Here is a 230,686-nt window from a genome sequence, read left to right on the forward strand (position 1 = left end):
CATCCGGTTGATCAAGCTGGCGGAACACGACACCTTCGGCAGGTGGGGATAACATTTCCGCACAGATATTCAACACGGAGAATACGAGAAGGTCAGGCTGACTGCGATATTTTGCCAAACATTGCGCATCCAGATGCGAAAGGCTGGTGACTGCCACACTGCAACTGTCGATCTGCTTGGGCAGATTTAATTCATCCCGCAGCCGCTGGAATTGGGTATTGTTACTTCCGCGTCCAACGACAAGCTCTGTGAGCAGTCTGTCATGATAATGCGGACGCATCTGATTCACCACCATGGATTGTCTCGTGGACTGCACACGAACAGCATCGTCTTCTTTCCAGGCGTCGACTGCTCTAAATAAGGATGAATTCAGTTCGTCTGCTTCAACTGGTTTGAGCAGGTAGTCCGTACCTCCATAGCGAATCGCATGTCTGACCAGTTCAAAATCATCATATCCGCTGATTACCAGTACCTTGCTATGCGGGGCATGAACAGATACCCATTCAAGCAGAGCCATACCATCCTTGCCAGGCATTCGCATATCGCTGAGTACAATTTGCGGTTGATGAGCCGTAATGGCAGCGACCGCTTCGTGACCATCTGCCGCTTCATACAAAGTATCGATTCCTGCGGCTTCCCATTGACCAAGCAGCTTAATCGCATCGCGGACGTGTTTTTCATCATCGACAATCAAGGCTTTCATGTTGTTCACTCTCCCGCGTATATTTTGACTATGATCTGCACGCCATTCGGTTCCAGATTGCCGATCGTAAGCGTCGCATTGTATCCCGGAGGTGAGTTCAGTTGGAGCCTGCGCATCACATTACGCAATCCAATCGACTCGGTCTCGTCCGGTTCCTGAGAGGAATCGGAAGATATGGATGCCGGACTTAACCAACGCTGAATTTCGGACAACTTGTCTTCTGGAATGCACGGTCCGTTATTTTCCAGCCGAATCTGAATCCAATCGTCAGGCGTTCGATGACTGGAAATGCGTATCCTGCCTTTGCCAGGCTGAACATCGGCCCCATGCTTGAAGTAATTCTCAATTAAAGGCTGCAAGGTCATTCTCGGCATTTCGGCGCGCAAGGTATCTTCCGCAAAATCCAGATCAACCTCTAAGCGGTCACCGAACCGCTCTTTTTGCAGTTCCAGATACAGCCGTGCATGCTCGGCTTCTTCGTGCAAAGTGACCCGGGTCTGGTCACGCATACTGTAGCGCAGCATTTTGGATAGGGAAGAGAGCAGCACATACACCCGTTGTCCTTGCTGTTGAAGCGCCAGTGTACCAATAGATTGCAATGTATTATACAGAAAATGTGGATGAATCTGGGCTTGCAGCGCTTTAAGCTGATTCGTTTTATTCGCAATTTCAAGGCGATATTCCCGCAAAATCAAATTGTTCACCGTATCCATCATATCCCGGAAATGACGGGCCAGCACACCGATCTCATCCCGACTCGTTAATCGGATATCCACATGCAGGCGTCCCGCCTGAATCTGGTTCATATAACGCATTAATTGCTTGAGCGGTCCGGTGATCCGGATCGAGATGAACAGGGTTGCCACAATGACTAATAACAGCGCAGCAATAGCGATCATGGCATTATTCCATGTTAAAGTGGTGGCACTCGCGTACAGCGTTTCATTCGGAATCTGTTTAACAATGGTCCAGTCTGCAAATTGGCTGCCTAAATGCTGGTACACATACATCGAATGATCTTGTTCGAAATGCCCTGAAGCGGTCTGTACTGTCCCTGCACCGGAACGTGCTGAATTCAGCTCAGTCGCTGCTTCCTGTCTTAATGCATCCGTTCCGCTGACTTCCGACTTTCCTTCGAAAATGATCTGGTTGTGATTGTCGATGACATAGATCTGTTCCTTTGCCGGATCATACAGTCTGCTGCATATTTCGGCAATGGTATCCATATTCAAATCAATGGCGAGCACGCCCAATCGTTCTGTCGAAGGTACATCCTTGATCACACGGTGAAGGGTAATCACTGTTCTTGGAGGATCATCCGCTGACGCTGCCTTGAAGCCGTAGGAATGGCTAAGGTGCGCCGATTCGACCCAGATATCCGGGCTTTTAGCGTTCGATTTTCCATGAAGCGAGTCGGAGTAGGCCTGTTTGCGCTCTTCCCGCTTCGGGAAAGGGTTCGCAATTAATGTCGATTGATTGGCAGCAAAGGAGTGCAGATACAGCTGGAATACATCGGGCACAGCCGAGCGTATCGTCTGCAGGGTGGTGTATACCTCAGCAACTGCGCGATAGTCGCCGGGGATTTTCGCCAGATTCCGCAGGAAATTCGGATCATTGTACACAGCAAGCGAAGCTCTTGCCACGTTATCCACGTAATTGTTGAGATTGGTAGACGCCTGAAAGATCAGGCGTTTATTCTCTGCGACGGCCTGTTCGCGCAGGGCGGTCTTCGTCTGGATAAACGTCATGCTGATGGATGCCAGTAGCGGAATCGTTGTGGCAATAAGCATAAAAGCGATTAGCTTGGTGCGAATACTGTAGTATTTTGACATCGTGACACCCCTTCTGGTTGCAGGTTAAGAAAGGACAATATTTTACACCCAACTGTTCACCAGGGTCGGTGTTTCCCAGTGCGAGATTGGGGTTTAATAGAACAAGAGACCAATTTCATCCATCTATAGAAGGGGAGAACGATATGAAGCATCGCAAATCTTCACAGCTGTTACAGCAGCTTGTGTTCGTGGGTCCCTCCATCGTCTTTTTTATTCTCATTATCGTGGTCCCTTTCCTGCTTGGCATGGTATATTCCTTTACCGACTGGAACGGGGTGTCGGCGAACATTCATTGGGTAGGGTTCGACAATTTCAAGCAAATTTTTGCGAATGATCCCAAGTTTCTATCTGCGTTTTGGTTTACGGTGCGCTTCACCGTGGTTGGTGTAATTTTGACCAATGTGATCGGTTTTTTCCTGGCGTATTTCCTGACCAAACCGCTCAAGACGAGAAACTTTCTGCGCACGATCTTTTTTATGCCTAACGTGATCGGTGGATTGTTGCTCGGCTTTATCTGGCAGTTCATATTTGTGAAAGGGTTTTCAGCAGTAGGCGACGTAACCGGATGGTCCTTCTTCAACCTCCCATGGTTGGGAGACGAGCCGACCGCCTTCTGGGGTATCGTTATTGTATTTGTCTGGCAGACCGCAGGGTATCTGATGGTCATCTACATCTCGTCCTTGACCAACGTATCACCTGATCTGCTGGAAGCTGCCGAAATTGATGGTGCCAGCCGCTGGCAGGTACTGCGCAGCATTATTTTCCCGCTCATTATGCCGGGAGTCACAATCTGTCTGTTCCTTGCAATCTCCTGGTCATTCAAAATGTTCGATCTCAATCTGTCACTGACCAAAGGCGGACCGTTTGGATCAACAGAATCGGTAGCTCTGAATATTTACAATGAAGCTTTTGTGAATAATCGGTACGGCATCGGTACAGCCAAAGCACTTGTGTTCTTCGTAATCGTTGCCATTATCACCATGATTCAGGTGCGTGTGACGAAGAGCAAGGAGGTGGAGGCATAGATGGAAACGTCAAAAAATTACCGCTTCAGTACCATTGTAACCGAGATTGTTATGGTGCTCATTGGATTATTGTTCCTGGTTCCGTTTTACTTCCTGTTTGTCAATTCAGTCAAAACATTCGGTGACCTGCTTACCAATTCGGCCGCATGGCCGGAGGTGTTCCAATGGGGTAACTATGCGAACGCCTGGGAGAAAATCAACTTCCCATCAGCGCTGATGAACTCGCTCATCGTCACCGTAGTCAGCAATCTGCTGCTGGTGTTGATCAGCTCCATGGCCGCCTACCGAATGGTACGCAGCGATACCCGCTTCAACCGGATTTTGTTCGGCATGTTTATTGCCGCCATGGTGATTCCGTTTCAGTCTATCATGATTCCACTCGTTACCGTAACCAGTAATCTTGGACTGATCGACAGTCTCTTTGGACTCATCATCTGTTATCTCGGTTTTGGCGCACCGATGTCCATCTTCCTGTTCCATGGATTTGTCAAATCGGTTCCGCTCGAAATTGAAGAGGCAGCTCGGGTGGATGGAAGCTCCGCTTACGGCGTGTTCTTCCGGATTGTATTCCCACTTATGAAGCCGATGTATGTTACCGTCATCATCCTGAATACACTCTGGATCTGGAATGACTATCTGTTGCCATCCCTGATTCTGCAAAGCTCCAATTTGCGTACAATTCCGATTGCGACCTTTGCGCTCTTCGGACAATATACGAAGCAATGGGATCTTGCCCTGCCTGCACTGGTGCTTGGCATCATGCCCATTATCATCTTCTTCCTGCTGATGCAGAAATACATCATTCAGGGGATTACCGCTGGATCAGTTAAAGGGTAAGTTCGAGGGGTGGTGCGGTTCCGGGATCATGTGCGCTTTCGGTCGCTGTTGCTCCTCGGTGGCCTGAATGATGAATGCAAGGAAGCTGTTATACTGAAACTACTAAAGGGAGAGTGTATGTATGAAAAGAATGACCAAGTTGACGTTGCTTATGCTAATTGCTTTTTCCGTAATGCTTGCGGGTTGTGGCAACGGAGATAAGAGTGGAAGTCCTGTCAAAACAGACGCCCAAGAGGGCGGGGGCGCTGCTGCCGGAGACAAAACCATTAAAATATTTCAATTCAAAGTCGAAATTGCGGAAGCGCTTAACCGTCTCAAAGCGGAATATGAGTCCTCTCATCCAGGCATCAAGCTGGACATTCAGACCGTTGGTGGCGGAAGTGACTACGGCGCTGCATTGAAAGCCAAGTTCGCTGCTGGCGAACAACCGGATATTTTCAACGTTGGTGGTTATCGTGAACTGGATACATGGCTCGAATACCTGGAAGATCTGTCAGGTGAAGCATGGGTAAAAGATGTGCTTGATGTTGCCAAAGAGCCGATGACCAAAGACGGCAAACTGTATGGACAGCCGCTGGCACTGGAAGGCTATGGCTTCATTTATAACAAAGATCTCTTCCAAAAAGCAGGCATCACTGAAATTCCAACCACACTGGAACAATTGGATCAGGCTGCACAGAAGCTTCAAGCCGCAGGAATTACCCCGTTCTCCAATGGATATCAGGAATGGTGGGTACTCGGCAATCATAACGTAAACGTGGCATTTGCGAATCAGGCAGATCCGGTGAAATTTATTCAAGGTCTTAACGAAGGTACGGAGAAAATCCCTGGCAATCAGGTGTTCACGGACTGGATGAACTTGCTCGACTTGACGCTGAAATACAGCAACAAAAACCCGCTCACAACCGACTACAACACACAGGTAACCCTGTTTGCGACTGGTGAAGCAGCGATGATGCAGCAAGGAAACTGGACGCAGGTACAAATTGATGGCATCGATCCTAATCTGAATCTTGGCATTCTGCCGATGCCAATTACGAATGAACCGAACGACAAATTGTTTGTTGGCGTACCGAACTACTGGGTTGTGAACAAGAATTCGCAAGTGAAACCGGAAGCGAAAGAGTTTCTGGAATGGCTCGTGACATCCGACATCGGGAAACAGTATATGACCAAAGAATTCAAGTTTATCCCGGCGTTCAGTTCCATTCAGGCATCTGAAGAGGATCTGGGTGACCTCGCAACCGATATCATGAAGTACAGCCAAGAAAACAAAACGTTAAGCTGGAACTTTAACCGTTTCCCTGAGGGTGTTCCACAGGAATTCGGTAGCACGATTCAGGCATATGTGGCAGGTAAATCGGACAAAAAAGCCCTGCTTGACGCCTTGCAGCAAAACTGGGATAGTCTGAAAAAATAACCAACTCGGATTAGCTATCCGTATAAGTAAAATAGTGCTGTCCCAACCTTGAATGGTTATCCACATACTAGTATCCACAGGCTAATGGAGCCATTCGCAAATGATATGAATGAGTAGTCAACACAAATAGGTCAACCAGAATTGTATTCTGGTTGATCTATTTTTTAGTTTTGGGACCCCGCTAGCGCAGATCGGAAGAATAGCATGCGAACCTGCTCTTGAAATGTGGATAACTCCATCATATGTAGTGGCCCAACAACCTATTTAACACAGAGTTAATACTATATGTGGATATCCTGTGTGTATAACGTTCTAAATGTGGACAAGTACGAGAAATATTTGGGCAAAGATCATCTTTTGTTAACAACATAACTTGTGTTTGCTTAATTAGTACTGTATAGTTCTATTTATGACAAATCAAAAATCGATCTCGGGTTCTGTGAAATCCAAAAGTTCCAATCCGGTTAATCGGACCAAGGCAGTCGAAGTGGCTGCTCAGTTATTTTTGCGTCAGGGATACAGCTATGTCAGCATGGATGAGGTCGTGCGGGCAAGCGGGGTATCCAAATCGAATATCTATTACCATTTCAAAAACAAGGAGGAATTGCTCCAGGCCGTGGTGCAGTACTGGATTGCCCAGTATGAATCGGAGCTCTACCTGCTGCTCAGTCAGCGTGAACGAGAGGTGACAGAACGAATCTATTCGTTCATGGCGTTACTGTCCGCAGGCATGGAAGGACGCGATTATAAAGGAAGTTGTCCGTTTATTACATTGTATATGCAGACACCTGCCAGCGCACCCGAAGTGAAAGAAAGCATAGCCCGTTTCTTCCGTGAGCTGCAGCCGATGATGGAAAAGCTGTTGCAGCAAGGGGTGGATCGTGGCGAATTTCGTAAAGGGATTGAGCCGGGACCCGCGGCTGCATTATTTATCGCTGCATTCGAGGGTTCACTTGTACTCGCGGAGACTGCGCGTGATATAGGGATTATTGAACAATCAGCACGTACATTTTGTCAGATGCTTCGGTAAACGAAGCTCTTTTTTTGAATATAATTAGTACTATTTAGTACTAAAATAAATGGCGCTAAAAAGGGAGGGAGATTAGAAATGAGTGTACATACTTCATCATTATTAAACGCAGAACTTAAGATTGACCCCAATCCAGCTAAGAACAACATGGCGACTGAATCAACCACTATTTTGATGACGGGCAGTACAGGATTTATAGGCAAGGAGGCAGTAAAACAACTTGGGGACAGTGAAGCGCAGTTATTACTGCTTGTACGCTCTAAATCCAAAGTGAGGATGGTTCTGAATGCATACGGAGTAACGGATTTCAGCCGAATAACCTGTATTCAGGGGGATCTGTCAGCTCCTGGCCTCGGTCTAACCAAAGCTGATCGTGAACGTGCTCTTCAGGCCACTATCATAATTCATGCAGGTGGAACGATGGATGTCACATTGCAACCGAAGGTGGCAGAACAGATCTTTATGAATGGAGCAAGAGGCATTGCCGAATTGGCCGAAGAAATCCAACGAACACAAGGGTTGAGGCATTTTATCCACGTAGTTGGTTTTATGAGTCCGTACGGAAGGGAAGATTCTCCCTCCGTATCTTCAACCAATGAAGATGTTGGGGATAAGTCGAGCAGGCAAAAGTCATTAATTAGCAAAGTGTTCCATTCGGAAAGTGCTTATGAACATATGAAATTCGAAGCGGACCGATATATTCGACAGCACGCTGAACAGCACTCGTATGTCTTATCTGTTGTAAACCCGAGTACAATCGTGGGTCCATATCCCACAGGTGCGACCGAACAAACGGGCGGAATTGGCATGATGATACAGGCGATGAGAAGGCGCAGAATGCCGGTGATTCCTGGTGGTCGACAGCACTGGCTGCCCCTCGTATCCAATGATGTAGTTGCCAAGACCCTCGTTTTTCTGACTCAGGACAGTAATCCGTCTGGCGGCACATATCCCTTGTTGTCCAGAAAAGCGGACGGTCCGGATATGAAGGAACTGATTCTGTTGCTGGCCGCAGAGTTGGATGTATCAGCACCTCGATGGTCAGTGCCTCTGCCCATGATCCATGCAGCGATGAAGGCTGGTGGCACAAAGATCAGCGGAATACCGCCCGAATCAATCGCGTTTATTACCAAACAGGAGTTTGAAGTGCAGCAAACGGAGCGGTTATTTCAGCGAATGGGACAAAAGTTGCCTGAAGTTAACGAGCTATTGCCTTACGTGACAGCCGATTTGGATTATCGTTTCAGCAATCCTTCACAGGAGGATTTGCCTCAAGGTTGGACTCGGACACGTAAGGGCACTCTTGCGGTGCTGGTCCATGAGGGTCAGGGGGAGCCATGGGTGATTGCTCATGGTTTGATGAGCAGTGCTGACGATATGATCCCGCTGGGAGATGCGTTATGGAGTATGACGGGAAACCCGATATGGCTTGTGGATCTTGCCGGATTTGGGCGTTCTCCGGTTCATCGGAACAAGGCAAGAGGGGAGGCCTTCAAAGGGCAGGTCGAGGCGGTACGCAGTGTACTGGATGAGGTACAAGGTCCGGTCAAACTGGTAGGACATTCCGTTGGGGCAGCAATAGCCGCGGTGGTCATGCAGGAGAGTGGACGTGAAAATATCCAGCTTGCCATGCTGCAACCCGTATGGAGGGCTTCGACGGACGGAATGCAGCGCCTGATATCAAGGTTCCCGAGAAGAATGCTGCAAGGACTGTTATCTTGGATGACTCCACAGCAAGTGGCTGGACAGTTAAAAAGAGCAGATGCTTCGGATATCAATCCAACCCTGCTTGAAGGCTATACAAGAAGAGCCTCTTCTGGTTTGAAGTCTCCCCGCATCGCAGGAGCGAATGCTGATTTGCTCCACTGGATACAGTCTCATTCAAACGATAAAGTGTCGCAGACAAGTGCAGATGCGCAGCGCACACTCATGGTTTGGGGGACAAACGATAAGGGATACTCGCGCCCCGAAAATATCCATTCATCCGTTCAACATGTGGAACTTCCCTATGGGCACCATTTCCCCCTATTTCAGGCGGAGGAAACAGCCTCACTGCTTGTGAAATGGCAAATGAAGAGAAGGTAAGCGAAGAAACGAAGTGTGCATTCCCAAAATTACAGAATACTAAGGTCGCTCGATAATAAAATGTTAAATTATATTACACATACAGTTAGATAAACTGAATGAAAACGTTATTTTCACTCCCATTTATACTTGTCGCACAATAAAACGATGCTCATTTTGGCAAGGTAGTACATTGTGAGGCTCTTCTGAACTGCGATAGACTTGATTTCAAGATCAACAGCTAAGAGGAGGATGTGTACGATGCCACTTCAAAAAACGTTATTGGCACTGGACGCGCTGGACAGCGCTTATGTAAATGGTGAAAGTGTAAAGCAACTATTTGTTCAATATCCACAGGTTTCCGTTGAAGTGCTGACCGTACAAGGGGAAAAGGGAAGTACGGATTTTGTTAAAATCATCATCCCTGGTACGGACGGCAAGTTGTCGGGAGGACAGGCCCCGACCATGGGGATTGTCGGACGATTGGGTGGAATTGGTGCCCGTCCAACACGCATCGGACTCGTCTCGGATGCCGACGGCGCCGTAGCTGCTGTCGCAGCAGGACTGAAACTCGCCGATATGCAGACCAAGGGTGATTCGCTCAAAGGTGATGTCATTGTGACTACGCATATCTGTCCGGATGCCCCGACTCTTCCGCATGAACCGGTTGATTTTATGGACTCGCCGGTCGACATTTTGCAGATGAACGAACATGAGGTTCTGCCTGAGATGGAAGCTATCTTGTCCATCGATACAACCAAAGGAAATCGGGTGATTAACCATAAAGGCATCGCCATTTCGCCAACGGTGAAAGAGGGATATATTTTACGGGTGAGCGATGATTTGCTCCGAATCATGGAGATGACCACAGGGCAGCTGCCTGTGACTTTCCCGATTACGACGCAGGATATTACGCCGTATGGCAATGACTTATACCATATCAATTCCATTCTACAGCCAGCTGTGGCTACACATGCACCTGTTGTAGGCGTAGCTGTAACTGCTCAATCCGCAGTTCCGGGATGCGGCACAGGAGCGAGCCATGAGGTTGATATTGCAAGCGCAGTTCGTTTGGTCGTGGAGACAGCCAAGGAATTCACGAATGGCACTTGTTCTTTCTACAATGTGGAGGAATATAACCTGATTACTCGTCTGTATGGATCAATGAAGGTGCTTCAGACCCCGGGGATGCAGGCAACTCCTTCTGCATAGTTTTATTCGAGAAGGTCACGGTTGAAACGGCAGGTGGAAACACTGCTGTGGACATACGTGGCATCTACAGTCGATCTGATATGTAGGAGGCTATAAGATGATCAAGCAGCTTGGCATGATTACGATTGGACAAGCTCCGCGAACCGATGTTGCGCCTGTCATAGAAAGGTACCTGGAGGGGCGGGCGGAACTCATTCAAGTCGGGGTGCTGGACGGACTTTCAGCAACTCAGATCGCTGCGCTGGCCCCGGAACCAGGTGAATATGTGTTGACTTCCCGTCTGCAGGATGGCAGTGCGGCTATCGTATCCCGTGAAAAAATCAGACCGATGCTGAATCAAAAGATTCGTGAACTCGAAGCCATGGGTGTCCCTAATATTCTGCTGCTGTGCACAGGTTCATTTCCGGGTCTGCGTTCAGCCAAGGTGCACCTCATTGAGCCTGATCGCATTATTCCTCCAGCCGTACAGGCGATGGCCGATGGCCGCCGTCTGGGGCTTATCGGACCATTGCCAGAGCAAGCGGGACAGCTTGATTTGAAGTTTTCCTCCCTGGTTCAGCCCGCGTTTGCCGCTGCTTCTCCCTATACATCCGGCGAGGCTGAGTTCCGGCAGGCGACGGAATCATTAAAGGGGCGTGTTGAACTCATTTTACTGGATTGCATGGGGTATGATGAGCGCCACCGTCAATGGGTTGCCAATGCCAGCGCAGGAATCCCTGTCATTTTGTCGAATGCTCTAATGGGTAAGCTAGTAGCGGAAATGGTCTGACACAGGAGGAGACGAACAAATGAATCAGCAACGAATTGATGTCAGTAAAAATGTTTTGGTGGAATGCCTTGGACTTCGCAGTGGTGAGACACTGGCTGTCATAGCGGATGATGCCAAGAGAGAACTGGCCGAATCCATATATGAGGCAGGCAAGGCATTGGGAGCAGATGCGGTGCTTATGGTGATGAAGGAACGGAGCAAATCCGGTGAAGAGCCGCCTGCACCGATTTCCGAAGCGATGAAGCGTGCAGATGTCGCGGTATGCGTAACCCGTTATTCACTAACCCATACGCAGGCTCGTAAACAGGCCGCAGCTGCTGGAACCCGGGTAGCCACGATGCCGGGCATGACGGATGATATGTTCATGAACGGTGCCATTACCGCAGAATATCCCAAAGTGAAGGCTTTGACAGATAAGGTTACAGCCATGCTGAGTGCAGGGAGAAGTGTCCGCATCGAGAAAGATGGACACCAGCTGTCGTTCTCAATTCAGGGGCGCAATGGTGTGCCAAGCACAGGGATGTACCTCAATCCGGGTGAGTCCGGCAATTTGCCTTCCGGTGAAGCTTACATCGCCCCCGTTGAAGGTATTGGAGAGGGGCAAATCCTGGTGGATGGCTCAATTGCAGGAATAGGTGCGATCAGTGAGCCTGTTCTATTGACGGTTAGAGAGGGCCGCCTTGTTACGGCAACTGGCGCTGAAGGAGATAAGCTGTTATCTATGCTGGGCGAAGGTGATGGTCGAATTCTTGGCGAATTCGGCATTGGCACCAATGACAAGGCTCGAATTACAGGTGTTGTCCTGGAGGACGAGAAAGTCTACGGTACGATTCATGTTGCTTTTGGAAGTAATAATACCTTTGGTGGCACAGTTGCAGCAGGTGTTCATATTGATGCCGTTGTGCAGAAGCCGGATGTGTACATTGATGATGTGTTGATTATGCGTCAGGGAGAACTGCTCGATCAATAATAGAGCAGAATATTCAAGGGATAACCTTGTGGATCAAAAAAAGTGAATGAGAGCGTATGCACAACATATCCACAGTGGGGACCAATGCGTAAATTACGCGGTAGTTTTAGCGACAAATACACAACATATTCACAATATATAAAGAGATATCCACATAACTGGGGGTAACTATCAACAGTTTGTGGGTAACATATGCACAAGATATCCACAGCCTGGGGAGGAATGCCGATGTTGGGTCTTATCAGAGTGATTACGCTTCATCATGAAGAAGATATCCACAGACACGGGGCATTGATTGAAGGACGTTATGGCATTCAGGTTCGGAGTCGCTGCATTCCCGATCAACCGCTGGGGGTATATGATCAGGCCACAGAGCTTGAATCGATTCCCAAAATTGTGGATCTGGCACGAAAACTGGAACAGGAAGGCTGTACCTCTATCGGTATCAGTTGTGCAGCCGATCCGGCTCTTGCGGAAATGCGTGCCGCTGTTCACATCCCAGTCTATGGCGCTGGATCATGTGCTGCACATCTTGCGCTCACATCAGCGGCGCGTGTAGGTGTATTGACCATCCTAGAGGAAGTGCCTCTCCTGATCAGAGGAATACTAGGTGATGCCTATATCGGGATGGAGCGTCCCGAAGGTGTGGTAACCACGTTGGATCTCAACACGGCACAGGGGCGAATCGCGGCTATGAAAGCCGCCAGAAGACTGAAGGCGGAGGGCGCCGAGTCCATCGTTCTTGCGTGTACTGGTTTTGCAACGATGGGTTTCGCCTTGGAAGTGGAAAAAGAACTGCATATCCGGGCGCTTGACCCGATCTATTCATTAGGGGCAGCTGTGTCTGCGTTGAATGTCTGATCTATGGAACTCCGGATGTGGATATTGGATGATTTTATATTTGGGTTAATTTGATTTTGACGCCGATGCAATGTGTATAACTGCATCGGCGTTATTTGTGTTGGATAAGGTGTTATCGGGGCTCTTGGAATAGCATGGCGCAGGAGTGCAAGGAGTGTGGGGGTGAATTGTCCTGTTTTCTAATATGAAGCGATAAAGTGATTAATTTATTTTCTGTGTTTTTAACTACAACTAACAACGCATTAATATTAATATAATTTATGAAATCAATATATAACATACGGATATCACAGAAATTCCCGTTTTTTTTGATCAGATAGTCTGGTAAACTATCCAAAAAAATTAGATACAGTATGCAAGAGTGATTTTCAAATCTGGCTCAGGGTGGTCGATAGGCTTGAAAACGACAGGTATAACATTGAAAGAACTGTTGAATATTCCTATACTCAGCAAGGCCAAAGTCATTAGTGGACACCAAGGATTGGATCGGGTTGTGCGGTTCGTGGATATTATGGAGGTGCCCGATCTGCAAGGATGGTTGCGAGAAGGCATGCTTATGCTGACGACAGCCTATTCGATTCGCGATAATCCCGGCTTGCTCGGAGAACTAATCTATACGCTTAATGAAGCGGGGGCGGCTGCTTTGGCTATCAAGCCTGCGCGTTTTCTCAAAGAAATCCCTAAAGAAGCCGTTGAAGCCAGTAATGACTGTGGTCTGCCCATCATTGAAATTCCTCCGGAAATACCCTACATGGATATTACGCAGCCTGTTATGGAATTAGTGCTGGATCGACAGGCCGCACTTCTCCGCAGGTCAGAGGAAGTATATCGGACACTGATGACAATGGTACTTGAAAACAGTGGAATTCAGGCGGTGGGGGACAATGTGGCCGAGCTACTTCAGGCACCTGTGGGTGTTATCGACAATGCTGGTCAGATGATTGTGTCTTCACCGCCGGATTATGACTGGAAAGAAGCTGTGGACCCACTCGTATGGGAGATAAATCTGGATCGGCGGAAGGTTGCCCGACTGCTGGTGGACAAGGACTCCCTGGATGAAATGGAACAAGTCGGCATTGAGCAAGCCAGATTAGTATTATCCCTGGAATTGATGAGAAACAAGGTGGCGGAAGATACCGAATTGCGTCTTCGGGGCAATTTCATTGACGAGCTGCTGACACCGCCTCTTCTTTTGCCACATGAAGTCGAATCGAGAGGTCGCAAGCTTGGCATGAATCCGGAGCATTTATGGGAAGTAGCCGTGATGGAAGGTGAGACTGCTCCAGATGAAGACCTATTGACCGAATTGCTTGGTCAGGAGGCCAGAAAACGGAGGGTAGCGCCTCATATTGAGTTTCGGACCAACAGGGCGGTGCTCTTTTTGCCAACACCGGAGTCCCGGGATGCGGTATGGATGGATGACGTTCAATCCTGGTCTGATACCATTGGGTTATGGCTCGAAGATCCGGCCAACAAACTTGGACAATTCAGGACAGGCGTAGGCACCCAGGTTCCACTTTGGAATATGCATCAAAGCTATGGCGAGGCCAGAAATGCACTGCTGGTATCCTCCCGTTTGTCGGGTGGGCGTACAACCCGGTTTGAGGATGTAGAGGTATATCATTTGTTGAGCGAAACGGCGAATGATCCAGGTTTTTCGGCATTGTTTGAGCGGAAGCTGGGGAAATTGCGTGCTTATGATGATGAACACAGCGGTGATTTGCTGCGAACGTTTTTTTATTATCTGGAGAGTCGGGGGAGCCTGATCGAGACAGCGAACCGCCTCTATATTCACCGGAATTCCGTGAAATACCGACTGGAGCGAATACGGGACATTACAGGCTTCGACCTGAATCACCCGCGTGAACAATTTGTCTGTCATCTGTGTCTTGTGTACTACTACATGAAACAGGATAAACAAGAGGTGTAGGTCCTGCCAATCGAATACTTGCTTCTACAGCAAAATCAACAATGGATGATATGGTAGATATAGGTCGAAAAATAGCGAACCATGTCTTAGGGTGTAATTTAACATGACATAAATAGGAGACATTAGTGCACAATCGACAAACGGTTGTGCATTTTTTTAGCTAAAAGGGACGTAGTTCGACGCTCGGATTCTAGGTAAAATAAGCACAATTACAAAGAAGAGACGGATAAACAGACAAGTTTTCAAGACTGGGCCGTCCACAGAGAACCGTAAAACAGCAAGTGAGACATCAGAGTTAAAGGGGTTGATCGATTGTTTGCTTACACGCTCCGAAGGCTGCTGCAGATGATTCCGGCGCTGATCGGCATTGTGGTGATTACCTTCATCCTGTCCCGTGTTCTTCCGGGAGATCCAGCCATTGTCATGGCTGGCGAACAGGCCACGGATGATGTCATTGCCAAAATCCGAATGGACATGGGATTGGACAAGCCATTATTTGTACAGTTTTTTAGTTACGTGGGACAGTTGCTTCAAGGGAATCTGGGATTCGCCTACCATACCGGTCATACGGTGCTGAGTGACTTCGCTACCCGCTTTCCGGCAACCATTGAGCTGACATTAGCCAGTGTGATTATAGCCATCTGTGTTGCGATTCCGGTAGGCATTATCGCTGCAACTCGAAAAGAGTCCTTTATCGACCACATCTCCAGGGTGTTCTCACTGATTGGAGCATGTGTACCGATTTTCTGGCTGGGACTGCTGTTTATTTACATCTTCTATTCCATCCTCGGCTGGGCTCCGGCTCCAATGGGACGCATCAGCGGAGACCTCAATCCACCAACGCATATCACCGGATTGTACGTGGTAGACAGTCTTATGACCGGAGATATGGTTGCACTCAAAAGCAGTCTTGCTCATTTGCTGCTTCCGGCCATCTGCCTGAGCACAGGGACAATGGCGATTGTGGCGCGTATGACCAGGTCCAGCATGCTGGAAGTCATCGGACAGGATTATGTGCGTACCGCACGAGCCAAGGGCTTGAGCGAAACCGCGGTCGTCGGCAAACACTCCCTGATCAATGCTCTGATTCCCACGTTAACCGTTCTTGGCCTTCAGTTTGGCGGATTACTCGGTGGTGCGGTAATCACGGAAACTATCTTTTCCTGGCCCGGCGTCGGCGGTTATGTGACAGATTCGATTCTGGCTGCCGATTATGCACCAATTCAGGCCTTCACACTGGTAAGTGCCATTCTGTTCAGCTTTATAAATCTGGCGGTAGATCTGGTCTATGGATTGATTGATCCACGAATCCGTTATGAATAGGGTCGCCGCGAAAGGAGGAGTACCGTTGTGAGTACTGCCGCACCGACTTCCATGGGAACCAAACCTGCACCAGTGGTTGTTCCCAAACCCAAAACCTTTCTGAGACTGTTGCTCCGCAATCGGCTCGCTGCTATTGGTCTAGCCTTTATCGTTATGTGGACTGTCATCGCAGCTATTGCCCCCTGGATTGCCCCTTATGATCCGTACGTGACAAATACGGCTGTGAAGCTGGAATCCCCATCAGGTGGTCACTGGTTTGGTACCGATAACTATGGTCGTGACATTCTGAGTCGTGTTCTGTATGGAGCTAGAATCAGCATCTGGACAGGCTTGATTGCCGTCAGCATCTCGTTTGTCATCGGAGTTACGCTGGGCGGAATTGCTGCTTACTACGGCGGACGTACTGGCAATATCATCATGCGGGTGATGGATGTTTTGCTTGCATTTCCCTCGCTGGTACTCTCCATGGCAATCGCGGCTTCCATCGGCAACGGACTGACGAGTGCCATGATTGCTGTAGGGATTGTGGGTATTCCCGAATTTGCCAGATTGATGTATGGACAGACAGTATCCCTGCGCGAAAAGGAATATGTGGAGGCCAGCAGAGCCATTGGTGTGAGGGACAGAGTGATTCTGTTTCGCCACATCTTGCCGAATGCTTTGGCACCGCTGTTGGTACAGGCCACGCTCGGTATGGGCTTTGCCATTCTGACGGCATCCAGTTTGAGTTTTCTCGGTCTTGGCGTCAAACCGCCTACAGCCGAATGGGGGGCCATGATCTCTGAAGGTCGGGAGTATATCATTTCCGGACAATGGTGGCTCGTGACATTCCCTGGACTGGCTATAGCCACATCCATTCTTGGCTTTAACCTGCTCGGAGATGGTTTCCGTGATGTACTGGACCCAAGGTTGCGTTCGGGAAAATAGGGGTTGGTGATCACCGGTCCCTAAAGAACCGATTCATAGATAGCGCTGAATGGTGGAACCGACTTGCGGGGAATGCCTGAGATAACGACAGGCAAGGTTCCATCATTGGCAGAAGGATGAACGAATGCTGCTGCGCTTGGATCAGGAAATGGGTAAGTTGCTTTCCAAGGTACTGGTGCACACATTTGCTTTGTCTAATAAAAGCTGCAACGTTATACAGTATCACATCATAAGACTGGTTCAAAAAGGGGAGGAAACTAAAAATGAAAAAGCTCAAATGGTTTTCTGCAATGATTGCTCTTACCGTTGTTCTTGGTGGCTGTGCCAGCAATGCCAACCAGCAGCCTGCGGCATCCGGCTCAGGAGAGGAAACAAAACCCGCGCCAACACTGACGGTTGCTTATTCTGAGGGGGGAACCACGATGGACCCGGCGGAGGCTAATGATCTGACCTCGGACACATTGGTACTGGCAACCTATGACCAGTTGGTAACCTATGGTGTCAAAACGGTGGATGGTGCTGATGTAGCCAACACGGAGGATATTCAGCCGATGCTCGCCGAGAGCTGGGAAGTGTCTGATGACAATACGACGTATACATTCAAAATCAAAAGCGGTCTGAAATTCCAAAGTGGAAATCCGGTCAATGCGGATGCGGTTGTGTACTCTTTTGACCGTGTGGCGAAGTCCAGCTCCGGCAGCTTTCTATACGGAATGGCCGACATCAAGAGTGTGACCGCCAAGGACGACTCCACCGTTGAGATCGTACTGAATAAAGCAAACCACATGTTCACCCAGATTATTGCCATGTATACCTTCTCCATTGTGGACCAGAAGCTGGTCGAGGAAAAAGGTGATGATTATTTGAAAACAAATGCTGCCGGATCAGGCCCGTTCACGCTTGAAAAATGGGACCCTGCCAGTGAAGCGGTCTTCCAGGCCAACAAAGATTACTGGCAGGGTGCACCGAAGCTTAGCAAAGTCACGCTGAAATTCACGAAGGAAGCCTCCAACCGTGTTTTGCTGCTGAACAAGAGTGACGTGGACATGGCGATCGAGATTCCTCCCAAAGATGTTGCAGCTTTGCAGGAGAACAGTAATTTGACCATCAAGTCGAATGCGAGTAACCGCATTTTGTTCTTCGCCATGAACAACAATGTGAAACCGTTTGATAATGAAAAAGTGCGTCAGGCAATCAACTATGCGATCCCTTATGATCAATTGATCAACGATGTCATGTATGGTCAGGCCAAAGAGATGAAGAGTGCTGTAGCGAGCAACACACCAGGTTTTACGGATGCAGGCTATGTGTACGAGTACAATCTGGACAAAGCCAAGGAATTGTTGAAAGAAGCAGGTTATGCGGAAGGGTTCAGCTTTGACTTTACACTCGGTTCCGGATTTGACGATTGGGAGTATGATGCGGTTCTGATTCAAGCGGAACTGGCCAAGATCGGTGTCAAAATGAATATTAACAAAGTTGCTCGTGCACAGTTCCTGGAACAGCAAAAAGACGGGAATTTAGTCTCTTATATTTCCAAATGGACTTCTTTTGTTAACGATCCCGGATACCATCTGGGTTTCCTGCTCTATGGTGAAGGCTCTTCTAACTACATTCATTACAACAATGCGGAAGTTAACAAACTGTGGGAAGAAGCAGGCGCCGAACCGGATCAGGCGAAACGCAACGAGCTATACATGAAGGCACAGGAGATTATTACGACAGAAGCGCCATGGGCGTATCTATACGAATACAACCGGGTTGTCGGCATGAATAACAAGGTCAGCGGATACGTGTATTACCCGGATGAGGTTCTGCGTTTCTACCCACTTAGCAAAGAGCAGTAAACGAACGGTCGATTTGGGGGACAGGCAATCATGCCTGTCTTCTGACGATTCGTACTGACCACAATACAGCCGATATTGAAAGGAGCCTGAACAGGATGGATTGGAAAAAGAAGGTACTTGATGCAATCGAGGAAGGCCAGGATGAATTACTGGAGCTCTGTTCACAATTGATTCGTTTTCCGACGGAGAACCCTCCAGGGGATTCGCGTGAGATTAGCGCTTTTATTATCGAATATCTGCATCAGGCTGGAATTGACACCAAAGTACACGCGGCAACGGAAACCATGTTTAACCTGATCTCGACGTTGAACGGAGAAGGGGCGGACAAGTCAGACAAACATCTGATTTTCTGTGGTCATACGGACGTTGTGCCAGCCGGGGATCTTTCCCGTTGGGATTTTGATCCGTTCTGCGGTGAAATCAAGGACGGATATATGCTTGGACGCGGGGCATCCGACATGAAAGCCGGACTTGCCGGCTTAATCTTTGCGACGGTTATTCTGGCGAAGCTGGGTGTGCCTTTGCGCGGAGATCTGTCGCTGATGATTGTTCCGGATGAAGAAACAGGCGGTGACCTGGGGGTACCATGGGTTCTGGAACGTGGTCTTGCAACAGGAACTGCCGCGGTAATTGCAGAGCCGTCGAGCCCGCAGCATCCAACCATTGGACAAAAGGGGAGCTGCTGGTTTGAGTTTACGGTGGAAGGAACACCGGGTCATGGCAGTCTTCAACCCATTGTAGGCGATAATGCGATTGTGAAGGCAGCTAAAGGCATTGAAGCATTGCAGCGGCTGTGGGACATCAAGCCGGACATCCCAGAAGAGGTAAAGGATATTATCCGCATCTCGCAGGAGTATGCGCGTGATCGGGAGAAGGCAGGTCTGGCCTATCAGGTGTTCGACCATGTAACGGTGAATATTGGTTCGATTCAGGGTGGAACCAAGGTGAATGTGGTAGCGGATCGCTGCACTGTTCAGGTAGACTCTCGCGTTCCATTTGGAGTGGATTACCGGGATGTATTGGACCGTGCTCGCTCGCTTCTGCTTGAAGCAGGAATAGAATCGGAGTTGAAGCCGTTTGGCTTCCAGGGCAACGCAAACTGGACACCAGCGCATGAACCAATCGTTAGCCAACTGGTGGAGAGTATCAGCGAAGTCAGCGGCCAAGAGGCGTACGGTGTGTTGCAATGGGCATCCAGCGATGCACGCCACTTCCGTAATCATCAGATTCCGGTATTGCAATATGGTCCGGCAGAGCTGTCCACGATTCATAATTTTAACGAAAAAGCACCCGTATGGCAGATTATCCAGTGCGCCAAGGTGTATGCGCTGAGCGCGCTTAAATATTTGGGCGTGGAAGGTATGGAAGATGAGATGTCATTGAAGAATCCGAAAGATGCGGCTTCCGTAGAAGCCACGACGTCCAAGCGTTAATTCTTTTTAGAAGGAGCAAAGCTAAAGGTTCAGAACGTAATGGCATGGGAGGGGAACAACATGACTGAACTGCTCGAAGTTTCGGATTTGCGGACAGAGTTCATCACGGATGCAGGCGTAATCCGTGCCGTGGACGGGATCAGTCTTTCCATACGGCAGGGTGAGACGCTGGGTATTGTCGGAGAATCGGGATGCGGGAAAAGTATTACATCGTTATCGATCATGCAGCTGCTCCCCAAAAAGATCGGCCGCGTGGCGTCAGGGGAAGTCCGTTTCCAGGGGAAAGACATGCTTAAGTTGTCCGGGCGAGAAATTCGCCGAATTCGGGGTAACCGAATGGCCATGATTTTTCAGGAGCCGATGACCTCGCTCAATCCGGTATTCAAAATCGGCAAACAAATCTCGGAAGCGGCACGATACCATCTGAAGCTGGGCAAAAAAGAGGCTTGGGCACGGTCGGTTGATATGCTTCGCAAAGTCGGTATTCCCCGTCCTGACAAAATTGCAGAACAATACCCGCACCAGCTCTCAGGTGGCATGCGCCAGCGGGTGATGATCGCCATGGCGATGGTATGCAGCCCACAGCTGCTCATCGCGGATGAACCAACAACAGCCCTGGATGTGACCATCCAGGCACAGATTCTGGACTTGATGCGTGATCTCCAGCGGACGGAGAATATGGCAATTATGATGATCACTCATGATCTCGGTGTTGTAGCTGAGATGTGTGATCGCGTCATGGTGATGTATGCAGGACAAGTGGTGGAAGAGACGGATGTCAAAACCCTTTTTGCCGATCCCAAGCATCCATATACTCGCGGTCTTTTGGCTTCGCTGCCACAGCTTGCTGGGGATCAGGACCGTCTCCAGTCCATCCCGGGTCAGGTACCGAATCCCGCCCATATGCCGTCTGGCTGTCGCTTTGCTCCTCGTTGCCCGGTTAAGGAAGCACGGTGCGAGACGATACAGCCCGAATTACTGGAGACAGCACCAAGTCATAGCTGTCGCTGTCTGCTGCAACAGGAGGGGATTATATGAGTGCGATATTGGAAGTCAGAAACCTCAAGAAGCATTATCCTATCCGCAAGGGCCTGTTCTCCAAACAGGTCGGTGCCGTCAAGGCAGTCGATGGTGTAACGCTGTCTGTGGAGCGCGGGGAAACGCTCGCCGTGGTTGGAGAGTCTGGCTGCGGAAAATCCACCACGGGACGTGCCATCCTGCGTCTGATTGAGCCGACGGATGGCGAGGTGTTCTTCGAAGGCAAGGATGTACGGAAGCTTCCGCCAGAAGAGCTGCGCCGTTTCCGAACGGATATGCAGATGGTGTTCCAGGACCCATACGCTTCACTGGATCCGCGCTGGACGGTACAGCGCACACTGGAGGAGCCGCTGCTCACCCACCATAATCTAAAAAAAAACGAGTTGAAAAGCCGAATCGAAGAACTGATGGAAGTGGTCGGATTATCCCCCTATCAGGCACACCGCTTTCCGCACGAGTTCTCGGGTGGACAACGCCAAAGGATCGGGATTGCCCGTGCTCTCGCTTTGAATCCCAAGTTCATTGTTTGTGACGAGCCCGTGTCAGCGCTGGATGTGTCCATTCAGGCACAGGTGCTGAACCTGATGCAGGATCTGCAGGAACAATTCGGATTGACATATATGTTCATCTCGCATGACTTGTCCGTCGTTAAGTTCATCAGTGATCGTGTGGCTGTCATGTATCTGGGCAAAGTGGTCGAGCTTGCGCCCACATCCGAACTCTTTACCGAAGCACTGCATCCATATACCAAAGCATTGATGTCCGCTGTTCCGGTTCCTGATCCGAATGTGCAAAAGGAACGGATCGTCCTGGGCGGCGATGTGCCCAATCCGGAAAATCCACCGTCCGGCTGCACGTTTCATACCCGTTGTCCGTATGTGAAGGACGAATGCCGCTCCGTTATCCCGGAGCTACGGGAGATTTCACCGGGACGCCAGGTGGCGTGTCATTTGTATTAGAAGTGATCATTTGAGTTGAAAAATACGTTCAGAAAATGCAAACAAAACTCCAGTTTACTCGGGGCTCAGTTTGCATTTTTCTTTTTTATCTTCTCTGCTGCCTTTATTTCTGACGATAGATCTACATATTAAGAAATGGGTAAAAATTTTTCTCGCTTCAACCGATATAAACACAGAGAATGCAACATGAAATGTAATTATTCATGATCAAGATGACTATAAAAAGCTTCTATTTGAAACTGAAAACAAGAAGGGTATGAAAACATCTATGGATGAGGAAGTTCAAATTCAATACATTAATTTCTCGGTCGGAAATCAGATTTGTGCGCTTCGTATTGATGAAGTTCATGAAATTATCAAAATGCTCCCTGTAACCACCGTTCCTTTTGGCAGTCCTGAGATTAAGGGTTTCACGCCCTTGTACGGCAAAGTGGTCTCTGTTGTGAGTGTACGCGTCCTGCTTGGCATGCCTGACGAGGAGACTACACCTTCCACTCGTATCATTGTCGTGCCTTACCACGACGATTATGTACCGCTCGTCGTTGATTCCGTGGATTCCGTGGTGATGTATGATCGGTTTGAAGAGCCTACGGAAGAATATCGTCGTTACACAACGGGAATATTCAAGGAAATTGCACACAATGACGATCATGAGGCCGGCATTCTTAATTTGGATGTATTGCTCGGTAATTTAACCAAATCGCAGTAAACGCACTCTGAAATGTTATATACAGAGCACATAACCGCTTGATTATAATAATGCTCCTTACCCCTTTGTGGGGATGAGGGGCATTTTTTAGTGTGATCACCTTATCCTTGAATGCAATGACGCGGTGTGTTTCACCTTTTAACAGGCATACATAATATAGTATGAAGTGGTTTGAAGATGGTTTTTGGAAGTAATGTAGCACTTTTTATGCGTAAAAGTTTTTAAATCCGAGCATTTTCGTATATGATGGAGAGTAACAATGCGAAGGGATGACGGGAGACTGTAATGATGCAATCGCTGTATGGAGTATGGCTTGGTGACGTATTTTTTTGTTTTTCCGGTGAAACATCGGAACCACGTGTGGATGCGTGGAGCCACGTGGTACGGAAGCTGAATTTTGGCGACGGGGGTCGTCTGTTTCAGCCTGCCGCTCTGCGTCTTGCGGAGCTTCGTTGGCCCAATCCGATGCGTAATGCCGCGGAAGCGAAGGGTACGAAGCGACGTCAATTGCTCGGACGGACGTTGGAAGGGCTCGCAATCTCGCCCAAAGATACATTCAAGCTGCTGCTCCATTGGGACGACAGTATATTGAATGCGGCAGGAATTCAGGCCGGAGAAGAGATTCGCTACTGGGTAAAAGCAGCACAGTTTACACAGGAACTGCTGCTGCGCGGAGAATTTGCTCCGTCCGCTGAGTTTGCGGCCAAGACGGGGGCGCGTCGTCGCACCGGACAGGAAACGTTGACAGGTGTATGGCGTCCACGTCTGTTGCAGGAAGCGGATGTAGAACGATTCCGGGAGTTGGCGGAATCTATGCCGCCGATCGGATTGTCTGCTCCCGGAGCATACGCATCTTCTGAACCGGAATCACGGGAGGAAGCGGGAGCGGCCGTATTATTTTCATTTATGAGCGGAATGGTTCATGCGGTTGTCACGGGTGAGATGGAAAGCATGGATAGTGAACTGTCTCGTTACCGCACGCCATTCCGGCGTGGGTCCTCACCGGTAGCAGAGCTGTGGTGGAATAGTCTGATCTCGATGTTCCGCCCGGTGACGGTGCAGGGACCTACGGAGGAAATGGCAGAACTCATTGGAACGCTGCAAGAAGCTGGCGGTACAGCGAGACCCGTGGTAGGCAGTGAAGATACGGCTCCCACGGAAGGTGAGCTGAAGCTGGTACTGCGGCTGGAACCGCCCCTTGGTGATCATGAATCATTGTGGGGAATTACCTTCTGGGCAGACAGTGTGCAGGAATCTGGCCTGAGATTGCCTGCACGCACGATCTGGGCGCATCCCGAACGAGATCTGGACCGTGGCAAAGTACGTTATATTTCAGCTGCAGAACAGCTCCTGATGGCGCTGGGGCATGCATCAGAACTGGCACCGGAGCTGGAAACGGCGCTTCTTCATGCACGACCGGAAGGAATGAAGCTGGAACAGCAAGCCTTTTTTGAATTTTTGACCTATGCTGTGCCTCGTCTACAGAAGGCGGGAGTAACCGTGTTAATGCCTTCCCGCTGGAGCCGTGCAGGGAAACGCCGCGCTGGACTACGTCTGCAAATGCTCAATCGTGGAATAGAAAGACCGCTCGGGGCCCCGTCAGCACTGGGCATGGAGCAGCTGGTTGCCTTCAAGGCAGAACCGATGCTGGACGGCAAACCTGTTACGGCGGAGGAACTGGCTGCCCTTGCGGAAGCAACGGTGCCTTATGTGATGTTCCGCGGCGAATGGATTGAAGTGGATACAAAAGAGATTCGTCAGGTTCTGCGTTATATGAAAAAAGAAGAAGAACAATATATGCCACTCTCCGAATGGCTGCATCTGGCAGCGGAAGAAGGCGAAGATACCGCATGGAAGGGGCTTTCCGTCTTTGGTGCGGAATCCGAGGGGCTGCTGTCCTTTTTGCTCGACGGACAGGTGCTCCGCAGTATTGAGCCTCGGCAGGTTCCGGCAGAGCTGCATGGCGAGTTGAGACCCTATCAAGAGCGCGGGTACCAATGGTTATCCGCCATGCGTGAGCTTGGGTTCGGAGTATGTCTTGCCGATGATATGGGACTGGGGAAAACGATTCAGGTTATTACCTGCCTGCTGGACTTGAAACATGAGGAACAGCAAGCCGCGGCTGAGGAAGCACGTGAGCACGAAGCGTTTATGGGGATGGAAAAAGAGTCCGCGAACGTTGAACAGCCGCACGTGCATGATGCGCATCTGCCTTCACTTATTGTGTGCCCTACCTCGTTGCTTGGGAACTGGCAGCGTGAGCTGAAGCGGTTTGCCCCGAATCTGTCGTTATATATTCACCATGGCGGACAACGGTTGCACGGCAATGCCTTCCAGGCAGAAGCGCAGTCCCATGATATTGTGCTGACGACCTATCATCTGGCTGGTCGGGATGGCCCGGATCTGGCTTCGTTGCACTGGTCTACCGTTGTGCTGGATGAGGCGCAATATATTAAAAATTACCGTACAAAGCAAGCGCAAAGCGTCATGCGTCTGTCTACGCCGCATCGCATTGCGATGACGGGTACGCCAGTGGAGAATCGACTAAGCGAACTGTGGTCCATTTTTCAATTCCTCAATCCGGGGTATCTGGGTACGGCTTCTTCATTCCGCCAGCGCTATACTGGACTGGGCCCATCCGAAGAAAATGCAGCTTCTTTGCGTGAACTTCATCGGCTTGTATCGCCCTTTATGCTGCGCAGGCTGAAAAGTGATCCGGATATCCGCAAAGATCTACCGGAGAAGCTGGAACTGAAATCCTATTGTTCCCTGACACCAGAGCAGACCGTTCTGTATCAGCGGGTGGTGGATGATCTGATGGGCGGATTGGATGGACGAAACGGTATCGCCCGTAAGGGAATTGTGTTGTCATCCCTGACCAAGCTAAAGCAAATCTGTGATCATCCGGTGCTGGCGGACAGCAGCCGGAAGGAACATGGCAAGGCTGAGGCATCCGGCAAAATGGAACGTCTTCTGGAATTGGTGGATGCGATCCGTGACAACGGGGAATCTGCGCTGATTTTCACTCAGTATGTGGCGATGGGGGAACTGCTCGTATCCCGGCTTACACAGCGGTATGAGGAAGAACCGTATTTCCTGCATGGCGGCGTTTCGAAGTCGCAAAGGGATGATATGGTGGAAACCTTCCAAAAAGGGGAGGGCCCATCCTTGTTTGTCCTGTCTCTTCGTGCCGGGGGTGTAGGCCTGAATCTGACGCGTGCCAGTCATGTCGTTCACTACGATCGCTGGTGGAATCCTGCGGTGGAGAATCAGGCGACAGACCGGGTATTCCGAATTGGGCAGAATCGAAACGTACAGGTGCATAAGTTGATCTGTCAGGGTACCCTGGAGGAACGGATTGATGAGCTGATTGAGAGTAAAAAGGCTCTTTCTGAGCAGGTGGTCGGTTCCGGTGAGAACTGGTTGACCGAGATGTCAGATGATGAGTTGCGCGGTCTGATCTCGCTTCAGGGCGAGGCATGGCTGTAAGTTGCGAGATAAATATTACATGCAAAATATAGTGACAGGAAGGGGGATTGTTGTGAGCGAAAAATGGAATGTAGAGCTGCATATGTCCCCCGGTGGATGGACAGCAGAAGTAAGTGCGGCGGTTGATGCAAGCAAAGAGGCATTAGCCGCCGCAGGCAAGACCGAATCAGACGAAGGCTTGTTCACAGTAACAGGCACGCTGCATCAGCTCAGTGAAGCTGAACGCGAGGCTGTGCTGGCACAACTGCGTAAGCGTCCGCTGGCGCTGTACGCGCTGCTGCGCGGCGGCCCTGCCCCGGGGGAGCTCGACGGGCTGCTGCCGCGGCATGCTCCGAGCGAGGCTGTGCCGGGCACGGCCGTTGCTGGCGGCTCGCTGAACGCGGGCGGCACAGCGGCGTGCACCTGCGGCCGCTCGGGTTGCGCGCATGCCGCGGCCGCTGAGCGCGCCGTTGCCGCGCGCTTCGCGGCCGAGCCGCTGCTGCAGCTGGCGCACGCCGGCCTGCCGCGCGAAGCGCTGCTCGCCGGCGTGCTGGGATCATGGGGGGAAGAACTCGCCCATGATCCCAGCGGCCCCGGCCGCGCAGCCGAAACGGCCGGCCGCCCGCAGGCGCGGGGCGGCGAAGGCGGCGCAGCCGTCGGCGAGTGGATCGCCGAGGCAGCCGCGGACGGCGCCATGCACCAGCCGGGGCCTGGCTTCGGCGCCGTGAAGGTGCGGCTGGCGCAGCCGGGGAAGCCCCCGGCAACGCCGGAACTGGCGGCGTTGCTGCCAGGCGTGCCTGCCACCGCAGGGCTAGCATTGATCCGCGAGCGCGTAGCTGCGCGGATGTGGGAGGCTGTCCAAAAGAAGAAGAAGGACAGCCCAGCAACCAAATGATGCACCATTCGGAGCGGGGGAGATCTCAGATCATCCCCCGCTTGTTTGTGATGTGCATCGGCGAAATCCTTTTTATCCAAAATGGATATACACATTTCTAATTCGCTTCTATGGCGTTGAACCTTGGGATAGGGCTCTAAAAGTCCAAAAAACGACCGTACAAGCTGTACACCCGGCATATTTTTAGGGTGACCTCCTCTCAGGGAGGTCTTTACCGGTGGAGCTTCGCTGCAATTTAAGGTATACTGTCGCAGGGGAATACAAGCCCACATGCACGAATACTGCAATCATTATTACAATATGCGATAGGAGTTTTTACATGAAATTACGTACAGGACGACAGCGCCAAGTTGCGGTTATGCTGTCCTCACTTATGATATGCGGAGCTTTGTTATCCGCTTGCCAGGACGGCTCGGGCTCGGAGGAGAACCAGAATCTGAACGCAGCAGGAAGCGCACAGCAAGAGTCGGACGGTACCACGGTTCATTTGACTGAGGATACTGGCAAGGATGGCAATGACACAGGTGGGGATGACAGCTCATCTTCGGACAATAACAATGAAGGTACGGATAGTGGTTCCGGCGATGCTTCAACTGGGGGAGAGGGTTCTTCTGACGCAGGCAATGGAGCCACAGCAGAGGATCCCCTGATGGAGAAACGCAGCATTAGCGCGCTGCAAACGACTATTGATGCACAAGCGGTAGTGACCAATTCAGAAGCGATGACAGTGATCGTTAACAAACAGCGCAGCTTGCCAGAAGGATACGAGCCGGATGATCTGGTTGAGCCTAACGTGCCGTTCTCCTTCGACGGGCCGCATGAAAAGCGCCATATGCGCAAGGAAGCTGCCGAGGCGTTGGAGAAGCTGTTTGCAGGGGCCAAAGCGGACGACATTGAACTTCGTGCGGTATCTGGATATCGTTCTTATGAGCGTCAGGTTTCGATCTATAACAACAATGTCAAAACCAAAGGTAAAGAATACACGGATCGTGTAAGCTCTGTGCCAGGCCACAGCGAACATCAGACCGGACTAGCGATTGACGTTTCCAGTCCAAGTGTAGGCAATGCCATAGAAGAGGTGTTTGGCACATCGAAAGAAGGCCAGTGGTTGGCTGAGCATGCAGCAGAATATGGGTTCATCATCCGTTATCCAAAAGGTGAGGAAGGGATAACCGGCTATGTGTACGAGCCATGGCATATTCGCTATGTCGGCACTGATCTGGCTCCTGATGTTGTGAAAAGTGGACTGACACTTGAAGAATACTTTGATGAGGCTAATATCAAGCTGTAAGCCTGGTGCTTCATCTTTTGATTGAGGACTAGGATCTCAATTTCATAGACCCCTGAATGATTCTCCCCAAGGCACGGGAGATCACTCAGGGGCTTTTTGGTTTGAGCTAAATTCAGCTTATATCCTATTTTATTTGCTTGTTCAGCAGGTCGGCAGACTGATATAATTCATGTTTAATCGGGATTTCAAATCACATTTAAAGCGAGGGAAAGCAGAATGAACAGACAGCAGGTGTTTACCGGTTCTCCATGGGAGCCGCTTGTGGGATATTGCCGTGCCATTCGTGTTGGCAACCGGATTGAGGTTGCGGGTACTACGGCCATGCAGGACGGTGTTGTGGTTGGAGCAGGTGATCCATATGCACAGACGAGATTTATTTTGCAGACCATTGAAAATGCACTGAAAGAATTGGGAGCAGACATGTCTCATGTCGTGAGAACCCGCATGTTTGTAACCGACATTTCCCGGTGGGAAGAAGTGGGCAAGGCTCATGGTGAATTTTTTGGTCAGATCCAGCCTGTCGCCACGATGGTGGAGGTTAGTGCACTCATTGATCCTTTACTGATGGTGGAGATTGAGGCAGAAGCGATTGTTGAAGTAGAAGCTGAAGTTGATGCCGAAATAACGGAATAGAGCTATTACATACATATATACAAAATGTAGTATAGAGAAATAACCTTACCCCAACCTCCATGAAGGAGGAAGTGTGGGATAAGGTTATTTCTGCATTGATATAGTGTGATCTAGCTCTACTGTGCTCTACGCATAAATTAGGCTAGCCTTCTTTTCTGGCAGCTTATTTCGCTTCAGGTTGATCGGCTGGTGTTTCGATTACTACTTTCCAAGCCGTTCCGATTGGCGGCAGGCTGCGAGTCAGGACCGGGCTATAGAAACCAATCACTTTGGCACCTTTGGTCAGTTCCTCTGGTTTGATGGTTTCCCCTTGATGATTCACCAGTTCTGTATCTTTGCTAATGTTAAGAATAACATGATCAGGTGCTGTCTCTGTCAGACGGGAGCCGGAGATCTCGATCTGAGTACCATTATCTTCTGTTGTTTTTACATTTTCAATCGTGCCTGCTGTACCCAGAACTTCTTTTGGTTGTGCTTCGGATTCCGAAGTAGCAGTATCCAGTACAGTGACTTTGTAAGTAGGTGTTTGCGGCGGTAAACTGAGGGTTGCAATCTCTGAGTGCTCAGCTTCCACGTTCATGCCAAGGGTCAGATCAGTAAGCTTGATATCCTTGCCATCCGCGGATTTGAAAGTGGTATCCTCACCAACATTAAGTACGATACCATCTGTACCTGCACCGCCGATATGGATGGATTGATACTTGCCTTCACTGTTAATTCCCGTAATGACCCCACGCTCAGTAACGGTTTTCACTTCCTCTTCACTGGAGATGGTTACTTGGTTACCTGTTGTATTCACTTGTGCGTGCAGTACTTTATCTGCAAAAGAAGCGGGTACAAACAGTGTGCCATTTGTGATTTCAGGCGCTGTTCCCAGCTTAAGCAGCATTTTATTAACTGAATACTGGTCTTTGCCTGTGGTGACGATTGTCCAGAGGGTGCCTTTTGTCAGCTCAGCAGATTTGTTTTCCTTGTTCCATTTCAGTTCAATGCCAAGTGCTTCTGTGAGATCACGCAGCGCGATCATAGGTACTTGACCATCTTTGTTCCAATAACCGTCAGCCATCGGTGCACCGTTCACAGATACTTTTACGGCTTCAGTTCCTTTGCTGTCGGCTGATACGGAAGTTGAATTGATGGGCTGAGTGCTGTCCAGGTTTGCTGCGTATGCGGCTCCCCCGCCCAGGGCCAAGGACAGGACCATCAGGGCGCTAACTTTTTTCATGTTGTTGTTCATTGTTGATTTCATCCCTTCTCATCTTGGTTATGACGCGGTAAACTCCTATTAAGGCCACGTTCCATACTTATAGACGGGACAACTTCGTCCAGTGTTGCACTTTGAGGTAATTAATGTGAGCAGCATGTTAGTCTATTATTTGAAAAACAGACGATATTGCCGGTTATAAGAAGCGGGATGCGGTTAAGGATCAATGAGTGGAAAACGTGTGATTCAGACTTTGAATTAACATTGGATTACATGGGGTTGTGGAGCGTCCAAATATGAGGAGGGGGGCAATCATATGAGTGATATGTTGGTTGCGCTTTACCATTTGCCAGAGCAAGAGAGTGGACTGAAAAAGTTGGAGGAGTCCTCCATTGTCATCCGAAGAGCCATCGCACCAGAGAAGCAGGTTGTGCTGGATTGGGTGAGATCCCATTTTAGCCAGCCCTGGGTGGATGAATGTGATGTAGCTTTTGCACGTCAACCCGTGACTTGTTATATTGCGCTTGAGCATGGGAAAATGATCGGTTTCGCTTGTTATGAAGCAACGTGTCGTAATTTCTTTGGTCCAACAGGTGTTGGTCAGGAGGCACGGGGCAAAGGTGTCGGTACAGCGCTGCTGCTGGCCTGTATGCACGCCATGAAGACAAATGGTTACGCTTACGCAATTATAGGATCGGCAGGACCCGTGGATTTCTATGCTCAGACCCTGGGGGCCGTGAAGATCGAAAATTCAACACCAGGGATTTACAAAGGCATGCTCCGGGTAGACTAGACGATATTCAAGTTCTGGAAAAGGAAGGGAGGAAGAAGATGAGCACAAGCAAAATGCTGCATATCGGCATGATCGGCACAGGCTCCATCTCGGATCTTCATATGAGGTGTTATGCCAAGAACGAGGATGCAGTCATTTACGCCATCTGTGACTTGAACGAACAGCGTGCAGCCGCGGCTGCAGAGAAGTATGATGCACAATCCGTGTACACCGATTATCGCGAGATGCTGAAGGATCCTCATGTGGATGCCGTTAGTATCTGTACGTGGAATAATACGCATGCTGAATTTGCGATCGCTGCCCTGGAGGCAGGTAAACATGTGCTGCTGGAAAAACCGGTAGCAACCAATGTGGAGGATGCACTGCGGATTGAAGAGGCTGTGAAGAAAAGCGGATGTACCTTTGTCGTGGGATTTGTGCGTCGTTATGATAACAATATGCAGATGATGCGCAGTTTCATTGATGCGGGTGAGTTTGGTGAATTGTACTATGCCAAAGCTTCTATCCTGCGTCGCTTGGGAAATCCCGGAGGATGGTTTGCGGACAAAAACCGTTCCGGCGGTGGCCCGCTCATTGATCTTGGCGTACATATTATCGACCAATGCTGGTATCTGATGGGCAAACCGAAACCTGTTTCGGTGAGTGGCAATACGTATCGAAAACTGGGCAATCGTGCCCATATTGAGCATCTTTCTTTTTACAAAGCCGCAGATTACAGTTCTGCTGTCAACAATGTGGAGGATATGGCGAATGCGCTGATTCGCTTCGAGAACGGGGCTTCTTTGGCGGTAGATGTGAGCTTTACCCTGCATGCACGTGGGGAAGAGTCTTCAGTCCGATTGTACGGTGAGCGTGGTGGAATTGAGCTGGAGCCGGAGACGCTAATCGTCACCGAGAAACACAATACGATCCTGAACATTGAACCCCAGACAGACTATAAAGGTCTCGATATTCACGGTGCCTTCCAGAATCAGATTGATCACTTTGTGGATTGTTGTCTGAATGGTACCGAACCCATCAGTCCCATTGCGGATGGTGTGGCTTCGACAAGGATGCTGTGCGGAATCTACGAGTCAGCCGAAAAAGGTCAGGAGATTCGTCTGGACTGATATAGAGATTGAATATAACGTGGTATTAAAGGGTGTTGTTTCTCCATCTTATCAATGGAGAGACAACACCCTTTGGTTGATTCATTGATCGTGATCAGACAAAACGGATGTATGTTACTTTTCAAACCCTTCCAACACGATTTTACCAATTGTAGTGCCCGATTTGCTCTTTCGGTAGGCTTCCAGCAGGTTAGCCGCATTAATTGGTTCAATCCGCTCTGCCATCGTTGTATGAATCTTGCCCGCATCCACCAGATCTGCGATTTCATTAAGTAGAAGATGTTGTTCAATCATATCATCTGTCTGGAACATTGGGCGGGTGAACATCATTTCCCAAACGAGCGTTACGCTTTTTGAGAATAACTTTTGAAGTTCGGCTGGTTTTTCGAATGGCAGAATGGAACAAATTTTCCCTTGCGGCAAAATAACTTCTGCCATCTCATCCATATGCTCATCTATATGATTTAGCACGAAAATATATTGTACACCAGTGAGTCCGAGATCTTTAAGTTGTGGTCCAAATGGTTGATGATGGTTGATCACGTGGTCTGCTCCGTTTGATTTTGCCCAAGAGACCGATTCGGGACGAGAGGCAGTTGCTATGACTCTAAGGCCAGCCAACTTGGCTAATTGAGTAGCGATCGATCCGACGCCTCCCGCTGCCCCGATAATAAGCATACTGTTACCTTCGTTATCCGATGCATTCCTGGAAATACCCAAGCGCTCAAAAAAAGCTTCTCCTGCCGTAAGGCTTGTCAGAGGTAAAGCTGCCGCCTGGGCGAAATCCAGATTTTTCGGCTTTCTGCCGACAATTCGTTCATCTACTAAATGAAACTCACTGTGTCCGCCTGGACGAGTATTGCTCCCCGCATAATACACTTCGTCACCAACGTTGAACAAATTGCAATCGGAGCCGATGTCCACTACCACGCCAGCTACATCACGACCAGGCACAGTCAGGGATAAATTGTCCGGATGTTTGGAAAGATGCGATCTCCAATCCGTCGGATTGACAGATACCGCCTTCACCTCAACGAGTAAATCCTTTCCTGTAGGTTTTGGTTTCTCAACTTCTACCTCCTGAAATGGTGGTATGTCGGTCTCTAGCCCAGGCTCGTAATATCCGAACGCTTTCATCATGATTGGATTTCCCATCGCTATAGTTATCCTCCTCGCAGAAATAAGTTATATATAAATATATAGTATAATATCCGAAATGAACAGTAGTATCATTTTTGGTTTATAGTATCAATAATGATACTATTGGGGCCGAATTTTAAAAAATAAAGACTCCCGTTACTCCTGAAGCAGGTCATTGACCTGAATTCATCGGAGAGGAAGTCTTTGTGATAAGAGTTCATTTATTCAGTGGTGAGTTCTCATACCCCGGATCATCATAATCCGTATCTTGCAGCCGTGAAAGTACATTCATGCTCTCAATCGCCTGCCGGGTATCCGAAGTGCCATGGTCGTAAAGAAACGTGTACAGCAACGTCATGCCATCTGAGAATTGTTCTGTGGCCTCGTCATGATCCGCCGATTTGTAGGGTACCGGAGCTCGCTGCAATGTATAGGCATCTTCATCCTCCAGCACTTTCATCAGGTCTTTCAGCCGGTTTAGCTGTTCATCGTCCACCATGATTTCAAACGGTGTTGATTCGTTCTTGGTCTGTTCAATATGATTATGGGTTACCGATACATAGTAATGCTTTTTGCCGTCCTGCATAATCCAACCTCCATTCTAAAATGGAAAAAAGACGCTTCTACTGTTAATAAACAGCAGGAAGCGTCCTGAAACGAATGGCAATTGTTCATCTTCCGAACCGTCCAGTCACGGGAACCTTACGCGTACTGGCCTCCATAGTGCCTGAACATAGCGGACAGGGCGGAGGACCAGAGGTCGCCTTTTTGGATGACTTGGCAGAAGCACCATCCGGTTTCTGGCGCAGCCATGCTTTGCAGGTGGACGAGCTGCACTTCCAGATTGCCACGGTCTCCGTGCGTTCTGTATTTCCTGAGGAATGCGACCCAGAACTGTTTGAGGAAGACGAAGCTGCCTGATTCACACCCGTGGTACTGAACGCCGTGTGATTTCGAATCACCCCGCTGCCGCGCCGCTCACTGAGACGATCCTCGTCTCGTTCATCGAGTACTTCAAAATCACGCCGATCACTTTGACGGATCGCGCTGCGCTGATCTGTACTTCGTAGATCTGAACCACGCTGAACTGGACTCACTGCATCCCGTCCCTGCGGCCGCGAACCTGAGTGGGCGTATGCTGCATTTCCATTTCTAGTTCTACTCTCATTGCCGTTAGCTTTACCATTCGTGTTCCCGTTACCCTTCCAGTTGCTGCTACTATTGCCATATGACGCGTGATTGCTAGTCGGTCCATCCTCGCGTTTTTTGCGTTTGTCCGGTACCTCCATGCCGAAGGCTTCCAGCAGAAAGCGGGAAACGTCCGCCGGTTTTCCGTGATGACTGGCGGGAGAAGTAACATATAAATACTTTTTGGCCCGTGTGATTGCGACATAGGCGAGTCGTCGCTCCTCTTCCAGAGCCATGTCCAGTTCGGCATCTGTCTGCTGTACGGTAAGAGCAGCCTTCTGGTCTTCAGGGATATCCTGCCGCAGTGCCGTGCTGTGAGGCACGATTCCTTCGCTGGCGCCGATCCAGTATACACATGGGAATTCAAGTCCCTTGGCCCGGTGAATCGTCATCAGTTGGACTGCATCGCTGTCCTGTGAACGGCGCAGTGATTCCATCTCACGGTGTCTGCGGGTGAGTTCATCGGCGAATTGGATGAACTCTTCAACGGTTTCGAATTTTTTTGCCGCAGCTTCGAATTCGTCTAGTGTCTCCAGCATCGTTTCCTTGTAATGGGTAAAGATGCTTGGATCACCGCTTTCCATATACTTGTCGTAAAACTGGCGGCGCATCTCTTGGATCGCGATCACCGGTTTCAGCTTCGTCAGTGATTTGATCAGCTTGATGCGTTCCTTGACCTGTTCCTGCTGAAAAGGCTTCAGCTTGTCCCATTTGGCCAGATGGATGAGCGGATATTTCTTCGCCTGCTGCTCTTCACTGCGCTGAATCCACTCCAATCCTGCATCACGGGAAACATAGAGAGGCCCCAGCGCACTCGGCAGAGCATCTACAGCACGTGGATTCAGGGACAAGCGCATATGATCCATTAACGGTCGAATCAATGACTGGTCATAGAAGACCGGGGAAGCACCATGTTGTACAAACGGCACATCTTTTAACACAAGCTGCTCAAATATAGCCCGACTGCTGCTGGCTGTCCGGTGAAGTATCGCGATATCCCGATACGTATGCAGACCTTCCTCGACTTGTTGACACAACTGGTTAACAACCCAGGCTGCTTCTTCCTCGGTATTGGAGGGGGTGGCGAACCGAGGCGCATCTCCACGATGTCCGGCTGCGCGTAGCCGCTTGTCACGTCTTCGTTTGTTTCGGGCGACCAATTCGCTGCCCAGTCCCAGAATACGTGCATCGCTGCGATAATTGATATCCAGCGTCACGATGCGTGCACCGGGGTAAACTTTATCGAATTCTAAAATGGATTCCTGCCGTGCCCCATTAAACGTATAAATTGTCTGGTCATCGTCCCCCACAACCATCAGGTTGCGGTGGGCGTCAGCCAGTTTTTGTACAATTTCATATTGCAGACTGTTGGTATCCTGGAACTCATCGACCATGATGTACTGAAAACGTTGCTGAAGCGGCCCCAGTACAGCAGGATCACGAAGCAGAGCGGCAGCTCGCAGCAAAATATCATCAAAATCCATTTTGTTGCGATCCTGCTTCCAGGCTTCATAACCAAGGAGAACACGTTTGGCATCCCGTTCCTCCTGTGATTTTTCGGGAAGATCGCTCGTTTCTGAGCCTTGCATTTTCCAAGCGGAAAGCATAGCCAGCAGACTCTCAGGCTGAAAAGCCTCACTCATGCCATTCTGGCGCAGAAGCATCTTGAGCACGGTATGCTGCGCACGGGACTCGCCAAAAATCTCCTCCTGAACGCCGTAATGACGCAGCAGTGTCAACGCGAACGAGTGAAATGTACGGGCCTGCACCGCTCGTGCGGCTGCGGGACGAATGCCAGGCAGCGATGCGATGCGGTCTTTCATCTCAGTGGCCGCTTTGTTCGTGAACGTTACCAGCAGGATACTCCCAGCGTGAGCACCACTGATCTCCATCAGGTAGCCGGCTCGTGCAGCCAGCACGGTTGTTTTGCCGCAGCCAGCTCCAGCGAGTGTTAGCAAGGGTCCCTTACCATGGCGAACCGCAGAGATTTGGGGTCCGTTCAGTCGGATGCCTACCTCCTCCAGAGAGCGGAAGTAAGGTGCATCCCGTTCATCACTGCTCACGAGTTGCCTACTGGTCTCGAGCGGAGCCGAGGGAGATTGTGGCAGGGATGCCGCCGGGGTAACCCCGAGCGGACGGGGGTAAAACGTTGAGTTCGGACTTAACATCATTCATCCACCTCTATATGCATTCAGGGATAGGACTATCCCGGCTTAAAAGTAATTCATTTGCCCTTTTCACAATCACATTGTAAATTGGTATGATAGGGATAACCGCCCAAGTAGGCGGATCAGCAGGGCCAAAGCTTCATTATACCCGAACGTATGGTCCTGACGAAAGCCCCCGAATTCATCCAGCATCGGCAGAAAACGGGCATTCGCGCGAGATTTTGCAACTTTTTGGCATGATATCGTATAAGTTATATACTATAAAAATCAAATGAAAATGGGTTTTGGAACAAATGATGTTGAATCAAAAGGTTCAACTCTGACGGGACAGAGGAGGAGAAGTCATGAAACTGCTTCAGCGAATTAAGAACGGAGCAAACAAAGCTACAGAGCGTGCCCAGCACGCCGTTGAAATCGGAAAAATAAATAATCAGATTGTGGGCTTGCAACAGGAACAGGAAGTCCATTTTACAGATATGGGTCGTATCTTCTATGAAGGTTATCGCGCACAGGACATGACGCATGCCGAAAAAGAGATGGTGGATCTATCGGGGCTGTGCGATGAATTGCAGGATGAGATCGATGGTCTGCGCAACAAGATTGCACAACTCAAAAATGAGCGCTTATGCGAGTGTGGACACGTCGCTTCACTGGATGCCAACTTCTGTCCGAAATGCGGACGCAAGTTGGGTGAATTCAAACCCGCAGCAGCATCTGTAGGGGCGACAAACCCTGCGAGACAGGAAGCAGCTGTGGCCCAAAGCCCGGAGGGACCAATCTATGATGCGCCAGCTGAAGAGGAACTGGAGGAAGCTGAGCCGTATCACACGGTAATTCCATCCATTGCGGACCTGGAGACCGAATCCGAATATAACAGTACGGAGTTTACCCAAGAGGAAAAGGAAGCGTTCGATGCCGAGTGGGAACGCCGTCGGGATGAAGAAATGCAACGGGAGCGCGAGCGCCAGCAGGAGCTGGATGAGCGCATTCGGTACTGGAAAGAAAATAATCCGATCGTGAACACGGTGGACGTACAGACCGAAGTGCCACGCGAAATGGTGAATTGTCAGATTTGTGCAGCAGAGCTGCCCAAAGGTTCGAAATGGTGCCCACGCTGCGGAGCAGAACAGATCTGATGCAGTAGAAGCGCTGCCGAATCATTGTGAGGCAGCGCTGGTTGCTTACAGCATGGGGGGACGGGAATATGGACCAACTGCTGCATCATTTGCGTCATCTGGGGTTTACCGAGATGGAATCTAAAATTATGGTGGAACTCGCTCGCCAAGGCTCGGCCTCGGGATATGAGGTTGCAAAAAGGCTAGGTGTGTCCCGTTCCAATGTATATGCCACCCTGCAACGGCTGGAACAGCGGGGATTCCTGCGTTGCAGCGCAGGAGAACCTGCGAAATACAGTGTCTTGAAGCCTGAGGAGATGACAAGCATGATCTCTGGTCAGATGCGTGCATCCCTTGAATATGTGCAGAGCAGTATGCCGCAGCATGAGCCGGAGAAGCCGGTCTTTTACAACATTGAAGGCGACAAAAATGTATTTGAGAATCTAAGCCGTGAACTTGCTGAGGCCAAACATGAGATTGTGGTGGACGTGTGGCGTGAGGAAGCGGAGTTGTTGCGTGCCGACTTGAAGCGTGCCGAAGACCGAGGTGTGCGCCTGTTATGGTCATGTGATGGTGGAGAGGGTATTATGGATCAGCCCGCTCCTTGGCCAGGCTTGCCTTCATACGGAACAGGGAATGGCCGGAAGTTCTCTTTAGTGGTAGATCGTCGTTGGTGCATGTTAGGGATGCGCGGAGAATCTTGCGCCACTCAAGCGATGGTGACAGAACATCCGGTCATGACCGGACTGCTGCTGAATCATTTTGCTCAGGAATTGGTGTTGTATGAACTGGAGCAGGACATGGGGGAGGAACTGGAGTCACGATACGGCCCTCGATACCAAAACCTCTCAGCACGTTATTGGTCAGTACCTTCAGAGGGAATTAACCCTGATTAAGAGTCGGCAGCTTCCGCAATTACGGTTTCAATTTGAATAGAGCAGACATCTTATGAACACCAAAATACGTGCTTAGAGGAAGCAGGCGTTGCCATGAGGCAGACGCCTCTTCATGCTAGTTAACAGAAGCAGTGATGTTCATCACAGCAAATGTTCCCTGTTGAGCTAATGTAATAGGGTATGAATTCATGCTATTTTTGAGAAAATGAAGCTATGAACGTAACTTCACCATAGGCAAAATTGGTTAGTTTTTGGGCAAGTGATATAACGCTTCAAGTACATCGATATAATATTCCGTACCGTGTGGCACGAACTCGGCTGCTCTAATTTCACGCATGTGACGTGTTTGAACGTGAAGAGGAACAGAGTTACTATTGGCCTGATCCGTCTGGTCGGACGCTGACTGTACGGCTTGTACTCCTGCGGCTTGAATCACATGGGTTTCACCACGGAACAAGGCAATCAAGTCATCCAAAGGCACTTCGTATAGGCTGTCGACTTCGCTTGCCTGCAAGGTATAGGCTTCGAGATGCTGGTTCAAGCACAGTCCAAAGACAGAGCTGAATTCCCGATCGATAAAAGGTACACCGCGAACCTGCCCTTCAAGTTGCTGTCTTGCAGTCAACAGGTAGGTCAGCGTTTCAAAAGGCGCTTGCACGCCCAATTCTTCCTCAAGCTCACGACTGGCTTCATGCAGCTGTTCGCCGGCTGTGAGATGCCCTGCTGCTGTAATGTCGTAACATCCGGGGAAGGTATCCTTGATATCCCGTCTTCGCTGAAATAGAACCAACCGCTGTGAACCTTCGTCCCGCACGATCCAGCAGTGGAATGAACGGTGCCAGAATCCTTTGGCATGGACCACGCTGCGCAGCTCTGTACCTATCCAATTTTGCTGATCGTCGTAAATATCGAAACGTTCTGGGGTCATGATACGTATCTCCTTATATAGCAAGTTTTAAAGTTCAAAATTTCACAAAGTATGTTTTAAACGAAAGGGGAACCATCTTATGGAATGCATTGTACACTTTCAGGTCATTTATCCGCAACCTCAGGAACGTAAAAGTCTTAGAGGATTGATTATGGTAGGTCAAGGTCAGGAACCGGCGAATAGCCAGCTAACAACGATGTTCAAAGATATGGGATTCAACGTACGTCTGGAAGACGAGAGCCAATTGTTGTTTAAACCTGTGGATGCGTCGATGAATTTTGATTATATCCGGGTAACAGAGCTCGATACCGGGGAAGAGGTTTATAAGGAAGATCGGGATTTGAAGTCGATTTTGGAACACTTGTTGCCGCGTCGATTCTAGTTTGTAAGCATGGTGAGTGTAAGGATAATAATGACAGTAGAGCAACATACCCTGCTTGTGAGATAAAGAAAGGCCCCACCTTTACGGTGAGACCTTTCATGTGGGAGCCGATTTGATTCCACCCGCCACGTGCGGGATGGCAACAACACGGATGAAGAAGCATGACAGACAGATCAAGCAGGAGTTTTTTTACATAAAGCTTTATTATAATAAAAATGTTCCTCTACTGTCCTCTATATAGAGTTAGGGCTACACTTTGAATTCTGATGCGCTTCAAGCATGGAAACAATTAAGCCGTTGCGCCGTTACCTTCTGCTTCCAGCTCTGAAGTACAGTGCGAACAGCGAGTAGCCGCAGCCGGAATTTCGGACAGACAGTATTTGCAAGCCTTGGTCGTTTTTTGCGGCTCGGGCTTTTTGTGTTCTTTGCTTTTGATGTAATTGATACCCTTCACCAGCATGAAAATACAGAAAGCGACGATGAGAAAATCAATCATAACGTTGATAAACTGCCCATATGCAATCACCGTAGCGCCAGCCTCATTGGCTTGAGCGAGTGTTGTGATCTCCTGTCCACTGGCTGTTTTCATATCCCGATCCAGATTAATGATTTTCTGACTGAAATCAATACCTCCAAGCAGTTTACCTACAGGTGGCATGATAATGTCATTCACGAGGGACGTGACAATTTTACCAAAAGCAGCCCCGATAATGACACCGACCGCCAGATCGATGACGTTGCCACGTACAGCAAATTCTTTAAATTCCTTCAGTACGCCTTTCATGTCTGCAAATCTCCTTTACCAAATAAATTCATAATACAGGCGGCGTTTCCATCGATTCTCCGTTCGGACACGCGCTTCCGTTCTCATATTGTACATAAAAAAACCGCAGCAATCATCCCTTTAATGCAAATTAAGACAAGTTTCCGCAACTTCCATGAAAATACTTCTTTATTTCACGCCGCCGATTCGGTATACTTCTAACATTATCAGTTCCGTTCACACTTTTACATTCAGGTTCGCGATCATACATTGTACCGAATCATGGAGCTTAAAAATTAAATATGCCGACTCGTATATGTGCAGGAATAGGCCTGCATGTTTCTACCCGATCACCGGAATGATCGGACTACGGGAAAGATCCTGCAACGTTTTTAAGGTATGGAGAGAGATGATTCTCGGGCCGTGTGTCTGAAAAAGGATGTTCAGGCAGCTTCATATCCCTTCTTGGATAGGGAGATTTGAGGCTCGCTCTGAGTTATCCTGTTATCATGCTCTTCCATTACATTACACTACACTGCAGTATCCATGCGGCTTGTCCACATACGTACAAGTCCGTCTTTTCCCGTCTCCGGTTCTTCCGCAGCGTGTAAAAAGGCGGGCTTTTTGTTTTTTTACAGAGGGGATCGAGGTCATGCAGGCTTCTGTACGGGAGGGCGCACAGGGGGAAGAATTACGATGCAATTGTTAAAAGACAAGGTAATACAGGAAGGCATTGTTCTGTCCGAGCAGGTACTCAAAGTGGATTCATTCCTGAACCACCAGATGGACCCGGTTCTGATGAAGGAAGTGGGCAAGGAGTTCATCCGCCGTTTTGAAGGGGAGAACATTACGCGTGTACTGACGATTGAATCCTCAGGGATCGCACCAGGCATCATGACTGCGCTGGAACTCAACGTTCCGCTTATTTTTGCACGGAAGCAGAAGTCACTTACACTCACGGAAGACATTCTGGTTGAGAAGGTGTACTCCTTTACGAAGCAGGAGACCAATGAAATTACAGTTGCGAAGAAGTTCATGCAGCCTGGTGACCGTGTACTGATCATTGATGACTTTCTAGCCAATGGCGAGGCAGCATTTGGTCTGGCCCGCATTGTGGAGCAAGTAGGCGCTGAAGTAGTTGGTATTGGCATCGTGATTGAAAAGGCGTTCCAACCAGGAGGCCGCTTGCTGAAAGAAGCAGGATATCGTGTGGAATCACTGGTTCGTATTGGGGCGTTGTCAGACGGAAAAGTTACGTTTGCGGACGAGGAGGTCACGATCTAATATGGCACGCGAACGTATTTTTCAGCGGCATCGGCATCCGATCAAAACCTTTTCTTTGGGTCTCCAGCACGTGCTGGCGATGTATGCAGGAGCTGTCGTTGTACCGATTATTGTCAGCAAGGCCCTTGGTTTTACAACGGAGCAGTTAACCTATCTGATTGCGATTGACCTGCTCGCCTGTGGTGTGGCAACACTGCTTCAGGTATGGGGCAATCGTTTCTTCGGAGTGGGGCTGCCCGTCATGCTTGGCTGTGCATTCCAGGCTGTATCACCGATGATTTTAATTGGGATGAAGAGCGGCGTGTCTGCCATTTATGGTGCGATCATTGCGTCAGGGATATTCGTTGTATTGTTCTCGGGCATTTTTGGCAAATTGATTCGGCTCTTTCCGCCAGTCGTCACCGGATCAGTAGTAACCATTATTGGTCTGACTCTGATTCCGGTTGCGTTCAACGATCTCGGCGGCGGTCAGGGTGCAGAAGATTTTGGCAGTGGTGTTCATCTTCTGCTCGGATTCGGCGTATTGGTGTTCATCATTCTGATGACACGGTTCACGACAGGATTCGTTCGTTCCATCTCGGTGTTGATCGGACTTCTTGTGGGCACAGTGGCAGCAGGGCTTATGGGTGAAGTTAACTTTGCGCCAATTCGCGAAGCGAGCTGGTTCCACGTCGTGCAGCCGTTCTACTTTGGTACACCGACGTTTGAAATTGTGCCAATTCTAACCATGATTCTGGTAGCGATTGTCAGCGTGGCTGAATCCACTGGTGTATTTATGGCTCTTGGCAAAATTTTAGATAAAGACCTGTCTTCCAAGGATCTGGCCCGTGGCTACCGTGCAGAAGGCTTGGCGATTGTGCTGGGTGGTATTTTCAACTCATTCCCGTACACGACCTATTCACAAAACGTAGGGCTTGTACAGATGACTCGTGTCAAAACGCGAGATGTTATCGTTGTAGCGGGTGGATTGCTTGTGGTCATCGGCTTTGTGCCGAAGATTGCTGCATTGGCACAGCTGGTACCAGGTTCTGTTCTTGGCGGGGCCATGGTTGCATTGTTCGGTATGGTAGTATCGTCTGGTATTCGTATTCTGGGCAGCCAGGTCGATCTGAACCGTCATGAGAACCTGTTCATCATCGCCTGCTCTGTAGGCATGGGGCTGGGTGTAACGGTTGTGCCTCAATTGTTCGCAGGTGCGCCGGACTGGGCACAGATTATGCTCGGTAACGGAATCATTGCCGGTAGTTTTACTGCCATTTTCATGAATTTGCTCTTTAATGGTCTGGGTACTCAAGCAACGGCTGCCAAAATGGCTGAACGTCAAGCGGATGTGATCCTTGGAGATAACGGCAAGTCGGCGTAAAAAGTAAAGAGTTGAAATCGTCGTTGCCATTACCCGACGCCTTCATCATGCATATTATGTTAACTTTAAATTCCTCATGGATTGAATAATAAATGTTGTGAATAAAAAAGTTAAACGGCCTGAACTATTCAGGGGATGAATCATCTATCCTGTGAATCGTTATTGAAGGCATAATAAACGAAACACCGGAGATCTTGCTCATTAGAGAGCAGGAGATCCGGTGTTTTTTCTTTTTTTTGCCGAAAACAAGATGGATTATTATGTAGACTCACGAGATGAATTACTTTGGGATGAAGCCGATAGACACGTTACATATTACAGATGCCGCATCTGTTTCTCTGCAAAGTCTCCGACCCACGGCAGCTTCAGCCATTTGCCTTGCAGACTGGTGACTACCATGAGAAGCCAGACCACCACACCAAGCAGGGACAACAGCGATGCCAGCAGTGGCCCAAAAAGTGGGAGAAATGCACACAACACATGACCGACCATAATGAGGCCAAATACCGTGACGGATTGAAGTGCATGAAACAGAACGAATCGGCTGCGTTTTTCTACAGCCAGAAAGACGATTCCGCCTACAAAAGTGAACAGATAACAGAGCATGCCGGCAATATTTTCATCCAGACCGCTTGATGATTTCATGGGGGACATTCGGTCCAGCCTCCTTTATCCTTTTTAACTAGGTTATGAAGGAGGTGGACAGAACTGAACCGGTTTGATCAAGGAATGTTCCAGATGGACAAAGAAAATGTAACACTCAATATAGGTAAACACCACGTGAGACTATAGATTCATTTGAAAATAGAAGTGCGTATATACACATCCAATTTGAGACTTTCTACATATTTAAAATATTCCATAAAATTCCGAATTATATAAATACAATTATAAAGGGGCACCATTAATTAATTTGAGATACAAGGAGGCTTATTCATGAATATATCCGCAACAACATACGGTCAGGTTCGGGTAACACCTTACGAAATCGTTCGTCTTCAAACCCTTGAAGTGAATAAAACGATGAACGGACATGCACGAATGAGAATGACGGCAGTGATACCGGAAGCTCGAAAAGACAGCTATGTGCAAGCAACAACATCCCAAACAGATATTAAAGTGAAAATTACCGATGACGAAGGACATGAGAAGGTGTTCTTCTCCGGTGTGGTGCTGCATGTGAAAGTGAACGTCATTAATGATGTACATACACTAATGGTTGACGCAGTATCCCATACCTATTTGTTGGATGTAAAGCTGCATAAGCGTTCCTTCCAAAACCCTAATCTGTCCTACAAGAATTTGGTGCGCAAGATTATTTCTCCCTATGAAGGTTCAGATGTCATTGACTTTGCTACAGATGGCCGTAAAATCGGAGATTTTGTGATGCAGTATGAGGAAACAGATTGGCAATTTATCAAAAGGATGGCTTCCCATTTCTACACTGGAGTTGTACCGGATACAGCGTCAGGCAAACCTAAGTTTTATTTTGGCTTACCGGAAGGCCAGTATAAGGGTGAATTGCAAGCATCCCATTACACAGCAACTAAACGAATTGCCGACTATCGATCTGCCAAGGAAAACAAAGTACCGGGTGTCAAAGATCCGGATTATATCGTATACGAAGCGGACAGCAGGCAATGGTTCGAAGTAGGGAATGAAGTAGAGTTTAAATCCAAAAAGTGGATTGTAGGTGAGGCGAAGACCCGATTCATCGATAGTTTGCTAAATCATACATATTCCTTATTTCCAGCGGAGGGGCTTCGTTATAAGAAGAGCTACAATACTTCCATTATTGGCGCTTCCATTCAGGCTTCGGTTCTCCAAGTCAAGGGGGACAAAGTTCGTGCGAAGCTCGATATGGATGAGCAGCAGGATGAGAGCACAGCCTATTTCTTTCCCTATTCAACGATTTATGCTTCCGAGAACAATACAGGCTGGTATTGCATGCCTGAAGTGAATGATAGCATTCGTATTTATTTTCCGAGCAAAAAAGAGGAAGACGGCATTGCCATAAGCTCTGTAAAAAGGCAAGATCCTGAGATTGTGCCAGCTACACCGAAACAGGCTTCAACCGCATCATCTGCGGCTGGAAAGGGTGGGGCTTCGGGACAGTCTGGGGGAAGTCCAAGCGGGAGTAATCGTAATAGTTCAGGCGCGGGTGGAGGTGGAAGTAAATCTAGCCCGGCCAGCAGAGTAGCCCCGCCCCCAGTGCCCGAAGATCGAATGGGGAATCCAGACATCAAGACATTCCGAACCAAGTATGGGAAAGAGATCATGCTGGCTCCAGACAAAATTGTGATCTCGGCGGGTGGAATGTATATCACGGTCAGTGACGAGAATGGCATCGAGATTGTAAGCGATCAGAATGTCAGCATTACAGCGGGTCAGGATGTCGTCATGTCCGGACAAACTATTCGGATCGCAGGCGAGAAAGTTGAGTTAACCGGAAAGGGCAATACCATCACGTTGGAAGAAGAGTTGAAGATGCACGGGGCGGAGATCAAGATGAATTAGCCAAGAGTGGTAGAAAGGAAGAGAAATGAACAAAGCGGAAGCGATTGCACATTTACAGCAGGAAATATTGGAACCCGCACTTCAGGCACATCTCTCGACACTTAGGGTGTACATCATGCAACATCAGAACTCGTTAATCCAATCGTTCGTAGAGTCTATGCGGCAACTCTGTGTAAAAGCAGAATGGGCCCAACAGGAACTCGGGAAAGAACCAATCTCAATCCTTCATTGTTCCATGTTGAGAACATCTATATTGGAGGGGAGTTACACCTGCTTAATGGAAGCCTACTCCGATCAATGGTATTGGGATGAGGTGGAGTGTATGCACACATATGATGCGACGTGGGCATTCCAGCCGTTGTCTTCGTTACAACAGCTGCTTCATATCGAAATGAGACGTTATGGAGGTGTACTGAATGCTTCTGATGTTGAACGGATGATGTTGCAGTCCGCGGGGAGATTCAATGCCTACGTCATTACGCTTGCACGTCTGGCCGTACCCCATGTTGTGAATTTGAAAGAGATGGAACACATCAACCGTGCAGATCAGTTTCAGATCAGGGTAGGTGAATATAAGGACTGGAGTGAACCCGTGTATATCAGGGACTATGGGTATAGGGACATGCAGAACATTCGCAAGAAATTATCAGTAGCGGAAGGGCTGGAATGTGCTTATGGAGACTATACGTCACTATCCATGGCAGAGGGATTATATGACCACGTTGATATCAGGTATTCCGATTTCAGTCATGCCGATCTGAACAAGAGTAACTTAAGAGGTGCTGTGATGATTGGGACCAAATGGGAACAGAGTGATCTGAGTGGAGCTGACCTCAGAGGGGCGCTACTTATGGATGCTGTGTTCCGGGAATGCAGTCTGCGTGGAGCCAACCTGTCTGATGTCAGTGACGGAGCGAGTATGGAATTCGAGAAAAGTGTTCTTGGTCTTCAGGGAATCTGTTTTGCCGGAGCCAATCTGGAAGGCGCTGACCTCAGGGGAGCACAGTTATTCCATGCTGATTTTCAGGGGGCTAGGCTGAGTCAGGCACAGATATGGATTCATGACCGTGAGAGGTATACACATGTTTTGAATGAAGAGCAGATTGAATCGATACGCTGGGTTGTATCCCATGAGGAAGAGGAGGAGCTATGGTCCCACGATTTTATGAACTGACCGAAGATCATCGGATATTGAATCCGTTCAGGCCTCCCATATTACAAACCAGTTTTGATGAGTTGCCCATTTCAACTGTCATGATGATTGAACGCAGACTGAATGAAGAGCCGACCGATTGGATAAGTAGGCCTTCATATTTTGTTAGTGATCGCATGAAGCGGCTGATGGAAATGGTTGATGAAGCACTGATATTCAAATCCGTCACCTTCATCGATCATGGTAGCGGGGAGCAGTTGAGCTACTGGGCGTGTCATATCCCTGCTGTGCAGGCTTTGTCTGACGATAGCCTGTTTTATCGGAATGGTTCAATACAGCAGCTTGTATTGCAGGGTGAGGCGGTTAAAGATCAACGCATGTTTACATTGGAGGGTGTAAGAGGGAGTGGTGTAATCGTGCGTCTTGATGTAGCAGAGAGCATGCTTCGCAGAGGGTTGAGTGGCTTTGTTTTACGAAAGGTGGATCTGGAATGAACCGATATGGTGATGAGATGCTGCTGAAAATGGATCGGGATTTCCGTTTGGCGAAGCGCATCCAGGAAGCTGAAGCGGCAAGTGGTGAGCTGATGACGCAGGAAGAGGTTACATACGGAGTACGCCAGGGTCTGATCGAGACCGAAGCAGAAATCATCACGTTGAATAATTACCGGATCTGGGATGGGCTACTAACTCTTCCTTTACCGGATCAGCTGGTCCAGGTTCCCCGTGGCAAACTACAGGAGGGCAGAAACAGCCATGAACGAGATGAGGTCATGTGGATCGATGAGCAAAAGGGTATCAGCTTAAGCCTATCTAGATCATCTCATCCATTGCACGTCAGCCAGATTGAGGGAATGGGCAGTATCATCACAGATCAGATGCGAACGCTCAAAAAGGATGCGCAATGGTTACATGAGGAGACGGTACAAGGAGATAGCCTGATTGTCTTCTATGGAGAATCCATTCAGCCCTCAAACTTGGGAATGGCTTACGATATTGTGATCGTTACATCGGTAAAAGGAAGAGCGGTCACAGGGAATGTCCGTTTTCCGGTTGAACAGCTTCATCTATGGCGACTTCTAACAAGGGCGATATTTACATGTGCCCAGATGAGTGAAAACGGAAATGGACCAATCGATTATTAACATAGGGGGGACTAGAATGCTGCTACCCATGCTGTTCAAAGCTTTGATGTCAGGAGGTTTCGGTGGTGAATTTACCTATGTGGTCAGAGGTGCCGAGATTTTCTGTAGTCAGGGGTCAGATCCGGGTGTACTGAACCTGCCGCTTTCCCACGGCATCTATATTAAGGAACAGCCTGTATTAAACGTTGCGGACGTGATTCCACTGGCTAACGTTGGACGATGCGGGTTTTGCAAAATGGACGGAGCATTGTGTGAACCAGATACGTTCTTCAACAAATGGAGCCAGGGCAAGGAGGACGTGCTGGTGGAAGGTGAGGCCGCTCTGCTCAGTCGATCTGAACTGATATGCCGAAAAGGCGGGATTATCAAGATTGAGGTCGATGGTCAGTTGTAAGATGCAGACGGATAAGAAAGGGGGGAACACTGTGCAGACCTTGGAAAAATCAACGCTAACCTATGGGGATATCCATGTCCACTGGCCGTATGGCAAGATACGCCTGGATAAGCTGGAATTGATCCAGCAAGCAGGGGCACATGGTCGGTTATCCTTCAGTGGATGGGTAGATGAAGAATGGGAAGAAACCATTATCCAGAAAGCTGGGAGTCACGATCGAGTCGGATTCATCCGGATGGATGAATCCGGAAGGGAGTTACCCCTGTTCAAGGGACAACTCCATGAGATCAAAGTCGAAGCCACCAGAGGGATCGTATATGTGATGGCTGTAGTCATCTCACATACCTATGAACTGGATGCCTTACAGAGAACGAAATCCTATCAGAACGAGAATCTACGTTATTTGGACATTGTTAATCGTGTTATGAAGGGTTATCCTGAAGGAGACTTTATTGATTTTGCCTTTGATGAGACGAAGACGGGCGCTTTTATTATGCAGTATCAGGAGACCGACTGGAGCTTTCTGAAACGGCTCGCTTCTCATCTGGGAGCAGATCTGGTGCCGGATGTGACTGCACACAAGCCCAGGTTTTGGATTGGTTATCCCGAAGGCAGAGGGGCATTTGAGCTGAAAGCCATCCCTTTTGAGAAGAGTCGTAATATTGAGCGTTTTTTACATACCAAAGCCCAGGGAAAACATGCGGTAACCGAGGAGAAGTATACAACGTATACCTTCGATCTGGGGCAGGAGCTTCAATTGGGGGATGAAGTATCCTCTGATGGCCATATCTATAACATAACCTCTCGCCAGGCGATGCTGGAACGGAGCTTGCTACAGTGGAAATATACATGTGCATTGCCAGCATCGCATCCACTGCCCAGACAGCTTCAAACGATGATCACTGGTGCTGCTATCGAAGGGAAAATCATTGATGTGAAACGTAACCAGGTGAAGGTTCATCTGGATATGGATGAGGATCAGCAGGCCGGAGAGGCACGCTGGTTCCCGTATGCTGCGGAAGGCAGTCAAGTATGGTATATGATGCCCGAACCCGGCGGGAAGGTGAAACTGTATTTCCCAAGTGCAGAAGAAGATGAAGCCATGGTGATGCAGTCGGTTCGTCAGGAACCGACGGAAGCGGGACATGTGGAGAAGAGCGGCAAAGTGATGCAAGACCCGGGTGTAAAGTCTTTCGGTAACCCGCAAGGGAAATCGTTCACCCTTGGCGACAGCGAACTTGTCATGAACGCCCAAGAGGGCGCCTTGTATATCTCGATGGCTGCGGGTAACGGGGTTACCTTGAATAGCACAACCCACGTGCAGATCCAATGCATGGGTGACCTGAACATCAGCGGAGCCAGCATTAGTCTTGAGGGTACAGAAGGTCTGTATATTCAGACGATGACAGATCATGTGGAACTTGTGGAAGAGGTTAATGGAAAGAGTGAGAATGTAGTACTGGAAGCCGAGATCCATCGTTCCTTTGACATGATTCAGTCTGCATTCGATCAGAGTCTGGCCAGTATGGGAGAGAGCGCGCTGAAGGAAGCGCGGCTGAAACGAAACTGGGAAGCACGTGAAAAGGGCAAATTGGACGGTGTGATCGAAGAGGGCAAAAGCCTGCTCAGTATGGTCGGTGATGTGGCTGACCTTGCATTTACAGGGATCGTCGGGGGTGACAATGCCCAGGGATTATACAGCTGGGTAAAGGGAGAAGAAGTAGGGTCGTTAACGGAGCGGAATGCCACGGTACAAGGAACGATTACGGGCGTAAATAACGTTATCGATTATACGGGAGACCTGGTCACGGGTCAGAAATCAGGGAAAGAGATCTGGCAGGATGTATCCAGTGCGGGAGAAGCGTATGCCAAGCCGTTCATGGATCTGAAAGGCGAAGACAACCGCACCATGCTGACTATGACGGAACAGGAGAGCCACGACGCTGGGTTAAACGATGTTGGTGCTACGATGCGAGTCGTGGATACGGCGGGGGCCATATTTGGCGGGGCATCATTGGTCAAAAATGGAGTCAAGGTGCTCAAGGGTGGTGGTAAGAAGTCTGGCCATGGAGATGGAGCCAAGGGCGGCGTTCCGCATGGTCATGGAGATGGGCCAGATGGAACCTCAGGCGGTGCCCTGAAGGATGGCAAGCTTAAGACCAATGCAGCATTAATGCCTTCATCTCTTGCAGAGCTGGGAGAACGAATCAGCCAGGCCTTGGGCAACATGACCGCAGGCGCTGCAGCGAGCGTTCCATGGCGAGTTCAGCGCATGAGGCTGAGCAACGGCCAGACCGTGCCTGTGATTGTGAAGAATGACAGTCACATGTTCTCGGAACCAGGTGGAAATCGTGGGAAAGACAGTGGTCCTGGAAATTCGAAGGGATCACCGAACACTTCTCATGTGGATTCGAAAGAGAACATTATGTCGTCGAAAGGAACCGTTTCTAAAGAGTCGTCTACTTCTTCGAGCGTTACGTCAGCTAAGCCGAAGGATGCGTCTAAACCTAAAGAAGCTCCGTCATCGAAAGATGGAACTAAGGTTAGGGATGGGGATACTGAGGGGGCGGGAAAAGCTAGAACACCTAAACCAATAGACCCTCGTGGAGAACCTATTAAGTTTGTTCCTAATTTTAAACAGGAAGAGATAGCTTTGCAGACGTATGAAAAGTTAAGATCCACTGGTTTAGATGCTGGAGAGTTAGAGACCTTTTCACGGAATACAGGACTTAGTTTTGAAGAGGCAAGTCAGTTGAAAACACATGTAATACTGACTGAACACATGAACTTAGTTGATACTGTTAACGGCAAGTACTATTATAAAGGTTATTTTGATCCCGATATTGATATGGCCTATGGATGGGAAAAAGCACTAAAAGGTGAATTATCAGCAGAGGAAAAAGCATGGTTTAGACAATTAGCCGACCATGAATTGGCAGAAAGTAAAATGATGCAAGAAGGGTTGCCGTATCGTGATATAAACTATTTCAAAGATGGTACAATGAACGAAAGTACAAAAGGTGCTCATGAGTTAGCACCACCACAACCCGGCGGATTTCCAGGATTTAAACCAAAATTTTGAGGTGAGAAAATTGAATTCTAACTTTGAACAAGCCAGTGAAAGAATAAATAACATTAACTGGGAAAATAATGGAATGGATAAACCTTCATATGCGATCCTAGTTACAGAGTTTATTAGAAGAGGGAATATTTTTTTAGATTTTAACTCCATGGATGATAATAGACGTGCTGTATTTAATGCAGCAGAAATAATTAATTTTGATACACCTGCTCATATAAAGGAAGAATGTAATGGATTAGTAAACGCTAACGTTGATTGGGTTACAGAGTATCTTTGCACTTTTTATCTTGAATGGGCATACGTGGTAGACAAACAAATGCCTATCGCTCTGAAGTTTCACGATCTATATGACCCTATTATTAAGTTGTTTGAGAGAGGTGGAAGAATCAGTTATCACCATAATGAGTTAGTAAGTGGCAAGCATGGATGGCCGCGTAATTCTGGGGCAATAACTAGGGAACTTCCCCCACAAGACATTAGGGATGAAGTTCTGGATGCACTCGATGATGAAAATATTGAGTGATAGAGTGAATATTTTTTATAAGCTTCTTTACAATCCCAACAACAAGACCGTAAAATACAACCGACAAACCAAACACTAAATAATTCAAACACTTGATAAACTTTCAAAAGCTCTTTCCCACTTGAACTATGAGTAGGAATGAGTTTTTTTTGCATGCCCAAAATCAAAGGAGGATGAAACGAATGGCAAAACGTGAACAGGTAGGGGCAGAAGAGTTAAAGAAGTAGCAACTAGCACAGGGAGCAGAAAAAGAAGTGAGGTATATTGCCCAAGCTCGCACAGCATACGAACAGCTTATGGATGAAATTCGTGGGTACTGAGGAGTTTAGAAAACGGATTTCTGCCGTTCCAACTCAGGGAATTCTTCGTATTCAGCGGATACAGGAAATGAATGATACTCAAAACCGTAGCTACCATCCTCCAATGAAGAATCGCATTGAATTGATTCGTGAGCACTGGGCGATGATTCCTGCGTATCGGCCGGATGCTGCTAAAGAACGAAGAATCAATGAGGAGTTTCGACAGCTGGAACAGCGTTCCCAGAAAATTCTTCTTAACGATCTAAGGGATGCAAGCTAACCCTCTGTATTCTCAATTGCATTTAGTATAGAAAACAGGGCAGCACCAACCAATGATTGGTATGATGCTCCCTAGTTTTAAAGTGATTTATTGCGTTTAGAACTTAACGGTCACCCCGCTGAAAATGTCTGCGTGGATGTGTGGTCTTGCCAATCTTATCGGTGTCATTCTCTTTGGGAACCAAACGCTCGTCGGTACGACCTTCGTGATGGTTGTCAAAAGCGAATTCCGTCAGTTCCCATTCCGTCTTGCCGAGAACGGGATCGGCCGGGAATTGTTGTCCGCGATGCAGATGTTCTTCTTGTCCGGCTTCGTTGGTATATATTCCGTCCACTTCCACCTTTTCATGCGAAAGGGGCAGCATTTCTTTATCTTTCTGATCCATAAAACAACGCCTCCTTAGATCCCAGTATTTTAACTGTATGGGTTGTCCGTGATAATATCCCCCGAATAGTTCAGTGTTATGCTGGATATATTAATTCCGTATAGAAGTATCGTATTTGTAACATATGATTCGGAATTAAACTTTTTGGGCATATAAACCGTTATAAATATTAGGTAAATTCGTCAAGTCGTCAGATACTTCCGAATATGCTACAATAAGATTATGATTCACACCGAATCATATCGGGTATTTATAGTGTCAGGTACTTGCTTAAGCAAGGGTTCCCGACCTAAAAGCTTGCTTTGAGCCGCGCACACAACTTCATGGATGGCATTTAAGACTTATTCGGCATTCTCTAAACGGAGCATTCACTTTCAACGTTTTGGGAGGGAATTACAATGGCAACGAAAGGTCACAATGAGGTCAAAGAAAGTTTGAGGGAAATGACTCGGATTTTCCGTCCTAAAGATCCAAAAAAATTCGTGAAGGAGTACGTGAGGAAATACCGGATTACGGGTGGATACGAGGAAGAATTGACTTCTGTGGTTGAGCATGAGCTTGTCAAGATGGATTCTTCCGTGTCCTGAAACACACACAACTCTGATTATACTGTTCCGATATGAATAGAACCGTCTCCCGGGCGTTAAGCTCCGGCAGACGGTTTTTTTTGATTGGAAAACGATATGTATATATTTCCAATGTGTAAACCGTTCACCTAAAGTAAACACAATAAGCCGGCAAGCTATCCCTCTACTTTTGGGGGCTTTGTTTCGTTCCTACTGCATATACATGGAAGTACAGATATGGCAGGAAGGATGAATGCAAGTGGACCCTATTTTAAAAACAAAAGAAGAGATTGGCTACATGCGGGAAGCGGGGCGAATCCTGCGAAGCTGTCACGAGTATATTGAAAAGTGGCTGGCCCCCGGTGTAACGACAGGAGATATTGACGAACGGGTGGAGGCTTTTCTAGCTGAAAGAGGAGCTACACCGGAGCAAAAAGGGTACAAAGGTTATCCTTACGCTACATGCGCTTCAGTTAATGAGGTGGTTTGCCACGGCTTCCCTAATGACCGGAAACTGGCCGAAGGGGATGTGGTGACTATTGATATGGTGGTGAACAAAGACGGCTGGCTTGCCGATTCTGCATGGACGTATGGGATCGGTGAACAACGCAGGTCCATACGCAAACTAATGAATCGAACGGAAAGGGCGCTTCATAAGGCGATAGCACAGGCAGTGCCAGGAAATACGCTGGGGGATATCGGTAACGCGATTGAACGGACAGCAAGGCTGTATCGTTACGGGATTGTGAAACCTCTTATTGGTCATGGGATTGGTCAATACATCCATGAACCCCCGAACGTCCTCCCTTACGGGAAACGCAGGACGGGCATGATGCTGACAGAGGGCATGGTCATTACGATTGAGCCCATATTTACAAAAGGCAGCTCTGGAGCGGTTGTATGGGATGAGGATGGCTGGACGGTGAGAACAGTGGATGGAAGCTGGGGCGTTCAGTATGAGCATACGGTAGCCATAACAAGTGATGGTCCTCTTATACTAACTGACGGGACTTAGACGCTGTATCTATGGAAAGCTGGTAAGAGAGTGCGTAATGGCTTCCGGGATGTTCAATAGGTTCAGGCTCCATGCCGTTTGGTTCTAAAAGGGAGCGGTATGGGGCTTTACTGCGGCTTCCAGTAGTTGTAAGAGAGACAATCTGATGCTTGCTTTTCTTTTTTGCATAATACTGCATGTTTTCAATGTGAGAAAAATCGCCAAAAAATCTTGTTTTATCACCGAAATTTGGCAAAAATTTTCAAATGTAGAGACTAATATCTTTAACTGAAATCGTTTGCAAATCAAGTTGTGGTGCGGTTTTTTACATAAAGTGAACAATTTGTGAACATGTGTCCAAAGATTGACAAAATCATACCCTCAACTTATATTTAATAAGTGATTGAACCATATAGAATGAATTGGAAGAATGCGCAGACATGCCCTTAGCAGGAAATGACGGGAGTGGTGGAAGCGTTATTTTTGTAAGCATTCTGTATGTCGGACAGGATTACGTGTATCGTCCTGAAATGGACTGAATGAGTTTATTTCGGGCGACAACGGCAATCTACGAAAATGTTAAAAAAGTGGGGTAGATCAATGATGAAACAGTGGCAGGTTGCAAAGCGAATTCTCCCCTTGCTGGCGGTGTTCTCTTTGCTGCTATCCGCATGCGGGCGGGAAGACTTGTCGGTAATGAAACCTCAGGGTCCTGTGGCGCAAGGCCAATATGATCTGATGAAGCTGTCCATTACGATTATGATCGTGGTGCTCATCATTGTATTTGCTATTGCTGCGTATGTGTTGATCCGGTTTCGCAGACGAGCCGGGCAGAATGAGATGCCCGAACAGGTTGAAGGCAATTTCAAGCTGGAAGTAATATGGACAGCCATTCCGTTGTTGCTTGTTATCGTTCTGGCAGTACCGACGGTAAAAACGATTTTTGCCCAAGGCGAAGATCTGTCCAACGACAAAAATGCAATTCAGGTCAAAGTCACCTCGCATCAGTACTGGTGGGAATTCACTTATCCTCAATATGACGTAACCACCGCTCAAGACCTCATCATCCCGACCGGAAAGAAAATCGCATTCGAATTGAAAACCGCTGACGTGCTTCACTCCTTCTGGGTGCCGTCACTTGCGGGTAAAATGGACACAAACCCGGATGGAACGCTTAACAAGTTCAGCTTCTCGGCGCCAAATGAAGGCGTTTACCGAGGTAAATGTGCTGAATTATGCGGCAGATCACATGCCTTCATGGAATTCAAGGTAAAAGCGGTCAGCCAGGAATCCTTTGACAAATGGGTCAATGAAATGAAAGCTCCGGCGGTACTTCCGGAAGATACCCAATTGGCTGAGAAGTTCAAAACGAACTGCCTTTCTTGCCATGCAGTTGGGGATCAGGGCGGGCCAGTTGCGCCTAACCTTACAGGTATCGGTGGCAAGCAATCCGTGGCAGGTATTCTGCTGAACCAGGGCGAAGGCCAGGAAGACGGTAATCCGGTGCTGGATAACATGAAAGAATGGCTCCATGATCCACAATCCGTGAAGCCGGGCAATACGATGCCTAATCCGAAAGACCTTGGACTCACAGATGAAGAAATCGACGGAATTGCCGAATATTTGGCCAACTACAAATTGGACTATGAATAGAACAGCAAGGACGAAGAAGGGGGTACACAACCTTGGCTCATGCTCATAGCGTCAAGCGGTATAGGGGCTTGATGGATTGGATTACCACCGTCGATCACAAAAAAATCGCCGTGCTCTACTTAATTGCGGGTGGGTTTTTCTTTGGAATCGGCGGCATTGAAGCCATTTTGATTCGGATTCAGCTCATGAAACCGATGAATGATTTTGTGTCGGCGCAGGTCTTCAACGAATTGATTACGATGCATGGAACAACAATGATATTCCTTGGTGTCATGCCTATTATTTTTGCCGTTATGAATGCCGTTGTGCCTTTGCAGATTGGGGCACGGGACGTTGCTTTCCCTTTTGTTAATGCGCTGGGTTTCTGGACGTTCCTGTTTGGCGGACTGCTCTTGAACCTGAGTTGGTTGATGGGAGGGGCACCGGATGCCGGCTGGACTTCGTATACGCCACTCTCTGGCAGCGAGTACAGTGGGACGCACGGTGTGGATTTCTACACGATAGGTCTCCAGATCGCCGGTCTAGGGACACTCATCGGGGGTATTAACTTTCTCGCGACCATCATTACGATGCGTGCGCCGGGAATGTCCTATATGCGGATGCCGATGTTTACCTGGACCACATTTATTACATCAGCCATTATCCTTTTTGCATTCCCTGCCATTACGGTAGGACTTGTACTTTTAACGTTTGACCGTATACTAGGAGCCAATTTCTTTGATGTAGCAGGTGGCGGTAACCCGGTACTCTGGCAGCATATCTTCTGGATCTTCGGGCACCCGGAAGTATATATTCTCATTTTGCCTGCATTTGGTATTATCTCTGAGGTTATTCCAACCTTTGCACGTAAAAGATTGTTCGGTTACAGCTCCATGGTGTTTGCAACCATCCTGATTGCCTTTCTGGGATTCATGGTATGGGCGCATCACATGTTTACGACAGGTCTGGGAACAGTCGCCAATGCATTGTTCTCAATCTCAACCATGCTGATTGCTGTACCAACAGGGATCAAAATATTTAACTGGCTCTTTACGATGTGGGGCGGACAGATCCGTTTTACGGCAGCAAACCTGTTTGCTGTTGGATTCGTTCCAACCTTCGTTATGGGCGGGGTAACTGGTGTCATGCTGGCCTCTGCGCCTGCGGATTTCCAGTTCCATGATACGTACTTTGTTGTGGCTCACTTCCATTACGTTATCGTTGGTGGATTGGTGCTAGGTTTGTTCTCGGGACTACATTACTGGTGGCCGAAGATGTTTGGTCGCGTCCTGAGCGAAACGCTCGGAAAATGGACGTTCTGGACGTTCATGATCGGTTTCCAACTAACGTTCTTTGTACAGCATTTCCTTGGTTTGATGGGGATGCAGCGCCGGATCGTTACATATTTGCCGAATCAGGATTTCGACTTGCTTAACCTGGTCAGCTCCGTTGGTGCATTCCTGATGGGTGTTGGGGTTATCATGTTCCTCGTGAACATCGTGATCACAATGAGAAAACCAGCAGACGCACCGAATGATCCGTGGGAAGATGGCCGTACGTTGGAATGGTCGATTCCATCTCCACCGCCGGAATACAACTTTAAGCAGACGCCTCTGGTACGTGGAATTGATGCGTATTGGAAAGAAAAGATGGCAGGACATACGGAGATGACACCGGCCGAACCTGTAGGTTCGATCCATATGCCGTCAGCGACTCCACTGCCGTTTGTTATGTCCGTCGGTATATTCATTGCCGGACTTGGTCTCATGTTCAGCAAAGATGATTTTGGGAATGCGTTTATGAACGGATTGTTTAACAATTATATTGTAGTCATTATTGGCCTTCTGATTACATTTGGTGCAATGGCACTGCGGTCACTCTACGATGATCATGGCTGGCATATTGAACCGGAGGATCAGGATGAGAAGGGGGTTAGAACATGACAACTTCACATGCTGAACCGGTAAACGGCAAATTGCCGCATGAGCCGGAGAAAGCAACGCTGGAAGGACGCAACAAGCTTGTCGGCTTCTGGTTGTTCCTTGGCGGCGAGACCGTATTGTTCGGAACCCTCTTCGCAACCTTTTTGGCTCTCCGTGGCCAAACGAATGACGGGCCGACGGCGAATGAATTGTTTCATCTGCCACTCGTGGCTGCCGCAACCTTTATTCTCCTGGTCAGCAGTTTGACAAGTGTATTTGCCATCCAAGCTATGCATAAGGGAAAGCGCAATGCTCTTGCTCTCTGGCTTGGCATTACCGTAGTACTGGGTCTCGGATTCCTCGGTCTGGAAATTTACGAGTTCTATGAATATGTGAAACATAAAGAGTTCGGCATGACCACAAGTGCATTCAGTTCAGCATTCTATACGCTGGTTGGGTTCCACGGAGCTCACGTTGCATTCGGTATTATGTGGATCGGGCTCATTATCGGGCAACTGTTCAGAAAAGGATTAACGGTCGTAACTGCACCTAAAGTATACGTCTCCGCGATGTACTGGCACTTTATTGACGTGGTCTGGGTGTTTATCTTTACGGTCGTGTACCTGCTCGGAAAGGTGGGGTAACACATGTCGGTACAGGATAAGAGTGATCAGCAGCCTGTGAAGCATCGTCACCGGGCGGAAGGGCCACAGAAACACGTCGTTGTTTTTATCTTCTCGATCGTCCTGACGCTAATTGCGTTCGCGGCTGCTGCCGCGGGAGGAGTTAATACGACCTTTACCATTATTATATTGGTGGTTATGGCGATCCTTCAGGTGTTTGTACAGCTCGGTTACTGGATGCACTTGAAGGATAAAGGGCATTTGATGCCTATCCTGTTCATGTGCTTCGGATTTTTCGTAGCTTTTACGTGCATCATTATGGCACTCTATTGGGTTTGGTGGTAAAAGAGATGGCGGCGGCGCAGTGTCGCCGTCTTTTCCCCTTTTAGGCGAATCAATCAGTCAATGGATTCAGGCAACAACCAAATCAGGTCACGGGGAGGTTTCCCGTATGCTCGGGTTGCAATATTTTAGTTTCAATGATTTATGGAGTCCACTTATTATGGCATTGTTTTTGCTCATTGCTGCAGCTTATCTAGTGCTCGTTGGTCCATTCAGTGAGCGGATCAAGGGGGCAGATCAGGCCACGGTCGCACAGAAAATGATGTTTATTACTGGGCTTACCGTGTTGTATCTTGCACAAGCGGGGCCATTCAATCTGCTGGGTCATGTGATGTTCAGCTTCCATATGGTGAGTATGGCTCTGTCCTATCTGGTAGCGCCACCGCTATTGATGAAGGGATTACCCCTCTGGGTATGGCGCGGAATCATCCGGTGGCTGCCGACACGGCAGTTATCTTTTTTGGCTCATCCGATCGTGGCGGCTGTGCTGTTTAACGGGTTGTTCTCGTTATATCATCTACCCGTGGTACATGATTACGTGATGTTAAATTTTACGGTTCACCGTTTGTATTACATTGTACTTTTCATTACTTCCATGCTGATGTGGTGGACGCTGCTCAATCCGTTGCCGGAAGGGAGACAAGCGTCGGGGCTGTCTAAGATTGGTTTTATTTTTCTGAACATGGTGCTTCTGACACCAGCTTGTGGACTAATTATTTTTGCCTCCGAACCCTTGTATGCGACCTACAGCAATCCTGCCGTATGGGCTGAGGCGATGCGGTATTGTGTATCCGGGGATTCCACAGCATTGCTGCGATCGTTCGGTGGACCGGCGTTCTTCAACTTTCTGTCCTCTGCCAAGGAGGATCAGCAGGTGGGCGGTATTTTGATGAAATTCATACAGGAAGGCATCTTCGTCTCCATGCTGGCGTATGTCTTTTTCCAATGGTACCGCAAGGAAAAACGGGAAGATGATGATGATCCCTACCCTGTAGAGAATACGGGAGGACCGCTTAATCCTGCAGCGAAATAACACAAGTTTTGTTTGGACAAGAGGGGGAAACACACGATGGATATGTATTTTCTGCTACCCACGATCAGTACTTCTTTCATTGTGATTAGCGCGGTGCTGGTTGGAATTGGCTGGGTGCTAATTATCCGTGGCAAACGGGAGGCGCACCAAACCGCGATGATTGCAGGGGCCATTGCTGCGCTGCTGTTCTTTGTCATATATACGTCTCGTACCATCTTTGTCGGGAATACAGCTTGGGGCGGGGACCCGGAGATGGAGATCTTCTATCGAATATTTCTGATCTTTCATATTATCCTCGCCACGGTGGCAGCGGTCTTCGGGATTTCCACTTTGGTGCTTGGGTTCAAAAAGAAATTCAAGACACATCGCCGCTGGGGGCGATTCACATCCATGATCTGGTTTAGCAGTGCCATCACAGGCGTTATTGTATACGTTCTGTTGTACCTGCTGTATCCTGGTGGACACACTCGTCCGGTATGGGAAGTCATCCTGGGTGTTTAATGCGATGAATTAAATTCTTTGAAAATATGAAAATGGATGAATCGATCCGTTGATTGGTCCAAGCTTCCTCTCGCATTCATTCATAGAATGAGATCGAGAGGGGGAAAACAAATGAAAAAAACAGTCCATGTAAGTCAAACGTATCCACGACTCACGGTGTATTCAGAAGAGGATTATCGTGGAAGAAGCAGGGTATACCGTGGTAACACGGGTCTCCGTAATCTGGATAACATTCTGGGTGGGGTAGAGAGCCTGCGTTTCTTCTCGACAAGTTCAAATGCAACATTAGTTGTGTTTACGAGACCTAACTTTCAAGGCGGATTCCGCGTCTTTCGTGGGAACACCAATTTGAGAGATTTGGATGATCTGATCCGTGGCAATGATGTGGAATCCCTGATCTCCACCAATCAGCGATTGACGCTGGCTGAGATTCGTGAGATCCGTAGTAATCGGACTCTGCCGAGTGGCTACGATCTCGTTTAAGGATTAGACCTCTTCTGTATTCAGGTGCCGGGAAACAGGAAAGAGCTGTTCCGAATTGTGTTCGCACAATATCGGATACAGCTCTTTTTTTGGTTTGAGGAGATTTTAATCTCCACCACCCCCGCCACTATCTCCACCACTGTCGTTGCTGGTTCCGCTATCGCTGCTGTGATGGTGATTAGATCCCGAAAAAGAATCACCGTCATGATGCTTGTGATCGTGAGTGTGTTTGGAATGATGAGTGTAGGAGTCATCATTGGTGGTAATGACCGGGTATGCCGGAGATGAGTCGGTGTAGCCGTTGTTACGACGCACTCGATGTCTGCCTTTTTTGGCAGAATGCCGTTTGGGTTCGTCGCGAACAATGAGCCAGATGACCACGATAAGGAAAAGGAGCACAAACCCGATCTCAACCAGCCAATCCATAGGTGAATCAATCCTTTCTATGTATCTCTATAGTATCTCTATAAGTTGAATGAATGAAATTACAATGAATCATTGTACATTCAGAATCAAGTTTTATTTTATCGTAACTCTGACATGAATCCCATCCTTTCTTCCTGATTCAGGAAAATAAGGAGTTGACGGGAATAGGGAGTGGTCTGTATACTGTGTATATTGATATATACAGTGAGCACAGTCGAGATGGAAAGGCAGGCAATGATATGAACGAATGGAAGCAGGCTTGGTGGCTGACCCGCAGCGAGATGAACAAGGATAAGCTCCAATGGCTGTGGACCGCAATTTTTATGATATACACGGGTGGCATGAGTGGTGTGATGTTATTAGGACAACAGAAGACAGATTTCATTAATCCTGTTGTAGATACTTTCTTTTTGATCATGGTGCCATTTCAGGGATTCGTGTTCAGCAGACGATCTTTCCGTTACATACAGGAGGATTCCTATACACAGATGCTGGCCTACTATCGCAGACTTCCCATTCCAAACGAGACAGTGATGTGGTCGAGACTTCAGCAGTCTCTGATGGCGTTTACGTATAATGGTATCTTTTTCTATGGATCACTGTATGTGGTCGGGTTGCACGAGGAAGGGTTCCGGTGGGATCAGTACCTGGCCTTTGGCATAACTTGTACAGGTTACGGACTTCTCATGACAGGCTTATATATTTACGGAGAGTTTCTGTACAGTGGTAAAAAATATTTGCTTCTCAGTTCGTTGTTCTTGCCACTTACGATCATCATATCCTTGCTGATCCGAACGTCGGGCAGTTACGGATTTTCGATTGTAATGGATGTGAGTAAATCATGGGGGCTGCTTTCCCCGATTATGTGGGTTGCTTTGGTGGCTGGCATAGCGGGATTATGGCTTTTCAGTCGATTGACGCTGAAGAAACTTTCCATTCGGGATTTGAGTTAACGGTATGAGGGATGAACGCAAGAATGAATACAGGATGAAACCGGCACGGACAGGTAACAGACTGGAGTGTACCGGAGGGCGAGGTGCAAGATGTGAAAATACCCATTCAAATTAATGAAAATAGCGCTGAACCTTTATATCACCAAATTGAAAATCAGTTAAGATCGTTAATTGTTACGGGTCAGTTGGGGGAGGGAACACATTTGCCGTCCATTCGCGAATTCGCCGGATCACTGAATTGCAGTGTTATAACGGTTAGACGGGTCTATCAGGATCTGGAGAATGAAGGGCTGCTTCGTACGAGGCAGGGGACGGGTACATTTGTGGCCCAGGTAGAAGCCGGCGACAGAGAAAATTATAGATTGAAGGCCGCGCATGAAGCGATGCAGGCAGCGGTGCAGTCCGGAAAATCGGTGGGATGTACGGAAGAAGAACTGGAGAGTCTGTTCCGGGAAGTCCTCAAGGCAGTTTACTCGAAGTGAGGGAGTGATTCATACATGGAGCCCATAGCAGTTCAGTTGAACGGCGTATCCAAAATGCGAAAACGCAGAGTTATTGGCCCAATCGATCTGACCATCCCGGAAGGGTATGTAGTTGCTATTCTCGGTCATAACGGTTCAGGTAAAAGCACACTTCTTAACATGCTACAACAAGTGGTACTGCCAGATGCCGGGCAGATTATATGGTTTGGGAAGGAACATGAGGGGCCTCTTCCCATTGAACTGAGACAACAGATCGGTTTTGTGGCTGACAACGCTGGGCTCGAAGAGAACCGGATTACTGCACAGGAAGCAGCTGATTTTCGGGCCTACTGGTACCCGCGTTGGGATATGAAGTTGTTCGACCAACTGATTCACGATATGGAAGTACCTGTTGATGTGAAGCTGAACAAGATGTCCAAGGGTGAACGGAGGAAATTCGAGATCGCAGCTGCAATCGCAGCTCGCCCAAGACTATTGCTTTTGGATGAGCCTTCATCAGGATTGGACCCCTTTGCCTGGAAAGTGATGATCGAGCAGTTCCGTACCTTCATGGCTGAGGGAGACACCACGATTCTGATTGCCACACATATTGCGGACGAAGTCAAAAGGCTTGCCGATTACATCGTATTGATGCACCGTGGTCAGTCGCTGGGGATGGCCGAGAAAGATATGGTGCTCGATCAGTGGAAAGAAGTCTGGTATGAAGGAGATTTACGACCAGAGAGTATCCCTGGGGTTGTGGAATCTTCTTCTGAAGAGAGAGGACTGGTTCGCGTCATTACAACCCGGGTCAGCGAAGCGCAGGAAAGGCTGGAGCTGGCAAATAACCGGGTATTGAAAATCCGTAACTTGGAATTGGATGAAGTCTTGGCATTCTGGATTGCCGGGTATGCACCCGTACAGTGGAAATAACCGAAGGGAGACGATAGATGATGAACCGATTGGAATTGAAGCAGGTAGTCAAGCAATACGCAGACAAAACGGCAGTTAATGGTGTGACGCTTAATGTAAAAGAAGGGGAGATTTACGGTCTGCTCGGAGCCAACGGCGCTGGTAAAACTACAACGATGCGTATGGTACTTGGGCTGATCCACCCGGACGGTGGAAATATCCAGTACAACGGCAAACCCTATAGCACAGAATTGCAGCAGATTATGGGATATCTTCCGGAAGAGCGCGGTTTGTACCCAAAGGTAAAGGTCAGTGAACAGATCAACTATCTGGCCCGTCTGCGCGGCATGAATGGAAAGGATGCGGATCAGAGCCTGAAGTATTGGTTGGACCGATTCGAAGTGCCGGAGTATTACGACAAAAAGATTGAGGAACTATCCAAAGGGAATCAGCAAAAGATGGGCTTTATTGCTGCAGTGGTCCACAGACCACAAATTCTCATTCTGGATGAAGCCTTTAGCGGACTTGATCCGGTAAACGTGGAATTGCTGAAATCCACGGTGAAGGAGTTGCGTGACGAAGGAACAGCCATTCTGTTCTCGACACACCGCATGGAGCACGTTGAAGAATTATGTCGTCAGATAACAATTCTGCATCGCTCCAACACTGTTGTGCAGGGAGAGATTAAGGAGATCAAGAGCCGTTATCCACGTGAGCATGTATTCCTGAGCACAACGGGTAATGTGGGCGGTCTGGAACAGTTGCCGGGTGTGAAAAAGGTAGAGCAAAATGAGCGTGGATACCTAATCCATATTGGTCAGATGGAAGCAGCTCAGGAAATTCTGAGAGCAGCCATGGCTCAGACGACCGTTGAACATTTTGAAATTAAGGAACCAACGCTTAACCAAATCTTTATTCGTGAGGTAGGTGAGTCGAATGAATAAAATGGGGACGATTATCGGATTTACGTTCAAAAACAAAGTGAAAACGAAGTCTTTCATGGTCACGACCATTGTACTTGCAGTTTTAATTACGATTGGACTCAATATTCCATATTTCATTACTTTATTTAATGGTGGTCCCATCGGTGGAGGCTCGAGCACGAATCCGGTAAATATCGGTCTGCTGAGCACCGGACAAACGGAGGTAGCCGAGAAGCTGGAGACATACTCCTCCGCACAAGGCAACCAGACGTATCGTTTTGTTAACGACGCGAGTAAAGATGAAGCGGCACTCAAAGCCGATGTGGAGTCGGAGCTTTTGGATGGGTACCTGAAGTTCGAACCTGTTGCGGGGCAAGATTTCCCACAGCCGGTCTTGTACTCAAGCGAAGATATTTCCCCGCAGGTTATAGCACCTATTGAAGCTGCGCTGCAAATTGTGAAGCTGGATGTGGTGGTGAAGGATACACTCACGGCGGAACAAAAACAGCTCATCAGTACGCCGGTAAAACTGACAGAGCAAAGCCTTGATTCTGACCAAAGCGGAGCTGCTGCGGGGTCGGAAGGTACCATGAGTGGCATCAACTACATTGTGGTATATCTGCTGATTATCCTGTTGTTCACATCAACGATGATGACAGGTAATATGATTGCTTCCGAGATTACGGCCGAGAAGAGCTCGCGTATTATGGAAATTTTGATTACAAGTGTATCTCCGCTCAGTCAGATGTTTGGTAAAATTATCGGTATTTTCATGGTAGGTCTGTTGCAAATCGGTATCTTCGGTGCAGTAGTTGCTGGTAATATGCTGTTACCGCATAACCGCGATGTATTGAGTGATTTCAACATGAACCTGGGTGATGTGAACGTCGCAGTCATTGTATATGGACTCATCTTCTACATTCTGGGTTACTTCCTGTATGCGGTGATGTTCGCGGCCATTGGTTCTATGGTGAGTCGGACAGAAGAACTGGGTCAGGCCGTATTGCCGATTACGATGTTGTCCCTGGTTTCCTTCTATATCGCGATCTTCAGTATTGCTACACCGAACATCCTGTTGTTGAAAGTAGCAAGCTTCATTCCGTTCACATCGCCAACGGCAATTCTGGTACGGATTGGGGCAGGCGTTGCACCAACCTGGCAGATCTGGACGTCCCTGGCCATTCTCGTGGTATCGATTATGATCTTCGGCTGGCTGGCAGCGAAAATCTATCGTACAGGTGTGCTGATGTATGGTAAACGCCCAACGTTCAAGGAATTGTTCAAAGCGATGAAGGCATATAAAATCTGATCCAAGTTTACGAACGAGTAAAGTATTAAATTTTAAATTAGTGGTGTGGTTCAATAGAACCTTCATGATCCAGAACGAAATTGGCTTGAGTAATTAAAGCAGAGAAGGTGCTATGCAATAGAGAGGAGCATCTTCTCTGCTTAATTCGTAATAATCCAAATATCCTTATTCAAACTACTATATTGCTTAAAGGAGAATACATAATATGAAAAACTGGAAACGCATGCTCTTGTCTCTAACTATTTCGGTTGGTTTGCTCGCATCCGCAGTACCGGCTATGGCCTCTCCCCAAGAGACATCGGTAAAGGTGAATGACGAAACGGTTGAATACACGGCGGGTGCACCGATTAACGATAAAGGAACAACACTTGTGCCGCTTCGCTCCACGCTGGACGCAATGGACGTAAAGCTGACGACAGCTACAGATGATACGATTACAGGCGTAGTTAACGGCAAGACGATTACTTTGAAGAGCAGGCTTACACGTATTAATGGCGTAACATACGCTCCTATCCGTATTGTAGGGGATGCAACTGGTTATGAGGTCCGTTGGGATACTGCTACACGCACAGTGCTGTTGGTTTCCAAAGGTGGCGAAACAGAAACTGTTCAAACCGGCGGACGTGGCTTCATGTGGGAAGTCGAAAGCAACGGCAACACCGTGTACCTGGTAGGTTCTATGCATATTGCGGATGAAAGCTTTTATCCATTGCGTAAGGAGTTTGAAGAAGCCTTTGCCGAGGCGGATTACCTAGGCGTAGAGATCGATATCAGCAAAGCGGCTGAAGAAGCGCAGCAAAAGCTGGTTCTGAGTCTGGGTTCGTATCAGGATGGCACAACACTGAAAGATCACATCTCCAGCGAGACGTATACTCAACTGGGCGATATTTTGAAGCAAAGTGGATTGGAGCCGAATGCACTGGATACCTTTAAGCCTTGGGTAGTAGAGAGCACGTTAGCCAGTCTGAAGTCTATGAAAGCGGGCTATGAAGCTTCTGCGGGGGTTGATCTGTACTTCATCCAGAAGGCAATCGAGCGCAAACTTCCGGTGATCGAGTTGGAATCCTATGAATCTCAATTGGGAATGTTCAATGACTTCTCTAAGGAGCTGCAAGAGAAAACATTGAAAGCGACTTTGGACAATTTCGATGTGTTGGATGACAGCGTGAATCAAATGGCCGAAATGTGGAAAACAGGAAATGACGAGCAACTGCTGGAGCTGACGAACAGCATCTCTGATGACGAAGAATACAACAAAGCAATGCTGATCGACCGTAATGTTGGAATGGCTGATAAGATCGATGGTTACCTGAGAAACGGCAAGGGTGAAGAGTACTTCATCGTGGTAGGTGCAGCGCACTACTTGGGCGATCATGGGATCGTGAAGTTGCTGAAAGATAAAGGATATACAGTGGTACGAAAATAAAAGAATCAAAGCTCCTTTTATGGGAGCTTGGTATTCTCCCCTCAGGGTAGACAATAGTGAAAAAAGAGATCGTTAAAATCCCCTCAAGCACTGGAAGCTTGAGGGGATTTTTGTATGCCTGTGAAGAAGGGAGTAGTCATCCATACGTGAGTGAATGAAGGCTTGATATTAATTAGGGAAAGAACACGGTGATCTTTGCTAAAATGTCGAATCAGGGCTTTAGATTCAATCTCAGAAATATATATTTACAAATATTTGAAGAACAATTAAAATGAATGTAAGCGTTTAAAAGTTAAAGCGCTTTAACTTTAAGGAGGGGGTGATTTTGTCTCGCGAGTATCGAATCATTGTTTCTCCATCAAGATGCTGTATTGAATTTTAGGCTTAAAGGTTATGTCATGGATCAAAACCCATTTGGACCTAAAAGGAGCGTAAATTTATGAGAAAAAATAGGGGATTTTCGTTTAGCAGCAAGGCTGTTATGATGTGTTGTCTCGCTTTTCTTCTGATTCCGGCGAGCTTTGCTTTCGCCGCTCCAAACAAGCCGTTCCCGCAGCACACGACATATACCAGCGGCTCGATCAAGCCTAACCATGTTACTCAAAGTGCGATGGACAGCTCTGTGAAAGCGAAATGGGACAGCTGGAAATCGGCTTATCTGAAAACGGCGGGCACAGGCAAGTATTATGTAAAGTATCAGTCCAACGGGGATACCGTATCTGAGGCACACGGGTACGGAATGCTGGCAACGGTTATAATGGCCGGTTATGACGGCAATGCGCAGACCTATTTCGACGGACTTTATCAATATTATAAAGCGCATCCGAGCGCCAACAATTCGAAATTGATGGCATGGAAACAAAACAGCAGCTTCCAGAACATTGAAGGCGCCGACTCGGCCACGGATGGAGACATGGACATTGCTTATTCGCTCCTGCTTGCGGACAAGCAGTGGGGTAGCAGCGGCAGTATCAACTACCTTCAGGCCGGCAAGGACATCATCAATGCCATCATGCAAAGTGACGTGAATCAGTCCCAATGGACGCTGCGTCTTGGCGACTGGGCAACAGACAACACCTTCAAAAATGCTACCCGTCCATCGGACTTTATGCTGAATCACTTGAAGGCGTTTCAGGCGGCAACTGGTGATGCCAGATGGGCAAACGTGATCGACAAAACCTATACCATTGTCAACTCCTTATACAACGGGTACAGCTCATCAACCGGATTGCTTCCAGACTTCGTCGTTCTGTCGGGCTCGACGTACAAGCCAGCTTCAGCCGATTTTCTGGAAGGGGCAAACGACGGCAGCTACGATTACAACTCGTGTCGTACGCCTTGGCGGATCGCAACGGATTACTTGATGACCCGTGACAGCCGGGCACTCAATCAGCTCAATCAAATGAATAGCTGGATCTCAACCAAAGTAAGCGGTAACCCTAGCAACGTAAAGGATGGTTATAAACTCAACGGCACGGTTACAGGTTCCGGCGGCAGCGGCGCGTTCTATGCACCGTTTGGTGTCAGCGCTATGACCTCGTCCGTGAACCAAAACTGGCTGAATTCCGTCTGGACCAAAACGGCCGGCAGCTCCAATGAAGGCTACTATGAAGACAGCATCAAGCTGTTCTCCATGATCGTGATGTCCGGTAACTGGTGGACATACTAAGCAACTTATAATCCGTTGATTGCTCATATGCAAGCAGGCAGGCAGGGAGATTAGCTCCCTGCCTGCTTTTTTATGGAAGGAGCTAGCTAGGAGAATGATTTAATAATCGATTTGAGCAAGCGTTATAGATGGGCAAATGCCTAGAAACGACAAACCGCCATATCTCAAGAAATCCTGGGATATGGCGGTTTCGTTTAATGTGAAAGTAAGTCGATAGACGTTTTACTTACTTAAAGTATCAGGACGAATGGATGATAGCCGAATTATGCATTAGCTGCAGATTCAGTAAAGAACTGCGGCAAATATTCCTTGTTGGCTTCGAGCATTTCATCCAGCATCTGAATCGCCACTTCGACCGAAGGGACCAGAGGATGATGAGCCAATGCTTGTATGGCCAATCCACGATCACCGGTCACGGCAGCATCGATGGCGAGGCGCTCATAGGTTTTTACCGCATGGATCAGTCCAACTGCCATTGGAGGAACCTTGGTCAACGGTAGGGGCAGTGGACCGGTTTTGGTGACCACGCAGTTGACTTCAATGCTGGCATCGTCTGGCAGGAAATCAATGATACCTTGATTGGCTACGTTCAACGTCTGAATGTCATTCGTTCCGTTGTAGAGTGAGCGCATCAGGTTCACGGCTGCTTCGGAATAGAAGGCGCCCCCCCGCTGTTCCAGCTGTTTCGGTTTATCTTTCAGGTCCGGGTCATTGTAAAGTTCGAAAAGTTCTTCTTCGACGCGTTTAACCACTTCCGCACGGTTGCCGCCTTTTTGTAAGGATTCAAGCTGCTCTTCGAGCATGGCATCGGTCATATAAAAGTATTTCAGATAGTAAGAAGGCAGGGCATGCAGGGATTGCAGGAATTCTGGATTCCACTCCCGTGCAGGCACGTTCTTCGCGCTGTAACCGGCCGTATCGGCCAACATGTCATCCAGTTTGTCTTCTCCGTTCACATCAATACGCGTAATCCAGTGGAGATGGTTCAGGCCAACAAACTCGGCATAGATGCGGTCCGCTTCTACGCCGTATTTGGCCGAGGTTTGCTTGATTAGGCCGATCGGTGCATTACAGAGACCAATGCTTTTAACGTTGGAATACTTCAGAATGGCTTCTGTGACCATACCCGCCGGATTCGTAAAGTTCAGCAGCCAGGCATTAGGAGCGAGTTCTTCAATATCACGGCAGATATCAAGCAGGACCGGAATCGTCCGCAGCGCCTTCATCATGCCTCCGGGACCAGTGGTTTCCTGACCGATCACGCCGTATTTCAGGGGAATGGATTCATCGCGGCCACGGGCGTCAAGCATACCGACACGCATTTGAGTGCTGACGAAGTCCGCACCCTTGATGGCTTCGCGGCGGTCGAACGTCAAATGAACTTCAATCGGCAGACCCGATTTCTCCACCATGCGTTTGGCCAAGTTGCCGACAATATTCAGTTTGCGCTCTCCCGGCTCAATATCTACCAACCACAGCTCTCGTACAGGAAGCTCGGCATGATGGAGGATGAACCCCTCAACGAGCTCCGGAGTATAGGAAGATCCACCGCCGATTACCGCTATTTTTAGCCCTTGTTCATATGCCATTTTGCACACTCCAGTCTTTTAAGAATTTTTTATGATGACAGTGTTTATAGACGTTTATCTTGTTGTTTGTTTAATATGTTCGAAGTCGCGGAAGACCCGCATTTTGTTATATACATCCTGGCTTACCGCATGTCCGCTCGCATCCATAGCAGACCATAAGGCACCGACAACAGGCTCGGTTGCCAACGTTACGATGGTCGCATTCGGAGCGAGGGTTGCAACAGTCTGTTCAACTTGGCTGCGAATCCATCCACGATCTCCCCTTGTTAGCAGACTTCCTGCAAGTATTACGTCAAAAGTGTCCTTTTCCATTCCAAGTTTGTGGATCACCGCAGCGGCTGATTTGCCAATCTCGACGCCCTGGCGGTTCAGAATTTCCAGAGCTACAGCATCGTCCTCTGCAGCCGCTTCAAATAGCAGCTTCGCTGCATGGACAGGCACATGCTTGCCGTGATCCTGAAAGTCATCGAACATGTCGCTGACACTGTCATATCCAAGGAAGTTCAGCAGCAGGGGAGTTAGGAGCGTTGGCTGCTCACGACCGTCCCAAGAACGGATGACAGAGCGGAACACCTCAATATTGAGGGAACCACCACCGCCGAAATCACCGTACATATAATCAAAACCGCCGACCTGCACATGTTCTCCTGCCGGATTACGGCCTGCAGAGTTGGTGCCTGTGCCGCAGATCAGTGCGACCCCGTAAGGTCGGTTCGTGCCTGCGCGCAGACCGATCATTGTATCACAGTTAATCGAGTAATTCTGGGTGAATCCGATTCCTTGAACCAGAGGGTGCAGGATTCGGTAATCTACCTCCCGATCTGCGCCTGCAAGTCCGAAATAGGTGTGCGAGATTTCGTGAATCCGCAGTCCTGCTTCGTTTAGAGCTCCTTCTGCAGCTTCCCGTATGCTTTGTGCGGCCAAGGCGCGGTCAATCTGGTGATTACCGTTGCCGCCCACGCCTTTGCCAAGCACATTGCCGAAGTCATCGGTCAGCAGGGCGTATGTTTTTGTTCCTCCCCCATCGATTCCCAAGTAGTAAGCCAATGGTCGTCACTCCTATATATAAGGTTATATTTTTTTATCCGGTCGTACCTTTTGTTGGTGATCCAGTAGATTCTCTCACGATGAGTTCAGGATCGATCCTTACATTAGCCCCGCGTTTCATCGTACCGTCCATGCGTTTCAACAGCATATCGGCAGCGGCGACCCCAATGCGGTCGGCAGGCTGCCGGACCGTTGTCAGATGGGGGTGCAGCTTGGATGAAATATATTGATCGTCATAGCCGACGATAGCTACTTGTTCAGGCACCTTGATGCCTTCTTCCATGAGGGCGTTCACGACCCCAAGCGCGATATGGTCATCGCCCGCGAACACCGCGGAAGGCAGGCGTCCCTCACGCAGCCATTTGCGGCAGATGTCATAACCAAAATCGATTTCGAAATCGCCCGTGATCATTTCAAATGGAGCCAGATCTTTTTCCTTAAGTGCCTGCAGGAAACCGCTGCGACGCTCCCTCGTACTGCGGAACATGTTTTGTCCGCTTAAGTGCGCGATGGAGGTATGGCCGAGATCAAGCAGATGCTTCGTAGCGGCATAGCCACCTTTGTAGTTATCGATCGTTACCGAAAAAGTATCATTCTCCGGCTTCTGATTGTCGATTAGGACATAAGGAATATTGCGCCGCTTCAGTTCTACAATGTAGTTATCCTCTTCCATCGGCGAGAGCAGAATAAGTCCGTCTACCCGGTCCTCCTGGATCAGGTAATGGGTTTCATCGGAGCCAATGCCGGTAGAGACCGAAACGGCAAGAAAATAGCCGTGAAGTGCAAGCACTTCGTTCAGCTCTTTAACGACGGTATCAAAGAAGGAATCCTGAAGAGTGGTCATGATCAAACCGACGATTCCTGTTTTACCGCGAGCTAAACTCCGCGCAGCAGCGTTGGGATGGTAATCGAGCTCCTTGATGGCTTCCAGAACCTTTTGCCTATTTTTCTCTCGCACGGATTCGGCACCGTTTAAGACGCGTGAGACCGTTACGACGGACAGCCCTGATTTCTTTGCAACATCAAATATACTAACCTTCATTGTTTATTCTCCTTGCGGCAGATTTTCCGTACTTTATATTGACTTAACATTAGTATACATGTACGGAGGCTTAGCCGCGAAGCTAATTTGATAGATGCACCGCCCCTTGCAGGACGGCACAATGTCTAGCGTTAACGTTTGATAATTTCCATGACCTTTTTCTGAATCGTCGGCATCACTTCTTCAACGGTGTTGTGTCCGGTATCGATCGGCTGCATCTCATTGATGAACATGTCATTGATCTGAGAATAGTGGGTGATCAGGTGGTTATAGGATTCAAATCCGTATTCAACAGCGCCTTCGTAAACCTTCTTCACATCTGCCGCATCGATGCCATCGAAATGCTTGTAATAGGTTTCGGCTGCCTTCGTATTGACAGGAGGGTTGCCACCGCTCAGGTCGATGGATTTTTCCTGAATTTCGTCGCTGACGAGATACTTGATCCATTCAAAAGCTTCCTTCGGATGTTTGGAACCCTTCAGAATCAAGAGCGGATCGACGAACAGCACGCTGCGGACCTTGTCATTGCCGCCGGCAGGCACTGCAGCCACACCAACTTTGAAAGGGAAGTCATTGGAGCCGGCAAGGCTCCATGAGCCGCTGACGGTCATACCCACCTTGCCGGTTACGAACGCATCGCCGTTTTGCCCCGCTACGCTTTTGCTCCATTCCGTTGTCGGAGACACTTTATCTTTTAAGATCAGGTTGAACAGCTTATTATAGGCTGCGATGACTTCAGGCGAATCGAAATGAGTCTCGGATGGTACGCCGCCGTTGGTCCAGGTATCCTGGGAGTAGGGTTCTGCTCCGAAATAGAGCGGGCGCATATCGCGCTCGGACCATGTGAAGTCAACGCCATATTGAGTTTTGGCAATATCATTGGATACATGCGTCATTTTCTTCGCGTCTTCGACCATTTTGTCAAACGTCCAGCTCTTGTCCTCGTAATCGCTTGGAGGATAAGCAACGTTGGCAGCATCGAACATGTCTTTGTTATAGAGCATCAGAGAGACGTACATGTTGACCGGAATACCGTAGACTTGGTCTTTGACGGTGTAGATTTTCATAAGATCATCCGGGATGTTGTAGTCGGACGCTTTAAATCCGTCTTCCTTAATAATGTCGTTCATATCAAGCAGCATGTCTTTGTTGTAATACTCCGCAAAACCGCCGTATCCATAATGGCTTGTGACGTCAGGCGATTTGCCCCCGGCAATCAGCGTTTGGAGTTTACTGTCGAACTGCTCGTAAGGAGCTTTCTCGATTTTCACCTTAATATTCGGATGTTGGGCTTCAAAATCCGGAACCAGCTTTTCAATAAAGGTGCGATCCTCGGAATCGATGGTGTAGTGCGTTATAGTGACTTGGCCCCCTGAGGAACCGGATTTAGCGTTATCGCCATCGTTACCGGGTACGACATCTCCCGCTGATTTGCCGCCGCTACAGCCGGACAATGCCAATACGACGAGCATGCTGGTCGCAAGCAAAAGTGTAAAAGACTTTTTGATCCTTATCGTTTTCATGAATTACAGTCCCCCATATATTCAAGTTTTTTGCCGCCCCTGCGGCGGAGTCTTTACTTGATGCCTGTAAGTACAATTCCTTCCACAAACCGCTTCTGGGCTATCGCAAACAGGGTCACGATCGGCAGCATGGCGAGCACGGAGGCGACCATGAGCAGATGCCACGGCGGAATTCGGAAACGCGAAGATGTGAAGGAAGACATACCGACCGGAAGCGTAAACTTATCCGATGAGCTTAAATAGAGCACAGGTGTCAAAAGGTCGTTCCAGCTGTAGATGAAGGCAAAGATCGCAACGGTGGCAAGCGCCGGACCGGACAGAGGCAAAGCGATCTGTCTCCACATCCGGAACTCGCTGCAGCCATCGATGCGTCCGGCGTCAAACAGCTCATCCGGCAGGGTGGTAAAGAACTGTCGCAGCAAAAAGATGTTGTATGCTGAACCGAAAAACGCAGGGACAATCAGCGGCAGGAAGGTATCGATCCAGTTCAGCTTGGAAAAGAGAATGAACTGTGGGATCATAATCGCTGGATATGGAAGCATCATGGTGCTGAGCATGAGCATGAACCACAAGTTACTGCCCTTGCCCCGATATCTGGCGAAGCCATAGCCTGCAAGTGCCGACGAAAACAGGGTGCCGACAACAGTCAAAATGCCGATAATGAGACTGTTCATATACATTTGACCGAAGTTCAGCGTGTCGAAAATTTCTCTGTAGTTACTCCACTGCCAGGACTCCGGCAGAAAGGTCGGAGGAAACGTCAGCAGTTCCTTCTTCGATTTCAGTGAGGTCGAGACCATGAAAAACAGAGGGAGGAGCATGAGAAAGGTGGTGACCACCAGGGCAATGAAGCTGGCAATGCTAACCGCGTCGATTTTGCGCCGGCGTTTATTCACAGAAGGTGAAGCCCCTGGGCCGGCAGTCGGAATCGTACTCATTTGCGTCCGCCTCCTTCATAGTGAACATAACGGTTCGAGAGTTTAATAATGAGCGCCGTAAACGCCATGACGACGATCAGCAGCACCCAAGCGAGTGCCGAGGAGTAGCCCGCTCTGTATTCCTTGAAGGCACTGGTGTACAGGTTGTAAACGTAGAACCAGGTCGAGTAGTTTGGACCCCCTTGGGTCATTACATACGCCTGCGTAAATACCTGGAAGGAATCAATGACGCCCATAATCAGTTGGAACAAAAGTACCGGTGAAATCATGGGCAGCGTCACGTTCAGGAAAATCCGGAAGCGTCCCGCACCGTCAAGCTTGGCGGCTTCCACGAGACTGGCAGGAACGCCCTGAAGTCCCGCAAGGAACAGAATCATACCTGAGCCCACCGTCCAGAAGGACATAATCATCAGAGCGTAAAGCGCATAATCGGGGTTCATGAGCCAGGCTGGGCCGCTAATGCCGAACCAGGATAGCACGTAATTGAACAGACCGATCGATGGGTTGAAAATCCAGTACCACAGCAAAGACATCGCCACGCCGGATACCATACTGGGAAAATACATGGCGGTTCGGAAAAATCCGCGGAACGGTATTTTCGCATTGAGCAGGAGAGCAAATCCGAGTGCCAGCAGCAGCTGGATCGGTACACTGATAAATGTATAGCGCACCGTTACGACAACAGATTTCCAAAACAGGTCATTTTGAAACATTTCTTTGTAATTCGCGAGTCCGACATATTTTGGCGGGTGGATAATGTCATAGTCCGTAAAGCTGTAATAAAGGGATGACAGAATCGGATACAAGGCAAACACGAAGAAACCGATAAGCCATGGAGAGATGAAGAGGTACATGTAAAATGTCTGCCGCCGGCTTTCGCGATGGGTCACATAAACACCAACCTTTCTATTTGATATAAAGTTATAACGCTTTAACTTTCGTATTTGAGTTTCCCCGAAATAAAAAGGTTTCATGTGATGTTATGTAATTGAAAGTTAAAGTGCTTTAACTTTATTATCCGGACTGATGAGATTATCATAGTGGATGGTTTCTCAATTATCAACCCTTTTTTTGGATGTTTGTAAGCGCTACCTTTATTGACGCTTCGGAAGTTCTTTCAAAACGCCTGACAAAGGCTGATATAGAAAGGTTTGGGTGGATATTCAAGCCCTCGGAAATTAAAGATATTTCTTTGGAGGGATTTTCGCGAAAGGACTGTATTTTTAGGCAAAGTGTACTAGGAAGTCCGAATGGCATTCGTATCATACGCTCGGTCGGATAAAACTTGCTTCGGTCAGTTTCATGCTTTTAAGGATGTTGAAACCTTGGATGGAGTCATGCGCTTCGACTCCGGACAAGTCGAAGCGAAGTGGATTCCCTAATGCGTCAACTACCGCACGTATTTTCGTGCTTAATCCACCTCGGGGACGTCCGATAATTTGCTCGCTTTGCCCCCTTTTGCGCCTGATCCATGCTGGTGAACTCGCACAATCGTGGCGTCAATCATCACGCTTTCCTCGTCAGGATCTAGGGAAACATGCTTTAACACGTCACCCCAAATGCCCGCTTTCTGCCAGCGTCGAAAGCGGGTGAAGACGGATTTCCAATTGGGGAAGTGGTCTGGTAGATCACGCCAAGGGCGCCTGAACGAGCTATCCATAGCATTGCGTTTAACATGATTCGATTGTCCACTGCGGGACGTCCTTCTTGTGGTTTTCGTTCAGGTGGGAACGACCATCAGCAGTCTGAAATCGGAGAAGGCCGGATACGAGGCGTCTGCGGGTATCGATCTATATTTCATCTTGGGCTGAATTTTAGCAGGTGAGCGGGTCAAAGTAGACCGGAAATTTGTGCACTGCATTCCTTCAATTTTTTACTTACCGCACGGTCTCTCTTTCGACTTAATCGCGCGGCAGGGCCGGATATAGCCAATGCTGCAATCACTTTACCATTATAAAATATTGGAGCAGCAACGCAGCGTAAACCCACTTCCGTTTCTTCATCATCAATGGCGTATCCTTGTTGACGGATTACGTTTAGATGCTCTTTTAATAAATGGTTGTCGTCAAAGGTATGCTTTGTTGCTTTGTGCTGGGTAAGATGTGTAAGCATTTTTTTTAGTTGTTCATCACTTAGGTGCGCCAGGATAACTTTCCCAAAGGCACTTAGATGGGCATAAGCGGAATCACCTACACGTGTATGGCTACGGATGGCATGATTGCCCTCCACCACTTGGACTGTCATGACCTTCATTCCATCTAAAACTCCGATATAAGCAGTTTCGCCAAGCTCCTGTGCTAATTGATGCAGGGATGGAACAACTAACCAATTAAGTCGAGTGTTAGCAGACGATGAATGGTGTCCCTTTAATTCAGAAGCTTTGTACGTGTGACCATCTTTTTGAATAAATCCTGTCATTTCCAGCGTATATAGCAGACGGAAAGTTGTAGACTTGTTAAGGTTAAACCGATGCATGATCTCAGTCAGTCTCATGGGTTCACCTTGTTGCAACGCGTCTAGAATGAGTAGTCCTTTTTTTAGGGTTGCAACCTCATATTGATCCATTGATTCACCTCTAAGCATCCTTTAATTTTGTCTTTATGGCTACCAATGTAGTTTCAGTTTTACTGAAAGCGGGAAATTATTATAATTGAATTATTGACATATAAATAAAAAACCATTGCATTCCATTTTAACGTGTATGAAGTAAAATTGTACAGATTCGGTCTTTCACCAGAGGACCTCAACTGATTACAAGTGAAAAAGAGAGGGAAAGAGCTTTACGCCCAAACCCTCTCAGGTATATTTAAGTGGTTATGACCATAACCATGACCACTTATTCTCCTTTTAAAAACAGGCGGATGCCCTCAACTGCGTAAGCATGATCCAACTCGCCGGTTAATCCGCCAACCGTTACAGATCCGACTACGCCAACACCCTTGACACGGATGGGAATAGAACCGCCAACCGCTTGATATTCTGCAGTGGAAAGCAGGGAGTGTTCTGCATGAGAAGCACCGCTTTGGATAAAGCGCTGGTCGATGTAGGCAGAACTGCGGTTATAGTGATCGACAATCCGTTTTTTGCGAAATAACCATACGTAGTTTTCCTCCGAAGTACCATCCATGAGATGTGTAAACACGGGAACTCGGTTACGTTCAATATGCACGGCCACCGCTACGTTGTTTTCTTGAGCATACTGCACAATCTGGTTACCAATGACAAGAGCATCTTGGTGGCTAAAACTTGCAAATTCCAATTCTTCCTCTAATAGTTCCAATGATTTCAAATCCATTTATCCTCTCTCCTCAACAAAAAGATTTTGTTTTTTATCCATTCTGTAGTTTATAGCTGCCAGTAAAAAGGCGAATCCTGCCATAATTGCACCGATCCAAGCCGTGTCCATCATATGCAAGTGGTCTACTGCAAGCCCACCCAATGTTGAACCAGCCGCGATCCCAATATTAAAAGCAGAGATGTTTAATGCAGAAGCGACATCCTTGGCAGAAGGCACCAGCTTTTCTGCGAGCATTAGAATGTAAGCCTGTACGCCGGGAGACATCATAAAAGCGAAGAAGCCCATTAATATGAGGGACAAAATGGTGAGCGTCTTGTTGGGCAGTAGCCATATTTGGAGCAGCAGAGCAATGCCCTGAAACAGAAATACGAATCGAAGTGCCTTTACAGGATGTCCATTTGCTAATTTCCCCCCGATAATATTCCCAATGGCTACAGCAACACCGTAAATCAGCAGTAGCCATGAAATAGACGAAGATGAGTAGCCGCTAATCTCTTCAAGGATAGGAGAGATATACGTAAATAAGGCGAAGGTTCCGCCGAAACCTAGAATCGTCATTAACAAGGCAGTGATGATCCGAGGATTAACAATCAAACTTCCAACATCTCTTAAGGTCGGTGAGTGCATTGAACGTGGGACTTTTTCTACTGCCACAAGACTGACCAACAAGGCTATCAGCCCTAAAATTGCGACCACGGCAAATGACATACGCCAACCAAATTCCTGCCCGATATAGGTTCCAAGGGGAACACCCAAAATGGTAGCGACGGTTAACCCAGTGAACATAATGGAGATGGCGGTGCCTTTCTTGTTAGCAGGCACCATATCTGCGGCCACTGTAGCTGCAACAGCGAAAAATACACCATGTGTAATAGCTGTAATTATCCTAGATAAGAGCAAAAGGAAATAGGTGGAAGCTATTGCTGCTAGAGCATTCCCTAAAGTGAAGACGACCATGAGGAACACCAGGTATCCTTTTTTAGGCAATTTCCCGGTAATAACTACGACGATTGGGGTTCCAATAGCAAGGGCAACTGCATACCCTGACACCAGGGTTCCAGCTTGCGTTACCGATATGCCAAGATCGGTGGCTACCTCTTGTAGAATACCGACAATAACAAATTCTGTCGTTCCAATAGCAAAAGCACTTATTGCAAGTGACATTAGTGCTATAAAGATTTTTGAATTCATACTTTCACCTCCTTATGTAGGCCAATATTAAGTGAGAACTTAAATGAGTTCAAATAAAGAAAAAAAGTTTCTATAAAAGAAACTTTTTTCTCGGTGGATACAATGATAATACCAATTGGAGAATCGATTGATCTTTACATAAACGATAACAACGTACTTAGCTTTGATCTTATGTCTCAATGTTTTCCAAATGATACACATCCATGGTGTCAATTATGGTTTCTATATTTTTCCGGTATGTTTGGTAATGCTCAGTATTCACATGTGCGATTATGGCATTTTCGTCAGCCCAAGACTCATAAAAAACATATGTGCCTATTTTTTCAAGCGATTTATGCAGCTTATATTGTATACAACCTTTCTCAGCACGCGACGGTTCAATAAGTTTGATCAACTCATCGCGTAGCTGCTCCTCTTGTCCAGGTTTTGCTTTTAGAATCGCACAAATGGTAATGACATTCATAAAATACACCTCTTAATAAAAAATTTGTTGATCTCTTGTTGATAAAACCTAACCAATAATTAGTAACGATATTACGTGTCTCTAAGCCGAAATTTTTTCTGCACAGTGATCCTCCAATGGGGTTAAAAGGGAAGATCAGTTGCTGAAATATGAAAAAAATGCAAGCAGCATGGCCTCATCATAGGTGAATCATAGGGGATTTTCAAAAAATGTTAGAAAGTTTCTAATAAAGAACCCATTCAGCTACCTGAGTAAGTGTCTTTATGTCTGACAAGCTCTTGTCCAGCAATGTACAAGTACAAGTACAAGTACAAGTGTGTAGCCTTCGGCAGTGGAAAGGGAGGGCGAGTAATGAAATAATCCTTACCACTGTTTGCGTTCTCATAACACCGCGAAGTGCTGCAGGTGCTAAATCTACCAAGGGCCTACATTAAAGCTAAAGTTGGCTTTAACGATAACATGGACAGGCATTATATGGTTGTTTATTGTGCTTATATGTGTAAAAATATATTGTATATTAAAAATATAACAAATGAATTGGTGATGTGATTATCATGAGTACTAATGATCGAATACCGTTATACCAACAAATTCAGGACTATGTCCGCAAAATAATTACCTCGGAGAATATGAAGCCGGGTGATCGGATACCGACAGAGAAGGAGCTAATGGATCAGTTTAATGTTAGCAAAATTACGGTTGTCAATGCCCTAACAGGCTTAGCTAACGAGAAGCTGATCGCCCGTGTTCCTGGTAAAGGTAGTTTTGTCGCAGAAGAGACGGACGCAGTTATCACAGTATTTTCTGAATCTCCAACTACAATGAGAAGGGGGCTTAGTACAGGCCTGATTGGTATTATCATGCCTACGATCCACGACTACTTTGCTATCCGACTAATCGAGGGTATTGAACAAACACTGAATCAAGAAGGTTACCGCAGCATGATCATGTTGACCAATGGCAAGATCGAGAAAGAAAAGGATGCGATCAAGGAGCTAAAAGCACTTGGAGCGGAGGGGCTACTTATCTTTCCTGTAGATGAAGGGAATTATAACGAGGAAATTCTCGGCATGAAGTTATCCGGCTTCCCTTTTTTGCTGATTGACCGATATTTGCCGGGAGTCGAAACCCATTACATCGCGGCTGATGGAAGACTAGGTGTGAGGATGGCCGTTGAACATCTGTGGGATCTTGGACATCGTGATATAGCCATCTGCTCGGATTCACCGCTGCAAACCGTCACGGTCCAGGAGCGAATTGATGGTTATATTGAAGCATTGAAAGATAAAGGGGCGCTTATTAATCCTGCTCATATGATTACAGATTTCAAGCCATTGTCTGTCCTGAAGGACGCAGAATCCCATCCATTATACCGATATATCTCTAACAAAATGGTCACGGCTTATATTTCACTTAACGGTAGGTTGGGTGTTCAGATCTATCAAATGGCCAAGCAAGCAGGACTCCGTATTCCCGAAGATGTGTCGATTGTGAGCTTTGATGATCCAACTTCCATCGTGGAGGAATTTAGTATATTCACGCATGTTAAGCAGTTTGAGAGCGAGATGGGATCCCGTGCAGCCGGCCAGCTTGTCGAAGTCATTCGTAGTAGCGGAGATACTATCGGCTTCAGCAAGATACTAATTCAACCTGAACTTGTCATTCGACAAACCTCGGGAATCTGTCCCATATCGTAATTTCCAAGTTTTGATTAAAGTCTTTTCCGTATATGATCCGGAAAGGACTTTTTATTTTTAAAAAACATATTGAATATATTGTTAATATATATTATATTTTATGAAATGGTGGATACACAAACCACGAAAGACAGACAAACATGGGTGAGGAGGTTAGGACCATGCTTCGAGATCGTAAAGAAGAACGAATTGGATTTCAGGAATCAGCGCCCTATCATCCCGATTATGATCTGCAAACGGACTTTGTCATGGTCTACGGGATTGACGAAACGATGCAGGAACGTATTCGGGAATGGAAGAATAAAGGGTACGTTGTGCATTTAATGACAGGAGTAGCATGGGGGACCTATAACAGCTACCTGGACGGGGAAGTAGACGGAGAAACACATTGGGATGAAGCACAAACGGACCGTCATGGTGAGATGATTGTTCATGGCAAGGAGCCCATTATTCCTTACATGGTCCCAACCGTTTCCTTTGGCAAATATATTGCTGAACGCATACGTGTAGCTGTTGATTCGGGCGTGGAGGCGATTCATCTGGAAGAGCCTGAATTCTGGGTGAACGGCGGATACTCGGAATCGTTTAAGAGAGAATGGCAGCTGTATTACAAAGAATCCTGGAGAGCGCCTCATTCCTCACCCGATGCACAGTTTCGGGCCTCCAAATTGAAAGCGTATTTATATACACGTGTATTAGACCGATTATGTACCGAGATGAAAGATTATGCTCTAAAGCGTTACAATCGCGTTCTTCGGTTTTACGTTCCAACCCACAGTCTGATTAATTATACGCAGTGGCGAATCGTTAGTCCGCAGTCTCGCTTGATTGAGCTTCCGTCTGTAGATGGATATATTGCGCAAATCTGGACAGGGACTTCACGAACACCCAACGTTTATGAGGGGGTACGAAAAGAACGAACGTTTGAAACCGCATACTTAGAATATGGTGTTATGCAAGAGCTAGTAAGGGGAACAGACAGACGAATGTGGTTTCTGCATGATCCCATCGAAGACAATCCGAATTACACATGGGCCGATTATAAACAGAACTACCTGAAGACGGTTGCTGCTTCACTTCTTCATCCTGGAGTTTCCCATTACGAGGTCGCCCCATGGCCGCGAAGAATATTTAAAGGGAATTATCCATCTGATGATGGTGCAGGTAAAGAGCAGATTCCTCCTGATTATGCAACGACATTGCTGCACGTTATGCACACACTTGGAAACATGGATCAGGACAATGTTGAAATTGAAGGTGAATCTCCTCAGGTTGGTGTATTGATTGCAGATTCAGCGATGTTTCAGCGCATGAAATCGGAGCCGGAAGCACCTGATGCCGGAAAGTATGACGGCACAGATCCAGAAGGATTCCAAGAGGATGGCGATACAGAGTTGTTAGATTTCTCTCCATTCTATGGTCTTGCGTTACCCTTACTTAAACACGGGATACCGGTGAGACCTGTCCAACTTGATAATGTGAGGCGCTATCCCCATTACTTGGCTCCATATCGTGTCCTTCTTTTGAGTTATGAGTTTATGAAGCCAGAACACTCTGATATCCATTATGCACTGGCCCAATGGGTACAGGATGGGGGCGCGTTGATCTATATTGGGGATGACAGCGACCCGTATCACAACATTCGAGCATGGTGGAATGACGACCAGCGCAGTGAAAGCACTAATACCATGTATCACTCACCACGAGAGCACTTATTTGAACAGCTTGGGCTTAAGGTAGAGCAGGAAGGGATTCATCATGTGGGCAAAGGACTGGTTCAGTGGCTCTCTGTACATCCGGCTACATGTTCGTCAAGTAAATCGGGTGCAGATCAACTTCGCCAGTCTGTGAAAGAAACATTGGAGAAACTTCAGGATTCCAACTTCCGTTGGGAAGCCAAGCATTATTTTAAGATTAAACGGGGGCCCTACATCATTGCCTCTGTCCTGGAAGAGTCTGTATCCGAAGAACCGCTGGTTATTCCAGGTCCGGTTGTAGACTTGTTCGATCCTGCCCTGCATGTTCTGCAAGAGGTAAGGCTAGCTCCTGGTGAGCAAGCATTGTTATACGACATTACGGCCGGAAGGCCACAGCAAGACAAGGTCAGCCTAGTCTCAGCTTCTTCCAGAATTGAAGATCTGACGATAACGAATACAGGTTTTCAATGTGTAGCCAAGGGTCCGTCAAATATGCAGGCCACGGCCAGATTCTACTGTCCATTTGAACCGATATCCGTTTCTAGTATAGATCAACATAAGACTGTAACTACCGGATGGGAATGGGATACGGAGTCGAAAACCGTACTGCTGAAGTATGAGCATGGCAGCAAGAACAAGGTGGAGATTCAAGTAAGGTGGGGTCGTGAGAATACAAAAGCTTGATGAATGAGAGGAGAGAACAAAACAATTATGCCATATGAACCGATTAGACTCGGGCATTTGAATCAAATGCTATCCAAACTCCGTGAAGCGATATATGAGCCAATTGCCAAGTTGAATGTGACGGCATGGGTTACCCCCGAGCCCGTTTCATTCGAGGAAAGAATGTCAGGTCAGAAAATCACCCTTTCACAGGGCGAGCGTTGGGGGGAGTTATGGGATTGTGCCTGGTTTTGTTTTACTGGCAGCATTCCACCGTCTGGAAGTGACGCCAAGGTTGTTCTTCTGTTGGACGTGAACGGCGAACTCTGTCTGGTGGACCACGAAGGAACGCCTGTGCAGGGTTTGACAACCATCAATTCGGAGTTTGAATTCACATTGGGTCTCCCTGGGAAAAGAGTGGTTGAACTGGATCATTCTTCGATAACGGTGGCGGAGGGAGCATTCGAACTGTGGGCCGATGCTGGCAATAACGACTTATTTGGCAAGTACCAAGGTGGAACTGTAAAAGAAGCGGTTATTGCGATCTGCCATGAAGGGATCCGAAGTCTGTATTACGACACAGAGGTACTTCTGGAAACGGCAGAGCATCTCCCTGCCGACACAGCGCGTAGAGAAAAAATTCTTCAGTCCCTATATGACGTTTCATTAATATTGACGGAATTCACACCAGACCGTATTCATCGTGCTAAGGGATTATTGAACGAACAATTATCATTTCGCGGTGGAGATTCCGTGATGAACATAAGTGCCGTTGGTCATGCGCATATCGATTTGGCTTGGTTATGGCCGATCCGTGAAACGATCCGAAAAGGTGCAAGAACATTCTCGACGGTGCTTCGCATGATGGAACGTTATCCCGATTATGTGTTCGGGGCGAGCCAGCCTCAGCTATACGATTGGATGAAGGAACACTATCCCAAGCTATATGACCAGATCAAGGAACGAGTGCAGGAAGGCAGATGGGAACCGCAAGGGGCGATGTGGGTAGAGTCGGATACCAATGTGCCGGGTGGTGAATCTCTTGTGCGTCAGATCCTGTATGGCAAACGGTATTTTCAACAGGAATTTGGAATGGAGATGAAGTCACTGTGGATGCCAGACGTATTTGGTTACTCCGCAAGCTTGCCGCAGTTATTGAAAAAATCCGGTGTGGATTACATGATGACACAGAAGCTCTCCTGGAGTGAGTACAACCGCCATCCTCACCATTCCTTTCTGTGGGAAGGGATCGACGGTTCCTCAGTATTAACACATATGCCACCTGAGGATACGTACAACAGTCCGGCGGCTCCACGTTCCATTGCCAAAGCAGAGCGGGAGTACTTAGATAAAAATGTATCCAACCACGCACTGATGCTCTTCGGCATTGGAGACGGCGGCGGTGGGCCGGGAGAAGAACATTTGGAACGGCTGGAGCGAGAGAAGAACCTGCTCGGTCTGGCGCCTGTTGTACAGGAACCTTCATGGAGATTCTTTGAACGATTGAATGAAGAAAGAGAAAGATTCCAGACCTGGCGTGGTGAGCTATATCTGGAAAAGCACCAAGGAACCCTGACCAGTCAGGCACGAAGCAAGCGCTACAACCGCAAGATGGAGAAAGCTTTACGTGAACTGGAGTTTGCCGCTGTGCTGGCTAACCGGATTGGCAAGTCTTATCCGGCCGAGACACTGGAGACGATCTGGAAGGAAGTCCTTCTATACCAGTTCCACGACATACTTCCAGGATCTTCAATTAAGCGGGTGTACGATGAGTCGTTAATACGGTATGAAGAATTGCTCCAGCAGACGGAAGCCATGATCACCGAAACCTACGGCTATTTAGCAGACCATATCTCATCGAGTGAGGCAGACTCCTCTGGAGTCGTGGTGTTCAATTCACTGCCTTGGGAACGCGAGGAATGGCTCCACATGGATGGACGATGGTGTAAAGTGCAGGTTCCATCGATGGGATACACTGTGGTATCCGATTATGGCAACCAGGGTGTCGAGCGGGAAGTAGCGTCCAGCATTGAAATCGATTCGGAAACGTTGGATTCGGGTTTCCATGTTAAAGCCAAGGAGCGCAGTATGGAGAATGACATCCTCATCGTGAAATTTGATCAGAATGGTGGCATCACCTCGATCTTGGATAAGTTGGAGGCGCGTGAAGTCATTCTGCAAGGACAGCGGGGGAACGATCTTCGCGTGTATCATGATGAAGGTGATGCCTGGGATTTCCGTCATGATTATTCAGCGCAGGCGGGGATGCCATTAATTCTGAATGATATCCGGGAGCTTCGGGATGGTCCGAGAGTTGGGCTGGTTTTTGATTACAGCTACGGAGAGTCTACTCTAACCCAAACCGTCACTCTAACCGAGGGTAGTCGGCGTATCGATTTCGAGACCGGCGCGGATTGGAGAGAAAACGGTAAAATGTTACGTACTTCTTTCCCAGTTAACATCCGTACCGATCAGGTTCACTGTGAAATCCAGTTCGGCAGCTTGAGCAGACCGACTCACCGCAATACGATGTGGGATTTTGCGAAGGATGAGATTTGCGCTCATCAATGGGTTGATTTATCGGAGCCGGATTACGGAGTCGCCCTGCTCAATGATTGTAAATACGGGCATCGAGCCATCAACAATGTGCTTGACCTTCATTTGCTGCGCAGCAGCTCCTATCCAGATCCGGTGGCGGATCGTGCAGAGCATCAATTCACCTACTCGTTATATCCGCATCAAGGAAATCACGTGCAGGCTGAAATCTATCGAAAAGGAAATGAGCTGAATATTCCGCTTCGCCTGAGCTCCTTATCTGTATCCTCAGCGGATGTATCAGAGGGAAAACTGCCTTATATGAAAGCATTCTTGCAGCCGGATCATCCGCACATCATGGTGGAGTCGGTAAAAAAAGCCGAGGATAGTAACGACATCATCGTCCGTCTGTATGAAACCTCGGGAACCCAGGTCAAAACGAAATTGTCTATCGGATGGAATGCAGCTGAAGTCTGGGAGGTTGATCTCATGGAGAATAACATTTCAAAGCTGGAACTTCAGAATCAATCTGACGTAGTCTTGTCCTTTACACCATTCGAAATCATCTCGTTGCGATTGAAAGGTTAGCAAGAATAACGGGTTCAACCTTCCACAAGGGAAAGGAGCGTTGGGAATGTGAATAAGTCTAACAATCTGTTAATGAAGCGAATCTGGAAGCATAAGATCTTTTACTTGTTCATGCTACCTGGAATCATCTGGTTTTTCTTGTTCTCCTATGTGCCCTTATATGGAATTCAAGTTGCCTTCAGGGATTACACCTTCGTTGGCGGTTTCAGTGGAAGTCCATGGGCGGGCTTCAAGTACTTTGAACAATTCTTTAACTATTATCAATCCGGTGATATCATCCGCAACACGGTGATCATCAGTCTCATGAAACTGCTTATCGGCTTTCCGATGCCGATCATTCTTGCCATTCTTTTAAACGAGATACGGATGATCAGGTTCAAGAAAACCGTTCAGACTCTTTCTTATTTACCTTATTTTGTATCCTGGATCGTGGTTGTCACCCTGATGCAGAGATTGCTTACTCCATATGGCGGGCCAGTCAATGATTTGCTGGGATCGTTTGGAACCGATCCGATCCAATTCCTGTACAATCCCACCTGGTTCTATCAGATGATTCTCGGATCGGACATCTGGAAAAACATCGGTTGGAATTCGATCATCTTTATGGCCGCCATTGCAGGAATTGATCAGCAGCAATATGAAGCTGCCAAGATCGATGGCGCTGGACGCTTTCAACAGATGTGGCACGTGACACTTCCAGGTATCCGTAATGTGGCCATTATATTATTTATTCTCGCCGTGGGTAATTTGATGAGCGCCGGTTATGAGCAGCTTCTTCTCCTGAACGGACCTGGGACTGCCAGCATGGGCAGCGTACTGGATGTGCATGCCATTAACTCTGGTATCCGGGAAGGGCGCCTGAGTTACGCCGCAGCTGTTGGATTATTCCAAAGCGTTATTGGTCTTATCCTGGTTCTGACGGTCAATCGGATTGCCCGCAAAGTCAGTGATGTATCCCTGTTCTAAGGAGGTGACGTTATGACACGTAAATGGTCTTTATTCTCAGTAGTCAACTATACCTTGCTTGCTCTGGTTGGTTTCTCCATGATCTACCCGTTTATTTACATTTTGGCTTATTCATTGAATGACGGTAAGGATTCGATGCAGGGCGCGATCTATTTTCTTCCTCGAAAATTTACGCTTGAGAACTATGCTCAAGTATTCGATAACGCCCGCATCTGGAAGGCGTACCAAATTACAATCATGCGCACCGTGCTGGGTACGTTCCTCCATGTTGTCCTGTGTACGCTCATGGCCTATGCGCTTTCCAAAAAAACATTGCCCGGCCGATCGTTCTTCACCTTTTACATCTTCTTGCCTACGATTTTCAGTGCCGGGTTCATCCCGTTCTTCATTACGCTTCAGAAACTGCATTTGATCAATAGCTTCTGGGTATACGTCTTGCCGCTGTTATTTAATTTCATGCATATCATCATTATCCGAACCTTTCTGCAAGGCATTCCGGAAGAGCTGGAGGAATCTGCTCACATTGACGGGTATGGGGATTTCCAAATATTTGTTCGGATCATCCTGCCTCTTTCGGGACCGGTACTGGCAACCATCTCCCTCTTTATTGGGGTAGCCCATTGGAATGACTGGTTCTCAGGGGCTTACTATGTATCCAACAAAGATCTGATCCCGGTGCAAACCCTCTTGCAGGAGATGCTGACGGAAGCAGAGTCGTTATCCAATTCGATGCAACGCGCAGCCCAACAGGGCGGGCAGACGGTTGGTGGTGCAGGAGGTGCAGGTGCGACACCTGAATCCCTTCGTATGGCTTTGCTTGTCATCACGGTTTTCCCGATCTTGTGCATCTATCCGTTCATGCAACGGTATTTCGTAAAGGGAGTGATGATCGGTTCGGTGAAAGGTTAGGTTATCCTGACCCGGAATTTGCTTGGCTTTACCAAGCTTGACCAAGATCATTCATATTCATATTTCAGGAGGCGATTGGTTTGAACAAGATTTGGTCAAAAGGCGTATCCGTATTACTCGTGTCCATCTTGGTTGGAGGATTGTTGAGCGGCTGTACGGATTCATCAGGGAACGGTGATGGTGGAGAAGCAGCCGATGGTTCATACAAACTCAAAATACTACACAATTGGAACGGATCAGGGGGATCGGATAATGGCATGACGCCTGTGGAAGAAGTCATCAAGGAGAAGACTGGCGTTACCCTCCAGTGGGAATATACAAAAGGCAGTGAGACTGAGAAAGTAAACCAGATTTTTGCCACGCAGGATTTGCCGGATATCTATACTGGACCTGCATGGGGAGGCGAGTTGGACGGCATTATCAAGGCTGCCAAAGAAGGACAGTTGTTGGATATTTCCGACAAATTGGGGGATTATCCAAACCTTGCGAAATCCATTGCCGAAGAAAATGTACCCCCAGCGCTATACGAGAAAGCAATTGATGCATATGACGGCAAAAAATATCTACTCCTACAAAATCAGCCTGCCAAGAACGAAGACGGCATGGACTGGCTTTACGGCTTCTATGTCCGTAAAGACATCGCTGAGAAGGTCGGTGTGGACCCTCAGTCTGTCGTGACGAAGGAGGATTTCTATAACTTCCTCAAAACAATCAAAGATGCCAATCTGCAGGAGAACGGTCAGCCGGTCTTTCCGCTGGGTGGCTTCAGTAACGGCTGGTCCGTGGGCATTGGGAATACCATGTTCTATTCGGGTGCTGGATATGTCGACAAAGGAGACGGAACGGTAGAGCATCACTTTTTCACCAAAGGCTATGAAGAGTACACACTATTCTATCGGAAGCTAGTTGAAGAAGGGCTGATGGACCCTGAAGCATTTACCCAGACAGACCCAATCGCTAAAGAGAAAATCAATCAGGGCCGCATCGCTATCCTTGCTGCACATTATCCGGCCATTCTGGATGCTTCCAAAGAATATGTCACTTCGCATCCCGGAAGCGATTACATTCCTATTGGCCCATTGGAGTGGGCAGATGTTGACCCGAACCGCCCCGCGGATCTAGGCATTCAAGGCAACAACGTAACAGCCATCACCAAAGACTGCAAGGGCGCATGTGTAGATGCGGCGCTAAAGTTCCTGGATTATATGGCTTCCGATGAAGGCTTCATGCTGGCGAGATACGGAGTTCAGGGCGTTCATTGGGATATGAAAGATGGTAAACCTGTCGCTAATCAAGAGTGGTTTGATAAGTTTACGGCAGATCAATCGGGAAAAGTTCGCAAGAACGAAGGCATTAGCATCGGCCTGGAATCGATTACGGGGCTTGATCGCATCAATTCCGCTGCTGGCGGAGATATCTGGGCCGATCAGGAACGTCTCGATGCCATGGAGCAAGCCCGCAAAATCCTGCGACCTAACGGCATTCAGGTGATTACAGCCTATAACCCGGGCGATGTGATTACCAAAGCGCCCGAATGGGAAATGCTGAAACCTTCGATGGACCGGATCAATGATGCCTGGAAGGAAGCAATCTTTGCGAAATCAGATGAAGCGGCGATGGGCATTATCAATGACCTTCGCGAGCAGCTCCGAAAGACCGGATATGATCAAGCCATGCAGTTCACGAACGAAAATCTGAAAGGCAAAGACGTGGTAACCGTTCAGATGCCGAACTGATGACTTCCATAATTAAGGGAGCCCGGTAACACGAAAGGCTTCGCAGCACCTTGGTAAACGAGGGAGCGAAGCCTTTCGTTGTTTTGCTTGAGCGTGAGGGTGTCCACTCTTTATGAAAAATACATCCGTGGAATTCGTTATTCTTGATATTGACTTTACTTTAAGGAGTTGTATTCATATGACGACAAATTTCAGACCTCCATCTGTACCTCTTGTAACCGTAGATCCTTATTTTAGTGTATGGTCCGCTGCAGACCATCTGTATGAAGATCATACCCGACATTGGACGAACAAAACGAATGGCATGGTTGGGCTTGCGATCATTGATGGTAAGGCCAGACGATTTATGGGGAAAGTGGCATTGCGGGATCAATCTGAATTTCAGGAGCCGGAGGCACTCGTTCAAACCGATCTGACGGTGGAGCCGGTAACGACTCGATACACCTTTCAGGGGGGAGGGATTGAACTTAAGGTCCAGTTCAACACGCCTTTATTGTTGGATGATCTGGATCTGTTATCCCGACCTGTGACGTATGTGACTTTTCAAGCAAAATCTATCGATGGGAAATCCCATCAAGTCAAGATTTACTTCGATGTCACAGGCGAATGGTGTGTACATACAACGGATCAGCAAGTGACCTGGGAACGCCACGTGATCGAGGGACAACTCAATGCAATGTCCATGGGTACAGTCGAACAGCCCGTATTGCAGCTTGCTGGTGATGATACACGAATTGATTGGGGATATATGGTTCTGGCTGTTCCTCAGACCCCTCGTATCCAGACGGTGATACATTCCGTGACGAGTCGAGAGCAGTATGTACGAACCAGTCAATTGCCGACAGAGGATGATCAGCACCAGCCGAGAGCTGTTTCCGATAACATGACGGTCATGGCAACAGAGATCAATCTGGGTGTAATACAGGAAGAACCGGTATCGCAGTACCTGATGCTTGCGTATGACGATGTTCATGCGATTGAATACTTTCATAAACCTCTGAATGCTTATTGGAAAAGAAATGGATTGACGTTTCATGAAATGCTGCTGATGGCAGCTGATCAATATGAAGAGATCCAGCAACGATGCGACAGCTTTAATCGTGAGCTCTTGGCAGAGAGCCAAGCCGCAGGCGGTGAGAAGTACCGGGATATTCTGGCGCTTACGTACAGACAGGCGATTGCCGCGCATAAATTGGTTGCCGATGAAGCGGGAGATGTTTTATTTTTCTCCAAAGAGAACTTCAGTAATGGATGTATCGCTACAGTGGATGTCAGTTACCCGTCGATTCCATTGTTCCTGAGATATAACCCGGAACTGATCAAGGGCATGATGCGTCCGATTTATAAGTATGCCATGAGCCGTGATTGGACATTTGATTTTGCGCCTCACGACGTAGGAACTTATCCGAAAGCCAACGGTCAGGTATATGGTGAAAACAAGTTGGAAGACCAGATGCCGATTGAGGAATGCGGAAATATGCTCTTGATGGCTGCTGCGGTGAGCAAGTATGAGGGGGATATCGATTTTGCCCGTGAACACTGGGGACCTCTTACGAAATGGGCGGGGTATCTGCTTCAGAATGGACTCGACCCTGAAAACCAGCTGTGCACCGATGACTTCGCCGGACATTTGGCACACAATACAAATCTATCTATTAAGGCTATATTAGGCATTGCTGCTTATTCGTACATGTGTGACAAGCTCGGTTTGCAGGAAGGAGCCGCTTACCTTGAAGCCGCTCGGAAAATGGCGCATGAATGGATGACCATGGCAGATGCCGGGGATCACTATAAGCTGACTTTTGACAGTCCAGCCGATTCATGGAGCATGAAATACAATCTGGTGTGGGACCATCTGCTCGACTTACACCTGTTCCCAAAAGAAGTCGCTGCTAAAGAGCTTGAATACTACATGCATAAACAAAATCGCTATGGCCTGCCGCTGGATAGCCGTGAAACGTATACCAAATCGGATTGGCTGGTATGGTGTGCCTCCATGAGTTCAACACAAGCACAGTTCGAGTCATTGATCTCACCTCTATGGGATTTCATGAATGAAACCTCGGCTCGTGTTCCGGTAACGGATTGGTATGACACCATCACCACAAAGCAGATGAATTTCCAGAATCGTTCTGTTGTCGGTGGCTTCTTCATTCAATTACTCATGCAAGATTCTACAGGCAAATTCGTGTGAAGGCAGGTGATGAATGTGAATAACATTATCGAGGAAGTTTGTACGGACCTAATACAGCTAAAGCAGCAATTCGAAAACCCGGATGCAACGTATCGCCCACAGCCTTTTTGGTTTCTGAATCATGAGCTTGAGAAGCCGGAACTCGAGAGTCAGATTCAATCGATGTTTGAAGCGGGAGTCGGTGGGGTTGTGCTGCATGCGCGTCATGGTATGCAAACCCCATACCTGTCGCCAGAATTTATGGAAGTGTTGGAGTTCTGTACAACAGAGTGCGAGAAACGCAATATGGTCGTCTGGCTGTACGATGAGGATAATTGGCCGAGCGGAACTCTAGGCGGTAAGCTAACACGTGATCATCCGGAATATCGCATGCGTTACTTAAGAATGGAGGAAAAAAGATATTCGCGAGGTCCTAAGCAGGAAGGATTGAAGCTGGACTTTGCCTCTTATGATCACAATGAGCTTATCGCCATTCTGGCTTATCGTTCCGTCCACCATGATGGGGAGTGGCTGCTCTATGATGAACCGGAAGATATCACACATTTATGGGGGCAGGATTGGAAGTCGGATACGGAGGATACTTATATCGTGCTGGCCTGTTGGTCCTGTGAAATCGCTGAAGGAATCACGTTTGCCAAAGGGTACTATCTCGATACGTTGAATCCGGAAGCCGTTCAGACCTTCATTCAAATGTCTTATGAACCGTTTCTGCCATTGCAGAAATATTTCGGCTCCACAATTCAAGGGGTATTTACCGACGAGCCAGGGCTCATGATTCATGATGGTTTCTCCGGGGTGGAAGCGATCCGAACGGTTGTTGATGATGTGGGTGCTACATTGCCGGGCATGGTCTTCGCATGGACACATGGGATGGCAAAGCGGTATCAACATGAGAATGGGTATGATCTTATCCCGCGGTTGGGCGCATTGTTATATAACATGGCAGATGGCAGCCGGTCAACGAAACAGCAATATTATGATACGATTACGCGCTGGTATGTTGAGGGCTATCATGCTGCGATTCGTACTTGGTGTGAGCGGCATGGACTGCTGTATATCGGTCATACGCTGGAGGAGCCGGTCTGGGGACAGGCTAGGTCTCAAGGCAATCAGACCCGGGTATTGCAGCAGTTCCACTACGCAGGGGTGGATTATCTGACTCCTGGAATCGGTACAAAGGAGAATCCGCATCGCATCGTGTCCGTTAAGACAGCGGCTTCTGTAGCGCAGCTGGATAGGAAGAAACGAGTGATATGTGAATCTTTTGGCGCAAGCGGTCACGGCTATTCCATGCGTCAGAGACGACTCGATGCCAATTTCATGGCATTCTTAGGTGTGAATCTGTTTATTCCGCATGCGTTTTATTATTCGTTTGCCGGGTATCGTAAGACCGATTTCCCTCCGACGGAATTCAAACATGCACCGCATTGGCCGCATTATAGAGCTTTTGCCGATTATATTGGTCGATTGAGTCTGCTAGGTGCAAGCGGTATACGAACGCCAGAGGTACTCCTGTTATCGCCTATTCATACGGTGTACCAAAATATGTTCGCATCCGGTGAATCGAATATGCATCCTTCTTCAGATGTACTGTTCTCGCTCCTGTCGGATCGCATGCTGCGCGGGTCCGTCGACTATGACTATGTAGATGAATGTCAGCTTCGTGATGCCACCCTCGTGGATGGAGAAGGGTATCGATTTGGCGGGAATGAGAATGTATATTCGATTTTGATTATGCCAGAGATTGAGGTCATGTCTAAGGACATCGCTGCACAACTCGTTTCCTTTGTGAAGCAAGGAGGCACTCTAATTGCAGTAGGAACGACTCCACAGCATAGTGAGGCCCTTAGGCAAGATCCAGAGTTGCTGAAGTATATGAGTGAGTTATTCAGTTCCGATCGTCGGCATGGGAAATTACATGCTGTTGGTAAGGGATACAGCATGTTCTATTCCATGAACGACTCTGCTCATGAAGGGGATCAGGCTGGGGATCGATTGGAAGCATTTTGTGCTCTATTATGTGATTTGTTAAGAGAACCACGAGCTATTCCCTATAAACTGATAAAAGGGCAGTCTGAAGACCTGATTAGGGTGGAACGCAAGATCGGGGATCATGTGTATGTGTGGTTTATGAATTGGTCGGATCAGCCAGTGACCATTAAGCTTGATCCAAGAGAAAATAAGGATTACTTGGAAGAATGGGACTTGGAGAGCGGGGGAGTACGTCGGTTAGACTGTGAAGCGGTTCTTTCATTTGTGCCGGGAGAGCTGCGAGTACTATCGGTAAGACCTCAAGAGCGTCCGTCCTTTCCGCAAGAACAAATGAACAATGGAGAGCGAACTTCTACGGATGTGGTAGTTCTTGATGAGAAGTGGCAGTTCAAAACTGCCGACCCCAACGTTCTTCTGCTAGATCAATGGCATGTAACGTTGAATGACCGACAGTCCAGGATGAACGCCACGATGCCTGGACAAGTGAATACGTATCGCACTACGTTTATGATGACGCAAGAATTGATCGAGATTGTACAATCACAGAGCGATTCGGGTCATTCCGATGAGTCAGGAAAAGAACAATCGGCCAAGATTGAGTTGATTCTAGACGATGTAGAGCAGAAGATTCCATCTCATATCGGCTTTCTGTCACGTAGAAGGAATCTTGAAATCTTCGTCAATGGTATACGCCAGGAAGCATTGAAGCCATCTTCTTGGCAGGACGCTTATTACGACAGTGTAGATATCACACCACATTTGTTGGTTGGCGAGAATGAGCTGGAGATTCTGACGGTTTCTTTACTGGAACCGATGCCGGCTATTTCATTCCCAGCATTTCTGATTGGTCCATTCGCAATAGAAGATCATACTACGTTAACTTCCGATGTGGAACATGTGGTTGGATGTTGGGGTTCTGCTGGCTATCCTTATTATTCGGGCACAGGATTTTACTCACAACATGTGGACCTGACTGATGTCAGCTTAACTGCAAATGATGAATTATGGTTGGTAGCTGAAGATATAAGGGAGACGGCATGTTTGTATGTGAATGATATTGAAGCAGGCATCCGTTTATGGCCGCCTTACCAATGGAACATAACGCCATATGTACAAGAAGGGAATAATAAAATTAACATTCATGCAGCAAACACACTGGAGAATTTATATGGAAAATCAGCACTTCCTTCAGGGATGAATGGACAGGTGAGGTTGGTGCGGCGAGCGCTAGGATAGGGACTATATTTCAATTTTTATGATAAGAATGACTGGTCTTTAAAAGGTCCGGTCATTCTTTATTTGTTTATAACTATATCGCCTCATAATATATATTTAATATAGTTATTCGGGATATAAATGAACCGATTCAAAAAGGGCGTGTTTAAGCTATAAAATGTAATAATACGACATCATACAATTGAGGGAGTTAATTAATTTGTTGTTAAATGTCGAATTTAAGGAACATTTGTCAAAGGTATTGAAAGTTATATATTATATATTTAATATATAAATGAAATGACTTATTCGCCGAGGAGGGAGTGTATAAGAAGAGGACGCTGTTTGTTCCATTACTGCACATGGCACCACATGACTTCACATTTCACATCACATTAAAAGGAGAAATGAAAATTATGATTCGTAAGTTAGCGGTTTTGTGTATTACCCTTGTCTGCACAACAGTGTTCTCGGTTAGCGCATTTGCTGCTTCTAATGATTCAAAGCATGTGGATTCTTTGAAATGGCCTAAAAATCAAGCGCTTCCAAACTTCGGTAAAGTCGAACACCTGGATGTTGCCAATGTATATGAGGCACAGGGGGATATCAAATTGCTTTTGACAACTCTTTCAGGAGTTGTGAATCGGGAAAAGCCACGAATTTATGTGCTACAGAATAAAGTTGACCCATGGCTTAAGGACTTAAAGGTTCCATATAAGCAATATGACAACGCTATGGATGTTTTCAAGAAATATGCAAAAGAGATTAAAGGCATTATTGTATATGATCCAAATTTACCGGACTCTATTAATGTGGCAACTACACTTGCTGGACTAAAAGATGCCGTTGTCGCGAGTCCCGAACTTGCACAACAATTAACTGCTGCACCGTATAACCTGTCGGTACTTGAAGACTTACAAGGCAAATTCAAGAATCGTATGGACGCATACAATTGGCAATATGAGAATCTTTGGAGCCAAACGACTCAAAGAATGTTGGTCGGATTGAGTCCGGACACATCCATCCCGATCCCGCCAGGAAATTTTGATTCGTTCCAAACGATTGCTGTCGAGAAGGAACAAGTACGTGATGGAAGTAATCGGAAAACATTTGAATATGATTTGTCTTCCTATTTGGGAAAAGAGGCTGTCTATCTCCGCTTCGAAGATGCTTTTCCTCAGGATGGCTGGGGGCCAGCCGTTCATCAAGTGACAGTGAAGGCAGATGGACAGGTCATCTCAGATTTTAAAACGGGTACCTCCGAGGAAGAAACGTTTCTCTATGACAGACATAACTCCAAATTTTTACCTGGAAGCGATCACCGCTTCGTAGATCACGGCAATTACTTTGTATACGAATTTAAACCTGCAGCCAATACGAAGCAATTAACAGTATCGATTGAAATGTGGAACCAATACAAAGTATCTGCGGGCAATATTAAACCACTCTCATCTGAAGAGAAGGAACCTTATGGTTTTCTACGTGATTATGCCGTAGCAAACAAAGCAATGGTCTTCTGGCTGTCAACAAGTGTACCTGAGGAAAAGGCGCTTTTCGAGAAGATTCTGTCCGACGTAAAGCCGGGGACACCTTATATGGGATGGTTCGACAATGATTTCGAAGGGGAGGTCGCTGGCCTCGAACTAACGTCTCGTCATAGTGTCTATGTTATACCTTCTGACTGGTTTCATAACATGACCGTATTTTCAGGAACAAAAGTAAAACAAGAACCGACACCTAAACGAGTTGATCCTAAGCTTGAGAATAAAATTTACGTGACCTATACCTTTGGCGAAGGCGACAATTTGCAATACGACCTGAATCATATGCGTAACTTATGGGATGATCCCGCTCGGGGCAAAGTACCCATTAACTGGACTTCAAGTCCGCTGCTGTATGATGCAGCTCCTGCCGTTCTAAATTATTACCGTTCAACTGCAACGAAAAATGACCTGCTTGTCGCAGGACCATCTGGAGCGAGTTACTTCAATCCGCATGTCTGGCCGAAGGAGACATTTCCGGAATACCTGAAACAATCTTATTCGTATCTTAAGAAAACCGACATGTCGTACCCTTATGTGCTGAATCGGGAACTTGGAAAAGACATTCCGCTCAGCGAGTCGACGGCAGCTGCGTATGAGAAAAATTATAAACTCAAAGGTCTTTTCTTGGCAGGGGAAGATAAAGAGGATATTAAAATCATGAATGGGAGCCTTCCAGTATCTATGATGCGAGGCACCTCAACGGTTCAGGACGGTAAAAATGTATTGACTGATGCAAAGAAAGACTGGGATGGCAAATCTCCAAAGTTTATTTCGATTGGGATCAACGCATGGAGTATGACACCATCAGATGTGTTGGCGATCACGGAATCTCTTGGAGCAGAATTCCAGGTTGTGAAGGCGGATGAATATTTCTCACTCGTCCGAGAAGCCCATGGATTGTCCAAATAAGGTTGAGAAGTTAGGAATCTTTCAATCACAAGTAATGTGAAAAGAAGCATGAAGGCGAGCCGAGAGCTCGTCTTTTTTGCGCTGTGCTTGGAGCACTCTGGACTTTAGAGCCACAATTTCAGCTACCTTTCAGTTGAATTTAACGTTCCTTCCATTTGGATGGGATATAGTGGAACCAAGAAAGAGGAGGAGATCAACAATGAATATTTCTTCAGCAGCAAGTTCCACGACATCCTACATATCCACGTCTTCATCCAGTTCGAACAGCACAAGTGAGTTGGAGAAACAAAAGACGAAGCTTGAGGCCGAATTGGAGAAAGTACAATCCAGCAAGGACGATGAGAAAACCAAGGAGACCAAAACAAAGCAGCTGCAGCAGCAAATTAAGCAAATCGAAGCTCAAATCTCGCAGCAAAGCTCCCAGAGCAGCGGTACAACCGGAACCAAAGAAGCGCCGCCGGCCAAACCACCAACCAATGGCATGCAAGCAGCATCCCCGCAAGAAATTGCAAATGCAACAACGGAAAGCAATGGCCGATTTGATATTCGGGTATAAGAGGGAATATAAAACTTATAAAAAATATATTAAACGAACGAGCAAATTGGTAAGTTAGAGCTGATTAGCTTAACCAAAAAGACCTGCCTGATCTCTATAGATCAAGCAGGTCTTTTGGTTGTTCACATGCATATGCTTTATTCAATCGTTAAACCGTTTATCCGTTCAGAGATAGATCTTTTTTTATAGTACATGCCGATAGTCACCAGAACCACCATCTCGGAAAGCGGAACGGCAAGCCATACGCCAGTGACACCGAAGAATGAAGGGAGGATCGCAATCAATGCAACCATAATGATCATCTCGCGTGCAGCTGTAATCCAGATGGCCATTTTGGCATTTCCGACAGATTGGAAGTACGTACTCATGACAAAGTTAATACCCATGAACAAGTATGCAAAAGTAAATATTCGCAAACCGTACACGGCGTTATCCGTCACGCTGGCACTGAAGTTCCCGAAGATTTGCACAAAATAAGGTGCGCCTAGTTGTACAACGAGTAACAGCAGGACCCCACATGCCAGAGCCGTTCTGGAGGCTAATCGAATGGTCTGTTTTTCCCGATCCATCTGTTTGGCTCCGTGATAATAACTGACCAAAGGTTGGGCAGCGGACGCTAGACCGAGAAATGCCAGCAGTACAACGCCATGAATATAGTTCAAGACTGTAAAAGATGCCACGCCATCCGTGCCCGCAATCCGATCCAGTGAGATGTTGTGAGAGATGGAGAAGACAGACATACCTAATTCAGCCAGGAAGCTGGGAAAACCAATGAGTACAATAGAAGCCAGCAGTTTGGTATTCCATTTGAAGCGAGTAAATTTGAGATTATTATTTTTCCTGAAAAAGTGAGTCAGCAACACAAGAAGCGCCAGAGATGCCGATACAATCGTACCAATCGCGACGCCACGAACGCCCCATTCCAGTACGTATAACGTTATATAGTTAAGCACAATATTGGCTACCGCAAACGTAATCTGAGCATACATGGATGTATTGGGATTTCCGTCGTTACGAACAAAAATAGTAAGTGCATTCTCAATGGTGAAGACAAAACCGAACAACAGCATAATATTCATATAGTCCGCAGCAAACGGGAATGTTTCAGTATTGGCACCAAGGGCCAAGACAAGCTTATCTCTGAAAGTATATGCCGTATATCCGATAACCATTGTAATCAGCAAAATAATAGTAATGGATTTGGTGAAAATTTGCTTCGCTGTCGTGAGATCCTTCTTACCCATATAGGTTGAATACAAGGTTGCCCCGCCCATTCCAATCCATAGCGACATAGCTACAAAAAGCGTATAGACAGGAGAAGCAATCCCGATTCCCGCCAACGCTGTAGAACCCAGTTTGTGTCCAACCATAATGCCGTCGATAATAAAGTTGAAAGCAACAACCAGCATCCCTAATATGGAAGGCACGAGGTAGCTTACAAATGCCTTACCTACAGATTGCCTTTCTAATGGATGCGTCCAATTTGTGTTCATGGTGACCTCCGTAAGTATACTGAATGTTCATTCTATATTATACTGAACGTTCGTTCTGTATAATAACATGCCGAGAATTTGGTTGGCAACTTTTCCAAAAGATGATCGTTTATATGATAGAGTTAATAGAGCATCTTTTATGATACGGGAGGGAATCTCTTTATGAAGCAAAACAAATACGATGAAGCCGAGTTTTTCGGCAATTACAGTCAGATGGCCCGATCAACCCAAGGGCTGGAGGCTGCTGGCGAGTGGCATGAACTGCAAACGATGCTGCCTGAATTAAAGGGTAAGAACGTACTGGATCTGGGGTGCGGCTTTGGTTGGCACTGTCGATATGCACGTGAGCAACAGGCTAGTTCTGTGGTTGGCGTGGATTTGTCTGAAAATATGTTGCAACGGGCACGCGAGATGACGGATGATCCTCATATCGAGTACCAGCGTATGGCGATTGAGGATATTGATTTTGCACCGGGACAATTTGATGTGGTGATCAGCTCACTGGCTTTGCACTATATCGAGCGTCTGGATCAGGTATACGCCAAAATCAATGCATGTCTAGTCCAAGGAGGTAAGTTTGTCTTGTCTGCGGAACATCCCATCTTCACGGCCCGGGCGGAGCAGGACTGGCATTATGGACCTCAGGGTGAAATACTGCACTGGCCCGTGGATCATTATCAAGAGGAAGGGCAGCGGGTAGCGAACTTTCTGAACCAGGATGTGGTAAAATATCATCGTACGATGGCGACTCATCTGAATGAATTGATTCAAGCTGGTTTTGTCATTCAACAGGTAGCCGAGTCCAAGCCATCCCCTGAGATGATGGAACAGGTTCCCGGTATGTCAGATGAGAGTCGTCGACCGATGTTTCTGATGATTGCCGCGGTTAAGGCTTGAGCAGCAGCTTCGGCATCAAAATGAAGTTTATGGGTTTTAAACTAGATAGACCAGCGCGTTCAGTGCATCTGGACCTTGCTGGTTTATTTTATTTTGCAGGAAATAAACCGTTTGGGAACCAAACCCGAATGGACGCAGTCTTATTAAGTGAGGTGAACATCAGTTGGACTATCAATATCTGGCACACGTTCAGACGATCGACAATTACACACTTAGCAGCATGATGGATGATTACGGGAACGACGTATGGAACTATGCGTACTTTCTGACCAAAAGTACCGAGCAGGCGGATGAATTGTCACAAGAGGTGTTTATCCGGGCGTATTCCGGGATCGCCCATTTTCGAGGAGAATGCTCATTGAAGACATGGCTGCTGACCATTACTAGGAACACGACATTTACATACCGGAAGTCCAGATTTTTTCGCAGCAGTTTATGGGGAGAGACACTGCCAATCCACACGGAACAGGTGAATACGAGCATGGGTGAGATGAAGCCTGAAAAATTGGTTCACCCCTCTGCCGAAGCCGAGGCGATCAGCAGGGAGCACGTTCACGAAATCTGGGACATCATTATGGCTCTGCCGGACAAATTCCGGGAATTGCTTTTGCTGCATCTGAAGTATGAGCTTACGACGGGTGAAATTGCGGAAATGCTTGGCATCAGCGCGGGAACGGTCAAATCGCGACTGTCCAGGGTGAAGGCCAAAGTACGGAAACAGTGGGAGGAGCGAAGCGAATGAAACATATGGATGACGAATGGGAAAAAGTAGTCAGACAGGAGCCGTTTGCGGAGTCTCCTTTTACCGAGGAGCATAAGCAGAACGTACTTCGCCAGGTAGCCTGGCTCAAATCGGGATCTGGACAGAAAATGAGTGATGTTGGGGATAAGTCCACCGAGCAAAACACCCTGCCCAATCAACACAGACGCCGTCTTCGCTCCCATAAAGCCGTTATGGCGTGCACGACGATTGCAGCCGTGGCAGCGGCGGTCATTCTCTGGAACGGACAGATTGTGGAGCCTGTAATTGAAAAAGTATATCCCACAGCAGCGCTGCAATATACGGATGATGCCGGCATGAGCCTGCTCACTGACAAGATGAAAAAGAATGTAGCCGTCACGATGCGAGACTATCTTGGCAAACAATTACTTATAACCAAAGTGAAGGACCTGCCTGTCTCTGGAAGAGTCTCCGTCGAGGCTGGAAAAGAAGGCGATGCAGAATATGCGTTGGTCTGGCTTGATGCGGCAACAGGCAATCTACGTGAGGTACAGATGAGACGGGAGATGTCGGCTAATGAGCTAGAGCATCGTTATTTGCGTCAGATTCCTTCACTGCTTCAAGGCATTGGTGGGGACCCTGCTCTCACACCAATATCAGCCAATCGATATGTGGGAATGAAGCAGGGCGAATTAGAGCCGGAATCATATACTACTCTATCGTTAGAGAATGAAGAAAGCTATGGAGAGATCATTTGGTTGCAGGATGCAGCGATCTCCGTTTCAGGCGATGTCCAACCTGATCAAGTTTCCCAAACTGCTTTAACGTATGCAGAGGATTCCATTGAGGCGTTTACTGGCAACGCTGATCTTGATCTGACAAGCATACACCGGACCAAAGATGATGAAAATGGTAGAGATATCATTATTTTTAGCTTTGAAAATAACTATTTTGTTCAGACGACTGAAGGTACTTTGGGTATTAATTATGCCGTTATAGATGCGAATTCTTATCAAAAAGACTATACTACCTGGGAAGAAGTGGAGGCTTATCATGAGAAGCTTCTTCAAGTAAAAGAATCGACCCTCAGGGAAAAGGTAGAACCTTTAATTAAAAAAATATTCAAAGTTGATCTTCAAGCATATAAACTCCATCGAAATACCGAAGCCCCGGGAATCGTTACATTTGAACTGGACTCGACAAGGGATGTTTTTCAGATTCGATATAACGAGGATGCTCGTATTACGATGATCACAAGGGATGCCAACCTCTAAGACTTGATTCCATATGGTACAATCAATTTAATAGATGGATGGAGCATAAGGAGCATAACGATGAAATATTTGGTGAGTTCATGTCTTGCTGGCGTAGCCTGCCGTTACAACGGAACAGCGAGTCTGGATGCAAAGATTCAGGAGCTTGTGGAGCAGGAACAGGCGAAGATGGTCTGCCCGGAGCTGCTTGGAGGATTTTCCACCCCGCGGGAGCCAGCTGAAATTATCGGCGGTACGGGTAAGGATGTGCTGGCAGGAACAGCCAAGGTAATTGAGAAGAGTGGCAAGGACGTCACGGATCTGTACATTAAAGGAGCCTACCAGACACTTGAATGGGCGCAAAAAATGGATGTCAGCTGTGTGGTGCTCAAAGAATTCAGTCCCTCCTGCGGTACACAGATGATCTACGATGGCAACTTTGCCAACCACAAAGTCGTGGGCGAAGGGGTTACTTCTGCTTTGCTGCGCCAAGAGGGATTTACGGTTATCTCGGAAAATAAGTTCATGGAACAGCTATAATTGTCGTAATCATATTCATCTCTGATACGAATTACAGGTAAGTCGCCTTGGGGAGCAGCAGATCCATGGCGACTTGTTTTTTTTGTTACAACAGGGCATGCACTTGATTATTGAAAAAACCTTGCCAGAAATAATTGTTACTTTTATATACTAAGAAACATTATTGTGCGTACTTTTATATTTTGATTATAACCTCTAAAATAACACTCAGGTATTCAGGTTCAGACCATAAACATGAACATAAACAAGAAAAGGATGTGCAGATCATATGGAATCCTCGGCAAAAGCCATTACGAAAGAAAACATTTTGAACGCTTACTATTTTCGGCATGCAACCAAACAGTTTGATGCTTCACGTATCATTTCGGCAGAAGATTTTGAGTTTATTCTAGAAACGGGGCGGTTGTCGCCAAGCTCAATTGGTTTGGAACCATGGAAATTTCTGATTGTGCAGAACCCGGACTTGCGCAAGCGTCTGTCCGAAGTTTCTTCCGGGGCTCAGAAACAATTGGCGAAGGCCAGCCATTTTATTGTTATTCTGGCGCGGTCTGATGCGAGTTATAACTCGCCTTACGCAGAATATATGCTGAAAGAAATCAAGGGCATGCCAGATGACGTATTTGAGTTGACCCGTGAAGCTTATGGCAAGTTCCAAAAGAACCAACGAATGCTTGAGAACCCGCGTACTTTATTTGACTGGGCGTCGAAACAGACTTATATCGCTCTCGGTAATATGATGACTGCGGCAGCGCTGATTGGTATCGATTCCTGCCCAATTGAAGGGTTTAACTATGAGGGTGTACATCGTATTCTGGAAGAGGAAGGTCTGTTGGAGGATGGACTATGGGATGTTTCCGTCATGGCAGCCTTTGGTTATCGTGCGGAAGATCCGCCACGCGAGAAATCCCGTCAGCCTTTGGATAAAGTCACGCAGTGGCTTGATTAAAGCTTCACGTGATCTGATGTTTATATAGTAATGAACGTGCCCCGGTTCTTCCTCAATGGAAGGTCTAGGGCTCGTTCATTAAAAAAAGCTTGAATATAAATAGGTGTCTATGTAAAGTTACGGCTTATCAGTCCATGCTGGAACAAGTAAAAGAAACGGTCAGCACCAAGTTCTAAACGTATACACATGTATTTATTGGCAGGCCGGTTCGTTCGTCGAATCCGTCTGTTTGGTTTGCAAAATGAAAGAAAGGCGGTATAATCTTACCCATGGAACCTATACTCATTTTCAAAGCATTATCCAACGAGACACGCCGACAGATTCTGTTGTGGCTCAAAAACCCGGAGCAACACTTTCCACCGCTGGAGTTATCCCAGCATCCGGATGCAGGAAAGAGCGGCATATGTGTTGGAACGATTCAGGTGAAGGCCGGACTGGCTCAATCCGTCATATCCAGCTATCTGCTGACCATGCTCAAAGCCGGGTTGCTGATCTCCGAGCGCAGGGGACAGTGGACGTATTATCGCCGCAACGAAGAAACCATTCGTCAATTTGCCGAGTACGTACAACACGAGTTATAAGCCGGACGCCGAGACGGAAGCAAGAATGCAGGTGCAGGCGGGTATTCCGTCCGGATGTAAACGGCTTGAGGAGCAGCTCTGCCACATCATTTTTTTGTGCTTTTACATCTATATATCTGGATATACAAAAATAAAAATATACCCACAGAGGAGAAATTTCTATTATGTCTACCGAAAACACAGCTTCATCCCATAAAAAACATATTAACGACGTTAAATTGTCCATTCTGGATTTGGCCCCTGTCGTTGTGGGGGCGACGCCTGCGGATGCGCTTCGCAACAGTCTGGATCTTGCTCAGCACGCAGAGCGTTGGGGATATCACCGTTACTGGGTAGCGGAACACCACAACATGCCGGGCATCGCTTCTTCCGCGACTTCGGTTGTCATTGGTTACCTTGCAGGTGGAACGAAGACCATTCGTCTCGGTTCAGGTGGAATCATGCTGCCTAACCATGCTCCGCTTGTAATTGCCGAGCAGTTTGGCACACTGGAGTCCCTGTATCCAGGCCGTATTGACCTTGGGCTGGGCCGTGCACCAGGAAGTGACCGACGCACGTCTCTCGCTTTGCGCAAAGACCTGAACAGCGGTGAAGATTTCCCCGAATTGCTGGCTGAGCTTAGAGCATATTTCGATGCTTCTGCTACATCGTATCATGCGCCTGTTCGCGCAGTACCCGGTGAAGGATTGAATATCCCGATTTACCTGCTCGGCTCCAGTGATTTCAGTGCTCGTCTCGCAGGACAGCTGGGATTACCGTTTGCTTTTGCCAGCCACTTCTCACCGGATTACACCCGGATTGCACTTGAAACGTATCGGAGCAGTTTCCAGCCATCCGATCACTTGAAAGAGCCCCATGTTATTGTGGGTGTAAATGCAGTCGTTGCGGATACCGACGAAGAAGCCGCATGGCTTGGTACGACGATGCAGCAGCAGTTCCTGAACATTATTCGTGGCACAACCGGATTGGTGCAGCCACCAGCCGATATGGAAGGCAAATGGACGGATCGTGAGAAAGCTGGTGTAGAGCAGACGCTGAAAGCAGCTGTAAACGGTTCTCCAGAGACCGTGCGTGGTCAACTGGAATCATTTATTACTCAGACACAGGCGGATGAGCTGATTATTACGTCGATGATTTATGATCATCAGGCACGCCTACACTCGTACGAGCTGATCGCTCAACTTGCGGGAAAAGCATAAACAAAAGCATAAACGTAACAGCGGACGTGAACATAAGGCTCGGACGCCGCTGACATATTAACGGTTTGTCTCTTCGGAGGCGAGCCGTTTTTTGGTAGGGATATTTTTCAAAGGAGACCTATGGGGCAGAAGGTTCTTTTTAGGGTAAAATGAACTTACCGTTCTAATTTGAAACGGTTAAACAGCCCCATACGTATAAACTCAATGTGTTATACATATGTTGGCTTGTACAAGCAACTTTATGCGCAGTAAAGAAACATGCAGGTTTACAGCTTATGCTTTGATAAAGGATACATAAGAGAGGAAGACACGCCAATGGAGCAACCGGAGCAACCCCGCATCTGGCCAGATCGGTTTAAACGATTTTTTTTGAATAATAAGTTCGTCCTTTTTCTGTTAATTTTGCTGCTGGTAGGACTAAACGTGATGGTTCTTACCAAAGTATCCTTTGTTTTGCACCCGCTCGCGGTGCTGATCAAGACGATCGTGCTGCCGATTATTCTGTCGGGTATTCTCTATTACCTGTTGAATCCGATTGTGGATGTCATGGAAAAGTGGAAGATCAAGCGTGGCTGGTCCATTCTGATCTTATATCTGGCTATCGGAGGCATCCTGACAGTCGTGGTACTGGCGGTCATTCCGGTCGTACGTAACCAGATTATGGGGCTGATTGAAAACTTCCCAACGTACAGTGAGACGGTAAAGCATCAGTTTGAAGAACTTACGGGCAGTCAGCTGTTCAGTCAGTTCCAGGAAACGGTGAATCTGAATTCTCAGGACTGGTGGGGCACGATCTCCCAGAAAGCCACTGAAATTCTGAACTCGACCTGGACCAAATTGGGCGGATTCCTCGGAGCGTTCACCGAGACGGTGTTATCCATTGTAACGGTTCCGTTTATCCTGTTCTATCTGTTGAAAGACGGCAAGAAGCTTCCATCGAAAATTCTGTCTTTCCTGCCTATCAAGAGTCGTACAGGTGCAATGCATGTGCTGGAAGACATTAATCACCAGATCAGTTCGTTCATTCGTGGACAGATTATCGTCAGCTTCTGCATTGGTATTCTGCTCTACATCGGTTATATGATTATTGGTCTGGACTATGCGCTGATTCTTGCGATTATCGCATCCTTCACGAGTGTTGTACCGTACCTGGGACCTGCAATCGCGATTACGCCTGCGTTGATCGTGGCTCTGGTCACTTCTCCGCTCATGCTGCTGAAGATGGTAGTGGTGTGGACGGTCGTGCAATTAATTGAGGGTAAATTCATCTCACCTCAGATTATGGGCAAAACGCTTAAAATTCACCCCATTACCATTATCTTTGTCATCCTGACTTCAGGTAATCTGTTCGGTGTAGTGGGCATTCTGCTGGCCGTTCCAGGATACGCGGTGCTGAAAGTATGTGTGTCGCATATCTTCAACTGGTTCAAGGAAAGATCCGGCCTGTATGATCCGAAGAATAACAATCTATTGTAACCGGAGTGGGCATATCCGTAGCTAGATCCATGATAAACTTCCTTTTCTGGCAAAACGGTGCTCTTAATCAACAGAACCCCCGTCCATCGGCTAACGGCCGAGAGGCGGGGGTTCTGTTGTGTGAACAGGCAGGCTAATGCCTAGCTATGTTTAATATGCTGAAGCGTCTGCAGGAAGATCTGCTCAATGTGTGCATCATCCAGAGAATAATACACGGTCTTGCCTTCTTTGCGCCGCTTGACAATCCGCATGTTGCGGAGTGATCGCAGCTGGTGCGAAATGGCCGACTGTCCCATATCGAGCAGCACCGTCAGATCGTGCACACATAATTCCTTCTGCAACAGCGCATCAATAATACGAAGCCGTGTCGGGTCGCTGAAAGCCTTGAACCAATCAGCCATCTCCGAAGAGGTCTCGCGATCCATGAGAGAAGCACGAATGGTTTGCACGTCAGCCTCTGTTCCAGAGCAGGCCGCGTCGCATTCGGCTGGAGCTTTAACCGGTTGTTCCATTTCCTATCACCACCTATATTAACTCAACCTTTGATTTGATCAAATGTTCTTCGATAAGCCTATTATATCCAAAAAACGTCTAAAGCGAAATGATTACTATTAGCATATTCTGTATGGAAAATCAACTGGAATTGTTGACACTCGTGTTTAAGCGTGCATATAATAGGGTTAACAAAACATATGAATGATTGCTCATATATTGATTGTAACATAAAAAATTACGGAAAATAATCATGCTTTACGTACTGCAAAGGGGAGAGTTCACATGGGAACCGGACAGGAACAGGTGAAAAGGGAACTGCTGCTGGATGGATTGGATTGCGCGAACTGTGCATTGAAGATTGAGAATGGCGTCAAAAAAATTAAAGGCATTACCGATTGCTCGGTCAATTTTGTGACCAAAACCTTATCCATGCACACCACATCCGATATGGATGAGCAGGTGGTGGAAGAAGCGAAACGCAAAGTGCTTCGGCTGGAGCCGCATATTCGTATTTCGGAAAAAGGTAAATCATCACAAGGCAGTCGTGGTGCTGCTGATTCAATAAATCACGCCAACCGCAATGTGCACGCACATACAGACAGCGGGGCTCACACGCATGAGCATACTCCGAGTGGGCTCGATCATGCTGGTCACTCCCATGACCATGACCACGGTCATCATCACGGAGCCCAAGCTCACACGCATGATCATGGAAGTCATGCCGGACATGATCACGGTCATGCGGACGGTCACGATCATGACGCGCATGCCGGACACTCACATGAACATGGCGCTGGGCAGACGAAGGTGCTGCTGGCACGCCTGGCGGCTGGCTCCGTTCTGGTGGCAGCCGCGATCTGGTCTCCGCTGGAAGGATGGGCGCAGCTTGCACTCTATGTTGTCGCTTATCTAATCGCAGGGGGAGATATCGTTCTCCAGGCGTTCAAAAATATTATTCGCGGTCAGGTATTCGATGAATACTTCCTGATGTCTGTGGCTACCATCGGTGCTTTTGCCATTGGTCAATACCCCGAAGGTGTTGCGGTTATGCTCTTCTATCAGCTCGGTGAGCTGTTTCAGGGGCTGGCGGTTAATCGGTCAAGGAAGTCGATCCAGTCGCTTATGGATATTCGCCCGGACTATGCGAATATGCTGATTGGCTCGGGAGAAGAGACCAAGCGAGTGTCGCCGGAAGAAGTACGTATTGGAGATCGCATTTTGGTTAAAGCGGGTGAGCGAGTACCTCTGGACGGGATTGTTAAGGCAGGTCGTTCCATGGTGGACACTTCCGCTCTGACAGGAGAGTCAGTTCCGCGTGAACTGGAACCTGGTAGTGATGTACTGAGTGGGTTCGTGAACAAAAACGGAATGTTAACTATTGAAGTAACAAAAACTTTTGGTGAATCCACGGTATCCAAAATTCTGGACCTGGTGCAGAATGCGAGTAGCCGCAAAGCCAAAACGGAACATTTTATTAGCAAATTTGCCCGTTATTATACGCCGGTTGTCGTCATTCTTGCCGCTTTGATTGCGCTCGTTCCGCCACTGATGCTCAGTGGTGCGACATTCGCCGATTGGATCTATCGTGCACTGGTCTTCCTCGTGATCTCTTGTCCGTGTGCGCTGGTCGTTTCCATTCCGCTTGGTTTTTTCGGGGGCATCGGAGCTGCCTCGCGTAACGGTATACTCATCAAAGGAAGTAACTACCTTGAAGCATTGAACGATGTTAAAGTCGTTGTTTTTGATAAAACGGGTACACTAACCAAAGGTGTTTTCAAAGTAACAGCTATTCGCCCTGAAGGTGGGCGTAACGAAGATGAATTGATGGAGCTTGCCGCAATTGCCGAGGCCCATTCCAATCATCCGATTGCTGAATCCATTCGCGCAGCTTGGGCAAAGGATATTCGGACCCAGGGTGTGGATGATTACGATGAGGTTGCAGGGCATGGTATCAAAGTCAGTGTAGATGGACGTGAAGTGCTTGCTGGTAACGCCAAATTGATGGAGCAGGCAGGTATCTCCTACACGACTCCACAAACCGTAGGCACGGTGGTGCACGTTGCCGAATCCGGTTCGTATGTCGGTCACCTGATCATTGCCGATGAGGTGAAGGATGATGCAGCGGCAGCTATTCAGGCACTCAAGAAGCTTGGTATCCGCAAAACAGTGATGCTAACAGGGGATGCCAAGGCTGTTGGTGAAGCTGTAGGGCGTGAGCTGGGTGTCGATGAAGTATACGCTGAGCTGTTGCCACAGCATAAAGTCGAACAGCTGGAGCGCCTCGAAGCTGCTAAATCACCGAAGGAGAAAATGGTGTTTGTCGGTGATGGCATTAACGATACACCAGTTCTGGCGCGTGCCGATGTTGGTGTAGCGATGGGTGGACTTGGTTCGGATGCCGCAATTGAAGCGGCAGACGTTGTCATCATGACGGATGAACCATCCAGACTGGCAAGTGCGATCCGGATTGCAAAACGAACACGAACTATTGTCTGGCAAAATATAGGTTTTGCGTTGGGTGTCAAAGCGATCTTCCTGCTACTGGGTGTGTTCGGAATTGCCACCATGTGGGAAGCAGTATTCTCTGATGTAGGGGTGACCGTGCTGGCTGTCCTTAATGCCATGCGTGTACTACGGGTGAAGGACATCTAAGTTTTACGAAACGATCCGGACGGCTCTTCGTATATACGTAGAGCCGTTTTTTTGTTTTAATATCTGTGGTGTATTTTTAATGGAGTTAGGGGAGGACATTGTGGCAGGAGCAATTGTTGGTTTGATATGCGGTGTATGTTATTTCGTATTGGGGTTAATGGTTTACAAAAAACCGCCGAAAAAAATTAATGGCATATATGGTTACCGCACCCCGCGCGCGATGAGTAACCCGGAATTGTGGGAAGAAGCACAACGATATAGCGCCAATCTGATGATGCAGTTTGGTGTGATTATTACGGTGTTTGGTATTCTCGGTTTCTGGTTTACCGATGTACAAGCATTGGTTCTAAGTCTCTTCGCTGTTGTGTTCTATACGGTACGACTGTTTACTAAGGTTGAAGGCCGCTTGAAGGAAATGCAGCGTGTCCAGCAACAGGGACAGAAGAAGCAAGGCGCATAGAGGCATGATGTGAATTCGATCTGAACGAAAGATCCGCGAGAGCGGATCTTTTTTGCATCTTATAGAGGCGGAGGATAACAGATAACTGCTTTTAACAACGTATTGTAAAAATTACCACTACGATAATCTGTTCATGTTTGAGACATACTACATATTCGAGCCAAAAATCTAACGTTGACGTTAACGTTAATAATATATATAATTATGTACATAACATTATAGACATATTAAAGTGAGGTGAAGGAAATGAGTTTATATAAAATCGATGACGTAGCCAAGGAATGTGGTTTGACCAAGCGTACCATTCGGTATTACGAAGAGATCGGTGTTATGCCGTCACCTCAGCGGACGGACGGTGGCACTCGATTATACACCCGGGAAGATATCGATTATCTCAAAAAGGTGGTTCGGGCGAAGGAAGTGCTTGGTTTCTCACTTCAGGAGCTGCATACCTATGTGGCAACGGCAGATGCACTGAACGAACAGCGTTTTGACTACCAGCAGACCACTGAAGTGAGAGAACGGATCGAGAAGCTCACCAAGATGGAAACGACGTTGGATGACCAGCTGCAGCTGATCGAGCAGAAACTTCAGAGCATTCACGCCGTTCAGGAGGAACTTGAGGAGTTGCGTGAACGGGTTCAGAACGGCATTCGACGATTAGAAGGGCACGAGAATGACACATAACTGAGTATTCCACGATTAGCACCGGGAGATCCGGTGTCATTTGTGCCGTTTTCTTTCCTAAATTTCTGAAAATAATGATGAGAATTTCATTCTTTTTTCACAATTTGTTTCACAACATAAATTATGAACCAGGAGGAATCACGTATGAAAAGAGAACCCTCATTACCTGACGAATTGCCGTCATCCCGTGGAGGTCTGTTATCCCAGCCCAGAGCGGTATGGGCAGTAGCCTTCGCCTGTATCATCTCCTTTATGGGATTAGGATTGGTCGACCCGATTTTGCCTGCGATTGCCGATCAGCTGCATGCTTCCAAAAGCCAGGTATCTTTATTGTTTACAAGTTATAACGCGGTTACCGGGGTAGCCATGCTGATTACAGGTGTTGTATCCAGCCGGATTGGTGTGAAGTGGACACTGCTCAGCGGGATTTTGCTGATCATTGTTTTCTCTTTCCTCGGCGGGACCTCTGACACTGTAGGTGCTCTCGTCGGTTACCGTGGTGGTTGGGGACTAGGGAATGCCCTGTTCATCGCAACCGCATTATCCGCTATTGTAGGACTGTCCACTTCGGGGACAGCCAAAGCGATTATTTTATACGAAGCAGCGCTTGGTCTGGGGATTGCCGTTGGTCCATTGCTCGGTGGTGAACTGGGTTCCATCTCATGGCGTGGCCCGTTCTTTGGTGTAGCTGTTCTGATGGCGATTGCTTTTATCAGTATTACGTTTATGCTGCCTAAGATGGCCAAACCGAAAACGCGCAGTTCCTTGTCCGATCCGTTCAAGGCTCTGGGTTATCCTTCACTGAAAACATTGGCGATTACGGCCTTCCTGTATAACTTTGGTTTCTTTACCTTGATGGCTTATTCACCTTATGTCATGAATCTGGATGAGCACGGACTTGGTTATGTATTCTTCGGTTGGGGTTTGATGCTGGCAATTACGTCTGTATTTGTTGCACCAAGACTGCAACGTCGATTCGGATCGGTTCCTTCCATGAGCGTCATGCTGACCCTATTCGCCTTAGATTTGCTGGTGATGGCTGTGGGTACGGTGATGGGATCATCCACAACGGTTATTGTGGCCGTTATTGTGGCCGGGATTTTCCTTGGGATCAACAACACATTAATTACGACGGCAGTTATGGAAGCTGCACCAGTTGAACGTTCTGTGGCATCGGCTGCATACAGCTTTGTCCGGTTCCTTGGAGGTGCGTTGGCACCTTGGCTTGCTGGTAAATTGTCCGAGTGGTTCCTGCCGGAGACACCGTTTTATTTTGGCGCATTGATGGTCCTGATTGGGGTCGTTGTGCTTCTGGTACGCCGCAGACATCTGCGTGATATCGATGCTGCCATTACGCATCATTAATGAACAGGAGGAATGGAAAATGCTGAAACGAATATTGGTTGCTGTCGATGGGTCGGACCATGCACACAAAGCTCTGGAGCAAGCTGTTGTTCTGGCAGAAAGTCTGAAACAAACGGCTTCCTTGCTTATTGTACATGTTAATCCTTCGATCTCGCTAAATGAGCCCGCACTGGGTGTAGATCTGGAAGCGCGGATCGCTGAAGAAGGGCAGCATATCATACAACCCGTTAATGAATTGTTAGCCGCTCGTTCTGTTCATTATGAAACATTGCTGATTGCTGGTGATCCCGTGAATGAGATCGGCCGTGTAGCGAAGGATAGAGACTGTGATCTCATTGTGATGGGAACGGCCGGAAAAAGCATGCTCGCTGAAATCGTCGTGGGCAGTGTCAGCCACGGCGTCTTGAAACATGCAGGATGTCCGGTGATGACTGTCAAATAGTGGTATGACTTTCTTGTGTTGATGATGCTAAAGTGGTGTATAAATAGGTATGGGAAAACTCTGCGTTAAACATGAATGGAGGATACAACAATGAAAAAACAACATCTGTTCATCGGGGGCAAGCCCACCGAATCAGTAGACTATATAGCACTTCAGGCACCGTACTCGAAAGAAACACTGGCAGAAGTATCCTCAGCGTCAGCTGAGGAAGTTGAAGCAGCGATTGTCGCTGCAGTTCAGGCGGGCAAAGAGATGCGCAGAATGCCTGCCTATAAGCGTGCAGACGTCCTTTACAAGCTGTCCACCCTGCTGGAAGAACGGAAGGAAGAAGCAGCACGGATAATTGCACTGGAGGCAGCGAAGCCGATTACTGCGGCGCTCGCCGAGGTTGATCGTACGGTGGAAACGTATCGTTTCGCCGCAGAAGAAGCCAAGCGGCTCACCGGAGAGACGGTTCCCATGGACGCAGCCAAAGGCGGAGAAGGACGTGTAGGCTACACGATGCGGCAGCCTTTGGGCGTTATTGGAGCGATTACGCCGTTTAATTTTCCGATGAACCTGGTGGCTCACAAAGTAGGACCGGCGCTGGCAGCAGGCAATACAATTGTATTGAAGCCTGCGGAGCAGACGCCGTTGTCTTCGTATTATATTGCCAATTTGCTTCAGGAAGCGGGATTACCGGATGGCGCATTGAATGTGGTGAGCGGTGACGGCAAAACGATTGGTGATGTACTTGTAGAGCATCCTGACGTGGCCCATATTACGTTTACAGGCAGCCCCGCTGTAGGTACCAGCATTCGCAGCAAAGCCGGACTGAAACGCGTAACATTGGAGCTGGGGTCAAATGCAGCCGTCATTATAGACGCGGATGCCAATTTGGACAACGTGGTACCGAGATGTGTGACCGGGGCTTTTACTTACCAAGGTCAGGTATGTATCTCGCTGCAGCGGATTTATGTGCACAGCGCGATCGCGGATGAGTTCATTCGTCGTTTTGCTGAAGCAGCCCAAAAAGTCGTGGTTGGAGACCCGTTGAATCCGGATACCGTTGTCTCTGCGCTCATCACTTCCAAAGATGTACAGCGTACACTGGATTGGATTGATGAGGCCAAGCAGGCAGGCGCTAAGGTTGCAGCAGGCGGTGAAGCTGAGGGAGGCGTATTGCGTCCAACTGTGCTTGTTAACGTTCCTCGTGATGCCAAGGTGTCTTGTCAGGAGGTCTTTGCCCCGATTGTTGTCATTAATACGGTGGATTCGGTTGAAGAAGGCATTGAGCATGTGAATGATTCCATCTATGGGCTTCAGGCGGGTGTATTCACCAATGATATTCATACTGCTTTGCATGCAGCGGACCACATCGAAGCTGGCGGCGTGATGATTAATGATATTCCCACTTTCCGTGTAGATCATATGCCTTATGGCGGTGTGAAGCAGAGCGGGATGGGGCGTGAAGGTGTCAAATATGCCGTAGAGGAAATGACCGAATTGAAGTTTGTTATGTTTAACAAGAATTAAATATCCACTCATAGGACGAGCGGATATTCGAGATGAAATAGAACAAGGTGATCCTGTGCCCAAGTTAGTGGGTGCAGGATTTTTTTCTTTTCTACATCCAGTCCTTACCGTAAAAAAAATACATAGCCTTTCTTTATTAACCCCGGGTTCACATCTGATGAGAAGGGTATAAATACTTATCATACCGCAAATCTACCAATTACATGTCGTTCATATCACTGAAGCGTTGTGTATCCATCCAGAGAAATGAACGGATTACTGGGGTACGGAATTGTTGAAAGTCTTATAATCTCTCACTTGAATTTAAATAAAATGCAGTATGAACAAGCCTGAACCTAGGAGTTACAGGCCAGACAGGAGGTGTATTCAAATGGCATATTCCATGGTTGATGTATCCGGGATGTCCGGTGTAAGTCTGAGTGAATTGGGACAGTACGCAGAGACAGGTCTGCTGAATCCAGCCTTCGTGGGTCAAGATGAGGGTATCTACTATGAGAAGCCAGAGCTGCTGAGACTACAGCAGATTCTGTTCTGTAAAGAAGTAGGCATGGAGGAGGAAGAGATCGGCCCCATGCTCAGGGATACTCCCCGTGACATGATCCGTATTATGCAGCAGCATCGGATCGAGATGCTGGAGAAGGCACTTCATCTGCACGGAATGATTCAGACACTGGACAAAACCATCTCCTATTTACGTGGAGAGCAGGAACTGGATGAGTACAAACTGTACGCTGGTTTTTCGAATAAGGGGCGTCACCAGCTTTTGAATGAAACGACCTCTGACCATGCGGCAAAGAATGACTATTATGAACAGTTGCAGACAGAGGCCAGTCAGAAGTACAGCGCCAATACCCCGGAGTCATCCACACTGCCTGAGGGTCAGGAGATGAAGTCGAAGGAAGATTTTCTCGATTCACAGGCGAAGATTGACCGGATTCACTTGGACTTGCAGGGCGCTATTGAGGATGGGTTAGAACCCGCCAGTTCGGAAGTACAGCAGATTATTGGCAGACATCTCGATTGGATCAAGGATTATTACACCCCAACGGCAGAGATTTACCGTGATCTGGGCAATCTGTACGTCGAGCACAAAAATTTTCGCCAGATGTATGATGGTTACCACCCCAAGTTGGCCGAGTTTTTACGAGATGGGATGATGATTAAGGCGGAACAGGATTTATCCTAGATGCATAAAGTATCATGGGCGAGCAGAACATGGGTGTGAAGAAAAATAATCATAACAAAGAGCGCAGATCCTCTAGGAGGAGTGCGCTCTTTGTTATTGCATATCATCGTAAAACCGATGAACTCTCCATCGGCTTAAGACCTTACTTCAGGCAGTTAGGATAACTCCAGCTGCTCTGTAATCAGGCTTACCGCCTTTTCCAGGAAGACGCGGTCTTCATCGTCAAAACGGTTTTTGAGCGGGCTATCGATGTCGAGCACCCCGTACAATTCGCCGTTTTTGATAATGGGTACAACGATTTCACTGTTCGATGCGGCATCACAGGCGATATGGCCTGGAAAGGCATGAACATCTTCAACGACCATCGTACGTCGTTCCGCAGCAGAAGTGCCGCATACACCGCGTCCAAGTGGAATACGGATGCAGGCAGGAAGTCCCTGGAATGGACCGAGTACAAGTTCTTTTCCATCATACAGATAGAATCCGACCCAATTGGTATCGGTCATAAATACATTGAGCAACGCCGCAGCGTTTGCCAGATTGGCAATATCGCTAGGTTCATCGCGGATCAGAGCACTTAACTGTCCCAGGACGGCGGTTTGCTGCTCGCTTCGTGTTCCTTCATAAGAAACAGCTTGAAACATGATGAATCACCCTCCCGAGCAAAAATGGTACTTATTTTCAAGATAGTGCAGAGCATGCGGTTAGTCAAGCGGAGGATTTCGGAAAGGGCAGGTCATGCATGAATATTCCTCCTGTTTCTCATCTTCCTGCGTGGGGTAAATACTTAGCAACCACGGCGGGCTACAACCCGGGAAGGAGCTTGGCTTATGCATGCAGAGGTACAGAATCTTTTTGTACGAATTCATCTTCTATATCTAGCCCAAAAACAGGATTTAACCGTTAGCGACGCACTGCCTCTATTGGAAGAACGGGGATATCGCGTTGGAGAACGGGAGATCAAGCAGGAGCTTGAGCATCTGACACAGGAGAACTTCCTAACCGCCCATGGAGATCAATGGAGCCTTACCGGGACTGGCATTGAGGAGTTTAAGGAAATCATAGCCGTGTTCGGCCGGGTTAGTGAGGAGCTGCTGGGGACGGGCAAGAAGACGTCTACAGCCTGACCAAATTGGGATAAGGTGTCCCGAAATAGGATGCAAACTTGAGTTGATCCATACGTACAACAAGACCGGGAGCGGAAGTGGCCCGGTTTTTTGACGTAATTACGATGATTGAACAGTTGCCATTCGGTGCAGGTTATGGTTAGATGGCTATTGAATATGAGGTCTGTGGGATAGATCGGAACGGAGTGTCTTTTCATGTATAAATGCAAAGGGAGAATTCCCGAACTAGAGACAGAAAGGCTGCGTCTACGCAAAATGCGCCGCCGGGATGCGGCCCAGATGTTCGCTTGCTGGTCAGACCGGGAGGTGACCCGGTATATGAATTTGGCGCCCATGATTGGGACAAGTGAGGCTGCGGATATGATTGGGCTGCTGAACCAAATGGCAGGAGAAGAGGAGGCGATTCGCTGGGGCATTGAACTCAAGGAAACGGGCCGGCTCATCGGAAGTTGCGGATATAACACATGGCAACTTGAAGGCGCATTCCGTGGGGAGATCGGTTATGAACTTGGGCGCGACTACTGGCGTCACGGTTATATGACGGAAGTATTTTCGGTTATGCTACCGTTTGGGTATGAGACGATGGGGCTCAATCGGATTGAAGCGCTGGTTGATCCGCGTAATCTCGCTTCGGGAGAGTTTCTGACGAACCGCGGTTTCACGCGGGAAGGCCTGCTGCGTCAGGTGCAGCATACGTCTACCGGATATAAGGATATGGTGATGTATTCATTGTTATACGATGAGTTTTTGCGTAAGAGAGATAAATAGAGAAAACAATATATAATTTTTTCACATTGAAATTTACACAATAACGAAGGGGCAGAACAAAGCTGGAGAAGCGTAGCGTTCGCATTTATCACCGGATTTTCCCTTTGAAGGGGATGAAAAAAATCTGGGGATAACAGCGATCGAAAGGTTGTTCTGGTTCGTAGTGGGCTGTGTAAATCAATGTTCCAAATTATATAGAGAATTGAAGAGAGAAGGGTTTGTGTGAATACAACCGGAGGTTTGAACCGCAGTTTCATCCTGGCGGGATTGCTGCTGGCGACTTTTTTGTCTGCAATTGAAGGTACAGTAATTGGTCCGGCAGGGCCAACCATTGTCAGTGAGTTGGGAAGTGTGCAGCTGTTGAGCTGGATTTTCACTGCTTATCTGTTAACGATGGCTGTGAGCACGCCGATTTTTGGCAAAATCAGTGATCTATACGGACGAAAGCCAGTATTCCTGATTGGCTGTGCCTTATTCTTACTGGGTTCGCTTCTGTGCTGCCTTTCGCAGAACATGGAGCAACTGATTATTTTTAGAGCGATTCAAGGGATTGGTGCAGGTGCGGTTGTGCCTGTTACGTTTACGATCATTGGTGACATCTATCGCCTTGAAGAACGGGGCAAAATACAGGGCTGGATTAGCTCCGTGTGGGGCATTTCATCTCTGGCCGGACCGCTGCTGGGCGGTTATTTCGTTGACAATCTGGGCTGGCAGTGGATTTTTGGGTTTAATTTGCCGTTCGGACTGCTGGCGATGTGGTTTGTATTCCGTTATTTGAAGGAAGAAATGTCTCCGCGTACCGCGAAAATTGACTATATGGGTGCGTTGACCTTTACCGTCGGCATCACAGCATTGCTCTTTGTATTGTCCGCAGGTGGACAGTATTATGCCTGGAGTTCTCCTATTATTGTGGGATTGAGTATCGTGGCTATTTTGTTTATGATTTTATTTTTTGTGGTGGAAAAAAGAGCCCAGGCTCCGATGGTACCTCTCCATCTATTCCGTATTCGGGACATCCGGGTGGCGAATATCGCCGGACTACTGACCAGTACTCTGATGATTGGCCTAACCAGTTATTTGCCACTTTGGGTACAGGGGGTTCGGGGCGGTAACGCGACCGAATCAGGGTTGTTGCTTGCACCGATGTCTGTTGGCTGGCTGATCGGTAGTGTACTTGCCGGCCGTCTGCTGATGAAAATTGGATCACGCTTAACAGCGGTGATTGGATTAACCGGGATTGCCATTGGATCGGGTGGACTCTTCCTGGTCGGTGGAACATCACCCCAAGCCGTACTGTTTATTTTGACCTTTATTTACGGACTCGGATTCGGATTTGCTTTTACGATATTCACGATCATTTCACAGTCGTCGGTTGGGTATAAAGAGCGTGGATCTTCGACGGCGCTACATACCTTTATGCGTACGCTCGGACAAACCATTGGTGCAGCAGCCTTCGGCACATGGTTGAATTACCGAATATCAACGTTGTCGAGCGAACAGCATCTGGCGGAAGCGGGGATCTCGGATGGGGATCTGAATCAACTGCTTGCTCCGCATACGGAAGCTGCTCTGTCGGATGACAAATGGGCGCTACTGCGTAACGTGTTGGAAGGAAGTCTGCATTCCTTGTTCGTCATCATGTTTGTCATTGCCATTATCTCATGGGTAACGACACTGGCCTTGCGCAAACGGTTAATCGTTCCCGAAAATGCAGATGCTCCGCCACAAGCACAAGCTTCAGGGAATTAAACGAAGTAAAATGAATAATTATTTGGATCAAGCAGCTGTTTCTCGGCTGCTTTTTTGTTTATTATTTTCTAGAAGGGATTATCTATAATTTAAAGTAATGGAATGGGAGGTGAGTTAAGATGAGCAAGCAATCGTTGCAATCGTTCTGGTTAATACCCTTTCCAATGAAGCTGCTGGCAGCCAATCTGACCTGCATTTCGCTTACCCTGGTTGTCGGACTCATGAAATATGTTCCCTTGGCGGAACGAGCGGAACATACATATTACTATCCCTTCTGGTATACATTGATCATAAGCATCCTTATTAACTTGGCTCTTCTTCTGTTTCTGATCCTGCCTTTATCGTTAATTGCGGACAGTGTGCTTGCTTCCCTGAAAATGAAAGGACCTGTAACCAAGGTGATATGTACAATCTTAGCTTATTTTCTTCTTGGTGTAGGCAGTGCGCTGTTGTTCTCCATCTTTGTGTACAAAATGGATGCCTTTCAGTATGCTGGCCCTTATCAATACGTAGTAATAACATCTTTTGTTTTTTTGCTGTGGCAATCAGGTCTGGGATGGATTTTGAATAGAGTCCGTAAGCAGGAGCAGACCAACACAGGATAATATAGATATCTCATTTGGAGTAGGGGTGAGGATGATGTTTCCCAATAATCTGAATTCGTCCAAGGAAGATGAAGCCAAAAGCAAGTACGAAGAGACTCAGAGGGAGATTGAGGGTCACAGCCGTTCAGGTCTGTCCAGTTACATTGTCGATTTGCTGATTGCAGGTGGATTGGTTGTCGCTGCCCTCACGGTGTTGATGTGGATTCTGTACCTTTGATTAACAATACGAATAACCGGTACCGCCTATTTAGGCGAACCGGTTATTTTTAATTTGGATCAGGTGATATGGGGCTGGTCTTAGCCGTTTGCGGATAAACGATCCGCACCGAGTGCAAGCCTTTCCAACAGCTCAGAGAGCAATGTTTTATCATCTTCGCTCAGACCGCTGACAGCACGATCTATTTTGTGTGCGTAGCCTGGATAGATGTCATCCATCGTACGCTGGCCTTCCTCGGTCAATTCTACGAAAATGATGCGTCTATCCTGAGGACAGTGTTTTCGATGTAAAAGTCCCTTTTGCTCCAGCTTGTCAATGACATAAGTGACATTCCCGCTTTGCAGCAGAAGCTGTGCACCGACTTGTTGAATGGGCTGTGCTCCTTTCATATATAACACTTCGAGCACCCCGTAAGCGGTGGGGTTGAAGCCATGCACTTTGCTTCCGGATACAGCGTGTTCATTCACGCTCTTAAATGTCTGGGCCAAGGTGCGGTACAGATGAAGAGAACGTTCGGTTCCGATTTCCTGTAATTCCAGCATACTGATCCCGCCTTTTCAGATTTATTGGAGTTGATGAATTTACATTTGACGATTCAGAGGTTCGCCATATTTCTATTGTAAACATCTGTTTGCACGAAAAACATGCGATATGTCACAAGATTTGCATTTTTAGCAATTAAAATTTAATCATTTTTCGTCAATATAAATTGAACAAATGAATATTTACACTTGTCACTCCGCTGACAGAACAACCTTCCGATCGCTGTTATCCCCAGATTTTTTTTGGATTCCCTTTCTCAAAGGGGAAAATCCGGGGATAAAGGCGAACGCTCCGCTTCTTCAGGTTATTTCTGTCCTCTTCGTTCTTGTGTAAATGTTTAGTTCAATTTTTATAGTCAGCAATCATGAGAGATTTGAAAATAAGTAATGGGAAAATCATCCTGAAGGTAGCGCGTACTCTCCGTCTCTGGCAGGAGGTGGGAGCTCAGCCTGCTCTCTATAATAAATTCATATCATGAATGGGTTGAGGGCGGAGGAGAAGAGTGATGACAAGTGGATTAACGATGCAGGAACGAAGACCCCTGAAGCACAATCGATCTTTTATCACTTTGATGGCTGCACAGGCTATCTCCAATCTGGGAGACTGGCTGCACCTGCTGGCGATTCTTACGCTGGTGGGTATTCGCTGGAATGCCACGCCGTGGGAGATTACGTTCACCACGCTGTGTGCAGCATTGCCTGTCTTACTTACAGGTCCATTTGCAGGGGCGCTGGCGGACAGGGCCAATCGGAAGTGGCTGATGATCGGTGCAGACGGTGCGCGAATTGTGATCGTTGGAGGGCTCATTTTTGCCGATCAAATCTGGCATGTGTATGTATTGCTTATTCTCAAGTCTTTATTCGATGTGGTGTTCTCACCAGCCAAGAACGGCAAGCTTAAGGAAATTGTACCCCAGGAGCAATTGGGGCAGGCGGTGTCCATCAGCTCGGTGATTGAACAGATGTCCAAAATTATCGGCCCGGCTCTTGGCGGGCTGTTGGTTGCCGCTTTTGGGATCACCTGGTGTTTCGTGTTGGATTCCGCGTCCTTTCTGATCTCAGGCATTATTTTGCTATGGATTCCTGGAGCACGAGTGATCCAATCTGTGAATCAGAACGTAGAACAAGTAAGGGAAGAGACAGCAGGTGTTGCTCCAGCAGGTAAAAAAGCTACGTTTATGAAAGATACAATGGAAGGCATCCGCATGCTCGCATCTCTTCCTCATGTGGGTACCTCTTTAGTCCTGCTTGCCTCAGCCCTTCTGTTTCTGCAATTTGCGGATTCCCAGACGGTAGTCCTGTTCAGACAGCTTCCTGGTATTTCAAGTGATCTGCTTGGATGGTGTGTCGCGGCTAGCGGTGTTGGAACGTTAATTGCAGTGATGAGTGTTCAGAAGTGGAAGAAGGCGGGGCATGTAATCAAGATGGGTCTTGGAACATCATTGATGGGTCTTGTCATTGGTGGAGTAGGCATGATCGTAGGAGTATGGCCGCATGCTGGTCTTGGCGCTAATTTGCTGCTGATATCGTTATTTGCCTTGGCAGGTGTGGGGGTTGGGTTTGCCATTGTTCCGTTCCAAATTCTACTTCAGGAGCAAACGCCTGAATCCATGACGGGCCGTGTGTTTGGAACGGTTGGCAGCATCATGACGGCCAGTAACATCATGGGTCCGGTGGTAGGTGGATTTCTGGTGACCTCATTCGGAGTTATTCCGGCTTTTATCAGTTCAGGCATTTTGCTGACGCTGCTTGGCGTGACTTATGTAGTGATTCGCAGGCAAAAAAAGAAAGACATGGACGGGAGTCTTGCAGCAAACTCCATGATTACTGGTAAGTGAAACGAGTTTGCAAATACCTCGGTTACAGAGGTGGAAATGGGGAAATTCTTGGTAGAATTTCATTAAAATTTTAACTTTTTGAATAAAAAACGTTTGAGTAAACGCCTTCACGTTTAATGAGGAACAGGCAGAAATCCCTGTATTCTAATTAATCTTAGGGGAAAACTCATATGCCTTTTCCCACCAACGCAGTAGCGGAAAGGGGGTGAAGCAACTTGAATGTAAAGTTACCAAAATCGATTGTTCGTCTTGGAAGCATACCACTGGCTATACTCGCGTGGACGCTGATTATAGGATTGGGATCGTCGCATGTGTATGCAGATGATTCTCAGGCATCTTCAGCTAACAAGTCCAGTGGCTTATCGCTGAATTTGTTTTCAAGAGATTCGGATGGTGGGTTGAACCTGACTCCGTCGGTATCTGTATCCACACCATTACTGGATGTTGAAGTTCCGTCGATCAAAGCGGATAAATTGACAGGCAAGCTGAGTGTATCTGAACTGAAGGTAGATACGCCGCTTGGATCGGCAGGAACATCAGAGATCGACATTGATGCGAACAAGGGAACCGTTGAACTACCGTCTGTGAAGGCGGATACACCGGTATTAAAAGCGGATGTATCGAGCAGTGAGGTAAACCTGAACGAAGGGACAGCTTCTTTGCCTGGTGTTACCGCAGAGGTACCCGAGGTGATCAAGGCAGAGACGTCTGCTGTGAAAACAGATCTTCGGCAGGGCAAGGTTGAATTGCCTTCCGTGAAGGTGGATGTACCTGAAGTTACTTGGGTTAATGTCTCTTCATCCCGTGTGGATCTGACGAAAGGTAAGGTTCAGCTTCCTTCGGTAGAAGCGAATATTCCTGTAGTGGATGTATCCGCAGGTAATCCGGATAAGGGAACGGTAGAGATACCAAGTCTGAAGCCTGAAAAACCAACTGTTACGCCGGAACAGCGTTCGGTCGTTAATACATCGAACGTTGAAAAGCCTACAATCGGCAAAACGGAGTGAGTACATCAGGTTTCATCGCAGGGTGATGAAGATGGACAGACTGCTGTGCATGTTACGGGCAACGTGATTGACGTCACTTGGCAATCGGAAGTACGTCCACAACAGCCTGCTACTCCGCAGGCAGTGCCTGTAGAAGAATCTAACCTGGAGCAGGATTCTAGTTCAAATGCAGTATTGCCAGATGAGGAGCAATTCCTGGTGGATCAGTCTTTAGTTAAACCAGCTGTCATTGATCCAGTGCAGAATAACAAAGGTGTTAACTTAGAGGATGATTCCAATAAGGCGTCACCATTGCAGCCGCGTACAGAACGGTCAACGGATTGGTCTGTTACGGCAACTTCTCCTGGAGCAGCGAATGCTGCCGCAGGTGGGAGCTCCGGTTCCTCCGGTGTAACTGGTGGAGGATCAACCGCTCCACCCGCCGCACTTCCAGGAGCAACTTCCGGACTGGCTACACCAGATTACGGTTTTGCTTTCAGGATGGAACGTCTGGATGGTTTCAGTCAATGGTCACAAGCGCCGCCAGGGCGGCCGCCGCAATATATCTCTTTCTCTCAAACACAATGGCGTTAATTCAACCAAAATGGAGAAGGAGTGTATATTATCATGAAAAAAGTGAATCGTTGGGTAAAATTGTCGGTATTATCGGGTACGTTGGTCGCTGGATTGCTGGGAGCTTCGCAAGCAACTTACGCGGATAGCTATAGCAATAACAGCAGCGGAAATCTGGATTTGAATGCAGGTTTGCGACTGGAGCTGGGATCTCTTCTGTCAGGACACCGTGACGCAGGTTATGGCAACAATGGCAGCTACGGAGGTTCGTCCAGTGCATCTGGAGCATTAAATCTGGATCTCGGTTTGAATGCCGGCCTATCCACAGAGAGCATGAACCGTTACAATGATCGTTCTTCCGATCATACTGCTGAACGCAGCAGTTCTGGTAACCTGGGCCTTGGTCTCAATGCCAATGTGTCGGGAGAAAGTACAACGATGAGCGACTATTCACGAAGCGGCGAACAACGGAACGTGAACAGCACCTCTGAGAGCGAAAGCCGTGGAGCGCTGGATCTGGGTCTGAACGCGAAGGCAGAAGGCGAGAGTGCAACATGGGCTCAAACTGAACGCAATAATAGCGTAAATGACCGTGGTCGTAACGATAGCAGCAGCTACGCGAGTGAAAGCCGTGGAGCGCTGGATCTGGGTCTGAACGCGAAGGCAGAAGGCGAGAGTGCAACCGTGGCTCAATCTGAACGCAACAGCAGCGTGAAAGACCGTGAGCGTAATGACAGCAGCAGCTATGCGAGCGAAAGCCGTGGAGCGCTGGATCTGGGTCTGAACGCGAAGGCAGAAGGCGAGAGCGCAACACGGACTCAAACCGAAAGCAATAACAACGTCAATGACCGTGATCGTAACGATAGCAGCAGCTATGCGAGTGAAAGCCATGGAGCGCTGGATCTGGGTCTGAACGCGAAGGCAGAAGGAGAGAGCGCAACATGGGCTCAAACCGAACGCAACAATAGCGTAAACGACCGTGATCGTAACGAAAGCAGTAGCTCTGAGAGCGAAAGCCGTGGAGCATTGGATCTGGGTCTGAATGTAAATGCAGATGCAGAAAGCGAAACTTCAACTGTGGTGGAGTCAAATCGGTAATATGAGATTTTCACTGTAATATAAAGAAGCAGGGGTTCCGGAACCCCTGCTTTTTTCGTTTATTATAAAATTAGTTACCGCACGACTGAATGGTACTTTAATATATTTGCTATGCTTTCAAATGAGTGTTTGCCCTCTGCAATATTGACCATGAACTCTACTGCATATTGACGTTCCATTTGGAGATGGTAACCATTCAAAATCAAAAACGATTTGGTTACGAGATAAGCTGTCCGTTTGTTCCCATTATGAAAGCAGTGATTTTTAACTAAGGATTCTAATAAAGCACTAGCTTTATCGAATATAGAAGGATAGGCATCTTCTCCAAACAAAGTTTGTTGGGGTCTATTTACAGCAGAGTCCAACAAAGAATAGTTCTTCACTCCAGCTTGTGCTGTGTCATTCATTCTCTTCATCATAAAATAATGAGCGGCTACAACTTCTTCTACTGAAAGGAATATGATCATGATTAACGATCTCTTAAATCTTGGAGGATGCCCTCATCCTCTTCAAAAACATCAAAAAAAGCTTCAAGTACTTCAGGTCTTACATTTTCAGGTATTTTCAAATGTCTAACTTTTTTGAGTATGATCTCACCTTGACTGTTCTCAATAAATTCAATCTCATCACCTTGTGACACATCGAGCTTATCGATCAAAACCTTTGGCAAGCTAACGCCTAAGCTATTACCCATTTTACCTATCTTACGAGATAAAATTTTCTTCTTAAAATTGTCCTCTTTCATTTGGGCCCCACCATTCATAGTATGTTCCTCTTATAGTATGATCCAACTTAAGAAATGAATACGTAAGTAAGTATAAATGTTAGTACGTTATAACATTATAACATGAATTGCAAATGTAAAATCATTATACAAAAGCTCAAAATGATCAAACAATTCATCACGAACTCGATTACAATATCAATAAAGAACCGAACAAGCACCTGACAGGACAGGGAGTGAATGATATGGAAATCGAAAACAAAGATACAGCCGCACAGGAGTCCATATTGGACGTACATATTACGGAAGCAGGATATGAGGTGGGTCGATCCACGATAAGGAACATCCGATTACACGTGGCGCCGGGGGAGCTGGTGGGTATTATCGGACCGAATGGGGCTGGCAAAAGCACTACCATCAAAACATTACTTGGCCTGCTTGAACATGCGAAGTATGAAGTAACCATTGGGGGAGACGGACGCTATGCCTATATTCCGGAACAACCTGTGTTTTATGAATACATGACCCTGTGGGAACATCTCGATCTGGCAGCGGCTGCCTATGAGATGGAAGAAGAGGTCTTTGTCGCCAGGGCGGAGGAGATGTTGGTTCGTTTCGGCATGGACCACGTCCGCAATGATCTTCCGGCCAGTTTCTCCAAGGGGATGCGGCAGAAAATGATGCTGATGATCGGCTTCCTGTCCTCGCCGGATGTATATATTGTGGACGAGCCTTTCATCGGACTGGACCCTCGCGCAACCAAGGATTTTCTGAAATTGCTGGACGATGAGCGCCGCCGTGGTGCAGGTGTTCTTATGTCAACACATGTACTGGATACCGCTGAGCGAATCTGTAATCGTTTTATACTCATCCATTCCGGGCGATCTGCTGCCGAAGGAACACTTGACGAAATCCGTGCAGCCGCAGATTTGCCGGACGCCTCGTTGTTTGATTGTTTTGACACACTGACATCCTAACCGGGAAGGGGGGAGAAAGATGGAGACCTCTCGAGCATATACGCCACTTAGTTTATATAGACGCAGACGCAAGGAGCACTTCAATGAACAATTGAAAAACCTGAAACTGGTAGTAGACTGGACGGTATGGGTATACTTGCTTATTCCGGGTCTGTTGTATCTCAGCGGATGGTACGTGAGTTTATGGTCCAAACCGCTGCCCTCCTGGGCGACCGGATTAACATTGCCTACACTGACAGGGCTGATCGACATCATTATGCTTACAGGTGGAATTCTTATATTTGTAGAGGAAGCGGATGTGTTGTTCCTGAAATCAAGGTCGCTGTGGATGCGTACATTGATGAAACAAGGGATCTACCGGGCTTGTTTGCAGCATTTGGGTAAAATGATCGCAATTACAGCGTTGACTTCACCACTATGGTCCCGTGTGTACGACATGTCTTTTATCCATATCGCACTAATAGCGATTTGGTTTGGCGCAGTAGCTTCATTCCAGGTCATTGTACTCCATATGACGAAAGTGCGTTATACCGGATGGAGACGCTGGCTTCGCATGTTCCCCTTAGCAATTGCAATGGGCATCATCACGATTGGGTTAACATCCTGGATGCATGGGCACATCTGGACACTGCTTGCAGGCATTGGGGCCGCAATCCTTCTTCTGATTGTGGTTGGCCGAATGAGGCTGGAGATGAAGGGAACCTTTGAGGGCGATGTGCGTGAAGATTTACGAGAACGGCTAAAGTTTACCGCCCTTTTACTGAGTCGTTCTGTGACTAAGCCGAAAGCGCCGCGCACCCGGACGATCATATTCCGCAAGCAGCGTAAGTTGCTGCGTCATCGAACGATCTCTAATCGGACAGCCGAGACGGCATTCAAAGCATTTTTTCGTAACTCATCAACGATGAAATTGTACTTGCAGCTTGGCGGCCTTTCGATCGCTGCCGTTGCTTTGCCACCTTTCCCGGTCAATATAATCGTGTGTGGCTTGTTGGTCATCATGTTGAGCGTACTTTTCTATCGCTCCTGGGAGGTATTTGCAACCTCGGAGTATGTTCAGCTCGTATCCTACGATTCGGAGACGTTAAATCGTGCAGGTGTGACCATGGTACGGATGTTGTTCGTTCCGCTGGGGATTTTAATGGGATTTTCACTGGGAGCAGCCTGGCTAGGCTGGCTGGAAGGTATCGTTACGGCTGCGGCTGTCGTGGCTTTCGGACTGTTCGTCCTGTCTATAACAGGCTGGATTCGTTACATCCGATCGGCTTAGATGATATTCTTCCTTGTTCAGTAGCATATCAGATGAAGTAACTGACCATGCTATAGGAGACGGGTCTTACGATTTTGAAAGTAAGGGATCAGCTCTCGCAAGGAGGAAAAAATCATGTTGGATGATAGTGAACTTCAGGTACATTTTGCAGACAATGCAGCGTTGTTCGCGGCGCAGGCAACTTTGGAGGAACTTGGGTATAAGCCATACCAGTCAGGACCGCTTGAATTGTACATTCCTACAGATCGACAGGATACGCTATCTGCTGTGGAAATCGTACAGTCACACGGTGGAAGTGCGGTGTTTCTCTCCGAAACAGATGGATTGGATCAGTTTCAGAATATATCCATTCCGGCTCATCTCGTGAATGAAGATTGGAATGAAGGTTATGCGAGCGGAATCCAGGGGGGCAATCCCGAACAGGAGATGTCTAACCGGGATGAAGATCCGACATTCGATGACTCAGTCGATGGTTTCTCGGGCAGTGTGAAGGCGTAAATGCAACAGGGGCAACGATGCTGCTTGCCTTGTTGGTGACAGTGATTCTGGATTGCATACATCTCAAAAAAACCTCGATACCCCACAGATAGCGGGATCGAGGTTTTTTCATGCTCTTAATAAACTTACGTGATGTGGAACGTGAATTGGTCCATGAACATCTTATGTTCAAGTCATGAGCGAGCGTTTTTATACTCTGCAGCATGCATGCCAGCTGTGTACCCCGTAGAGAAGGCAGCGGTAATATTATAGCCTCCCGTGTAGCCGTGAATATCCAAAACTTCACCGCAAAAGAATAGTCCCGGCAGCAGCTTGGATTCCATAGTTTTTGGGTATATCTCCTTTAAGTGGATTCCCCCGCCAGTCACAAAGGCTTCTTTGAGAGAACGAGTTCCGTCTACGCGGAAGGTAAAATCCTTCATTAACCCCACTAATGTATTTAACATACCTTTGGGGAAATGGTGAAATGTGAGGTCTTCGCTGATCTCTGCACGCTTCATCATCAATGGAATCATGCGCTCAGGAACCCATGTTTTGAGTATGTTTTTGACGGCTTTTCGGGATTCTTGCTCCAGCACCTGCTGAACCTGGGCTTCAAGAGCACCGGCAGACAGGTCCGGGAACAGATCAATACTCATCGTGACCTGGGGGTTCCCAGATTTCATTTGCACCTTGCGAATGAACTGGCTGCAACGAAGTGCGATCGGTCCTGATACGCCAAAGTGGGTGAAGATCATATCTCCGCGATGGGAGATAATCGATTTGCCTTTGGCATCTAGAACAGATAACCCGACATCCCGCAAGGATAAGCCTTGCAGTTCTTTGGATTGAATCCAGCTCTCGCCAGACACAATCGGTACTTCCGTCGGATACAGCTCTGTAATCGTATGTCCAGCCGCTTCAGCCCAAGGATAGCCATCCCCGGTTGATCCGGTTTGAGGAACTGATTTGCCCCCGGTAGCTATAATAACAGAGCGTGCAAGCACCGTTGTGCCAGAAGCTAGCTTCACGCCCTGCACGTGTTGACCGTTCTGAATTAATTCCTTAACCGGCTGTTTGGTGCGAATCTCTACCCCAAGGGAAACAATTTTGCCTACCAACGCATCAACGACCGTTTTGGCTTTATCGGTTACGGGGAACATTCTCCCGTTATCCTCCTCTTTCAGGGCAATACCGAGATTTTCAAAAAAACGCATAATTCCCTGATTGTCCAGATTCTGAAATGAACTATATAAAAAGCGTCCATTGCCCGGAATATGCCGGATCAGTTCATCCGTCTCCTTGGCATTGGTCACATTGCAGCGACCGCCGCCAGAGATCCCGAGTTTGCGGCCGAGTTGATCTCCTTTATCCAGCAGAAGCACCGAGGCTCCATGCTCGGCAGCAGCAACACAGGCCATGAGGCCCGCAGATCCACCACCAATTACAATGACATCATACATGCGCTATTACCCTCTTTTTTCATTGATTTTGTCTGTTTTCCGTAAACGATGTCTACTCCTGCCAGTTTATGAAACAATACAAATGTATTAGCAGTTCTATTATGCTGTCTTAAGGGATATATTGTAATATACTGTCGCCTATGTTTTAATCAGAAATACATAAGGGAATGTGCAGGCAGAGGAGGGGGATGGCATTGTGGTTGCGTTGAAGGACATTCTTTTACAAATACTGCTCGCAGGAGCTGCGGTATTCCTGATTCCATTATTGCACTTGGGGCTCTCCAGGCAAGCGGTCGCCAAGGCAGGATATCATAGGCTGGTACAGCCCAGTTTTGCCGCGACCAGTGTGGTGAGCATGTTGCTATGTCTGCTTTTTGCCCATTATGGGAGCCCCGTGTCAGTTCCCATCTCCTTGGGCATTGTGCCCTTGACGCTCGTCATATTGTATTGCAGGCCTCGCATAGGCCTAATGCTGTCTCTTCTCCAAATACTCTTCTATTTTCTCTTTGCGCATCCCTATAATCTGTACGGATTTCTACTTCAAACGGGTATCCTTCTCTATCCTATTGTATGGTTGTCAGCCAAACGATTCAAGCATTATACACGTTCACGCAAAATGGGAACAGTTATCGCCTTAATAACGGCAGAGCTGGTTGTGTCCAGTGTACTGTATATTCCATCGATGGAAAGCCAGCCAACATTCTCAATAGTACAGTGGGTATTGCTAACGCTGGGATATACAATCGGTGCAGTTCTTGCCGGAAGTCTTAGTATGCTCTGGATTGAACAAATGCAACATCATCGGGGGCTTGAGCAACATTTGTCCGAAGTTCATCATAGATACATAGCCGAAACGGAAAAGCTTAACCAAATTCTGAATGCTGTTCCTTTATCCATAGCAACCGTAGATAAAGAGGGGACCGTGCAGTTCGTCAACGATACGATGGAGCAAACGGCGCGGGATCAATTGCCTTGCACTACAACACCGGATTTGATTGGGCAACCTGCGAGTCAGTTTGTCGAACAAGCCCAGGCAGACAAGATGGAGAGCAGTATACGTAAAGCCATTGTTCATGGAGAAGTGAGTGGACTTACGGTGCGTTACGGTTCAAACGTATTTCAATCCCGAACCGTTCCCATCTACGCGTACTCAGCAGAACTGCCAAGAGAAGCTATCGGAGCCATGTTGATCATTCAGGATATTACTGAGCTTGAAATGCTGCGAAGCGAGCTCGATAACGTGGATCGCCTTAGTCTTGTAGGGCAAATGGCCGCAAGTATTACCCATGAGGTCAGAAACCCGATGGCGGTTGTGCGTGGTTTTCTTCAATTAATGCAGGAAAAGAGTCCGGAGTCCCTGGATCACTATTACCGGATCGTTCTGGAGGAGCTTGATCGGGCGAACAGCATTATTAATGATTTTCTGTCATTGGCTCAGAATCGAATTGCCGAGAAGGAAGAATCCCAGCTGCATGATATCATCCATGAACTAAGTCCTTTGTTATGGGCTGATGCAAATCTGCGAGGTCAGAGTATTGAATTTATGCTTGCTCACAATGTGCCGAAGCTGCATCTGAATTCAAAGGAAATCAAACAAGTGGTACTTAATCTGGCTCGTAATGGGATGGAAGCCATGAATGAAAAAGGGGTACTTACACTTGAGACTCGGTTGGTGGATGACACCGTGGAGCTGTGTGTGCGAGATACAGGCCCGGGAATACCTAGAGTGAAGCAGGAGAAGCTGTTCGAACCTTTTTTTACGACCAAGGCCAAAGGAACCGGACTGGGATTATCCATGTGTCTAAGCATTGTCGAACGGCATAACGGAACTATTACCATCGAATCAGAGGAAGGGCAGGGTACAACTTTCAAGGTTGCATTTCAACGTTGAACTTCAAGCATGTTTTGCCAAGGAATGAGACATAATATTGAAGGAGAAGCCTTTCCGCAGGCGGTGTTTGAACCTTGCTTTCATTGATTAGGGATGTATAATAGGAATAGCACAAAAGCATTTAATTTTTTAAATAATAGAACTCACATATTTAAGGAGTGAAACCGAATGTCTATGTCATTTGATCAATACATGAAAGATATGGTTCAACCGATGCGGGATGATCTGACTCGTTTGGGAATTCAGGAGTTGCGTACTCCAGAAGAAGTTGAAGCAAGTTTGCCGGATGCCAAAGGTACTGCTCTGGTTGTTATTAACTCGGTCTGCGGATGTGCCGCAGGTCAATGCCGCCCAGGTGTATCCCAAGCACTTCAGCATGATATTACACCAGATCACCTGTATACGGTATTTGCTGGTCAGGACAAGGAAGCTACAGCTAAAGCTCGTGAATACTTTGCACCGTATCCTCCATCTTCACCTTCCATCGCTTTGATGAAAGACGGAGAACTCGTTCACTTTATTGAGCGTCATCAAGTGGAAGACCGTTCTGCGGAGGAAATTGCAGCTGAGCTCACAAGTGTGTTTGACCGTTACTGCCGTTAATTAGCTCAAGCAACGCCCCGCCTTTCGGATGACCGATGCCGGGGCGTTTCATTTTGAGCGAATAGGGTTATTGAACCATTCGGACCTTTCAAAATGGACATCAAATTTCATTAATTTAGAAACGGGGTGTGTGAACGATGAGTTTGCAACAACAGATCATCGCTGAATTGAAGGTTAAACCAAGCATTAATGAAGAAGAGGAAGTGCGCAAGCGCGTTGACTTTCTTAAAACCTATGTGAAAAATGCCAATTCCAAAGGGTTGCTAATCGCAATCAGTGGCGGGATTGACAGCGCTGTAGCTACGGCGCTTTGCAAAATAGCAACGGACGAGCTTACAGCAGAAGAGAATAAGGAATACAAAACGCTGGGTGTATTCCAGCCTTACGGTGAGCAATCGGACATTGACCATAGTTATGCTGTGGCAAAAGCCTATGACCTGAAGCATGTCGTGGAAACCAACATCGAAGATGCAGTTAACGAAATCGCACTCGAAGTGGAACAAGGTTTCAAATCCATGGGCAGCCCGCGTCATATGACTCATCAAGGCAAAGGGAACGTGAAAGCGAGAACCCGTATGGTGATGCAATATGCTCTGTCCTTTGAGGAAAACCTGTTGGTTGTCGGAACAGACCATGCTTCTGAAGCCATCACGGGCTTTTACACCAAGTGGGGTGACGGCGCCGTGGATATTACACCACTGAGCAGCCTGAACAAACGTCAAGTGCGTCAGCTGGCTGCATATTTGAACGTGCCACAGGCCATTTTGGACAAGGCTCCATCAGCAGGACTCTGGGAAGGCCAGACCGATGAAGATGAACTGGGCATTTCGTATGAAGCGAACAGTGACTATTTGGAAGGCAAACAGATTGATCCGGCTGCACAAGAGCGTCTTGAAGCATTCTACACACGTACCCATCACAAACGTAATGCCATTCCTGGCATCTAATATGGATCGCAAGCATGCCATGATATGATATGGACAATGAAAGCATCTGAACAGCAAAGAGTCACTGCATAAGGCAGCGACTCTTTTTGTTATGCAAGATTAGTTAATCCAAGTTGCGATCTGGCGAAGTGTTTCTGCGATCGCCTGCTCAAGCTGAGGCGTCGATTCCTTGAATGGATGCACAGTATTAAAGGTATGATTTCCTCCGGGAATCTGATGCCACGGGATATCCGGACGAGCCTGAACCAGTGCGGCCGAGCCGTCACGCAACCGTTTGCCATCCTCTGTTCCCTGAATAAGTGCTACGCGAAGAGGGGAAGAAGCCAAACGATCAATGATGGCGTAACGATCCTTATGCTTGTCCAGGTCTTCCAGAATGGAAACGTCCAGAGGCATCTGCTGGCCGGTTCGCCCGTTCGTGACATGGCTGCGGCCCTGTGTGCGCATTTCTTCTTTTTGCTCAGGGGTAAACAAATCCAGGTTGGTTACGCCGTTCCAGGAAAGTACGCCTGCAATCTGCTCGGGATGATCCAGCGCATACACAAGGCTTACGCCTGCACCGCGGCTATGTCCAAGTAGAAATAACGGCAGTCCGTTAAGTTCAGGCTGTGTGGACACATAGTCAAGCAGCGTTGCCAAGTCGGCAAGCTCCCGGCTGTACGTATTGACTGCAAACTTTTCAAGTTCAGAAAATTGTTCCAGATCTTCTCCAACTCCGTTGTGAGAGAAATTGAAGGTCAGGACGTGATGGTTCTCGCTTAGCTGCGATGCAGCGTAGGGGAACATGCCCCAGTCTTTGAAGCCTTTGTAACCGTGAGCCAGGACAATGATTCCTTGAGCGGGTTGCCGTGCAGTGAATATATTTCCGCGAATGACGGCATCTCCGCCAGCAGGCAGTTCAAATGCTGTGGACATATCTTATTCCTCCTAAAGTTTCATCTATTCCTGATTCATATTTTAACATAAATGGTAATGTGGACGAAGGTACTCGCATCCGTGTGCGCCTCCTGCTACAATAGAATACGTGTTCGGATAAGTTACGGATCAGATGACCGAATGGAGATCGTTTACAGCATAAAAGGTTAAGCGGGTGAAACGTTGATGATATATGGTATTGGAAACGACATACTGGAGATTGGACGCATGCGCAAGCTGTTATCAGGGTCGCACGCCGAAGCGTTTATGAAGCGAATTTTAACGCATGCAGAGCGGGAGATTGCGGATCATCGGGGAAAACGGATGGTAGAGTTTGTATCCGGCCGATTCGCAGCAAAGGAGGCAGTGTCCAAGGCGTTTGGCTGCGGCATTGGAAGCATGATGAGTTTTACCGACATTGAAGTGCTGCCTGATGCGAAAGGGCGCCCCGTTGCCACACTGTCTGATGAAGCATGGGAACGACTGCAACTGCCATACGGCAAACAGTATGATATTCATTTGAGCATTACACACCAGACGGAGCTGGCTGCGGCCTTTGCTATTGTAGAGCAGATGGGGAAGACGTTACCCGGATCTGAACAGTAACAATGTGGGAGAACGTGTGAAGAACGTAAGCATGGTAACAGGAGAGGACGGGAATATGGGTTTATTGGAACAGAAACGACATTTCAGCGTGAATTTGCTGGATTGGTATATGGTCAACAGACGGGATTTGCCGTGGCGTCGCCACAACAATCCTTATTTTACGTGGGTATCGGAGATTATGCTTCAACAGACTCGGGTGGATACGGTGATCCCGTATTTCAATCGTTTTATTGGGAATTTTCCGACTGTACAGGCTCTGGCTGAAGCACCGGAAGAAGAGGTTTTGAAAAATTGGGAGGGACTCGGATATTATTCGCGTGCCCGCAATCTTCAGGCAGCTGCCAGACAAGTCATGGAGCTGCACGGTGGGGAGATGCCGCAGGACAAGCAGGCAGTCTTTGCGTTAAAAGGGGTGGGCCCGTATACAGCCGGGGCCATTCTAAGCATTGCCTTCAACCAGCCGCAGCCAGCGGTGGATGGCAATGTGATGCGGGTCCTGTCCCGATACTTCCTCATTGATGAGGACATTATGAAGGGCAGCACCCGGGTGTTGATGGAGGAGCTCGCGGGAGAGCTCATTCCAGAAGGGCGTGCGCGTGATTTCAATCAGGCGCTGATGGAACTTGGCGCGCTGGTGTGCACGCCCAAAGCGCCGCACTGCCTGACTTGCCCGGTCATGGAGCAATGTTCCGGCCGTATCGCCGGACGGGAGCTCACGCTGCCGGTCAAGACCAAGGCGAAGCCGCCACGCCCTGAGCAGCGGCTGGTCGCCATTGTGGAGGGCCGCGGTGCTCATCGCGGCCGTGTGCTTGTGCGGCAGCGCCCAGCGACGGGCCTATTGGCCCGCATGTGGGAGCTGCCGCATGTGCTGGCGGCGCCCGCCGCAGCCGGCAAGGCGGCGGGGCCGCTGGCAGATGAGCCGGCCATGGCTTTACTGGCCGGCAGTCTGTGGGCGGAAGGCTTCGCTGCCCGCCCGGAAGGGCTGGCTACCCATGCGGAGCATGTGTTCAGCCACATTGTCTGGAGCCTGCAGGTGTACAAGTGCACCGAGCAGGACCAGAGTAACGAGCTTCCGCTGATCGCTGCGGAAGCCAGAGCCGCCTACGACGCACAGGCGGCTGCCAAGGAAGCCACTGCTCTAGCCCAAGCATCGGAGCCAGGCAACATCGATGCAGCCAACATCTCAGGCTCGCTTGATGAGCAGGGCGAGCCGTTGTCAGCATTTGCCGCAAGTAGCCCGGCGCATGATGTAATGAGTGGAAAAGGCGATGGCCTGACCTATCGCTGGATTGGTCCGGAAGATATGGACAAAATGGCATTCCCGAACATATTCCTGAAGCTGATCAGCAGTTATTTTGCGGGAGCATATGACGATGTTAATGAATAGTGAAACTATTCCATACTAACCGTCTTTGATGAGGATACTTGCTCTAAGGACTAAGTATTCTTAACTTAAAGATCGTAGCCGTAGAAGGATTACTCATAACGAAGTGCAGCAAGCAAAAGCACAAAAAAAAGCCTGATTCGGTCGCGTTGACCAAATCAGGCTTTTTTATTATGCCAGCAGTCTTATTTTGCAGAAGCGTAACGTTTGTTTACTTCGTCCCAGTTGATTACATTCCAGAAAGCACCGATGTAGTCAGGGCGTTTGTTTTGATATTTCAGGTAGTAAGCGTGCTCCCAAACATCCAGACCCAGAACCGGAGTCAGACCTTCGAAGAGAGGGCTGTCTTGGTTAGGTGTGCTAGTGATGGACAATTTGCCATCTTTACCAACTACGAGCCAAGCCCAACCTGAACCGAAACGAGTTGTAGCTGCCTTAGCGAAATCTTCTTTGAATTTGTCAAAGCCACCCAGTTCGCTATCGATTGCTGCTGCGATGTCGCCAGTAGGAGCGCCGCCGCCGTTAGGTCCGATGATTTCCCAGAACAGGCTGTGGTTAGCATGTCCGCCACCATTGTTGCGAACCGCTGTGCGGATACCTTCAGGTACGCTGTCAAGGTTAGCAATCAGATCTTCCAAGCTCTTACCTTGCAGTTCAGGAGCGCTTTCCAGAGCTGCGTTCAAGTTCGTTACGTAAGTATTGTGATGGCGATCGTGGTGGATTTCCATCGTTTGCGCATCAATATGTGGTTCCAGTGCGTCGTTAGCGTAAGGAAGTGCTGGTAATTGAAAAGTCATAGTGAAATACCTCCTGAGATTTTTGAATTTTTGTTAAGGTCAGCATTTTGCATAATTCAATTCGAATCGCTTCCGGGACAAGTTCTAGACGAATAGGTTCACTTCGATCTATATCTTGCTGAGTGAAAGTCGCTCACAGGATTTATGCAAATTGCCACAGGTACCTATGTAATAATACCCTTGTCACTAATATTAAACCGCATTCGGGCTAATTAAGCAACATTTTTGTTTATTAAGTCCCCCCAGACGTTAATCCATTCATGGGTCAGAGATAACAAACATATTTTACCCATTATGAAACTATTTATGTGATTTCAGGCGTTCAAATAGAGGGAAAGTTTAATATTCTGATGTAAACGGTTACAATTAAGCGCTTTCAAAAGAAAATGCGTGTTTTATGGAGTAAAGTATGGTTTAATTGACGAAGAAGCGGTATTTTCTCGTTTTTTGTCATTATATGAACATTGGGTTTTTGGTAAAAAGGGGAGCCCCTTTTTGTAAAACCTCATCTAAGCTAACGAAAAGGGAGATTTAAGACATGCACGTTCGTTCCTTTCAGTTGAGTGATGCAAGCCAGATGACAGAGCTTCTCCAGGTTGCACTATCGGAAGAGTGTTATGAGAACACGATGGGCCCGTTTGCCCGTCAATTGTCATGGGATTCTGACCTGATCATGGTTGCGGAAGAAGAGGGAGACCTCGTCGGCGCTTTGATCGGTACGATTGACCACAACCAGGGATGCATCTATCGTATTGCGGTCCATCCAGACTATCGTCGCCGCGGAGTCGGCAAAAAACTTGTCGAGGCCATGGAACAAAGGTTCCAGCAGCGTAAAGTCAGTCAAATATGGGTGGCGGGTGATGAGCACAACAAAGTAGCCATGCCTCTTTATGAAGCAATGGGTTATGGTGCCAATCAGATTATGAGCGCTTTCCAGAAACTTAGTATCTTGTCAAAAGCTTAGTTTGCATGGTTAAAAAGAAATATAACAGATTTTCATTTCATATTAGGCGTATCTTTCAGCGTGTAACCACGTGAGGGATATGCCTTTCTATTTATATGGGTGCTATTCACCGATTATTCCCCTTTTTTCGCCACTTCTGAACGCCATTCCATTTAACTTAATCCCTGGTTTAACTGTTTTAATCACAGTGTTATTCACCCTTCAAGTCGTGTTGGTGCTCATAACCAATTGTTTCACCTTTGCAAATGAAGTAGAATTAAAAGGATTATGATCACTCAATTTTGGTAATATCAGAACATATAAATGCGGAGCGCCAGCTTCCTGATATTTTTAAGAAAAACTTTCACTATATGCGATCTGTCTTCTTTGAAAGTATGTCGATCGACTTTTTATCACAAAATTGATAAACGAGGTGTCTCTTTGAACTCCAACAATCTTTCAACGGAGCATGTGGCTTCCAAGGAACGAAATGGTCCGGGAGTGCCTGATCAACCGGGGAAATCCTGGGGTGCAGAGCTTTGGGACTGGGTGAAAACCATAGTGATTGCTTTTGTAATCATGATGCTGTTGAACCTGTTTGTATTCAATCTTTCGATGGTCAAAGGTCAATCGATGCAGCCCACGCTGGTTGAGCGGGACCGTTTGTTTGTGAATAAAATTGTATATGATTTTGGGACGCCGTCCCGATCGGATGTCATTGTGCTTCGTGATCCAAGCGAAGGTGTGGAGAAAAAAGATTTTCTGGTCAAACGGATTGTCGGACTTCCCGGAGACACGGTTGAAGTACGGAATCATCATTTATTCGTGAATGGGGAGCAGCAAGCCGAAACGTACACGGATACGGAGGTTCAGGACCCTGATTTTGGACCAATTACGCTGAAAGCGGATCATTACTTTGTAATGGGAGATAACCGTCATGAAGGCAAGAGCAAGGATAGCCGTGTGTTTGGCAGCATTATATCCAGTGAAATTGTAGGCAGGGCGGAGTTTATTTTTTGGCCGTTCTCGGAAATTAAAAAACTGTAAAATGTTAGCAGGACAAGGACAACAACTTCACGCTGCATTTTGCGTTAAACGATATAGACTCGGTTTCTTTCTAGCTCCGGTATGTCCGACTTGTATATCGAAATCAGCGCCTGTCCTCCCACCTGAGGCGGGCGTTCACTATTTACGGAATTAGCGTGGAAGAAGAGAGGGAATAGATATGACGAGTGTACAGACCGGAGCAGCAAAGGCAGCAGCTGTATGGGAGAAGTTAAAACAAGAGATTAAGGCAGCTGCTCCCGAGATGGGTATTGATGATATAGGGTTTGCTTCGGCAGAACCATTCGTGACATTGAAATCCATTCTGGAGCAACATCGGGCGAAAGGGTTCGAGTCCGGATTTGAGGAGCCTGATATTGAGAAAAGGGTGCGTCCCGAATTGAAAGATGGAGAGCCTGCTTCACTCATTGCCATTGCCGTGGCTTATCCATCGAAGATGGTCAATCCGCCGAAGTCAGAGCCGGGTGCATACCGCGGTATTCTGGCTCGTTCCGCCTGGGGGCAGGATTATCACCAAGTCCTGCGTGCAGCAATGGACAAGCTGGTTCATTTTATACGTGAACGCGTACCTGAAGCCATGATCGAAAGTATGGTAGATACGGGGGCATTGGTGGACCGTGCTGTTTCCCAGCGAGCGGGGATTGGATTCAGTGCCAAGAACTGTGCCATTATATCGCCCAAATTCGGTTCATGGATCTTTCTTGGCGAACTGGTCACGAATATTCCGTTTCAGCCAGATAACCCAGTGACCGAGGATTGTGGTGAATGTACGAAGTGTATTGATGCCTGTCCAACAGGAGCATTGGTGGGGCCGGGACAACTGAATGCACAGCGCTGCATTTCGTTTGTGACCCAGACGAAAGGCTTCGTGGATGAAGAGTTTATGCTGAAAATTGGCAACCGTCTGTACGGTTGTGATACCTGCCAGATTGTCTGTCCGAAGAATCGGGGTAAAAACTGGGACCACCATCCCGAGTTTCATCCCGATCCGGAGATTGTAAAACCTTTGCTGATACCGCTGCTTGACATCGGTAACCGTGAATTCAAAGAGCGCTTCGGCCAAAGTTCCGCCGCTTGGCGGGGCAAGAAGCCAATCCAGCGTAACGCCGTGATTGCCTTGGGCAATTTCAAAGACAAAACCGCTGTACCGAAACTAACGGAGGTACTGAAGCGTGATCCGCGTCCCGAGCTGCGGGGAACTGCAGCTTGGGCGCTGAGCAGAATTGGAGGAGAAGACGCAATGAGAGCCATTGGGGAAGCTGCCGCTAACGAACAAGATGGGAACGTGCTAAGCATGCTGCAGAAGGCCAAGGAACGACTGAGTTCGTCCAAGACCTTACCCGATAAGCCTCAGGCAGAGCAAACGAGCAACAATAAGCCTGAGGATCAGAAGGAACAGAATAATCCGATTAACCAATTGGATGTGCAACAGCCGAATCAGAAAACAGAAGAGGCATCCGAACAGGAAAGCGGGCAAACTACGGAGCCTGCCAAACCGGAAGCTGCGGCTTGGCGACCTTCGGCCGTAACAGGCTTGCATGGTACGCCGGTATATTACGATGAAGTGCTGACACCGATTGGTACGCTTACGCTCTGTGCTACGGATAAGGGCCTGTGTCATATTGATTTCGGGGCGTTTCATGTGCGCGAAGCGCATCTGCAACAATGGGCCCGTACCTGGATTGGCGAATATCGATATGAGAAAAATGAAGAGAAGCTTAGCGAAGCTGCGAAGCAGGTACACCAGTATTTTGCAGGAGAACGAAAAGCGTTTGATCTGAAGCTCGATTTGTTTGGAACACCATTCCAGCTACAAGTATGGCAAGTCCTGTCCGATATATCTTATGGAGAGGCCTCAACACACCAACAGGTTGCGGAAATCATCGGCAGGCCCAAAGCTGTTCGAGCAGTTCTGGATGCTATTAGTAAAAATCCGATTCCGATTATTATTCCCTGTCACCGCATCAGCGGTAAAGATGGAACCCTGGTGGGTTATGTAGGCGGTCTGCAAACCAAAGAGCAATTGCTCACATTGGAGCAGCAATCGTAAGAGCGGGGGACGTTCATGAAGTATGTTAACGTGGAGAGTGTGGAAGCGGGAGAGTTTCTGGGCAAAACCATATATTCCGGTAACGGTACGGTAATGCTGTCTGCCGGAGTCCAACTCACCGTATTTATGGTTAATACGCTGAAGCGTATTGGCGTGACCATGCTATACATCCAGGATGAAGCTTATAAAGATGTGGATACAGAAGACATTCTGGATGAAGCCACGAAAAAGGCAGTTATTAATGAAATGAGTGTAACGCTTGAATCTATCCGTTCCGGGAAGGATTGGAGCCCAAAAAAGGTCGCCATCAGCATAGACAAACTCCTGAACGATGTTCTGAACGGGCGTGAACTGCTTGTCCAGCTCACAGATATTCGGACCAAAGATAACGCACAGTATGTTCACGCCATGAATGTATGTTTGCTGTCTTCTGTCATTGGTCTGAATCTGGGGCTTAACTATGTGCAGCTCAAGGATCTGGCTGTCGGAGCCCTATTGCATGACATCGGCAAAGTAGGGGAGCCACCAGGCAGCGGTTCCGCAGCGAATTCTTCCCTGCATCACACGTGGAGAGGGTTCGAGTTGATCAAGTCCAAACGGGAGTTCAATCTGCTTGTGGCACATACAGCTCTGCAGCATCATGAGCATGTGGATGGCACGGGACTGCCGAGAGGTGTCAAGGGAAAAGACATTCATCTGTTCGCTAGAATCGTCAGTGCAGCTAACACGTATGATAATCTGATCAATGGCCTATCGGGTAGAAGTATGCTGCCACATGAAGCTTGTGAAGAGATGATGGCGATGTCTGGCACGAAGCTGGATTGTGACATTCTGATAGAATTCAACCGGAGTGTGTCCGTTTATCCGAATGGAACAGCAGTTCGATTGTCTACCAAAGAGACCGGTGTCATTGTACGTCAGCACCGGGGTTTGCCCGGCAGGCCGGTCATTCGGGTTGCGCGTGGCAGTACACGTTATGATCTGGATGTGATTGAAGTGGATCTGGCTCAGCATACAACCGTTTTCATAGAGGCGGTACTGATGTAACTTATTCGGATGTTACTGAGAGATTTGCTGAATGTTTTCTATCTGTTTTCTGGATGTTAAATTCAGCAGTTAGCTGGAAAATCCGTTTGCTCAAGGCGTGCGGAAATGCTATGATAACTTTCAGGAAATCCGGTGCGTGTCATGTTTGCATCTTGAGCGTATAACATCATGTGTTGACACGGATCATCAGGCTTTTTAGATTGCATACAGAGGTGTCTAAGAGATGGAAATAGCAATACCGATTATTACATTGATTGTTGGTCTGGTCGGAGGATTTTTCATTGGGGTATACTACTTGCGGAAACAGCTTGAGAAAATGCAAAGTGATCCCGACATGCTCCAGAAGATGGCGAAGCAAATGGGTTATAACCTGAATGGCAAGCAGATGCAGCGCGCCCAGCAGATGATGAAGAACCAGCAGCCTGGTGCGAAGATGCCTCAGCCGCAACAACATCCTGCGCGTAAAAACTCGGGCCGCCGAAAATAATAGCTGTGAGCGAGCATTTTGCATAATGCTGAAGTGAATAGCTGCTTGCAGCATGTGGTTCGAAAGGAGGCGTTCGGCAGTGGCTGGCGTTAAAGATTATTTGAATTCAAAAGTATCCGACAATCGGGAGAAGATCGAGTATCACATTGAGCAGATCTTGCAATTGATCGGTGAGGATAGTACGCGGGAAGGGCTGCTAGAAACGCCTGCACGCGTAACCCGGATGTATGAAGAGATTTTTGGTGGGTATGAAGTGGACCCGCGCGATGTACTTGGTGTTACGTTTGACGAGAATCATGAAGAATTGGTCATTGTGAAGGACATTGTCTATTACAGCCAATGTGAACACCATATGGCGCCTTTCTTCGGCAAGGTGCACATTGGATATGTACCTAGTGGCAAAATTGTGGGATTGAGCAAAATGGCCCGTCTGGTGGAGGCAGTTACCCGCCGCCTGCAGGTTCAAGAGCGAATTACCTCTCAGATTGCCGATATTCTGACTGAAGCGGTAGAGCCGAACGGTGTCATGGTTGTCGTGGAAGGTGAGCACTTGTGCATGTGTTCCCGCGGCGTGAAGAAGCCGGGCAGTAAGACGGTAACGTCTGCCGTACGTGGTTCTTTCCGTGACAATCCGGCACAGCGTGCCGAGTTCCTGTCGCTGATGAAAGATTAAGTTCGGCTCATTCCACTCATTGGACAGGCCAGAAGCATTGAATCCTTTGGCACCATCATGTTGTTTCCAGTCGGCAATTTGCTGGATCTGAAATGGCAGGATACATGCTTGTGCCAATGGAAGTTTTCATAAATAAGCCGTGTTCCCTGGGGAACCGGCTTATTTATATATTACTTTTGCATTCACACAAGGGGATACTTAAGGATCACGCAATTACTTCAATTCATCCAGATTAGTTTAGTCGGAGGCTATCATACATGAGTGTACCGTCCAATTCAGATCAACCCGGATCGCCGGGAGCAGAGCAGCAGATGCAGCTGGATCATTCTTTGCGTCTACAGATTTGGGAGACACCGCTGCTGCGGCACGGGAGCAGTGTACTTGAAGCATTTGCTTGGGAAGAAGTCATGTGCCGCCGGGTGGGAGAAGGTCAGTTGCCTGTTGCTCACATTTGGCGGCATCCAGATGCCTTTGTAGCAGGGCTGCGGGATCGGAGGCTGCCTCAGGCAGTAGAAGCGATGGAACGCATTAGAAGCCAGGGAACGGCGGTCTGCGTTCGTCCATCGGGTGGTGCAGCAGTTCCCCTGAATCCAGGGGTGGTTAACGTGTCATTAATTCTGCCTAACCCGGGACGTGCCATCAATATTCACGATGATTTTCGGGAGATGGCCTCACTGATCGCTGAATCGCTAATACCATGGTCGAGTCAGGCACGTACGGGTGAGATCGAAGGCGCCTTCTGTCCAGGTGATTATGATGTCAGTGTGGGTGGACTGAAATTCTGTGGCATTGCCCAGCGCAGACAGGCCAAGGCTTATATCATTACTGCTTTTATCATCGTGGAAGGACAAGGAGACCAACTGGCAGCAGACGTGCGTAAGTTCTATCAGGACGCATCAGACGGTGCCAACGAAGGATATCCGGATGTCCGGCCTGGAACGATGGCAAGTTTGCAGGAACTTGCAGGTGTCCCTTCTGCTGCAGCGTATACAGCCTCGTTGGTACGTACACTGCGTCAGCGTTTTCCCTTGGCGGAGACGAGCCGAGTGTTGACCGTGGATCGGGAAGCCGTCAAACTGACGGCTGAGCAGATGAAACTGCGTTACGATTAGGTTTAGAAGCTTGGACTTGGAATTGGGTAATAGAGATGATATGATGTGATTTCGGAAGGAGAGTGTCTACATGGAAACTTTAAGATATACGTACTTATATGAGGTTATTTCCACAGGCGAAAAGTCTGAATTTAGCCAAATGGCTACAAGCAAGGAAGAAGCAGCTGCCCTGATCGTTGCGCGTATCGCTGATCTTGAATTTACAGGTGAAGAAGATATCAAGCTGGGCGATCTGATCGCAATTAGCAAACAGGTTGGCGACAACTATGTTGCATGTGAAGGCTGCGCCTCTTAATGGCTTGAGGTCCATAGATTATCCTATTACAAGCAAGTCTTCTTGATTCAGGAGGCTTGCTTTTTTTTTGCGATCTAAGAGATATCTTTCAGTCTGTAAGCTGGAGATATCTCTTTTTCGCATCATTCCAATCCTAATCTCAGTAAGGCGGCCATAACAGCTTGCGCGCAGTTTCGTAACGTTCCGCCACAGCTGGCCAGTACACAACCTTCCACCAATCCTCGATATATTTTTTGCGTTCATTCTGGTGTTTCAGATAGTAGGCATGTTCCCATACATCAAGCGGCAGGAGAGGCACGATGTCGGACTGAGATAAGTTCTGGTGTTTCTCCGCCTGCAAAATTTCCAATCTGTGCGCCCGCGGGCTCCAGACCAGCATGGCCCAGCCGCTGCCTTCTACTTTGTTGGCGGCTTCGGTGAATTGATTCTTGAACGCTTCATAGCTGCCAAAATCCCGCTTGATCTGCTCTGCGAGCATACCGGAAGGCTTGCCTCCACCTTTGGGGTTCATGATCGTCCAGAAGATCGTATGCAGGTAATGGCCTGCACCATTAAACGCGAGTTCACGTTCCCAATGTTTGACGAGTTCAAAATTATTCTTTTTCCGTGATTCTGCGAGCTTTTTCTCCGCGGTGTTCAGTCCGTCCACGTAGGATTGATGGTGCTTGTCATGGTGTATGCGCATCGTCATCTCGTCGATGTGTGGTTCCAGCGCATTGTAGGCATAGGGTAGGGGTGGCAGTGTGTGTCCACCAATAGGTACAGGTTTCTCTTTGACTGGCGCTGCTGAAGAGTTGGTTGTGCCCTCTGCATTTGCATTGGGAGACTGTACAACCGCTGAAGATTGTGCCTGTACCGCTGGAGTGGGGTTATTGATTTTTTTCGCAGTATTGGACGATTCTTCTACAGCTTCACGATAGGGCTGTTCAGACACGGGCGTTGAAGCAATTAGTACGTTGGGATTAGCCGGTTGTCCCGAGGTTTGAAGAATATGTTCCAGTGAAAAAGATGGATCAGACACCAAATCTCGCAACGCTCCAGATTGTTTCAGCGTTTCAAGTACCCCCAGGAAATACTCGGATTCGCGAATGAAATGCAGAATAACGACTTTGGCAATCGGCCCATTCTGCACAGCAGTACTTTGCTCCAGCAGGACATACAGCTGTCTAATGAACTCCCGCGATTGTGAGCAGGCAGCAGCCACGAGCTGTTCAATACAGCGTATGATGTAGGGGGCAGGGGGCTGGGTTCCCGGTAGTATTTGCTTCAACAGCTGATTCGCGACTCTTTCGCTATTCTCAAAGATCGCTTCCCATTCCGCAAGCCATTTGACATAGGAGGGTTCAAGCTCAGGAACTAGTGCACGGATGACAATGGTATGTTCCTTCTCTTGCTCTTTCCAGAAACGGACTTCTTCGAGTACCCGCAGAGGTAGCAGATGCCCATATCCATACCAATTCATAAGCGGTAAACCTCCGTTCAGATGAATTCAAATTCAGATCCAGCAGCACAAAAAAAATTGGATCACCAGGTTCGCTCAATTTGTAATATACAAGCTAGAGCTGTCTTTAATTACGTCCCAAAAGTATATTCTCCAGGCATGTTGTCCTATGTGTACACAAAAAAAGAGCCCCATAGGGCTCTTGAATTATCGGATTTTCACGATTCTCCGGTATTGGTATTTTCCACATCATCGCTGCTCGTCTTAGTCACATGACTCAGGAACGTGGAGACACGGCGCAGATATTCCTTCGGATGCTCTCGGAAGATCAGCTCATGATGCGCACCGTCCACAATCCATTCATCGGAATTCGGATTGGTTTGGTTGCCGGCAAGCAGCTCCGCAATCGGGTAAGGAGCTTTCTCATCCTCGGTACCATGGATGAAGAAAATTGGGAAAGGATAATCTTCTTTTTTTACTTCTTGATACGGAATTTGCTGCAATCCGGTCCCGTTCAGAATCGGGAACAGCAGGTTCATAATCTCCAGCGTAGGCTGCCGCGGAAGATCAATCTGATTATGGATGTTGTGATACAGCGTATCCGGCTCAAGCAGGAACGTGCTGTCCAGAATCATAGCATCCACATCTTTGGTAATAAGCCCAGTCTGCAGGGCTGTACCTGCACCCATGGAGAAACCCCATACGACAAGCTCCTGAGCTCCGCGCTGCTTCGCAAACTGGATTGCACCAAGCAGCTGCTGGGACTCGGCTTTGCCGCCTGTGGCGACAGCTTTGTTCACCTGTGAAGCGAAACCGTAATCGAACATCACCACATTGAAGCCGAGTTGGTGAGCATAATGGGCCAGGTCATACATCGGTACCCAGGTCTCTTCACGATTCGCACCATATCCATGGCTGAATATGATGGTTTTATTTGCATTATCGTCAGCTGGAATATACCAACCCTGCATCGTTCGACTGCCGTCTGCTGCCGGGAACGTGATGTCTTGATACTTCATGTTCTTCGCCTGCATGGGATTAGAGAATACAGGCGCTACAGTTGGATTGGATAATACCCAAGCAATATAACCGTGTAGTGCAATGAAACAAAAGAGCAGAAAAAATATAACGGAGAGCAACAACGCCACGACAATATGTTTGAACCGGATCAGCCTCGGTGATAACGAAGAAGGCAGATCTGACACTTTCGTTTGCAGCGGGGCTTCGCTCTGGGATGTCGGATACATGATTGCCCCTCCTTTAAAAATCAAATGAAGATAACAACGAGACGAACAGAGCGGATAAATGATTTTTCTGACTACTTATGAAGCGAAATTTTAATTTAATATATCTTTATCGTATGTTCCAATATAGTCAAAGTCAATTGATTGAGGCCATTTGTTACGCAATTGTTATATAGTTTTGAAGATATATGGGTAACATTTCCTTAGGGTGCAAAATGCAGGGGATTCTAATTTATAAAAAGAAAATATTTACAAATATCCCTATTCCAAATGGCGCTTTTTGGTTTACAGATGAGACCGTTTCTCATATAATTTATGTAACCAAGTTTCATGTGATGAAACATGAGGAGGGCAACTTGCCATGGAAGACCGAAAGTTAACCGTCCGGGCTGTAGAACGGGCGCTGGATATATTATTGTGTTTTACAACCCGCAGTGATCTGGGACTCACGGAAATTGCCAGCCAGATCGGTCTGCACAAAAGTACAGTCCATCGTCTGATGGCTACTTTGGAGGACAAGGGGTTCGTGATCCGGGATGCAGCCACCGAGAAGTACCGGCTTGGTATACGCATCTGGGAACTGTCTGCCCATATGTCTCGCAGCGATGATCCGGCTATTCTGCTCCTTCCTGCAATGGAGAGGCTGAGGGATCGACTGGGTGAAACCGTGAGCTTATATCTGCGTGATGGCAGTGAGCGGATTCGGATTCAAGCTGTTCAGAGTGATCAGGCGATTCGTCGTGTAGCTCCGGTGGGCGTCAGACTTCCGCTATCCGTGGGAGCGTCTAGCAAAGTGCTGATGGCTTTTGCCACCGAAGAGGACCGCGAAGATCTGATGAATGGACCGGAGTGGCCGGTATTTATCGATCCCAAAGTATATTTGGCACAGATGAAAGACATTCTGGAATATGGCTACGCAACAAGTTATGAGGAACGTGAACCAGGAGCCGCGGCAGTATCTGTTCCCATCATGGATCGGAAAGGCAACATCGCTGCTGCTCTTTCAGTATCCGGGCCTGTTAGTCGCCTCTCGCAGGAGACGTTGCATGAATACGCACCTGTGTTGAAGGAAGCTGCTACACAGATGGGACTTATGTTATCCTGATTATATTTTCTGGAATTTAAAGGTTGTTTTTATGATTCGGTTGCGCTACTCTGTAATGGACGGCCCAGCAGGGTCAGCATAATTGAATATCAATCTGCAGCTTAGATGCTGCAACTTGTTAACGTTACTAGGGGAGTCTGAATTGTCCGGACTGAGACGGAATCGCATGAGATTCCGGACCCTTTGCACCTGATCTGGATCATACCAGCGTAGGGAAGTAATCGGCGATACGACCACGAACACCATATGATGTGACTTATGGATGGACTCCGTTATGGAGCCTGAATAAGGTTCGTTATTGGTGATGGACAAAAGCCGGTTCCCTTGGGAACCGGCTTTTTTTATACAGTAAACAGGCAGAAGCCAGTGTCAGAGCTGCTTTTGGATAAAGAGCTGGGAGCCATTGGCGAGCATTGGGGTGCATATCTTTTGCCTCGAATGTCTGTATTACTTGAAGTGTATGTCCCTGTTTTCTGTCGTATGGTTGCTCTTTCTTTTTCTATGTTGTGGATGATTTTGGGACCCGTGCGCAAGCATTACAATCCAGGCAATCACCAATGAGGAGGAGACAAGAGCGATGAGCACAGGAAACCGAACGATGGGACAGGACAAGCAGGATCAGCAGTTGGCAGAGGAAAAAGGTACGACAGGACGGGTTCAGCCCTTCCCGGGCAGCCGCAAAGTATACATTCATGGCTCACGACCGGATATTGCTGTACCGGAGCGTGAAATTGCCCTCCATGACACCAATACTCCCCAAGGAGTGGAGCATAACGAACCGCTGCGTGTCTATGATACGAGCGGGCCCATGACTGATCCCGGATTTCATGCCGATATCCGGGCAGGTCTGCCAGCGCTGCGTACCCGCTGGATTACGGAGCGAGAAGATGTTGAAGCCTACCAGGGAAGAACGGTAAAACCGGAGGATAACGGATTGAAAGCTGGAGGAAAGCGAGCTGGAGCCGAGGAGTATCCGGGCTTGCGCGGTAAACCATTACGAGGACAGGCAGGGCGCAGCGTGACCCAGATGCATTATGCACGGCAGGGGATGATCACGCCGGAGATGGAGTTCGCCGCCATTCGTGAGGGTGTGGAACCGGAGTTTGTGCGGCAGGAGCTGGCGAGTGGCAGGGCCATCCTGCCGTCAAACATCAATCACCCGGAGAGTGAGCCGATGCTGATCGGACGTCATTTTCATGTGAAGATCAATGCTAACATCGGAAACTCGGCGGTATCTTCCTCCATCGAGGAAGAGGTGGAGAAGATGACTTGGGCGGTACGCTGGGGATCGGATACGGTGATGGATCTTTCTACAGGCAAGGACATTCATACGACCCGCGAATGGATCATCCGCAATTCACCTGTACCGATTGGAACAGTACCGCTCTATCAGGCGCTGGAGAAGGTCAATGGGGAAGCCGAAGCACTGACCTGGGAGTTGTATCGTGACACGCTCATAGAGCAGGCAGAGCAGGGTGTGGACTACTTTACGATCCATGCAGGCGTGCTGCTGCGTTATATTCCGCTGACAGCCAAACGTATGACGGGCATTGTGTCACGGGGCGGGTCCATCATGGCAGCATGGTGCCTTGCGCATCATCAGGAGAATTTTTTGTATACCCATTTTGAAGAAATCTGCGAGATTATGAAAAGGTATGACGTGGCATTTTCTCTCGGAGATGGACTGCGCCCAGGAAGCATCTACGATGCCAATGATGAAGCCCAGATGGCGGAACTGGCTACACTTGGTGAACTAACACAAATCGCCTGGAAGCATGATGTGCAGGTGATGATTGAAGGTCCGGGGCATGTGCCGATGCACAAGATCAAGGAGAATGTTGATCTTCAAATGGAGATTTGCAAGGAGGCGCCTTTCTATACGCTGGGACCGCTGACGACCGATATTGCACCAGGATATGACCATATTACCTCGGCAATTGGAGCAGCGATGATCGGCTGGTTCGGTACGTCGATGCTCTGTTATGTTACGCCAAAAGAACATCTGGGCCTGCCCAATAAGGATGATGTGCGGGAAGGGGTTATCGCTTACAAGATCGCTGCTCATGCCGCTGATCTGGCGAAAGGTCACCCACGTGCCCAGCGGCGGGACGATGCATTGTCTAAAGCGCGGTTTGAGTTCCGCTGGCGGGATCAGTTCAACCTGTCTCTGGACCCGGAACGTGCGCTATCCTATCATGATGAGACGTTGCCAGCCGAAGGGGCCAAGGAAGCCCATTTCTGCTCCATGTGCGGACCGAAATTTTGCAGCATGCGCATTACGCAGGATATTCGTGCATTTGCCGCAGACAAAGGTTTGTCCGAGAATGAGGCTGTGGCCGCGGGCATGCAGGAAAAGGCTGAGGAATACCGAACCCGCCCTTAGGCGTCGTTACAGCGCAATCTGGGCGGCCTGACATAGTGAAAAGCCGTTCCTCTCTGTGATCGCGGAGAAGAGCGGCCTCTTACTTGGTATGTGGTGCGCACACTTAACTTCGAAGGACAAGGATAATGCCACAACATATTTTATCAGTTATAGGTTGATTGTCTCCCAGATGTTTAATAAAATGAATATAAGTGAAAAACAAATAAGAGTAGCCAGGCCAATGGCTACTCCTGCACAGCATTTGCGGTGGGTATTCCTCCAAGTGCAGCATAGTTCAGACGAAGTGACCCGTCAGGCCTGTCAACCTGTGGCGGGTCACTTCTTTTTACGGTCGATGTATGTCAAGAGCGCAATAATTAACATTGCGAACACGATTACGTGGTTGAAAGAGAAGTTCATAGGATCACCTCCCACCGGAGGCAACCTATTTCCCACCACAAATTGGCTGTACAAAATGATTATACCATTCGAAAGTCTCTCATTCGAGAGTCTTTTTATTTTGCTTCATGAGCTCAACACTTAACGCTGAGCCATGTTAAACTTCTTCTCCAAATACGCCGCAAGCGATGCCAGCGGGCTATAGATCAACATGCCTGTGTCTGCTGTAACCCGTGCTGCTGCGGGAGCCATGGACAGTTGAGCGGCTACTACCGTGCTACCCGGGTACTTCTCAACAAGTTGCTGTAATCCGGTGCTCACTTCCGCAAGATAGCCTTCCTTATCGCCTCGCATAATTAATTCGAATGTCCCCGGGATCAATACTGCTTCAGTCTCTATCGCTTCGATCCCGTTTCGCTGCCCATCCTCATCACCTTGCTGCAAAGAAGCCTGATTCACCCGCACCATCGTTCCTTCAATCGTTGCGGGGTTAGTAAACGCTAGGATGTACTCGCCAGGATTCTGCTGCATTTCCTGAAGTAAGGGATCATCAATACCAACCACGGGGACGGGAACATGTTTTGCCTCCTGCTCAAGTACGGCTGCAAACAGGGTACAGGTGACAAGGATGGCGTCGGCATGACAATGTGCGATCCATTGCAGCGTTTGTGATACTTTCTCATGAGTAACTGCCTCGGTGAAATCAGCATCATGTTTGAGACGATCCAGACCCGGATCGACATAATGGACAAGTTCAACCTCATAAGGAGCGAGTGCTTCTTCAATCAGTACAATATTGGAATAGTGAGCGTGAAAACAGCCAATGGTCATCATCATACTTGCCCCCTGAAATGGATTATGTCTCAATAAGTGCCGCAGATATTTAACCCATTATAGGGATATGACAATAGACTGTACATATTTAAAATACTGAGGTAACAACATTTATCGTGAAAACGCGAATAACCGTTCATCCACATATTCGCAGAGGAACGGTGCAAATCACGCAAGCGATTCTCAATTCGCTCATCATTTCATTTATCGCAAAGAAGGGGCAGCATTCTTTTTAGCCATTTTTTGTTGCAAAATTTCATGAAAGGATAGACCTTGAGTGTTCTCATTCTCCTTTTTGGGAGCAGTGGTCGCCGTGTTGCGCGGATATTGATGGTGGTACGGGATCATTTGCTGAATAGGCATGCGGATCATCTTGGTTCCTCCTTTAATGCATTTTCAAATATGCATATGTGATTATTAAATAGGTTATGTATTCCGACGGGTTATCGTCTCTGTTACGCAAATAGGTATATGTGACTTGTTAGACGAAACAGGCAACTTAAGGTGTAATTCCAATTGGATTGTAGTGATTTTACCCCGTATTCAAGAGATGTAAACGTTTTTAAGTAAATTCAGGAGGAAAGGACCGCATATGTTAGGTTTCATATGGGAGGATAGAAGCGGTTGTTAAGTGAATAGACCCAGTTTTGGGAATGCCAATTGTGTCGAAATTAAGACATATTGTCTGGTTGTATAGGTACGACTCAAGCTAGCTAACTTGGTACCATGGTCGGTTGTCGGGTGCATATTAGGGCAATTTTGGACGGGCAGACAAAGGGGAAACGCCAAAAAGCCATCAGGAAAACCTGACAGCCTAACAGCATTTTGCATAAATCCGTGAGCAGTATTCCATTGCTGAGATATAGATCAAAACGGTCCAATTGGAATTAAGAAATGACCATAATCACTTTTTTTCTTATTTTTCTTGGCGAACAGCGATATACAAGTCGACTTGTACGTTATCAGGATCGAGACTGCGCTCATCATACAATTCGAAATCTCCGGTAAACGTGCGTTCCCCCTGATTGTTCCAGGCCCACACCGCACCCCAGGCCTCACCTACGACCTCGGCCATCGGGCCCTTTCTGGAGGTGAATACCGCATATGTTGCAGGCGGCAGGTCAACGGAACTCACTCCCTCAGGCAACGCTTCATCCGGACCCACCTCATGACCCACCAGTATGGTGTATTCTCCATTTATACCATCCGTATAATCAGCGTAACAGCCATAGCGGGCAGCTTCAGGGGCAGGCTGATGATCTGAGGCGAAGTAGCTGTTCCAGAGTCCCTGAATACAGCCTTTGCCACTAATCTCAATGGCATTGGTTGTTCTGGCGGACACACCTGCAAGGCGCTTTCCTGGCAGCGTGACATATCGAGCGGGCTCTGTGGAAAGCCGATTGTCGCGAGTAGTTTGATTAAATACAACGGACTCATCCGAATTTTCTGCCCCAAATGCCACGTTCCGTTCTGAGCCGGATGCATTCCATCTTTTCAAAAAAGGAAGTTGGTTGCGCAGCATTGCCCTTGCTGACTCCTCGTCCATACCTTCCTGATTCAGGATGGCGGTGCACATTTCAATCATGCCATCCAGTGTAATATCGGGCTGCTCGAACTTGCCTTCTTTATAACAATAGATACAGTATTCGCGGGTTGTATTACCTTCCGTTTCTGTTCCGAATTGAGCAGGGGTAGTAAGTGGCATTCCGCAGCTTTGGCATATTGTGACGTTCATCATCAATTCCTCCTCGTTATGTACAGCTTGAATATAGTAGAAGTATAACGGGAGGAACTGGACACCTGTCTGTCAGGTTAGGGGCGGAGCTTTATAATTTTGCACAATTTGTTCAGCAATTCTACGAATCTCCTCTCGAATATGCAGAGGCTCCAGCACTTCGACATCCGCGCCAAACCCAAGAATGAACCCATACAACCAGTTGTCCTCCGGGAATGCGACTTGGCTGATATAATACCCCTCACCATCCGAAACGACGTTCTCTATGCCAAACCATTCCTCTGCGATGTGACGGATACGAGCATGGAATCTCAGGCTCAAGGCTACTTTATTATCTGGAGTTGCCCACTCTTGCTGCCAGGGCCTGTCCTGCAGGTTGATCGGCTTGCGTTCGAAGCTTCCTTGGGCAAGGACGACTTCTCGCATGCGGACCAGTTTGAACATGCGGAAATCGTTGCGTTCGTGACAGAATGCATAGAGGTACCAGGAATGCTTTTTGAGCACAAGAGTATGTGGATCGGTCGTTCTATGAGTTTGAGTACCTTCTGCACTACAATAGGTAAATGTAATGGGCCGCAGTTGATCCATGCCCTGTTCAATGAGCTGAAGTTTGATTTGCAGTGCTTCGGGATGCGTCCACATCGAATAATCCACAATGAAGCGGCTGGTATTGGCCTGGAAATCCTCATTTTTGGCTTCAGGCACGATGCTGCTGAGTTTCTCCATCAACAGATCCCGTGCTACATTCGTATGGGAGGTGGAGACACTGCGCAGCGCAGTGACAATGGAGGCCAGATCTTTGTCAGTTAGTACATTTCGGTCAAGCCGATAGCCCTCTGCAAGGCCAATACCACCGCTTGCACCCTGATAGGTGACGACAGGAATACCCGCCTGACCCAGCGTGTCTATATCCCGGTAGATGGTGCGGATGGATACTTCAAACGTATCGGCCAGATCCTTGGCCTGCACCCGGCCACGATTGATCAACAGCACAACAATGGCTAATAAACGGTCGAGTTTCATATATTGGATTCCCTTCAATCATTTATAAGTTGGATTCAGATATGTTATATTGTTGAGCATCACATATAGGAGTGGAATAAGCAATGAAACGTATTACGATTTTGATCGCAGATGATGAAGTTGAGATCGCTGATCTGGTTGCATTGCACTTGCAAAAAGAAGGATATCACATCATCAAGGCATTCGATGGGAAAGCGGCGGTCCAAGCCGTTCAGACACAAGCAATAGATTTGGCCATTTTGGATATTATGATGCCTGGTATGGACGGATATGAAGTGACCCGCAAAATTCGGGAGCAGTATCACCTGCCTATCATTTTTCTGAGTGCCAAAACTTCCGATATGGACAAAATCACCGGGCTCGTGATGGGCGCGGACGATTACATGACTAAACCATTTAACCCGATGGAACTGGTCGCCCGAGTCAATTCCCAACTGCGCCGTTCACTTCAATTTAGCCAGTCTGCACCGGTCCAGCGCTCCATTCTGGAGAAAGGCGGGCTTATTATCTCGCCAGATCAACATAGCGTCACCCTATACGGCAAGCCAGTAGAGTTAACACCGAAGGAGTTTGACATCCTGTATCTGCTCGCAAGTCATCCCAAACAGGTGTTCAGTGCGGAGAGCATCTTTGAACAAGTGTGGGGAGAGGCTTATTATGAGAGCGGCAATACCGTGATGGTTCATATTCGAACCCTGCGCAAGAAGCTGGGAGAAGATATAGACAAGAACAAGTTTATCAAAACGATCTGGGGTGTGGGGTACACGTTCAATGAATAAACGCAGAAGTTTTCGAACGACCATGATTCTGTTGCTTGGTTTAAGCATGCTGGCATCTGGTGCGATTACCTTTGGGGTATATAAATTGATGCAATACTATTACACCGGTGTGCGTGCGGAAGATCAGTTAGCGGAATATCGTCACTTTATGAGAAGTATAGGGGATATTTACTTTTTCCTTATCTTGTTCATACCGCTTGCGATCCTGTTTTTCTTCTGGTTTACCAAGCCGTATGTTACCTACTTCAAAAATATCTCCACAGGTATCAGGCAACTCGCGAGCGGTGATTTCCAGCACCGTGTGCAAATTTCGACGAAGGACGAGTTGGGCGCGATTGCAGAGGATATCAATCTGGCGAGTCTGAAACTGAGGGAAGCGGTAGAACGGGGAGATTTTGCGGAGAGCAGCAGGGACCAGCTGGTTGTGAACCTGGCGCATGATTTGCGTACCCCCTTAACATCAGTATTGGGTTATCTGGATCTGTTGATGAAGGATGATCAGCTGACGGAGGAGCAGGTCAGGCACTTTACAGCGATTGCTTTTACCAAATCTCAGCGTCTCGAGAAACTGATCGATGATTTGTTTGAGATTACACGAATGAACTATGGCATGTTGCCGATTGAGAAAAAGAGACTTGATCTTAGTGAACTACTAAGGCAGATGAACGAAGAGCTATACCCTGTTTTTGAAAAGAACCGCCTGGTCACCCGACTGCATATCGATGCCGAGTTAACCATTTCCGGCGATGGTGAGGTGCTTGCACGCGTGTTTGAGAACCTGTTGATTAATGCAGCACGTCACGGTACAGATGGTCTTTATGTGGATATCAATGGGCACCGTGATGCAGGACAGGTTATCATTCAGATCATGAACTATGGGGGACATATTCATCCGGATGATTTGCCTCATATTTTCGATATGTACTATACCGGAGATCGTGCGCGGACACCTCAGGAAGGTGGAACAGGTCTGGGCCTGTTTATCGCCAAAAATATTGTGGAGCAGCATAATGGTTCCATTTCGGCTCAAAGTGATATCGTACGGACCGTATTTGAAGTTCGGTTGCCAGCACTAGAATGAAGTAAAAGGCTATATAAATTGAACTAAGCATATACACGAGAACGGAGAGGACAGAAATAATCTGAAGAAGCGGACTAAAAGCTTTCTGAAGAAAGCTGCATCGGAAGCATACGCTTCGCCTTTATCCCCGGATTTTCCCCTTTGAATAAGGGAATCCAAAAAATCTGGGGATAACAGTGATCGGAAGGTTGTTCTGTCATCGGAGTGGTAAGTGTAAATATTCTTTAGTTCAATTTATATAATTTAAGAAAAACTTTAGAATTGCCCTGCTTTTTTTTAACTAGTTTTCTCTATCCTTGAATTACGAGGTAAAGGAGGAGCATGGAATGAAAAAGTGGGGATTTTTGATATGTATCATTGTACTGGGATATATCTTTTCCAAGTCACCCGCACTATTTGAGCAGAAGGAAGAGGCGAATCTGGAAGTTCAGGATACGGGTGAAATTCGTGCAGGATATACCAAAACAATTAATGTGGATATGAGGAATCAAGTACATAAAGGGAATTTATTGCTCGTCAATTCGGAGTATCCCGTTCATGCGGAAGGGATTAGAACCGACATTGTCAATTTGGCGGAACAACATGAGCTGGTCCGTGGATATGGATTGCTGGATAATAACATTATGTTGTCAAAGTACGTAGCGCAAGCATTCCAGAAGATGGTTGAAGCTGCTGGGAAAGATGATGTACGATACTTCATTATTAGCAGTGGCTATCGGGACTTTACGAAACAGGAGCAGCTTTATGAAGAAAAGGGATCGGACTATGCGCTTCCCGCGGGTCACAGTGAACATAATCTGGGCTTGTCCATGGATATCGGCTCTACTCTGGCTGCTATGAGTGAAGCACCGGAAGGAGCTTGGCTGGAAAAGAATGCATGGAAATTCGGATTCATCTTGCGTTACCCGAAGGATAAAGTGGACATCACCGGCATCCAATTCGAACCATGGCATTTCCGATATGTGGGATTGCCGCACAGCGCCATCATGTATCATAATCATCTGGTGCTGGAGCAATATCTGGAGCTGCTGCAGCAGAAAAAGAGCATTTCCGCTGAAGTCGGGGGCGAACACTATCTTGTACGTTATTACGATGCATCCAAAGATGAGACCATTAATATACCTGAGCACGGTCAATATGAGATATCGGGAGACAACATGAAGGGAGTTGTCGTGACGGTGGAGGAATAAACAACTAGAAATACATGGAGGTTCGTTTATGAAACCTAAGGAGTTCAACATGAAGATGATATGGGTCGCGGCATTGATCGTCTATCTGTATCTGCTAACCAAGCTGATATTATTCAAGGGGCATACGGTGGATTGGGACATCGTGAGGGTTCAACTTATCGCGATCGCGCATCAGCCGGATCTGATTCATACGCGAACCGTTAACCTGACGCCATTTCAGGAAATCTCAAGAGACTGGCATAGCCTGTCGTTACATCGTCCAGGTACCGCAATTCATCTGTTGGGCAATGTCATGGCCTTTATCCCACTGGGTATTTTCATTCCAGTGCTGATGGGGAACAAGCTGTTGTCAGGGGCCAAGGTACTCGTACTTTCCTTGCTCTTAAGTTTTGCGTTTGAAGCGACACAGCTATTGACGGGCATGGGCATATTCGACGTGGATGATCTTATGTTGAACACCTTTGGTGGAATGATTGGTTATGTTCTGTATACCATGCTTATCAGCATGAAACGAATGATTGTGGGAGGAACAGCTCGCACCGCGAAAAAAGAGTATAATTCCAATCAGAGTCGGGTGTAAGTAGGGAAGCGCACATGCAATCTCTCGATCAAGCTTCACTTTACATTGGATATTAAAAGGAAGTGTAGAGGCGTTACACAGCCTTTGTCATATTAATAAGAGATGCTCCCCATCGCGTGTTGAGTACATGGTGGGAAGTTTTTATATCTGCCAGATAGGTTTAAGTAAGTTAAAACAAATAATGATGCGGTTTGCGAGTTGAATCGCTAATGGAGTAGAGTAGAGGTGATACATTCAGTAATCCACATCCTTACAAGGAGGACATATATTGTATTCATTGGCTAAACAACTCGCAGGAAGAATGAAAGGGATCATGGACATTGAAAGTGAAATTGCTGAAGCTGAGCGTAATCAGCAAGGTGAAGAATTTGTGTGTGATTTAGAACAGAAAAGATCCGATTTGATAAAAACCTGTACACGTGATGAGTTACTGGTCATAACAACCGTGATGGAGGTAGGGCAATCAGAGAGAGGATATCGACACTATTTTGACTCGGATAACGTTGAGCTTATTTACCTACCCATTGAGTTGAATGAGCATGAACTGATGAAGAAATACTCTCACTTTCTGGTACATAAAACAAAACAAGAAATAGCAGATAGAATTCAATTTCATACACTCGTCTCGTCATTTCTAAAAGAAGGTATGGAAATCTTAAAACTTTAAACTGCTATCAAATTAGGATCTAGGAGGTCTGCTAGATGATAATGAAGATTTCATACTTTACGCCAGATGGTTTCTATTATTATGTTCCCGATCAATATGCAGAGCAGATGAATAAGTGGAGAGGGGAGTTTTCTGATTTTTTGCAGAGTATAGAAGGGAAACATCCATTCACCCAATATACCGAATATATTGATCATGAGGGTAAGAAAGAATATGGTGTTTTTGTACGTTGCTACGGTGGGGATGATTTTGCAGACTGGATCAACGTGGAGAAATTAAACTGTAGAGGTGTATATCGCATTCCTGCGCCACCTGATGATTCGGAAGTTGGATTGAAGATTGATTTTTAAACATATATCGATTATTAAAAATGGCAAAATCAAAAAGCTCCCCGTCACCGTGCAGAGCGCACGTGGCGGGGAGCTTTTCTGTATAACTTAATTGCATTAAATATAAAGGCAATTAAGATTTTTTCATCATTTGACGCAATACGGTTTGCAGGATACCACCGTTATGGTAGTAGTCCACGTCCACCATGCTGTCCAGACGAGCGATGACAGGGAAGTCAAACTTGGTGCCGTCCTCACGAGTTACGGTAACCGTCAGTTCTTGTCCCGGTTTCACATCATTGCTCAGACCTGTGATGTCATACGTTTCACGACCGTTCAGACCAAGGCTTTTCCAGCCGTGACCTTCCTGGAATTGCAGTGGCATTACGCCCATGCCCACCAGGTTACTGCGGTGAATACGCTCAAAGCTTTCAGCGATAACGGCTTTGACGCCAAGCAGGAATGTTCCTTTTGCCGCCCAGTCACGCGAGCTTCCTGTACCATACTCTTTACCTGCGATAACGATCAGGTTCTGTCCTTCGTCCTGATACTTCATAGAAGCATCGTAGATGGACATTTCTTCGTCCGTTGGCAGGTATTTCGTAATGCCACCCTCAGTACCTGGAGCCACTTGGTTACGAATACGAATGTTGGCAAATGTACCACGCATCATGACTTCATGGTTACCACGACGGGAGCCGTAAGAGTTGAAGTCTTTGCGTTCTACGCCATGCTCTTTCAGGTACAGTCCAGCCGGACTGGATGGTGCGATATTACCCGCTGGCGAGATGTGATCCGTTGTTACGGAATCAGCAAGCAATGCCATAACACGTGCGGAACGAATATCTGCGATATCAGTTAACTTGTCGCCAAGCTCCTGGAAGAATGGTGGATTCTGAATGTACGTGGAGTTTGGATCCCACTCATACAATTCGCCTTCCGGTACAGGGATCGTATTCCAACGTTCGTTAGCTGTAAATACGTTCTCGTATTTGTTGCGGAACATCTGTGCGTTCAGCGAGCTAGCGATGGTATCCTTGATTTCCTCAGAGGTAGGCCAGAGGTCTTTCAGGAATACAGGCTCGTTGTTGGTATCATAACCGATTGGATCGGTTGCAAAATCAATATTAACGGTACCCGCGAGAGCATACGCCACAACGAGTGGCGGAGAAGCCAGATAGTTGGCTTTGACCTGCGCGTGCACACGACCTTCAAAGTTACGGTTACCGGACAATACAGCCGCTACCGTCAAATCGTTCTCGGAGATTGCTTCGCTTACTTCGTCTGGCAGTGGGCCAGAGTTACCGATGCAAGTTGCGCAACCATAGCCGGCAACGTTGAATCCGAGTTTGTCTAGATATTCGATCAGACCTGCTTTTTCCAGATACTCGGTAACAACGAGGGAACCTGGAGTCAAGCTGCTTTTCACGTAGCCAGGCTTAGTCAGACCACGTTCAACGGCTTTTTTCGCAAGCAGACCCGCTCCGACCATAACGCTAGGGTTGGATGTGTTGGTGCAGCTTGTGATTGCCGCGATAACGACAGCACCAGCAGTCAGTTCACTAGTGGAACCGTTCGGGTGTTTCAGAGGTACTTTTTCTGCAATTTTTTCGTCGCTCAGTCCGTAACCGCCTTTGTCGATCGGCGTACGGATGATACTGTTGAAGCTATCCTTCATTTGAGTCAACTCGATGCGATCTTGTGGACGCTTAGGTCCCGCGAGACTTGGTACAACGGATGCCAGGTCAAGTTCGATCACATCTGTAAATTCAGGATCAACCGTATCAGCAGTACGGAACATGTTCTGAGCTTTGTAATAAGCTTCAACCAGATCCACCTGTTCGTCGGTACGGCCGGTATTACGCATATAGTTCAGTGTTTCGCTATCAACAGGGAAGAAACCAATTGTTGCGCCGTACTCTGGTGCCATGTTGGCTACCGTTGCACGGTCAGCCAGGCTGATGTTGCTAAGACCCGGTCCGTAGAACTCGACAAATTTACCGACAACGCCTTTTTTACGCAGCATTTGAGTAACTGTGAGTGCCAGATCCGTTGCCGTTGAGCCTTCGCTCAGGCTGCCTGTCAATTTGAAACCGATAACGTCCGGTGTTACAAAATAAAGCGGTTGGCCCAGCATACCTGCTTCAGCCTCGATCCCGCCAACACCCCAACCAACAACGCCGAGTCCGTTGATCATGGTGGTGTGGGAGTCCGTTCCTACCAGGGAATCCGGGAATACAACGGTTTCTCCGTCAATCGTTTTGGTTGCAGCCACGGAAGCCAAGTACTCCAGGTTGACCTGGTGAACAATCCCTGTGGATGGTGGAACTGCACGGAAGTTGTTGAATGCCGTTTGCGCCCAGCGCAAGAAACGGTAACGCTCTTCGTTACGCTCGAACTCAACCTTGATGTTGTAGTCGAGTGCATCGTTCGTTCCGAACGCATCAACCATAACGGAGTGGTCGATAACGAGATCGACGGGTACGAGTGGGTTGATCTGTTTTGGATCGCCACCTGCTTTTTTCACGGTATCGCGCATTGCTGCAAGGTCAACGACCACGGGTACACCAGTGAAATCCTGCAGAACGATACGTGCAGGGATAAATGGAATTTCCTTGTTATTGTCACGGCCTTCTGCCCAGCCGGTCAGTTGTTTTACATGTTCTTCGGTAATAGCACGTCCGTCGAATTGACGAATAGCTGCTTCGAGCAGCACTTTAATGGAGAAAGGAAGCTTGGAAAGGTCGCCGTAGCCGCCTTCCTGAAGAGCATCTAAACTGTAGTAGCGATAAGACTTGCCTCCGACCTCAAGACTGCGGGCCGCGGAGAAATGATTCTTGGCTGACATACATGTACCTCCTTAAAATGTGTCGGTGAGATGAAGAAAACGTTCATTTAGGTGAAGAACAGGCCTTCATCGTTCCGTGTCCTTGTTCGTTAGTTTCATCAGGTGAAACGTAATTTCATAATCGTAACTTTAGTTTTAAGTATACCGTTTTCAACTCCGTACGTAAAGGGCTTTTTGCCCGTCCAGCCAAGCTATTGAGAGTTTGAATGCGTTCTCAAGTAAAGGGAAAGGACACGATCTCTTCCGTACGCATTATCCCCGATAATCAGGCTTCAAAACAGAACCAGACACATACAACCGAAATTCTCTCATATAAATAAAAAGAGTTTTCATGCAATGGATAATTCCCGACAGAACTCATGCCAAAGGGGGACACAGGCTTGGAACGCGAATGGAAGAGTGCCTTATATACCTACGTGAACCAGTATAATCGCTGTGAGATCGACTACCGTCCACAGACAAGCGAACGGATTGTCACCGATCCGGAATTTGTGCTGGAACGGGGGGAGCGGATGGCCAGACTGGACCAATGGTACCGCAAGCGGCGGGCCGTGCCTCTTCGCAGTGAGACCAGCGCCAAGCTTGTGCGGACACTTATGGATGGGGTAGATGAATCGGTGGTAGATGTGCAATTATACAGCAGGCTGTTCTATGAGAAGAGCGGTTTGACCCATCGGGAAGACCGGATTGAGCGAGAACGCCTGACCTTTCTTAGACAAGGTGGAGTTTGGACCATTGCACGTGTGGAACGTGAAGTGCCGGAGCGTCGCCCGGTAGGAGAAGGTCGTCCTTTTCAACAAGCCGATTTTGTACAGGCGATGAATCGGCCACTGCTTAACCGAGAAGTACTGGGACAGGGTAGGAGATCGAGGCAGCAGTTGTATCGCAGGGATCTGGCTGTCGCCTACGCGGATCGGTGGTGGAATGCGGGAAACCCGGCATTTGAGGAATTCGAAGTAGATTGCACCAATTATGTGTCCCAATGTCTCTTTGCAGGGGAAGCACCCATCCACTATACTGGTAAAAGAGAAGCAGGTTGGTGGTACAAAGGCTATGTAAATGGCTCTGAAATGTGGAGTTACAGCTGGGCCGTGTCCAATAGTCTGGAGCGTTATTTATCCGGCAGCAGCTGGGGATTGTCAGCAACTGAAGTGGATCGTCCAGAGCAGCTAATGCTCGGAGATGTAATCCTCTACGACTGGGACGGGGACGGCAGGTTTCAGCACAGTACCGTTGTGACCGCTTTTGATGCGGGGGGCATGCCGCTTGTGAACGCACACACGGTCAGCAGCCGCCACCGTTTTTGGGATTACCGGGATTCTTACGCTTGGAACGAGCGGACGGTGTACCGGCTTTTTCACATTGCAGATGAGTTTTGATGGTCAAAGATTTTACGGGATTCGGTGACGTGGACATCCGGTTCCGTGTAAAATAAGTCTAGATAACAGAATAAAAGTGGTGCTGAACATGCAGACATGGCAGCATCATTGCACAGATAATCGGAGGTTACACATGAGTATGGATAAATTAACAGTAGGCGTCGTTTACGGCGGAAAGTCAGGCGAGCATGAGGTGTCGCTGCAAACGGCGTTTGCTGTAACGAACGCATTTGATTATGAGAAGTATGAACTGGTTCCTTTTTATATCTCCAAACAGGGGACGTGGAAAAAAGGATCTGTCATGCACGCGCCATTCGCGCAGATTGAAGATTTGAAGCTGGAGCAGGCGGCGGGCGGAACCCAGGAAGCACTGAACGCGCTGTTCGGCCGTTTATATGGCGGAGAAGAGGCGATGGACGTCATGTTCCCGCTGTTGCACGGTACGTTTGGTGAGGATGGCACGATTCAAGGGATGTTCGAGATGGCGGATATGCCTTATGTTGGCGCAGGTGTACTGGCTTCGGCAGGCGGTATGGACAAAGTGGTGATGAAGAAACTGTTCGCGCAGGCCGGAATTGACCAATGTGCCTTTACGTACTTTAACGCTACTCAATGGAAGCAGACTGAACATGAAATGATCTTGCAGGTGGAAGATCAACTGGGCTATCCGTGTTTCATTAAGCCAGCCAATCTCGGTTCAAGCGTAGGAATCTCGAAGGCGCGTAACCGGGATGAACTGAAGAAAGCAGTAGAGTTCGCTCTCCGTTATGATACCAAGGTAGTCATTGAGGAGTTTGTAGAGGCTCGAGAAGTTGAAGTCAGTGTGCTCGGTAATGACGAACCGATGGCTTCTGTACCAGGAGAAATCGTATCTTCCGGTGAATATTATGACTATGCAGCCAAATACATCGATGGTCAGTCTCAGATGCTGATCCCTGCTCCGCTCGACCCGGAAGCCGCAGATCGCATCCGTGAGGCCGCATTACAGGCGTTCCGTGCGATTGAAGGCAATGGCATCTCCCGTGCAGACTTCTTCATTCGCAAATCGGATGGGGCATTGCTTATTAATGAAGTAAACACCATGCCTGGTTTCACACCATACAGCATGTACCCGCTCTTGTGGCGTGAAACGGGCGTATCGTATGCCGAACTGCTGGATCGCATGATTGAGCTGGCTCTGGAACGCTACAACCGCAAGCAGGCACTGAACTACGAGAACGGCGTACAGGCATAGCCTGGGGACGACAATATAAGGAGGGGTATGAATGGGATTTCAGACCGAATTCAATTCCGTGTGCAAATTCAAGAATGAACAAGAGCTGTTCGAATTGCTTGAATACGGCCGTGGCAAAATGGTCAAACAAGGCTTTCGCGTATTTCCTACCGGACAGAAAGTCATTGCTTACACACCGGATAACGTGGCCGTAGCCATCGTAAAAATCGTAGTCTCCATTGCGGAGATTAACTTCCAGGGTCAGGAAGTGACCGAAGTGGAGATGCAATTGATCCGTAAACTGAACGAGGAAGAATCACGCATTCAGACCGCTCTCGCGGACGAGATGTTCTTTGGTGAACAGGCTCAGGGGTAGTTTGTTATACGTGAACCGGAGCGAATGGACGGATTTGTCCAAATCACGATTATGGTCACTCTTTTAGGGTAAAACTTGGTTATATAAAGTGAAGGGAAGACTGCCGGCTTCATATGCCGGGAAGGAATCCCGCCCTAATAGAGAGGAAGAAATTCATGCTCGTACGTTTTGGCTATGTGGCGATGTCTGTGCTTGTGGAGAATGCTTCACCTTCCCGGACGATGACCATGTCCAGCTTCAAGAAAATTGATGATAGGGAAGCGGCAATTCGCAAGCTGGAACGGATTGCAGCCGAGAATTTGCATAATACGTTACGTTTGCTCAGACACAACAAAGGAAGCCATATTCATGTATATCGTTTCTCTTCCAAATTAATTCCGCTGGCAACGCATGAGGATCTCAGTGATTGGGACCCGTTTCCCGCGCTTAAGCAGGATTTTGCCACGATTGGTGATTTTGTGAAGGAGAACGAGATGCGTGTGTCTTTCCACCCGGATCATTTTACGGTACTCAGCACGCCTCGTGAGGAAGTACTGCGCAACTCGATGCGCGACCTTCGTCATCATGTACGCATGCTGGATGCCATGGGGCTGAATGCCACTGCCAAGAACAATATACATATTGGTGGTGCATACGGGGACAAGCCTAGTGCAGCGCTGCGTTTTGAAGAAAATTTTCTGAAGCTGGATCGGGATATTCAGGAACGGATAACGCTCGAAAATGATGACAAAACCTTCAATGCGCCCGAGACACTTGCGGTATGTCAACGTATGGGGCTACCCATGGTGCTGGATATCCATCATCAATGGGTGAACAATGAAGGCGAACAGCCGTGGGATCTATGGCCTGATATATTGAAGACATGGGAGTCCCCGCTCGCCCAAGCAGAATCACCGGCAGACAAGCCGTTGCCGCCCAAAATTCACGTATCCAGTCCAAAGAGTGAGAAGGACCTGCGTGGTCATGCTGACGGTGTTGAGGTGGAACCATTGCTTGCTTTTTTACGTCATATTGCAGCAGATACGCTCGCCCTTGATGTGATGATTGAGGCCAAACGCAAGGATGAAGCGCTGGTGCAGTTGATGCAGAAACTAGCATTCTATCACGAAGAGGGTGTGGAGTGGGTGGACGAGTCAACGGTTATCATTCATCCGTAGCGCCAAAAGGGGCCTGGGCAACGAGAAACTTTACGACCCTCGGGGCGTATACTTTTAACAAGTATTTTAATTTTTCGTAGATTGATATAGAAAGTAGAGTGAACGCTTTGAATGAGAAGGAAAAAACACCTTATGTCGTGACAAGCAAAAGCTATACTGCCGTCGCCATTAATGCAGCTTCCAAAGCTGGAGAGTGGATCAAGAGCCGTCTCGGAACTGTGGGGGAGCCCGGAACCAAGTATTCGCCGCAGGATCTGGTTACTGAAGTGGATAAAGGCGCGGAACAGATGATCCGCCGCCTGATTCTGACGCATTTTCCCCATCATGCCATTCTGGGTGAAGAAGGCGTGGAACCAGGACCAGAAGCATCAGCGAAGGCACTGAAAGAAGCTGAGGAAGAAGAGTTTCTCTGGATTGTGGACCCGGTGGACGGAACGACGAACTTTGTACACGGTTTTCCGTTCTATTCCGTATCCATTGCTTTGGCCCATAACGGTGAGGTGATTGTGGGGGTAATCTACGATCCTTCCCGTGACGAGATGTTTGTTGCGGAAAAAGGGAAAGGCGCATATGTGCACGGAAACCGGATGCTTGTATCTGGTGAACAGGAACTGGCACAGAGTCTGATCGCGGTTGGCTTCCCGGCGGATACAACCTACGCGTTGCCGATCAATATGGCCGCTGTCCAAGCACTGGCACCGCAAGTACGCAGTCTGCGTGCAGGTGGTTCTGCTGCCCTGCATTTGGCATATGTTGCTGCGGGTCGTCTGAGCGCTTATACCGAAGTCGGACTGAAGCCTTGGGATATCGCCGCAGGTGCACTGCTAGTTGAGGAATCCGGCGGCAAGGTTACCGATACCGTGGGAACGCCTTACCAACTGTCTGTGAGCCATGTGGTTGCCAGCAATGGCAAGATTCATGATGCACTGACGGGTGTGCTGAAGGAAGCAAACGCAACAGGTCTGGAGTAAAAATTTACTGAAGGAGCGAACAACAATGGATGAATCCAAAGAACTGGAACGACGTTTGAGTGATATGCTGACTGAAGAGGACATGGAGCAGTCCGGCGATGCTGACAAACGTGAACGTCAGCTGATTCCTCCTAAGTACGAGGTGCGCATTCAGACAGAACGGGACCCGATTGTTGAAGAAACGTTGAAGTACCGGGACATGGCACGTGAGGTGGACGATCGCTATGATCGCTACCTAGAGCGGTCTGCCGGGAACAAACCGGAAATGGACACGGATGGTTCTGATTCTGGAGACGCGAAAAAATCATAGTCTTAACGAGTGAACACCTTGCTTATACTCAACGGATAACAGACTTCCCTAATTAGGGGAGTCTGTTATTTCGTGCGGATATGGAGTCCAGACGACAGCGCCCCTTTAATAATGTTAGAATAGAGTTACACGAACTTCTGTCATCGGAGTGAACAGTGTAATATGTAATTATATTTTATTTTATAGATACGAGAAAAAGGAGTGTTCTAAGAATGAAGCGTAAACGCATATGGAGAAGTACCGCCGCGGGATTAACGGCAAGTATGCTGGCAGGGATGCTGATTTTAGCATCATCCGCACAGTCTGCTCATGCTGCGGATAGCAATACGTTACCAGCTGGAAGCGTAACATCATCATTGCCTGTACAGAAAGATGCGGTAGCGGTAACCAAGGAATTCCGCCTCGTCACATTGGGGGATTCCATCACCGTAGGGTATGAGCCGAACCTGAAAGAACTGCCATATGGTTATGTAGAACGGTTGCAGGAACAAGGCCTGCTTCACGGACGTACTCAGGTGGACAACTATGGTATTGCCGGATTGAAGAGCAGTGGTTTGAAAAACTTTGCAGATGCGATTAAAGAAGGGAAAGCGCTCACTTCCGAAGCTATTCAACCGAACCTTCCTGATCCAAGAGCGGCACAAGTTGGAGCCAATATTGCTGCCATCCGGGAGAGTGTAGCTGGAGCCAATCTCGTTGCCATCACGATCGGAGGGAACGATGTATCCGAGTTGCTCGGAACAGCAGATAAGCTGAGTGATGCGGAACTGGAAGCAAAAGTGAAGGAATTGCTATCTTCCTATACAGCCAATGTTAGCGCAGTTATCAATGATATTCATGAGATTAATCCTAATGCTAAAATCGTGATCGCAGACCAGTACCAACCCATGCCTGAAGTAGCTGGCAAAGAACTCTATGCGAAACTAATGGAAGCTTCCCAAGGGTTTACTGCAACTATTGATGGAATTGCGACTGAATTTTCCGCTAAAGGGATTGATGTAAAAGTAGCCCATGTCGCCAAGGAGTTTATTGGCGGTGAAGGCACGATGACTCACATGATTAAGGACCGCGATTTCCACCCGAATCAGTTCGGATATGAAGCGATTGCCAAAGTATTTGCAGAAACGATCTGGGGCGATTATACCAAGCTGACGGCTCCTGCTGCAGGCCAACCGATGAATATCATCGTCAGTGGTAAAACGCTGGATACGCCGTACAAACCAATCATCCGCAATGGCAAAAACTTTGTGGCGATCCAGGATATCGTGAACGCCGTTGGCGCAACCACGGTATGGGATAACAAAACATCAACCGCAACGATTACATACGGAGATCGGAAGGTTGCCGTGAAGATTGGTGCAACGGCTGTTCAGGTGAATGGTGCATCCGTAGCCGTGGATACACCTGCATTCCTGAACAAGGTGGGCACAGAATCCAAAACGTATGTACCTCTCGCCATGGTGGCCGAGGGTCTTGGTTTTGATGTGCAGTATGTAGCCAAGTTAAAAACCGTTTTTGTGAATCCGTAACGTAATAAGTAAATCGTATACTATCTTATGATATCGAGCAGCCAGATTTCCTTGATCTTTTCAGGAAATCTGGCTGTTTTTGCGTATATATTCATTCCTGACCAAGGAGTCACGCCTTCGTAAATGACCTCAAATGTTGTATAAATATGACTTGTCATCTGACCATGGATGTGTAAATATGAAAATAACTTACAGTAGATCGAAAACAGTTTCGAATGACGGCACCCCTCGCAAGCCAAAGGAGCGCTTTGGATGAGAAAAATTAAGAACGCTTTCACGACATTGCCCATTCATCACAAAACCATCCTTCTCATCGGATTACTGATGTTGATCAGCTTCACGTTCTATGTATCTGTCCTGGGATATGTGTTCAGCATTTATGACCGACAAATCTATGAGAAATCCTCACAGGTGCTTAATATGTCTTCGGTAGGCATCGAGAACCAGCTGCGTGAGATCTCCAATCTATCCTTCAAGGTCATGTCCGACGAGCCTCTTCAGCAATATCTTCTTCAGCTGGATAAGGCTGAATCAGGATATGAGAAAAATGGCCTGCGCAAAAAAATTACTAACAGACTGGTGGCATATGCAGGTTCAGAGAAATACGTCTATTCCATGATCTTTATCGATAATGATAATAATATTATGGCGGCTGGAAACCGGGAAGGAATCTCGGAGAAGAAGCAGAGGGAATTGGTTTCGCTGGCGCAGCAATATTCGGGGTCCAATGCCTGGTACACGGGTGGGGATCAACAAGCCAGACTACTGTCAGTTAGACAGGTAAAGTCCTTTACCGGTGGAGCATTCACGCTGGAGAAGCTGGGCACTCTGGTTATTCGTGTACGACTGGATCGAATTGTTCAGGACCAGATGCAACACCCGGCAGAGGATTCACAGCTATTAATTACAGATGGCCGTGAAGTGATCTACCCAACAGAGTCAACTGTCAGTAAATCTGAAATTGAGTCTGAACTGAAGCGTACTCAGCCTTATGGGATAGCCGTGTTCGAGCAGGGGAGAAATTTCGTCGCCCGTGCGCATTCATCCTATACGGACTGGGTGTATCTTTACATGACTCCCTTTGACCAGATGTTTAAACAGATCCAGTTTGTCAAACAGCTGGTGACCGTCATTTTTATCATGATATTCCTGGTGGCGCTTGTATTTGGAGCCAAGTTTTCCCGCAGTATTACACAGCCAATCGCCCAGTTGATCAAGAAAATGCGCAATATCGAAAAAGGCGACCTGGATAAGCTGGAGGAAGCAGCGCTGGGCAATGTCCCGATATCTTCACAAAATGAGGTCGGATTGCTGCATCGCACGTTCAAGATGATGGTACAGCGTATACGCGAACTCATTGACGAGAATTATGCGAAGCAACTCGTGATACGAGAGACTGAATTGAAAGCGCTTCAGGCGCAGATTAATCCACATTTTCTATATAACACACTGGAATCAATCAACTGGCTTGCCAAAGTGCAGAAGCAGCATCAAATCTCCGAAATGGTTGAGGCTCTCGGATTTCTGCTGCGAAGCTCAGTGAGCATGTCAGAGAAGTGGATTACTTTGGAAAGGGAACTGGAAATCGTCCGCAGTTATGTGACCATCCAGCACACGCGATTCGAGGAAAGACTTGATTTTGACATGGACATTGCACCTGAAGTGGGAACTGCACGCATTCCGAAGTTAACCCTGCAGCCATTGGTGGAGAACGCCATTCATTATGCATTGGAGCCAAGCATAGAACCTTGTCGTATTCGGATTAGGGCGAGAGCGGACGGAGACAACGTTGTGATTGAGGTGGAAGATGATGGTCCTGGCATGACTTCCGAATTTCTGGAGCAATTGCAGGAGGGACGCATACAGACGAGGGGACAGGGGATCGGACTGTCGAACATCAAGGAACGGATCAGATTGACCTTCGGCGACGAAGGCGAAATGATCATGAGCAGCAATCCCGGATCAGGGACCGTAGTATCGATCAGAATACCTTGGATCAGAGAGGACGATGACGATGTACAAAGTGATGCTCGTAGATGATGAACGTGTCATTCTGGAGGGAATTTCGCAAGTCGTGGATTGGGCTGCAGCGGGAACGGAACTGGTTGACACCGCGAGAAACGGGATTGAAGCGCTGGATAAAATCGGTCATTCGAGACCGGATATTATCATTACGGATATTTCCATGCCGGGCCTGGATGGTCTTGGATTAATTGAAAAAGCATCCGAAGCTTACCCTGGACTCCGCTTTATCATGTTGTCTGGCTACAAAGAGTTCGAATATGCCCGCCGGGCCATGCAATATGGAGTAAAGCATTACCTGCTCAAACCGTGTAACGAGAACCAGATTCGCGATGCCTTGTCCGAGTTGCTTCAGGAACACCAGGACGCCCAGGTGAAGGAACATGTGGCTGGAGAGATGAAACAGCGGCTGCAGCGGGTGCTCCCACATGTGAAGGAGCAGTTCCTGCTGGAGTTTATGACGAACCAAACCTATGGTCCGGTCGATTTGGAGTATTATCAGGAGCTGTTTGATCTGGAACTGGAGGATAACGAAGTTCGGCTTTTGCTGTTCCGAATTGCAGATGAACATGATTATAGTCATTTATTTGCGATCAAAAATATTGCGAGTGATCTGCTGCCCAACGTTCTGTTAAGTACTACCATTGAAGGCAAATTGTTAATTTTGCTGGGGGACTCTGCCGATCCGGTCGGTCTAAAGGAGAGCATTGAGGAAGTGCGGGCTGCTTTCACGAGACTATATAAACTGGAAGTTACGGCAGCCCTCAGTGAGGCAGATCGAATGATCCAATCCCGGCGTTTGTTCCGTGAGGCGCTGCAATGCCTGAACCACCGCTTCTTTATCGGCGAAGGCAAGCTGATTACCAAAAATGATCTGGCCCTGGCCGGGGAATGTGATGGTGTACATGTTGAACAAGATGCAGAGCAACTGTGCCAGTTGATTAAGTCAGGCAACACCGAAGAAGCTGCATCTGAAGTGGATCGCCTGTTCGAGCTTTTGTCTGGTCAGCAGCTTGAAATCGGGATTACTCGTTCGTATGTGGTGCAGTTGTACTCTGCAATGATTCATGTCTGTCCTCCTGAGGAGGCGACGGAATTCACCCAGCGGATGGCAGAGCTGCCTCATATCGACACATTGTCTGGCTTAAAATCCTTTGTCGCCAGCAGTGCAGCCCGGTTAACCTCCGGTTATTACAAAAATCATATTAGTCGTCAGTCATCTGCCGTGGAGAAGATGATGGATATTGTGGATCGTCACTATGGCGAAGCTGATCTATCGCTTAACGGGGTCGCCCATCAGATGTTATATATGAATCCGGATTATCTTGGAAAAATTTTCAAAAAAGTGACGGGCGAAAACTTTTCCAATTATGTGAATCGTTTGCGCATTGAGCGTGCCTGCGATCATATTCGCAGAGGTGGAGATGTGAAGGTCTTTGAGCTTGCCGAATTGTTTGGCTTCGGGGGCAACTCGCAATATTTCAGTCAGGTGTTCAAAAAGTGGACCGGCATGACACCTACCGAATTCCGCAGAACTGGCTTATAACAATTGACTGACGATCATGTAGTCGATGTATGAGGGGGACGAACAGCGCCGTTAAAGGTGCAGTTGTCCTCCTCTGTTTTTTGAACCAACAAGACGGTTTTGTGTATTCAACTATGGTCCCACATTTGCGAAAATGACAATATAAAGTTTGTGAAAGCGTTATCAGAAAGTGGAGGGTAACTCGTTCACACAACCATTTCAACATAAAAGGGGAGATTGGCATGGTGAAAAAGGCGATATTCCTGATGATGGCGGCATTGCTGGTATTAACAACGGCATGCAGCAGCAGCGGAGAATCGGGCGGAACATCTGGGGATGGTTCGGTAACACTTCGTATCGCGTGGTGGGGATCGGATGCACGTCACGAATATACACAGAAGGTCATTGACTTGTACAAAGAGAAAAACCCGAACGTCAAAATTGACGTGGAATATGCTTCGTTCGATGACTACTGGAAAAAGCTTGCTCCACAAGCTGCGGCGAATCAACTGCCGGACATTGTTCAGATGGATATTTCCTACATCAGCCAATATGCTCAGAACGGACAGCTCGAAGATCTGTCCCCGTACCTCGGAAACCAGATCAAAGTGGATGACGTATCCGAGAACGTAATCAGCACGGGTATTATCAAAGAGAAACAATACGGCGTACCAGCGGGTGTTAACGTACTTGGCTTCCAGTATGATCCGGCTCTGCTCAAAAAAGCGGGCGTGGATGCCATTCCTGAAAATATGACCTGGGAATCGTATGAAGCGCTTGGCAAGCAAGCGGCTGCCAAAGGACTCTTTCTGGACGGGGGCGTAGCGCCGGATATCTTCTTCCACTATTTCCTGCGGACCAAAGGTTTGTCCCTCTACAATGCAGAAGGAACAGGTCTTGGCTATGATGACGACAAACTGTTCGTTGAATTCTTCGGACTCATGCGCCGGATGATCGAGCAGGGCGCAGCGCCTTCGCCAGATCTGGCTAACCAAACCAAAGGTATTATCGAGGAATCAGATCTCGTTAAGGAAAAGGGAATCGGTATTTGGCAATGGTCCAACCAGTTCGTAGCCGTGCAACAGGTAGCTAACCGTCCATTGGAATTTGCTCCAATGCCAGGACCGGACATGGAAAAAGGTCTCTACATGCAGCCAAGTATGTACTGGGCGGTAACATCGAACTCGAAAGTGAAGGAAGAAGCGGCCAAATTCATCGATTTCTGGGTGAACGATGTGGAAGCTAACAAACTGATCAAAGGCGAGCGCGGTGTGCCGATCTCAGGCAAAATCAAGGAAGCTATCGCTCCTGAGCTGAGTGATGCAACGAAACAGGTATTTGACTTCGTAGCGTCCATGGAGCCTAAGGCTTCACCAATGAGCCCGCCGCCGCCGGTAGGTTCGCCGGAAGTCATTGCTTCTTTGGCGGATGTTGTTGAGGAACTGAACTTTGGTAAGGTTACACCGGAACAAGCAGCAGCGACATTCCGCAAAAATGCCGAAGCTGTTCTTGCCAACAATAAATAACTGTTGAATATGATCGCTTGCTCATCCCCTTACCGGGATGGACGGGAACAGGGCTACTCGTATAACGCGAGGGCCTTTCCCCGTCCAGTAGCCCGAAGCAAGGTTGCGGGAAGCAAGCAGATCAATAAAGGAGGTTCGTTCCGTTGAGGCAATATTCTTCGTTGCGCAGAAACCTAACCGGGTATGCTTTTATTAGTCCTTTTATCATCGGCTTTCTGGGCTTTACGCTTATTCCGATGTTTGTATCCCTATACATGTCGTTTACGAGTTATAACCTGTTCACTTCCCCACGGTGGATCGGGATGGACAACTACACCAAAATGTTCTTCGATGATCCGAAGTACTGGAACTCGGTTAAAGTAACGTTCCTGTACGTGTTCATTGGTGTCCCTCTAAGGCTGGTCTTCGCCCTTTTCGTAGCCATGATCCTGAATACGGGTTCCCGTATGGTCGGAACGTATCGTACCTTGTACTATCTGCCATCCATTATCGGTGGTAGTGTGGCCGTGTCAATTATGTGGCGTAACCTTTTTAGTAACGAAGGTGTCATCAACAGTGCATTAACGGCAATCGGAATCGGGCCAATCAGCTGGTTTGGTGATCCGAATGCATCTCTGGTTATGCTGATCTCGCTATCTGTTTGGCAGTTTGGATCTTCCATGCTCATCTTCCTCGCCGGTCTAAAAAATATCTCTCCCGAGATGTACGAAGCAGCAGGTGTGGATGGTGCCAACCCGGTACGCAAGTTTTTTGGTATCACCTTACCGCTGCTCAGTCCAATCATTCTGTTCAACCTGATTATGCAAACTATTGGTGCTTTCATGACTTTCGTACCTGCATACATCATCTCTAAAGGCGAAGGTGGTCCAATGGACGGTACGATGCTTTACTCGCTGTATCTGTTCCGTCAGGCATTTATGTTTAACAACATGGGTTATGCTTCGGCCATGGCGTGGATCATGCTTATTATGATCGGTATACTCACAGTCGCGGTGTTCCTGACATCCAAGTTCTGGGTGTTTTATGAATCCGAAGGAGGGAAGTAACGATGGTTTGGAGAAATGTGAAATGGCCCATCTATCACCTGTTCGTTGCAGCTTTGGCCCTCCTAATGCTCTATCCGGTGCTATGGATGTTGTTCAGTTCCTTCAAGGAAAGCCGCACCATCTTCGTAACTGCCGATTCCCTGTTCCCTACGGAATGGATCTGGAGTAACTATGCGGATGGCTGGAAAGGTGCAGGCGGAAGACCGTTTATGGATTACATTACTAACTCACTCGTTATTGTGGTCATCTCCACGATTGGAGCAGTGTTATCCTCGTCGCTAATTGCCTTTGGTTTTGCTAGACTCAACTTCAAAGGGCGTAACTTTTGGTTTTCCCTGATGATGTTGACCCTGATGTTACCGCATGACGTTGTACTCGTACCCCAATATATTATCTTCACGAAGCTTGGCTGGTTGAATACCATTCTGCCAATAGTTGTACCTACGTTCTTCGGGATGCCGTTTTTTATCTTCCTGATGGTTCAGTTCATTCGTACGATTCCGAAAGAGCTGGATGAGGCAGCTACCATTGATGGATGTAATAAGTTCAGGCTGTATGTCCAGATTATTATGCCGCTCATCAAGTCTTCACTCGCAACGGCTGCAATCTTCTCCTTCTACTGGAGATGGGAGGATCTGCTTGGTCCAGTACTGTATCTGAACTCGCCGGATAAATATACGGTCTCCATGGCATTGAAAATGTTCCTGGACAGTGAGTCTGCCTCCAACTGGGGAGCGATGTTCGCGATGTCCATTGTGAGTCTTGTACCCGTTGTAGCCGTGTTCTTTATTTTCCAAAAACAAATTGTACAGGGTATGAGCACCAGCGGACTGAAAGGATAAACGATATCCACTGGATTCAAACCCGGATTAGCATGTTGAACAAGGAGGTTGTTCCAATTGAATAAGGCCCAGGGTAGTCAGGCTGTTGCCACAGAGGCAACGGCAGAGAGGGGTAAAAACACCGTTACCCATTGGAAGTTCAATTTTGGACCGGACTTTGGCAGTGCAGGTGAGATTGAGGGTTATTTGAAAGTGTCTGCCAGCACCGCATATGTAGAACAGGGAGAGTACGGTTTTGAATCCGGCTCCCTTGTGTATGAGAAACAACGGATAAGTGAAGACGAAGTATCGGATATTAGTAGGGCAAACAATAACAATCAAGGGCAGGCCAATGTGTCTGCCCGATTGCGTTCAAGCTTTTGTATTCCGCTCAAGGCATCTTTCATCGTTGATGTACCCGATGGAACCTATCAAGTCTTGTTAATTGCAGGGGATGAATTGGCGGAGACGATCACCAGAGTCAAAGCCGGAGAGGGCAGGCTGATGCTGCCAACCATTCGTACACTTCCTGGGCAATGTGCAGAGGTTCGATTCTCAGTTGTGGTTCGTGGCGGAAAGCTCCGACTATCCTTCTCCGGTCCTGCGCCACGGATTAATGCATTGGAAATCACGCTTGCCAATCAGACGATGACTGTATTTCTCGCTGGTGATTCTACCGTGACGGATCAGCCGGAGAGTGGATATCCATACTGCGGCTGGGGCCAGCTGTTACCCGCACAGTTCAAACATGATGTGGCTGTAGATAACCATGCCCAGTCGGGGCGAAGTTCCCGCAGCTTTATTAATGAAGGCAGGCTAGACGCCATTCTGGAGAAGATTAAGCCGGAAGATTTTCTATTTATTCAATTTGGACATAACGATGAGAAGCCGGGTCCTGACCGGGGAACGGATCCTTTCACAACATATAAGGAATATCTGAAAAAGTATATCGATGCCGTCCGTGGAGCAAGTGCTCATCCGGTGCTCGTGACACCGGTGCATCGGCGCTACTTCGCTGATGACGGCACATTGACCGACACCCATGGCGATTATATCGTCGCCGTGCGTGAGCTGGCGGAAGAGGAAGGGGTGCCGCTGATCGATCTAGCTGAGCGAAGCCGCATCCTGTTCGAGCAAGCGGGTGTTGAAGGCAGCAAGGAGGACTTTATGTGGGTGCTGCCGGGTGAGTACGTGAACTTCCCAGCAGGTGTGGAGGATAACACGCACTTTCAGGAGCGCGGTGCCCGTCGCCTCGCCATTCAGGTGGCGGAAGCCATCCGCGAGTTGCGATTGCAGCCGCTGCAAATGTATTTGAGGTAAGCGGCAAGGAGGGCGGCATCGGAGCAATGGGAGCGAAGCGTCCGCCTTTGGAGCGGGATTTCCCCTGCTGAGGGGGAATGAAAAGAAATCGCGAGCCAACAGCGGCCCACAGCCCGATCCGCCCATCGAAGTGTCCGCACCGTGAAGCCATTTTATTCAGCGAGTTAACGAAGTAACGAGCCTCCCGAAAAGTTGCCCAGCGAACATAGCGAAGACAATAAGCCTTTAAAAAGCCATGGCGAGCGTTGCAGCGGAGGGGGCGGCATCGGAGCAGTGGGAGCGAAGCGTCCGCCTTTGGAGCGGGATTTCCCCTGCTGAGGGGGGATAAAAAGAAATCCCGAGCCAACAGCGGCCCACAGCCCGATCCTCCCACCGAAGCGCCCGCACCGCGAAGCCATTTTATTTAGCGAGTTAACGAAGTAACGAGCAAACTTGCTCTTAAGTTGCCCAGCGAACATAGCGAAGGCAATAAGCCTTTAAAAAGCCGTGGCGAGCGTTGCAGCGGAGGAGGGCGGAATCGGAGCAGTGGGAGCGAAGCGTCCGCCTTTGGAGCGGGATTTCCCCTGCTGAGGGGGAATGAAAAGAAATCCCGAGCCAACAGCGGCCCACAGCCCGATCCTCCCGCCGAAGCGACCGCACCGCGAGCCTCCCGAGTGTTTAACTAATTATTGCATTAGCAAAGGAGGACGTATTCAATGGCACAGGATCAGACGAACACTTCAGCACATAAAACATCTTCCACTGCAAAAGGTCACACCTACTGGGTAATTCCCGATGGTTACATTCCACCGGACAGCTCGGGCTCACTGGAGAGTCATGAGAGCATCTGTGTATTAAATACAGGCACAGTGGATGCACAGTTGCAAATGACGATTTACTTCGAAGACAGGGAACCGCTCGAAGCCATCGTGGCTGAGGTGCCTGCTCGGAGAACAAAGCATATCCGGACAGCGTCGCTGAGATCGGGTGAACAACTTATTCCTCCGGGAGTACCCTATGCAATTACCGTCTCCAGCGATGTTCCTGTTATCGTACAGTACAGTCGTCTAGATACAACTCAGCCTGAACTGGCACTCATGAGTGTTATGGCGTTTCCATTGGGATAACATGTGAATTCATGAAAAGCAAAGACGACCCGTAACCTTGCATGAACTGCAGGCTGCTGATCGTCTTTTTGCGCTACTCATTGTATTTATACGTACTGGCATTGAGGATTTTCACATGAACCTCCACCTTTCCAAGTTTAAACCGCTCAAGTGGATTAGCCCGTTTGTATACCTCCTGTCTCCATAGGGGGAGGTCATGGCGATAGAGATATTCCACAAAACCGTAGGAATCAATTTTGCGTGATTTGGTTTTCTCAAACGTATTGCGGATTTCGGACTCAATCTGTTTCTCCGCCTCCTTTTCCATGACATGGGGAGACCGGTGAGAGTCGTGATCCTCAATGATGGCGCTTTTAACCGAAATAACTAGGTCAAATGTAACACCATTTCCTTCTTTCCTTGCTTTAATCGTAGTCTTTGGGTTATTAAGCCTAAGCGTCAGATCCGGAGTTTTACTCCCTTTTCTGTATACGTACAACGGATATTGATAGACGCGGTCATAATTCACGAATCGTGTACCATCAGCGTCTTTGCCCGTGATCCTGCCTTGACTTTTACCGTTTGAAATGACATAAAACCCATCCATTCTAATAAGCGGGGGTGTTTTATCCCCATTATGCCAGGTCTCGTTCTGATTGGTAATGGAAGGCAAGAGAATAACTGAAGCCGGCTCCCGAAATCCGTCAAGGAGCTGATGAAGCCGGATGGGTTCATAACCGGAATGTTGCTTATACAGCTTCATCGGTTCGAACAGCTCGATGGTCTGGGCAGATTGATTCAGCAATGCTGAGGGAGAAAGCACATCTGGAATATTATGATCCGTACCGTAGATCCAAGGTGTATATCTCAGCTGGCCTGAATGCAACAATGTATTGAACACATCCTCCAGCCGTCCATTCAACACATTTTTGGATAAGACAATCGCTTTTACATGGGTCCACAGTGTTTGTTGCTGAGAAGTTTGATATAGGTCATCAATAGCCATACTCAGCGTAGAACCCTCACCCCGTCCTATCCAGATATCACTTGCTTCCCTTGAAGTTGGTCCTTCCTGCTTGGCAATACTGGAGAAATCAATGAGTTGAGCGTAAGCAATGTACTGGCTGTCCACATAGTCTATCCCTACAGCCGTGATAAAGTTAATGCTCTGAATCTCTTTGGAATCCCAACACCCGGTCAGCAGGATGAAGCAGCTTATAAACAAGCTAACCTTAGCCATCCATCTTGTCACGAGCGTTTCCTCCGACGGGTAGAATCCTGCGTATGGAGTACAGCTGGGCGCTTGGTCCGTTTCATGGAAGGGGGCATGGATACGGCTTGGGTGAAGTCGCCGGGAATATACGGAGAGACGGGTGACAGGTATGATACGCCATAACACTCAAGGGATACGAGGTGCACCAGCAGAGCAAACAGTCCAAGCATGAATCCGAATAAGCCAAGAATGGTAGAAATGAAAAGCATTCCGATTCGGACTTGGGCCGTAGCCCCACTGAGCACGGTATTCACCAGAATATAGCTGGAGATAACTGAGATGGCTACTGTGACAATAATGGTAGGAGAAGTGATTCCAGCACGAATAGCGGCATCTCCGATAATAAGCCCACCTACAACGCTGACGGTCTGTCCCAATGCCCGAGGCAGTCTCCGGCCTGCTTCATTAAACAACTCAAACATAAAAATCATCAAAAATGCCTCCAGCGTCACTGGCATAGGCAGACCCATCCGTGTACCAGAAATCGTTGCCAGAAAGGGTAGTGGAATCTGTTCCACATTGAAACTGGTCAGGCCGATATAAAATGCGGGGAAGAAACAGGCGATCAGCAATCCGGAAATGCGCAAAATGCGTTCAAAAGTCACAATGAAAAATGGGGTACTCTCGTCTTCGGGCGATTTCAACTGATTGAACAGCGTAGTTGGCGCGATGATTGCTACGGGAGAACCTTCGATAAGTACAGCAAAACGCCCATTTAAAAGGGAGTCCACGACATAATCGGGTCGCTCCGTATTGTCCGTGAGTGGGAAGATGCTGCGAATTCCCCCCATAATCGCACGTTCCATAATGGAGGTACCGAGAATGCCATCGATCTCAATTTTGTCGAGATTTTGGCGTGCTTCTTCCAGAATATCGGGGTTTATAATGTCTTTGACATACAACAGACCAATAGAGGTCTGGGTACGACCACCTTTAACATATTTTTCATAACACATGGAAGAGGTTTTCATTCGTTTACGAACGAGGCCGATATTCACAGACAGCTCTTCGGTGAACCCGTCACGAGGCCCTTTAATCGATGACTCGATCGCCGATTCCTCAGGGTTTCTTCCCGGTATACTCGCGATATCTAGACTGCAGGACTGATCACCATTTCCGAAAATGAGCAGTAATTGTCCACTAAAAATCAACAGGTTTAAATTCTCTGCATCTGTGAGATCTTCCACCGGATTCAATGTTAATCCCAATTCTTTGGGATGTGCTTCTTCTATGAACAGAGAATGTCTTTCCAGCCGTGGGATAATAAACTGGTTGATTTGTTTGCCATCGACCAAACCGTCGCAATAGAGCATAATCACCGACATATCGGTTTCATCTTTGGCTGGAAAGGTCTGAATAACAACATCTGCGCAGGGATTGAACTGCTCTTCGAAAGAGGCAAGCAGTGTTTCATGGGACGTGGTGTCAATCGTTTGGTGCTCCATGATGTTTCCTCCTCTGATGGCGTGAACTGATGTATGCAACTGCTGTTGCAACCACCGCTAGTCCGCTCAGATACATGAGATTGAACGGGAATATGTATTGGACAAGCAGCTTTTCGAATGTCATATCATCCAGAGGATACAGCATGGAAAGAATAAATAAGACGCCAAGAGTGACACAACATATGATCCTTCTGGAGGCGCTCTTAATATTCCAAATTTCTACCACAATATACATGGCCAGACTAATCCGGGTGAAAGAACCGGCGAGCCATTGGTAAATGGAAAAGAAATCAGTCTGGGCAATATATTTGCCCAAGGAGGCAATTCGCCATTCTTCAAAGGCGGGATATCGCATTTTGGCAGCTTCGAAAGGGTCGAATTCCACGATTGCCCCAATGAGTGGGCCAAGTGTCAGACCAAGAATAATTGATGCGAGCATCAGATACTGCCATACACGTATACGCTTGGAGAGGTGGGGCTGCAAGTACCAGATGAACAGCAACTCAAACATGCCTGAAAGGCTGTAGACTGTGCCATGAAGTACGGGATGCCAGCCATGTTCAAGCACAGGCAACAGACGACTGTAATCCTTGTATTGTGTATTAACGATAGCGACATAGAAGCCAAGTAGCACAACCAAGGGCAGGATCAATCCTGCTGTAAATGCCAGAGAGCGTACTCCTTTATATGCCGCATAGGCACAGAGAGACATCAGGGCAATGCTTGTAACCAATATTGGCGTCTCCGTCAGATAATTGGTTTTGGCCCAAGTGGTGGTATCATGCAGAGTGAAGTAGATCATGGACAGAAAAAAGAGGCTGTTTCCCACCCGAAACAGCAGACCAATAGGCTTGCCAAGACGGGAAGTCAGCCATTCATGCAGGGTTTGATGCTGGAGAAAACGAGAGACATACGCAAGCATTAGAGTGAATAAAAGATAAGGCCCTGCAGACAACAGAACGGATATCCATGCATCTCTTTTGGCCGAAGACAAAAGGGCAGGGATGATCAGGACGTGACTGATCAGGCCGACAGATAACATCATTAACATCATGGCTTGCAAAAAAGAAGGCTGTGTTGGTTTCATGCTGAGGGGACCTCTTTTCCCAATATACTGTTCTCAGCAGTGTTAACGTGATCAAGCCTTCTCATACCGTCAGTCGAAATAACGTATCCCCATCGCTTCACGAACCTCAAGCATCGTCTCACGTGCAGCCTGACGGGCCTGGCGTGTGCCTTCCACGAGGATTTCTTTTACTTTATGTCCACGTTGTTCATAGTAATTTCGCCGTTCACGAAAAGGGGAGAGCAGTTCGTTAATTGCAGTGCCTGCAATCTTCTTGCAATCCTTGCAACCAATGGTGCCATTACTACAGTTCGCATGAATCTCAGCGGCCTCATCCTTTCGAAACAGCTGGTGATAGGCAAACACCGGACAAATATCCGGATGTCCCGGGTCAGAACGATGAATGCGGGCAGGATAAGTTTTTGCCCTGGCCAGCTTGGCATATACATCATCAGGGTGAGCATTCAACGAGATGGCGTTGCCCATGCTTTTGCTCATTTTGCCCACGCCATCCAGTCCGCCCAGCCGTTCTCCGGTCAGAATACGTGGTTCAGGCAGAACTGGCGAATATAATTCATTGAACCGCCGTACCAGTTTCCGTGCAGTTTCGATATGTGGGATCTGGTCTTCTCCCGCTGGAACAAGGGTTGCTTTGCAGAACGCAATATCCGCAGCTTGGCTGACGGGATATCCAAGAAATCCATAATAGAGATCCTTATAGCCACGGTCACGCGCTTCGTTTTTAATCGTGGGATTATGCCGAAGACTGTTCACCGTGATAAACATGGAGAATATGACAGTCAGCTCGGCAATTTCGGGGATCATCGACTGGATGAACAGAGTGGCTTTATTGGGATCGATACCTACGGCAAGATAATCGAGTGTCACTTGATGCACGCTGTCTGCAATCAGTCCCGGTTGATCATAGTGGGTCGTAAGCGCCTGTACATCAGCCAGTAAAATATACGTTTTGTACTCATCCTGCAATTGCACCCGACTGCGCAGGCTGCCAACGTAATGGCCGAGATGAAGCTGTCCGGTTGTCCGGTCTCCGGTTAAAATAATGTCTTTTGTTCTTGTTCATGGTTCATTCTCCTTTGATGTTGTGATTTTTCGATCCTTAATTGCTGACGCCACCAGCCGTCTTCCACGACCATCACCTCCTTTCAGCCTGCAACAGTTTTGAGTACATACATAAATCAAAAATAGCCTCGTCCTTCATCCTGTTTCCCAGACGGGAACAGAATAGAAGGACGAGGCTTATGCTTCGCGGTGCCACCTTAATTGGCCGCTGGTTGCGGCCCACTTGAGGGATACGGATAAATATATGCAGGAAGCCCACATATTCCTTATCGATATCCTGTCCATGGATAACGGCTGAACATGCCGCCTTGCCTACTGACGATCCGCGCTCCTGAGTACAGGTGGCAGAACGGGTTCAACTCGGAACTCCGAAGCCCATTTCCACATGACCGATACACCTGCTCACACCATCCGCCGGCTCTCTGAGGTATCCTGTCCTGTGTACTTCTCTTCATCATTGTTGATAACATCCGTTTATAATTTTTCACATTGTATCATGCTTTATCTGGATTGACCAGCTTGCGTTTTCTTCCGCTCATATTGGTGCCAAGTACACCTGCGATGATCAGCAAGGCTCCAACAAAGTGGTATCCATGGACAGGTTCATGCAATATCCAGGCTCCGCCAGCAATCGAGATGAGTGTGGAAAAATTACTGAATACACTCATTTTGGAAGCTTCCAGATGAGTCAGGGCATAACTCGCCAGCAGCGTGGAGAACATGGTGGAGAGGACAGCCAGATAGGCCAGTGCTCCTAGGTAAGATGCATCTCCGAGTGGCTTCACATAATCCATCATGGTTCCGCTCGACGCATGACGAATCAGAGAAGCTGCGTTGAACACGATAAATCCAACCATCAGGGTCACCCAGGTCAATTCCATCGGTTTATATTTCTGCGCTAAGGGTCTTGCCAATACACCATAACCTGCAAAACACACCGTGGAGAGCAGCAGTAAAGCAATACCTTTAAAGTTGCCTGCCGACATCCCGCTCCCTTTCATCAAGAAAATAAAGATTACACCTGCCACGGACAACAGCAGGAACAGTTTTTGCAAAAGGGATGTACGTTCTTTTAGAAAGATAGAGGCCAACACAAGTGTGAATACGGGGGCCATCGCCTGGATAATCCCTGCTTCCGATGAGTTGGACGAGACTAACCCGAATGCCTGAAAGGCAAAGAACAAAACAGGAGAGAGCAGCCCTAGCGGAATGATACGCCATAGATCACGAAGGGTTAGCTTGATCTTGATCCATCCGAAAATGACAGGGATGCTGACTACGAGTAATGACAAAGCAAAACGATGTGCAAGTACATCAATTGGATGTGCGACACTCACCGTCATTTTGACAAATAAAAAGGATAAACCAATAATGGCTGCATATAAAACAGCTGCTACATATGCGTATGTTCTAGTTTGAGTATTGTTCATAAGGTTTCCTCCAATGTGTGCGATCTGACCTTATTCAATATACTGCCAGACCAATAGTGGTACAATAGACAAAAACGTTTACTGTACCGGTACACTTAAGGTAATGCTGAAGTCGGAGGAGTGGCAGAATCCAATGAGAAAATACGAAATCATCGCCGAATCACTTAAGCAATGGATTCAGGACCAATTGCGGCAGCAGAATAGTGGACAATGGCAGGACAAAGGAATCAAACTGCCGGCTGTGCGTGTTCTGGCTGAGCAGTATCAATGTAGTGTGAGTACAGCCATACGAGCGTATGAGTGGCTGGAAGAGCGGCATCTGGTCTACGCGGTGCCTCAGTCCGGATACTATGCGGTACAGAATGGAGCCGAAGTGGAGGATGGAGAGTGGCAGGGACCGCTGGATTTTGCCTCCGCAGCTCCTGATCCGCGAGTATTCCCTTATTCCGATTTTCGCCATTGTGTGGATCAGGCAATGGAGAAGAAACAGGCGGATTTGTTTTTGTATGGAACCGAGAGAGGCTTGCCTTCCTTGATTGAATTGTTGCAGAAGCAATTCGCCGATTATCAGGTGTTTGCCGGGAAGGAGCAGTTCTTTATTACTTCAGGGGTGCAGCAAGCTCTAGCTGTGCTGGCGTTAATGCCTTTTCCAAATGGGAAAAAGCAGGTGATGCTGGAACTGCCGGGTTATCATAATATGCCTTCTCTTTTACAAGGTCTAAATGTACCTATTGCAGGTGTCAGACGCTCTCTGGAGGGCCTGGATTGGGACGCGCTCGAACGACAGTTCCGCGAAGGAGATATCAAATTTTTTTATGTCATGCCGCGTTTCCACAACCCGATTGGGACTTCCCTGACGGCAGCTGAGAAGAAAAGATTGATCCGGCTGGCACAGCGTTACGATGTCTATCTGGTAGAGGATGATTTCTTGGCTGATCTGGAAGAGAACACAAAGCAGGACCCGTTATGGTCGTATGATACGGAAGGGCGAGTCATTTATCTGAAAAGTTACTCCAAAATCCTGTTTCCCGGCCTGCGGATTGGCGTGGCTATCCTGCCTGCGAGTCTTACTGCATCGTTTAGTAAATACAAAAAAATGCTCGACATTGACACTGCGGTACTGTCTCAGGCAGCACTGGAGGTCTACATCCGGAACGGGATGTTTGCTCACCATGGTAAAGTGATCCGCAGCCGTTATGCTGCCCGGATGAACAAGCTGTATCAACAGCTCAATGCCTACCCGGACTTCACTCCATTTGCGAATGCACCTCGTACAGGAGGGGAGCATACGGTTCTGCCACTGCCTAAGGATATGCCGCTCAAGGTTTTGCTGTCCCGGTTGGATCAACGGGGAGTCATTGCCGACACAACAGAACGATATTATCCGGAAGATGCACAGGAGATACATCAGGATAAAATGCTGCGGTTAAACATATCGAATGTACCAAAGCAACGGATCAAGGAAGGGCTGCGGATTATCCGTGAGGAAATAGCAAAACTGCAAAAGGCGCCCACACAAGCGGAATAATCGCTTGGGGGACGCCTTATTTCAAATGGTAAATTTCTATGATGCAACGTGTGAATTGTTTAGATAACCGTTTACGCCTGAGCCATAGCTTTGAATGAAGCTTCTGCGGCTTCCAATGTTTCTTGAACATCCTTGTCCGTATGTGCAGTGGTCAGGAACCAGGCTTCATATTTGGAAGGAGCCAGATTAATGCCACGATTCAGCATATGACGGAAGAAAGAAGCGAACAGTTCCCCATCGGTATCCTGGGCTTGATCATAGTTCGTAATTGGATGGTCACAGAAGTGGGTGGAAAAGGCACCACGAATTCGGTTAATGGTTAATGCAATGCCATGACGATCCGCAGAAGCCTGAAGTCCTGTTGTCAGATCAATTGCAAGACGTTCCATCTCGGCATATACGCCTTCGCCTTGCAGAACTTCCAAACAAGCGATACCCGCAGAGATAGACGCAGGGTTACCAGCCATCGTTCCGGCTTGATAGGCCGGACCGAGTGGAGCAACCTGCTCCATAACCTGTTTACGACCGCCGTAAGCACCAATTGGCAGACCGCCGCCGATGATTTTACCAAGAGCAGTCAGATCCGGTTCGATCTCCGCATGATTGTCCAGTCCAGCGTACGTCTGTGTGGAGCCATAGTGGAAACGGAAGGCTGTAATTACTTCGTCGTAAATGACAAGTGAACCATTGTCCCGTGTCATGGCACAGAGTCCTTCCAGGAAGCCAGGTTCCGGCATAACCATACCGAAGTTGCCGACAATCGGTTCTACCATGACTGCAGCGACATCATCGCCCCAACGCTCCAGAGCCGCTTTCAGGCTGTCCAGATCGTTGAAAGGTACCGTGATGACTTCGTGCGCAATGCTTGTTGGAATGCCTGCACTATCGGGAATACCAAGCGTGGAAGGACCCGAACCTGCTGCCACAAGAACCAGGTCGGAGTGACCATGATAACATCCGGCGAATTTCACGATTTTATTACGTTTGGTGTAAGCACGGGCAACCCGGATGGTGGTCATGACTGCTTCTGTACCGGAGTTTACGAAACGAACCTTGTCCATTGAAGGAATGGCTTCCTTCAGCATTTTGGCGAGCTTGATCTCAAGTTCCGTAGGCGTGCCGTACAGCACGCCATTTGCTGCTGCTTCGGTAATCGCCTGGGTAATATGAGGGTGAGCATGTCCTGTAACAATCGGACCATACGCCGCGAGATAATCGATATAACGGTTGTCGTCGACATCCCAGAAGTGCGCTCCTTGCGCCTTTTTCATAAAGACAGGTGCACCGCCACCCACCGCTTTGAATGAACGGGAGGGGCTGTTGACACCTCCTACAATATGTTGAAGTGCTTCTTCGTATAAAAGCTCGGAACGGGAACGTGATGGATTCATAAGATAACTTCCTTTCCTTTCATAATTAGATAAACAAAACACAGCGAGAGGGCAGCATATGGGCTGCCCTCTTCGTGTGCACTTCATTACTGTGCAGGTTGCTTGGATTCTTGTTCGTCACCACTGGCCGTTTTGTCTTCGGCTCCGGTAGTACTGCCTTCTTCTTGAGCAGGAGGATGAATGATATCTTGGATATATTGCTTGAGTTTGTCCTCATTGGTTACCGACAGCACCTCAGCTCCGCCTGGTGTACGTTCTTCCTTGAGCATTTTCATTGGCGGAATTTGCTCGCTGCCGTTCATGCTGCTCTGATATCCAAGTCCGCCCAGCTTCCACATGTCGGAGAGGGTCAGATTGGTATCTACATAAGGATTTACTTCTTCCAGAATGGAAGGCAATTTGGCAATTGTTGTTGTTGACTGCATTTTCGCTGCTACAGCTTTCAGGAATTCGCGCTGCCGCTCGGAGCGGGCATAATCCGACATGGCATCATGACGGAAGCGAACGTACATGAGAGCCGTATCGCCATCCAAATGCTGGTAGCCTTTTTTCAGATCAATATCGTATTCATTATTGTCTGCTTTACTTGTATAGTGCATGTCCTTCTCTACGTCAAAATCCACACCGCCAACGGCATCCACCAATTTGATGAATCCTTGGAAATCGGTATACACATAATACTGGACAGGGATACCCAGCAGGTCTCCAGCAGCTTTCATTGCCACGTTGGGACCATGGGTAATGGCAGTATTGATGCGTTCCTTGCCATATCCGTCAATGTTGACGTATGTGTCGCGCAGAATGGAGAATAGATTAATTTTTTTGGTGAGTGGGTCAAGCGAAACGACCATCATGCTGTCAGAACGAGGAACTTCCCCCTTCTCCAGCCCGCGGGCATCAACACCCATAACGAGAATATTTACCGTTTCGGTGCCTTCCCATTTCGGAGGATCCGGTGTACTTACTTTTTCAACATTTTCGATACCGGCAAACGGCGAATCATCGCCTTCCTTTTGCAAGCCATTCAACTGATTGAGAATAGAACCGAAATAAAATGCCGCAGCGCCTCCAACAATCAGCACGAAGGCGGCAAGAGAAATCCAAATGGTTCTCTTCGTCTTTCTGGTCATGCTAGCTCTCCTTTGTATTCAAAATAAATGAAGATGAGTCCAATTTGATCTAGCCCGGGCTTTCCGTACACGACATATCTGTGAGATGAAACAGAGGACGCGGCCTTAGACTATTTTTTAAAGCTTGCTGAATTTTGACTGATACTATTATAATTTCTTTTTGGGCTACAAGCAATTTCAACAAAATCCAAGTGAGGTATAATCATGCTGGCGATTGATGTCAAAGATTTACGCAAGTCGTTTAGCGTCCAGAAAAGTCGAGGAGGGCTTAAGGGCGCATTTCAGGATCTGTTTGCACGTCAATACCAGGAGGTCTTGGCTGTAAATGATATTTCATTTCAAATTCCGCAAGGCGAAATATGCGGATATATTGGGGAGAACGGTGCCGGTAAATCAACAACGATTAAGATGTTGACCGGCATTTTGGTGCCTACTTCAGGGCAAATATCGGTTGGTGGATATGTTCCGTATCAGGAACGTGAGAAGTTTGTGCAAAATATTGGTGTCGTATTTGGTCAACGCAGCCAACTCTGGTGGGATATCGGTGTCATTGAGTCCTTCCATCTGCTGCGCAAGGTGTATCGAGTAGGTGAGGTCGATTTCCGCAAACGTCTGGATGAACTGGTTGTGCGGTTGCAGCTTCAGGATTTGCTGAACCGTCCTGTTCGTAAGCTCAGTCTTGGACAGCGTATGCGCTGTGAGCTGGTAGCTGCGCTGCTGCATAATCCGGATATTGTTTTCCTGGATGAGCCTACCATTGGTTTGGATATTGTTGTGAAGTCGGAAATCCGTGAATTCCTGAAAGACATGAATAAGGAACACGGAACAACCATTTTGCTGACAACCCATGATCTGCAGGACATCGAAGCTTTATGCTCTAGAGTTATTATGCTCGATGCGGGCAATATCATCTATGATGGCGGGTTGGATCATCTGAAGTCCCAGTGGGGCAAGGAACGGGAAATCCGGTTCAAGTTTGGCACGGCTCACCCCATGGAACAAATGCTGGAATGGACTGCTGCGCTCCCTGTTCGCTGGACGGTGGAGAACGAACTGTCCGCATCGGTCTGGATTCCACTTGAACTCAATGTTTCGGATGTGCTGGGACGCGTCGTTGGACAGGCGGATATTACCGATATTCAGATTATTGAGATTAACACAGATGAGATCGTGCGCAGTATTTACCAATCCGGTTCCGCCGAGCGTCCCGAGATTGTGGGAGCAAAGAACGAAGCGGTGGGTGTATCCTAAGATGAATAGTGCATTTTTTGATTTTATGCGCATCCGGTTCCTGACGATGCTTGCATACCGGGTGAATTATTATTCCGGCATTTTGATATATACGCTAAATATCGGCGTGTATTACTTTACGTGGCAAGCCATTTACGGCAGTAGTGGTGAACTGGGCGGTTTTACTGCAGCTCAGATGACGACATATGTGGCTGTATCGTGGATGGCGCGTGCGTTTTATTTTAACAACCTGGACCGGGAAATAGCCGCAGACATTCGGGATGGCTCCATTGCCATTCAATTCATAAGACCGATCAACTATGTCATGGTCAAAATGATGCAGGGGCTGGGCGAAGGTATTTTCCGTTTCCTGCTGCTCATGATTCCTGGAATGCTCATTGCCATTCTGTTGTTTCCGGTTGAACTGCCTACGGCGCCGTCCGCGTGGATTGGCTTTCTGGTTATGCTGTTCTTCAGTTTCCTCATTAACTCCCAGATTAATGTCATTACGGGACTGGCCGCATTCTTTGTGGAAAACAATGAAGGCATGATGCGTATGAAACGTGTCGTGGTTGATCTGTTCTCCGGTCTGATCATTCCAATCAGCCTCTATCCGGGCTGGATGTCCGCAGTGATGAAAGTATTGCCTTTTCAGGCCATTACGTATCTACCCGGTTCGGTTTTCACCGGAAGAGTGGAAGGCACAGGCATCTGGAGCGTACTCGGCATTCAGGTGTTCTGGTTTGTCATACTGCTCATTCCGATGATGCTGATCTGGCGTCAGGCGCGCAAGCGTCTGTTCGTGCAAGGAGGATAACAGAGTGTACTATATGGGTCTGATCTGGGAATATTTAAAAAATTACATGAAAACACGTCTCACGTACCGCGCCGATTTTTGGGTTGAAATCCTTTCGGATTTGCTGTTCCAGGCAACCAATCTGATCTTTATCTTTGTGGTTTTCCGACATACGGATAATTTGGGCGGCTGGAGTGAGAGTGAAGTCCTTTTTGTTTATGGATATTTTATGGTGCCTTACGGCATCTTCAGTTGCTTTATCAATCTGTGGGGGTTCAGTGAACGGTATATTGTCAAAGGCGAGATGGATCGCATATTAACACGGCCTGCGCATAACCTGTTCCAGATTTTACTTGAAAATGTGGACCCGCCTGCACTCGTTGGTTCGTTTATCGGTCTGATCATTATGGTCATCAGCGGTGCGGAGATGGGGCTTGTGCTGGAGTGGTGGCATATTCCGGCCCTCATTATTCTTACTCTTAGTTCAGTGCTAATCTATGCAGGTATCTATATCACCTTGACGTCGTTGTCTTTTTATTCGGACGCGCCTACAGGCATTCTGCCATTAATGTACAACATTCAGGGATATGGACGCTATCCGGTAACCATCTATAACCGTGCGATTCAGGTCCTGTTAACGTGGGTCATTCCGTTTGCCTTCGTGGGCATCTATCCGGCAGCCCTGTTCCTGGAACGATCCGAAATGCATCGTATGGCGATGCTGACACCTGTGATGGGATTGGTGTTTGGCTCCATCGGCCTTCTGCTATGGAATTATGGCGTGAAGAAGTATCGCGGAGCAGGATCATAACAGATATCCATTGAAAGTATAGACGAGATATAGGAGGAAATGAGATGACATTAACCGAAGGCAAGCTGGCTCCAGACTTTGAACTTCCGTCCAGTACGGGAGAGACGGTGAAACTCTCGGATTATCGCGGACAGCGGGTGCTGATATATTTTTACCCGAAGGATATGACTTCTTCCTGCACACAGCAGGCATGTGATTTCCGTGATCGTCATGAGGAGTTCAAGGGATTAAATACAGTTATTCTGGGGATTAGTATTGATCCGATGAAGCAGCACGATAAATTCATTGCCAAATACGGCTTGCCATTCATCCTGTTATCCGACGAAGAACATCAGGTTGCCGAGCAATACGGCGTATGGCAGCTTAAAAAGATGTATGGCAAGGAATACATGGGCATGGTACGCTCCACTTTTCTCATTGATGAAGAGGGGCTACTGTTGAAGTCGTGGTTGAAAGTGCGAGTTAAAGGCCATATTGAAGCAGCACTTGAGGCTTTGCAGCAACTTTAGGAAGAGTGCTCGTCTGTTCTCTATACATCGAAAAATGTTTACTCAATAATAAAGGCTGTGTTCGCGGTTTATACCGTGAAGCACAGCCTTTTTATGTGGGCAAGCGTTCTGGATGAGTCTGATTTTTTTTGTTCTTGCCGAAGCGAATGCGATGAACAAGTAAAAGCAATAGAGGAATAATAAAACTGCAAGTAATGTCCCAATCCACCCATGCAGGCATGATGGTTTCGATATAAAAAATAACATTGGGGGAAATCAGGATGGCCAATGCAAACATGAGCAAGGATGAAGGGAGAATGAGCGGTTTGTATGTTTTCAACTGAAACAGCTGAGCTAGTCCTATAACAAAAGCGAACATGTACAGCAGACTTTTGAAATAGGTCGCAATTAACCAGGCAGTAGCCATGAAGGCTTCAATGCGCTCAAAGAAGTTGCCGATATTAATTTTTTGAGACAGGGTATACGAAATAAAAATGTTATGCTGGGTTAGGAAAGGTCCCACAACCATAAGGGAAAACAATAACAGTACACACAGGAGCAGACCTCCGCAGAAAGTGGCAAGCAACAAGTCTCGTTTAAGGTGCGGCCCTCGCATTACATAAGGAAGAATCATAGTAAGCACGAGCAGCTCCCCGAAGGCGGTAAAGGATCCGCGAATAACGGTTTCAATTAAATGGACCCAGCCGATGCTCAAGAATGGTTGCAGATGTGAGACTTTTATGTTGGGCAGCAACCCCACGAACAGGAGAGCCATAAAAACAACAACAATAGGGGTTAACAGTTCACTGGTTGCTCCCATGGTCTGCAATCCTTTCATTAGGCCCCAGATTAGGGAACACATGAGCATAATTAAAATGACACGGATAGGGGTCTGGAGGTAGATTTGGGTCGTCATGAAGTCTCCAACCTCCCGGATACAGATGGCAGCGCCTATTGCGAAATAGAACAGGTAACCAGCAGATAAGACCGATCCAATCCATGGACCAAGCAATTTCTTGCAAATTTCGATTAAAGATAGTTCAGGATAGGTTTGGTGCAGTTTGTACAAAATCCAAATGATAAATAGACCGATAGGTTGGCTGAGGAAAGAGCATATCCATGCATCTTGTTTGCCCAAGGTTGTGACCAACGAAGGATAGATCAGAATCATATCCCCAACCATGACAAGAAAGGTAAGCAGGGAAAATTGCCGAATGGTAATTTTATCTTTAATTATCATGGTCTACAGCCTCTTTCCTGACATATTAGAACTTCAGCATTGCCTTATCCCGAAGGCTTGTTTTTCCAACCCTTTTTGAACATATGCACCAACAGTAACAACCCTGGCAATATAATACTCAATGTGGTATCCCAATCTACCCAATATGGGACGACCGTAATGACGATGAAGGTCAAATTGGGCGAGACCAGATTGGCAAGGCCGAATAAAAGCAATGATGCAGGTAGGATAAGCATCCGGTATTGCTTGAGCTTGAACAGTTCGGCACATCCCACAATAAATGCGTACAGATACACCATCGCTTTGACATACGTGGAGATAAGCCAAGAAGAAGCCATAATGGCTTCAATGCGTTCAAAAAAACCGCCGATATTAATCTTCTGAGATAAGACAAAGGACGCATAGATATTGTGCTGTGTAAGGAACGCACCTAGTACAAGCAGAGAGATGGTAACCAATATAGCCAGCAACAAGTTGCCAAGTCCTGTCGCAACTAGAACATCCCGAGTTCGGTGTGCCTGTTTTAGTGTGTAGGGAACGATCATCATAATAGGGAGCAGTTCACCTACCGGATATATGATACTTATGAGAATACCCTGCAGGATGGGAACGACGCCGATATCCGTTGCAGGCTTCACGTTACTGGGATCAACCTGAGGTAGTAGACAGAATGCAAGCACGAGGATAAACACGATAAGGATTGGCATCAGCAATTCACTGCTTCGCCCCATCGTTTCCAGACCATGGTATACCCCCCAGCCCAGCGTAATAACAAACATCAAGATGATGACTCGAATCGGGGTGTACTGAAAGATTTGGGAGGTGAGGAAATCTCCGACCTCTCGGGTGTGCGTGGAGGCACCTATTACAAAAAAGAAAAGGTAAAATACGGATACAAGACTGCCTGGCCAAAATCCCAGAATGCTACGTGAAATTTGTACCAGATTCTTCCCCGGATACAAACTGCATAATTTTATGAACATTAGCATGAGGAGCATCCCGAGTGGAACCCCGACAAGAGCACATATCCAGGCATCTTGTTTGGCATAGGAAGTAATGACCGAGGGATAGATGAGCATCATATCCCCGACCACCATCATGAAAATAAGGATGGACAATTGTCTTGTTCCGATGCGGCCCTGCTCAAGCATAATGTCCCCTCCTTTTTTCCTAAGTTCCAGTCAAGTGTGCTAGAAATTGATTTACAGGTTCATACATCCATATGATGAGATAAAGTGGACTGGGAAACTCCCACAGGTTGGCCGCGAAGATGCTTAGAAAGGTAGCTATGATCAGCAAGACACCGTAAACAGCTGTTTCTTTCCATTCCTTGCGACGTATGAGCCCAGGCAGATCGTACCACCCTATGAGCCCTGCGGTCACAACGACACTAAGTGTAAGTAACACCTGTCTCACTCCCTAATTTGATCTTTGAATGAATCATCCAGTGTGCCTACACGTTTGATTTGCACATTGACATCGTAATGGACATCCAGATCTTCTAGATATTTATCCCAATCCTTCTCCACCTTTTTGAAGAACTTGGGATCAGCGTGATAGACCTCCTGCCCGAATCCGAAAATATCGACATGAAATTTGCGCTGTACCGACTTGACGGATTTTTGCATCAGCTCTATGAGCCGTTCCTCACTGTCTCGTTCCAATTCCTTGAGTACTTCCATTGAACCGATTTTGATTCCGCATTCCACTGCGCCTATAGACGATACGTTTTTCATTTTGATGTTGATTACAGGATGTCCGGCAACGACTTTTACACTTCGTTTGGTCGTTGTGCGGAGTGCTTTGAAGGTAACATATCCTTCTTTGCGACAAGGCAGATGACTGATGGTGGATACTACATTGTTTCGAATGTAGTTATACCCCTTGGATTCATCCTCCGTTAGCCAGCCAATCAGCTTATCTCCTTTGAATATGGACAGCCCGGTTGAATTCAGTCGGGCAGGAGCCTTAATAGTTGCAATATTTTCTTGGTGTCCGCTTTTCTCCGGATTGCCAACGACTTCTACACCGGTAATCACAGGCTGTATTCCTGGAGATAAAATATATTCCATTAACTGATCACCGGTTACAGTTGTTGTCGGTGACCAGGTCTTGGTGGAGACATCCAATGAATTGAACATTTTCTCCGCAGGTAAGTTTTCAAGAGGCGTCATCACGTCAAGCACTTTGGAAGCCGTTGTATTTCGTGCCACCATGACGTAATAGTCAGGCCGAACTGTAGGTTCCCGCATTAGAGCTTCGGTCACATCATAAATCCCGACTTTGCGGGCGTATTCTTCGCCATATACCAAAATACGTATGTGCGCCATAAAGATACGACGTGGACTTGACTCCGTTAACTTTTGAATGGCTTCGAACAGAGTGGGGGCAGAAGCCTGATACTGAGTCACAGGGGTCCCTTTGCCTCCCCCTGATTTGGAGGATACTTCATTAGGGACAACTACTTGAGCACTCACTTTAATCATATCGCCATCCTTGTCCACACCAAGTCCCAGCATAATACCGAGTTCATTGAGTTCCTGGCGATCCCAGCATCCGGTAAGGAGAGGGAGCAGAACGGCAAAAGACAGAATCAATTGTAGGCATTTGTTCATACACGTTCTCCTTACCGATTATTGCTTCGTTTTTTTGTTCGCCTGCCTGGTTTCGTTCGCAGTTCCGGTAGAGAGCGGACGGGTCTTCATCCGGGACCAAGGCACGCGGAAAATGGTATCTTTGAGATCTTTCCCGATGTAAGGTGCGAACGGGGACATGTAAGACACACCAAAAGATCTTAAACTGCATAGATGTGTGACCGTAATTAGTAGAACCATCAGAATCCCGTAGAAACCAAAGGCTGCAGCCAGAATCATCAGGACGAAACGTAGAATCCGCACAGAGATGGACAATCCATTTTCCGGAATAACATAACTGGATATCGCAGTAATGGATACGATAATAACCATGGCAGCCGATACAACGCCTGCATCTACTGCGGCCTGACCAATAACAAGGGTACCTACGATGGAAACGGCTTGACCGACGGTCTTCGGAATCCGGATGCCGGCTTCCCGCAAAATTTCATAGGTCAGCTCCATTAATATGGCTTCAATGAATGCCGGAAATGGAACACCTTCCCGCTGTGCTGCCAAACTAATAAGCAGGTTGGTAGGCAGCATCTCCTGGTGAAAGGTAGTAATGGCAATATAGAAGGATGGAGCGAGCAGCGCGATAAAGAAGGCCAGATAACGAATCATTCGAATCAATGAGCTAATATCGGCTCGTTGGTAGTAATCCTCGGGGGACTGAAAGAAATGTACAAACAGAGCGGGAACAAGCAGTACGAAAGGAGTACCGTCTACAATGATCGCGACCCTACCTTCGAGCAGTGCAGCGCATACGGTGTCTGGTCGCTCACTGTTATAGACCGTAGGGAAGATCGTACCTGTTTTGTCCTGCACGAGCTCCTCGATATATCCGCTTTCCAGGATAGCGTCAATGTCAATCTCATCAAGTCTGCGCCGTAGTTCTTTTACAACCTCTTGATCGACGATATGCTCTAGATATACCACGGCTACTCTGGTGTTGGTGACTCGGCCAATCTCTCTTTCTTCAATCCAGAGATGGGGGTCTCGAATTCGTTTGCGTATCAAGCCTGTATTCGTACGCAAATTTTCATTAAAGCCTTCCATGGGTCCTCGAACAACCGTCTGGGAGATCGGTTCACCGACGGCACGATCTTCCCATCCTGCTGCTGCAATTTTCAGACCCTGATTGGAACCTTCTAGGAGTACAACGGCAAAGCCCGCCAGAAGGGCATCAAGAACGTCTTTTATCTCATCGATTAATATTACATTGCTGGCGACCAAGACATCATTCTGGAGATAGCTCAAATGCTCGTTTTTCGCCGAAAAGTCAGGCAGTTCACGGGTCTGTAACAAGGGTTCCAGGATGGAATGATTCACAATCTGCACGTCTACCATCCCATCGATGTACAACATAACAGAAGGCCATTTGTGCAAACACTGCAGAGGACGAATCATCAAGTCTTTGCTATTCCCCATCACTTTCTTGCAATAATCCGTATTTTCCGTAAGATTCGGAGATATTCTCTGATCCTGACTGCTCTGCGCTGCTGTACTCATTCCTTCACCCCTTATACACCCTATATTTGCAAATTAGTATGACCTGGATGAATCAGGATTATCACAAAAGTGTTATTGAATATCCCACAAAATAAAAAAGAACGTTGTCAATCCTTATATATTAGAATATTATCTAATTAGATTAATATCTAATATTAGAGAAGAGGATTTGTCATGTTATTTAGATCTTCCATTGTGATCCTGCTACAAAAAGAATCGGAGTACCGCAAGTTCTTTGTCGCGGGATTAGTGAACGGCATAGGTGACCGTTTCTGCCAGGTGGCCATGCTTTCGTTAATTCTCAGCACAACAGGATCAGGGGTTGCCGTAGGACTAGCCCTTGGTCTGCGTGTGCTTCCATTCCTGTTGCTTGCCCCGGCAGGTGGCATGTTAACCCTGCGCTTCTCACGGCGAAAGATTATGCTGCTTACCAATCTGATAAGGGTGCCTCTTGCTCTGAGTTATTTACTCGTAAACAGTGCAGATGATTTATGGATTCTTTATACAGCGAGTACTTTACTAGCCTGTGCTGAGGCTCTCTATGCTCCGGTTCGCAAATCAGGCATACCACTTCTTGTACAGCCGGAAAACTTGCTCAAAATTAACGGACTTGAACAGGTAATGAACGGTACGGTGCTGATTGTAGGTGCCTTTCTTGGAGGGATCACCTCATCAGTGATGGGGCCGCAGGCTGCATTTATAACCAATGCACTGTGTTTCCTGGTGGCTGCTGTTTTGATCCGAAAAGTCTCGTTTCCATCGGGAATGGGTACTGAATCAAATGGGAGATCACTTGAAAATGTGGAGAGATCAACCGTTTCAGCTTCTGATAATCCTTCAGTGATTGCTCGCGCCAATGGTGCATTTTATGTTCCTTCGGTGATATGGCGGCTGGTTCGATCCTCTGTAGCATTACAGATCATCATCCTGTTCGAGTTATGGGTACCGGTCATAAACGGGATCGACAATGTATTGATTAGCGTATATGCAATTGAAGTGTTTGCCCTTGGGGATTGGGGTGTAGGTCTGTTCTATGCGGCGCTTGGGACGGGGCTGGTATTAAGTAACTGGTGCTCTCGTTATTTTCAGCATTGGTTGCTCCCGGGAGTAGTAATGTGTCTGCTCGTGGAAGGGGGATTGCTTATGCTACTTAGTATGGCGACTCTGCCAGTGATCGCAGTTCTGATCTATATTCTGCTGGCCCTTATGTCAGGGGTAGGCAATGCTTGTCTGGATACACTGCTGATGCGTGAAACACCTGAGAAATACCGAGGGCTCATCTATGGTTTGGTGACGGCTTGCAGTAGTAGCATGCTGGGGTTATCCATGTTTGGTGCAGGTTTGTTATTAGAAGTGGTAGAGCCACGGAAGCTTGGTTTCGCAGGCGGATTGGGTTTTGCCGCAATTGCTGTTCTGCTTACAGCCTATGGATGGCTAAGGGCGCGTGAGGCTTTTAACATTAGACGTATAACCAAAAAAACGTGAAAAAAAGGAGCCGCAATATGCAGCTCCTTACTATTAACAGAAAGGTTAACCCGGAGGTCCCACATCTAATAGGGCAGAAAAACCTCTGCGCTAAATGTGTCTGAATTCAACCATTGATATCATCGATAGATATGTGAATGCTATCGTTTATTTTTGTCTTTGCCGAATAGCAGCAGGCTTGCGCAACGATCGGGCTACCCACGCTTTTCGATAACGGTACAGCACGGCTGCAATCAGCAGCAGTCCAATCCCCGCCACGATGTAAGGTGCATATTGATGAACAAGCTGAAACACCGCGTTCCATTGAGGTCCAAATATTTTGCCGATGCCCAGGAACAGCATGACCCAGAACAGTGCGCCTGAATAGGCGTAGAGAGCGAATTTGCGAAAGGGAACAGCGGCTATACCCGCGAAATATCCGGTGAAATGTCTCACTCCCGGAATGAAATAACCGATGAAGATCAGGGCATTGCCGTACTTGGCAAACCACTTTTGCGTTTTATCCAGCTTGTCCTGTTTCATCAGAAACCATTTGCCATATCGTGTAATGAACGGCAGACCTGCTTTGGCCCCAATAAAATAAGTGATCGTCATGCCAATCGTCGTTCCCAGAAAAGCGAGGATGGCGAGTATTCCGAAGTCCAGATGACCCTTGTAGGACAGAAAACCTGCATAAGCCATAGTCGTTTCTCCCGGGAAGGGAAGGGCGATGAATTCCAGCAATAAGCCAAAAAACAAAACGCTGTATCCGTAGGATCCAAACAGATGCTGGACCTTCTCAAGCAATTCCAATAGACTTCACTCTCCTGCAGACAGGGTGGGAGGAGATACGTACTCTCCAAGGAGTTTTGTTCACGATCCTACCTGTCCATTATGCTACCTAATCCGAAGCCAAGAATCAATCACGAGCCATCCCAAATTGTGAAAAATTATAAAACAAAATCGCGTCTTTTTTCAGCGCGCCCTCCATATAATTCTAACAAATCTGCTGAAGTCTATCAGCAAATTCACTAGAGACGTTGGAGGTTGATTCGAACATGGTAACACCAATACATACAATTTCATCTGGAAAATGGTCTGTGCTTATACTTCGCATTGTGGTACTGCTGTGTGTATTCGCTGCATCGGCAGGCACAACTTACGCTTCCTCTGTATCGGGGTCTGATGCACCCGCCTCCAAAGAAGAGAATCCTCAAGACAAGGTAGTCTATTTGAGTTTTGACGACGGACCGGGTAACCATACCCGTGAAGTATTGGATATTTTGCGCAAGGAACAGGTTTTGGCTACATTTTTTGTGCTTGGTGAGCAAGCAGAACGTTATCCTGAGATGATCCGTGCGGTTGTGGAAGATGGACATGCTTTGGGCAATCATACGTTTAATCATAATTATGAACAGCTGTACAGTGATTTCAAAGTGTTCTGGAAGCAGATCAAACAGACAGAGGCAGTAGTAGAGCGAATTACCGGATTTCGACCGAATCTGGTCCGGGCACCGGGAGGTACCTACGGACATTTTGATAAGAGTTATTTTGATCTGCTGAAATTGGGCGGGTACACCGTTATGGACTGGAACGTAGACAGCGGTGATTCCAAACGGAAGGGTGTTCCGGCCAAAGAAATCTTACACAATGCGACCAAGGTGCCTGCCGGGGCACATTCGGTTATTGTATTGATGCATGATGGAGGCGCTCATGCCGAGACGGTAAAAGCACTACCTGGCATTATCAAGTATTACCGCGATCAGGGTTTTCGTTTTGACACGATGAAGGCCTCGGATCAGCCTGTTCAATTCCGCATCGATTCCAATGGTAAATACAAGTCACGCAAAGCTCCGGGTAAGGAATGGGTCGCAGAAAATGTACAAGAGAACAGCAACTTGTGGTTGGCTGGCAAGGAACTGAAGGTGGAAATCGGCTTGGCAGCAGCCACATTGAAGCAAGGAGAGTTTCGCGTGGAAGATCAGCGGATCATGGTGCCTTTGCGGACCTTTATGAAAAAGTTCGGTGGCAGCGCTCGCTGGAATGCAGAGACCAGGACAGCTACAGCCGTATGGAAAGACCGAACCATCCATGCAGACAGTATCAGCGGAGACCTGACAACGAAACGTGCAGACCAGATGAATGACAGGATGACAGAGGGAGTCGTGCAGAGCCAGGGAGGAACGATTTGGGTTCCGCTACGTGAATTGATGGAGCATATGGGAGTAACCGTTGATTCACTAAAGGTGAATGAAAAGGAATGGACGGTTAAAGCCAGCGTTCCTCTGGCAGCTGCTAACAGCATGTATTTGGATAAATTGATCTGAATAAAGTCGTTCGTGCAGGACTATTCTCTCTACTTCCGGGCAACACTGAATCATAGATTAGTATGGTTCAGGAATGCCGATGGATGGAAGGAGATCAGGAGAAATGTCTTATATCCGAATGGAACATGAGCATGCCGTTGAATTGCTGAATAGAGTTATGAAGCGAGTTGAAAGTGTGATCATTGGCAAAAAACAAGAGATTCGTTATGTGTTAACTGCAATGCTTAGTGGAGGTCATGTACTTCTGGAAGATGTACCGGGTACAGGCAAAACGATGCTGGTTCGCGCCGTCGCTTCTGCGCTGGATTGCTCCATGGGACGAATTCAGTTCACGTCGGACGTGATGCCGGCAGATGTGACGGGCACGTCGATGTATCATCCGCATACGGGAGAATTCAAGTTTCGACCAGGCCCCGTCATGTCCAATATTGTTCTGGCCGATGAAATCAATCGCGCTTCCCCCCGTACCCAGTCGGCACTTCTGGAAGCGATGGAGGAACGACGCATTACAGTGGATGGCACAACCTATGCTTTGCCGCGCCCATTCTTTTTGCTGGCGACGCAGAATCCGTTGCAGTTTGAGGGCACTTATCGTCTGCCTGAAGCGCAGTTGGATCGTTTTATCATGAAGATCGGACTGGGGTACCCTGATCCGGAGCAGGAAGTCGAACTGTTAACCCGGATGCAAAGCAGAGAACTGCTTGATGAACTTCGTCCTGTCATGCTTGCTGAAGAAGTCGTAGCCATGCAGCGTGAAGTGAAACATGTACATGTGGACTCTGTTGTCAAACAGTATCTGGTTGCTGTTGCCGTTGCCTCCAGAAGTCATCCGGCGGTAAGACTGGGAATCAGTCCGCGCGGAACATTGGCCTGGATGGCTGCTGCACAATCGTTTGCTTACCTCCAAGGACGCAGTTATGTCATTCCCGATGATGTGAAAGAGATGGCTGTACCGGTCCTTTCCCATCGCGTTCAATTAAAAGCCCAGAACAGAGCCGAAATCTGGGCACAGGCGCAATTGATTCAGGAAGCTCTGTCATCGGTTCCTGTACCTGTACAGATGGCGACACAGGGAAGGGGACGGCGTCAATGACTGCGCTGGGTCAACGAATGTTGGGTGCTGTCCTGGTCGTGGCTTTTGCCTCTTTATATGTATGGCATGGCGGCAAAGCCGCGCTATTTCTGTCCATTATAGCGGCCTTGATGCTCGCAAGCGCACTGATTATCCATTTTTTCGGTCCGCGCAATATTAACATTCGGCGGCAAATGCATGCGAATCGGGTTGTGGCAGGCGAAAGAACGCGGGTGGCAGTGGAACTGAAATTCGACTGCCCGATTCCACTGTTATGGATCATTCTGTGTGAGAATACACCTGCCGGTGTACATCGTAAATTACTATTTCCGGGGACCCGTCGCCAGTTTACGTATCAATATGAATTATCGGGTTTGCGCAGAGGTGTGTACAGATGGGAATCAGGCAGATTGTACTGGGGTGATGTTTTCGGATGGAATACGGTCTCCGCAGAGACTGTGAATCATACCTCGCTAATTGTTGTTCCCCAAGCTACGGAATGGGGTGAGAGTAATTCTGGAGAATACTCGGCCGTGGGGGAAGATGCACTGTCTGAGCGAAGAAGCAGTCAGGGGAATCGCAGTCCTGAGTTCCGGGAATATCAGCAAGGAGACCCACTGGGGCGTGTTCATTGGAAAAGCACAGCCAAAACGGGTCGACTTCAGACTTTTTTGCCTGAAACCTCCGATTCTGTCTCGCTGGGTATACTGGTGTATGAAGGTGCATCGGGTTATAAAGTGCGGCAGTCAGAGAAGAGGGATATGCCTGCTTTTGAACGTGCGGTCCGTGCAGCTGCTCGTTGGATTCATACCGCTGAACGGGACAACATTCCTTATCAAGTGTGGACGGAAGGCGGTGGGTCAGGATCTGCTCTTCAGGAGAAATGGAAACAAGAACTACTGCACTCTCCTGAAAACCATGCGTTAGACAAGCTGGCGCAGGCACGAATTGCCACGGCTCAAGTTGTACCTCCTTCGCTTCGCACAGAGATGTTGGATAGAATGGCGATCGGGTCACGAATTGTGGTTCTCACCGGTAGAATGGACGAAGCTCTTGTGGAGTGGGTAATGTGTGCAATTGGGTTGGGATACAGGGTAGAGGTTCAGTTAACGGAGTTCATGGCTGGAGAAGATCCATCACCTATATCGCGAGCGGAATCCCTCAGCAGCAATATGGCTCAGAATCGAGGAACTCAAGGTGATGCGACTTCTGATACCACTGTAGTTTCAGAAACAGCACAGTCCATTGCAACAGATCGAACCATTCGTAACATGGGCAATGAAAGTCTGGAACAGCTTCGTCAAAGTGGAGTACAGATCCATTGGATCACAGACAGCTCTTTACCTTCAATGAGAAAGGCGGAGGTAACGGATGTGGGAGCATAATGGAAACCCTCAAGTGAACTCCACTGTGGCTGACAGGGGGCATACCGCCAGTTTGGGATTAGAGTCTGTGCATTCCATATATAAAGCGGAAACCAGGACATCTGGAGTAGATTTGAAGAGTCATGGCCAAAATTCGGAACCTCTCCTTTACAGAATCGGTCTTTCCGCCATTTTGCTTATATTGTCCCTGGAGTGGATTTATCCGGTTACGTCAACGGGTCAGCAGGGCAGTGAACGATTCTTGTCCGTGATGGCAGGATTAACAGGAACCTTGCTGCTCGCGGGGTTGCTTCGTACCGGCTGGATCACGGGAATACTGATTAGACTCCTCATTGCTCTAGCCGCATTATGTTGTATGTATGGAGGTAATGACCCTGCTGGATGGGCTGTTACATATCCGGCCACTCTTTCTGAGGATATGGGCAGTTTCATGAGTACCTGGCGTGTTCACTCGATTAGTGTGGAGACAAGAGGTCTGCTCATGATGTGCGGTTGGAGCATGCTGATGGCTTCCGTGCAGTCCCTTGTACTGCTGCGACGAAGTGTGATGCTTTTTGGCATTGCAACATTGGTCTATTTGCTGCTGCTTGAATCCTTTGCCGGACTGGATGTATATGCTTCGGTGATACGTTCTGTGCTGTGGATTCTACTCATTCAGGCCATGTTACAGTTGCTTCGCCTTAATGGCGGGGTCACCACACCGATCTTTAAGCAGAGTCCTTATGGCCGTTGGTGCACGGTAACGCTTGCGGTGTCTGCAGGTATGGTACTTTTCTCAGCGATCCCTGGTCAACTTGCTTCCATTCCTCCACCGGAACGTATATCCCTTGAGCAGATGGGTGAACGGCTGGCCCGCTGGGCAGGCTATACACAGCACGGAAGTATTCCTGCCACAACCGCCGTCACAGGATATAGTACAGCGGATGCACCAATGGGCGCACCTTTGGTGCAGGGAGACACGATCTTTTTTACGGCGAAAAGTCCGGAAGCTACGTATTGGCGGGGCGAGACCCGTTCATATTATAACGGAAGCACCTGGAGTGATCCTGTGCAGAGCTTTGAGACGGCAAGTCCATCTGGATTGGTGCGTACCGATGGTTGGGAGTATCCAGCCTATTGGCAACGTATTCGTCAAACGGTAACGATGAAGCGAGAATGGAGAGGACCCAATCCCCTCTTTACAGGTGGAATGCCAATCAATCTTTCGTTCCAGGATAAGAACAGGGATAATCAGAAGAATAAACGTTTATTACTATCAAATGAAGATTCCGCCACGTTATGGCTGGCGGCTACCTATGACAATCAATCTGTCAAAAGTTATACGGCAGACATCATGATTCCCGTGGCAACACCTGAACAACTACGCCTTCTGGGAAAGAAGTCCAATATGAAAGATCCGGCGGCAATTCGCAGAACGTATTTGCAGCTACCAACTACGCTTCCCGGACGTGTGCAGGCTCTTGCGAAGGAAATCATTCAGGGAAGTGAGACTCGTTATGATGCCGTGCAAGCCGTAAAGTCGTATCTTGCGGACCACGCCGAATATACACTTGATACCCGTATGCCACCACGCGGAACCGATTTTGTGGACGATTTCCTATTCGTTACGCGACAGGGATATTGCAATCATTTCTCGACAGCTATGATTGTGCTGCTGCGTGCAGAGGGTATTCCAGCACGCTGGGTTAAGGGATTCGGGCCCGGGGAAGCGGATGCGGACGTCTCCGGGCAATACATTGTGACCCAAGGAGATGCACACTCCTGGGTAGAAGTGTATTTTCCAGGTGGGGGCTGGATGCCGTTTGAGGCTACGCCGGGCTTCACCATGACGCAGGGTGAAGGCCAAGATGCCGCTGCGCTCAGCGGGCAGCAGCCCGTTGCCGTAACCCCGCCGCAGACGGACGGCGGGGTAGCTCACGCGGGCGCATGGCTGCTCGCCCGCGCACGAGCCATTGCCGCGCACCCATGGCTCGCGGCAGCCCTTGCGGCAGCGGCGCTGCTGTGCGCCGCCGGGGCCATCCGCATGCGGCGGCTTCGCCCCGCGCTGCGGCTAAGGCTGCTGCTGGCGTGGCCGCGCAGCAGCTTTCCGGACCGCGAGCGGCTGCTCAGCGCCGCCGCTCCGGTCTGGACCGCGCTCGCGCGCCGCTACGGCCAGCGGCCGCCGGGAATGACGCTGCGTGAATATGCAGCGTCACCCGCCGTAGCCGCAGGCACGGACGGCGCGGACATCGCGCGGTTCGCAGCCGACTGGGAACGGCTGCTGTACGGGCCGGACCGTCCGCTGCGTGCGGACAGTCTGGACTTCCTGCGCCGGGCACTTCAACTGGCCCGGCGCATGCAGGCGCTGTAACACGAAGTACAGCGCAGCGCTAAACATAGGACGCCTTTCTCGCCCCATAAAGCGAACGAGGCGTCTTTCCGCGATCATACACCGTAAGCTTCATGCGGAAGATCTCTTTTATGATGAAAATAGTGCATCAACCCTTTTCTTATATTTCCTATCGGGAATATATATAATAGAGGCGAGAATATTCGACCAAATACTGTAATCTCAGGCGTTGAATATGCCATGTTTTGAGATGTCGAAAAAAGGAGTTTCGCCTTTCCTTGACGGTATGTTTTGTCGTTGCGTATAATTAGTTTCATTAATTGAGGGAGGCTCGGTAATGAATAAGCAAAATGAAATAGTGGTTGTCCTTGACTTTGGGGGCCAATACAACCAGTTAATCGCCAGAAGAATCCGGGATCTGGGCGTATACAGCGAGCTTTTGCCGTATAACACACCGGCGGAGAAAATCGCAGAATTATCACCAAAGGGAATCGTGTTCTCGGGTGGACCATCTAGCGTTTACGCAGAAAATGCACCACACGTAGATCCGGCCATTTATGATCTGGGATTGCCAATCTTCGGAATTTGTTACGGTATGCAGCTCATGGCGCAACAGCTTGATGGTAAAGTGGAGCGTTCTGAGAAGCGTGAGTACGGTAAAGCGGATATTGAGTTTGCACCAGGTGCTGCTCTCGCACAAGGTATCGAAGGTGAACATACGGTATGGATGAGTCATGGTGATCACGTGGTTGCTCTTCCTGCTGGATTCAAACTGGATGCAGGCACGGAAAGTGCGCCAATCGCAGCAATGAGTAACGATGAGCGCAAATTGTATGCTGTTCAGTTCCATCCAGAAGTACGCCACTCTGTTCGCGGTAATGAAATGATCAAAAACTTCCTGTACGAAATCTGTGGTTGCGAAGGCAACTGGAGCATGGAGACGTTCATTGAAGATACGATCAAGGATATCCGTGAAAAAGTGGGCGACGGTAAAGTATTGTGCGCACTTAGCGGCGGTGTTGATTCTTCCGTGGTTGCTGCATTGCTTCACAAAGCCATCGGTGACCAACTGACATGTATGTTTATCGACCATGGTCTGCTGCGCAAAGGCGAAGCGGAGAGCGTAATGGAGACGTTCGTCGGCAAATTCGACATGAAAGTTGTCAAAATCGATGCACAAGAGCGTTTCCTGTCCAAACTGGTAGGTGTGGATGATCCGGAACAAAAACGTAAAATCATCGGTAACGAGTTTATTTACGTATTTGACGAAGAGTCCAAGCAGTTTGATGATTTTGCATTCCTGGCGCAAGGTACACTGTACACGGATATCGTGGAAAGTGGCACAGCGACAGCTCAGACCATCAAATCCCACCACAATGTGGGCGGATTGCCTGAGGACATGAACTTCAAGCTGATCGAACCACTGAGTGCCTTGTTCAAAGACGAAGTGCGTAAAGTCGGCGAAGAGTGCGGTCTGCCAGAAGCAATTGTATGGCGTCAGCCATTCCCAGGTCCGGGTCTAGCTATTCGTGTACTGGGCGAAGTAACTGAGGACAAGCTCAAAATCGTTCGTGATTCGGACTACATCCTGCGCGAGGAGATTGCCAAAGCCGGTCTTGACCGCGAAATCTGGCAATACTTCACGGCCCTGCCTAACATGAAGAGTGTTGGGGTTATGGGTGATGCGCGTACGTATTCCTACACTGTAGGTATCCGTGCCGTAACATCCATCGACGGTATGACAGCTGACTGGGCACGTATCCCTTGGGACGTATTGGAGAAAATCTCCGTGCGGATCGTTAACGAAGTGGATAACGTAAACCGTATCGTGTATGACGTAACTTCCAAACCACCAGCAACGATTGAGTGGGAATAGGTTGTGAAATATTAGTGGACTTCATTGCTTAGAAGCCCTGATATGGTTGGAACCCTTGAATTTTTAAATAAAAAGCTCATTCTTGATAAATTGTTATCAAGAATGAGCTTTTTATTTTGGTTAGATGAAATAATCAACCCTAGTTCCGAATTAACTCCAGTATTCGTTGGGGTTGACTGTTTGCTTGAGCAAGTATGGCTTGAGAGGCCTCGGTTAGAATACTCAGTGTAGATATCTTTATCATTTCTTTGGCCATGTCAGTGTCCCTGATTCGTGACTCGGATGCTGTAAGGTTCTCAGAATAGTTGGATGTGTTGTTATAGGCGTACTCTAGTCGATTTTGATAGGCGCCTAATTTTGCACGCTCCCCTGTGACTTTATCTAAAGCGGTTTTGATATCTGATACTGTGAGATGAGGAATGACTTCATAATCATCAAAACTTGCTTCCGAAAAAGCGGTGAACAATCCGGTGTAGCCTTCAAGCATGGATGTATTGGCAGAATAGCCTTCGATCTTTCCTACACCCGTGACAGAAAAAGTATAATAATTGCCTACAACAGTTCCAGTAAGTTCATAGTTCTGATCCAATTGCGCAGGATCCACCACTATGGAGGTAATTAATCGATATGATCCGTTTACGCGTTCTCCAATATATAATCCACCGTACTGGCTATACCAACCAAAAACTTGGTTGTTAAAGTCGTTTCCTTTAATAATTATGCCAATATTTCCATCCGGATGTGTCGTCATGAATTTTCCATTGACTGTGATGGTCATATCGTTGCCTTGAATAACTTCCGAGAGAATCGTTTTGTCACCAACTCCTTCAGTGGACTGTGTCAATGAACCGTTCTGGACTGTCCAGGAACCTTGCGCAGGATGCCATTGTGAAAACCTATTTTGATCGTTAAAATTCTCCCGATAATATAGGTCCAGATGCATGTCATTAATACTTAGCGGAATTGTTTCAGTACCTGTATGGATAGCAGCATTAGTAAGTGACCCGTTCAAAAGGTAGATTCCATTAAATTGTGTGTTGTTTGTTATATCCTCTATATTTCGGAGGTTGTGTGTAATTTCTAGATTAATTGTTTCTTTATCACTATAGGTGTATGTATCGTTTTCCCTTTGAACAAGTAGTTCTCTGATCCTTTGAAGCCCGTTTGTTATGCTATCGAGAGCACCTTCCGCAGTTTGAATTAATGAAATTCCATCTTGGATATTTCTTGCCCCTTGCTCTAAAGCCCGAATCTGAGCACGCATACTTTCGCTAATAGCTAGACCAGCAGCGTCATCCGCAGCGCGATTAATGCGTAGACCGGATGAAAGTCTTTCAAAAGAAGTTTTTTTGGAATTACTATTATTATTAATTCTATTTTTGGCGTTTAATGCTGGCAGATTATTGTTAATTCTCATATTTCTCCTCCCATCCTAATATTAGTATACATGTTTCGTGGAGAAAATTAATCTGATAAGGGAGGGAAACTTAAACAAGACTGTCCGTGTCGATGAGCTATGAAACGTAAAATGCAATTTTGTTTATGAAAATTTTAAAACATCCATCGATGGTATGAAGCTGACTGGGCACGTATCCCTTGGGACGTATTGGAGAAAATCACCGTGCGGATCGTTAACGAAGTGGATAACGTAAACCGTATCGTGTATGACGTAACTTCCAAACCACCAGCAACGATTGAGTGGGAATAGAAGTTATCTATACAGATTTAATAACAAGAGATCGGAGTTTCCGTCAAAGGAGCTTCGGTCTCTTTTTTTAATTTTGTGTTTGCACCAGACGTTATTTATACTTTGGTTTACGATAATCAATGGACCATCCAATAGATATTACGAAGAAGAACACTCTGTAAGGAGGAACTACGACGGATGAAGGAAAGACTCGAGCTTGAACCCGGATGGACTCGTGAAGAGGTTGCTGCACTTACGGCTCATCCTGAACTAAAGATTGTTCAATACAGCGAGCACAATATCCCGGATGTAAACTTGATTCAGACATTGAATGAGGAGCTGTTTGCAAACAGACCCGATGTTACTTTTCGTATATATGGCTTTCATTCGCAATCTGGCGACTTGTCTGTTCTAAAATATATGAACCATGTAGAAAAGCTTGTGATTGATTGCAACAGACGCATTCATGGGATTGAGGGCTTAGGTGAATTGCTAAAGCTGAGAGAGTTTGCTTTTGACGTATTTGAAGCGGAATCTCTTGAGGTGTTAACACTTGTACCCACTACTTTACATCAGCTCCGCATCGGCAAAACCAAAACAAAGAAAACGGATTTGTCCGTACTTAGCCGCTTTATCGAGCTTAATAAGCTGAGTGTGAATGGTCATAGAACGCACATTGAAACGATCGGAACATTGTCTTCACTCCGGTCCCTCTATATTTCGGGAATGCCGTTAAAGGAATTGGGATACTTAAAAGAGTTAGCAAATTTGCGCCAACTTCATCTCAGTTTTGGTGGAGCAGAGAATCTGGATAGCCTTGCGGGAATGAAATCCTTGCAATTGTTGAAGCTCCTAAGGGTGAAAGGATTATCTGACCTATCCGTATTGCCTGAATTGAAGGGATTGCACTTATTTGGGATAGAGGACCAGCCGCATCTAACGAGTCTGCCGTCTCTTGAAAATCTGACTGAATTACAGCGTGTTTTCCTGAACAATGTGAATGTGGAGAATATTGACTGGGCAAAGACTTCCAAAAGTCTGAAAGAGCTCGCTCTTCTGCAAATGAAGCATATTAATGCCGAAGATATCGAATCCCTGATTTATCATAAATCCTTGGAAAGAATGATCGTTCATTTGAAAAGTGCCAAACAGCAAAAAGTGGCGAAGAAGGCGATAATGGCAGCAGGCATGTGGGATGAGAGCGGATGGTGGTATAACGATGAATCTCTGGATATTTAATTTCTTTTTTAAGTTCGTTTCATATTGTTTTCATGTCGGGCTTGTACACTAAGTACAGAATACGGCTATATGGCAACTGAAAGGAGAATTGAATGTATGCGTAAAACCGACAATATGAGCAAATGGAAGATGGGCATTGGAAGTGCGTTTCTGATGGTGATGCTGGCAGGATGCGGCTCGGGTATGCAGGACTTGGCTCTTGGTGCGGGGGATTCTTCATTTGTGAACTTAGAGGCAGCAGATTCATCTTCCGATCAAGCCCAGAATCAGGAATTGTCTGAGGGATCGACCGATAATACAGGTCAGGAACAACAGCAGGCACAGGACGTGTTTCAGACAGAGATTTAGAATATATGGCGTAGGACCTATCATGTAAAAAAATGAACTAGTAACCGTAGCAGCCTGCTCTCCATACCTAAGCTTTTTGAATATCCAAATACATGATCCTCATCACATAACCATCTTCTCGGTAACGGTAACCCATGAAGCTACCGCAATCAAAGTGTGCCTGCCGCCTTTGATTGCGGTAGCTTTTTGATTTGTGAAACCTCAGTTTAATTTGGGTGGTAAACCGCTGAACTGGTTCATTTTGTTAAATAATACGAACGATTTATATGATAAGTGATAATAATATTCGTTTTTCTCATTGACAAACTAGAGGTAACCCTCCTAAAATAGTGATTGGAAACACACAAATAGCGCATACTACTTCGTATAATCCCGGGGATTGGCCTGGGAGTCTCTACGAGATCACCCTAATGATCTGGCTACGAAGAGGAGAAGGCTGAGCACATGAATTCTACATGATTGCGTCGGGCATGACATCACGCACATTAGAATTTTTTTTGTTCTCCGTAATTGGCACAGTGCCACTCCTCATCAGCTAAAACCCTGGGTGATGCATTCATCTTCAGGGGTATTTGTCGTTTTTCAATAAGGCTTCAACATCTCTAAGGAGGAATTAGTGAATTATGGATCGTTTCTTTAAACTAAAAGAAAACGGAACGAACGTTAGAACGGAGATTGTTGCGGGTCTTACTACCTTTATGACAATGGCGTACATTCTTTTCGTAAACACGTTGTTCTTGGGATCGGCCGGAGCCGGTATGTCGGACAATGCAGTATTTTTTGCAACAGCCGTGGGTGCTGGTCTGATGACCATCATTATGGGATTGTTCGTTAACATTCCGATCGCCCTTGCACCAGGTATGGGTTTGAACGCTTACTTCATGACAGTGGTTCTGAGTTCCAACGGTGCGATTTCCTGGCAGGCAGCTCTCGGAGCCGTATTTATCTCTGGTATCGTGTTTATTATTTTGACAGTGACCAAAATTCGTCAAATGCTGCTCGTTGCAGTTCCAGACTCATTAAAAATGGCAATCACAGTTGGTATTGGTCTCTTTATTACCATTGTAGGTTTCAAACTGGCTAATCTGGTCGCTGTAACAGTTAATGTTGCACCTGATGCAGATCTGAGCCAACCGATTCCTGGCAGCAGTTTTAATCTGTCTTTGGGTAATTTCATCACGCATCATGATGCATTACTGGCACTGATTGGGCTACTCATTATAGCTGTACTGATGGTTATGCGCGTCAAAGGTGCACTGCTAATCGGTATCATTGCTACAACGTTGATCGGTATCCCAATGGGCGTTACGAATCTCAGCGGTCTGTCCGGTGCAAGCTGGTTGCCTAACTTCAGCGATCTGGCGGTTGGACAACTGGATTTGAAAGGTGCAATTAGCCTTGGATTGTTTGAAATCATCTTTATCTTCACCTTTGTAGAGCTGTTTGACACATTCGGAACGATGGTGGGTACAGCAACGCGAATGGGGATTATGAAGGACAAGAAGAAAGGCGAGAAAACAATTGGTAAAGCAATGCTCGTCGATGCAGTGGGTGTAAGTGCAGGAGCTGCACTGGGTACAAGTACAATTACCGCATTTGTTGAAAGTGCCTCTGGCGTCGAAGCTGGTGGACGTACGGGTCTGACCTCTGTAACGACAGGTATCCTGTTCATCCTGGCCTTGTTTATTGCTCCGCTGGCATTGGTTGTTCCGTCCGCTGCAACAGCTCCGGCATTGATCATCGTGGGTGTCTTGATGATGAGTCAGGTTCGCAGCATTGAGTGGGATGACTTCCTACAAGCTTTCCCGGCGTTCCTTACAATCGTATTGATGCCTTTCACTGGAGGAATTGCAAACGGGATTTCCGCAGGGATTGTATCCTATGTAATTCTGGCCGTATTCAGTAACCTGGTTACGGAGCGCAAAGTGAAGATCCACTGGCTTATGTGGATATTGGCTATCATTGTTATATGTCGGTATGTATTTATAGGTGGGGAATAAAGGTTTGACTGAATGAAATGGGTCAGTTACTTATGATGATTCGTTATAATGTAAATGAAGGAAGCGGGAGCCTCGGTATGTTATCGTGGCTTTCGCTTTTTTTGTTTCTTCTATATAAGTAGCATAAACTTTGAAATAAGGGACAGGAGACAATTTGAAATGTTACCTGTAGGGGATATTCTTATTTTGTAGGATAAATGAAATCGACTTTCTTCTATATATAAAGGAGGAACAAACATGAGTTACGTTTTAATGGTTTTTGATCCAGTCAAAGCGGGCGGAAGATCATTCCTACTCGGACATTAAGGTGAGTTCAGAGTAGTCGCAACGTTTCTATGAAGAACTTGTACTGACATCTCCTTCTATGAATGTGGACGACGATGTGTTTGAAGCGATGGAAGAAGCGGAAACGAATAATCGATTAAAAGAATACTCGCTTGGAAAAGAAGTGATTTATGCTGCATTCGCGTGGTCTGTTGCGGAAGATGCCTATAAAATGATGCGTGAGTTGGCTAAAAAGCATAGCGTTGGTTTTTTTTTGATGTAAGTGGCTCGGATGGTGAGATCATCAGGCCCTAATGTGTATACTAAAATAGCAAACTTGAAAAACATCACGATAAGGATTACATAGCAACCTCTAGGGTTCATGAAAACGGAAGTGGAAACAACTGATTCTGTTTCTTGGTTTTATAAATGATTATGAATTGGGCAGATAGGTGTATCTGAACGGATTGAGGTGAGTAAACAGCAAGTTGGATATAACTAGTTTGAAAGTTATATCTACTATATATACATAGATATCGGTGTAATGTGAGAGAGACGCTATTCTCCGAGATTGGAAAGATAGTTGCTGATGAGGGATGGGTATCGTATAAGGTATAATAGGAGTAGGGAAGAAGAAGAGAACCGCTAACAGATAAATTGAAAATAAAGCTTGCGTTCCGAATCTGTACATGGTATATTCTAATTCCGGCCAAGAAAACACGAGAAACACAGTGCGGCAAGCGAAACAAATAAGCTTCGAAAGAAACTTAAAAAAAGAGCTTGCAAAGTTGGTTCGGATGTGATAAGATATAAAAGTTGCTGAGGTGAACAACACCCGGCAGTGAAACAAGTTTGATCTTTGAAAACTGAACAACGAGTGAGTAAACATTCTGCTTGCAGAATGAACGCGAAAGTTTGAGACAAGCCTTGGCTTGAATCGACTGGAGCACAAATGAGATTTTTAATCTCGTCAGTTTCAAAATGAGCTTATCGCTCTTTTCAATACTTTATTGGAGAGTTTGATCCTGGCTCAGGACGAACGCTGGCGGCATGCCTAATACATGCAAGTCGAGCGGACTTGATGAGAAGCTTGCTTCTCTGATAGTTAGCGGCGGACGGGTGAGTAACACGTAGGCAACCTGCCCTCAAGTTTGGGACAACTACCGGAAACGGTAGCTAATACCGAATAGTTGTTTTCTTCTCCTGAAGAGAACTGGAAAGACGGAGCAATCTGTCACTTGGGGATGGGCCTGCGGCGCATTAGCTAGTTGGTGGGGTAACGGCTCACCAAGGCGACGATGCGTAGCCGACCTGAGAGGGTGATCGGCCACACTGGGACTGAGACACGGCCCAGACTCCTACGGGAGGCAGCAGTAGGGAATCTTCCGCAATGGGCGAAAGCCTGACGGAGCAATGCCGCGTGAGTGATGAAGGTTTTCGGATCGTAAAGCTCTGTTGCCAGGGAAGAACGCTTGGGAGAGTAACTGCTCTCAAGGTGACGGTACCTGAGAAGAAAGCCCCGGCTAACTACGTGCCAGCAGCCGCGGTAATACGTAGGGGGCAAGCGTTGTCCGGAATTATTGGGCGTAAAGCGCGCGCAGGTGGTCATTTAAGTCTGGTGTTTAATCCCGGGGCTCAACCCCGGATCGCACTGGAAACTGGGTGACTTGAGTGCAGAAGAGGAGAGTGGAATTCCACGTGTAGCGGTGAAATGCGTAGATATGTGGAGGAACACCAGTGGCGAAGGCGACTCTCTGGGCTGTAACTGACGCTGAGGCGCGAAAGCGTGGGGAGCAAACAGGATTAGATACCCTGGTAGTCCACGCCGTAAACGATGAGTGCTAGGTGTTAGGGGTTTCGATACCCTTGGTGCCGAAGTTAACACATTAAGCACTCCGCCTGGGGAGTACGGTCGCAAGACTGAAACTCAAAGGAATTGACGGGGACCCGCACAAGCAGTGGAGTATGTGGTTTAATTCGAAGCAACGCGAAGAACCTTACCAGGTCTTGACATCCCTCTGATCGGTACAGAGATGTATCTTTCCTTCGGGACAGAGGAGACAGGTGGTGCATGGTTGTCGTCAGCTCGTGTCGTGAGATGTTGGGTTAAGTCCCGCAACGAGCGCAACCCTTGATCTTAGTTGCCAGCACTTCGGGTGGGCACTCTAAGGTGACTGCCGGTGACAAACCGGAGGAAGGTGGGGATGACGTCAAATCATCATGCCCCTTATGACCTGGGCTACACACGTACTACAATGGCCGGTACAACGGGCTGTGAAGCCGCGAGGTGGAACGAATCCTAAAAAGCCGGTCTCAGTTCGGATTGCAGGCTGCAACTCGCCTGCATGAAGTCGGAATTGCTAGTAATCGCGGATCAGCATGCCGCGGTGAATACGTTCCCGGGTCTTGTACACACCGCCCGTCACACCACGAGAGTTTATAACACCCGAAGTCGGTGGGGTAACCGCAAGGAGCCAGCCGCCGAAGGTGGGATAGATGATTGGGGTGAAGTCGTAACAAGGTAGCCGTATCGGAAGGTGCGGCTGGATCACCTCCTTTCTATGGAGAATCGTTTCCCGCGTGGAAACATTCAAATACGCAGACTTGATCTGCAAAACTACTCACTCGTTGCTCAGTTTTGAGAGCTCAAACTCTCAAACAGCTTGCTTTTGCATGGAGCTTGTTCTTTGAAAACTAGATATCGAAACGAAATTTTGCGAATTAGAACATTCCTTTAAGCTGATCTTGTGTAAACAAGTGAAGTGTTTATAAGGTAGATTGCATGAGCGAGTGATCGAAATGGAACGACTTTTGGCTTTGCGCAAGCAAAACAAGGGAAGAGACAGCTCGAACACGAGCGATATGGTTAAGCTACTAAGAGCACACGGAGGATGCCTAGGCGCTAGGAGCCGATGAAGGACGTGGCGAACAACGAAACTGCCTCGGGGAGCTGTAAGCAAGCTTTGATCCGGGGGTGTCCGAATGGGGAAACCCAGCTGGGGTAATTTCCAGTTACTCATAACTGAATACATAGGTTATGCAGAGGCATACCAAGGGAACTGAAACATCTAAGTACCTTGAGGAAGAGAAAACAATAGTGATTCCGTCAGTAGCGGCGAGCGAACGCGGAGAAGCCCAAACCAGAGAGCTTGCTCTTTGGGGTTGTGGGACGTCTCACATGGAGTTACAAAGGAACCGGTTAAACGAAGAGGTCTGGAAAGGCCCGCCAAAGAAGGTAAAAGCCCTGTACTTGAAAGTTGGTTCTCTCCGAGATGTATCCCGAGTAGTGCGGGGCACGTGAAACCCCGTATGAATCCGGCAGGACCATCTGCCAAGGCTAAATACTTCCTAGCGACCGATAGTGAAGCAGTACCGTGAGGGAAAGGTGAAAAGCACCCCGGAAGGGGAGTGAAATAGAACCTGAAACCGTGTGCTTACAAAAAGTCAGAGCCCGTTTTAGGGGTGATGGCGTGCCTTTTGTAGAATGAACCGGCGAGTTACGTTCCCGTGCAAGGTTAAGGTGAAGAGCCGGAGCCGCAGCGAAAGCGAGTCTGAATAGGGCGACTTAGTACGTGGACGTAGACCCGAAACCGGGTGATCTACCCCTGTCCAGGGTGAAGGTGCGGTAACACGCACTGGAGGCCCGAACCCACGCATGTTGAAAAATGCGGGGATGAGGTGGGGGTAGCGGAGAAATTCCAATCGAACTCGGAGATAGCTGGTTCTCCCCGAAATAGCTTTAGGGCTAGCCTCGGAAAACAGAGTCGTGGAGGTAGAGCACTGATTGGGTGCGGGGCCCGCAAGGGTTACCAAGCTCAGTCAAACTCCGAATGCCATAGACTTACTTCCGGGAGTCAGACAGTGAGTGCTAAGATCCATTGTCAAAAGGGAAACAGCCCAGACCATCAGCTAAGGTCCCCAAGTGTGTGTTAAGTGGGAAAGGATGTGGAGTTGCACAGACAACCAGGATGTTGGCTTAGAAGCAGCCACCATTGAAAGAGTGCGTAATAGCTCACTGGTCGAGTGACTCTGCGCCGAAAATGTAACGGGGCTAAACACACCACCGAAGCTATGGCTTGATGCTTTGCATCAGGGGTAGGGGAGCGTTGTATAAGGGTTGAAGGTGTACCGTAAGGAGCGCTGGACATTATACAAGTGAGAATGCCGGTATGAGTAACGAAAAGATCAGTGAGAATCTGATCCGCCGAAAGCCTAAGGGTTCCTGAGGAAGGCTCGTCCGCTCAGGGTAAGTCGGGACCTAAGGCGAGGCCGAAAGGCGTAGTCGAAGGACAACAGGTCGAAATTCCTGTACCACCGTAAGCCGTTATGAGCAATGGGGGGACGCAGCAGGGTAGTGACGCGGACTGATGGATGTCCGTCTAAGCAGTGAGGCTGATGTGTAGGCAAATCCGCACATCGTAAGGCTGGGCTGTGATGGGGAGCGAAAATTATAGTAGCGAAGGTCATGATCTCACACTGCCAAGAAAAGCCTCTAGCCAGGTGATGGTGCCCGTACCGCAAACCGACACAGGTAGGCGAGAAGAGAATTCTAAGGCGCGCGGAAGAACTCTCGTTAAGGAACTCGGCAAAATGACCCCGTAACTTCGGGAGAAGGGGTGCCCCGGTAGTGTGAATAGCACGAGGGGGCCGCAGTGAAAAGGCCCAAGCGACTGTTTAGCAAAAACACAGGTCTGTGCGAAGCCGTAAGGCGAAGTATACGGGCTGACGCCTGCCCGGTGCTGGAAGGTTAAGGGGAGCGGTTAGGAGCAATCCGAAGCTGTGAACCGAAGCCCCAGTAAACGGCGGCCGTAACTATAACGGTCCTAAGGTAGCGAAATTCCTTGTCAGGTAAATTCTGACCCGCACGAATGGCGTAACGACTTGGGCGCTGTCTCAACGAGAGATCCGGTGAAATTTTAATACCTGTGAAGATGCAGGTTACCCGCGACAAGACGGAAAGACCCCATGGAGCTTTACTGCAGCTTGATATTGAATTTGGGTACGATCTGTACAGGATAGGTGGGAGCCTTTGAAACGTGAGCGCCAGCTTGCGTGGAGGCACCGTTGGGATACCACCCTGATCGTATCTAGGTTCTAACCTGGTACCGTAATCCGGTGCGGGGACAGTGTCAGGTGGGCAGTTTGACTGGGGCGGTCGCCTCCTAAAGAGTAACGGAGGCGCCCAAAGGTTCCCTCAGAATGGTTGGAAATCATTCGAAGAGTGCAAAGGCATAAGGGAGCTTGACTGCGAGACCTACAAGTCGAGCAGGGACGAAAGTCGGGCTTAGTGATCCGGTGGTACCGCATGGAAGGGCCATCGCTCAACGGATAAAAGCTACCCTGGGGATAACAGGCTTATCTCCCCCAAGAGTCCACATCGACGGGGAGGTTTGGCACCTCGATGTCGGCTCATCGCATCCTGGGGCTGAAGTAGGTCCCAAGGGTTGGGCTGTTCGCCCATTAAAGCGGTACGCGAGCTGGGTTCAGAACGTCGTGAGACAGTTCGGTCCCTATCTGTCGTGGGCGTAGGAAATTTGAGAGGAGCTGTCCTTAGTACGAGAGGACCGGGATGGACGTACCGCTGGTGTACCAGTTGTTCCGCCAGGAGCACCGCTGGGTAGCTATGTACGGAAGGGATAAGCGCTGAAAGCATCTAAGCGTGAAGCCCCCCTCAAGATGAGATTTCCCAGTATGTAAGACCCCTTGAAGACGACGAGGTAGATAGGCTGGGGGTGGAAGTGCAGCAATGCATGGAGCTGACCAGTACTAATCGGTCGAGGGCTTATCCAATATGCAAGTTGTAAGTCGCACATTTCGTTTCGGATCTAGTTTTCAGAGAATGATCTCTGAATGTAAGCTAAGCAATGCGTTTGGTGGCGATGGCGGAGGGGTTCCACACGTACCCATCCCGAACACGACCGTTAAGCCCTCTAGCGCCGATGGTACTTGGACCGCAGGGTCCTGGGAGAGTAGGACGCCGCCAAGCAAAGAACCACTGCCGATGTTATTCGGTGGTGGTTTTTATTTGTTTAATACGAGGTATCTAATATAAACCGTAACAGCCCGGAGAAAATCCAGGGCTGTTTTTTTTATTTTAATTTATGTGGATGTGTTAAATCTTTTTAGGCTGTTCATTTCTGTATAGTCAGTTTAATTTAAGCAGACTCTCTGTCTATTTATCCATTTGGTTGCATGCATCCCCTAGGCTTAAAAGCGAGTTCTCCAATGCATGCTGGGTCTCTGAATCAACGATGACTCCTTGTTTATTCATCTTCAATGTAATATGAGGAATGGTTAGAGAGGCCTCATGTAAGACTTGAGCATTAATCATGTTTAACGTCAGCAATAGTGAAGCATGGGCTTTGTCACCGCCCATGGGGCTTGGAGAAGCAGCGATGGCAACGGTGGGTTTATTGAGCCATTCTCCTGAAGATACGATCCAATCTAATGCGTTTTTTAAGACCCCAGGAACTCCGTTTCCATACTCGGGCGTGCAGATAAGGACTCCATCCGAATGCTTCAGTTGGGCTCTCAAATTCTGCACGGACTCAGGACCTTCCTCGACATCGAGGTCAGGGTTAAAATGCGGTAGATCATTTAATCCACCATATACTCCAAACTTAAGGTTAGGAGGAGCTAGCTTAATCATGGCATGCATTAGTAACGTATTGGAGGACTGATTGCGCAGGCTTCCGGAAATCGCAAGGATATTAAATTCATTTTTCATGGGTATACATCATCTCTATTCTTTAGTAATGTAGGGCAATCTGTTTATTTTCCTCCTGTTGGAATGGACTGTCTATAGAAAACGCATTTAATTAAGGCATTCTTCATGTTACTCAGAGGATATCCACAATTCTTCATCAAAAATGCATGCGATAGTTTGCATGACTCTGGGTAATAGGATGAAGAGAGCGCTTAAAATAAACAACTGACGAATGAATCATAATAAATATTTTTTTAAAATTAGTACCAAGTACTAATACTTAGTGCTATAATGATATAAAAAACAAACGAGGTGACTACCGGTATGAATCAATCAATGTCAACCATTACCGCAATGGGTACGTATGTACCGGATCGAATATTAAGCAATGCTGATTTGGAGAAGCTGGTCGACACGAGTGATGAATGGATTGTACAGCGTACAGGGATGAGAGAACGGCGCATAGCAGCTGATGATCAATTTGTATCTGACCTGGCCACCAAGGCTGTAGAAGATATGATGCGCCGTTATAATGTTAGCGTAGAAGATGTGGATATGATTTTGGTTGCTACCAGCACACCTGAATATTCATTTCCCAGCACAGCATCTAGAGTACAGGCGAATCTCAAGATTCCACATACGGGAGTACTTGATTTGAATGCGGCATGTGCAGGATTTACGTATGGATTGCAGTTGGCTGACAGTCTGGTAACCAGTGGTATGTATCATAAAGTGTTGGTTATTGGAGCAGAGACGTTGTCCAAGATTACCGATTATACAGATCGTACGACATGTGTATTGTTCGGCGACGGGGCAGGAGCGTTTTTGGTAGAAAGAGCTGCTGGAAAAGGTGACTTTATGGCAGCCATCTCAGGTACGAGTGGAGAAGGCGGTATTCATCTCTATAAGAGTGGTCTTTCTTCTGAGATGAATGGTGTACCTCTGGAGGGTGAGGGATGCCTTGTCCAGAATGGCAGAGAGATCTATAAGTGGGCAGTACGCACGATTCCAGAACAATTGAGTGGGCTTATAGCCAAAGCAGAGATGAAGCCGGAGCAGATCGATTGGTTTGTACCCCATAGTGCGAATCTAAGAATGATTGAAGCGGTTTGTGAACGCGGTCCTATTCCGCTGGAACGCACTTTAACAAGTGTTGAGTACAGGGGAAATACCTCGGCAGCTTCCATTCCGCTCGCTTTACAGCTTGCAGTAGACGCAGGGAAATTAAAGCATGGGCATCAAATAGCCCTGTTTGGTTTTGGAGGCGGCCTGACCTTCGCAGGTCTTGTGCTTAGATGGAGTGTACCGGACAGTCCTGTAAAATAAAGCTCAATCCTTTAGTGTATTTATGGGTAATTTTATGTTGTGTATTGACAGGCTTAAGGAAAGATGATAATTTAATCATACAAATTCCAATTGATTTACTTTGTTTTACTATAATTTTATATACCGACTGTTTAGACAGAGGTATCCTGCAAAGGTATATTTGCAGGATACCTCTTTTTTGTACTTTTCATCTGGGAGGGGGACTCAAATGGGTGAGACGTTATTGGCTATATCTCAACTAAACAAAAAGTTTGATACCACAGGAGGGTCGGTCCAGGCTTTGTATAATGTGGATTTACATGTGAAAGAAGGGGAGTTCATAACGATTATAGGGCCAAGTGGCTGTGGAAAAAGCACCTTGTTGCGTATCGTAGCGGGACTGGATCGCGGTTATACGGGTAGCGTAACGCTGAATGGGAACGAAATTAAAGGACCAGGGATCGATAAGGGCTTTATTTTTCAGGAGCACCGACTCTTTCCCTGGCTCACTGTAGAGAAGAACATCGCTTCTGATCTGCCGCTCGGTAAACCGGAAGTCAGACGGAAGGTGAATGAACTAATTGAACTGGTGAAATTGCAAGGATTTGAACAAGCCTATCCGCGTGAGTTGTCGGGTGGTATGGCCCAGCGTGTCGCCATTGCGCGAGCGCTGCTCCGAAGTCCCCAAATTTTACTGCTTGATGAACCGTTTGGTGCGCTAGATGCATTCACTCGGGCTCATATGCAGTCGGTACTACTAGATATTTGGCGCACAAACAAGACAACGATGATTTTTGTAACCCATGATATTGATGAGGCAGTTTTTCTGGGTGAGCGTGTGGTCATTTTGGAACCCCGCCCGGGACAAATTCGAAAAATCGTACCTATTGATCTCCCTTATCCTCGAAAGAAAGCGTCGAATTCATTTCAAGAAGTTCGGTTAAAGGTATTAAGTGAGTTTGAGAAATTGGAAGAGTTTGAACTTAAGGATGGGGCCGGGGTATAAATGAAGTTAACCTGATTCATTCATTCCACTATTAATCCGAGTAATTCAATAAAATAAATATGTTTAAGTGAGTGGAGGAGGATATGATCTAATGTCAGAACAGGCGGCAACGCTCAAAGCGACCGATAAAAAAACCGGCAAAGCAGTAAAATTTGCATTAGGTCTTATTTTGCCGGGTATTGTGCTTATACTGTGGCAGACTTTGGGGCATTACGAAATCATTTCGGAAATGCTGTTCCCGACCCCTTATACCATCGCAGTGGCTTTGGTGACTCTAGTTGTTTCGGGAGATTTGTGGGCTAATCTGCAAATTAGCGCTATGAGAGCATTTGCGGGATTCTTTCTTGGCGGAGGTCTTGGCCTCTTCTTCGGTATTCTGGTAGGTTTGTTTCGCAAATCAGAAAAACTGTTGGACCCTACTTTGCAAATGATTCGTATGATTCCAAGCCTTGCGGTTGTACCTTTATTCATTCTCTGGTTTGGTATAGGCGAGGAATCAAAGGTGCTGTTGATAGCAAAGGCTGCATTCTTTCCTTTATATATTCAAACTTTTATGGGCATACGTGGGGTGGACAATAAGCTGTTTGAGGTGACACGGGTGCTGGGTTACAGCCGGATCAAGCAAGTTACCCGCCTTGTGCTTCCGGCGGCTGTGCCAAACGTTATACTTGGCGTGCGATTGTCACTTGGGCTTTCTTGGCTGGCACTGGTCGTGGCAGAGATGATTGCTTCCAGCTCAGGCATCGGTTATATGATGTCGGATGCTCGGCAGTTCGCAGATACACCTGTCGTGTTCGTGGGAATATTCATTTTTGCTGCAGCAGGGTTGTTAAGCGATACATTGGTTCGACTGCTGGAACAGCGATTATTGCAATGGAAGGACAGCATTTCAGGTTAATTGAAAGGCTAAAGAATAAATGACAAAGCTCGAAATGATAGGAGGGATGCACTATGAACGAGGGAACGGAAGCCATAATGAAAACAGCTAAAAGCGCGCTGGACTCCAGAGATATCAGCGGAACAGCTCCGATCGTTGCTGGACGGACTAAAGTAATCTCTCGTTTAAAGCTACCATCGCGTTCATGGAAAACCTCGCTGTCGGATGTGGTCATCGGGTCGCTGATTCCACTGGGTACACTGGCATTATGGCAGATTGCTGGCAGCATAGGGTGGTTATCGGCTGAATTTCTTCCAACCCCACTGAGTATCCTCAGCGCATTGACCGAGCTTGTGGCAACAGGAGAGCTAATCCATCATCTTGGTGTAAGTATGGGCCGTGCAGGATTGGGATTTCTGATTGGCGGGGTACTCGGACTGTGTTTTGGGATCCTAACCGGACTCTTTCGTCAAGCAGAATATATATTGGACCCGAGCGTACAGGTGCTTCGACTTGTGCCGCATCTGGCGATTGCACCGCTGATTATTTTGTGGTTTGGCTTCGGAGAAGTATCCAAGGTGGTCATTATTATGAGTGGTTCCTTTTTTCCTCTATACATCAACACTTTTATGGCTATTCGTGGGGTGGACAAAAAACTATATGAAGTAGCACAGGTACTCGGTTTCAGCCCGTATCAGCGAATACGCAGGTTGATTCTTCCAGCAGCACTACCGGGTATTTTGTTGGGGCTCCGGCTCTCGTTAGCCGTAGCCTGGATTGGATTGGTCGTGGCGGAATTGATCGGCTCACAGTCTGGAATCGGATTTCTGATCAATGAGGGTAAGCAGAATGCCAATACGGCCATCATTTTTGTCGGTATTCTCATTTTCGCTATTGTCGGCAAAGGGATAGACTCGCTCTTTCGTATGATAGAACGTAAATTTCTGTTCTGGCGAGACAGCTACCAGGGCTGAACATTTCAGGGAGGTCAATGCACATGAGTGAAGCGGTACGAGAAGATTCATTATTCCTTTTGGCAGATGTACTGGTTATTGGTGGAGGACCAGCGGGTACATGGGCAGCTCTCGCGGCAGCTGCCAAAGGAGCCTCAGTGGTACTGGCTGACAAGGGATATTGCGGCTCAAGCGGAGCCACTGCCCCTTCTGGAACAGGGGTGTGGTATGTGAAGCCTGATGAGAAGCTACGGGAAGAAGCGAAGGCGAGCCGGTATTTTATGGGAGGTCAACTAGCTGAGCATCGCTGGATGGATCGGGTGCTGAATCGAACATATGACAATATGAATCGACTGGGAGTATCAGGGTACCCTTTTCCGATCAATGAAGAAGGTCAGCAGCATCGTCGTGGTCTGCAAGGGCCGGAATATATGCGACTGATGCGTAAGCTGGTTAAAAGGGCAGGGGTTAAAATATTGGATCATAGCCCAGCCATGGAGCTGCTTGCAGATGAATATGGTGTAGCAGGTGCAGCCGGAGTACAAACGCAGAGTGGAAAAACATGGACTGTTCATGCAGGGGCTGTTGTCATTGCGACTGGAGGATGCGCATTTCTCAGCAAAGCGTTGGGCTGCAACGTACTTACTGGCGACGGCTACCTTTTTGCAGTCGAGGCGGGAGCGGCTCTTTCAGGCATGGAGTTTTCCAATGCTTATGCCATCTGCCCGACGTTCTCTTCCGTAACGAAGACGGCCTATTACCATTATGCCAGCTTTTATCATGAAGATGGCACCATTGTTGAAGGTGCAGGCTCCAAAAAGGGACGCTCTGTCATCGCTCGCCATCTGATGGCTGGACGTCAGGTTTACGCCAGACTGGATCAGGCGCCAGAAGATCTACAGCCGTTGCTGAGAGTAGCGCAAACGAACTTTTTCCTGCCGTTTGATCGGCTTGGAATTAATCCATTCAAGGAGTTATTCCCGATCACGCTGCGTCTGGAGGGGACAGTTCGTGGAACTGGCGGCATTCGGGTGACGGATGAAAATTGTGCCACTGGCGTACCAGGTCTTTATGCAGCAGGAGATGCAGCTACACGAGAGTTGATCTGTGGTGGATTTACAGGAGGTGGCAGCCATAATGCGGCCTGGGCGATGTCTTCCGGGTCTTTCGCCGGGGAGGGTGCAGCAGGGTACGTGTTAGAGCTCGGGCACAATGCTGCAAAACGTAATCCATCAGGCTTATCTTCTGCTCCTCTGGTGCAAGGGCAAGTGAAGCAAGGGACGGCAGCTCGCACAGCAGAATATGTATCCGCTGTGCAGGCTGAGGTGAAGCCTTATGAAGTGAACTTGTTCCGTACAGAGCAAGGTTTGTCCTCGGCGCTTGGTCGTCTTGACGAGTTATGGAGCATTCAACGCAATATACAGGTTCAGCGAACACCGGAAGGTGTGAAGGCCCGGGAGGCAGCCGCCATGACGGCAACTGCCCGTTGGATGTACAACTCTGCACTGGCCCGCACGGAATCCAGAGGGATGCACAAACGTGAGGATTACAAAGAGTCCGATACGGCACAGCATCATCGGCTGATCAGTGGCGGCCTGGATCAGGTCTGGGTGAAAACCGAGGAAGTGGCGAAGGAGAGTGTTCCCTTGTGATTGAAGTCATCAGTGCGACCAAGTGTATAGAGTGCAACCAATGCGTAGCCGTCTGTCCAACCAATGTCTTCGATCGAGTAGAGGGTGGAATACCCGTTATTGCAAGGCAGGACGACTGTCAGACCTGTTTTATGTGTGAGCTGTATTGTCCAGTGGATGCCTTGTATGTTGCACCTGATTCCGAAGCACTTACCGGAATAACCGAGCAGGAGCTTCAGGAGCAGGGATTTCTAGGTGGATATCGTGAGAAGGTAGGCTGGGGCAAGGGCAGAAAGCCAGTAGCAAGTCATAACTTCATGGTACAACTCTCTGCGAGAGCCGGATTCTGAAGATGCAAATGTTCAAGGGGGAAACCAACAATGAAACAGGCACACAGATACAAGGAGAAGAATACCCGAGGGACAACTGCAATGTGGCTGCGGCTGTCGGTTCTGGTTAGCATTGTTATGGTAGTACTGACTCTTCAGGCTTGTGGGAATAACGTTGGTTCAGGAAATACCAACAGCGCGACAGGCTCAACTGATGAAGGTCAATCGAAGGCGACAAGTGGTCAAAGGTCAGAGGATATACCGACCATTCTCAATTATGGTTTTATTGGCTCGAATAAGCTGAATTTGCCTGGTGGTGCCGAGGGGTGGGGCCTATATAAAGGTATTATTCAAGAGGAACTAAAAAAATACGGTATTACGGAAGTGAAACTGACCGGATTCCCTAATGGGCCTGACCAGACGGAATCGTTGATCAGCGGACGGCTGGATTTTGGCAGCTTGGGCGATACGCCAGCCATTATTGCTTATGCTTCCGGAGCGAAGACCAGGTTAATAACTCAATCTATGGTGAATAATGTGGGTTATCTGATTGGTAAAAAGGACGGTCCAAAAACAGTTAAGGAGCTGCAAGGCAAAACAATTGCAATTCAAAAAGGTTCCTTCATGCACCGTTACGTGGTCGGCCTGCTTCAGGAAGAAGGAGTAACCGACTACAAGCTGGTTCATATGTTAACTCCGGATGCAACAGCTGCATTGGCAAGAGGGGATGTAGATGCAACTACCAACCTGGGTGTACCCGCGCTAAAGCTCATTTCCGAAGGCTATACGCATCTGGATGATGCTTCACAGCATCCAGATCTTCTAGGCAGCAGCGTTACAGTTGTAGGAGAGGATTTCCTCGCTAAATTCTCTGATTTTCCTCGAGTATGGAATGAAGCCAGGCAGAAGGCTTTAGCTGACCTTAAGCAACATGAAGATGAATATTATCAGTTCCTTGCTGAGATTGGGGACACTACACCTGAACTGGCGAAGCAGGTAAATCCGATCAGTGAAATCAAGGATACGGCGTTTACGGAGGAAGGATTGAAGCTGCTGGAAGGCACGAAAAACTTTTTAGTGGAAGAAAAACTGGCCAAAAAGGATTATTTGATTAGTGACTGGCAACAGCAATAGCCAACACAGTTTTGGCTTGGGAGCCGTTAGAGTGGCACTACAGAGGCCACTACAGAGAAACAATGAACAAGTAATCTATTGAACAGTAGCAGACAAAACGGACAAAATAGTGAAAAGTCCATCCAAATTCATGGCTACATGAATTTGGATGGACTTTTTTTGTGTGTAGCAATAAAGAATGTTTAATCCCATGAACGATTTATGGCGTGAGCTTTGGTGCTTGGCGGTGATGAGTCCCTTGCTCATAGCTGTAAGCCAGCTTGATCAAGGTTCCTTCGTCAAAGGCGCGGCCCAGGAATTCCATACCTACTGGCAGACCTTCAGTTGTAAATCCAGCAGGTACAGTAATTGCCGGGAAGCCAGAGAATGGACTCAAGCGGTTGTTACCACCGGAGTTTTGTCCTTCGCCAATAACACCAGCGGCTTGCGTGGACGTAGGATAGATGATGGCATCCAGGTTGTTGTCCGCCATAACTTTCAGCAAGGACTCACGTGTGATTTGGGTGCGTTTCAGGACGATGTCCTTATATTCGGCAGTCTCCAACGTTTCCCGTGCATCGCGAGTCTTCATCGACTGTTCTTGTGACTTGTCGAACTGTCCGGAAGCAATAATCTCGGACAAGCTGTGATAAGGGGCTTCGTCACCAAGAGACTCCAGATAGTCATTAAGTTGGAATTTGAACTCGTATCCACTCAAGCTTGGGTATTTGTTGATTTCCGCCAGGTTTGGAATGCTGATTGGGACTGCCGTAGCTCCCAGCGTTTTGAGTTCTTCTACAGCGTTGTTAATCACGTCAGCAACGGCTTTTTCCTCAGCTTTGGTACTTGGGATGAGTTCGGTGGCCACACCGATCCGTGCACCTTTCAGACCGTTTACATCCAGGAAGTCAGTATAGCTGGAAGGGATTTTG

Annotated in this window: 198 protein-coding genes, 3 rRNA genes, 3 pseudogenes, 3 riboswitches and 1 other annotated feature (2 of these 208 only partly in view); of the genes and pseudogenes, 150 read left to right on the plus strand and 54 right to left on the minus strand. The window is 47.8% G+C overall.

Annotated elements, in window-relative coordinates:
- Window positions 1–703 carry the start of a response regulator transcription factor gene (locus ACDJ58_RS01455; protein ID WP_413374909.1) on the minus strand. Its footprint begins 929 nt before the window's first position, so only the first 703 of its 1,632 coding nucleotides appear in the window; it begins with the start codon at window positions 701–703; the stop codon falls past the left edge of the window.
- A gap of 5 nt (window positions 704–708) precedes the next feature.
- Window positions 709–2,535, minus strand: a complete 1,827-nt coding sequence (locus ACDJ58_RS01460; RefSeq protein WP_413374911.1) for a histidine kinase — start codon at window positions 2,533–2,535, stop codon at window positions 709–711.
- A gap of 143 nt (window positions 2,536–2,678) precedes the next feature.
- Here ACDJ58_RS01460 and ACDJ58_RS01465 point away from each other — a divergent pair, with 143 nt between their 5' ends.
- The 21 genes from ACDJ58_RS01465 (at window position 2,679) to ACDJ58_RS01565 (ending at window position 29,176) form a co-directional block, all read left to right on the plus strand.
- Window positions 2,679–3,560, plus strand: coding sequence for a carbohydrate ABC transporter permease (locus ACDJ58_RS01465; RefSeq protein WP_063567994.1), 882 nt, complete (start codon window positions 2,679–2,681; stop codon window positions 3,558–3,560).
- Window positions 3,561–4,397 carry a carbohydrate ABC transporter permease gene (locus tag ACDJ58_RS01470; RefSeq protein ID WP_413374913.1) on the plus strand — a complete coding sequence of 279 codons (837 nt, stop codon included), beginning with the start codon at window positions 3,561–3,563 and terminating at the stop codon, window positions 4,395–4,397.
- Between the two features lie 121 nt (window positions 4,398–4,518).
- Window positions 4,519–5,817, plus strand: a complete 1,299-nt coding sequence (locus tag ACDJ58_RS01475; protein ID WP_413374915.1) for an ABC transporter substrate-binding protein — start codon at window positions 4,519–4,521, stop codon at window positions 5,815–5,817.
- A gap of 409 nt (window positions 5,818–6,226) precedes the next feature.
- On the plus strand, window positions 6,227–6,847 hold the full coding sequence (locus ACDJ58_RS01480) for a TetR/AcrR family transcriptional regulator (RefSeq protein WP_072734898.1): 621 nt from the start codon (window positions 6,227–6,229) through the stop codon (window positions 6,845–6,847).
- A gap of 78 nt (window positions 6,848–6,925) precedes the next feature.
- A complete protein-coding gene (locus tag ACDJ58_RS01485; protein ID WP_413374917.1) occupies window positions 6,926–8,932 on the plus strand; it encodes an alpha/beta fold hydrolase in 2,007 nt (668 codons plus the stop codon).
- A gap of 240 nt (window positions 8,933–9,172) precedes the next feature.
- On the plus strand, window positions 9,173–10,123 hold the full coding sequence (locus ACDJ58_RS01490; RefSeq protein WP_413374919.1) for a DUF1177 domain-containing protein: 951 nt from the start codon (window positions 9,173–9,175) through the stop codon (window positions 10,121–10,123).
- Between the two features lie 97 nt (window positions 10,124–10,220).
- Window positions 10,221–10,892, plus strand: a complete 672-nt coding sequence (locus ACDJ58_RS01495; RefSeq protein WP_413374921.1) for an AroM family protein — start codon at window positions 10,221–10,223, stop codon at window positions 10,890–10,892.
- Window positions 10,893–10,911: 19 nt separating this feature from the next.
- Window positions 10,912–11,862, plus strand: a complete 951-nt coding sequence (locus tag ACDJ58_RS01500; protein WP_413374923.1) for an aminopeptidase — start codon at window positions 10,912–10,914, stop codon at window positions 11,860–11,862.
- 228 nt (window positions 11,863–12,090) lie between these two features.
- Window positions 12,091–12,723: an aspartate/glutamate racemase family protein gene (locus tag ACDJ58_RS01505; protein ID WP_413374925.1), complete on the plus strand. Its 633-nt coding sequence runs from the start codon at window positions 12,091–12,093 to the stop codon at window positions 12,721–12,723.
- 397 nt (window positions 12,724–13,120) lie between these two features.
- Window positions 13,121–14,653 (plus strand): PucR family transcriptional regulator, encoded by a 1,533-nt coding sequence (locus ACDJ58_RS01510; protein WP_413374927.1) that lies wholly within the window; start codon window positions 13,121–13,123, stop codon window positions 14,651–14,653.
- 312 nt (window positions 14,654–14,965) lie between these two features.
- Window positions 14,966–15,976: an ABC transporter permease gene (locus ACDJ58_RS01515; protein ID WP_170867904.1), complete on the plus strand. Its 1,011-nt coding sequence runs from the start codon at window positions 14,966–14,968 to the stop codon at window positions 15,974–15,976.
- Between the two features lie 51 nt (window positions 15,977–16,027).
- Window positions 16,028–16,903 (plus strand): ABC transporter permease, encoded by an 876-nt coding sequence (locus ACDJ58_RS01520; RefSeq protein ID WP_413379417.1) that lies wholly within the window; start codon window positions 16,028–16,030, stop codon window positions 16,901–16,903.
- Window positions 16,904–17,166: 263 nt separating this feature from the next.
- Complete coding sequence (locus ACDJ58_RS01525; RefSeq protein WP_413374929.1) at window positions 17,167–18,750, plus strand: ABC transporter substrate-binding protein; 1,584 nt, start codon at window positions 17,167–17,169, stop codon at window positions 18,748–18,750.
- Between the two features lie 95 nt (window positions 18,751–18,845).
- On the plus strand, window positions 18,846–20,183 hold the full coding sequence (locus ACDJ58_RS01530; protein ID WP_413374931.1) for a M20 family metallopeptidase: 1,338 nt from the start codon (window positions 18,846–18,848) through the stop codon (window positions 20,181–20,183).
- Between the two features lie 60 nt (window positions 20,184–20,243).
- Entirely contained in the window at window positions 20,244–21,221 is a 978-nt protein-coding gene (locus ACDJ58_RS01535) for an ABC transporter ATP-binding protein (RefSeq protein ID WP_072734891.1), read from the plus strand.
- The gene (locus ACDJ58_RS01540) at window positions 21,218–22,180 is read left to right on the plus strand and encodes an ABC transporter ATP-binding protein (RefSeq protein ID WP_063567983.1); all 963 of its coding nucleotides are present in this window, start codon (window positions 21,218–21,220) and stop codon (window positions 22,178–22,180) included. Before ACDJ58_RS01535 ends, ACDJ58_RS01540 begins: the two co-directional genes overlap by 4 nt.
- A gap of 256 nt (window positions 22,181–22,436) precedes the next feature.
- Window positions 22,437–22,889 (plus strand): chemotaxis protein CheW, encoded by a 453-nt coding sequence (locus tag ACDJ58_RS01545; protein WP_163758955.1) that lies wholly within the window; start codon window positions 22,437–22,439, stop codon window positions 22,887–22,889.
- A 285-nt stretch (window positions 22,890–23,174) separates the two neighbouring features.
- The gene (locus tag ACDJ58_RS01550; protein ID WP_413374934.1) at window positions 23,175–26,378 is read left to right on the plus strand and encodes a DEAD/DEAH box helicase; all 3,204 of its coding nucleotides are present in this window, start codon (window positions 23,175–23,177) and stop codon (window positions 26,376–26,378) included.
- 52 nt (window positions 26,379–26,430) lie between these two features.
- Window positions 26,431–27,252, plus strand: a complete 822-nt coding sequence (locus tag ACDJ58_RS01555; protein ID WP_413374936.1) for a hypothetical protein — start codon at window positions 26,431–26,433, stop codon at window positions 27,250–27,252.
- Between the two features lie 319 nt (window positions 27,253–27,571).
- Window positions 27,572–28,543, plus strand: a complete 972-nt coding sequence (locus ACDJ58_RS01560) for a D-alanyl-D-alanine carboxypeptidase family protein (RefSeq protein ID WP_413374938.1) — start codon at window positions 27,572–27,574, stop codon at window positions 28,541–28,543.
- A gap of 216 nt (window positions 28,544–28,759) precedes the next feature.
- Window positions 28,760–29,176, plus strand: a complete 417-nt coding sequence (locus tag ACDJ58_RS01565; RefSeq protein ID WP_413374940.1) for a RidA family protein — start codon at window positions 28,760–28,762, stop codon at window positions 29,174–29,176.
- Window positions 29,177–29,339: 163 nt separating this feature from the next.
- On the opposite strand, the gene ACDJ58_RS01570 is transcribed toward ACDJ58_RS01565, so the two are convergent.
- Window positions 29,340–30,413 carry a copper amine oxidase N-terminal domain-containing protein gene (locus ACDJ58_RS01570; protein ID WP_413374942.1) on the minus strand — a complete coding sequence of 358 codons (1,074 nt, stop codon included), beginning with the start codon at window positions 30,411–30,413 and terminating at the stop codon, window positions 29,340–29,342.
- A 283-nt stretch (window positions 30,414–30,696) separates the two neighbouring features.
- Here ACDJ58_RS01570 and ACDJ58_RS01575 point away from each other — a divergent pair, with 283 nt between their 5' ends.
- On the plus strand, window positions 30,697–31,173 hold the full coding sequence (locus ACDJ58_RS01575) for a GNAT family N-acetyltransferase (RefSeq protein WP_413374944.1): 477 nt from the start codon (window positions 30,697–30,699) through the stop codon (window positions 31,171–31,173).
- A gap of 38 nt (window positions 31,174–31,211) precedes the next feature.
- Window positions 31,212–32,282 carry a Gfo/Idh/MocA family protein gene (locus tag ACDJ58_RS01580; RefSeq protein ID WP_413374946.1) on the plus strand — a complete coding sequence of 357 codons (1,071 nt, stop codon included), beginning with the start codon at window positions 31,212–31,214 and terminating at the stop codon, window positions 32,280–32,282.
- Window positions 32,283–32,396: 114 nt separating this feature from the next.
- On the opposite strand, the gene ACDJ58_RS01585 is transcribed toward ACDJ58_RS01580, so the two are convergent.
- The 3 genes from ACDJ58_RS01585 to ACDJ58_RS01595 form a co-directional block, all read right to left on the minus strand.
- Window positions 32,397–33,437 (minus strand): zinc-binding alcohol dehydrogenase family protein, encoded by a 1,041-nt coding sequence (locus tag ACDJ58_RS01585; RefSeq protein WP_413374948.1) that lies wholly within the window; start codon window positions 33,435–33,437, stop codon window positions 32,397–32,399.
- A 202-nt stretch (window positions 33,438–33,639) separates the two neighbouring features.
- Entirely contained in the window at window positions 33,640–34,008 is a 369-nt protein-coding gene (locus ACDJ58_RS01590; protein ID WP_413374950.1) for a hypothetical protein, read from the minus strand.
- 85 nt (window positions 34,009–34,093) lie between these two features.
- Window positions 34,094–36,778: a UvrD-helicase domain-containing protein gene (locus ACDJ58_RS01595; RefSeq protein ID WP_413379419.1), complete on the minus strand. Its 2,685-nt coding sequence runs from the start codon at window positions 36,776–36,778 to the stop codon at window positions 34,094–34,096.
- A gap of 344 nt (window positions 36,779–37,122) precedes the next feature.
- Here ACDJ58_RS01595 and ACDJ58_RS01600 point away from each other — a divergent pair, with 344 nt between their 5' ends.
- Together ACDJ58_RS01600 and ACDJ58_RS01605 are read left to right on the plus strand one after the other, a co-directional pair.
- Entirely contained in the window at window positions 37,123–37,914 is a 792-nt protein-coding gene (locus ACDJ58_RS01600) for a zinc ribbon domain-containing protein (protein ID WP_413374952.1), read from the plus strand.
- Window positions 37,915–37,982: 68 nt separating this feature from the next.
- On the plus strand, window positions 37,983–38,789 hold the full coding sequence (locus ACDJ58_RS01605) for a TrmB family transcriptional regulator (protein WP_413374954.1): 807 nt from the start codon (window positions 37,983–37,985) through the stop codon (window positions 38,787–38,789).
- A 244-nt stretch (window positions 38,790–39,033) separates the two neighbouring features.
- Here ACDJ58_RS01605 and ACDJ58_RS01610 read toward each other — a convergent pair whose 3' ends face one another.
- Window positions 39,034–39,717 carry an NUDIX hydrolase gene (locus ACDJ58_RS01610; RefSeq protein ID WP_413374956.1) on the minus strand — a complete coding sequence of 228 codons (684 nt, stop codon included), beginning with the start codon at window positions 39,715–39,717 and terminating at the stop codon, window positions 39,034–39,036.
- A gap of 79 nt (window positions 39,718–39,796) precedes the next feature.
- Here ACDJ58_RS01610 and ACDJ58_RS01615 point away from each other — a divergent pair, with 79 nt between their 5' ends.
- The gene (locus ACDJ58_RS01615; protein ID WP_063567890.1) at window positions 39,797–40,099 is read left to right on the plus strand and encodes a hypothetical protein; all 303 of its coding nucleotides are present in this window, start codon (window positions 39,797–39,799) and stop codon (window positions 40,097–40,099) included.
- Window positions 40,100–40,388: 289 nt separating this feature from the next.
- Here ACDJ58_RS01615 and mscL read toward each other — a convergent pair whose 3' ends face one another.
- Window positions 40,389–40,883, minus strand: a complete 495-nt coding sequence (gene mscL, locus ACDJ58_RS01620) for a large conductance mechanosensitive channel protein MscL (protein WP_063567891.1) — start codon at window positions 40,881–40,883, stop codon at window positions 40,389–40,391.
- A 269-nt stretch (window positions 40,884–41,152) separates the two neighbouring features.
- Window positions 41,153–41,252: riboswitch (purine riboswitch) on the plus strand.
- A 306-nt stretch (window positions 41,253–41,558) separates the two neighbouring features.
- Between mscL and ACDJ58_RS01625 the strand changes: the two genes are divergently transcribed.
- Complete coding sequence (locus tag ACDJ58_RS01625; RefSeq protein WP_063567892.1) at window positions 41,559–42,146, plus strand: xanthine phosphoribosyltransferase; 588 nt, start codon at window positions 41,559–41,561, stop codon at window positions 42,144–42,146.
- A gap of 1 nt (window position 42,147) precedes the next feature.
- On the plus strand, window positions 42,148–43,509 hold the full coding sequence (locus tag ACDJ58_RS01630; RefSeq protein ID WP_090810282.1) for a nucleobase:cation symporter-2 family protein: 1,362 nt from the start codon (window positions 42,148–42,150) through the stop codon (window positions 43,507–43,509).
- A 315-nt stretch (window positions 43,510–43,824) separates the two neighbouring features.
- On the opposite strand, the gene ACDJ58_RS01635 is transcribed toward ACDJ58_RS01630, so the two are convergent.
- Window positions 43,825–44,163 (minus strand): DUF4870 domain-containing protein, encoded by a 339-nt coding sequence (locus ACDJ58_RS01635; protein ID WP_063567894.1) that lies wholly within the window; start codon window positions 44,161–44,163, stop codon window positions 43,825–43,827.
- A 282-nt stretch (window positions 44,164–44,445) separates the two neighbouring features.
- On the opposite strand from ACDJ58_RS01635, the gene ACDJ58_RS01640 reads away from it, so the two are divergent.
- The 8 genes from ACDJ58_RS01640 (at window position 44,446) to ACDJ58_RS01675 (ending at window position 52,901) form a co-directional block, all read left to right on the plus strand.
- Window positions 44,446–46,026 (plus strand): hypothetical protein, encoded by a 1,581-nt coding sequence (locus ACDJ58_RS01640; protein WP_413374960.1) that lies wholly within the window; start codon window positions 44,446–44,448, stop codon window positions 46,024–46,026.
- Between the two features lie 277 nt (window positions 46,027–46,303).
- The gene (locus ACDJ58_RS01645; RefSeq protein WP_413374962.1) at window positions 46,304–47,200 is read left to right on the plus strand and encodes a pentapeptide repeat-containing protein; all 897 of its coding nucleotides are present in this window, start codon (window positions 46,304–46,306) and stop codon (window positions 47,198–47,200) included.
- On the plus strand, window positions 47,176–47,673 hold the full coding sequence (locus ACDJ58_RS01650; RefSeq protein WP_413374964.1) for an imm11 family protein: 498 nt from the start codon (window positions 47,176–47,178) through the stop codon (window positions 47,671–47,673). The genes ACDJ58_RS01645 and ACDJ58_RS01650 overlap by 25 nt, the downstream gene beginning before the upstream one ends.
- Complete coding sequence (locus ACDJ58_RS01655) at window positions 47,670–48,323, plus strand: hypothetical protein (protein ID WP_413374966.1); 654 nt, start codon at window positions 47,670–47,672, stop codon at window positions 48,321–48,323. The genes ACDJ58_RS01650 and ACDJ58_RS01655 overlap by 4 nt, the downstream gene beginning before the upstream one ends.
- A 16-nt stretch (window positions 48,324–48,339) precedes the next feature.
- Window positions 48,340–48,717, plus strand: coding sequence for a DUF4280 domain-containing protein (locus ACDJ58_RS01660; RefSeq protein WP_413374968.1), 378 nt, complete (start codon window positions 48,340–48,342; stop codon window positions 48,715–48,717).
- Window positions 48,718–48,748: 31 nt separating this feature from the next.
- Window positions 48,749–51,799, plus strand: coding sequence for a late control protein (locus ACDJ58_RS01665; protein WP_413374970.1), 3,051 nt, complete (start codon window positions 48,749–48,751; stop codon window positions 51,797–51,799).
- A 10-nt stretch (window positions 51,800–51,809) separates the two neighbouring features.
- A complete protein-coding gene (locus tag ACDJ58_RS01670; protein WP_413374972.1) occupies window positions 51,810–52,322 on the plus strand; it encodes a hypothetical protein in 513 nt (170 codons plus the stop codon).
- A 264-nt stretch (window positions 52,323–52,586) separates the two neighbouring features.
- Complete coding sequence (locus ACDJ58_RS01675) at window positions 52,587–52,901, plus strand: hypothetical protein (RefSeq protein ID WP_413374973.1); 315 nt, start codon at window positions 52,587–52,589, stop codon at window positions 52,899–52,901.
- Window positions 52,902–53,004: 103 nt separating this feature from the next.
- On the opposite strand, the gene ACDJ58_RS01680 is transcribed toward ACDJ58_RS01675, so the two are convergent.
- Entirely contained in the window at window positions 53,005–53,286 is a 282-nt protein-coding gene (locus ACDJ58_RS01680; protein WP_053779714.1) for a hypothetical protein, read from the minus strand.
- 398 nt (window positions 53,287–53,684) lie between these two features.
- Between ACDJ58_RS01680 and ACDJ58_RS01685 the strand changes: the two genes are divergently transcribed.
- The 9 genes from ACDJ58_RS01685 to ACDJ58_RS01725 all read left to right on the plus strand — a co-directional run bounded on the left by ACDJ58_RS01685 (window position 53,685) and on the right by ACDJ58_RS01725 (window position 61,382).
- Window positions 53,685–53,873, plus strand: a complete 189-nt coding sequence (locus tag ACDJ58_RS01685) for a hypothetical protein (protein ID WP_017690840.1) — start codon at window positions 53,685–53,687, stop codon at window positions 53,871–53,873.
- 232 nt (window positions 53,874–54,105) lie between these two features.
- Window positions 54,106–54,867: a type I methionyl aminopeptidase gene (gene map, locus ACDJ58_RS01690; RefSeq protein WP_413374976.1), complete on the plus strand. Its 762-nt coding sequence runs from the start codon at window positions 54,106–54,108 to the stop codon at window positions 54,865–54,867.
- Window positions 54,868–55,446: 579 nt separating this feature from the next.
- Window positions 55,447–56,499, plus strand: coding sequence for a cytochrome c oxidase subunit II (coxB, locus tag ACDJ58_RS01695; RefSeq protein WP_079348831.1), 1,053 nt, complete (start codon window positions 55,447–55,449; stop codon window positions 56,497–56,499).
- 71 nt (window positions 56,500–56,570) lie between these two features.
- Window positions 56,571–58,421 carry a cytochrome c oxidase subunit I gene (ctaD, locus tag ACDJ58_RS01700; protein ID WP_413379421.1) on the plus strand — a complete coding sequence of 617 codons (1,851 nt, stop codon included), beginning with the start codon at window positions 56,571–56,573 and terminating at the stop codon, window positions 58,419–58,421.
- Window positions 58,418–59,044 carry a cytochrome (ubi)quinol oxidase subunit III gene (locus ACDJ58_RS01705; protein ID WP_053779710.1) on the plus strand — a complete coding sequence of 209 codons (627 nt, stop codon included), beginning with the start codon at window positions 58,418–58,420 and terminating at the stop codon, window positions 59,042–59,044. The genes ctaD and ACDJ58_RS01705 overlap by 4 nt, the downstream gene beginning before the upstream one ends.
- 3 nt (window positions 59,045–59,047) lie before the next feature.
- Window positions 59,048–59,368, plus strand: coding sequence for a cytochrome C oxidase subunit IV family protein (locus ACDJ58_RS01710; RefSeq protein WP_076290536.1), 321 nt, complete (start codon window positions 59,048–59,050; stop codon window positions 59,366–59,368).
- 106 nt (window positions 59,369–59,474) lie between these two features.
- On the plus strand, window positions 59,475–60,398 hold the full coding sequence (gene ctaG / locus ACDJ58_RS01715) for a cytochrome c oxidase assembly factor CtaG (protein ID WP_063567900.1): 924 nt from the start codon (window positions 59,475–59,477) through the stop codon (window positions 60,396–60,398).
- 36 nt (window positions 60,399–60,434) lie between these two features.
- Window positions 60,435–60,899: a DUF420 domain-containing protein gene (locus ACDJ58_RS01720; protein ID WP_413374979.1), complete on the plus strand. Its 465-nt coding sequence runs from the start codon at window positions 60,435–60,437 to the stop codon at window positions 60,897–60,899.
- A 111-nt stretch (window positions 60,900–61,010) separates the two neighbouring features.
- Window positions 61,011–61,382 (plus strand): hypothetical protein, encoded by a 372-nt coding sequence (locus ACDJ58_RS01725; RefSeq protein ID WP_413374981.1) that lies wholly within the window; start codon window positions 61,011–61,013, stop codon window positions 61,380–61,382.
- A 105-nt stretch (window positions 61,383–61,487) separates the two neighbouring features.
- Here ACDJ58_RS01725 and ACDJ58_RS01730 read toward each other — a convergent pair whose 3' ends face one another.
- On the minus strand, window positions 61,488–61,808 hold the full coding sequence (locus tag ACDJ58_RS01730) for a hypothetical protein (RefSeq protein WP_413374983.1): 321 nt from the start codon (window positions 61,806–61,808) through the stop codon (window positions 61,488–61,490).
- Window positions 61,809–61,963: 155 nt separating this feature from the next.
- Here ACDJ58_RS01730 and ACDJ58_RS01735 point away from each other — a divergent pair, with 155 nt between their 5' ends.
- The 7 genes from ACDJ58_RS01735 to ACDJ58_RS01765 all read left to right on the plus strand — a co-directional run bounded on the left by ACDJ58_RS01735 (window position 61,964) and on the right by ACDJ58_RS01765 (window position 69,461).
- Entirely contained in the window at window positions 61,964–62,761 is a 798-nt protein-coding gene (locus ACDJ58_RS01735) for a hypothetical protein (protein ID WP_413374985.1), read from the plus strand.
- 92 nt (window positions 62,762–62,853) lie between these two features.
- On the plus strand, window positions 62,854–63,243 hold the full coding sequence (locus tag ACDJ58_RS01740; protein ID WP_413374987.1) for a GntR family transcriptional regulator: 390 nt from the start codon (window positions 62,854–62,856) through the stop codon (window positions 63,241–63,243).
- Window positions 63,244–63,258: 15 nt separating this feature from the next.
- The gene (locus tag ACDJ58_RS01745) at window positions 63,259–64,155 is read left to right on the plus strand and encodes an ABC transporter ATP-binding protein (protein WP_090810288.1); all 897 of its coding nucleotides are present in this window, start codon (window positions 63,259–63,261) and stop codon (window positions 64,153–64,155) included.
- 20 nt (window positions 64,156–64,175) lie between these two features.
- On the plus strand, window positions 64,176–65,078 hold the full coding sequence (locus ACDJ58_RS01750; RefSeq protein WP_024632126.1) for an ABC transporter ATP-binding protein: 903 nt from the start codon (window positions 64,176–64,178) through the stop codon (window positions 65,076–65,078).
- Window positions 65,071–66,366 (plus strand): ABC transporter permease, encoded by a 1,296-nt coding sequence (locus tag ACDJ58_RS01755; RefSeq protein WP_413374989.1) that lies wholly within the window; start codon window positions 65,071–65,073, stop codon window positions 66,364–66,366. The genes ACDJ58_RS01750 and ACDJ58_RS01755 overlap by 8 nt, the downstream gene beginning before the upstream one ends.
- 205 nt (window positions 66,367–66,571) lie before the next feature.
- On the plus strand, window positions 66,572–67,792 hold the full coding sequence (locus tag ACDJ58_RS01760; RefSeq protein WP_413374991.1) for a TraB/GumN family protein: 1,221 nt from the start codon (window positions 66,572–66,574) through the stop codon (window positions 67,790–67,792).
- A 439-nt stretch (window positions 67,793–68,231) separates the two neighbouring features.
- Window positions 68,232–69,461, plus strand: coding sequence for a glycosyl hydrolase family 8 (locus tag ACDJ58_RS01765; RefSeq protein WP_413374993.1), 1,230 nt, complete (start codon window positions 68,232–68,234; stop codon window positions 69,459–69,461).
- Between the two features lie 263 nt (window positions 69,462–69,724).
- Here ACDJ58_RS01765 and ACDJ58_RS01770 read toward each other — a convergent pair whose 3' ends face one another.
- The 11 genes and pseudogenes from ACDJ58_RS01770 to ACDJ58_RS01820 all read right to left on the minus strand — a co-directional run bounded on the left by ACDJ58_RS01770 (window position 69,725) and on the right by ACDJ58_RS01820 (window position 80,552).
- On the minus strand, window positions 69,725–71,050 hold the full coding sequence (locus ACDJ58_RS01770; protein ID WP_413374995.1) for a 6-phospho-beta-glucosidase: 1,326 nt from the start codon (window positions 71,048–71,050) through the stop codon (window positions 69,725–69,727).
- Between the two features lie 54 nt (window positions 71,051–71,104).
- The gene (locus ACDJ58_RS01775) at window positions 71,105–72,097 is read right to left on the minus strand and encodes an N-acetylglucosamine kinase (protein WP_413374997.1); all 993 of its coding nucleotides are present in this window, start codon (window positions 72,095–72,097) and stop codon (window positions 71,105–71,107) included.
- Window positions 72,098–72,131: 34 nt separating this feature from the next.
- A complete protein-coding gene (locus tag ACDJ58_RS01780; RefSeq protein WP_063567785.1) occupies window positions 72,132–73,139 on the minus strand; it encodes a LacI family DNA-binding transcriptional regulator in 1,008 nt (335 codons plus the stop codon).
- Window positions 73,140–73,270: 131 nt separating this feature from the next.
- Complete coding sequence (locus ACDJ58_RS01785; protein WP_413374999.1) at window positions 73,271–74,662, minus strand: ABC transporter substrate-binding protein; 1,392 nt, start codon at window positions 74,660–74,662, stop codon at window positions 73,271–73,273.
- Between the two features lie 53 nt (window positions 74,663–74,715).
- A complete protein-coding gene (locus ACDJ58_RS01790) occupies window positions 74,716–75,600 on the minus strand; it encodes a carbohydrate ABC transporter permease (RefSeq protein WP_063567787.1) in 885 nt (294 codons plus the stop codon).
- Entirely contained in the window at window positions 75,597–76,454 is an 858-nt protein-coding gene (locus ACDJ58_RS01795; RefSeq protein ID WP_413379423.1) for a carbohydrate ABC transporter permease, read from the minus strand. The genes ACDJ58_RS01790 and ACDJ58_RS01795 overlap by 4 nt, the downstream gene beginning before the upstream one ends.
- Before the next feature lie 704 nt (window positions 76,455–77,158).
- Window positions 77,159–77,260 (minus strand): annotated as a pseudogene (locus tag ACDJ58_RS01800) (transposase); the annotation flags it as partial.
- Window positions 77,261–77,430: 170 nt separating this feature from the next.
- A complete protein-coding gene (locus ACDJ58_RS01805; protein WP_413375001.1) occupies window positions 77,431–78,165 on the minus strand; it encodes an IclR family transcriptional regulator in 735 nt (244 codons plus the stop codon).
- Window positions 78,166–78,436: 271 nt separating this feature from the next.
- Window positions 78,437–78,895: a heme-binding protein gene (locus ACDJ58_RS01810; RefSeq protein WP_413375003.1), complete on the minus strand. Its 459-nt coding sequence runs from the start codon at window positions 78,893–78,895 to the stop codon at window positions 78,437–78,439.
- Entirely contained in the window at window positions 78,896–80,089 is a 1,194-nt protein-coding gene (locus tag ACDJ58_RS01815) for an MFS transporter (protein WP_413375005.1), read from the minus strand. It lies immediately after the preceding gene.
- Window positions 80,090–80,258: 169 nt separating this feature from the next.
- Window positions 80,259–80,552 carry a putative quinol monooxygenase gene (locus ACDJ58_RS01820; protein WP_413375007.1) on the minus strand — a complete coding sequence of 98 codons (294 nt, stop codon included), beginning with the start codon at window positions 80,550–80,552 and terminating at the stop codon, window positions 80,259–80,261.
- Between the two features lie 554 nt (window positions 80,553–81,106).
- On the opposite strand from ACDJ58_RS01820, the gene ACDJ58_RS01825 reads away from it, so the two are divergent.
- The 10 genes from ACDJ58_RS01825 to ACDJ58_RS01870 all read left to right on the plus strand — a co-directional run bounded on the left by ACDJ58_RS01825 (window position 81,107) and on the right by ACDJ58_RS01870 (window position 99,753).
- On the plus strand, window positions 81,107–82,249 hold the full coding sequence (locus tag ACDJ58_RS01825) for a GntR family transcriptional regulator (RefSeq protein ID WP_413375009.1): 1,143 nt from the start codon (window positions 81,107–81,109) through the stop codon (window positions 82,247–82,249).
- A gap of 161 nt (window positions 82,250–82,410) precedes the next feature.
- Window positions 82,411–84,630, plus strand: coding sequence for a hypothetical protein (locus ACDJ58_RS01830; RefSeq protein ID WP_413375011.1), 2,220 nt, complete (start codon window positions 82,411–82,413; stop codon window positions 84,628–84,630).
- A gap of 27 nt (window positions 84,631–84,657) precedes the next feature.
- Entirely contained in the window at window positions 84,658–87,732 is a 3,075-nt protein-coding gene (locus ACDJ58_RS01835) for an alpha-mannosidase (RefSeq protein ID WP_413375013.1), read from the plus strand.
- Between the two features lie 48 nt (window positions 87,733–87,780).
- A complete protein-coding gene (locus ACDJ58_RS01840; RefSeq protein WP_053779685.1) occupies window positions 87,781–88,698 on the plus strand; it encodes an ABC transporter permease in 918 nt (305 codons plus the stop codon).
- 12 nt (window positions 88,699–88,710) lie between these two features.
- On the plus strand, window positions 88,711–89,607 hold the full coding sequence (locus ACDJ58_RS01845; protein ID WP_053779684.1) for a carbohydrate ABC transporter permease: 897 nt from the start codon (window positions 88,711–88,713) through the stop codon (window positions 89,605–89,607).
- Window positions 89,608–89,687: 80 nt separating this feature from the next.
- Window positions 89,688–91,343, plus strand: coding sequence for an extracellular solute-binding protein (locus tag ACDJ58_RS01850; RefSeq protein ID WP_413375016.1), 1,656 nt, complete (start codon window positions 89,688–89,690; stop codon window positions 91,341–91,343).
- A gap of 178 nt (window positions 91,344–91,521) precedes the next feature.
- Window positions 91,522–93,537 (plus strand): glutaminase domain-containing protein, encoded by a 2,016-nt coding sequence (locus ACDJ58_RS01855; protein ID WP_413375017.1) that lies wholly within the window; start codon window positions 91,522–91,524, stop codon window positions 93,535–93,537.
- A 9-nt stretch (window positions 93,538–93,546) separates the two neighbouring features.
- Window positions 93,547–96,765: a glycosyl hydrolase gene (locus tag ACDJ58_RS01860; RefSeq protein ID WP_413375019.1), complete on the plus strand. Its 3,219-nt coding sequence runs from the start codon at window positions 93,547–93,549 to the stop codon at window positions 96,763–96,765.
- Window positions 96,766–97,160: 395 nt separating this feature from the next.
- Window positions 97,161–99,197 carry a GxGYxYP domain-containing protein gene (locus tag ACDJ58_RS01865; protein ID WP_413375021.1) on the plus strand — a complete coding sequence of 679 codons (2,037 nt, stop codon included), beginning with the start codon at window positions 97,161–97,163 and terminating at the stop codon, window positions 99,195–99,197.
- A 199-nt stretch (window positions 99,198–99,396) separates the two neighbouring features.
- Window positions 99,397–99,753 carry a FlxA-like family protein gene (locus ACDJ58_RS01870; protein ID WP_413375023.1) on the plus strand — a complete coding sequence of 119 codons (357 nt, stop codon included), beginning with the start codon at window positions 99,397–99,399 and terminating at the stop codon, window positions 99,751–99,753.
- A gap of 137 nt (window positions 99,754–99,890) precedes the next feature.
- On the opposite strand, the gene ACDJ58_RS01875 is transcribed toward ACDJ58_RS01870, so the two are convergent.
- Window positions 99,891–101,246 carry an MATE family efflux transporter gene (locus ACDJ58_RS01875; RefSeq protein WP_413375025.1) on the minus strand — a complete coding sequence of 452 codons (1,356 nt, stop codon included), beginning with the start codon at window positions 101,244–101,246 and terminating at the stop codon, window positions 99,891–99,893.
- Between the two features lie 162 nt (window positions 101,247–101,408).
- Here ACDJ58_RS01875 and ACDJ58_RS01880 point away from each other — a divergent pair, with 162 nt between their 5' ends.
- The 8 genes from ACDJ58_RS01880 (at window position 101,409) to ACDJ58_RS01915 (ending at window position 108,859) form a co-directional block, all read left to right on the plus strand.
- Window positions 101,409–102,143, plus strand: coding sequence for a class I SAM-dependent methyltransferase (locus ACDJ58_RS01880; RefSeq protein WP_413375027.1), 735 nt, complete (start codon window positions 101,409–101,411; stop codon window positions 102,141–102,143).
- 163 nt (window positions 102,144–102,306) lie between these two features.
- The gene (locus ACDJ58_RS01885) at window positions 102,307–102,885 is read left to right on the plus strand and encodes an RNA polymerase sigma factor (RefSeq protein ID WP_413375029.1); all 579 of its coding nucleotides are present in this window, start codon (window positions 102,307–102,309) and stop codon (window positions 102,883–102,885) included.
- Window positions 102,882–104,138 carry a hypothetical protein gene (locus tag ACDJ58_RS01890; RefSeq protein ID WP_413375031.1) on the plus strand — a complete coding sequence of 419 codons (1,257 nt, stop codon included), beginning with the start codon at window positions 102,882–102,884 and terminating at the stop codon, window positions 104,136–104,138. Before ACDJ58_RS01885 ends, ACDJ58_RS01890 begins: the two co-directional genes overlap by 4 nt.
- 60 nt (window positions 104,139–104,198) lie before the next feature.
- On the plus strand, window positions 104,199–104,657 hold the full coding sequence (locus ACDJ58_RS01895) for a DUF523 domain-containing protein (RefSeq protein ID WP_413375033.1): 459 nt from the start codon (window positions 104,199–104,201) through the stop codon (window positions 104,655–104,657).
- Between the two features lie 268 nt (window positions 104,658–104,925).
- Entirely contained in the window at window positions 104,926–105,603 is a 678-nt protein-coding gene (locus ACDJ58_RS01900; RefSeq protein ID WP_413375035.1) for an NAD(P)H-dependent oxidoreductase, read from the plus strand.
- Between the two features lie 269 nt (window positions 105,604–105,872).
- Entirely contained in the window at window positions 105,873–106,184 is a 312-nt protein-coding gene (locus tag ACDJ58_RS01905; protein ID WP_063567799.1) for an ArsR/SmtB family transcription factor, read from the plus strand.
- A gap of 164 nt (window positions 106,185–106,348) precedes the next feature.
- Window positions 106,349–107,383, plus strand: a complete 1,035-nt coding sequence (locus ACDJ58_RS01910) for an LLM class flavin-dependent oxidoreductase (RefSeq protein ID WP_413375038.1) — start codon at window positions 106,349–106,351, stop codon at window positions 107,381–107,383.
- 315 nt (window positions 107,384–107,698) lie between these two features.
- Entirely contained in the window at window positions 107,699–108,859 is a 1,161-nt protein-coding gene (locus tag ACDJ58_RS01915; RefSeq protein ID WP_163758853.1) for an AI-2E family transporter, read from the plus strand.
- A gap of 140 nt (window positions 108,860–108,999) precedes the next feature.
- Here ACDJ58_RS01915 and ACDJ58_RS01920 read toward each other — a convergent pair whose 3' ends face one another.
- Window positions 109,000–109,371 (minus strand): ArsR/SmtB family transcription factor, encoded by a 372-nt coding sequence (locus ACDJ58_RS01920; protein ID WP_076290511.1) that lies wholly within the window; start codon window positions 109,369–109,371, stop codon window positions 109,000–109,002.
- Between the two features lie 265 nt (window positions 109,372–109,636).
- Here ACDJ58_RS01920 and ACDJ58_RS01925 point away from each other — a divergent pair, with 265 nt between their 5' ends.
- The 7 genes from ACDJ58_RS01925 to ACDJ58_RS01955 all read left to right on the plus strand — a co-directional run bounded on the left by ACDJ58_RS01925 (window position 109,637) and on the right by ACDJ58_RS01955 (window position 117,661).
- Entirely contained in the window at window positions 109,637–112,006 is a 2,370-nt protein-coding gene (locus tag ACDJ58_RS01925) for a heavy metal translocating P-type ATPase (protein ID WP_413375041.1), read from the plus strand.
- A gap of 100 nt (window positions 112,007–112,106) precedes the next feature.
- On the plus strand, window positions 112,107–112,466 hold the full coding sequence (locus ACDJ58_RS01930) for an SdpI family protein (protein ID WP_413375043.1): 360 nt from the start codon (window positions 112,107–112,109) through the stop codon (window positions 112,464–112,466).
- 246 nt (window positions 112,467–112,712) lie between these two features.
- On the plus strand, window positions 112,713–113,153 hold the full coding sequence (locus ACDJ58_RS01935) for a MerR family transcriptional regulator (RefSeq protein WP_090999248.1): 441 nt from the start codon (window positions 112,713–112,715) through the stop codon (window positions 113,151–113,153).
- Between the two features lie 144 nt (window positions 113,154–113,297).
- Complete coding sequence (locus ACDJ58_RS01940; protein WP_413375045.1) at window positions 113,298–114,518, plus strand: MFS transporter; 1,221 nt, start codon at window positions 113,298–113,300, stop codon at window positions 114,516–114,518.
- 19 nt (window positions 114,519–114,537) lie between these two features.
- Window positions 114,538–114,960 (plus strand): universal stress protein, encoded by a 423-nt coding sequence (locus ACDJ58_RS01945; RefSeq protein WP_413375047.1) that lies wholly within the window; start codon window positions 114,538–114,540, stop codon window positions 114,958–114,960.
- A gap of 90 nt (window positions 114,961–115,050) precedes the next feature.
- On the plus strand, window positions 115,051–116,475 hold the full coding sequence (locus ACDJ58_RS01950) for an aldehyde dehydrogenase family protein (RefSeq protein WP_413375049.1): 1,425 nt from the start codon (window positions 115,051–115,053) through the stop codon (window positions 116,473–116,475).
- Between the two features lie 370 nt (window positions 116,476–116,845).
- A complete protein-coding gene (locus tag ACDJ58_RS01955) occupies window positions 116,846–117,661 on the plus strand; it encodes a MerR family transcriptional regulator (RefSeq protein WP_413375051.1) in 816 nt (271 codons plus the stop codon).
- A 155-nt stretch (window positions 117,662–117,816) separates the two neighbouring features.
- Here ACDJ58_RS01955 and ACDJ58_RS01960 read toward each other — a convergent pair whose 3' ends face one another.
- Window positions 117,817–118,305: a GAF domain-containing protein gene (locus ACDJ58_RS01960; RefSeq protein WP_090999242.1), complete on the minus strand. Its 489-nt coding sequence runs from the start codon at window positions 118,303–118,305 to the stop codon at window positions 117,817–117,819.
- A 186-nt stretch (window positions 118,306–118,491) separates the two neighbouring features.
- On the opposite strand from ACDJ58_RS01960, the gene ACDJ58_RS01965 reads away from it, so the two are divergent.
- From ACDJ58_RS01965 to ACDJ58_RS01985, 5 genes are all read left to right on the plus strand, one after another.
- A complete protein-coding gene (locus ACDJ58_RS01965; RefSeq protein ID WP_413375053.1) occupies window positions 118,492–118,788 on the plus strand; it encodes a hypothetical protein in 297 nt (98 codons plus the stop codon).
- Window positions 118,789–118,983: 195 nt separating this feature from the next.
- The gene (locus tag ACDJ58_RS01970) at window positions 118,984–119,556 is read left to right on the plus strand and encodes a GNAT family N-acetyltransferase (protein ID WP_413375055.1); all 573 of its coding nucleotides are present in this window, start codon (window positions 118,984–118,986) and stop codon (window positions 119,554–119,556) included.
- A gap of 240 nt (window positions 119,557–119,796) precedes the next feature.
- The gene (locus ACDJ58_RS01975; RefSeq protein ID WP_413379425.1) at window positions 119,797–121,305 is read left to right on the plus strand and encodes an MDR family MFS transporter; all 1,509 of its coding nucleotides are present in this window, start codon (window positions 119,797–119,799) and stop codon (window positions 121,303–121,305) included.
- Between the two features lie 119 nt (window positions 121,306–121,424).
- Window positions 121,425–121,910, plus strand: coding sequence for a hypothetical protein (locus ACDJ58_RS01980; protein WP_413375057.1), 486 nt, complete (start codon window positions 121,425–121,427; stop codon window positions 121,908–121,910).
- A gap of 31 nt (window positions 121,911–121,941) precedes the next feature.
- Window positions 121,942–122,127, plus strand: coding sequence for a hypothetical protein (locus tag ACDJ58_RS01985; protein ID WP_175480690.1), 186 nt, complete (start codon window positions 121,942–121,944; stop codon window positions 122,125–122,127).
- An 80-nt stretch (window positions 122,128–122,207) separates the two neighbouring features.
- On the opposite strand, the gene ACDJ58_RS01990 is transcribed toward ACDJ58_RS01985, so the two are convergent.
- The gene (locus tag ACDJ58_RS01990; RefSeq protein WP_062326256.1) at window positions 122,208–122,669 is read right to left on the minus strand and encodes a MarR family winged helix-turn-helix transcriptional regulator; all 462 of its coding nucleotides are present in this window, start codon (window positions 122,667–122,669) and stop codon (window positions 122,208–122,210) included.
- Between the two features lie 506 nt (window positions 122,670–123,175).
- On the opposite strand from ACDJ58_RS01990, the gene ACDJ58_RS01995 reads away from it, so the two are divergent.
- The 4 genes from ACDJ58_RS01995 to ACDJ58_RS02010 all read left to right on the plus strand — a co-directional run bounded on the left by ACDJ58_RS01995 (window position 123,176) and on the right by ACDJ58_RS02010 (window position 127,164).
- The gene (locus ACDJ58_RS01995; protein WP_413375060.1) at window positions 123,176–124,507 is read left to right on the plus strand and encodes an MFS transporter; all 1,332 of its coding nucleotides are present in this window, start codon (window positions 123,176–123,178) and stop codon (window positions 124,505–124,507) included.
- Window positions 124,508–124,722: 215 nt separating this feature from the next.
- Entirely contained in the window at window positions 124,723–125,514 is a 792-nt protein-coding gene (locus tag ACDJ58_RS02000) for a hypothetical protein (protein ID WP_413375062.1), read from the plus strand.
- A gap of 45 nt (window positions 125,515–125,559) precedes the next feature.
- Window positions 125,560–126,087 (plus strand): hypothetical protein, encoded by a 528-nt coding sequence (locus ACDJ58_RS02005; RefSeq protein WP_413375064.1) that lies wholly within the window; start codon window positions 125,560–125,562, stop codon window positions 126,085–126,087.
- Between the two features lie 33 nt (window positions 126,088–126,120).
- Window positions 126,121–127,164 carry a hypothetical protein gene (locus ACDJ58_RS02010; RefSeq protein WP_413375066.1) on the plus strand — a complete coding sequence of 348 codons (1,044 nt, stop codon included), beginning with the start codon at window positions 126,121–126,123 and terminating at the stop codon, window positions 127,162–127,164.
- A gap of 74 nt (window positions 127,165–127,238) precedes the next feature.
- Here the strand turns inward: ACDJ58_RS02010 and ACDJ58_RS02015 are convergent, their stop codons facing one another.
- Both ACDJ58_RS02015 and ACDJ58_RS02020 read right to left on the minus strand, forming a co-directional pair.
- The gene (locus tag ACDJ58_RS02015) at window positions 127,239–127,631 is read right to left on the minus strand and encodes a type II toxin-antitoxin system death-on-curing family toxin (RefSeq protein ID WP_413375068.1); all 393 of its coding nucleotides are present in this window, start codon (window positions 127,629–127,631) and stop codon (window positions 127,239–127,241) included.
- A 2-nt stretch (window positions 127,632–127,633) separates the two neighbouring features.
- A complete protein-coding gene (locus tag ACDJ58_RS02020) occupies window positions 127,634–127,927 on the minus strand; it encodes an AbrB/MazE/SpoVT family DNA-binding domain-containing protein (RefSeq protein ID WP_413375070.1) in 294 nt (97 codons plus the stop codon).
- A 206-nt stretch (window positions 127,928–128,133) separates the two neighbouring features.
- Between ACDJ58_RS02020 and ACDJ58_RS02025 the strand changes: the two genes are divergently transcribed.
- The 3 genes from ACDJ58_RS02025 to ACDJ58_RS02035 all read left to right on the plus strand — a co-directional run bounded on the left by ACDJ58_RS02025 (window position 128,134) and on the right by ACDJ58_RS02035 (window position 130,633).
- On the plus strand, window positions 128,134–128,865 hold the full coding sequence (locus ACDJ58_RS02025; RefSeq protein ID WP_413375072.1) for an ABC transporter ATP-binding protein: 732 nt from the start codon (window positions 128,134–128,136) through the stop codon (window positions 128,863–128,865).
- A 19-nt stretch (window positions 128,866–128,884) separates the two neighbouring features.
- Window positions 128,885–130,135, plus strand: a complete 1,251-nt coding sequence (locus tag ACDJ58_RS02030; RefSeq protein ID WP_413375074.1) for an ABC transporter permease — start codon at window positions 128,885–128,887, stop codon at window positions 130,133–130,135.
- 114 nt (window positions 130,136–130,249) lie between these two features.
- Window positions 130,250–130,633, plus strand: a complete 384-nt coding sequence (locus ACDJ58_RS02035; protein ID WP_413375076.1) for a hypothetical protein — start codon at window positions 130,250–130,252, stop codon at window positions 130,631–130,633.
- A 173-nt stretch (window positions 130,634–130,806) separates the two neighbouring features.
- Here ACDJ58_RS02035 and ACDJ58_RS02040 read toward each other — a convergent pair whose 3' ends face one another.
- Window positions 130,807–132,075, minus strand: a complete 1,269-nt coding sequence (locus tag ACDJ58_RS02040; RefSeq protein ID WP_413375077.1) for an NAD(P)/FAD-dependent oxidoreductase — start codon at window positions 132,073–132,075, stop codon at window positions 130,807–130,809.
- A 196-nt stretch (window positions 132,076–132,271) separates the two neighbouring features.
- Between ACDJ58_RS02040 and ACDJ58_RS02045 the strand changes: the two genes are divergently transcribed.
- The 3 genes from ACDJ58_RS02045 to nadE all read left to right on the plus strand — a co-directional run bounded on the left by ACDJ58_RS02045 (window position 132,272) and on the right by nadE (window position 135,516).
- The gene (locus ACDJ58_RS02045; protein ID WP_413375079.1) at window positions 132,272–133,966 is read left to right on the plus strand and encodes a two-component system sensor histidine kinase NtrB; all 1,695 of its coding nucleotides are present in this window, start codon (window positions 132,272–132,274) and stop codon (window positions 133,964–133,966) included.
- 168 nt (window positions 133,967–134,134) lie between these two features.
- A complete protein-coding gene (locus ACDJ58_RS02050) occupies window positions 134,135–134,569 on the plus strand; it encodes a BrxA/BrxB family bacilliredoxin (protein ID WP_053779648.1) in 435 nt (144 codons plus the stop codon).
- A 137-nt stretch (window positions 134,570–134,706) separates the two neighbouring features.
- Entirely contained in the window at window positions 134,707–135,516 is an 810-nt protein-coding gene (gene nadE, locus ACDJ58_RS02055) for an ammonia-dependent NAD(+) synthetase (RefSeq protein WP_413375082.1), read from the plus strand.
- 99 nt (window positions 135,517–135,615) lie between these two features.
- Here nadE and ACDJ58_RS02060 read toward each other — a convergent pair whose 3' ends face one another.
- A complete protein-coding gene (locus ACDJ58_RS02060; RefSeq protein WP_413375084.1) occupies window positions 135,616–136,431 on the minus strand; it encodes an alpha/beta hydrolase family protein in 816 nt (271 codons plus the stop codon).
- Window positions 136,432–136,617: 186 nt separating this feature from the next.
- Between ACDJ58_RS02060 and acpS the strand changes: the two genes are divergently transcribed.
- Complete coding sequence (gene acpS / locus ACDJ58_RS02065; RefSeq protein WP_413375086.1) at window positions 136,618–137,037, plus strand: holo-ACP synthase; 420 nt, start codon at window positions 136,618–136,620, stop codon at window positions 137,035–137,037.
- Window positions 137,038–137,092: 55 nt separating this feature from the next.
- Window positions 137,093–138,424, plus strand: a complete 1,332-nt coding sequence (mutY, locus tag ACDJ58_RS02070) for an A/G-specific adenine glycosylase (RefSeq protein ID WP_413375088.1) — start codon at window positions 137,093–137,095, stop codon at window positions 138,422–138,424.
- 182 nt (window positions 138,425–138,606) lie between these two features.
- Here the strand turns inward: mutY and ACDJ58_RS02075 are convergent, their stop codons facing one another.
- Window positions 138,607–139,218 carry a superoxide dismutase gene (locus ACDJ58_RS02075; protein ID WP_413375090.1) on the minus strand — a complete coding sequence of 204 codons (612 nt, stop codon included), beginning with the start codon at window positions 139,216–139,218 and terminating at the stop codon, window positions 138,607–138,609.
- Between the two features lie 538 nt (window positions 139,219–139,756).
- Here ACDJ58_RS02075 and ACDJ58_RS02080 point away from each other — a divergent pair.
- The 8 genes from ACDJ58_RS02080 to ACDJ58_RS02115 all read left to right on the plus strand — a co-directional run bounded on the left by ACDJ58_RS02080 (window position 139,757) and on the right by ACDJ58_RS02115 (window position 146,890).
- On the plus strand, window positions 139,757–140,182 hold the full coding sequence (locus ACDJ58_RS02080) for a GNAT family N-acetyltransferase (RefSeq protein ID WP_024632996.1): 426 nt from the start codon (window positions 139,757–139,759) through the stop codon (window positions 140,180–140,182).
- A gap of 420 nt (window positions 140,183–140,602) precedes the next feature.
- Window positions 140,603–141,208: a signal peptidase I gene (lepB, locus tag ACDJ58_RS02085; RefSeq protein ID WP_413375092.1), complete on the plus strand. Its 606-nt coding sequence runs from the start codon at window positions 140,603–140,605 to the stop codon at window positions 141,206–141,208.
- Between the two features lie 178 nt (window positions 141,209–141,386).
- On the plus strand, window positions 141,387–143,276 hold the full coding sequence (gene queG, locus ACDJ58_RS02090) for a tRNA epoxyqueuosine(34) reductase QueG (protein WP_413375094.1): 1,890 nt from the start codon (window positions 141,387–141,389) through the stop codon (window positions 143,274–143,276).
- 15 nt (window positions 143,277–143,291) lie between these two features.
- Window positions 143,292–144,323: an HD-GYP domain-containing protein gene (locus tag ACDJ58_RS02095; protein ID WP_413375096.1), complete on the plus strand. Its 1,032-nt coding sequence runs from the start codon at window positions 143,292–143,294 to the stop codon at window positions 144,321–144,323.
- 223 nt (window positions 144,324–144,546) lie between these two features.
- Window positions 144,547–144,810 (plus strand): YneF family protein, encoded by a 264-nt coding sequence (locus ACDJ58_RS02100; protein WP_076290490.1) that lies wholly within the window; start codon window positions 144,547–144,549, stop codon window positions 144,808–144,810.
- A gap of 79 nt (window positions 144,811–144,889) precedes the next feature.
- Complete coding sequence (gene folE / locus ACDJ58_RS02105) at window positions 144,890–145,483, plus strand: GTP cyclohydrolase I FolE (RefSeq protein ID WP_063568443.1); 594 nt, start codon at window positions 144,890–144,892, stop codon at window positions 145,481–145,483.
- Between the two features lie 257 nt (window positions 145,484–145,740).
- Window positions 145,741–146,595: a biotin/lipoate A/B protein ligase family protein gene (locus ACDJ58_RS02110; RefSeq protein WP_413375098.1), complete on the plus strand. Its 855-nt coding sequence runs from the start codon at window positions 145,741–145,743 to the stop codon at window positions 146,593–146,595.
- A 70-nt stretch (window positions 146,596–146,665) separates the two neighbouring features.
- Complete coding sequence (locus ACDJ58_RS02115; protein WP_053779639.1) at window positions 146,666–146,890, plus strand: hypothetical protein; 225 nt, start codon at window positions 146,666–146,668, stop codon at window positions 146,888–146,890.
- A gap of 139 nt (window positions 146,891–147,029) precedes the next feature.
- On the opposite strand, the gene ACDJ58_RS02120 is transcribed toward ACDJ58_RS02115, so the two are convergent.
- Both ACDJ58_RS02120 and ACDJ58_RS02125 read right to left on the minus strand, forming a co-directional pair.
- On the minus strand, window positions 147,030–148,352 hold the full coding sequence (locus ACDJ58_RS02120; protein WP_413375099.1) for a Fe-Mn family superoxide dismutase: 1,323 nt from the start codon (window positions 148,350–148,352) through the stop codon (window positions 147,030–147,032).
- Between the two features lie 197 nt (window positions 148,353–148,549).
- Window positions 148,550–149,578, minus strand: coding sequence for an alpha/beta hydrolase (locus ACDJ58_RS02125; protein ID WP_413375100.1), 1,029 nt, complete (start codon window positions 149,576–149,578; stop codon window positions 148,550–148,552).
- A 358-nt stretch (window positions 149,579–149,936) separates the two neighbouring features.
- Here ACDJ58_RS02125 and ACDJ58_RS02130 point away from each other — a divergent pair, with 358 nt between their 5' ends.
- Window positions 149,937–150,680 (plus strand): IclR family transcriptional regulator, encoded by a 744-nt coding sequence (locus ACDJ58_RS02130; RefSeq protein ID WP_063568040.1) that lies wholly within the window; start codon window positions 149,937–149,939, stop codon window positions 150,678–150,680.
- A 119-nt stretch (window positions 150,681–150,799) separates the two neighbouring features.
- A riboswitch (TPP riboswitch) is annotated at window positions 150,800–150,913 on the plus strand.
- Window positions 150,914–151,278: 365 nt separating this feature from the next.
- Entirely contained in the window at window positions 151,279–153,063 is a 1,785-nt protein-coding gene (thiC, locus tag ACDJ58_RS02135; RefSeq protein ID WP_413379427.1) for a phosphomethylpyrimidine synthase ThiC, read from the plus strand.
- 519 nt (window positions 153,064–153,582) lie between these two features.
- Here thiC and ACDJ58_RS02140 read toward each other — a convergent pair.
- The 4 genes from ACDJ58_RS02140 to ACDJ58_RS02155 form a co-directional block, all read right to left on the minus strand.
- The gene (locus ACDJ58_RS02140) at window positions 153,583–154,278 is read right to left on the minus strand and encodes an aspartate/glutamate racemase family protein (protein ID WP_413375101.1); all 696 of its coding nucleotides are present in this window, start codon (window positions 154,276–154,278) and stop codon (window positions 153,583–153,585) included.
- A gap of 201 nt (window positions 154,279–154,479) precedes the next feature.
- Window positions 154,480–154,647: a hypothetical protein gene (locus ACDJ58_RS02145; protein WP_379444663.1), complete on the minus strand. Its 168-nt coding sequence runs from the start codon at window positions 154,645–154,647 to the stop codon at window positions 154,480–154,482.
- 544 nt (window positions 154,648–155,191) lie between these two features.
- Window positions 155,192–156,013: a zinc ribbon domain-containing protein gene (locus ACDJ58_RS02150; protein ID WP_413375102.1), complete on the minus strand. Its 822-nt coding sequence runs from the start codon at window positions 156,011–156,013 to the stop codon at window positions 155,192–155,194.
- 69 nt (window positions 156,014–156,082) lie between these two features.
- Window positions 156,083–157,033, minus strand: a complete 951-nt coding sequence (locus ACDJ58_RS02155; protein ID WP_413375104.1) for a helix-turn-helix transcriptional regulator — start codon at window positions 157,031–157,033, stop codon at window positions 156,083–156,085.
- An 83-nt stretch (window positions 157,034–157,116) separates the two neighbouring features.
- Between ACDJ58_RS02155 and ACDJ58_RS02160 the strand changes: the two genes are divergently transcribed.
- From ACDJ58_RS02160 to ACDJ58_RS02185, 6 genes and pseudogenes are all read left to right on the plus strand, one after another.
- Complete coding sequence (locus tag ACDJ58_RS02160) at window positions 157,117–157,812, plus strand: response regulator transcription factor (protein ID WP_413375106.1); 696 nt, start codon at window positions 157,117–157,119, stop codon at window positions 157,810–157,812.
- Window positions 157,805–158,893, plus strand: coding sequence for an ATP-binding protein (locus ACDJ58_RS02165; protein WP_413375108.1), 1,089 nt, complete (start codon window positions 157,805–157,807; stop codon window positions 158,891–158,893). The genes ACDJ58_RS02160 and ACDJ58_RS02165 overlap by 8 nt, the downstream gene beginning before the upstream one ends.
- Before the next feature lie 659 nt (window positions 158,894–159,552).
- Window positions 159,553–159,880: pseudogene (locus ACDJ58_RS02170) on the plus strand (M15 family metallopeptidase); the annotation flags it as partial.
- A gap of 231 nt (window positions 159,881–160,111) precedes the next feature.
- A complete protein-coding gene (locus ACDJ58_RS02175) occupies window positions 160,112–160,663 on the plus strand; it encodes a VanZ family protein (RefSeq protein WP_413375110.1) in 552 nt (183 codons plus the stop codon).
- A 268-nt stretch (window positions 160,664–160,931) separates the two neighbouring features.
- Window positions 160,932–161,330, plus strand: a complete 399-nt coding sequence (locus ACDJ58_RS02180) for a hypothetical protein (RefSeq protein ID WP_413375112.1) — start codon at window positions 160,932–160,934, stop codon at window positions 161,328–161,330.
- 35 nt (window positions 161,331–161,365) lie between these two features.
- Window positions 161,366–161,680 (plus strand): hypothetical protein, encoded by a 315-nt coding sequence (locus ACDJ58_RS02185; RefSeq protein WP_413375114.1) that lies wholly within the window; start codon window positions 161,366–161,368, stop codon window positions 161,678–161,680.
- 112 nt (window positions 161,681–161,792) lie between these two features.
- On the opposite strand, the gene acnA is transcribed toward ACDJ58_RS02185, so the two are convergent.
- Window positions 161,793–164,507: an aconitate hydratase AcnA gene (acnA, locus tag ACDJ58_RS02190; protein ID WP_413375116.1), complete on the minus strand. Its 2,715-nt coding sequence runs from the start codon at window positions 164,505–164,507 to the stop codon at window positions 161,793–161,795.
- Window positions 164,508–164,866: 359 nt separating this feature from the next.
- Here acnA and ACDJ58_RS02195 point away from each other — a divergent pair, with 359 nt between their 5' ends.
- The 14 genes from ACDJ58_RS02195 (at window position 164,867) to ACDJ58_RS02260 (ending at window position 180,808) form a co-directional block, all read left to right on the plus strand.
- On the plus strand, window positions 164,867–165,886 hold the full coding sequence (locus tag ACDJ58_RS02195) for an amidase domain-containing protein (protein ID WP_413375118.1): 1,020 nt from the start codon (window positions 164,867–164,869) through the stop codon (window positions 165,884–165,886).
- Between the two features lie 133 nt (window positions 165,887–166,019).
- Window positions 166,020–167,120 (plus strand): D-alanine--D-alanine ligase, encoded by a 1,101-nt coding sequence (locus ACDJ58_RS02200; RefSeq protein ID WP_063568050.1) that lies wholly within the window; start codon window positions 166,020–166,022, stop codon window positions 167,118–167,120.
- A 31-nt stretch (window positions 167,121–167,151) separates the two neighbouring features.
- Entirely contained in the window at window positions 167,152–167,475 is a 324-nt protein-coding gene (locus ACDJ58_RS02205) for a hypothetical protein (protein ID WP_053779624.1), read from the plus strand.
- A gap of 155 nt (window positions 167,476–167,630) precedes the next feature.
- A complete protein-coding gene (uvsE, locus tag ACDJ58_RS02210; RefSeq protein WP_413375121.1) occupies window positions 167,631–168,632 on the plus strand; it encodes a UV DNA damage repair endonuclease UvsE in 1,002 nt (333 codons plus the stop codon).
- Between the two features lie 107 nt (window positions 168,633–168,739).
- The gene (locus ACDJ58_RS02215; RefSeq protein ID WP_371121658.1) at window positions 168,740–169,603 is read left to right on the plus strand and encodes an inositol monophosphatase family protein; all 864 of its coding nucleotides are present in this window, start codon (window positions 168,740–168,742) and stop codon (window positions 169,601–169,603) included.
- A gap of 25 nt (window positions 169,604–169,628) precedes the next feature.
- Window positions 169,629–169,913 (plus strand): hypothetical protein, encoded by a 285-nt coding sequence (locus tag ACDJ58_RS02220; protein WP_413375123.1) that lies wholly within the window; start codon window positions 169,629–169,631, stop codon window positions 169,911–169,913.
- 212 nt (window positions 169,914–170,125) lie between these two features.
- The gene (locus ACDJ58_RS02225; protein WP_413375125.1) at window positions 170,126–171,442 is read left to right on the plus strand and encodes a stalk domain-containing protein; all 1,317 of its coding nucleotides are present in this window, start codon (window positions 170,126–170,128) and stop codon (window positions 171,440–171,442) included.
- A gap of 252 nt (window positions 171,443–171,694) precedes the next feature.
- Entirely contained in the window at window positions 171,695–173,482 is a 1,788-nt protein-coding gene (locus tag ACDJ58_RS02230; RefSeq protein WP_413375127.1) for a cache domain-containing sensor histidine kinase, read from the plus strand.
- The gene (locus ACDJ58_RS02235) at window positions 173,457–175,010 is read left to right on the plus strand and encodes a response regulator transcription factor (RefSeq protein ID WP_413375129.1); all 1,554 of its coding nucleotides are present in this window, start codon (window positions 173,457–173,459) and stop codon (window positions 175,008–175,010) included. Before ACDJ58_RS02230 ends, ACDJ58_RS02235 begins: the two co-directional genes overlap by 26 nt.
- A 221-nt stretch (window positions 175,011–175,231) precedes the next feature.
- A complete protein-coding gene (locus ACDJ58_RS02240; RefSeq protein ID WP_413375131.1) occupies window positions 175,232–176,515 on the plus strand; it encodes an ABC transporter substrate-binding protein in 1,284 nt (427 codons plus the stop codon).
- A 143-nt stretch (window positions 176,516–176,658) separates the two neighbouring features.
- On the plus strand, window positions 176,659–177,561 hold the full coding sequence (locus tag ACDJ58_RS02245) for a carbohydrate ABC transporter permease (protein ID WP_024633027.1): 903 nt from the start codon (window positions 176,659–176,661) through the stop codon (window positions 177,559–177,561).
- Between the two features lie 2 nt (window positions 177,562–177,563).
- Window positions 177,564–178,403, plus strand: a complete 840-nt coding sequence (locus ACDJ58_RS02250; protein WP_413375134.1) for a carbohydrate ABC transporter permease — start codon at window positions 177,564–177,566, stop codon at window positions 178,401–178,403.
- Between the two features lie 174 nt (window positions 178,404–178,577).
- Window positions 178,578–179,702 (plus strand): rhamnogalacturonan acetylesterase, encoded by a 1,125-nt coding sequence (locus ACDJ58_RS02255; RefSeq protein ID WP_413379429.1) that lies wholly within the window; start codon window positions 178,578–178,580, stop codon window positions 179,700–179,702.
- A gap of 695 nt (window positions 179,703–180,397) precedes the next feature.
- A complete protein-coding gene (locus ACDJ58_RS02260; RefSeq protein WP_413375136.1) occupies window positions 180,398–180,808 on the plus strand; it encodes a sensory rhodopsin transducer in 411 nt (136 codons plus the stop codon).
- A gap of 73 nt (window positions 180,809–180,881) precedes the next feature.
- Here the strand turns inward: ACDJ58_RS02260 and ACDJ58_RS02265 are convergent, their stop codons facing one another.
- The 5 genes from ACDJ58_RS02265 to ACDJ58_RS02285 form a co-directional block, all read right to left on the minus strand.
- Window positions 180,882–182,039 (minus strand): Ger(x)C family spore germination protein, encoded by a 1,158-nt coding sequence (locus tag ACDJ58_RS02265; RefSeq protein ID WP_413375138.1) that lies wholly within the window; start codon window positions 182,037–182,039, stop codon window positions 180,882–180,884.
- Window positions 182,036–183,505: a spore germination protein gene (locus ACDJ58_RS02270; RefSeq protein WP_413375140.1), complete on the minus strand. Its 1,470-nt coding sequence runs from the start codon at window positions 183,503–183,505 to the stop codon at window positions 182,036–182,038. Before ACDJ58_RS02270 ends, ACDJ58_RS02265 begins: the two co-directional genes overlap by 4 nt.
- Window positions 183,486–184,592 carry a GerAB/ArcD/ProY family transporter gene (locus ACDJ58_RS02275; protein ID WP_413375142.1) on the minus strand — a complete coding sequence of 369 codons (1,107 nt, stop codon included), beginning with the start codon at window positions 184,590–184,592 and terminating at the stop codon, window positions 183,486–183,488. The genes ACDJ58_RS02270 and ACDJ58_RS02275 overlap by 20 nt, the downstream gene beginning before the upstream one ends.
- Window positions 184,593–184,661: 69 nt before the next feature.
- Window positions 184,662–185,636 (minus strand): tryptophan--tRNA ligase, encoded by a 975-nt coding sequence (gene trpS / locus ACDJ58_RS02280; RefSeq protein WP_413379431.1) that lies wholly within the window; start codon window positions 185,634–185,636, stop codon window positions 184,662–184,664.
- 181 nt (window positions 185,637–185,817) lie between these two features.
- Window positions 185,818–186,121: a binding site (T-box leader), on the minus strand.
- A 27-nt stretch (window positions 186,122–186,148) separates the two neighbouring features.
- Window positions 186,149–187,084, minus strand: coding sequence for a DMT family transporter (locus ACDJ58_RS02285; protein WP_413375144.1), 936 nt, complete (start codon window positions 187,082–187,084; stop codon window positions 186,149–186,151).
- Window positions 187,085–187,217: 133 nt separating this feature from the next.
- Here ACDJ58_RS02285 and ACDJ58_RS02290 point away from each other — a divergent pair, with 133 nt between their 5' ends.
- On the plus strand, window positions 187,218–188,612 hold the full coding sequence (locus ACDJ58_RS02290; protein WP_413375146.1) for a PLP-dependent aminotransferase family protein: 1,395 nt from the start codon (window positions 187,218–187,220) through the stop codon (window positions 188,610–188,612).
- Between the two features lie 71 nt (window positions 188,613–188,683).
- Here the strand turns inward: ACDJ58_RS02290 and ACDJ58_RS02295 are convergent, their stop codons facing one another.
- A complete protein-coding gene (locus tag ACDJ58_RS02295) occupies window positions 188,684–190,003 on the minus strand; it encodes a glutamate-1-semialdehyde 2,1-aminomutase (protein ID WP_413375148.1) in 1,320 nt (439 codons plus the stop codon).
- Window positions 190,004–190,089: 86 nt separating this feature from the next.
- The gene (locus ACDJ58_RS02300) at window positions 190,090–191,133 is read right to left on the minus strand and encodes an LCP family protein (protein ID WP_413375150.1); all 1,044 of its coding nucleotides are present in this window, start codon (window positions 191,131–191,133) and stop codon (window positions 190,090–190,092) included.
- Window positions 191,134–191,337: 204 nt separating this feature from the next.
- On the opposite strand from ACDJ58_RS02300, the gene ACDJ58_RS02305 reads away from it, so the two are divergent.
- Genes ACDJ58_RS02305 through bcp form a run of 4 tightly spaced genes read left to right on the plus strand, consistent with a single transcriptional unit; the run spans window position 191,338 to window position 194,479 of the window.
- Window positions 191,338–192,384 (plus strand): ATP-binding cassette domain-containing protein, encoded by a 1,047-nt coding sequence (locus ACDJ58_RS02305; protein WP_413375152.1) that lies wholly within the window; start codon window positions 191,338–191,340, stop codon window positions 192,382–192,384.
- Window position 192,385: 1 nt separating this feature from the next.
- Complete coding sequence (locus ACDJ58_RS02310) at window positions 192,386–193,180, plus strand: ABC transporter permease (protein ID WP_053779604.1); 795 nt, start codon at window positions 192,386–192,388, stop codon at window positions 193,178–193,180.
- 13 nt (window positions 193,181–193,193) lie between these two features.
- A complete protein-coding gene (locus tag ACDJ58_RS02315) occupies window positions 193,194–193,970 on the plus strand; it encodes an ABC transporter permease (RefSeq protein ID WP_175382219.1) in 777 nt (258 codons plus the stop codon).
- A 44-nt stretch (window positions 193,971–194,014) separates the two neighbouring features.
- Complete coding sequence (bcp, locus tag ACDJ58_RS02320) at window positions 194,015–194,479, plus strand: thioredoxin-dependent thiol peroxidase (RefSeq protein ID WP_413375154.1); 465 nt, start codon at window positions 194,015–194,017, stop codon at window positions 194,477–194,479.
- Between the two features lie 91 nt (window positions 194,480–194,570).
- Here the strand turns inward: bcp and ACDJ58_RS02325 are convergent, their stop codons facing one another.
- Genes ACDJ58_RS02325 through ACDJ58_RS02345 form a run of 5 tightly spaced genes read right to left on the minus strand, consistent with a single transcriptional unit; the run spans window position 194,571 to window position 199,843 of the window.
- Window positions 194,571–195,698, minus strand: a complete 1,128-nt coding sequence (locus ACDJ58_RS02325) for a GerAB/ArcD/ProY family transporter (RefSeq protein WP_413375156.1) — start codon at window positions 195,696–195,698, stop codon at window positions 194,571–194,573.
- A 44-nt stretch (window positions 195,699–195,742) separates the two neighbouring features.
- Window positions 195,743–196,849: a GerAB/ArcD/ProY family transporter gene (locus tag ACDJ58_RS02330; protein ID WP_413375158.1), complete on the minus strand. Its 1,107-nt coding sequence runs from the start codon at window positions 196,847–196,849 to the stop codon at window positions 195,743–195,745.
- 19 nt (window positions 196,850–196,868) lie between these two features.
- Entirely contained in the window at window positions 196,869–197,105 is a 237-nt protein-coding gene (locus ACDJ58_RS02335; protein WP_413375160.1) for a hypothetical protein, read from the minus strand.
- 5 nt (window positions 197,106–197,110) lie between these two features.
- A complete protein-coding gene (locus ACDJ58_RS02340; protein ID WP_413375162.1) occupies window positions 197,111–198,313 on the minus strand; it encodes a Ger(x)C family spore germination protein in 1,203 nt (400 codons plus the stop codon).
- An 18-nt stretch (window positions 198,314–198,331) separates the two neighbouring features.
- Window positions 198,332–199,843: a spore germination protein gene (locus ACDJ58_RS02345; protein ID WP_413375164.1), complete on the minus strand. Its 1,512-nt coding sequence runs from the start codon at window positions 199,841–199,843 to the stop codon at window positions 198,332–198,334.
- Between the two features lie 174 nt (window positions 199,844–200,017).
- Here ACDJ58_RS02345 and ACDJ58_RS02350 point away from each other — a divergent pair, with 174 nt between their 5' ends.
- A complete protein-coding gene (locus ACDJ58_RS02350) occupies window positions 200,018–201,328 on the plus strand; it encodes an MFS transporter (protein WP_413375166.1) in 1,311 nt (436 codons plus the stop codon).
- Between the two features lie 147 nt (window positions 201,329–201,475).
- Here the strand turns inward: ACDJ58_RS02350 and ACDJ58_RS02355 are convergent, their stop codons facing one another.
- Window positions 201,476–202,120 carry a DedA family protein gene (locus ACDJ58_RS02355; protein WP_076292229.1) on the minus strand — a complete coding sequence of 215 codons (645 nt, stop codon included), beginning with the start codon at window positions 202,118–202,120 and terminating at the stop codon, window positions 201,476–201,478.
- A 245-nt stretch (window positions 202,121–202,365) separates the two neighbouring features.
- Between ACDJ58_RS02355 and ACDJ58_RS02360 the strand changes: the two genes are divergently transcribed.
- From ACDJ58_RS02360 to guaA, 5 genes are all read left to right on the plus strand, one after another.
- A complete protein-coding gene (locus ACDJ58_RS02360) occupies window positions 202,366–203,634 on the plus strand; it encodes a polysaccharide deacetylase family protein (protein ID WP_413375168.1) in 1,269 nt (422 codons plus the stop codon).
- A 103-nt stretch (window positions 203,635–203,737) separates the two neighbouring features.
- A complete protein-coding gene (locus ACDJ58_RS02365; protein WP_413375170.1) occupies window positions 203,738–204,727 on the plus strand; it encodes an AAA family ATPase in 990 nt (329 codons plus the stop codon).
- On the plus strand, window positions 204,724–206,091 hold the full coding sequence (locus ACDJ58_RS02370) for a DUF58 domain-containing protein (protein ID WP_413375172.1): 1,368 nt from the start codon (window positions 204,724–204,726) through the stop codon (window positions 206,089–206,091). Before ACDJ58_RS02365 ends, ACDJ58_RS02370 begins: the two co-directional genes overlap by 4 nt.
- Window positions 206,078–208,441, plus strand: a complete 2,364-nt coding sequence (locus tag ACDJ58_RS02375) for a DUF3488 and DUF4129 domain-containing transglutaminase family protein (protein WP_413375174.1) — start codon at window positions 206,078–206,080, stop codon at window positions 208,439–208,441. Before ACDJ58_RS02370 ends, ACDJ58_RS02375 begins: the two co-directional genes overlap by 14 nt.
- 316 nt (window positions 208,442–208,757) lie before the next feature.
- Window positions 208,758–210,296, plus strand: a complete 1,539-nt coding sequence (guaA, locus tag ACDJ58_RS02380) for a glutamine-hydrolyzing GMP synthase (RefSeq protein WP_413375176.1) — start codon at window positions 208,758–208,760, stop codon at window positions 210,294–210,296.
- A gap of 139 nt (window positions 210,297–210,435) precedes the next feature.
- Here guaA and ACDJ58_RS02385 read toward each other — a convergent pair whose 3' ends face one another.
- Window positions 210,436–211,713 (minus strand): flagellin, encoded by a 1,278-nt coding sequence (locus ACDJ58_RS02385; protein ID WP_413375178.1) that lies wholly within the window; start codon window positions 211,711–211,713, stop codon window positions 210,436–210,438.
- A 139-nt stretch (window positions 211,714–211,852) separates the two neighbouring features.
- On the opposite strand from ACDJ58_RS02385, the pseudogene ACDJ58_RS02390 reads away from it, so the two are divergent.
- The 8 genes and pseudogenes from ACDJ58_RS02390 to rrf form a co-directional block, all read left to right on the plus strand.
- Window positions 211,853–212,004 (plus strand): annotated as a pseudogene (locus ACDJ58_RS02390) (hypothetical protein); the annotation flags it as partial.
- 177 nt (window positions 212,005–212,181) lie between these two features.
- Window positions 212,182–213,222: a hypothetical protein gene (locus ACDJ58_RS02395; protein ID WP_413375180.1), complete on the plus strand. Its 1,041-nt coding sequence runs from the start codon at window positions 212,182–212,184 to the stop codon at window positions 213,220–213,222.
- Between the two features lie 96 nt (window positions 213,223–213,318).
- Window positions 213,319–213,570 (plus strand): hypothetical protein, encoded by a 252-nt coding sequence (locus ACDJ58_RS02400; RefSeq protein ID WP_413375182.1) that lies wholly within the window; start codon window positions 213,319–213,321, stop codon window positions 213,568–213,570.
- Between the two features lie 342 nt (window positions 213,571–213,912).
- Window positions 213,913–214,012, plus strand: a riboswitch (purine riboswitch).
- A 181-nt stretch (window positions 214,013–214,193) separates the two neighbouring features.
- Window positions 214,194–215,570 (plus strand): NCS2 family permease, encoded by a 1,377-nt coding sequence (locus ACDJ58_RS02405; RefSeq protein WP_024630796.1) that lies wholly within the window; start codon window positions 214,194–214,196, stop codon window positions 215,568–215,570.
- 382 nt (window positions 215,571–215,952) lie between these two features.
- The gene (locus ACDJ58_RS02410) at window positions 215,953–216,117 is read left to right on the plus strand and encodes a hypothetical protein (protein ID WP_413375184.1); all 165 of its coding nucleotides are present in this window, start codon (window positions 215,953–215,955) and stop codon (window positions 216,115–216,117) included.
- 724 nt (window positions 216,118–216,841) lie between these two features.
- Window positions 216,842–218,393: ribosomal RNA gene (locus ACDJ58_RS02415) — 16S ribosomal RNA — on the plus strand.
- Between the two features lie 305 nt (window positions 218,394–218,698).
- Window positions 218,699–221,624: ribosomal RNA gene (locus ACDJ58_RS02420) — 23S ribosomal RNA — on the plus strand.
- 79 nt (window positions 221,625–221,703) lie between these two features.
- A 5S ribosomal RNA gene (gene rrf / locus ACDJ58_RS02425) occupies window positions 221,704–221,820 on the plus strand.
- Together the 16S, 23S and 5S rRNA genes form the textbook arrangement of a ribosomal RNA operon.
- Window positions 221,821–222,006: 186 nt before the next feature.
- Here the strand turns inward: rrf and ACDJ58_RS02430 are convergent.
- Complete coding sequence (locus ACDJ58_RS02430) at window positions 222,007–222,561, minus strand: NADPH-dependent FMN reductase (protein ID WP_413375186.1); 555 nt, start codon at window positions 222,559–222,561, stop codon at window positions 222,007–222,009.
- 303 nt (window positions 222,562–222,864) lie between these two features.
- Between ACDJ58_RS02430 and ACDJ58_RS02435 the strand changes: the two genes are divergently transcribed.
- The 7 genes from ACDJ58_RS02435 (at window position 222,865) to ACDJ58_RS02465 (ending at window position 229,775) form a co-directional block, all read left to right on the plus strand.
- Window positions 222,865–223,866 (plus strand): ketoacyl-ACP synthase III, encoded by a 1,002-nt coding sequence (locus ACDJ58_RS02435; RefSeq protein ID WP_413375188.1) that lies wholly within the window; start codon window positions 222,865–222,867, stop codon window positions 223,864–223,866.
- A gap of 208 nt (window positions 223,867–224,074) precedes the next feature.
- On the plus strand, window positions 224,075–224,851 hold the full coding sequence (locus tag ACDJ58_RS02440) for an ABC transporter ATP-binding protein (RefSeq protein WP_413375190.1): 777 nt from the start codon (window positions 224,075–224,077) through the stop codon (window positions 224,849–224,851).
- 91 nt (window positions 224,852–224,942) lie between these two features.
- Window positions 224,943–225,749: an ABC transporter permease gene (locus ACDJ58_RS02445; RefSeq protein WP_413375192.1), complete on the plus strand. Its 807-nt coding sequence runs from the start codon at window positions 224,943–224,945 to the stop codon at window positions 225,747–225,749.
- A 53-nt stretch (window positions 225,750–225,802) separates the two neighbouring features.
- Entirely contained in the window at window positions 225,803–226,702 is a 900-nt protein-coding gene (locus tag ACDJ58_RS02450; protein WP_413375194.1) for an ABC transporter permease, read from the plus strand.
- Window positions 226,703–226,725: 23 nt separating this feature from the next.
- Window positions 226,726–228,333 (plus strand): FAD-dependent oxidoreductase, encoded by a 1,608-nt coding sequence (locus ACDJ58_RS02455; protein ID WP_413375196.1) that lies wholly within the window; start codon window positions 226,726–226,728, stop codon window positions 228,331–228,333.
- The gene (locus ACDJ58_RS02460) at window positions 228,330–228,662 is read left to right on the plus strand and encodes a ferredoxin family protein (protein WP_063568212.1); all 333 of its coding nucleotides are present in this window, start codon (window positions 228,330–228,332) and stop codon (window positions 228,660–228,662) included. Before ACDJ58_RS02455 ends, ACDJ58_RS02460 begins: the two co-directional genes overlap by 4 nt.
- A gap of 30 nt (window positions 228,663–228,692) precedes the next feature.
- The gene (locus ACDJ58_RS02465) at window positions 228,693–229,775 is read left to right on the plus strand and encodes an ABC transporter substrate-binding protein (RefSeq protein ID WP_400349058.1); all 1,083 of its coding nucleotides are present in this window, start codon (window positions 228,693–228,695) and stop codon (window positions 229,773–229,775) included.
- Window positions 229,776–229,974: 199 nt separating this feature from the next.
- Here the strand turns inward: ACDJ58_RS02465 and ACDJ58_RS02470 are convergent, their stop codons facing one another.
- Window positions 229,975–230,686, minus strand: the final stretch of a protein-coding gene (locus ACDJ58_RS02470; RefSeq protein ID WP_413375198.1) for an amidase family protein. It continues 1,223 nt past the right edge of the window; the window shows 712 of its 1,935 coding nt (coding positions 1,224–1,935); its start codon lies off the right edge, out of view; its stop codon occupies window positions 229,975–229,977.

Origin of the sequence: Paenibacillus taichungensis, assembly GCF_047302525.1 — a bacterium.
Taxonomy (GTDB): Bacteria; Bacillota; Bacilli; order Paenibacillales; family Paenibacillaceae; genus Paenibacillus; species Paenibacillus taichungensis_B.

Coding starts and splice junctions, on each gene's coding strand:
- ACDJ58_RS01880 (WP_413375027.1), top strand. CDS start 101,409: ATGAAGCAAAACAAATACGATGAAGCCGAGTTTTTCGGCAATTACAGT.
- ACDJ58_RS01915 (WP_163758853.1), top strand. CDS start 107,699: ATGGAGCAACCGGAGCAACCCCGCATCTGGCCAGATCGGTTTAAACGA.
- ACDJ58_RS02295 (WP_413375148.1), bottom strand. CDS start 190,003: ATGAATCCATCACGTTCCCGTTCCGAGCTTTTATACGAAGAAGCACTT.
- ACDJ58_RS02235 (WP_413375129.1), top strand. CDS start 173,457: ATGTACAAAGTGATGCTCGTAGATGATGAACGTGTCATTCTGGAGGGA.
- ACDJ58_RS02035 (WP_413375076.1), top strand. CDS start 130,250: ATGTTGGATGATAGTGAACTTCAGGTACATTTTGCAGACAATGCAGCG.
- ACDJ58_RS02400 (WP_413375182.1), top strand. CDS start 213,319: ATGCGTAAAACCGACAATATGAGCAAATGGAAGATGGGCATTGGAAGT.
- ACDJ58_RS02110 (WP_413375098.1), top strand. CDS start 145,741: ATGAGTGTACCGTCCAATTCAGATCAACCCGGATCGCCGGGAGCAGAG.
- ACDJ58_RS01525 (WP_413374929.1), top strand. CDS start 17,167: ATGAAAAAGCTCAAATGGTTTTCTGCAATGATTGCTCTTACCGTTGTT.
- ACDJ58_RS01600 (WP_413374952.1), top strand. CDS start 37,123: ATGAAACTGCTTCAGCGAATTAAGAACGGAGCAAACAAAGCTACAGAG.
- mscL (WP_063567891.1), bottom strand. CDS start 40,883: ATGAAAGGCGTACTGAAGGAATTTAAAGAATTTGCTGTACGTGGCAAC.
- ACDJ58_RS01480 (WP_072734898.1), top strand. CDS start 6,227: ATGACAAATCAAAAATCGATCTCGGGTTCTGTGAAATCCAAAAGTTCC.
- ACDJ58_RS02140 (WP_413375101.1), bottom strand. CDS start 154,278: ATGATGATGACCATTGGCTGTTTTCACGCTCACTATTCCAATATTGTA.
- ACDJ58_RS02395 (WP_413375180.1), top strand. CDS start 212,182: ATGAAGGAAAGACTCGAGCTTGAACCCGGATGGACTCGTGAAGAGGTT.
- ACDJ58_RS01900 (WP_413375035.1), top strand. CDS start 104,926: ATGGAATCCTCGGCAAAAGCCATTACGAAAGAAAACATTTTGAACGCT.
- ACDJ58_RS01865 (WP_413375021.1), top strand. CDS start 97,161: ATGATTCGTAAGTTAGCGGTTTTGTGTATTACCCTTGTCTGCACAACA.
- ACDJ58_RS02020 (WP_413375070.1), bottom strand. CDS start 127,927: ATGAATGGTGGGGCCCAAATGAAAGAGGACAATTTTAAGAAGAAAATT.
- ACDJ58_RS01500 (WP_413374923.1), top strand. CDS start 10,912: ATGAATCAGCAACGAATTGATGTCAGTAAAAATGTTTTGGTGGAATGC.
- ACDJ58_RS01570 (WP_413374942.1), bottom strand. CDS start 30,413: ATGAACAACAACATGAAAAAAGTTAGCGCCCTGATGGTCCTGTCCTTG.
- ACDJ58_RS02455 (WP_413375196.1), top strand. CDS start 226,726: ATGAGTGAAGCGGTACGAGAAGATTCATTATTCCTTTTGGCAGATGTA.
- ACDJ58_RS02435 (WP_413375188.1), top strand. CDS start 222,865: ATGAATCAATCAATGTCAACCATTACCGCAATGGGTACGTATGTACCG.
- ACDJ58_RS02430 (WP_413375186.1), bottom strand. CDS start 222,561: ATGAAAAATGAATTTAATATCCTTGCGATTTCCGGAAGCCTGCGCAAT.
- ACDJ58_RS01820 (WP_413375007.1), bottom strand. CDS start 80,552: ATGAATGTCATTACCATTTGTGCGATTCTAAAAGCAAAACCTGGACAA.
- ACDJ58_RS02465 (WP_400349058.1), top strand. CDS start 228,693: ATGAAACAGGCACACAGATACAAGGAGAAGAATACCCGAGGGACAACT.
- ACDJ58_RS02230 (WP_413375127.1), top strand. CDS start 171,695: ATGAGAAAAATTAAGAACGCTTTCACGACATTGCCCATTCATCACAAA.
- ACDJ58_RS02305 (WP_413375152.1), top strand. CDS start 191,338: ATGCTGGCGATTGATGTCAAAGATTTACGCAAGTCGTTTAGCGTCCAG.
- ACDJ58_RS01685 (WP_017690840.1), top strand. CDS start 53,685: ATGGCAACGAAAGGTCACAATGAGGTCAAAGAAAGTTTGAGGGAAATG.
- ACDJ58_RS01615 (WP_063567890.1), top strand. CDS start 39,797: ATGGAATGCATTGTACACTTTCAGGTCATTTATCCGCAACCTCAGGAA.
- ACDJ58_RS01625 (WP_063567892.1), top strand. CDS start 41,559: ATGCAATTGTTAAAAGACAAGGTAATACAGGAAGGCATTGTTCTGTCC.
- uvsE (WP_413375121.1), top strand. CDS start 167,631: ATGCTCGTACGTTTTGGCTATGTGGCGATGTCTGTGCTTGTGGAGAAT.
- ACDJ58_RS02040 (WP_413375077.1), bottom strand. CDS start 132,075: ATGTATGATGTCATTGTAATTGGTGGTGGATCTGCGGGCCTCATGGCC.
- ACDJ58_RS02015 (WP_413375068.1), bottom strand. CDS start 127,631: ATGATCATATTCCTTTCAGTAGAAGAAGTTGTAGCCGCTCATTATTTT.
- ACDJ58_RS01650 (WP_413374964.1), top strand. CDS start 47,176: ATGGTCCCACGATTTTATGAACTGACCGAAGATCATCGGATATTGAAT.
- ACDJ58_RS01810 (WP_413375003.1), bottom strand. CDS start 78,895: ATGGATTTGAAATCATTGGAACTATTAGAGGAAGAATTGGAATTTGCA.
- ACDJ58_RS02120 (WP_413375099.1), bottom strand. CDS start 148,352: ATGAATTGGTATGGATATGGGCATCTGCTACCTCTGCGGGTACTCGAA.
- nadE (WP_413375082.1), top strand. CDS start 134,707: ATGAGTTTGCAACAACAGATCATCGCTGAATTGAAGGTTAAACCAAGC.
- ACDJ58_RS01660 (WP_413374968.1), top strand. CDS start 48,340: ATGCTGCTACCCATGCTGTTCAAAGCTTTGATGTCAGGAGGTTTCGGT.
- ACDJ58_RS02450 (WP_413375194.1), top strand. CDS start 225,803: ATGAACGAGGGAACGGAAGCCATAATGAAAACAGCTAAAAGCGCGCTG.
- ACDJ58_RS01705 (WP_053779710.1), top strand. CDS start 58,418: ATGACAACTTCACATGCTGAACCGGTAAACGGCAAATTGCCGCATGAG.
- ACDJ58_RS02220 (WP_413375123.1), top strand. CDS start 169,629: ATGGATGAATCCAAAGAACTGGAACGACGTTTGAGTGATATGCTGACT.
- ACDJ58_RS01590 (WP_413374950.1), bottom strand. CDS start 34,008: ATGCAGGACGGCAAAAAGCATTACTATGTATCGGTAACCCATAATCAT.
- ACDJ58_RS02405 (WP_024630796.1), top strand. CDS start 214,194: ATGGATCGTTTCTTTAAACTAAAAGAAAACGGAACGAACGTTAGAACG.
- ACDJ58_RS01785 (WP_413374999.1), bottom strand. CDS start 74,662: ATGAAAACGATAAGGATCAAAAAGTCTTTTACACTTTTGCTTGCGACC.
- ACDJ58_RS01560 (WP_413374938.1), top strand. CDS start 27,572: ATGAAATTACGTACAGGACGACAGCGCCAAGTTGCGGTTATGCTGTCC.
- ACDJ58_RS01640 (WP_413374960.1), top strand. CDS start 44,446: ATGAATATATCCGCAACAACATACGGTCAGGTTCGGGTAACACCTTAC.
- ACDJ58_RS01790 (WP_063567787.1), bottom strand. CDS start 75,600: ATGAGTACGATTCCGACTGCCGGCCCAGGGGCTTCACCTTCTGTGAAT.
- ACDJ58_RS02100 (WP_076290490.1), top strand. CDS start 144,547: ATGGAAATAGCAATACCGATTATTACATTGATTGTTGGTCTGGTCGGA.
- ACDJ58_RS02175 (WP_413375110.1), top strand. CDS start 160,112: ATGAAACCTAAGGAGTTCAACATGAAGATGATATGGGTCGCGGCATTG.
- ACDJ58_RS01770 (WP_413374995.1), bottom strand. CDS start 71,050: ATGGCATATGAACAAGGGCTAAAAATAGCGGTAATCGGCGGTGGATCT.
- ACDJ58_RS01745 (WP_090810288.1), top strand. CDS start 63,259: ATGGAGCCCATAGCAGTTCAGTTGAACGGCGTATCCAAAATGCGAAAA.
- ACDJ58_RS02345 (WP_413375164.1), bottom strand. CDS start 199,843: ATGAGTACAGCAGCGCAGAGCAGTCAGGATCAGAGAATATCTCCGAAT.
- ACDJ58_RS01935 (WP_090999248.1), top strand. CDS start 112,713: ATGAGTTTATATAAAATCGATGACGTAGCCAAGGAATGTGGTTTGACC.
- ACDJ58_RS02145 (WP_379444663.1), bottom strand. CDS start 154,647: ATGATCCGCATGCCTATTCAGCAAATGATCCCGTACCACCATCAATAT.
- ACDJ58_RS01825 (WP_413375009.1), top strand. CDS start 81,107: ATGAGTACTAATGATCGAATACCGTTATACCAACAAATTCAGGACTAT.
- ACDJ58_RS01990 (WP_062326256.1), bottom strand. CDS start 122,669: ATGCTGGAATTACAGGAAATCGGAACCGAACGTTCTCTTCATCTGTAC.
- ACDJ58_RS01730 (WP_413374983.1), bottom strand. CDS start 61,808: ATGGATTGGCTGGTTGAGATCGGGTTTGTGCTCCTTTTCCTTATCGTG.
- ACDJ58_RS02155 (WP_413375104.1), bottom strand. CDS start 157,033: ATGAAACTCGACCGTTTATTAGCCATTGTTGTGCTGTTGATCAATCGT.
- ACDJ58_RS01830 (WP_413375011.1), top strand. CDS start 82,411: ATGCTTCGAGATCGTAAAGAAGAACGAATTGGATTTCAGGAATCAGCG.
- ACDJ58_RS02350 (WP_413375166.1), top strand. CDS start 200,018: ATGTTATTTAGATCTTCCATTGTGATCCTGCTACAAAAAGAATCGGAG.
- ACDJ58_RS01465 (WP_063567994.1), top strand. CDS start 2,679: ATGAAGCATCGCAAATCTTCACAGCTGTTACAGCAGCTTGTGTTCGTG.
- map (WP_413374976.1), top strand. CDS start 54,106: ATGCAAGTGGACCCTATTTTAAAAACAAAAGAAGAGATTGGCTACATG.
- ACDJ58_RS01895 (WP_413375033.1), top strand. CDS start 104,199: ATGAAATATTTGGTGAGTTCATGTCTTGCTGGCGTAGCCTGCCGTTAC.
- ctaD (WP_413379421.1), top strand. CDS start 56,571: ATGGATTGGATTACCACCGTCGATCACAAAAAAATCGCCGTGCTCTAC.
- ACDJ58_RS01495 (WP_413374921.1), top strand. CDS start 10,221: ATGATCAAGCAGCTTGGCATGATTACGATTGGACAAGCTCCGCGAACC.
- ACDJ58_RS01760 (WP_413374991.1), top strand. CDS start 66,572: ATGAAAAACTGGAAACGCATGCTCTTGTCTCTAACTATTTCGGTTGGT.
- ACDJ58_RS02315 (WP_175382219.1), top strand. CDS start 193,194: ATGGGTCTGATCTGGGAATATTTAAAAAATTACATGAAAACACGTCTC.
- ACDJ58_RS02240 (WP_413375131.1), top strand. CDS start 175,232: ATGGTGAAAAAGGCGATATTCCTGATGATGGCGGCATTGCTGGTATTA.
- ACDJ58_RS02160 (WP_413375106.1), top strand. CDS start 157,117: ATGAAACGTATTACGATTTTGATCGCAGATGATGAAGTTGAGATCGCT.
- ACDJ58_RS02165 (WP_413375108.1), top strand. CDS start 157,805: ATGAATAAACGCAGAAGTTTTCGAACGACCATGATTCTGTTGCTTGGT.
- ACDJ58_RS02330 (WP_413375158.1), bottom strand. CDS start 196,849: ATGCTTGAGCAGGGCCGCATCGGAACAAGACAATTGTCCATCCTTATT.
- ACDJ58_RS01950 (WP_413375049.1), top strand. CDS start 115,051: ATGAAAAAACAACATCTGTTCATCGGGGGCAAGCCCACCGAATCAGTA.
- ACDJ58_RS02075 (WP_413375090.1), bottom strand. CDS start 139,218: ATGACTTTTCAATTACCAGCACTTCCTTACGCTAACGACGCACTGGAA.
- ACDJ58_RS01460 (WP_413374911.1), bottom strand. CDS start 2,535: ATGTCAAAATACTACAGTATTCGCACCAAGCTAATCGCTTTTATGCTT.
- ACDJ58_RS02195 (WP_413375118.1), top strand. CDS start 164,867: ATGCCAAAGGGGGACACAGGCTTGGAACGCGAATGGAAGAGTGCCTTA.
- ACDJ58_RS02205 (WP_053779624.1), top strand. CDS start 167,152: ATGGGATTTCAGACCGAATTCAATTCCGTGTGCAAATTCAAGAATGAA.
- ACDJ58_RS02125 (WP_413375100.1), bottom strand. CDS start 149,578: ATGTATCCGACATCCCAGAGCGAAGCCCCGCTGCAAACGAAAGTGTCA.
- mutY (WP_413375088.1), top strand. CDS start 137,093: ATGGGTTTATTGGAACAGAAACGACATTTCAGCGTGAATTTGCTGGAT.
- queG (WP_413375094.1), top strand. CDS start 141,387: ATGACGAGTGTACAGACCGGAGCAGCAAAGGCAGCAGCTGTATGGGAG.
- guaA (WP_413375176.1), top strand. CDS start 208,758: ATGAATAAGCAAAATGAAATAGTGGTTGTCCTTGACTTTGGGGGCCAA.
- ACDJ58_RS02310 (WP_053779604.1), top strand. CDS start 192,386: ATGAATAGTGCATTTTTTGATTTTATGCGCATCCGGTTCCTGACGATG.
- ACDJ58_RS01945 (WP_413375047.1), top strand. CDS start 114,538: ATGCTGAAACGAATATTGGTTGCTGTCGATGGGTCGGACCATGCACAC.
- ACDJ58_RS01960 (WP_090999242.1), bottom strand. CDS start 118,305: ATGTTTCAAGCTGTTTCTTATGAAGGAACACGAAGCGAGCAGCAAACC.
- ACDJ58_RS01490 (WP_413374919.1), top strand. CDS start 9,173: ATGCCACTTCAAAAAACGTTATTGGCACTGGACGCGCTGGACAGCGCT.
- ACDJ58_RS01585 (WP_413374948.1), bottom strand. CDS start 33,437: ATGGGAAATCCAATCATGATGAAAGCGTTCGGATATTACGAGCCTGGG.
- ACDJ58_RS02025 (WP_413375072.1), top strand. CDS start 128,134: ATGGAAATCGAAAACAAAGATACAGCCGCACAGGAGTCCATATTGGAC.
- ACDJ58_RS01795 (WP_413379423.1), bottom strand. CDS start 76,454: ATGTACCTCTTCATCTCTCCATGGCTTATCGGTTTCTTCGTGTTTGCC.
- ACDJ58_RS01855 (WP_413375017.1), top strand. CDS start 91,522: ATGACGACAAATTTCAGACCTCCATCTGTACCTCTTGTAACCGTAGAT.
- ACDJ58_RS02010 (WP_413375066.1), top strand. CDS start 126,121: ATGAAAAAAGTGAATCGTTGGGTAAAATTGTCGGTATTATCGGGTACG.
- ACDJ58_RS01805 (WP_413375001.1), bottom strand. CDS start 78,165: ATGGATCAATATGAGGTTGCAACCCTAAAAAAAGGACTACTCATTCTA.
- ACDJ58_RS02225 (WP_413375125.1), top strand. CDS start 170,126: ATGAAGCGTAAACGCATATGGAGAAGTACCGCCGCGGGATTAACGGCA.
- ACDJ58_RS01905 (WP_063567799.1), top strand. CDS start 105,873: ATGGAACCTATACTCATTTTCAAAGCATTATCCAACGAGACACGCCGA.
- ACDJ58_RS01970 (WP_413375055.1), top strand. CDS start 118,984: ATGTATAAATGCAAAGGGAGAATTCCCGAACTAGAGACAGAAAGGCTG.
- ACDJ58_RS01750 (WP_024632126.1), top strand. CDS start 64,176: ATGAACCGATTGGAATTGAAGCAGGTAGTCAAGCAATACGCAGACAAA.
- ACDJ58_RS01580 (WP_413374946.1), top strand. CDS start 31,212: ATGAGCACAAGCAAAATGCTGCATATCGGCATGATCGGCACAGGCTCC.
- ACDJ58_RS01725 (WP_413374981.1), top strand. CDS start 61,011: ATGAAAAAAACAGTCCATGTAAGTCAAACGTATCCACGACTCACGGTG.
- ACDJ58_RS02060 (WP_413375084.1), bottom strand. CDS start 136,431: ATGTCCACAGCATTTGAACTGCCTGCTGGCGGAGATGCCGTCATTCGC.
- ACDJ58_RS01995 (WP_413375060.1), top strand. CDS start 123,176: ATGACAAGTGGATTAACGATGCAGGAACGAAGACCCCTGAAGCACAAT.
- ACDJ58_RS01535 (WP_072734891.1), top strand. CDS start 20,244: ATGACTGAACTGCTCGAAGTTTCGGATTTGCGGACAGAGTTCATCACG.
- ACDJ58_RS02095 (WP_413375096.1), top strand. CDS start 143,292: ATGAAGTATGTTAACGTGGAGAGTGTGGAAGCGGGAGAGTTTCTGGGC.
- ACDJ58_RS01545 (WP_163758955.1), top strand. CDS start 22,437: ATGAAAACATCTATGGATGAGGAAGTTCAAATTCAATACATTAATTTC.
- ACDJ58_RS01475 (WP_413374915.1), top strand. CDS start 4,519: ATGAAAAGAATGACCAAGTTGACGTTGCTTATGCTAATTGCTTTTTCC.
- ACDJ58_RS01550 (WP_413374934.1), top strand. CDS start 23,175: ATGATGCAATCGCTGTATGGAGTATGGCTTGGTGACGTATTTTTTTGT.
- ACDJ58_RS01710 (WP_076290536.1), top strand. CDS start 59,048: ATGTCGGTACAGGATAAGAGTGATCAGCAGCCTGTGAAGCATCGTCAC.
- ACDJ58_RS02290 (WP_413375146.1), top strand. CDS start 187,218: ATGAGAAAATACGAAATCATCGCCGAATCACTTAAGCAATGGATTCAG.
- ACDJ58_RS02300 (WP_413375150.1), bottom strand. CDS start 191,133: ATGACCAGAAAGACGAAGAGAACCATTTGGATTTCTCTTGCCGCCTTC.
- ACDJ58_RS01870 (WP_413375023.1), top strand. CDS start 99,397: ATGAATATTTCTTCAGCAGCAAGTTCCACGACATCCTACATATCCACG.
- ACDJ58_RS02360 (WP_413375168.1), top strand. CDS start 202,366: ATGGTAACACCAATACATACAATTTCATCTGGAAAATGGTCTGTGCTT.
- ACDJ58_RS01520 (WP_413379417.1), top strand. CDS start 16,028: ATGGGAACCAAACCTGCACCAGTGGTTGTTCCCAAACCCAAAACCTTT.
- ACDJ58_RS01680 (WP_053779714.1), bottom strand. CDS start 53,286: ATGGATCAGAAAGATAAAGAAATGCTGCCCCTTTCGCATGAAAAGGTG.
- ACDJ58_RS02250 (WP_413375134.1), top strand. CDS start 177,564: ATGGTTTGGAGAAATGTGAAATGGCCCATCTATCACCTGTTCGTTGCA.
- ACDJ58_RS01815 (WP_413375005.1), bottom strand. CDS start 80,089: ATGAATTCAAAAATCTTTATAGCACTAATGTCACTTGCAATAAGTGCT.
- ACDJ58_RS01875 (WP_413375025.1), bottom strand. CDS start 101,246: ATGAACACAAATTGGACGCATCCATTAGAAAGGCAATCTGTAGGTAAG.
- ACDJ58_RS01920 (WP_076290511.1), bottom strand. CDS start 109,371: ATGGAACAACCGGTTAAAGCTCCAGCCGAATGCGACGCGGCCTGCTCT.
- ACDJ58_RS02130 (WP_063568040.1), top strand. CDS start 149,937: ATGGAAGACCGAAAGTTAACCGTCCGGGCTGTAGAACGGGCGCTGGAT.
- ACDJ58_RS02270 (WP_413375140.1), bottom strand. CDS start 183,505: ATGGAGCACCAAACGATTGACACCACGTCCCATGAAACACTGCTTGCC.
- ACDJ58_RS01925 (WP_413375041.1), top strand. CDS start 109,637: ATGGGAACCGGACAGGAACAGGTGAAAAGGGAACTGCTGCTGGATGGA.
- ACDJ58_RS01630 (WP_090810282.1), top strand. CDS start 42,148: ATGGCACGCGAACGTATTTTTCAGCGGCATCGGCATCCGATCAAAACC.
- ACDJ58_RS01565 (WP_413374940.1), top strand. CDS start 28,760: ATGAACAGACAGCAGGTGTTTACCGGTTCTCCATGGGAGCCGCTTGTG.
- ACDJ58_RS02115 (WP_053779639.1), top strand. CDS start 146,666: ATGGAAACTTTAAGATATACGTACTTATATGAGGTTATTTCCACAGGC.
- thiC (WP_413379427.1), top strand. CDS start 151,279: ATGGGACAGGACAAGCAGGATCAGCAGTTGGCAGAGGAAAAAGGTACG.
- ACDJ58_RS01470 (WP_413374913.1), top strand. CDS start 3,561: ATGGAAACGTCAAAAAATTACCGCTTCAGTACCATTGTAACCGAGATT.
- ACDJ58_RS02445 (WP_413375192.1), top strand. CDS start 224,943: ATGTCAGAACAGGCGGCAACGCTCAAAGCGACCGATAAAAAAACCGGC.
- ACDJ58_RS01845 (WP_053779684.1), top strand. CDS start 88,711: ATGACACGTAAATGGTCTTTATTCTCAGTAGTCAACTATACCTTGCTT.
- ACDJ58_RS02185 (WP_413375114.1), top strand. CDS start 161,366: ATGATAATGAAGATTTCATACTTTACGCCAGATGGTTTCTATTATTAT.
- ACDJ58_RS02150 (WP_413375102.1), bottom strand. CDS start 156,013: ATGATGAACGTCACAATATGCCAAAGCTGCGGAATGCCACTTACTACC.
- ACDJ58_RS02030 (WP_413375074.1), top strand. CDS start 128,885: ATGGAGACCTCTCGAGCATATACGCCACTTAGTTTATATAGACGCAGA.
- ACDJ58_RS02080 (WP_024632996.1), top strand. CDS start 139,757: ATGCACGTTCGTTCCTTTCAGTTGAGTGATGCAAGCCAGATGACAGAG.
- ACDJ58_RS01530 (WP_413374931.1), top strand. CDS start 18,846: ATGGATTGGAAAAAGAAGGTACTTGATGCAATCGAGGAAGGCCAGGAT.
- ACDJ58_RS01890 (WP_413375031.1), top strand. CDS start 102,882: ATGAAACATATGGATGACGAATGGGAAAAAGTAGTCAGACAGGAGCCG.
- ACDJ58_RS01965 (WP_413375053.1), top strand. CDS start 118,492: ATGCATGCAGAGGTACAGAATCTTTTTGTACGAATTCATCTTCTATAT.
- acpS (WP_413375086.1), top strand. CDS start 136,618: ATGATATATGGTATTGGAAACGACATACTGGAGATTGGACGCATGCGC.
- ACDJ58_RS01505 (WP_413374925.1), top strand. CDS start 12,091: ATGTTGGGTCTTATCAGAGTGATTACGCTTCATCATGAAGAAGATATC.
- ACDJ58_RS02375 (WP_413375174.1), top strand. CDS start 206,078: ATGTGGGAGCATAATGGAAACCCTCAAGTGAACTCCACTGTGGCTGAC.
- ACDJ58_RS02050 (WP_053779648.1), top strand. CDS start 134,135: ATGTCTATGTCATTTGATCAATACATGAAAGATATGGTTCAACCGATG.
- ACDJ58_RS02385 (WP_413375178.1), bottom strand. CDS start 211,713: ATGAGAATTAACAATAATCTGCCAGCATTAAACGCCAAAAATAGAATT.
- ACDJ58_RS01605 (WP_413374954.1), top strand. CDS start 37,983: ATGGACCAACTGCTGCATCATTTGCGTCATCTGGGGTTTACCGAGATG.
- ACDJ58_RS02340 (WP_413375162.1), bottom strand. CDS start 198,313: ATGAACAAATGCCTACAATTGATTCTGTCTTTTGCCGTTCTGCTCCCT.
- ACDJ58_RS02285 (WP_413375144.1), bottom strand. CDS start 187,084: ATGAACAATACTCAAACTAGAACATACGCATATGTAGCAGCTGTTTTA.
- ACDJ58_RS01755 (WP_413374989.1), top strand. CDS start 65,071: ATGAATAAAATGGGGACGATTATCGGATTTACGTTCAAAAACAAAGTG.
- ACDJ58_RS01955 (WP_413375051.1), top strand. CDS start 116,846: ATGGCATATTCCATGGTTGATGTATCCGGGATGTCCGGTGTAAGTCTG.
- ACDJ58_RS02440 (WP_413375190.1), top strand. CDS start 224,075: ATGGGTGAGACGTTATTGGCTATATCTCAACTAAACAAAAAGTTTGAT.
- ACDJ58_RS01635 (WP_063567894.1), bottom strand. CDS start 44,163: ATGTCCCCCATGAAATCATCAAGCGGTCTGGATGAAAATATTGCCGGC.
- ACDJ58_RS01595 (WP_413379419.1), bottom strand. CDS start 36,778: ATGTTAAGTCCGAACTCAACGTTTTACCCCCGTCCGCTCGGGGTTACC.
- ACDJ58_RS02200 (WP_063568050.1), top strand. CDS start 166,020: ATGAGTATGGATAAATTAACAGTAGGCGTCGTTTACGGCGGAAAGTCA.
- ACDJ58_RS01655 (WP_413374966.1), top strand. CDS start 47,670: ATGAACCGATATGGTGATGAGATGCTGCTGAAAATGGATCGGGATTTC.
- ACDJ58_RS01765 (WP_413374993.1), top strand. CDS start 68,232: ATGAGAAAAAATAGGGGATTTTCGTTTAGCAGCAAGGCTGTTATGATG.
- ACDJ58_RS02275 (WP_413375142.1), bottom strand. CDS start 184,592: ATGAAACCAACACAGCCTTCTTTTTTGCAAGCCATGATGTTAATGATG.
- ACDJ58_RS01575 (WP_413374944.1), top strand. CDS start 30,697: ATGAGTGATATGTTGGTTGCGCTTTACCATTTGCCAGAGCAAGAGAGT.
- acnA (WP_413375116.1), bottom strand. CDS start 164,507: ATGTCAGCCAAGAATCATTTCTCCGCGGCCCGCAGTCTTGAGGTCGGA.
- ACDJ58_RS02325 (WP_413375156.1), bottom strand. CDS start 195,698: ATGATAATTAAAGATAAAATTACCATTCGGCAATTTTCCCTGCTTACC.
- ACDJ58_RS01485 (WP_413374917.1), top strand. CDS start 6,926: ATGAGTGTACATACTTCATCATTATTAAACGCAGAACTTAAGATTGAC.
- ACDJ58_RS01940 (WP_413375045.1), top strand. CDS start 113,298: ATGAAAAGAGAACCCTCATTACCTGACGAATTGCCGTCATCCCGTGGA.
- ACDJ58_RS02260 (WP_413375136.1), top strand. CDS start 180,398: ATGGCACAGGATCAGACGAACACTTCAGCACATAAAACATCTTCCACT.
- ACDJ58_RS01780 (WP_063567785.1), bottom strand. CDS start 73,139: ATGAAGGTTAGTATATTTGATGTTGCAAAGAAATCAGGGCTGTCCGTC.
- ACDJ58_RS01910 (WP_413375038.1), top strand. CDS start 106,349: ATGTCTACCGAAAACACAGCTTCATCCCATAAAAAACATATTAACGAC.
- ACDJ58_RS01980 (WP_413375057.1), top strand. CDS start 121,425: ATGAGCAAGCAATCGTTGCAATCGTTCTGGTTAATACCCTTTCCAATG.
- ACDJ58_RS02365 (WP_413375170.1), top strand. CDS start 203,738: ATGTCTTATATCCGAATGGAACATGAGCATGCCGTTGAATTGCTGAAT.
- coxB (WP_079348831.1), top strand. CDS start 55,447: ATGATGAAACAGTGGCAGGTTGCAAAGCGAATTCTCCCCTTGCTGGCG.
- ACDJ58_RS01645 (WP_413374962.1), top strand. CDS start 46,304: ATGGAAGCCTACTCCGATCAATGGTATTGGGATGAGGTGGAGTGTATG.
- ACDJ58_RS01540 (WP_063567983.1), top strand. CDS start 21,218: ATGAGTGCGATATTGGAAGTCAGAAACCTCAAGAAGCATTATCCTATC.
- ACDJ58_RS01720 (WP_413374979.1), top strand. CDS start 60,435: ATGGATATGTATTTTCTGCTACCCACGATCAGTACTTCTTTCATTGTG.
- ACDJ58_RS01610 (WP_413374956.1), bottom strand. CDS start 39,717: ATGACCCCAGAACGTTTCGATATTTACGACGATCAGCAAAATTGGATA.
- ACDJ58_RS02370 (WP_413375172.1), top strand. CDS start 204,724: ATGACTGCGCTGGGTCAACGAATGTTGGGTGCTGTCCTGGTCGTGGCT.
- ACDJ58_RS01985 (WP_175480690.1), top strand. CDS start 121,942: ATGATGTTTCCCAATAATCTGAATTCGTCCAAGGAAGATGAAGCCAAA.
- bcp (WP_413375154.1), top strand. CDS start 194,015: ATGACATTAACCGAAGGCAAGCTGGCTCCAGACTTTGAACTTCCGTCC.
- ACDJ58_RS01835 (WP_413375013.1), top strand. CDS start 84,658: ATGCCATATGAACCGATTAGACTCGGGCATTTGAATCAAATGCTATCC.
- ACDJ58_RS01860 (WP_413375019.1), top strand. CDS start 93,547: ATGAATGTGAATAACATTATCGAGGAAGTTTGTACGGACCTAATACAG.
- ctaG (WP_063567900.1), top strand. CDS start 59,475: ATGCTCGGGTTGCAATATTTTAGTTTCAATGATTTATGGAGTCCACTT.